This is a genomic window from Aeromonas sp. QDB20, assembly GCF_027707805.1.
Taxonomy (GTDB): Bacteria; Pseudomonadota; Gammaproteobacteria; order Enterobacterales; family Aeromonadaceae; genus Aeromonas; species Aeromonas dhakensis.
Genome location: NZ_JAPCJC010000004.1, coordinates 55979 through 284549 on the forward strand (window position 1 = coordinate 55979; position 228571 = coordinate 284549).

Sequence of the window (228571 nt, forward strand, 5' to 3'; positions counted from 1 at the left end):
GAGGTGGAGCAACCTCACCATATTTTGCAAGAGTTTGTGCGGGCAAATACTCAGTCCATGCAGCAGTTGGTACTTCATACGCCGGACGTTGAACTGAGTCAGGCCATTTCCCTGTTGCAAGAGGCTGACACTATTTATGTGATTGGTTCACGTCGCTCTTTTAGTGCTGCAGTTTACCTTCGTTATGCACTTGGTCATTTGGAGCGTCGCACCGTGTTGCTCGATGGTCTGGGGGGCATGCTGGCTGAGGAGTCTGCTTTGATGAACAGCCGGGATGTGGTGATCTCTATCAGTTTTACGCCATATGCTGATGAAACGTTGATGGTGAGTGAGAAGGCCGCTCAGGTTGGTGCCAGTCAAATTGTAATTACAGATAGTCAAATAAGTCCTCTTGCGTCATTGAGCGATGTCTGCTTCGTGGTAAAAGAGGCCCAAGTAGGGGCATTCCGTTCCCAGGCTGCGACTTTGTGCCTGCTGCAGTCGCTGGCGGTAGGGCTTGCTTTCAAGAAGAGCGAAGAGGTAGCCGGGCAAGGCTCTATTGTTTCGTAAAGCAGATCACAAAAATCGCGCTTGTTTCATTTATGTCTTTAAATGGAAATTTTGTTCTATAGAGTAATGCCATTGCCCGTGTCGATCCTTCGCAGAGAGGATCCTCAGCCCATGGTGGGGGCACGGAGGCCGATAGCAGGGAGTCTCTATGCAGCAGATCAGAATGACGATGGCCCAGGCGCTGGTGAAGTTTCTTGATCAGCAGTTCGTGGAAATTGATGGGGCACAACATAAGTTTGTACATGGCATTTTTACCATCTTTGGCCATGGGAATGTGTTGGGGTTGGGCCAGGCGCTAGAGCAAGATGCAGGTGGATTGAAGGTTTATCAGGGGTGTAACGAGCAGGGGATGGCTCATATAGCCCTCGGGTTTACCAAACAGCACAAACGCAAGCGGATCTGTGCTGTCACCTCTTCCGTTGGGCCGGGGGCTGCCAATATGGTAACTGCGGCTGCTACTGCTACCGCTAATCGCCTTCCTTTGTTGCTATTGCCCGGAGATCTGTTTGCCAGTCGCCAGCCTGATCCTGTGTTGCAACAGGTAGAGCAGTACCATGATGCCAGCATTAGTACTAATGATTGCTTTCGTCCCGTATCTCGTTATTGGGACAGAATCTCTCGACCGGAGCAGTTGATGAGTGCCCTGATCAATGCCATGCGGGTGCTCACGGATCCTGCCGATACCGGTGCCGTCACGCTCTGTTTGCCTCAGGATGTGCAAGGCGAGGCCTATGATTACCCCGTTTCTTTCTTTGCCAGGCGAGTACACCGGATCGAACGCCGCCCCCCCAGTGAGGCCATGTTGGCCGATGCGGTTTCCCTGATTGAAGGCAAGCGTAAACCGCTGTTGGTATGTGGAGGTGGGGTGCGTTATAGCGAAGCTCATGGCGCGCTGCGTGACTTTGTCGAGCGCTTCAATATTCCTTTTGCCGAGACCCAGGCTGGTAAGGGGGCCATAGAGGCGGAGCATCCGCTCAATGTTGGGGGGCTTGGCACTACCGGTTGCCTGGCTGCTAACCGCCTGGCAGCCGAGGCGGATTTGATCATTGGGGTGGGTACCCGTTTCACCGATTTCACAACAGCTTCCAAGTCATTGTTTAGTCATCCTGAGGTACAATTTTTGACCATAAATGTCGCCAGCTTCGATGCTCACAAGCTGGATGCCGTGCCTGTGGTTGCGGATGCTCGGGTGGCTCTGGAGATGCTTGGTGAGCAGCTTGGTGCTCGGGCTTATCGCAGCGATTATGAAGGGGAAATTATTGCCGCCCGTGCCGAGTGGGAAAGTGAATGGCAGCGGTTAGCCAATATTCAGGTTGACAAGAATTTTGTGCCAGAAGTCGCTGGGCAACTTGATGCTTTACTGCCGGAGTATATGGATAGCCTGGCTACCAGACTGACTCAAACTCGGGTGTTGGGATTGCTGGACAAGTGGCTTGAGCCAGATGCAATTGTCGTGGGGGCTGCAGGTTCTTTGCCCGGTGATCTGCAGCGCATGTGGCGGCCACGGCACCCAGATACCTATCATCTCGAGTATGGATATTCCTGCATGGGTTATGAGATTGCAGCCGCTATCGGGGCCCGCATTGCATCACCAGCACAACCGGTCTATGCGTTTGTCGGTGACGGCTCCTACCTGATGCTGCACACAGAACTGCAGACGGCCGTACAAGAGGGTCTGAAGATCGTGGTCTTGTTGTTCGACAATGCAGGATTTGGTTGCATTAATAACCTGCAAATGGGGCAAGGGATGGGAAGTTTTGGTACCGAAAACCGATATCGAAATCCGGATAGCGGTGTTTTGAATGGTCCTCTGGTACGAGTTGATTTTGCCAAGAACGCAGAGAGTTACGGTTGTACCAGCTATCGGGTGCACGACGAGGTGGAATTGGAGGCTGCACTGGGGGCTGCAGCTCGTGACCAAGGACCGGTACTGATCGATATCAAGGTGCTGCCAAAAACCATGACCCATGGTTACGAAGCGTGGTGGCATACAGGTACTGCTCAGATAGCAGACAAACCCGAAATCGAGGCCGCGGCGGCCGCGATTCGTGACACGTTGGCGACCCGAGCCCGCCAATACTGATGTTGTTTTTGAGTAATCCAAAGGAACTATATGGGAGGCGATTGCCTCCCTTTTTTATGTGTTTCATAAAGGCTAGAAATGAAATGTGTAAATATGACCGGATTAAACATGTAATAAATGCACAATCATTTGTTTTTAAAGTGAAAAATTAACTCTCACCACGAGCGTCAACTCGTTGTGGGATTGTAAAGTGTTAACTCGCGCGCAAAAATGAAAAGTCCAATTATCATTAAGTTGAAATGAAAATTTCACGTGGTATGTTCATCTAATCCAGACCGTAGTGCCAAGAAAAAGTGGTTCGACACTAGGTCAGCCTGGACTCGCAGGCGCAGCCGGCAGCTCGGCAGGACGCCTACAACCTACAACACTGTGCAGATAGCAGTATCAAGGAGTTGGTATGTTTAATATCGCGTTATTTGGTGCCGGTCGGATTGGTCAGGTTCATGCAGTCAACATCGCTGAGCACAAGGAAACTCGCCTTTATTCTGTAATCGACCCTCATCAGGAGGGGGCTTTGACTTTGGCCGCCAAGTACGGTGCCAAGGTACAAAGTTGTGAAGAGGCAATGGCTGATCCCCAGATCCATGGGGTGCTGATTGCCTCGGCCACGGATACCCATGCCGATCTTATTGAACAGGCGGCACGTGCAGGCAAGACAATTTTTTGTGAAAAACCGGTCCATCTGGATTTGGCTCGGGTACGTGATTGTCTCGCGACGGTAGCTGCTTGCAACGTTCCTCTATTTGTTGGTTTCAACCGTCGCTATGACCCCCAGTTTCGTCGGGTGAGAGAGCTGCTGGCGGCCGGTATGATTGGCAAGGCAGAGTCCTTGTTGATCACCTCACGAGATCCCTCACCTCCTCCTGCCAATTACGTCAAAGTTTCTGGTGGCATGTTCCGTGATATGACTATCCATGATTTCGATATGGCTCGCTTTATCATTGGGGAGGAGCCGGTATCCATCTATGCCCAGGGGAGTAACCTGGTTGATCCTGCTATTGGTGAAGCTGGAGATATAGATACCGCCTTTGTGGTGATGAAGTTCCCATCCGGGGCTATGGCCACCATTGCCAACAGTCGTCGCTCTGGTTACGGTTACGATCAGCGTCTGGAGTTGCATGGAGCCAAGGGATTATTGACGGCCAAGAACATCCATGAAAACGCGGTCGAGTTCTGGAGTGAGGAAGGGTGTGTGGCTGCCAAGCCGGAACACTTCTTCCTGCAACGCTATGCCGCTGCCTATATTGCTGAGTGGCAGCACTTTGTTGACGTACTGGCCGGACGAGCCACTCCAGAATGCAGTGGTAATGATGGTGCTCAGGCTCTCTATCTGGCCGATAAGGCCCTGGAATCCCTCCACAGCGGTCGTGAAGTCAAGCTGTGATCCCGTGAGAAAATAATAACAAGGCCTTGCGCCAATCCTCACATTTCTTCGCACCAAATATCGCTGTCTCTCATATGAGGCAGCGTCATTGGGTAATGACGACACGGAGAATGCACACATGTTAGCTTTTATCTCTTTTATCGGTTTCACCCTGCTGGTGGCCGCTATTGCCTACTACAAAACACATAATACACATTTGACAGAATCTGCTGAGGGATATTTCCTCGGTGGCCGATCCATGACTGGCATGTATATCGGTGGCTCTATGCTGCTGATGAATCTTTCGACAGAACATTTGGTTGGCCTGAATGGATTGTCATTTCGCACCGGTTTTATCGTGATGGCTTGGGAGGTTATGGCTGCCATGACGATAGTGCTGTTTGCATTATTCTTTTTGCCAAAATATCTGAAGCTTGGTATCTCGACAATTCCCGAGTTTCTGGAACGGCGTTTTGACAAGCAGACCCTCACCATTACCTCCATTCTATTTCTCGGTATGTATGTTATTTCCCTGCTACCGATTGTGCTATATACCGGCGCGATTGCTCTGGAAAGCCTATTTCGTGTATCTGAGGTTTTCCAAATTGATAAGACGACAGCACTCTGGATCATGGTGTGGGGAGTCGGTGGACTCGGAGCTATATACGCCGTGTTCGGAGGGATCAAGGCCATTGCCGTAGCTGATACAGTCAATGGTGTTGGTCTGATTACGGGTGGTTTGATGGTAACATTATTCGCCTTGGCTTATGTAGGAAATGGCAATGTCTGGAGTGGCTTGGTTGAGGTATATGAGTTCAATCCAGGCAAATTCAACTCCATCGGAGCTGAAGACTCTCTCGTCCCGTTCTCAACATTGTTCACCGGTCTTATCATATCTAATATGTTTTTCTGGTGTACCAACCAATCTATTGTGCAAAAGGCGTTGGGGGCAAAAAATCTGGCTGAGGGGCAAAAGGGCGTATTGTTGTGTGCGTTCTTCAAGCTGATGATCCCTTCCATCATCATTCTCCCCGGTATTGTTGCTTTCCATATATTCCAAGGGCAGATTGATAATCCAGACCATGCATATCCTCGTTTGGTACAATTGGTATTGCCAGAGATGTTGGTTGGTTTCTTTGCCGCAGTGGTGGTAGGCGCTGTTTTTTCCACATTTAGTGGTGGACTCAATTCATCGGTGGCGCTATTTACCATCAACATCTATAAAAAGAGCCTTAAACCTGATGCTACCGAAGCACAAACAGTCGCAGTTGGGAAGTATCTTGGTCTGGGATTGGCGTTGGTGGCAATGATAGTTGCCCCCTTGGTTGCTAATGCGCCAGATGGACTCTTCTATCTCATTCAGCAATTGCAGGGAATTTTCAATGCGCCAATCCTGAGTGTCGTATTGGTAGGGTTGCTGACCAAGAGGGTTCCTGCCATTGCAGCCAAGCTGGGGTTATTGTTCGGGATGTCGGCTTATATTCTGTTCAATTTCGTTATCAAGATAGATATCCACTTTTTCCATCTGTTGGGGATTCTATTTGTGCTCAACGTGGTTTTCATGTTGTTGGTCGGCCATTTTTATCCTCAACGAGCTTATGAGGAGGTGTATACCGAACAAGTGGATATTCAGCCCTGGAGTCTGGTCAAGCCGGTTGCGGTGCTCATCGCCCTTGGGGCCATTTCAATGTATGTATTCCTTGCGCAAAATGTACCTACATGGCTGATGAGCCTTTACTATCTAGTGGCGTTTGCCTCCCTGGGCTATATTTTCTGGGCTATAGGTCGTGAGCTTTTTGGCGCTTCTCGTACATTGGTGGTGGAAGCTGAGGATTGAGTTGTTCTTGATATCGACGCCCCCTTCATTAGGGGGCGTCCCTATTTGTAATATCTGGAGATAGTATTCCCATGTCGTTGGACCAATCCCTGTTGCCAAATATTTGCCACTTTCTTTCCTCCACAGACCCGTTCGATCTTTTGCGAGAGTCCGAGTTGAATTTGTTGGCGGGACAGATTGAGATCTCTTATTGGTCTGCGGGGGAGGTATTGCCAGGTGAGCGCATCGTAGGGAAGGGGCTTTTTGTCGTGCGCGCCGGCGCACTTGAACAACGCTATCCAGATCAGAGTTTACGTGCCCGTTTGGGCAGTAGTGATCTGTTCGGATTCAGCCAGCTCGAACGGGAAGGTGATTGCGACTATCAGGTCATAGCGATCGAGCCTGCCCTTATCTACTGTATTCCGAAGCCGGTGCTCTATGAGGTAATGGAGCAGAATGACTCACTCAAAGAGCATTTTGCCGAGGCGGAACACCGGCGCCTGGCTTCTGGACAGCGGCGTGATCGTCCCTCCGATGAGGTGCTTTTTTCTCTTCAGCCGGTTTCAGTTATGGTCAATCGTAAGATGGCGGTGGTATCGCCGGAAACATCCATACATGAGACCGCAATGGTGATGGTTCGTGAGCATAGATCCAGTGCCTTGATCATGGAGGGAGGAGCCTTGCTTGGTATTGTGACCGATAGAGACATGACCAAACGGGTGATCGCTCAGGGGTTGCAATTTGATCAGCCGATCAGGTTGGTAATGAGTTGCAACCCATGCACGATTGACAGTAAGGCCCCCTTGATACAGGCGATGGAGCTGATGATGCATCATAACGTGCGAAGCTTGCCCGTCATTGAGCAGGGGCGGATATGCGGGGTGTTGACGGCAACCAGTCTGGTACAGCGCAACCAGGCTCAGGCGGTATTTCTGATCAGTCGTATCTATCGGCAGGAGTCGGTGGCTGGGTTACAAACACTTGGTGTGCAGCGCCAAGCTTTATTTGAGGCCCTTGTTGAAGGGGGGGTACAGGCTGGGCGCATAGCCCAGATAATGACCCTCATTGCTGATGCCATTACTCGTCGACTTTTGCAATTGGCGGAGCGGGAGCTAGGGACACCACCATGCAGTTATGCCTGGATGGTTGCAGGTTCTCAAGCCCGCGGCGAGATGCATCCTTTCTCTGATCAGGACAATGCGCTGGTCTTGTCCCGTGAGGTTCAAGGAGAGGAACGGGAGTATTTTCGCCGTTTGGGGGAGTGGGTTTGCTACGGCTTGGCGGAATGTGGCTACCAACTCTGTCCCGGTCATATGATGGCATCCAACCCCGCCTGGTGTATGAGCCTTGATGCATGGTTGGCGCGTTATCGGATGTGGATTGCCAAGCCGGAGACCGAAGCATTGCTGCATGCCAGTGTCTTTCTGGATCTGCGTGCTCTCTATGGTGATCCCTCTTTAGTCAGCCGTTTGCAAGCCGGATTGGGGCGGCTCATTGGTAGTCATCCGCGTTTTTTGACTGTATTGGTGGCAAATTCTCTACGGGTTAGCCCGCCTCTTGGCCTGTTTCGCCAGTTTGTGCTGGCGAGAGATGGCGAGAATCGCAGTACCCTCAACATCAAGAAGCAGGCGATCAATCTGGTGGTTGAGCTAGCCAGAATCTATGCCTTGGCAGCAGGCAGCAGTGCAAGTGAAACCGCGACTCGGCTAGCTGATGCGGTGGCGGGTGATATTATCAGTGAGGGAAGCCGCAAGGAGCTGCTGGAAGCTTTTGAGTTTCTCAATCAGGTCCGTTTTCGACACCAGATCGATGCTATGCGGCAGGGAGCCGCACCCAGTAACGGTATTGTACCAACCAGCCTCAGCCAGTTTGAGCGCAATCACCTCAAAGATGCTTTTCGTATCATTGCACGTACACAGGAAGCCGCAGGCCAGCGCTTTCATGCCTCAGGAATATTGCGATGATAAGCTCTTTGCTGCGTTGGCTCGATCCCCTTTCAGCCCTCGAACGTCGGCGCTCAAGGGCATTGGCCAGATTTGGTCATGAGCCTCTGGTACGTCCGCTGTTGGCCCACTCTCTCCCTAAGGCCAGCGCCGATCCTTGGCAGTTACCTATGCTGGTACTGGACATGGAGACCAGCGGATTGAATCCAGCACAGGATCGTATTCTCTCAATGGGGTGGATACCCATTGTCGATGGAACACTGCGTCTTGGTGAGTCTTGCCACTACTATCTGGCTGCTGAAACGGTAAGCGCCGAGAGTTCGGTGATCCATCATATAACCCCTCAGGCTTTGCACGGTGGGCTTGATGAACGGGATGCCCTCTCCAAGCTGCTCGAGGCAATAACAGGGCGACTGTTGGTAGCCCATGGTGCCGCCATTGAACGACGCTTCCTCGGGGCACTGTTGGCTCGTCATTGCGGTATTGAGCATGAATTGCCACTGCCTTGGCTCGATACGTTGGCTCTGGAGAGATCGCTGCTTCGCAACCGGCAGGTGCCAAGGGCTGATTACAGGCTCAGTGAAATCCGCAAGCGCCGCGGTTTACCCCCTTATCTTGCTCATAATGCGCTAGCCGATGCCGTGGCGACCGGCGAGTTGCTTTTGGTCCAGATGAAAGAAATCCTGGCGGGTCAGCCGCGTGTTCTGGGGCCCCTCTATCGGCGAGTTCATGTCAATGGCATGAGGATATGAGCTGATAGAAACAAAAATTTCGCTCAGATCACAAAACGAACTTTTAATTTCATTTATTCTCTCAATTGAAACGTACATTCCGTACCAGAATGGCATGAAATGAGATCCGGCCCTGTGCCGGTCAGAGCAGGAGAGGAGTTTATGACACAGGTTCGCATTGGTCTGATAGGAACAGGTTATATCGGCAGGGCTCACGCAATCGCTTTTTCCCAGGCCCCCACCGTGTTCCCCCTCAAGGGGGAGTTGGTGTGTGAGATGGTGGCAGAGATTACCCCTGAGCTGGCAAAACAGAGGGCACAGGAGTTTGGTTTTCGACGCTCGACCGGTGACTGGCGTGCTCTGGTCGCTGATCCGGCTATCGATGTTGTTGATATCTGCTCACCCAACCATCTGCACAAAGAGATGGCGCTGGCGGCCATTCGTCACGGCAAGCATGTTTACTCGGAAAAACCCCTGGCGCTGTGTGCCGCCGATGCCCGCGAGATGGTTGAAGCCGCCAAATTGGCCGGGGTCAAGACGTTGGTCGGTTTCAACTACATGAAAAATCCCACCGCAACCTTGGCTCGCGAGATCATCGCCAGCGGTGAGATTGGCGAAGTGGTGCATTTCTACGGTACCCATAACGAAGACTACATGGCTGATCCGCAAGCGCCCATCCATTGGCACTGTTTCAAGGAAACCGCTGGCTTGGGGGCGCTTGGCGATCTTGCCGCTCATATCGTCAACATGGCCCATTATCTGGTCGGTGATATAGAGCAGGTATGCGGGGATCTGCAGACGGTTATCACCCACAGGCCAGAGCGTGCAGGCGCCACTACCCTGGTGCCCGTCGAGAATGAGGATCAGGCCCATGCCATGGTGCGGTTTGCGACGGGTGCTCGCGGCCTTATCGAAACCTCTCGCATCGCGTGTGGCCGCAAGATGGGGCTCAGTTACGTGGTTACCGGCACTAAAGGGACCCTCTCTTTCACTCAGGAGCGAATGGCCGAGCTCAAGCTCTATCGCCATGATGACCCTGTCGCTCGCCAAGGCTTCAAAACCATACTGGTGGGTCCTGCTCACACCGATTATGCCCCCTTCTGTGGTGGCGCCGGACATGGCATAGGGTTCAACGATCAAAAAACGGTGGAGGTTCGCGATCTGGTCGATGCCATCGCCACCAATGGTTCCCTTTGGCCGGATTTCGAGGAGGGATGGAAGGTTTCAAGGGTGCTGGACGCCATTGCTTTTTCCCATGCCCATGCTCGCTGGGTTGATGTCAGCGAATGCTAGGTGGCGCAGTGCCCATTTTCCCGTGGCCGCTGTGGCGGATCACTGCTCCCGAGGGAGCCAGCTTGGAGCTATGTATGATCAATAACAAGAAACTCGATCTGATTTGCCTGGGACGGGTTGCCGTGGATCTGTATGGACAGCAGATTGGTGCGCGACTTGAGGATATGGGCTCATTCGCCAAGTATCTGGGGGGATCGTCAGGTAACGTGGCGTTTGGTACGGCACGTCTGGGCCTTAAATCCGCAATGCTTGCCCGGGTGGGAGATGAGCATATGGGCCGTTTCCTGCGCGAAGAGCTTAATAGAGTGGGGTGTGATACCAGCCATCTCATTACGGATCGGGAGCATCTCACCGCGCTGGTGATCCTGGGCATCAAAGATCAAGAAACATTTCCTCTGGTTTTCTATCGTGATAACTGTGCCGATATGGCGCTTACCCGTGCCGATATTGACGAGGGATTCATCGCCTCCGCCCGTTGCCTTGCTATTACGGGTACCCATCTCTCCCATCCCAAGACCCGCGATGCGGTGCTTACCGCGCTCGATTATGCCCGCCAGCACGGGGTCAAGACCGCCATCGATCTCGATTATCGCCCGGTATTGTGGGGGCTGACTTCTTTAGGGGATGGCGAGACCCGTTTCATCGCCAATGAACAGGTCACCGCCCGGTTGCAGGAGGTACTTGGGCAGTTCGATCTTATCGTCGGTACGGAAGAAGAGTTTCATATAGCTGGAGGGTCAACGGATACCATCAAGGCACTGCGCCGGGTACGTGAGCTGACCGGGGCTGAGTTGGTATGCAAGCGCGGTCCACTTGGCTGCTCTGTATTTACAGGCGAGATCCCGGACTCGCTGGATCAAGGGATCACCGTCCAGGGGGTTCGCGTCGAAGTGCTTAACGTGTTGGGCGCTGGCGATGCCTTCATGTCGGGTTTGCTACGTGGTTATCTCAATGGTGAAGGGTGGGAGCGCGCTTGCGCATACGCCAACGCGTGTGGGGCTCTCGTCGTCTCACGTCATGGTTGTGCTCCCGCAATGCCGACAGCCATCGAGCTTGATAATTATCTGGATCGCTCAGCCGAGGTGTTGCGTCCTGATCTGGATCCACACCTCAATCACCTGCACCGTGTGACAACCCGTGCCAGTCAATGGGGCGAGTTGTGTGTCATGGCTTTTGATCATCGCAGCCAGTTTATCGAGATGGCCCGCGAAGCTGGATCCTCGCTCGATCGCATTGCCCCCCTGAAGCAACTTATCTATCGCGCCAGTTGTGAGGCCGTGGATATCGCAGGGCTGACTGGGAAGGCAGGTTTGCTGTGCGACAGCACTTTTGGTCAAGGTGTGCTCAATGCGGTTACCGGTCGTGGCTGGTGGATTGGGCGTCCTATCGAGTTGCCGGGGTCCCGTCCACTGGCTCTCGAGCATGGCAATATCGGTACGCAACTGGCCAGTTGGCCTCTCGAGCATGTGGTCAAGTGCCTTGTTTTTTGCCATCCGGAGGATGAGGCCGCACTGCGCTTGGAGCAAGAGCGTATGGTGCAAGAGGTCTATCGTGCCTGCTGTGAGAGTGGCCATGAGTTGTTGCTTGAGGTGATCCTGCCGGTGGACATGGCTCGTTGCGATCAGCTCTATATCAGAGCTGTACAGCGATTTTACAACCTGGGGGTCAAACCTGATTGGTGGAAGCTCCCCCCGATGGGACGCCAGGGTTGGCAAGCGCTCGAGCAGGTGGTCACCGAACGTGATCCCTATTGTCGCGGGGTTGTCTTGCTCGGTTTGGACGCACCGGAGGCCGAGTTGGCGGCGGGTTTCGCCGAAGCCGCATGCAGTCCCTTGGTAAAAGGATTTGCAGTCGGGCGCACTTTGTTTGGTGCCCCTTCACGGGCCTGGCTTGCCGGTAATATCACTGATGAGCAACTGGTTGGCCAGGTCCGGGACAACTACCTGCGTCTGATCGCCCTGTGGCGTCAGCGCACAATGCAATGATTGGAATGTGACACTTCAAAGGAGCATAAGCATGACTGTACAACTCGGAATCAACCCGCTGACCTGGACCAATGACGATCTTCCCTCGCTCGGCGCTGACACACCTCTTGAGACCTGTCTGCGTGAAGGCAAGCAGGCTGGTTTTGCAGGTTTTGAACTGGGTAACAAATTTCCTCGTCAGGCGAGTGTGCTGGGGCCGATTTTGGCGCGCCATCAACTCAAACTGGTTTCTGGTTGGTACTCTGGTGAGTTGCTGAGCCGCAGCGTTGAAGAGGAAATTGCTGCGGTACAGGATCACCTGACCCTCCTGCGCGAGCTTGGTTCCAACGTCATGGTGTTTGCCGAGGTAACCGGTTGCATCCATGGTAACCAGCAGATGCCGGTACACCTGCGCCCTACCTTTCCTGCAGATCGTTGGGAGGAGTACGGCCGCAAGTTGACTGAATTTGCCCGTTATACCTTGAGCCAGGGGGTAAAAATCGCGTATCACCACCACATGGGAACCGTCATCGAAACCGAACAAGACATTGATAACCTGATGCGCCATACCGGCGATGAGGTCGGGTTGTTGCTCGACACAGGCCATCTGACTTTTGCTGGCGCTGATCCGGTGGCTGTGGCAAAGCGTTGGGCTCATCGCATCAACCATGTGCATTGCAAGGATGTCCGTGCCAAGGTGCTGGCAGATGTGAAAAATCGCAAGTTGAGTTTCCTGAACGCGGTATTGGCTGGTGTGTACACGGTACCGGGAGATGGCTGTGTTGATTATGGTGCCCTGTTCCCGATCTTGAAGGCAAATGGCTATCAGGGTTGGCTGGTCGTTGAAGCAGAACAGGATCCGGCTATTGCCCATCCTATGACCTATGCCTCCATGGGCTATCAGAACTTGCATCGTTTTGCGCAGAATGCAGGGCTTATCTGACCATATGGCGCGGCGGGGGAGGCCTCGCCGCGTCTTCAAAGGAGATTGGCATGTCTAAACTCTTGTCCCGCCATCACTCTCCGGATGGACAGGGCAGAACGCAGTGCATCACTCCAGCGTCTGCTGGCTGGCATCATGTGGGCTTCGAGGTTTATGAGTTGGCGGCGAGCCAGCGTATCGAGTTCGCTGCGAGTGAGGATGAACTCTGTCTGGTGCTGGTGGCAGGCATTGCGACCATCTCGACACCTCATGCCCGTTATCCGCGTATAGGTGAACGGATGAGTCCGTTTGAGCGGAAAAAGCCTTGGGCGGTGTACGTCACTCGTGGTGATAGTTGTTGTGTGGTGGCTGAAACACCATTGGAGCTTGCCGTATGTCGGGCGCCTGGCAAGGGGTCTACACAGTCACGGTTAATTCGGCCGCAGGATATTGGGGCCGAGGCGCGGGGGCGCGGTAACAACCGCCGTTTTGTACACAACATTCTGCCTGACACAGCGCTTGCCGACAGCTTGCTGGTGGTGGAAGTGTTTACCGAAGAGGGCTGCACCAGCTCCTACCCGAGCCATAAACACGATACCGACAATGTGCCTGATGAAACCTATCTGGAGGAGACCTACTACCACAGGATCAATCCTCCCCAAGGCTTCTGTTTCCAGCGAGTTTATACCGATGATCGCTCCCTCGATGAATCGATGGCTGTTTACGACAAGGATGTGGTCATGGCGCCCAGAGGTTATCACCCGGTCGCCACGTTGGCAGGTTACGATAACTACTATCTGAATGTGATGGCAGGGCCGGTGCGAAAATGGCTGTTTAGCTGGGAGGCTGACCATCAGTGGATCAATACAGAGTCCTATGCGCATACCAAGTCATCTCAATAACATCAATTTGTGTGGTTGAGCCTTTTATTATGATACCTGAGTGATTCAATTACTTATTTTTTTGTATTTTTGGTTTGGTGAGAAAGAAATAATTCGGAAAACAGTCCTTGTTTCCTACGTCAGGGTTCGGCTGAAGGCTGCCATCGATATGTTTGAAGTTAAACAGGCTCAGAAGCGGTCCGAGCACTGGTTTGGCAAGATGCCAGCAACGGCTAAGAAAAGCTAAAAAAAGAGCATAGAAAGAAGCGGCCTTGGTGGGCCGCTTCCTTCTTATTCAGTTGGTGAATTACCGGATACAAACTCAGCCCACGCATCCATCATTGGACGTCGCTGATCCAGCAAGTCCGTGCGGTGGTAGGCGGCTTCTACCTTGTTCTGCACTGTGTGAGCTAATGCTCGTTCAGCGAGATCCCGCGCATAGCCCTGCTCGCTGCACCAGTCTCGAAAGCTAGAACGAAAGCCATGAGCAGTGGCCATTCGGCCAGGTGTGCAACTCCCTGCTTTGGCTCTTCTCAGAAACATCGTCAACACTGTGTCTGAGAGCGGTACTTGGTCTCTGGGGGATGGGAATACCAACTCGTCATGTAATCCCCTTAACCCTTTCAGGATTTCGACGGCACGAAGAGATAACGGAACACGATGTTGTTGTTTGGCTTTCATACGCTCGGCAGGCAAAGTCCAGACCCTTGCCTCCAAATCGACTTCTGACCACTTCATGGCTCTGACTTCACCTGAACGGCAAGCAGCCAGGATCAAGAACTCCAGCATGGAGCGGGTTACATCGTACTGTTGCGTTGTTCTCAGATGTTTTTGCACAAATGCAGGGATATCACGCCAAGGCATCGCAGGCTGGTGTTCTACCCGCACAGACTTGCTGGGTTGTGCCGGTAGTAAATGACCCACCACATCTACTGGGTTTGCAGAGGTATAGCCGTGAGCCCATGCCCAAGCCATCACTGCGTGTAGGCGCTGCTTAACACGGCTTGCTGTTTCCGGGATCGTCAGCCATATCGGTTGCAGAACTGAAGCGATATGAGCTGGGGTTATCGCATCAATGGAGATAGCGCCAATGGTAGGAAAGGCATATTGCTCCAATGTGGTGATCCATTGCTTACCGTGTTTGGGGTTCTTCCAACCTGGTAGCAAGCTTTCGTAGACCAATCTGGCAGATGCTTCCAACGTCGGGATCTTCGGCTTGTTCTGCTCCTGCAGTCGGACCTCTAGCGGATCCAGGTTATTCGCCAGCTGTTCCCGCATTGCCTGTGCGTCTCGAGCTGCATCAGCGATGGATATCTCGGGGTAAGTCCCGAGGCCTGCATTCCGCCGTTTCTTTGTCAGTGGGCTGACATAGCGGAATACCCACTTGCCTCTGCCCTTGGCGGTAGAAGGGTGTAGCGTCAAGCCTGTAACGCCACCGTGAGCAAGGGGTTTATCTTCCGGCTTGATGTTACGAGCTTTAGTATCGGTGAGGATTGCCATCAGGGAACCTCCTTGAGAATTGAATATGCCACGCAGTATGCCACCAAGCATGCGCAGTGGTAATATGTGATTGGGATGGATTGGACAATGCTTGGCTCTAACTTACTGATAGTAAATGGCGTGTTGGGTTTGCGTGGAGTTGATTGGACTTGATTGCGGCGGGCACCTCCTCCGCCATTTATTGAGCCAAAAAGGCCATCCGAAAGGATGGCCTTTTTGCTATTCAAATCCCCGCTGTCATTCCGCCTCTGACTGGGCAAGCCATCTTTATTCACGTTTTTCAGGCCGTTGGCCAAGGCTGACGCTTGCGATTTTCCTGCCTGTTTGCTCGCGTTCATTGCGAGACTATCACCGGGCAACCAGCGTCTTGATCGTCTCCGTTGGCCCTGATATTCGCACAGTTCGGTGGGGATCCCGTCTCGCTGGCTCATCCGCCACAACTTGGACTCCTTCTGCAGCTTGATGCAGGAAGCGTAGAGGACTGTTGGTCCGCCGGTGAGAGGTCAGCCATGACGAATGTTGCAATGATTAACATCCGTAGGAGTCATGACTGGTCGCTGGTGGAACAATCTTGTTCTTCTGTAGCATTTCATTACAAAAATTACGGTTCGATAGCATAAAGTGTGGGGCAGTTCTGATTTTCCTGTGTGCCGGGGTGTGTCATCTATTGACGCTTGTTAACATTCAGTATGTTTCCATGTTTGGCCACCTTATCTTGTGCATGATCCTCATACCCCGGAAATGAATACCCTGCACGCGCTGGAGCTTATCGGTCAGTTCGAGACGGCGGCTGACGAGCGCGCCATCGTGACCCTGCTGCGCGAACTGAGCGGCCGCATGGGATTCGACTATTTTCGCCTTGCCCTGATCTTCCCCAGCACCATCCAGCGTCCGGACGTCATCATCTTCAACGGTTGCCCACAGGCCTGGGTGGATACCTACACCGGCAGCGGCTTCTTTGCCATCGACCCCATCGTCAAGTGCGCCATGACCAGAAGCACGCCCATTCTCTGGGCCGATGTGGTGAACGATGATGAGCGTTGTAATGAACAGGGCCGGGAGGTGATGCAGCTGGCCAGCGAGTACGGCATTCGCGACGGTATCACCCTGCCCTGGCACGGTGCCAACGGCCATGTCGGCCTGCTCTCCTTTATTACCAGTACGCCTCGTACCAGCCAGCAATGGCTCTCTGCGGTGCCCTTTATCAGCTGGCTCTCCATGCATATCTTTGAGGCGGTGGCCCGGGTCTGTCTGGCGGGGCAGTCACCGCACGATGCGTTGAGTTTGCGGGAGCTGGAGGTGTGTCGCTGGGCGGCGGAGGGCAAGCAGGTGAGCGATATTGCCCAGATCCTCGGGATCACGCCCCGTACCGTGACGTTTCATCTGAACAATGTGGTCAACAAGCTGGGGGCGAGCAGCAAGAGCCAGGCCATCTCATGGGCATTGAAACAGGGGATGGTCAGGTTGAACGTGGAGATGGCGCTGGTGGCCAATGTGGATGAGGAGCAGTGATTCTGTTTGTGGCAAGCAACTCGTTGCGTAGATGGCAAGATGTTCCACTGCATGTGCAAGAATTTATGGTGCAATAACCTGCTGGTTGCAACTTTTTGCGCCACGCATCAGGCCGGCTTGCTTGATTGTTAGTTAATGCTTTGAAAAATATGGATAAAAAAGAGTGGCATGGTCGCTGCTAACTGGTTCGGTCGAGTGTCATTACCGTTCAACCAATCAGGAGCATACTCATGCCAACTCCATGTTATATCAGCATCGAAGGTAAAACCCAGGGCAATATCACCGCCGGTGCCTTCACTTCCGATTCCGTCGGCAACATCTTCGTGCAGGGCCACGAAGACGAGATGCTGGTACAAGAGTTCCAGCACGTCGTCACCGTACCGACCGATCCGCAATCCGGTCAGCCTGCTGGTCAGCGTGTCCACAAGCCGTTCAAGTTCACCGTGGCCCTGAACAAAGCCGTGCCGCTGATGTACAACTCCCTGGCCTCCGGCGAGATGCTGCCGAAAGTGACCCTGAAGTGGTACCGCACCTCCGTCGAGGGCAAGCAGGAGCACTTCTTCTCTACCGTGCTGACCGATGCCACCATCGTCGACATCGACTGCCAGATGCCGCACTGCCAGGATCCGGCAAAGTCTGACTTCACCCAGCTGATCCAGGTCTCTCTGGCCTATCGCAAGATTGACTGGGAGCACACTGTTGCCGGTACTTCCGGTGCGGATGACTGGCGCGCACCGATCGAGGCCTAATTCTCGATCTCTGATTGCCGTTATTCCTTGTAGTGCACCCCATGGCCTGGTGATGGCAGTGTCAGCTGTCGTCAGGCCAGTGCAAGCTTTCTCCGACCCGTTCAGCTGGATGCGGTCGGAGCTTTTGTGTTTTGCCATATGGCTGCGAGCCGACCTTATTGCAAAGCACAACAGAGGCCAGTCATCATGTGTTCCACCATTGCATCGTCCGGTGACATGCTCACCGATCAGGATGGGATTCCCCCATCGACAGTTGCCAGAATCGATGGCAAGCCGCTGGCCCCTTACGATAAATCCGACAATTCCCTCCGTCCGCACAGCATCTCTGGTCGCCTGCGTACTTTACGGTGTGGCGGCCACCCCATCACTGTGACTGGCACCGTCATTGGCGTGGTGATTGGCTCGGGCAGCGGACAGGCAGGTTAAGGAGCGCTTCATGGCAGACAGCACAGGATTACAATTTACCGTCAAGGTGGGGGCCCTGCCCGAGAGCACCTTCGTGGTGGCGGAGTTTGCACTGGATGAGGCGCTCAACCGCCCGTTCAACCTGCGCCTGGAGCTGGCAAGCGCCCAGCCCGACATCGACTTTGGCGCCGTGCTGGACCAGCCGTGCGAGTTGCTGGTGTGGTACAACGGCGAGCCGCAGCGGCGGGTGTGCGGGGTGGTCAGTGACTTCGCGCAGGGTGACAGCGGTTTTCGCCGGACCCGCTATCAGCTTCTGGTGCAGCCGGCGCTGTGGCGGCTGTCACTTCGCCAGAACTCCCGCATCTTCCAGGCGCAAAAGCCCGATGAAATCCTCAGCATCCTGTTGCAAGAGCACGGCATCACCGACTATGCGTTTGCGCTGAAAAACGAGCACGCCAAGAGGGAATACTGCGTTCAGTATCGGGAGAGCGATCTCGATTTCGTGAACCGCCTCGCTGCCGAAGAGGGGATGTTCTACTTCCACGAGTTTGAAGCGGGCAAGCACCGCATCGTGTTTGCCGACGACGCAGCCGCCCTGACCGCCGGCCCCGAGCTCTTCTTCAACCTCGGTAACCGCTCGCTGGAGCAAGGCCCCTATGTGCGCCAGTTCCACTACCGGGAGGTGGTACGCCCCTCGGATGTGGAGCTCAAGGACTACAGCTTCAAGACCCCCGCCTACGGTCTCTCCCACAAGAAACAGGGCGCAGAGCTCGAGCATCAGCGCGACACCTACCAGCACTTCGATTTTCCAGGTCGCTATAAAGAAGACCCGAGCGGCAAGGCCTTTGCCCAGCACAGGCTCGATGCGCTGCGCAACGATGCGGTGGCGGGCCAGGCTAAGTCCAACTGCGCCGCCTTGCAGCCGGGGCAGACGTTTTCCCTCACCGAACACCCCAACGGCAGCCTCAACACCGATTGGCAAATCGTGCGCATCCAGCACACCGGCTTGCAGCCGCAGGCGCTGGAAGAGGAGGGGGGCAGCGGCCCCACCGTCTACCACAACGAGTTCGGGGTGGTGAAAGCCAGCACCACCTGGCGAGCGCGCATCGGCAGCCCGGAAGCACCCCACAAGCCGATGGTGGATGGCCCGCAAATCGCCATGGTGGTGGGCCCCGAAGGGGAGGAGATTTACTGCGACGAGCACGGCCGGGTCAAGCTGCAGTTCCCGTGGGACCGCTACGGGTCGAGCAACGACCAGAGCTCCTGCTGGGTGCGAGTATCGCAAGGTTGGGCGGGTGGTCAATACGGCATGATGGCCATCCCGCGCATCGGCCACGAGGTTATCGTGAGTTTCCTTGAAGGGGACCCGGATCAGCCCATCGTGACGGGTCGCACCTATCACGCCACCAACCGGCCGCCGTATGAGTTACCGGCCAACAAGACCCGCACCGTGCTGCGTACCGAGACCCACCAGGGTGAGGGTTTCAACGAACTGCGCTTTGAGGACCTGGCGGGGCAGGAAGAGGTTTACATCCACGGCCAGAAAGACCTGAATGTGCTTATCGAGAACGACGCGGCCTGGCATATCAAACACGACGAGCATCGTGACATCGACAATGAGCGGGTGACCCGCATCAAGGCCAACGACCACCTGACGGTGGAGGGTGAGAAGCGCGACCAGATAAAGGCCGACTACTCACTGACGGTCGATGCCAGCCTGCACCAGAAGTTGGGGCAGTCCCTGCTGGTGGAGGCGGGCTCCGAGGTACACCACAAGGCGGGCATGAAGATAGTGATGGAGGCAGGGGCCGAGCTCACCCTCAAGGTGGGCGGCAGCTTTGTGAAGCTCGATGCCAGCGGCGTTACCCTCAGTGGCGGCTCCATCAAGATGAACTCGGGCGGCAGTCCGGGTTCAGGTTCCGGCTGGGATGGCAAGGCTCCCGTTCTACCAGGTAATGTCGAGGTGCCAACACCACCACCAGCAACGTTACCAGCCCCGGCCATCCACAAGAGCATGGAGTCCATGGCGCCGCTGGCCAAGCCTTGTCCAGCAGCCCCGCCACCTGTGCCCCCTCCGCCTGCCGGGGGGCCACCGGCTCCACCGCCCGCTCCACCCCAGCTTTCCGGAGGCCCAATGGTGCCACCGCCGCCGCCACCTGTTGCGGTCAAAGGGGAAGGCAAAAAGCCGGCAAAGAAGTGGGCGACGGTAGAGATATCCAAAGCGGATGAAGCACTCAGATACTATTCGGCGCAGGGGTACACATTGCTCAATAACTATTTGCGTGATCGCCCCTACAAGCAGCGAGAGGCCATCGATACCCTGCTTAGTCGCAGCTATTTGAATGATGAGCCGACATCTACGGGTGAATTTGATAAGGCAATGAAGGCCTATGTTGCCGATGTGGAGGCTGGTCTGGCCAAATTGCCGGCCTCACCTGAGTTGTCTTTCGTCTACCGGGGGCTGGCGCTGGACAAGCCGGAGCTTGCAGCCCTGAAAGAGCAGTTCACCGGGGTGGGCAATATCGTTGTTGAGCCAGGATTCATGAGTACCTCACCGGACAAGGCCTGGGTCAACGATACCTTGTTGAAGATCCGCTTGCCTGCCGGTCATGGTGGCCGTCTGCTGGGAGACGCTGCGCACTTCAAGGGCGAAGCTGAGATGCTGTTTCCGACGCAGACCAGGCTAAGGGTCGATCGAGTAGTTTCCTCCACGAGCGGTGATTTCGATACCTTGCTCAATACGATCCCAACCTCTGACAATGCATCGGATAACCGCAGCAGGATCAAGCGACTGATTGAGGTTTCCGTATTATGACGTTATTTGATTGGCTCGCTGGCGAGCAAGCGGGTGAGAGGTATGCCGTCATCGATGGAGCCCAGGCAGAGTCAGCCGTGGCGGATTTCTATACCTATGATGGAGAGAATGCCAATCCACTTTTTGCCGGTACCGCTTTCGATGAGCACTCTGCGTTGGGGCCTTGGTTGCTGCCTGCCCCTTCCACTGAGTTCATGATGGCCAATCCCGCTCTGAGCGGCTTCTACCTGATCAGCGACCAATCAGTGGAGCTGATCCGCCGCCATTGGCAGAGTCTGATAGAAGCGATACGCGAGGGAGAAGCAGTCTGGTTTCGTTTCTCTGACCCACGCATTTTCCTGCCCATGCTCAGCGCCATGACCCCTGATGAACGCGATAGTGTGCTGGGGCCCTGTTCCGGGCTCTGGATCCATGGCAAGGCCTTCGCTCGCACGCCTCATGCCCGGTTCCAACCCGCATTGCAAACCCCCTGGTTTCATATCCGGCCTCATCATCTGGCTGGACTCTACGACGAGAACCGTCATGCCTACATCTTGCGGCGGCGGTTATGGCAGACCATGACGGCTATGATGGAGCGCCATCCTGACCCGGCCGGGACCATTTTACCCACACTCAAACTGGCCAATCAGGATGGGCTGCAAGAGGATGTGCTCGATGGTGTGGTGGCTGGCGCCTTGGCCTTGCAGGCCAATCTGGCTCTTGAAGAGATACGGGGGCCATTGATGCTGACCGACGATGAACTGGTTCAGGTAGCCAACTGGCTGAACAAACATCACGAATTGACAGGAGCATCCTGATGGCGGCAGATCCCCACTGTATCCCTTGCGAACGTTATGATAACTGGGTAGAGGTAGACATTCGCGATGAGCACAACCGTTCGTTCAAGGGGCTCAAGGCCACTTTGACTGACGAAACCGGCAAGTCAGAGACAGTCACCCTGAAGGATGGACCCACTCTGGTGCGAGGTTTTGCAGTTGGTCCGGTGACAGTAAAAATCGAGACGCCAGCTTGGCTCAAGGCGGCGCAGTCCCGTGAGGCCCTCAAGGAGGGTGAGACTACACAGGTACCCGCCTATACAGACAAGTTATTCGGGCACTGCGACGTCAAACGAGAGCATATCAAGGTGACCACCGGTGACCTTTGTCTCACCGAGCCAGAACAGCCACTGCCGAAAGGGCATCAGTCAGGACAAGCCCAGCCTCCCCGTTTTTTCACCAAGCACTCCTACGTGATTGAGGTGAAGGGGTATCGGCTGAATATCCTGCGTATCGGTGTGTTCTTTGATGGCACGGCCAACAACACCTTCAAGCACAGGGAAGGGAAAAGTGCATTGGAGACAGCCTTGGCGCAATGCAGCCCGGAAGAGCAACAAGTATTGCTGGAACAGTGTTTTGAAGGGGCGTTACCTGATGGCTTGAATAACAGCGAGAAAAACGACGTCACCAATGTTGGCAAAGCCCATGACTTGTATCTTCCCCCAAGCAAACGCTCTCCTATCGTGAAGGTTTATGTTGAGGGGATAGGCACGACCCAAGGTGAGGATGATACCAGCTTGGGTCTTGGTGCGGATAAAGGTAATACCTCCAGCGCCTCACGTGTCGAACAGGCTTGTCGTACTCAGATTGTTGCGGAGATAAAAGAACAACTTGAAAGCATATTGCCCACTATTGAGTGCATTCATAAGGTCGAGTTCGATGTGTTTGGCTTTAGCCGGGGCGCCTCTGCTGCTCGCCAGTTTGTAAACCGTATCGATAAGAAAGGGGACCACCCACTGGTGGAGGCCATGGCTGCTGACCCCGATATTCCCTTGAAGGCGGGCTTTGACTGGGCCAGTCGCGATGATGTGCGTATTCAGTTTGTCGGGTTGTTTGATACCGTGGTCAGTTCCTATCTGTGGGGTAAACGTAATGTGACGCTGGCCCCTGACTGTGCCGAGCGGGTGGTGCATATCGTGGCGGCTGATGAGTGGCGTTATCACTTTGACTTGACCCGTATCACTGACGATGCAGCAGGCACCGCGATTGCGGACGGTTTTACCGAGGTCATTATTCCTGGCGCTCACTCCGATATTGGTGGAGGCTATTACAGCCGCTGGAGCCTGCGTGATCCTAATGCGGTATCCCCGTTAATTACAGAAAAGTGTGTGATCGCAACTTTCAATTCCGATGCGATGCCATACGTCAATCCAACCGATGCCCAATCATATCGAGATGCCCTTGCCTATGCCAAAATGCGGGCTGGACAAGGCTGGGGCAAAGGCGTTGTGTCCCTAGCTAGCCATCGTGATACAACTCAACTTGGCTATTTGAATGTGCGTCCTAGGCCACTGGGGCCGATCACGGGCAGTCAATCAGGGGGCCATAGGAACATCTGCGTCGATGTGGTGCTGCACCGGGTGGTGGAGGGGGAATATTCACGTATACCGCTGCACATGATGGTAGAAGCGGCGCGGGATGCAGGTGTGCCTTTTAAGACGTGGATATCACAAGGTGACAATGCCTACCGTTTGGATAGCGCACTTTCGTATCCCACAGTGAACTTGGCCAAACTCGATGAGCTATGGGTTGATGTGGCCAAACGGCGCGGAGAGGTGATCAACTTGGCTCGTAGTTTACCTGGCGAGCTGTACCAAAAGTTGCGGCTAAGTTATTTGCACTACAGCGCTGACACTGGACTGGTAAACACACCCAACAGGGTTGGTGACAAAGAAATCCGTAAGCTGACTGGCAATGATAAGGGAGGTTATTAATGCGCTGGATACTCTTACTGCTGCTGTTGCCATTAGTCGCAGCCTGTCAAGCAGCTCCCACAGGCCCCAAACAACTGGACTGGCGCCATATGGTAGGATCCAATGCTGATGAAATATGGGTGACGGAGGTGCTTTTTTATCGTCAGGGACAATTGGTAGATGCCTCAACCAACGGATCGTCGAGTCGCGTTGATGCAGAATCACTTCGTGCAAGGGACTATCGCTGGTTGATAACTGCTGGTCGCCGAGATATTCACCCCGCCCCCGATCGGGTAGAAGTGGAGTGGATTTCATTCCACGATAAAAAGCGCTATCGCATTAGCCTGGCCTTGCCAGCAGAGCTGGAACGCATGATTGCGCAACCTTATCGCATCAAAGTGAGGGATGAGTCGCGTGAAGTACGCCGAGATAACATTGGCTTAGGTATGGCCACCGGTGGTTATGTGGAGGCGTTTTTAACCAACGCCAAAGTGAAGCCTGATATCTTGCTGGCCAGGGGGATTGCTAACGAAATTCAAACCTCGCAAGACAAGGAAAATCCTGTCACCAAAGTATACAAAGAGTGGTTTGACGATTTTGATAAAGCATACGGTGATGCCTATCAACAGTATCCTACCCCCAGTGGTATGGACTGGGCACCTATCATGGATGCCTATCGTACCGCCCAACCCAAGACGGATACCGACCCAGTAAGGTAATACCATGGAGGTTGAAAGTGCCGGCTAAGGGTACCAAGCCAACATCACCAGATATCTTCCCGCGACAGCTCACGCCAGAGGAGATTGAAGCGCTTCGCCAAGACATGCGCCGCCGATATATTGACAATATGAAGGTGCTCGAGAGCATGAGTCTCTTCCATCTAGAGCAGGAAGTACCAACAAAAAGATGAAATATATCGTTGTATTGTTGTGGTTCTGCCTGTCATTGATGACCAATGCGGCGCCACAACCTTTGCCTAAATTTGCTTGGCGTTATGGTTCGGGCAGCAATATAGACCTTACTAAGAACACCAAGACGGAGTTCTATCTTGGAGGGAAACTGGTTTATGCCGACAGCTTGGCTGGAGGCGGGGCTGGAGGTTTATTTACCGACAGAATCAAGGGACATCGTTATTATTGGGCGGGCGGTGGAGGCCTGCCTACCGATGGCGTTTCCATCCCCGATAAAGCTGTGATTGAGTTGGTTTCCTTCCATGATCGCAAGCGCTACCGCATCAAGGTGGATTTACCTACCGATCTAGAGCAAAAAATGCGTCAGGTGTATTTAGTCGAAGGACGTTACGATAGACGAAATCGCCTCTATTTTGGTTTGGCTCCTGGTGGTTATTTCGAAGTCATGTTAACCGGGGGGGGATTACAACTCAGCCCTGATCTACTGCTCGCCCGTGGTATTGCCGAAGTTGTGACCGATGATTGGTATGACCAGAAAGTACCGATAGCACGCCAATATGGTATGGATGATTTCGACAAGAAATATGGTGAGCTATTCAAGCAATACCCAGTTCCTAATGGAATGGATTGGGCTCCCATCATGGATGCCCACCGTGCAGCCCAACCCGTCACCGATGTGAATCCTGTGGCTGAATAACGATTCTGTTTCATCTTGGCCAGCGATAAAGGTGAGTTGAATTACTCAGTGGGCCAATATTTTTACACAGTGCAATACAGCCCTAATGCCCCCATCAGCTTATGCCGATGGGGGTTTTTGTTTGTCTTTCAATGGTGGCCGGGGATCAGCCCAATCAGATGCTGCAGGCTTTTTTGACGGGGATGGCGGCGGGTGGCGAGGCTGATGCGGGTGGTGAGCGGTTCGGCGGCGATGGGGTGATAGCTGACGCCGTGGGGGTGCAGCTCGCTGACCGAGCGCGGGATGATGGCGACCCCGAAGCCGGCCTGCACCATGCCGACGGTAGAGATCACCTGCGGGCTCTGGCTGCCGAGGCGGGGGCTGAAGCCGGCCCGCTGGCAGCGCTGGGTGATGGCGTCGTGCAGCCCGGGTCCGAGCTCGCGGGGGAACAGGATGAAGGGATCCTGTGCCAGCGCCTCGATGGGGATGGCGCCACTGCCGGCCAGCGGATGGTGCAGGGGGAGGGCGATCAGCATCTCCTCCTCGTCGATGAGGTGGTGGGCCAGTGCCGAGCTGCTGCTGCAGGGCAGGCGCAGGATGGCGGCATCCAGCTCCTCGCTCACTAGGTCGCGCACCAGGTTGGGCATGCTGTTCTCGATGGGGTGCAGGCTGACCTCCGGCCAGGCCTGGCGAAAGTCGTGGATGAGTTGCAACACGCTCGGGTGCAGCACGGTGGAACCGGCAAAGCCGAGGCGCAGCGAACCCAGCTGGCCGCGAGCAATGCGTCTGGCCTTCTGCATGGCCTGCTCGGTCTGCGCCAGTATCCCCTTGGCATCCTGATAGAGGCTCAGCCCCGCCTCGGTCAGCTCCACACTGCGGGTCAGCCGGTGAAACAGCGGCGTGCCCACCTCCTGTTCGAATTTGCGGATCTGCTGGCTGAGCGGCGGCTGGGCCATGCCCAGCGCCTCGGCGGCGCGGGTGAAGCTCTGTTTGTCTGCCACGGCCACCAGGTAGCGCAGGTAACGGAATTCCATATCTGGTACGTCTCGAAGCTGATGGGTTTGGATATTGGTATCAAATTGTGATCTTGGTCACTATTGAATCCTGATTTGCCAACCTAACAGGATTGGAGGTGAAATCCAAATGGAAACCAATTCATCATGTGACTGCGCCATCGAGATCAGCCAGCAGTTTGCTCGCTGGCAGGCTCGCCAGGGGGGCGGCGAGGTCTACCAGAGTTCCCTGATGAGCGCACTGCTGGCGGGGGTTTATGAGGGGGAGACCACCATGGCCGACCTGTTGCGCCACGGTGACTTCGGCCTCGGGACCTTCAACCGGCTCGACGGCGAGCTGATTGCGTTCGAGCGCCAGATCCACCAGCTCAAGGCTGACGGCTCGGCCCGTCCGGCCAAGGCCGAGCAGAAGACCCCGTTTGCGGTGATGACCCACTTTCGCCCCTGCCTGCAGCGCCGCTTCGATCATCCCCTGAGCCGCGAGGAGATCCACCAGTGGGTGGACAGGTTGGTGGGCACCGACAACGTCTTCGTCGCCTTTCGGCTCGACGGCCTGTTCGAGCAGGCGCAGGTGCGCACCGTGCCCTGCCAGCATCCCCCCTACAAGCCCATGCTGGAGGCCATCGAGGCCCAGCCACTGTTCTCGTTCAGCCAGCGGCGCGGCACCCTGGTCGGTTTTCGTTGCCCGCCCTTCGTGCAGGGGATCAATGTGGCGGGCTATCACGAGCACTTCATTACCGAGGATCGTCGGGGCGGCGGCCATATCCTCGACTACGCCATGGGCCACGGCCAGCTGCAGCTGTCGGTGGTGCAACACCTCAACATCGAGCTGCCTCGCAATCCGGCCTTTCAGCAGGCCGACCTCAATCCCGCCGATCTGGACCGCGCCATCCGCGCCGCCGAAGGCTGAGCCCTTCGCTTAACAAGGAGTGACATCATGGAAAATCAACACTGGGCCTGTGGGGCCGAACTGGTGGTGCGCCATCTGGAGGCGCAGGGGGTCAAGCAGGTATTCGGCATTCCCGGGGCCAAGATAGACAGAGTATTCGATGCGCTGGAGGACTCTTCCATCGAAACCATAGTGGTGCGTCACGAAGCGAATGCCGCTTTCATGGCTGCCGCCGTCGGCCGGCTGACCGGCAAGGCCGGAGTGGCGCTGGTGACCTCGGGCCCGGGTTGCGCCAACCTCATCACGGGCCTTGCCACCGCCACCTCGGAAGGGGATGCCATGGTGGCGCTGGGCGGTGCCGTGCGGCGGGCCGATGGCCTCAAGCTGACCCACCAGAGCCTGGATACCGTCAGCCTGTGCCGGCCGGTCACCAAGTTCAGCGCCCAGGTGGGCACCGGCTCCGCCCTCTCCGAGGTGATGGCCAACGCCTTTCGCAGCGCCGAGCTGGGGCGGCCCGGGGCGGCCTTCGTCAGCCTGCCGATGGACATCATCAACGAGCCGACCGACGGCGCCATCCTGGTGCCGAGCGCCATCCCGGAGCCGGGAGCGGCCGACGAGAGCGGCATCGATCGGGCGCTGAGCCTGCTGGCGCGGGCTCGCAAGCCGGTGGTATTGCTCGGCCTGCTGGCCAGCCGGCCGGAGAACTCTCTCGCGGTGCGCGCCTTCCTCGACAAGAGCCGGTTGCCGGTGACCGGTACCTATCAGGCGGCGGGGGTGGTGGATACCCACCATTTCGATGACTTCGCCGGACGGGTGGGGCTGTTCAACAACCAGCCGGGGGACAAGCTGCTGCAGGATGCGGATCTGGTGATCTGCATCGGCTACAGCCCCATCGAATACGATCCCGTGTTGTGGAACGGCACCGGCGAGCGCCAGTTGCTGCACATCGATGCGCTGCCGGCGGAGATCGACAGCAGCTACTGCCCGGCGGTGGAGCTGGTGGGCTCCATCAGCGCCAACCTGGCGCGGCTGACCCGGATGCTGCATCAGCCGCTGGCGCGGGACCCGGCCATTACTGCCCTACTCGGCGAGATCCGCGCCCAGCGCCATCAACTCGCCGAACATGCCGGCCGGCTGGGGGGCACCCCCATCCATCCGCTGCGCATCGTCAAGGAGCTGCAGGACATCATCGGGCAGGACATGACCCTGTGCGTGGACATGGGCAGCTTCCACATCTGGATTGCCCGCTACCTCTACAGCTTCCGGGCCCGCCAGGTGCTCATCTCCAACGGTCAGCAGACCATGGGGGTGGCGCTGCCCTGGGCCATCGGGGCTGCCATGGTGCGCCCGGGGGAGAAGATCATCTCGGTGTCCGGTGACGGCAGCTTCATGCAGTCGAGCATGGAGCTGGAGACCGCGGTGCGGCTCAAGTCCAACATAGTGCACATCATCTGGGTCGATAACGGCTACAACATGGTGGCGATGCAGGAGGAGAAAAAGTACAACCGCAGCTCAGGGGTGAGTTTCGGCCCCATCAACTTCAAGGCCTATGCCGAGTCGTTCGGGGCGGCCGGGTTTGCCGTCACCTGTGCCGAGGATCTGCGGGCGACCCTGCGCGCCGCCATGGCGGTGAGCGGGCCGGCGGTGGTGGCCATCCCGGTGGATTACAGCGACAACCACCTGCTGATGGAGCAGCTCAGGCCCGAAATGCTCAGTTAAGTTGGAGCTTAACCGGCAGACTGCTTGCAGTTCGCCTCAAAGCAGAGCGCCCCTTGCCAATTGGCAAGGGGCGCTCTGTCATTGCGAGAGGGCTATTTACTCAGGGCATGGGTGAGGAGGGGGGCAGCACCATGGGGCCGGCCACCGCACAGGCAGCCTCGTCACCGCGCAGCACCCGCACCAGCTCGAGGGCGAACTCGATGGCGGTGCCCGGTCCCTGGCTGGTGATGAGGTGATGGGCCTGGTCGGTCACCACCCGCGCGTGACTGAGCTGCGCCGCGGGCAGGCGGGCCTGAAAGCCGGGATGGCAGGTGGCGCGGGCTTCCCCCAGCAGATCGTGGTGCAGCAGCACCACGGCGGGGGCGGCGCAGATGGCTGCCCGCCAGCGCTGCGCTGCCACCTGCGCCTTGAGCAGGGCGATGGCGCGCGGCGTATCGCGGATAACCTCGCTGCCGGGCAGGCCACCCGGCACCACTATGGCCTCGAACTCCTGATCCGCCAGCTCGTCGAGGTGGCAATCCGCCACCAGCTGTACCCCGCGGGAGGCCCTGATCTGGCGCTGCCCGGCGGGGCAGCAGGAGGCCAGCACCACCTCGATGGCCCCGCGTACCAGGGTATCGACGATGGCGACCGTCTCTATCTCTTCCGACCCGGGGGCCACCAGTACCAGTACGCTCATCCGTTGCTCCTTGCATTGGCGAGCCCGATGGGCTCACTGCTTCTCTTTGATGGCCTGATAGAGACCCTGATTGACCGGCACCGCAATGCCGTGGCAAGCGGCCCGGGCCAGCAGGAAGCCGGTGATGGCCTCGATCTCGGTCTCGCGTCCCTGCTCCATGTCCTGATACATGGAAGAGTAATTGTCGGCGGTGAGCTCCACCACCGTCATGACCCGGCGCAGCAGCTCATCGCTGCCGGTGGGCTGGCCTTCGGCCTGCATCACGTCCGCCACTTCCACGCAAATCTGCTGCAGGGCATCGGCAAAGCGCGGGCCGGCCAGCTCGCCATTCTTGAGCTTGTAGAGCGCGGTGAGCGGGTTGATGGCGCAGTTGACCGCCAGCTTCTGCCACTGGCGCGCCTGGATCTGCTCATCCCAGCCAGCCTGGCCGAGGGCGGCCGCCAGCTCGTCCGCCAGAGCGGCATGGGCTCTGGCCGCCTCGTTGACCGGGCCGAGCCAGGTTTCGCCCTTGCCGGTGTGGCGGAACACGAAGTGGCCGCTCTGCATGGCGCCGTGGCTGGTGACCCCGGCGATGACCGGATTGTGTGGGAACAGCGCGACCACCTGCTCGGCGATCCCCATGCCGTTGTGCAGCAGCACGATGGGCACGTCGGTTGCCAGCTGGCCCACCAACGGGGTCAGCGCCTCGATGACCTGACCGGCCTTGGTCATCACCAGCAACCGCTGGATCTGACCCGGCTGGTCGACGAAGCCGCGCTCGATGTTGATGAGCTGGGTGTTGCCCTCCAGCGAGGTGAAGTCGATGCCGGGGTGCAGGGTGGCGCGGTGGCGCTCGCGCAGCAAGACGCGGGTGGACTGGCCGCTTTGAGTCAACAGGGAGGCAAACACACCGCCCAGGGCGCCGCAGCCCAGCAGGGTCCATTGGGGGGAGGGGGTGTGTCGACTGTGTGTCAGGTTGTAATCGCGTGATCCGCTTGGCATGGAGAGACTCAATCAAGGTAGGGGCTGCATTCCAGTCAACCACCTGCCGGGGATAAGTGAAGATGTCGCCTGGCGGACACCTGGAACGGGTTCATGATCTTGCTGCGAGGTCGTGATCAAGGCTTGTACGAGGCTTGCGCATGTGAAGCCGGAAGCCCATCTATTCATATACAAGCGGGCTTCTGCGCTGCGCCTCACCTGGCTTTCGACCTCTCGCGACAGATACTGAACAGGTTCTAACGGGTCTCGCCATTCCTGTGCGCAGGGGATTCTAGCAGAGCAGTCCCATCGAAATCAGCAAATTTGCCGTAATTCTGGTAGATTTGCCCCCTTATAGCGCAACATGAGGAGCCCACTATGCCGTCATTCGATATTGTCTCTGAAGTCAAAATGAACGAGGTGTTGAACGCCGTCGACAACGCCAATCGTGAACTGGCGACCCGTTTCGATTTTCGTGGTGTTGAAGCCAGCTTCGAGTTGAACAAGGAAGAGGTCAAACTGGAGGCCGATGCCGATTTCCAGCTCAAGCAGATGGTCGAGATCCTGCGCGGTGCCCTGCTCAAGCGCAACATCGAGAACAGCTCCATGGACGTGGGTGACAGCGTTCACTCCGGCAAGCGCTTCCACCTGACCGTGAAGTTCAAGCAGGGGATCGACAAGGAAGTTGCCAAGAAGCTGGTGAAGCTGATCAAGGATTCCAAGATCAAGGTGCAGGCCGCCATTCAGGGCGACGAGGTGCGGGTCACCGGCAAGAAACGCGATGACCTGCAGGAGACCATGGCGCTGGTGCGTGGCGCCGAGCTAGGCCAGCCGATGCAGTTCCAGAATTTCCGCGACTGATGGATGGCCGGGGAGGGCGTGGCTTTCCCTTTTAGCCGCCATCGAGCCATAAAAAAACCGGAGCAGCTGCTCCGGTTTTTTGTATCCCTGATACCCGTTCGATTAGAACTTGTAGGTAACGGAGAAGTAGTGGCTGAAGCCAGAGCTCTTCCACGGGGTACCGTCGTAGGCGGTGGAACCGTCTTTGGTGCCGTAGGCATCCATGAAGTACTTCAGGCCGTAACCGACGGCGTAGCGGTCGGAGTGCCAGTAGATACCGTGGAAGGTAGCCAGGTTGTCGCTGGTACGGTCAGCACGGTTGTGGGTGTCCAGGTCGAAGGCGTAGTCCAGGTAACCCTGATAGGAGACGAAGCTGCCGTTGCTGAAGGTGTAGAAAGGCTTGAACCAGTTCATGGCGAACCAGTAACCGTTCCACTCACCCTCTTCTTCGGTGAAGAACTGGTTTTCGGTGGCGTGACGAGCATACAGGTTCATGCCCACTTTGCCGAACCAAGGCACTTGTACATCAGCACCCAGACCGATCATGTTTTCCATCTGGTTGTCGCCGATGTTGTTCAGAGAGGCGATGTAAACCTCTTGCACCGGACCGAAGGAGAGATCTTTACCAGTCAGCGCATCCAGAGACATACGCGGCGCAAACTTCATGAACAGGTTCTGACCCTTGTGCTTGTCGCTGTGACGGGAGTCGAAGATATCGAAGACGTCGACGTAACCGTACAGGTCAAACAGGCCGGAGCGACCACCGAATTCCATTTCGAAGTAGGTGTCGTTGTAATCTTCAGCACCTGCAGTGAAAGGACGTTGGTCGATGGTGTGCATGACGTTGAACTGCATCCACTTGTAGTCGTTCTTGTGGATGTCACCGCTGTAGTCAGCAGCGAAAGCCGGGGTAGCGGCGGCAGCCAGCAGACCGGCACCGATCAGAGTCTTGGTAAATTTGGCCATTTTATTGGTCTCTTGTGCGTTAGTTGAGGTTTTCCGTAGCCTGCCCACAAGGAGCGGAAGGGATTCTAGCCAAATAAATTCACCGGATAAACCAGCACCAGGGAACTTTATTCGGAAGTGTGAATCTAATCACCCCCAATTTTACGCAAACGCTTGCTATTTGTCCGATTGCGGTAACAAGGCACTTCCTCGTTTGGCAACCAACACGATCAGGATCAGCACCGGAATGCCAAGCAGGCTGGTGCTGATGAAGAAGCTGCTGTAGCCGAACTGCTCGACGAAGCGGCCGGAAAAGCCCGCCAGCAGCTTGGGCAGCAGCAGCATCACCGAGCTGAACAGGGCGTACTGGGTGGCTGAGAAGGCCACGTTGGTCAGGCTCGACAGATAGGTGACGAAGGCGGCTGTGGCGATGCCGGCACTGAGGTTGTCCAGCGAGATGATCAGGGTCAGCAGCTCGAGGTTGTGGCCCACCTCATTGAGCAGGGCAAACAGCAGGTTGGTGCTGGCGGTGAGCAGGGCGCCGAGGAACAGGATGCGCAGGGTGCCAAAACGCATCACCAGCACGCCGCCGAGGGCGGCCCCCACCAGTGTCATGATGACCCCGTACACCTTGGTGATGGTGGCCACCTCGGTCTTGCTGAACTGCATGTCCACATAGAAGCTGTTGGACATCACCCCCATCACCACGTCCGAGATGCGATAGCAGGCGATGAGCCCGAGGATCAGCAGGGCGGAGCCGCCGTAACGGCGAAAGAAATCGGCGAACGGACACCAGATGGCCTCGTAGCTCCAGGCACCGAGACCGGCCAGCCCCGCCGGCCAGCCACGGGCGAGCAGCAGGCTCTTGCGGGCCGCCTGTTGCTCATTCTGGGCGGCAAGATCGATGACGGGTTCGTGGCAGAACAGGGTGGTGATGACGCCGAGGGACATCAGCCCCGCCATCAGCAGATAGGTGAGCTGCCAGCCGCGATAGTCGTAGCCGTCGTTGCTGCCGAGCCAGGCGGCCAGCGCCAGTGCGCCGGCCCCGGCCATGATCATCGCCAGCCGGTAACCAGTCATGTAGGAGGCCGCCATGGCCGCCTGCAGCCGCTCGGGGGCCGACTCGATGCGATAGGCATCGATGACGATGTCCTGGGTGGCGGAGGCGAAGGCCACCAGCAGGGCAAACAGGGCCAGCTGGGCGAGCTGGGTCTTGGGATCGCAAAAGGCCATGCCCACCAGCGAGGCGGCGATCAGCAACTGGGAGAAGAGCATCCAGCTGCGGCGCCGGCCCAGCCAGCGGGAGAGCAGTGGCAGCGGCAGCCGATCCACCAGCGGTGACCACAACCATTTGAAGCCATAGGCCAGCGCTACCCAGCTCATGTAGCCGATGTCGGTCAGGCTGACATCCGCTTCGCGCAGCCAGAACGAGAGGGTGCCGAACACCAGCAGCAGCGGCAGGCCGGAAGAGAACCCCATGGCAAACAGGATGAGAACCCGAGTCTCAAGGTAGACGGCGAGCGAGTCTCGCCAGCTCGGTGTACGGACAGTGTTCAAATACCTGACTCCTCTGGGAAAATTGCGCCATTTTGTCAGGTTCGGGTTGGATAGCCAAGGCAAGCCGGGCAGGGGAGGGCACTATATTCAGGGGCGCAGGCCGATGCAGTGGCGCGGCAGCGGCCCGTCCGTGGTCAGGAAATTGGCGCACTCCATCAGCTGCAGGCGCAGCCAGACGTCGGCGATGATCTGCTGTTCATCCCACTGATGCAGGCTGTGCAGCAGGTGCCAGAACACCCCCTCCTGCTCGGAGGCCGGGGTCTTGTCGGCGGGGACATGGGGCAGATCCTGCCAGTGGGACAACAGCTGCCAGCTCAGATCTTCCAGCTGCTGATAGGGGATCTCTCGTGCCAGAAAGTGACGAACCGTCTGGGCCAGCGGGATGGCGTGCTGGGCGATGTAGTCGTTGCAAGTCACCGGAACCTCCTTCTCCTCTCGTGGGCCTGGCCCCGGATATCGGGGCAAGGCCAGAGTATAGAAAGGGGCGCCGGCGACCCGGACCGCGGGGATGACGGATTGTGATCCGCTCCGCGTTATTTGTCCGCCAGCAGGATCACCTTCTTCAGGATGATGGGGCTGGTGGGCACGTCGTTGGCACGCAGGATGGGGCTGTAACCGGTCTGCACCTGGGCCAGCTTGTCCAGTACCTCCATGCCCTGCACCACCTGGCCGAACACGGTGTAACCGGCGCCGGCATTGGCGTTGAGGTTGTTGTTGTCGACCAGGTTGAAGTAGAACTGGCGAGTGGCGCTGTCGACCGCCTGGGTGCGGGCCATGGCGATGCTGCCGCGCTTGTTGGGCAGGCCGCCCTTGGACTCGTTGACCACGGGGTCGAAGGTGGGCAGTTGCTGGAACTGCTGGTTGTAGCCGCCCCCCTGCACCACAAAGTCCTGGATCACCCGGTGGAAGATGCTGCCGTCATAGCTGCCATCGGCTACGTAGCGCAGGAAGTTCTTCACCGTCTGCGGCGCCTGCTTGGAGGCCAGCTCCACCACTATGTTGCCGTGGTTGGTCTCCATCCTGACCTTGGGGCCGGCGAACGCCAGCGGGGCGATCAGCATGGCCAATAACCAGAGTTTTTTCATTTATTCGCTCCTTGCTCAGCTCGGCTGACCCTTGAGATAACCGCGCAGGGCGGTGTCAGCCATGATCTGCTGCAGTACGCTGCCCAGCTGCTGGTTCAGGGTGGACTCCAGTTCGGCCATGCTCGGCTCGCCCGGGCCTTCCTTGCTGGAGGACATGTTGAACTGTTTGGTCAGCTTGCTGCCCTGGAAGTCGGCGATCACCTGCAGGCTGACGCGGGACTTGGTGACATAGGTGAAGGTCTTCTCTTCTACCGTGACCGCGGCAGTGGAGATGGCCAGAGTCAGGTTGGTGGTGCCGCTGTTGCCTACTTCCAGGCCCTGGCTGCGCAGCCCTTCGGCGAGCTTTTCCGCCAGCAGGCTGTTGAGGGGCTGGCTGCTGTTGACCAGTACCGCGGCCTTCTCTTTTTTCTTGATGGAGAAGACGTAGGCGGCTTCACGCTTGTCCACCCCTTCCAGGGTGATGCGGTTGCCCGAGTAGTACTGCTGGTTGGAGGGGATCACCTGTGGATTGAGCAGGGCGCTCTCCGGCCAGTGAGTCGCACAACCACCCAGCATCAGGGCGGCCAGCAGCAAGAGTGACTTTTTCATCATGGGTTTCCTTTCGCGTTTGATGGCGTTTAACGTTTGATGGCTTTCAAAATAACGAATTTGCTGTTCGACGCAACGACTTGTGCGTTGGCGAACAGGCGCTTGAGCTTGTTGTGATAGTCCAGATGACGGTTGCCCACTATCCAGAGTTCCCCCCCTTTGGGCAACAACCGGTGGGCGTCGCTGAACATCTGCCAGGCGATGTGGTCGGTGATGGCCTGCAACTGATGGAACGGCGGGTTGCAGAGGATCCGATCCGCCGAACCGGCAGGCACGCCGTCGAGACAGTTGTTGACCATAAAGTGGGCGCGGGGCAGGGCCGCCGGCAGATTGTGCTCGACGTTGAGCCGGGCCGAGGCGACCGCCATGCGGGACTCGTCGACGAAGGTGACCTCCACCTCGCTGTCGCGCGCCAGCAGGGAGAGCCCCAGCACGCCGTTGCCGCAGCCCAGATCGATCACCTTGCGGGCGCTGTGGATCGGCAGATTGTCCAGCATGAAGCGGGCGCCGATATCCAGACTGGTGCGCGAGAACACGTTGGCATGGTTATGGATGAGCATGTCGGTGCCCTCCAGTGGCCAGACCGTGGGGAAGGGGTTGGCCAGCGCGGGACGCTCGGCGGGCGCAGCGGCTGGAGTGCAGTGAATGAGGCGCGCCTTCTTCCAGGCCAGCGAGGTGCGGGTCGGCCCCAGGTATTTCTCAAACAGCGCCAGGGTGGAGGTGTGGATATCCTTGGCCTTGCCGGCGGCGATGACGCGGGTAGCGGGGGTAACGACCCCGCTCAGGGCCAGCAGTTGCTGCTCCAGCAGCGCCTGATACTTGGAGACCTTGATCACCACCAGTGCAGGGGCATCGGGCAGGGACGCCAGCGCATCCTGCAGGCGGATGGCCGCGGGATCCAGGCCGTTCTCTGCCAGGTTGGCCAGGGTAGCCCGCTCGCTGATGTGGGAGTCGGTGACGCAGACAGGGGCATGAGGGTGCAGATAGGCGGCCAACGCGCCGAAGCCGTCGTTCATGATGATGACGGGGCCATCCTGCTCGAGGGGCTCCTCGGCCAGGGTGTTGATCAGATACTCGTCGGCGGCATCCCAGGCCTGCAAGGGATCCTGCTGCTGACGTGGATAGCGATACAGGGTCAGGCGACAGTGGGCCGTGTCGAGAAGGGTTTGCATAGGCGAATTGTCCAGCTGAGTCATGTAACGGGCCCCGGTGGGGCGCAAAGTGGCGCTATTCTAGCGGGGGCGGAGAATTTCACCAGCCCGGCAGGGCTGCAAGCGGGATTTTCCCGCACCGCCCGATTTCGTCATCCGGCCAACCCTGGCTACAATGGCCGGACATCCATTTTGGGAGTTTTGCTCGTGACCATGCAACAACAGATCGAGGCCAAGCTGGCCGCCGCCTTGTCCCCCAGCCACCTGGAAGTGATCAACGAGAGCTACATGCACAGGGTGGCGCCGGGCTCGGAGAGTCACTTCAAGGTGGTGGTGGTGAGCCAGGCGTTTGAAGGGCAGCGCCTGCTGGGGCGCCATCGTCAGGTCAATGCGGTGCTGGCCGACGAGCTGGCGGGGGCCATTCATGCATTGGCGCTGCATACCTATACCGAGCAGGAGTGGCAACAACGGGAGCAGGCACCGAGCACCCCCAGCTGCGTCAGCAAAAACGGACTCTCTTAAGACTATTGACGAATTGATTACTCAATCTTCGACCAGTTAACAATTTCAAAACCTGTTTCGGCGACGTTTCGTACTCATGAGGGGAGCGTCGCCCTCCCACCGCGCCATCAAGATTTCTAATCCTTTTTCGAACATAAAAATTATTACCTATTTTGGGGTAATGATGGCTAACTCGAGGCAGCGCCTGAGGTTTCACGAGAAAAAGCGACGCGATTAAATTGCGATGATTTTGTGATAGAGCGGGGATTTTCCCCATTTTGCATGGCAGGAAACTTGCCATAGGTGGTAAACTCAGGCGCTTTTGAATGACTCTGTATGTTGCTGATTTGTTTATTTCTTCGACATCTTGCCGCAACATCAACGGGCTCATTCAACAACTCGTCGTGATGTATTTCTCGGCGCTAACCAACCTGTCTTCCCTTAACGGTAGTGCAAGTGAGTATGATTACAATTAAAAGAGGACTGGACATCCCCGTGCTGGGTGCTCCGGAGCAAGTAATCTACGATGGCCCGGCCATCACCCGTGTTGCTACACTCGGCGAAGAGTTCGTGGGGATGCGTCCTACTATGTTTGTCAAAGTAGGTGATCGCGTCATTAAAGGTCAGGAGCTCTTCGAAGATAAGAAGAATCCCGGCGTTAAATTCACGGCCCCCGCCACCGGTGTGGTTTCAGAGATCAACCGTGGTGCCAAGCGCATTCTGCAATCCGTTGTCATCGATATCGATGGGTCCGACGAGCAGGTGACCTTCGAGCACTTTGCCTGTGCCGAGCTGCCTAAGCTCGAACGCAGCAAGGTGCAGGAGATCCTGGTCGCGTCCGGCCAATGGACTGCGTTGCGTACCCGCCCGTTCAGCAAGGTGCCAGCCGTGGGTTCCACCCCGCGTGCCATCTTCGTCACCGCCATGGACACCAACCCGCTGGCCGCCGATGCGGAGCTGATCATCAAGGAACAGTCCCAGGCGTTCCTCGACGGTCTGGCCGTGCTGACCCGCCTGACCGATGGTTCCGTCTATGTCTGCAAGGGCGAAGGCAGCCTGCCGCACGCTTCCCTGGCGCAAGTCAAGGAAGAGGTGTTCGTCGGTCCGCACCCTGCCGGCCTGCCCGGTACCCACATCCACTTCCTGGACCCCGTCGGTGCCAAGAAAGTGCAGTGGCACATCAACTATCAGGACGTGATCGCCTACGGCAAGCTGTTCACCACCGGTCAGATCCATACTGACAAGGTGATCGCCTTGGCCGGCCCGAACGTCATCAAGCCGCGTCTGCTGCGTACTCGCATGGGTGCCTGCATCAGCCAGCTCACCAACAACGAGCTGCGTGCGGACGAGAATCGCGTCATTTCCGGTTCCCTGCTGAGCGGTGCCAAGGCTGAAGGGGTCCATGACTACCTGGGTCGCTACCACAATCAGGTCAGCGTACTGGGTGAAGGTCGCGAGAAAGAGTTCCTGGGTTGGGTCAATCCCAGCGCCAGCAAGTTCTCCATCACCCGTACCACCCTCTCTCACCTGGTGAAGGGCAAGCTCATCAACTTCACTACCACCACCAACGGTAGTGACCGCTCCATGGTGCCTATCGGCAACTATGAGCGCGTGATGCCGCTCGACATCCTGCCGACCCTGCTACTGCGGGATCTGGTCTCCGGCGATACCGACAATGCGCAAGCGCTCGGCTGCCTGGAGCTGGATGAGGAAGATCTGGCGCTCTGTACCTTCGTCTGCCCCGGCAAGACCGAGTACGGCCCGATCTTGCGTGAGTGCCTGACCAAGATTGAACTGGAAGGTTAAGCGATGAGTTTCAAGCAACTTCTTGAAAATATGGAACATCACTTCGAGCCGGGTGGCAAGTACGCCAAGTACTATGCCCTGTTCGAAGCGGCGTACACCCTGTTTTATACCCCGGGTTCCGTGACCCGCAATGCCGCCCACGTCCGTGATGCGATCGATCTGAAGCGGATGATGATCATGGTGTGGCTGGCCGTGTTCCCGGCCATGTTCTGGGGCATGTACAACGTCGGCAACCAGTCCATCGCCGCGATTGCCCATCTGGGTACGGCCGCCGGTGCCGGCAGCTGGCAATATGCCCTGGCTACCCTGTTGGGTGCCTCCCTGGATCCGGCGGTGGCCGGCGTCGGCAGCAAGATGCTGATCGGTGCGGCCCACTTCTTCCCGATCTACATCACCGTCTTCATCGTCGGTGGTTTCTGGGAAGTGCTGTTCGCCATGGTGCGCAAGCACGAGATCAACGAAGGCTTCTTCGTGACCTCCATCCTGTTCGCGCTGATCGTGCCGCCCGAGCTGCCCCTGTGGCAAGCTGCCCTGGGTATCACCTTCGGCGTGGTGCTGGCCAAGGAAGTGTTCGGTGGTACCGGCAAGAACTTCCTGAACCCGGCGCTGGCGGGTCGTGCCTTCCTGTTCTTCGCCTACCCGGGTCAAATCTCCGGTGATGCGGTCTGGGTTGCCGTCGATGGCTACTCGGGCGCAACCGCGCTGAGCCAGTGGGCCCAGGGCGGCCAGATGGCGCTGATCAACGGTGCCACCGGCCAGAGCATCAGCTGGATGGACGCTTTCCTTGGCAACCTGCCCGGTTCCATCGGTGAAGTCTCCACCCTGATGATCCTGTTGGGTGCGGCCATGATCGTCTACATGCGCATCGCCTCCTGGCGCATCATCGCCGGCGTGATGATCGGCATGGTAGCGACCTCCCTGCTGTTCAACGTCATCGGTTCCGACACCAACCCCATGTTCAACATGCCGTGGCACTGGCACCTGGTGCTGGGTGGTTTCGCCTTCGGTATGGCCTTCATGGCGACCGACCCCGTCTCCGCTGCCTTCACCAACAAGGGCAAGTGGTGGTACGGCGCCCTGATCGGCGTGATGGTGGTGCTGATCCGGGTCGTGAACCCCGCCTTCCCGGAAGGCATGATGCTGGCCATTCTGTTTGCCAACCTGTTTGCCCCCTTGTTTGACCATTTCGTGGCACAGGCGAACATCAAGCGGAGGATCGCTCGTGGCGTTTAATAAAGACTCTACTACCGGCACTCTCGCCGTAGTGACCGGTCTGTGTCTGGTCTGCTCCATCGTGGTCTCCGTGGCCGCCGTGGGTCTGCGTCCGGCCCAGCTGGAAAACAAGGCGCTGGACAAGCAAAGCAACATCCTGTCCGTCGCCGGCGTCGACATCAGCGCCGTGGCCAAGCGTGACCTGGCCAAGCTGTATGGCGACAAGATTGAAGCGCGTCTGGTGGATCTGGCCACCGGTGAATTCGTTGACGGCGATGCCGACAACTTCGACACCAAGGTCGCCGCCAAGGATCCTGCCCAGAACATTCGCCTGGCTCCGGCCGACGACAAGGCCGGTCTGCGTCAGATCTCCAAGCTGGTCCCGGTGTTCTTCGCCAAAGATGCCGAAGGCAAGGTCGACAACATCATCCTGCCGATCTACGGCCAAGGTCTGTGGTCTACCATGTATGCGTTCGTAGCGGTCGCGGCCGATGGCCAGACCATCAAGGGCATCACCTACTACGACCACGGTGAAACCCCGGGTCTGGGTGGCGAAGTCGAGAACCCGGCCTGGCGCGAGCTGTTCGTCGGCAAGAAGCTGTTCGACCAGAACGGTCAGCCTGCGCTGCGGGTGATCAAGGGTCATGCTCCGGCTGGTTCCGAGCATGAGATCGACGGTCTGTCCGGCGCGACCCTGACCGGTAACGGCGTACAGCATACCTTCGACTTCTGGATGGGTCCCAAGGGTTTCGGTCCTTTCCTGGCCAAGGTTCGTGCAGGAGAAATCAACAATGGCTGACAAGAGCGAAATGAAAAAGTTGCTGTTGACGCCTGTGCTCGGCAACAACCCCATCGCACTGCAGGTGCTGGGTGTCTGTTCCGCGCTGGCCGTTACCAGCCAGATGAAGACTGCGTTCGTGATGACGCTGGCCGTTACCGCGGTCACCGCCTTCTCCAACCTGTTCATCTCCCTGATCCGCAACCAGATCCCGAACAGCGTGCGGATCATCGCCCAGATGGCGGTGATTGCCTCGCTGGTTATCGTGGTTGACCAGGTGCTCAAGGCGTATGCCTACGACATCTCCAAGCAACTGTCGGTGTTCGTCGGCCTCATCATCACCAACTGTATCGTGATGGGCCGTGCCGAAGCCTACGCCATGAAGAGTGCCCCGCTGCCCTCCTTCCTGGACGGTATCGGCAACGGTCTGGGTTATGGCGCCGTGCTGCTGACCGTGGCCACCGTGCGTGAAATCCTGGGCTCCGGCACCTGGTTCGGCATCGAACTGCTGCCGCTGGTGAACAATGGTGGCTGGTATGTGCCGAACGGCCTGCTGCTGCTGCCGCCGAGTGCGTTCTTCATCATTGGTCTGATCATCTGGGGCGTACGCACCAAGGATCCCAAGCAGGTGGAGGCGAAGGATTAAGGTATGGAACACTATATCAGTCTGTTGATTCGCTCGATCTTCATCGAGAACCTGGCGCTCTCCTTCTTCCTGGGGATGTGTACCTTCCTGGCGGTGTCCAAGAAGGTCAAGACCGCCATGGGCCTAGGTGTCGCCGTTATCGTGGTTCAGACCGTGGCCGTGCCGGCCAACAACCTGATCTACAACTACGTGCTCAAAGACGGTGCCCTGGTGTCCGGTCTGGATCTCAGCTTCCTGAGCTTCATCACCTTCATCGGGGTGATCGCGGCCCTGGTGCAGATCCTGGAGATGGCGCTGGACAAGTACTTCCCGGCCCTCTACAACGCGCTCGGTATCTTCCTGCCACTCATCACAGTGAACTGCGCCATCTTCGGTGGCGTCTCTTTCATGGTGCAGCGTGACTACAACTTCGTTGAGTCCGTGGTGTATGGCGTGGGTTCTGGAGCCGGCTGGATGCTTGCCATCGTGGCGATGGCGGGGATCCGCGAGAAGATGAAGTACTCCGATGTTCCGGAAGGCCTGCGCGGTCTCGGCATCACCTTCATCACCGCGGGTCTGATGGCGCTGGGCTTCATGTCCTTCTCTGGTATTTCCCTGTAATCGGAAAGGAAATATAGATGGAAATTATTCTGGGTGTGGTCATGTTCACCGTGATCCTGCTGGCCTTGGTGGCAGTCATTCTGTTCGCCAAGTCCAAGCTGGTGACCGCCGGTGACGTGACAATCAGCATCAACGGCGACCCGGCCAAGGCTGTGACCAGCCCGGCGGGTGGCAAGCTGCTCGGCGTGCTGGCCGGCAGCGGTATCTTCGTCTCCTCTGCCTGCGGCGGCGGTGGCTCCTGTGGTCAGTGCAAGGTACGGGTGAAATCCGGGGGCGGCGACATCCTGCCGACCGAGCTCGATCACATCAGCAAGGGCGAAGCCCGTCATGGCGAGCGTCTGGCCTGTCAGGTCACCGTCCGTTCCGACATGGACATCGAGCTGCCGGAAGAGATCTTCGGCGTGAAGAAGTGGGAATGTACCGTCATCTCCAATGACAACAAGGCCACCTTCATCAAGGAGCTCAAGCTGCAGATCCCCGATGGCGAGAGCGTGCCGTTCCGCGCCGGTGGTTATATCCAGATCGAAGCGCCTGCCCACCACGTGCAGTACAAGAACTTCGATATTCCTACCGAATATCGCGGTGACTGGGATCGCTTCAAGATCTTCGAGCTGGAGTCCAAGGTCAACGAGCCGATCATTCGTGCCTACTCCATGGCCAACTATCCGGAAGAGTTCGGCATCATCATGCTGAACGTGCGGATCGCGACCCCGCCGCCCAGCAACTGGACTGCCCCTCCCGGCCAGATGTCCTCCTACATCTTCAGCCTGAAGGCGGGCGACAAGGTGACCATCTCCGGTCCGTTCGGCGAGTTCTTCGCCAAGGACACCGACGCGGAAATGGTGTTCATCGGTGGTGGTGCCGGTATGGCGCCGATGCGTTCCCACATCTTCGATCAGCTGCGCCGCCTGAAGACCAAGCGCAAGATGAGCTTCTGGTACGGTGCCCGTTCCAAGCGCGAGATGTTCTATGTCGAAGACTTCGACATGCTGCAGGCCGAGAACGACAACTTCCAGTGGCACGTCGCCCTGTCCGATCCGCAACCGGAAGACAACTGGGACGGCTACACCGGCTTCATCCACAACGTGCTGTTCGAGAACTATCTCAAGAACCACGAGGCGCCGGAAGATTGCGAGTTCTACATGTGCGGTCCTCCCGTGATGAACGCTGCCGTCATCAACATGCTGAAAAACCTCGGCGTTGAAGACGAGAACATCCTGCTGGATGACTTTGGTGGTTAATCAATGCACAGTGTTGTAAAGACCTGGCTAGCCTTCGGGCTAGCCTTTTTCTTGACTGGGTGCGGTCAGGAACAAACGGTCCAATCGAAGCCGGAGATCCACATCACCGGCAGCACCATGGGTACCTACTACTCCATCAAGGTGGCGGACAACGTTATCACCGATCCCGCCAAGTTCCAGGCCGAAGTCGATGTGCTGCTGGAGCGGGTGAACGATCAGATGTCGACCTACCGGCCGGACTCCGAGCTGTCGCGCTTCAACCAGCACCGCAGCTCGACGCCCGTGGTGGTCTCCCGCGATACCGCGCGGGTGGTGACCGAGGCCATTCACATTGGCCGTGAGAGCCGCGGGGCGCTGGACGTCACCGTCGGCCCCTTGGTCAATCTGTGGGGCTTCGGGCCCGACGCGCGCCCGACCAAGACGCCGTCTGACGAGCTGATCACCCAGACCCGCCAGAAGACCGGGCTCGGCAATCTGCACGTGATCACCTCCGTCGATGCCGATACCCTGCAAAAGGACATCCCGGATCTCTACGTGGATCTCTCCGCCATTGCCAAGGGCTTTGGCGTCGACAAGGTGGCCGAGTATCTGGAGTCCCTGGGTTCGCGCAACTATCTGGTTGAGATCGGCGGCGAATTGCGGATCAATGGCGTCAACGGCAAGGGTCACCCCTGGCGCGTCGCCATCGAGAAACCGACTGCCAACGCCGGCTCGGTGCAGGAGGTGATAGTGGCGGGCGACAACGGGGTGGCGACCTCGGGCGAGTACCGCAACTATTACGAGCTGGACGGCAAGCGCTTCTCCCATACCATTGATCCCATGACCGGCAAGCCTATCCAGCACCGGATGGTGTCGGTGACCGTGATCCACCCCTCCTGCATGACTGCAGACGGGCTGGCGACCGTGTTCATGGTGCTCGGACCCGAGAAGAGCCTGGCCTACGCCAAGGAGCGGGGGCTGGCCATTTTCGTGATCACCAAGACGGATGAGGGTTTCGAGGAGTCTTACTCCGATGCCTTCAAACAGTATCTGGTTAGAAAATAAAGGGCGGTAACATGCAGATTTTTTTGATCACCTTCGGGGTGTTTCTGGTGGTAGTGGTGGCCATGGCCATCGGCTACATCTTCCAGAAGAAGACCATCTCCGGCTCCTGTGGCGGACTTGGCAGCATAGGTATCGAAAAAGAGTGTGATTGCCCGGAACCCTGCGACAACCGCAAGAAGAAGATGGCCAAGGAAGAGGCCCGTCGCAAGATGCTGGCCGAGAACCGGATCATCTGAGCGGGCAGGGGCTCTCGCACCCATGTCGAACGCAAAACGGGCTGACCCTGGGGTCAGCCCTTTTTTTTTATGGCGAGCGCTCAGTAGTCGTAGCGCTGGCACTCCTTCTTGTTGAATTCGGCCCGCCAGCGTGCCAGCTCCTCCTGTGTACCTAGCTCGTCCCCCTGTTTGATGGCCTTCTCCAGCGCCTTGATGCGCTCGTGCAACCAGCTGCACTCGGCGGTCGGATTGTCCTTGCCATTGCTCTGCTGCGGCAGCAGCAGGCAGAGCCCCAGAGCCAACCCCGGCCAGACTCCCTTCATCTCATTCTCCTTGTGCGATGGATTATAAATGGTGCCTTAAGAGTCTATGTCGGCCCGTCATTTCATGCCGATGGCAGAAATGACAACACTGGGTTAGCATAGGCAGGTTACCTGTTTATTCGTACAGTGGTATGCGCAAGATCATTCACATCGACATGGACTGCTTCTATGCCGCGGTAGAGATGCGGGACAACCCGGCCCTGCGCGAGGTACCGCTGGCCATCGGTGGCTCGGCGGACAGGCGCGGTGTCATTTCGACCTGCAACTATGTGGCGCGTCGCTTCGGGGTGCGCTCCGCCATGCCGAGCGCCCTGGCACGCAAGCTCTGCCCGCCGCTGGTGCTCATTCCCGGCCGGATGGCGGTCTACAAGGAGGTCTCCCGCCAGCTGCGGGCCATCTTTCTGCGCTACACCGAGCAGGTGGAGCCGCTCTCCCTCGATGAGGCCTATCTCGACGTGACGATGAGCCCCTGCTGTGACGGCAGTGCCACCCTGATGGCCCGCGAGATCCGTGCCGCGATCAACGCCGAGCTGGGGCTGACCGCCTCGGCCGGGGTGGCGCCGAACAAGTTTCTGGCCAAGCTCGCCTCCGAGCAGCGCAAGCCGGACGGCCTGTTCGTGATACGGCCGCAGGAGGTGGATGAGTTCGTGCGCCAGCTCCCCCTCGGCAAGCTGCCCGGCATCGGTCGCAAGACCGCGGATCGGCTGGAGTCGCTCGGCCTTTACTCCTGCGAAGATGCCCGTCAGCTCGGCAATGAGGAGCTGATCGCCCGGTTCGGCAAGCTCGGGGAGATGCTGGCCGGGCGGATCTGGGGCCACGACGAGCAGCCGGTACAGGCTCAGCGGGTGCGCAAGACCATAGGGGTGGAGACAACCCTGGCCAGCGACGTGCTGGATGAGGCCGCCTGCTGGCAGGTGCTGAGCCGGCTCATTCCCGAGCTGGAGCAGCGATTCTCGGCCAGCCACGGCAAGGAGCAGTTGATGGGGCAGGGGATCAAGCTCAAGTTTGCCGATTTTCAGCAGACCACCGTCTATCGGCGCGGGGGTTACCAACCGGAACGGTTTCACGATCTGTTGCACGAAGGTTTGCTGCGGGCACAGGGCAAACCCATTCGGCTACTGGGATTGGTAGTCGGCCTGCCGGCGGCCGGCGAAGTGAACCAACTTGCCCTGGATTTAGCGTGATAAGGTTAAGTTTTTGTTTCTAAAACCGATACACTGATCACATCAGTATGAAGCTAGGAAATGGTGGCATGAGTTCTCTTTCTGTTCAGGGGCGGATCACCCTGATCGCCGGTTGTTGTTTGTTGGCCAGTGCCGGTGCCCTGGTGGCCTCTTCTCTCTTCAGTGCTGCCAACATGCAGGATCAGGTGCTGACTTCTACCACGGCGGAAGCCCAGAGTGCGGCCGAAAACTGGATGAAGGCGATGGGCTCGGAGCAGGCGGCCAAGGTGACCAGTTATCTGGACGAAGCTTACTTCCGGGCGACCCTGCTGGGCCAGGGGATCCTGTTCCAGCGCAAGAACGCGGCCGACAATTTCGGCTCCTCCGAATCACTGCGTACCGCCGTCAACCAGCAACTGCATGACGCGGCAGCCTCCTCCGATCACCTGCTCGGCGTCTATGCGGTGTTCGAGCCGGACCAGCTCGACGGCGAAGACAGCAACTACCACGGCTCCAGCGCGCTGGGCTCCAACGATCAGGGGCGTTTCTCCACCTACTGGGCGCGGGTCGACGGCAAGATTGAACCCGAGGTGCAGGACGAATCCGTGCTGGCGGACGAGAGCCCGACCGCGGCCGGCGGGGTGGAGAACGAGTGGTATCGCTGCAGCATTCGCAGCAAGGCCCTCTGTCTGCTGGAGCCTTATCTGGACGATGTGGGGTCGCAAAAGGTATTGATGACCTCGGTGACCGTGCCTCTGCTGGAGCAAGACAAGCTGCTCGGCATGGTCGGGGTCGATATCTCGCTGACCGCGCTGCAGAGTCTGGTCAAGGAGATGGATCAGGAGCTCTATGAGGGGCAGGGCAAGGTGCTGCTGGTGAGCAGCCAGGGCCGTGTTGCCGGGGTGGATGGCTTCGACGTCACCCTGGGCAGTCCGCTCGGTCAGCAGTATCAGACCCTGACGGCCGCCTTGCAGGGCTGGCTGGGCCAGGGGCAGGTGGCCAGTCGCTGGAGTCCGGACGGCAACCTGCTGCAGACCTTCGTACCGGTCAAGATGCGCGGTACGGAACAGAAATGGGGCATCTACATCGAGCTGCCGCGCAGCGTGGTGCTCGCCTCAGCCCTTCAACTGCAGGAGGATCTCTCCGGCCAGGCCAGCCGCAGCGTGATGACCCAGCTGCTCATCGGTGGCCTCATCTCGGCGGTGGCGCTGATCTGCATCTGGCTGATGGCCCATCAGATAGTGGCCCCCATCCGCGCCGTGGTGGCCCGTCTCAAGGACATTGCCAGCGGCGAGGGGGATCTCACCCAGCGCATCGAGCTGCGCCGTGACGACGAGATTGGCGAGCTGGCCAAGTGGTTCAACAGCTTCTTGAACAAGCTGCAGAGTACCATCAGCCAGGTCATAGATACCGTTGCCGGCACCCGGGCCAGCGCGGAGCAGGCGGCCAGCGTCGCCGAGCGCACTAGTGCCGGCATGCAGGCTCAGTATCAGGAGGTGGACCTGGTGGCGACCGCGTTCGAGGAGTTGAGCGCTACCGCCCTGCAGGTGGCCAGCAACGCCAACTCGGCGGTGGCCGCTGCCAACGAGGCCGACACGGCGGCGCAGGAGGGCAAGTACGTGGTGGCCGACACCCAGGAGGCGATGCGCAAGCTGATGGCGGTGATCAGCGATGCCAAGCCGGTGGTGGAGCACCTGTCAGCCAACAGCGAGAACATCAACGACATCCTGGTGGTGATCCAGGGGATCGCCGAGCAGACCAACCTGCTGGCGCTCAACGCCGCCATCGAGGCGGCGCGGGCCGGCGAGCAGGGCCGTGGTTTTGCGGTGGTGGCGGACGAGGTGCGCAATCTGGCGGGCCGCACCCAGAACGCCATCGTCGAGATCCAGACCCTCATCGGCCAGCTGCAATCCGGCACCGAGGCGGTGGTGAAGGCGATCATGACCGGCCACGGTCAAGCGGATCTGACGTTGACCAAGGTGGACCTGTCGGTCAGCGTGCTGGAGCAGATCATCCACGCGGTCGGCACCATTCATCAGATGAACGAGCAGATCGCCAGGGCGGCGCAGGAGCAGAGCGGGGTGGCGGACGAGATCAATCGCAACGTCAGCAACATTCGCGATGTGAGCCACACCATCCGGGCCGAGGCGGCCAGCTCCGCCGAAAATGGTCGCGAGCTGTCGGCGCTGGCCGACAAGCAGCAGCAACTGGTGGGGCAGTTCAAGGTATAGGGATAAGAAAAAAGGCGCCTTCCAACCGGAGGCGCCAAACACATTCAGATGACAGACTGGGTTAAATCGGTCCGATTTAAGCCCCTCTTCCCGCAGAGGAAGAAACACAACACCACAATCGCACTCCAGAGACTCACAAAAATCACATGTAAACCAACATGGAAGAGAAAAAGTGAGCCATATGGCAACGGATTGCGAAGCGAATTATGTTTATTCACTGGTCGACCCGCAACCGACAAATTATAATGCGGCCCATTAGAAAAACTCATCGTCGGCTGGTCTCATGTCTCGTCGTTTACCCCCGCTCAACGCACTGAAAGCGTTTGAAGCCGCGGCTCGTCATTTAAGCTTCACCCGCGCTGCGGAGGAGCTGTTCGTGACCCAGGCCGCCATCAGTCACCAGATCAAGGCGCTGGAAGAGTACCTCGGTATCAAGCTGTTTCGCCGCAAGAACCGTTCTCTGTTGCTGACCGAGGAGGGGCAGGGCTACTTCCTCGATATCAAGGACATCTTCACCTCCATCTCGGAGGCGACCGACAAGTTGCTGGCCCGCAGCGCCAAGGGCGCGCTCACCGTTTCTCTGCAGCCGAGCTTCGCCATCCAGTGGCTGGTGCCGCGGCTGGTCAAGTTCAGCGAACGTCATCCCGACATCGACGTGCGGATCAAGGCGGTGGACATGGACGAGGGCTCGCTCACCGACGACGTGGACGTGGCCATCTACTACGGACGCGGCAACTGGCCCGGCCTGCGGGCCGACAAGCTGCACACCGAGTATCTGATCCCGGTCTGTTCACCGCTGCTGCTGACCGGCCCCAAGCCGCTGCGCACCCCGGACGATCTGACCCGCCACACCCTGCTGCACGACACCTCGCGTCGCGACTGGAAGGCCTGGTTTCGCCAGCTCGACATCGATGCCCCCAACGTCAACCAGGGGCCCATCTTCAGCCACTCCACCATGGTGATCCAGGCCGCCATTCACGGCCAGGGGGTGGCCCTTGGTCACAGCGTGCTGGCCCAGCCAGAGATAGAGGCCGGTCGCCTCATCTGTCCGTTCGAGCAGGTGCTGGTGAGCAAGAACGCCTTCTATCTGGTGTGCCAGGAGCAGCAGTCCGATCAGGGCAAGATAGTCGCCTTTCGCGACTGGATGCTGGAACTGGTGGAGCAGGAGGAGGCCCGTCGTCGGGCCCGACTGGCCGATGCATGAGGTGATCCGGGAGGGGGCTGTTGATGCCCCCGTTCGCATTCTGTTGGCCCACGGCGCCGGGGCGGGCATGGAGCACGCCTTTCTGGCCGAGCTGTCACGGCTGTTGGCCGGGCCCGACATCGAGGTGGTGCGTTTCAACTTTCCCTACATGAGCAAGCGCGCCCTGGATGGCAAGCGTCGTCCGCCGGACCGGCAGCCTGTCCTGCTCGACCACTGGCGCCAGATGATCGAGGAGTTTGCCCATCCCAGACTGTTTCTGGCGGGCAAATCCATGGGTGGGCGGATGGCGGCCGAACTCTATCAGGAGAGTGAGGACGAGATGAATGCTGCAGGATTGCTCATTCTCGGGTATCCTTTCCACCCCCCGGCCAACCCCGACCGCTGGCGGGGCGAGGTGCTCAAGCAGATCAAGACGCCAACCCTGCTGTTGCAAGGGGAGCGCGATACCTTCGGCACCCGTGCCGAACTGGCTGATTTCCCCTTCTCATCCGCCGTATCGGTCCATTGGCTGACCGATGGTGATCATGGCTTCAAACCGCGCAAGAGCAGCGGTGCGAGCGAGCAGGGCAACCTGCGCCAGGCGGCCGAACGGATCAAGGATTTCATTGCGACCATCCCGGCGCGGGGTTGAGGCTGGCGCGGGACAACAAGGAGGCAAGGGATGCAATTTCATCGACATTGGCTGGTGCTGGCGGGCTTTTTCGGCCTGACGGCGACCATGCTGGGCGCCTATGGTGCCCACGGTCTGGCGGCCACCGGCATCGATCCTTCGCGTCTGGCGGCGTTCAATACCGCCGTGCAGTATCAGTTTTTTCACGCCCTGGCCCTGCTGGTGCTGGGGTGGTGCGGTGTGCGCAGCAAGGTGATCAACCTGGCTGGTTCCGCCTTTGTGCTGGGGATCCTGGGATTCTCCGGCAGTATTTACGCCATGGTGCTGCTTGGCAGCAAGGGCTTGGGGCTCATCACCCCGGCCGGTGGCCTCTGTTTTATGTTGGGATGGGCGGCCCTGATGTGGGCTGGCTGTCGTCTTGGAGGAAAGAATGAATAATCTGCTGCTTTATTGCCGCCCCGGTTTTGAGAAAGAGGCGGCGGCAGAGATCACCGAACGAGCCACTAACATGCAGTGTTATGGCTTTGCCCGGGTCAAGGACGACAGCGGCTACATCATCTTCGAATGCTACGGTGAGGAAGAGGCCGATCTGCTGGCGCGCAAGCTGCCGTTCAAGGAGCTCATTTTCATCCGCCAGATGCTGGTGGTGACCTGCGAGCTCAAGGCGCTGGATCTGGCGGATCGGATCACCCCGATCATCGAGGCGACCCGCGACTACGCCATCTGCGGTGATCTGCGGGTGGAGACGGCCGACACCAACGAGGCGAAGGAGCTCTCCGCCTTCTGCCGCAAATTCACCGTGCCGCTGCGCCAAGCGCTGCGCAGCAACGAGATCCTGACCAAGAAGGAGACTCCGAACCGTCCGGTGTTCCACGCCTTCTTCCTGGCCAACGACCATGTGTTGCTGGGTTACTCCTACTCCTTCAACAACTCCGCCTTCCACATGGGGATCCCGCGTCTGCGCTTCCCGGCCGATGCGCCGAGCCGCTCCAGCCTCAAGCTGGAAGAGGCCTTCTACGTGTTCGTACCGCGGGAAGAGTGGGACGTGCGGCTGCGCTCCGGCATGAAGGCGGTGGATCTCGGTGCTTGCCCGGGCGGCTGGACCTATCAGCTGGTGCGTCGCGACATGATGGTGACCGCGGTGGACAACGGCATGATGGCGCAATCCCTGATGGATACCGGCCAGGTCAAGCACATCCGCGATGACGGCTTTGTCTGGCGTCCCAGCAAGAAGAATATCTACTGGCTGGTGTGTGACATGGTCGACAAGCCGGCACGGGTGACCCACATGATCGCCGACTGGTTTCGCGAGGGTGATTGCCAGGAAGCCATGTTCAACCTCAAGCTGCCGATGAAGAAGCGCTACGCCGAGGCGGTGCACAACATCCAGGTGTTGCGTGAACTGCTGGCGGAGATCGACGGCGGCTTCATCATTCAGGCCAAGCAGCTCTACCACGATCGCGAAGAGATCACGGTGCACGTCTTCAACAAGTACTGGGTCTCCAAGCTCTCCCCCCAGGAGTGAAGGCTGGCTGACATGGGCTGACAAAAAGGCCGACAACCTCGAGGTTGTCGGCCTTTTTATTCGGCTTGCGTTCAGAAGCGATAGTCAAAACGCAGCGAGGATTCGCCATCGGTAAGCTTGAGCTCGATGTCGAGCGGTATGGTGCGATCGGTCGGGCTGAACTCCAGCTTGACGCCGTTGCTGCGCAGCTTGAGAGAGGTGTTCATGCCGGCGGTTTTGAACTTGATCCTGGGCTTGTGCTGCTCAAAGGAGAGGCTGACGCTCTTCTCGGCGGTCAGGTTGAGCTTCTGATAGGGAGTGACCTGATTGTTGCCATTGCTGTCGGTGACGACATCCATCCCGAAGGAGAGGGGCTTGGGGGCCTTGAGCAGGTCATTGGTATCCAGGGTGGATTGCCAGACCTGGCTGGCCGGCTGGGGGGATGGCGGCAGCTGGGGCCAGACATTCTCGACCGGTCTGTCTATTGCCATGACATTGCTGCTGATGAGCAACAGGGTAACGATAGCGCGCATAATGGATCTCCTTATCCCTTATCTATTGAACATAGTAGCCAATCGACAAAGGGGGGAGCGCGCCGTGAGATAAAACAAAGGGAGCCGAAGCTCCCTTTTTAAATCAACAAGTTGGCACCAATTACAAACGATCTATGATGGATTGGGTGAACTCGCTGGTGGAGGCGCTGCCCCCCAGATCCCGGGTCACCCGGTCGCCAGATTCGATGGTGGCGCGCACCGCTTCGCGAATGCGCTCGGCCTTCTCCTGCATACCCAGATACTCCAGCATCTGGATGGAGGCGAGGATCACCGAGGTGGGGTTGGCGATGTTCTTGCCAGCGATGTCCGGGGCAGAGCCGTGCACCGCTTCGAAGATGGCGGCGCCATCACCGATGTTGGCGCCCGGCGCCATACCGAGGCCGCCGACCAGACCGGCACACAGATCCGACAGGATGTCGCCGAACAGGTTGGTGGTGACCATGACGTCGAAGCGCTCCGGGTACATCACCAGGTTCATGCAGGCGGCATCGACGATCATCTCTTCGCTCTGGATGTCCGGGTAGCGGTTGGCCACCTCACGGGCCACTTCCAGGAACAGACCGGAGGTGGACTTGAGGATGTTGGCCTTGTGGATGATGGTGACCTTTCTGCGCCCTTCCTGACGGGCCAGCTCGAAGGCGAACTTGACGATGCGCTCGGCCCCTTCGCGGGTGATGATGCTCATCGCCTCCGCACTCTGGTTGTCATCGCTGCGCTTTTGACCGGCACCCGAGTACATCCCTTCAGTGTTTTCACGCACCGTGATGATGTCGATGTTGTCGTAACGGCTGCGGGTGCCCTTGAAGGAGAGCACGGGACGCACGTTGGCGTAGAGGTTGAACTTCTTGCGCAGGGAGACGTTGATGGAGGTGAAACCGCCACCGACCGGGGTGGTGAGAGGCCCTTTCAGGGTGACCTTGTTCTTCTCAATCAGGTCGAGTGTGGCCTGGGGCAGCAGCTCGCCGTGTTTCTCCAGCGCCACCAGACCGGCGTCCGCGTATTCGTATTCGAAGTCACAACCGGCGTGGGTCAGGATCTGGATGGCGGATTCGATGATGCTGGGGCCGATGCCGTCGCCCGGGATGACGGTAATTTTTCTTTTTGACATGAGACGTATCCACTTCTAGGGAACAGAGGGGGAGGATTCGGCGGTTTTATACCATTTCTCCACCTAACCCTCCATGTTTCTTTACATTCTATCTGTTTTTGTCAACAGCGAGAGTGAGTCCGGTCATGCTTGGCGAGATAGCATCATCAGGCATCCGGGGCGGGCGGATAACGGATCTCCCGCAGGTTGAAGCCAAGGGGGATGTCCCGCTGCAGCCGCACCAGTCGCTGGGCCAGCAGGGCCTCATCCTGGTGCTGGCGCAGCTTGAGCAAAGGCTTGGCGGCGTCTTCCTGCTGGCAGGCGGTCAGCATGGCAGCGAGATCGCCATATTGTTGCAGCAGCTGGGTGGCGGTCTTGGGGCCGATGCCGGGCACCCCCTTGATGTTGGAGCCACCGATGCCGGTCAGGGCCCAGAAGTCCACCAGCTGGGCCGGGGTCACCCCGTATTGCTGCTCGACGAAGGCGGCATCCAGCCAGCGCTTGTTGAAGTAGTCGCGGATCCGGATCTGCGGGCAGATGAGCTGGCAGAAGCCCTTGTCGGTGGAGATGATGGTGGCGCTGGCACCGTGCTGGGCAATGCCGCTGGCCAGGGTGGCGATGAGATCGTCCGCCTCGTCGGTCTGGGAGAGCAGGGCATCGACGCCGCACTCCCAGAAGGCATCCTGCAGCTCGTTCAAGCCTTCGCGCAGCTCGGCCGGCATGGGTGTGCGCCCCTCCTTGTAGGCGGGATAGACCTCCTTGCGCCAGCTGTGCACCTCGCCATCGAACACTGCGATGACGTGGGTGGGCTCGCTGCCGGCCAGCAGCTTGCGGCAGGTATTGATGAGGTTAGCACGGGTGGCGATCAACGCCTGGGCCGGAGTCAGCGCCTGCTGAGCCTGCACCGCGTGCAGCCGGCGGATGAGGTTGAGGGCATCGATGATGAGCAGGTGTGGCCTTGGGTTTGACATGGGGCACTCTTGGCAGTCGGAACGCCCCATTGTAACAAACCAGCGGGCTCAATGGGGGATTGATGGCCTAAGGGCAGGCAGCAACAAAAAAGGGGCGCGTTGCGCCCCTCGTTTCATCTGTGCTGCCCGTCAGCGCACGATTTCATAGCAGGGCACATACTGGCTGCCCGGCAGCTTCATGCGCTGCTGTTTGACGAAGCTCTCCAGCAGCTTGTCCATCAGGTGCATCAGCTCCTTGTCGCCATGGATCTTGAACGGACCCTTCTTCTCGATGGCGCGGATGCCCCCTTCCTTGACGTTGCCGGCGACGATGCCGGAGAAGGCACGGCGCAGGTTGGCCGCCAGCAGCTGGGGCGGCTGGTTGCGGTGCAGATCCAGGCTGGCCATGTTGGCGTGATCCGGTTCGAACGGCAGCTGGAACTCCGGCTCGATCTTGAGGGACCAGTTGAAGGAGTAGGCATCACCTACCGATTTGCGGTATTCGCGGATCTTCGGCATCGCCTCCTTCATCACCCGGGCCACCTCGGGCGCATCGCCGATGATGATCCGGTAGAGGCTGGTGGCCGCCTCCCCCAGGGTCGCCTTGACGAAGTCATCGATGGCGCGGAAGTAGTCGGCACTCTCTTTCGGGCCGGTCAGCACGATGGGCATGGGTTGCCGCTCGTTGGCCGGGTGCATCATGATGCCGAGCAGGTAGAGCAGCTCCTCGGCGGTGCCGACCCCGCCCGGGAAGATGATGATGCCGTGGCCGAGGCGCACGAAGGCCTCCAGCCGCTTCTCGATGTCCGGCAGGATCACCAGCTCGTTGACGATGGGGTTGGGCGGCTCGGCGGCAATGATGGAGGGTTCGGTGAGGCCGATGTAACGGCCATTGCGCACCCGCTGCTTGGCGTGGCCGACGGCGGCCCCCTTCATCGGGCCCTCCATGGCGCCCGGGCCACAGCCGGTACAGATGTTGAGCTCGCGCAGTCCCAGCTCGCTGCCCACCGCACGGGTGTACTGGTACTCGATCTCGTTGATGGAGTGGCCGCCCCAGCAGACCACCAGGTTGGGGTCGGCGCCGGGCAGGATCGCCTTGGCGTTGCGCAGGATGGCGAACACCACGTTGGAGATATGGGTGGAGCTGGTGAGGTTGACCAGCCGGTTCGACTCCAGCTGGGTCGACACATAGAGGATGTCGCGCAGCACGGAGAAGAGGTGTTCCTGAATGCCACGGATGATCTCGCCATCGACGAAGGCGTGTTCAGGGGCGTTGAACAGTTCGAGTTTGACCCCGCGCTCGCGCCGGATCACGTGAATATCAAAGGATTTGAAGCGCTCCAGTATCTCTTTGGAGCTGTCGGTATGGCTGCCGGAGTTGAGTACCGCCAGCGAGCAGTTGCGAAACAGTTGATAGATATCGCTGGAGGCGGTTTGCTTGAGGCGGTCCACCTCGAGCTGGGACAGCAAGTCCATGCTGCCGACTGGATTGATGTGCGTAATCATAGGTTCCCCTTTCACTCGCTTGTTATCGTTGTGCTTTTCCCTGGGGAGAAAACGGGATGCCCTGTGGCATCCCTTGAATTTGATAGTAGTTGCAAGCGGTGGGGCAGGGGAATAGGGGGAAAGTGCGTTTGCTGCTTTTTTAGGCGCTCGTCAGGCCAGATTCACCTGATCCCGACCCGAGTGCTTGGAGCTGTAAAGCGCCTTGTCGGCCCGCTCGAACGCATCCGTGGTGTGGTCCCCCTCCCTGAACAGGGTGGCGCCGATGGAGATGGTGATCTCGACCCTGGCATCCCGAAAGCGAAACGGAATGCTCTTGATGGTCTGGCGCAAGGTTTCCAGTGGTTTCTGGTACTTGTCCGGGTTGATGTTCGGCAGCAACACCACGAACTCCTCGCCGCCGAAGCGGGCGATGAAGTCGGTATCGCGCAGGGCCCCCTGCAGCGCTTTGGCCACTACCTTCAACGCCTTGTCGCCGGCCATGTGGCCGTAGTTGTCGTTGATGTTCTTGAAGTGGTCGATGTCGATGATGGCCAGGCACAGCGGGGTGCCGTAGCGCAGCCAGCGCTTGTATTCGAGCTCGAGCCGCTCATCGAGGGCCGCCCGGTTGTGCACCTGGGTCAGGCTGTCGAGGAACAGCTTGTGTTTCTGGATGGTGAGCCGCTTCTTGTACTCGGCGGTCTCCTCCTTCATCAGTCGCAGCTTGGCCTCCATGGTGGAGAGCCGGGTCAGCAGGTGGCGTTCGCGGGCGGCCATGGCCTCCCTGTCTTGCAGCAGCAGGCTGATGGCGCCCATGTGACCTGAGATGGCCTCCTTGAGGTCGCCCAGGGTGTCATGGCTGGCCAGGGTATGGTCGATGGCTTTGAGCTCCTGGTCGATGGCCTTGCGGGTATCCAGGGTGGCACTTTGCAGGGCCCGCCCCTCGTCGAGGGATTCGGTGAAGCTGAAGTGGACGGCCGAGAGGCTCTCGTTGAGGGTGCTGAGAAACGCCTGGGAGGCTTTGCGCTCCTCGCGGGTGCCCTCGATGATGAGCTCGATCACCTGCAGGCAGATCTCGGCCAGCAGGGGAGGGGTGATGCCATTGAGCAGCTGGCGGCGAATGTCCGCCAGGCTCTCGCCCACCGCACCGGCAAAGTCGAGCTCGGTGATGAGCCGCTGCAGCTCGTCGGCGATGTGGGCGTGGATCTTGACGTCAAAGGGGGCATCCGGCTCGGGGGCGGCCAGATCGGTGACCGCCTCAGGCTGACTGCTCTGGGCCAGCAGAGGCTGGCTGGGCAACAGCTGGATCTTGATGGCCTGCTGGTAGAACTCCAGCAGCCGGATCACCTTCTTCTGGTGATCGCCGATGCCATAGCCATCCGGGCTCGCCAGAAACTCCTTGAGGGATTTGCGGGTATCTTCCGGGAAGCCCTTGATCGCCTTGAGTTGCTTGGAGCCGAGTTCGATGGCGGACCTGGTCAGGGAGATGGACTCTTCCAGCGCGTTGCCGTGCTGCTGCAGCAGCTTCTCGATGATGGCGAGATCGGCGTCGAGGGAGGAGAGCGGCGGGTTGCCGTCGAGTTTCTGCTTGAGCTTGGCGAGCTTGTTGTCCAGCTCCCGGTCGTGACCGCGGCAGGCCTGCATCAGCTTGGCGATGAACTGGATGCTGCGGGCGCGCTCGGTATCGGAGAAGGAGACAATGCCGTCCAGCTCCAGCTGTTTTTGCTGAAGGGATTCCCTGAGTCTGGCCAGTTGTCCGGCTACGGCAGCGATATCATTCATTATTCAGGTCGCCCTGTTGTCATTATCGTTGTTGTGTTGGATAGCAACAGCGGTCGAACCCAGTTCCAGACCCAGTTGATTATCTATTCGTCACTGATCAACCGGCACTCTCTTCCGTGAAAGTTGAAGCCAATTAACCCATTGCTTTTCATGAGAAGAATTTACTTTTACCAGTCCCTTGTCAATTGCCATCAAGCAGCATTGCCACACATCCCCATTAAAAAATGCGGCCTGCTGGCAATCGATGGCAGCCAGCTCCAACCAGACGCTTTGCTGGGATTTTTCACTGAGCTGAATGGCTCCTGCCAGCGCCAGATAGCAGAGGTCGAACAGCCCGTGATGATCGAGGGCGGTAGCCGCCTTGGGCAGGAAGGGGTGGCTGACGATGCCGAGGCTGATGTGGCGATCGAGCGGATGCTGGCAAGGGAACTCGGCCAGTGCGGCGAGCAGCTCGCGGGCCAGCCGGTGCAGATCCTCCACATGACGCTGGGGCACCACATAGAGCAGATGGCCTTCGCGAAGGTCGTAGATGCGGCCATCCTGCGGGGTGAGGCCGTTGACGTAGGCACCGAAGGCCTGCTCTATCTCGCGGCTCACCTGATAGCCGTGCTGCTCCAGGCTGTTGACTAGGAAGGGGACCCGAAACAGCAGGTAGTGCAGCTTGTCGTCAAATTCGCTGCTGGGCAGTTCGCTCAGATACCAGCGCTCGGAGCGCTGCTGGCGCTTGGCCATCTCCCGCGGCCAGCGGCTCATCAGTCGCTGCCAGTTGGCCAGCCCGGTGCGTGGCTCGAGCAGCAGCGCCTCGCCCAGCTGCTTGCCCTGCAGGCGGGCGACTCGCAGCTTGAGCCAGAGGGTGAAGAAGAGGTAGATGAACAGGGTCAGCAGCAGGCCGGTTATCACGCTCGACCAGAGGTAGCGATCCTGTTGATGCTTGCTGGTGCTGAGCTGCTGCTCCAGCTCCTTGATCTGCTGTTCACGCTCCACCTGGGCGTAGTTGTCGCGGATCGCCTCCTGCTCCAGATCGACCTGCTGCTGGCGCACCTGCTCGCTGCGCTGGTGGAAGTTTTTGTAGCTCTCCAGCGCCTGTTGCAGATAGCCCTTCTGCTCGTAGGCCGCCGAGAGCAGACGGAAGATCTCGAACTGGCGCTGGGTGTCGCCGATCTGGTTGGCCAGCGCCAGCGCGTTCTCCAGCTGCAGGATGGCGATGCCCGCCTCCTTCTGCTTGAGGTGCAGCTCGCCCAGCAGCAGCAGGGTGTCGATCAGCGGCTCCTTGTCATCCCCCAGCTCGTGGGACTGGCGGGCCGCGGTGAGGTAGTTGCGGGCCAGGGTCAGGTTGCCGGTTTCCAGATAGGTTTTGCCAATTTCATACTTGAGGTTGGCGATGCGGGTGCGGTTGGTGCCCTCGTCCAGCAGATCCAGGGCGTTGAAGAAGTAGACCAGCGCCATGTTCATCTCGCCCTGCTCCCGATTGAGGCGGGCCAGCACGATGAGGGCGTCGCTCAGCAGGGAGGGGTTGCCGAGGGCGTGGAAGTAGTTGGCTGCCTCATTAGCATATTGCAGCGCCTTCTGCGGCTCCTGCTCCTCTTCATAGAGGTTCACTATCTGGTTCGACAGCAGACCGAGGAAGAGGGGATCCTGCAGGCCCCTGGCCTGCTGCTGGGCATCGATGTAGTCGCCCAGCGAGAGCTGCGGCTGCTTGAGGGCGTGGTAGAGATCGCCGCTCACCGCGCTGACCCAGGCGCTGGCCAGCGGGTTCTTGGTCTGATCCGCCCAGCGGCGGGCTTCGGCCAGCTGGCGTTTGGCCTCGTCGAACTGGTGCGCCTCTATGCTGGCATTGGTGCGCAGCAGCCGGCTGTAAACCTGCAGCTGGCTCTCTTTCAGGCTGGGGGTGCTGAGCAGGGTCTCCAGCTGACCGAGCAGGCCGCTGCTGGCACCGTGGGAGCGTTCCAGCAGGTTCTGGCTGCGGATCTTGAGGTAGAGGCCGTGGGCCTGCAGCTCCAGCTGCTGCTCCTTGGCCGCCATGGCGATGCCCTGATCGAGGGACTTCTGGGCGGCCTGGAACTGGCCCAGTTGCAGCAGGCACTCCCCCTTGAGCAGGTGGGCGCCGGTGGCCTGGGCGGCGGTGCCATAGCTCAACAGTGGCTCGCGGTAGCCGTACTCCTGGCGATTGCTGATGATTTGCTTGGGATTATTGGCCGTGCGCGCAAGGAAGGCGGAGGTGATCTGCACGCATCTGGCAGGATCGGTCAGCACCAGGGTCTGGGCCTGTTGCAGATCGATGGACAACTGCTCCTTGGCCAGATCCAGATCAGGAGCGGACAGGGAGGACATCATCATTGCCAGAAAAAACAGTTGATTCATTGGATTAAGGGCAGCACGGGAGTGAGGGCATGTTATCCAAGCCCGCCCCCGTGCGTCCAGAGTTTACTGACAGATTGCGCGCCAGCCCCGTTATCCGGGCGCTGGCGGCGCAGAGCGGCGGGGGCAGGGCCTGCGGATTATTGCCGGATCAGGCGCAGGTTGGCCGGCACTACTTCCCAGTCGCTGCGAAACGGGTTGATGTCCAGGCCGCCGCGGCGGGTGTAGCGGGCGTAGACGGTCAGCTGGCTCGGTGCGCAGAAGTGCTTGAGATCGGTGAAGATCCGCTCGATGCACTGCTCGTGGAACTCGTTGTGCTGGCGAAACGAGATGAGGTAGCGCAGCAGTTTTTCCCGGTCCAGCTGCGGGCCGCGATAGTGGATCACCACGGAGCCCCAGTCCGGCTGGCTGGTCACCAGGCAGTTGGACTTGAGCAGGTGGCTGTGCAGGGTCTCCTCCACCTCCAGGCTGCCGGCCGCACCTTGCAGCAGGTCGGCATCGAACTCGTAGCAGTCCACCTCGATATCCTGCTCGTCGATGCACTCGCCCGGCAGGGCGGCAATGTGGTGCGGAGCCTGGGCCAGCGGGAACAGGGTGACGCTCACATCGCTGCCGGCACAGGCGCTCAAATCCTTGACCAGCATGGCCTGCACCGCTTCCAGCGAGTCGCAGCGGGTCTGGTTGAAGGAGTTGAGATAGAGCTTGAACGACTTGGATTCGATGAGGTTCGCGCTGGTGGCAGGCACCGAGACCTCGCCGACGGCGACCATGGGCTTGCCTTTGGCATTGAGCCAGGAGAGTTCGTACAGGGTCCAGACGTCGCAGCCCTGGAACGGCAGCTCGCCGCCAAGACCGAGGTCGTCGCGGTTCAGACTGCGGGGCACCGGCTGCAGCAGGGCCGGGGTGTACTGGCTGATGTAGGCCGATTGCTGGCCCAGGCTCAGCCCCTGCAGGGCGCTGGCGCCGGCGTATCTATCTTGTTTGCTCATCTGTGTGACTCGAACGTTGAATGGGCGATGGCAGAGGCATGGGCCCCGCTTGGGGTGGCAAGGCGGGGAGTGCCGGCTGGCGATCCGCGCTTCACCTTGTCTGCTCATGGCTTTGATGGTGCAATAGCGGACTTTGGCAGCAATTGTGGGGAATTTCGATGTCGGATCAAGTCTTGTCTGCCCTGGAACACTTTTTTTTGCGCTGGCAGCGCGACGGCGAGGCGAGGCGAGGGCTGCCCCTGTGCGAGTGGGAGGCGGACTGGCGCTCCCCCTGCGAGCTGGATGAACCCAAGGAAGGCCGGGTCGCCTGGCGCCCGCATCGGCGCGCCGAGCCCGCCGATTTCACGGCGATGAACGAGGCGCTCGAGCTGACCCTGCACCCGGCCGCGCAGGCCCTGTTTGGTGGCTGGTTCAGCCGCCCTGTGCCCTGTCTCTACAAGGGATTGCGGCTCGAGTTTGTGCTGCCCTGGAACGAGGCGGATCTCGACCTGCTCAAGGAGAACCTCATCGGCCACCTGCTGATGCTGCGCAAGTTGAAGCGCTCACCCTCTTTGTTCATCGCCACCACTCGCAACGAGATGACGCTGGTATCGCTCGACAACGAGAGTGGTCAGGTGTGGCTGGAGTGGCTCGACTCGGGCCGCCGGTTGGTGCTGGCGCCTTCTCTGCCCGCATTCCTCGAGCGGCTGGAGACCCTGCCGCAATAAGCGGCGTCAGTCACAATGAAAAACGCCTTGCCGACCGGCAAGGCGTTTTTGTTTGGTTCACCGCCGGGCTCAGTCCTTGAAATCCCAGGAGAGGTTGGCGACCAGCCGGCAGGGATCGCACTTGAAGTCGAAGATCTCGTGCAAGGGCTCGGCCAGCGCCCACTCGCCACCGCAGCCCGGACAGGGGCGGGCTTTCTCCTCGGCCGCACTGCGGCCACCTACCCGGTAGAGGTAGTAGTAGGTGGGGATGCCGGTCAGGGCTTCCAGCCGCTTGCCGAGATCGCTGCCACGGCGCTGGAGGCGGCTGCCCACCTCACCGATTTCGTGCAGCGCCGCATGTTCGGCGATGGAGCCGTTCATCTGCAGCTGATCGCACGCCTCCCAATCCTCCTGCCACTTGATGATCTGCTTGTGGTCGCCGTTGGCAACGGCCGGCAGCCGATAGAGTGGGATGGGGGCGAAGTGATCGCCGCAGCGCAGCGGCGAGCAGGTGTGCAGGAAGCTGGTATAGAGCAGCATCCAGCTGGGACGTTCGCCATCATGGCCGCAAGGGTCGGTGCTGTCAGAGAGCAGGTCCGCCCCCTGCAGGTGGAGTTTGGGGGCGAGCAGCCCGGCCTGGTGCAGGCCCTGTTCCGCCAGCTTGACCTGCTCGCTCTGGTTGTCGGGGTGCAGGCTGTCCTGCTCCGGGCAGACCACCCGGCTGACGAAGTAGCCGTCGTGCATGCTGGTGGGGAACTCCCGGCCGAGGATCTGGCCCTGATAGCGCAGCATGTCGAGGTAGTTGACGATGGCCCGCTCGGCCTCGCCCAGCGAGGTGTCGCGATAGCACTCAAAGCAGAGTTCGAGGATGTACATGGTTCACGACTTCCCCTGCTGGAGCAGCAGCTCGGTCAACCGATCCACTTTGCGTTCGAGACGTTCGAGCCGTTCGGCAAGCTGCAACAGGGTGGGCTCGGCGGCGGGAGCGGGGGCCTCCTGCGCCGGGCTGGCGACTTCCGGGGCGGCTGCGGGTTGCTGCTTCCACTGGCTCAGCACTTTGAGCAGCTCGGCCATGGGAACGGGCTGGCCGAGGCGGGCCTTGACCATGGCGGTAGTGGGGGCGATGCCCTTGGCCGCCAGTTCATTGGCGATGCGGATGATCTCTTGGGCTGACATGAGTGCTCCTGCACGGCATGGGGATATAGGGGCTGGACGGGGCACAGAGCTTAACCAAAGCGCGCGGGGCTGAAAAGCGGGAAGCGGGTCAATCGTGCCGGCGCAGCAGTACGTCCAGCTCGTCGATGGTTTCCGACCAGTCCGAATCGTTCCACAGGGCATCGCGCAGAAAATTGGCCTGGGCGCTGGTCCAGAAGGGGGCTTCCGGCAGCAGGGTCTGGTTGTCGAGGCGGTGCTCGTGAATGAAGCGGTGCAGGCTCAGCTCGTCGTTGGCCAGCCCCAGCTGGGCAAACAGGGCGGCCAGATCGTGGGTCAGGAACTCCATCTCATCTCTCCGAAAAGACATTCCAGAACAGTATAGGCTCGCCCCGAGGCGGGAGATTTACAGGCTGGGTACCCGATGTGGCGGGAGGTCAACGCCGACCACCTGCAGCCCCTGCATGCGCAGTTGCCCCAGGTAGTGGCTCTCGCCATCGCTGGAAAATTCGAACTCGTAATAGGTGAGCAGGCGCAGCGGCTGGTGGGCCAGCGCCCGGTGGCTGCGTGCCAGCGACAGCAGTTGCAGGTCGTGATGCTGGCAGTAGCGGCGCATGTATTGCCAGGCGAGTTCGGCCTGGCGCCGCTGGTGCCAGAAGGCACCTGCACCCAGGGTCAGCAGCAAGATGGCGAGCACTTCACCCATCGCGGGCTCCTTTTGCGGTGTGTCCGTGTCGGGCGGCGCCCCGCCAGGGTGGCGGGGCGCCGCTATCATCAGGCCGAGGCGAACAGGCGGCCGATGGCCTGGCCCAGGGCGTCGCTGCGCTCGGGGTCGCGCAGTTTGGCCAGCATATCATTGCGCAGGGCCGGCAGGGTCACCAGTTCGGCAAATACCTGATTGAAGAACTGGGTCGGCTGCAGGGCCAGCTGCTCCAGGAACAGACTGAGCAGGGTGGCATCCTTCAGATCGGGCCAGAGCCGGCCGGCGATGGCCAGCAGCAGGGCCGGGCTCGGCTGGGTTTGCAGCAGGGTCAGCAGCTTGTTGGTGCGCATGCTGCTGCCGTTGCAGGAGGCCAGCGCCCGACACAGGTAGGCCAGGGTCTCGGCGTTGGGCTCGGCGCACTCCTGCTCCTTGCCGATGCGCTCGAACAGGGCGCCCTGTACGGCCGGCGGCAGCGGGGCGTTCTCCAGGCTCTGGCAGAGAGCATAGAGCGGCTCTTGCGGCAGCTTCGGCAGCGCCTTGCACACCAGCGCCAGGTTGCGTTCATCCTGCAGCCGCTCCGCCAGATCGGCAAAGCCCTGCACGCCGAGGGTCTGCCACCCTTCGGGGGAGGGGGCGGACAGGTAGTGGCAGAGCCCTTCGAAGTAGGCGGACGGGGCCTGCTCCAGCTGGCGTGCCAGCTTGGCGTGCAGGCTGGCCATCTTGGCTTCGGCCGGGCGGAAGGTGTAGGGATTCTCGGCCAGCCGCTGGGCTTTCTCCTCATCGAGCTCGCCGGTCAGCTTGTAGCCCAGGGTCTCCACCACCTGATCCATGAAGTGTTTTGGGCCGCTCGAGATGAGCAGACCGCGCTCGTCGAGGGCAAACTTGAGGAACCAGAGGTAGTGGCGCGATTCGGCCGGCTGGAAGAAGTGGACGCCGAGCCAGGCGTGCTGCTGCAGGGGCCAGGGGTAGGGCTCCTGCTGCTGCTCGATGCGCACGAAGGTGTCGCTCGCCAGCGGCCGCACCTGGCGACCCATGTCGAACAGCTGAAACTGGGTATCGGCCTGGGTCAGAAAGTCAGTCAGAGTATTGATGGTGGACATGAGGTGATCCGGCTAAGGGTGATGCGGGCCGATTATAAGGCGCTGGCACAAGATAGCCAGCGGGGAGGCGTGTTGCGGCCGGCGGCGACCCGTACTGATGGCCGCCGGGGGCATGGCAGAGAGCGGGGGGGAGGGTGTATAGTAGCGCCCTTTTTTGCAAAGCCCGGTTTGCTGTTGACTGAACCGCGAACCGGGGACGTGGTGATGAGGAAGAGAGCGCAATGAATCAATATCTGCTGGTAGCCGGCCTGCTGGGCGAACTGACCGCCGAACTGCAACGTCTGGAACGTTGGCAAGCGACCCATCCGGGGGAAGAGGCCCTGGCCAGCGAGCTGCCGTTTTGCGTCGATACCCTGAGCTTCGATCAGTGGCTGCAGTTCGTGCTGATCCCGCGCATGGAGCAGTTGGTGCTGCTGCAGGCGCCATTGCCCAGCAGCGTCTCTCTCTATCCCATGGCCAGCGAAGTCTACAAGGAAGAGCTGGCCGAGGTCGAAGCCCTGCTGCGCCTGATCGCCCGCTTCGATCTGCTGCTCTCCGGCAAAGTGGTCGAACAATGATGAGCGAGCAGACCCTGGTTCATCAGAAGAAAACGCAGACGGGTGGCAGTTCAGATGCTTGCACCACTCAAGACGACGGCGAGATGAAGCTGACCCTGCTCTACCAGGATGACTGGCTGGTGGCGGTCAACAAGCCCTCCGGTCTGCTGGTGCATCGCAGCTGGCTCGACAAGGCCGAAACCCGTTTTGCCATGCAGATGACCCGGGATCTCATCGGTGGTCGTCACGTCTACCCGGTACATCGGCTGGACAGACCCACCTCGGGGGTGCTGCTGTTTGCCCTCGATCCTGCCGTGGCCCGTACCCTGACCGAGGCCTTTGCCGCCCGTCAGGTCCACAAGGAGTATCTGGCGCTGGTGCGTGGCTGGGCTCCGGAGCAGGGGGTGATCGACTACCCCCTCAAGGAGCAGCTGGACAAGATCGCCGATGCCATGAGCGATCCGGATCGTCCGGCCCAGGAGGCGGTGACCGCGTTTCGTCGCCTGCATCAGGTCGAGCTGCCCCATGCGGTTTCCAAGAAACACCCTACCAGTCGCTACAGCCTGGTTCGGCTGTTCCCCAAGACGGGTCGCAAGCATCAGCTGCGCCGCCATCTCGATCATCTGTTCCACCCCATCGTCGGTGACACCACCCACGGCGATGGCCGCCACAACCGCTTCTTTCGCGAGCACTATGGCTGTGATCGCCTGCTGCTGGTGGCTCGCACCCTCAGCTTTCAGCACCCGGTGCTGAAGGTGCCGATGCGCATCCAGGCGCCGCTGGGGTCGCACGTGCTGCAGCTGTTTGCCGAACTGGGCTGGCCTGCCAGCGAGAGCGACTACTGAGGCGTTCGGGGTGTTGCCTGACTCCGCGCTGTGGCATGCTGGGCATCCATGTTGGTCAAAGGGGGTCGTGATGGCGCAGATAGATATAGTGGTGGGAACCGTGTACGGCGCGGCAATGCTGGTGGCCGAGACGCTGGCTGCGCGGCTGGAACAGGCGGGACACGGCTGCCGGGTGTTCGAGGAGGCAGAGCTGGAAGATCTGGATGCGAGTCGATTCTTGCTGGTCATCACCGCCACCACCGGCCAGGGCGACATTCCGCCCAATCTGCAACCACTGGCTACTGCTCTGACTGATCGGGCGCCCTATATGAAAGGGTGGCGTTATGCCCTCATCGCCATGGGGGACAGCAGCTATGAGCACTTCTGCGGCGCCGGTCGCCACCTCGATGGACTGCTGCAGGAGCTTGGCGCCAGCCCTCTGCTGCCCCGCCTGGAAATAGATGCCACCGTCGACGATGAACCGGAAAAAGTGGCGCTGGCCTGGCTCGATGACTGGCTAAATAAACTCTAGCGACCACTCTTTTTCATCACTTATAGATCCCCGTTCAGTCCGTCTGGCGGGGATATTTATTTTGTGGGGCAGGTCAGTCTCAACTGGCCATATTTGCCCGCTATTTCTCCGGTTATTTTTCAAGCCGTTCCTTGTTTGCTCAGTGATTTATTTCGGCGCCAGCTGACATGCCGCAAATTTAAAAGTTCCCCATTGAAAGCGATTTCAGTCATGTTTTTGTCATCAATTTGAATATTTATCACTTAATCTTCGAAGCGAATTAATTGTTGGTAGCGGTTTCATGGTGGATCTTTTTGCATTTCAACCATGGTAAATAGTGAATTATTGCATAAATCTACAATTATCCATCCCATAAAACCCTCTGCGGCCAATGCTGGGCGATTTGTCGCCATTTTGTGAATCAGCTCATGTTTGTCCCGAAATTGGCTACCTATAATCGGCTTCGGTTATCACCCAAACGTTTTTACGGTGATAAGAACTTGGATATTCAGGATCACACTCCTCACAGCGGGAATAAGGAAAATGAAAATGAAAGCAAAGTGGCTCCCGATCGCTGCAGCAGTAACCGCAGCCCTGGCTTCCCAAGCCGCCTTCGCCGTTGATTTCCACGGCTACATGCGTTCCGGTGTCGGTACTTCCGATAACGGCGGCCTGCAAACCTATTCCAAGGCGAAAGTCGGTCGTCTGGGCAACGAAGCCGAGACTTACGGCGAAGTTCAGCTGGGTCAAGAGGCTTACAACAAGGACGGCAAGTCCTTCTACGTAGACTCCATGTTTGCAATGGTGGCAGGTCAGCAGGGTCGTGACTGGGAAAGCACCAGCGGCAGCGATGCCGACTTTGCTCTGCGCCAATTCAACGTCCAGGCCAAGGGCGTGCTGGGCTTCGCGCCGGAAGCTACCCTGTGGGCCGGTAAGCGTTACTATCAACGTCACGACATCCACATCTCCGACTTCTACTACTGGGATGTGTCTGGTGCCGGTGCTGGTGTAGAAAACATCCAGGCTGGTCCGGGCAAGCTCTCATTTGCATGGCTGCGTAACGACCCGTGGGAAGATTACGACAAGTTTGTAGGTGGTGTTGGTGTCGACAAGCGTGTTGATACCGACGTACTGGACCTGCGTTATGCTGGTATTCCGCTGTGGCAAGACGGCTCCCTGGAGCTGGGCTATGACTACGCCCGCGGCAACCTGACCGATGAGCAGAAAGCGGCTCTGGGCAGCAAGGATTACGAGAAAAACGGCCACATGCTGACCGCCGAGTTGACCCAATCCATGCTGGGTGGCTTCAACAAGACCGTGGTTCAGTATTTCGCCGACGGTTATGCCGCTCAGGCTGTTGACTACGGTAGCGGTTCTGGCAGCGGCCTGAGCCAATCTGCCGCCAAGGGCGATGGCTGGCGCTTCATCAACTGGGGCGTGCTGCCGGTTGGCGACAAGGTCGAGTTTGGTCACCAGCTGGTTTACGGTACTGCCAGTGACCTCGAGAATGACAGCGTTGACAAAGACACCTTCTCCGTTGTCGTTCGCCCGATGTACAAGTGGAATGACACCATGAAGACCATCGCCGAGCTTGGCTATCACCATGACAGCTACAAGCCGAACAATGGCACCGAAACCAGCACCATCGGCAAGAAATACACCCTGGCTCAGGCCTGGTCCGCTGGCTCCAGCTTCTGGGCCCGTCCGGAAATCCGTGTCTACGCTTCCTACCTGGATTCTGACGGCCAGTTCCGCCCGGATGCCAATGGCGTGAAACAGGACGATTCCTGGAACTTCGGTGTTCAAGCTGAAGCTTGGTGGTAATCTGTTGACGTCATGACTGCAAGTGCCCCCGCATGACGGGGGCTCTTTTTTTACAACACGTTTCTTAGGGTCACGCGATGAGATATTCCAGATTAGCCTTGACTGTATTCTGTTCTGTTGTGCTGGGTGGGTGCGCCACGTTGGAAACGACGGTAGCGCCGACTCAGGAGTTCAAGTCCATCATGGGAAATCGCGACGTTGCGATGAGCCAATTGGCTACGGTTAGCAGCTGCTGTCGCGATGTCTCCAGTCTGCCGTTTCAGGACATACAACCGGGCGCAACCAAGCTTATCCCCATTGATGGCAGCTCCCCCGTTTACGCTTTCAGCGAAGGGAAAAGCCACTTTGCCGCCTTCCGGTTGCCGGTCAACTCCGGTGACCTGCGCATCACGGTTGATGGCTTGATCGACAAATCGCTGTTCAACCCGACCGTCTTGATGCTTGATTCCAAATTCAATGTGACCCGCAAGTTGGGCAGCGACGTGTTCAAGTACGAGCCTGCACGCATGCTGCAGGGGGATCGCATGGAAGCCGTGTTTACCGTGGATCGCTCCTATGTCGGTAACCCCAATAACGAAAGTTACATGGTGATCTACACAGACCAGAGTGGTCTGGACAAAACAACCACCATTCTGAGCCCTTCCAAGCTGATGACCAAGTCGCTGGGGGTGGTTGATTATGGCGAAAAAGACCCCGTCATTCCGCACTCCCCCTGGGGCGTGGTCAGCCTCTCTGTGGAGGACTTGAGTGGCGTCAAAACCGAGAGCAACTATTACAAACCTGTCTATCAGGATGTGATTGATGCCAACACCCCGGTAGTCAACACGGCACCAAACAAGCTTGTCGTGCCCCTGGCGACCGCCGGTGCAGTCAAGAGCAGTGCCCCCATGCTGAGCGAAACCGAGGCCTTCTATCAATCCCAGATCGAGAAAGCGGTGAAAGCCGGCGACATCGACAAGGCGATGAGATTGGTCAGCGAAGCTGAACGGGCAGGTTCGACTAAGGCGAAATCGGTCTTTGTGGATGCGGTCAAGCGTTCCCAGAAAGGCTGAATATCGTCCGGTCTTTAAAAGATAATATTTATTTGAGGCCTCCCTTGTTGGAGGCCTTTTTAATCGGTAGACTAAAATAGAAAAAACAGCAAATGGTTACATTAAGTTACATTGCGTTTCATGGTGTATTGTTTTGATTGGCTAAAATACAATGCGAAACAGCACTTTTCATATTTCTGGTTTAGCATGAAGATGCCGAAATATAGCTGTAATTAGCTGAAAATTCCCGCCGAAATTATCTTGTGATCTCCCCTCCAAATTTTTTATTCGCTTACCCCTGATGGAAGATATTTGCGATCTGCTGGGTTATATTCAGCTGGTCAAAATAAACAAACCCGCGTCGAATTCATGCCGATGAGAGATGATGTTCTTGGTCGTCTATAAATTGGACTGAAGCGTCTACGGTAAGACATTCCATTCAGGAGCGCACACATGTTAAAAAATGCTTTCTCTAATCTGCAAAAGGTCGGTAAGGCGCTGATGCTGCCAGTATCGGTCTTGCCCGTTGCAGGTATTCTGCTGGGGGTGGGTGCTGCCCACTTCAGCTGGTTGCCGGAAATTGTCTCCCAGCTGATGGAGCAGGCCGGCGGTTCCGTATTCGGTCAGATGGCCCTGCTGTTCGCCGTGGGCGTAGCGCTTGGCTTTACCAATAACGACGGCGTATCCGGCCTGTCTGCCATCGTTGGCTACGGCATCATGAGCGCCACCCTGAAGGTGATGGCCCCCGTGATGGGCGTCGAGACCATCGAGACCGGCGTACTGGGTGGTATCCTCGCCGGTGGCGTGGCCGCCTGGGCGTTCAACCGCTTCTACAAGATCCAGCTGCCCGAGTACCTGGGCTTCTTCGCCGGCAAGCGCGCCGTGCCCATCATCACCGGTTTCGTCTCCATCGGTCTGGGCGTGATCCTGTCCGTGATTTGGCCGCCGGTAGGTGCCGCCATCGGTGCCTTCTCCGACTGGGCTGCCAACCAGAACCCGGTACTGGCCTTCGGTATCTACGGCGTGGTTGAACGTTCACTGATCCCGTTCGGTCTGCACCACATCTGGAACGTGCCGTTCTTCTATCAGGCTGGTACCTGTGTCAACGCCGCTGGCGAAACCGTACACGGCATCATGACCTGCTTCCTGACTGCTGACGACGCCTCCCGCGCTGCCGGCAACGGCTTCGGTCAGCTGGCCGGTGGCTACCTGTTCAAGATGTTCGGTCTGCCTGCCGCCGCGTTTGCCATCGCGCACTCCGCCAAGCCGGAAAACCGCGCCAAGATCGTAGGTATCATGGCCTCTGCCGCCCTGACCTCTTTCCTGACCGGTATCACTGAGCCTATCGAGTTCTCCTTCCTGTTCATCGCCCCGGTACTGTACGCCATCCACGCCGTGCTGGCCGGTCTGGCCTACGTGCTGACCAACTCCCTGGGCGTGGTACACGGCCACACCTTCTCCAACGGCTTCATCGACTTCGTGGTGCAATCCCCGCGTGCCGATCACATGCTGCTGCTGGTGGGTCTGGGTCTGGTTTATGCCGTCATCTACTACGTGGTCTTCACCGTGGTCATCCGTGCCATGAACCTGAAGACCCCGGGCCGTGAAGACGAAACTGCTGAAGAGAGCGTTGGTCAGAGCAAGGACGAGATGTCTGCCGCACTGGTCACTGCCTTCGGTGGCAAGGAGAACATCGCTTCTCTGGACGCTTGCATCACCCGTCTGCGTGTCGGCGTGAAGGATGTGGCCAAGGTTGACCAGGCCGGTCTGAAGAAACTGGGCGCCGCCGGTGTGGTGGTTGCAGGTTCTGGCGTACAAGCCATCTTCGGTACCAAGTCCGACAACCTGAAAACCGACATGGACATCTGGATGAAGAGCAACTAATCCCTGCTTTCATTCCGAGTTCCGAAAAGGGAGGCGCAAGCCTCCCTTTTTGCTGGGCCGCGTTTGGGCGGCGGGGCATGTGCGGGGCTGGCCTGATGGCGCCTGTCTGTTGTGACCCAATGAAAAAGGCGCCCGTGGGCGCCTTTGCTGCATCAGACCGGTTTAGAGCTTTTCCAGATCCCGCTCGATTTCGCTGATCTTGTTCTGCACCACTTTTTCCAGGTGGCGCAGGTCGCGCAAGATCTTCTGCTTGATGTCCGGGTCGGCCTGCACGTGCACGCCCTGGGTCAGGTTGTCGAGCTCGTCCACCACGTATTTCAGATTGGCGTTGATCTCGGTGACATCCTTGTACTCATGGGTGCCCGAATCGACCAGCATGGTCTTGCGCTGGCGCGGGTATTTGAACTTGACGCTCTTGGCGAAAAACTCACCCTTCTGCTTCTTGAAGTAGATCTTGAGGATGTCGTGGTTGGCCTCCTGGCGCAGGGTATAGCTGTCGACGGAGGCGGGATCCTGGATCCCCAGGCTCTTCAGATTCTCGTACATCAGGCTTCCTCGGTTTGAAACGATCCTGTCACGTCTATCTTAACCGAGCCGGTGTGGCTTGCCTGTGACAGGGGCGCCAAAATCAAAAGGGCGCCATCAGGCGCCCTTTTAAATCACAGCAAAACCGCTTACTCGTCGATGGAACGCAGCAGGGCGTTGATGCCGACCTTGGCGCGGGTCTTGGCATCCACCTTCTTGACGATGACGGCTGCGTAGAGGCTGTACTTGCCGCACTTGGAGGGCAGGGAGCCGGAGACGACCACCGAGCCAGCCGGCACGCGGCCGTAGTGGATCTCGCCGGTTTCACGGTCATAGATGCGAGTGGACTGGCCGATGAAGACGCCCATGGAGATGACGGAGCCTTCCTCCACGATCACCCCTTCCACCACTTCGGAGCGGGCACCGATGAAGCAGTTGTCCTCGATGATGGTCGGGTTGGCCTGCAGCGGCTCCAGCACGCCGCCGATGCCGACGCCGCCGGAGAGGTGCACGTTCTTGCCGATCTGGGCGCAGGAGCCCACGGTGGCCCAGGTGTCGACCATGGTGCCTTCATCGACGAAGGCGCCGATGTTGACGTAGGAGGGCATCAGCACGGTATTGGGCGCGATGAAGGAGCCTTTGCGGGCGGTGGCAGGGGGTACCACGCGCACACCGGCGGCCTTGAACTGCTCGGCGCTGTAGTCGGAGAACTTGAGGGGAACCTTGTCGTAGTACTGGGCATCGTCGCCCTTGATGATGCCGTTGTCATTGATGCGGAAGTAGAGCAACACCGCCTTCTTCAACCACTGGTGCACCACCCACTCGCCGGCAATCTTCTCGGCGACGCGGGCCTTGCCGGAATCCAGCAGGTCGATGGCTTGCAGGATGGCGGCCTTGGTGGCGGCATCGACGGAGCCGGGAGTGATGGAATCACGGCGCTCGAAGGCCGCTTCGATGATCTGTTGCAACTCGGTCATGACAGGTTTCCTTTAAAAAATTCCGTTTGTTGTATCACACTTTTCCAACTGTTTTTAAGGGCCCGGGCCGATTTCTTCACAAGAACGGCGATTTATTGTACTCGAGTGGCCCAACCACTTGTTCTGACTGAAAAATCAGGCTGATAAACGGGGTCTTGTGAGGCCGGCCCGGAGTGCCATGGGTCTACCCTCCAGCGCTCTCCACAGGGTTGAGCTGATTGACCAGCCGCTCTTCCAGTGCTTGCTGCTCGGTCTGGGTCAGGGGTTCGCCAGCCAGGGTGGTGAGGCTGAAGAAGTCCTCCACTCGCTCGCCGATGGTGGTGATCTTGGCGGCGTGCAGCGACAGGCCGCACTGCTGGAACACGGCGCCGATGCGGGCCAGCAGGCCCGGGGTGTCGAGTGCGGTCAGCTCCAGCAGGGTGTGGCGGTTTTCCCCCTTGTGGGGCAGAAACACCACCCGGGTCGGTACGCTGAACTGGCGATGGCGGCGCGACAGGGGCTTGCTGCGCAGCACCAGCTTGCCCGGTTCCTGCAGCGCCTTCTCCAGCGCCTTCTTGATGGTGGCGGTGCGGTTGGGGCTGATGGGCTCGCCGTTGGGCTCGAGCACCACGAAGGTATCGAGCACGTAGTCGCTGCGCGAATTCATGATCTGGGCGTCGTGGATGTTGAGGTTCTTCTGATCCAGCGCCGAGGCCACGGTGGCGAACAGATTCGGGGTGTCGCGACAGTAGATGAACACCTCGCTGCCGCCGCGGGTCGGGTGCTTGCCGATGATCACCAGCGGCGCCGGGTTGTCGCCGTGCTCGATGATCTTGCGGCAGTGCCAGGCGATCTGCTCCGGGGTGTGGCGGAGGAAATAATCGGCCTTGAAATCGCTCCAGAGCTGGTTGATGGCCTCTTCCGGCACGTCGCGCTGGGCCAGGAACTGCTTGGCCTGGCGCTGGTTTTCACGGATCCGCAGCCGCATGTCAGGCGGGTTCTCCAGCCCCTGGCGCAGCGCCTTCTGGGTGGCGAAGTAGAGTTCGCGCAGCAGGGTGCCCTTCCAGTCGTTCCAGAGGGTGTCGTTGGTGGCGCAGATATCGGCCACGGTCAGGCAGTAGAGCAGGTCGAGGTGCTGCTCGTCGCGCACCTTCTGGGCAAAGTCGGTGACCACGTCCGGGTCGTAGATGTCGCGGCGCTGGGCGGTGACCGACATCAGCAGATGGTGGCGCACCAGCCAGGCGACCAGCCGGCTCTCGTAGCGATCCAGGCCGTGCAGCTGGCAGAACTCCAGCGCATCGACGGCGCCGAGCTCGGAGTGATCGCCGCGTCGCCCCTTAGCGATGTCGTGAAAGAGGGCGGCGATGCTGAGCAGCTCCGGCTTGCGCAGCCGGGTGAAGACCTCGTGGCAGAGCGGGTGAGTCTGGCGGCTGGCCGGGTTGGGAAACTGGTGGATGTTCTTGAGCAGCCGGTGGGTGTGTTCGTCCACCGTGTAGGCATGGAACATGTCGAACTGCATCTGGCCGACGATAAGGTTCCACTGCGGCAGGTAGGCGGCCAGGATGCCGTATTTGTGCATCAGGCTGAGTGGTTGGCCGATGCCGTTGGGGTGGCGCAGCAGCGCCATGAACAGGCGGCGGCACTCGGGCAGGTCCTGCAGCCAGCAGTTGAGCTTGCGGCGCGCCTCGCGCAGCTGGCGCAGGGTGGCGGAGTGGATGCCGGCAATCTCCGGGTGCTGGGCAATCTGGTAGAAGAGGCGCAGGATGGCGGCGGGATCGCGGCCGAACAGCTCGCTATCCACCGCATCGATGAGGCGCCCGCGCAGCTGGAACTCGTCGGAGAGGCGGCGTACGTCCATGGCGGTGTTGCCGAGGATCGCCTCGTCAAACAGCTGCAGCAGCATCTCGTTGAGCTCGGAGACCCGTCGCACCGTCTGATAGAAGCGCTTCATCATCTGCTCGACCGGGGCGTTGCCTTCCCCCTCGAAACCCAGCATCTGGGCCACGGTGCGCTGGCGATCGAACAGCAGCCGGTTGTCGCCCTTGTTGATGGCCATGTGCAGGGCGAAGCGCACCTTCCAGAGGAAATTCTGGCAGTCGAGCAGCTCGCGATACTCGGCCCGGTTGAGAAAACCGTGGCTGGTCATCTCGAACAATGTGGTGGCGCCGAAGTGGCGGCGAGCCACCCAGGCCAGGGTCTGGATGTCGCGCAGTCCCCCCGGATTGCACTTGAGATCCGGTTCGAGCTTGTAGGCGGTGCCGAGAAACTGCTGGTGGCGCTGGGCCTGCTCTTCGCGCTTGGCCTTGAAGAACTGCTCGCTCGGCCAGAAGTGCTGGGGGCCGGTGGCCTCCTTTAGCTGCTGGAAGCCCGCCTCGCGGCCGGTGATGTAACGCGCCTCGATGAGGTTGGTGGCGACCGTGATGTCGCCGCGCCCCTGCTCGATGCACTCGCGCACGTTGCGCACCGCCTGGCCCACCTCCAGCTTGAGATCCCACAACAGGGTGATGAACTCGCCAATGCGCAGCCCCAGCACCTCGTCCAGCTCGTCCCCTTCGTAGAGGATCAGCAGATCGATGTCGGAGTGGGGGTGCAGCTCGCCGCGGCCATAGCCTCCTACCGCGATCAGGGTGAGTTCCGTCTTGTCAAAGCCGAATTTCTGCCACAGCCGGGTCAGCAGCTGGTCCATGTATTCGGAGCGGGTGGCCACCAGTTCGATGATGTTGTCACCGGCGTCGAAGCGGGCGTGCAGCCAGCCGAGAAAACGGCTCAGGTACTCCTTGCAGTTCTCGCGGGTGAGCTGATCGTCGGGCAGCAAATGGGGGGAAAGCAGGCTGGCGTCCATGGCGTCTCACACTCTTGTCACAGGCCGTCGTGCGGGGCCTGCGGCTGATAAAAACAAAACCCCGGCGAGGGGCCGGGGTTTGATGTTAACCGTGTTTGATGAGACGGTCGATAGTGTCGTCCGGGCGCAGGGTCAGCACCTCGCAGCCATCCTCGGTCACCAGCAGGGTGTGCTCCCACTGGGCGGAGTCGCCGCCATCCTTGGTGGTCACGGTCCAGCCATCCTTCGGGTTGACCTTGCAGTGGTACTTCTTGCTGTTGACCATGGGCTCGATGGTGAAGCACATGCCCGGTTTGAGCTCCAGCTTGCCGCCGTTGCGGTAGTGCAGGATCTGCGGCTCTTCGTGGAACTCGGCCCCGATGCCGTGACCGCAGTAGTCACGTACCACGGAGAAACCGGCCTTCTCGACGATGGGCTGGATCACGGCGCCGATCTCGGTGATGCACATGCCGGGACGCACCTGCTTGATGGCGGCGTAGAGGCTCTCCTGAGCCACCTTGCAGAGCTGGCGACGCAGCGGGGTGGTCTCGCCCACGATGAACATGGCGGAGGTATCGCCGTGGTAGCCATCCTTGATGACGGTGATGTCGAGGTTGATGATGTCACCCTCGCGCAGCTTCTTGTGGTTCGGGATGCCGTGGCAGATCACATCGTTCACCGAAGTGCAGATGGACTTGGGGAAGCCGTGATAGTTGAGCGGGGCAGGGATGGCCTGCTGCACGTCGACCATGTAGTTGTGGCAGATGGTGTTCAGTTCGTCGGTGGTGACGCCCGCCTTGACGTGGGGGGCGATCATGACCAGCACATCGGCGGCCAGCTGGCCGGCAACGCGCATCTTTTCAATCTCTTCCGGTGTCTTGATTTTAATGGACATGGGATCTCTCTTGGGACCTGACCGCGCACCCTGTGATGTCCGGCAATCAGGTAATGAAAAATAGATGCGTTTGCAATCAGGCCAAAATTTTATCCCCAACCCCCGTTTACTTCCAGTGTGATTGTCATCACAGCGTCAAATCGGTGCCGCAACCTGCTCGGCAGGGATCCATTTTTAGCGGTGCGGCTGGTGGTGTCCTGACCAAAGTTATGGTATAAAGCGCGCCGGAATGGGGAACTTGTCTCCCCGTACCATCACCCTTACTTAAACAACACACACACATCGACACATATGCCGGGGTGCCTTAACGGGTCGGTTATATGGGATGTGTGGAGGCCTAACCCCAATACAGAGGTATAAAATGGCTAAAGTTTCTATGCGCGACATGCTGCAAGCCGGCGTTCACTTCGGTCACCAGACTCGTTACTGGAACCCGAAAATGAAATCCTACATCTTCGGTGCCCGCAGCAAGGTTCACATCATCAACCTGGAAAAAACCGTTCCGATGTTTGACGATGCCATGAACTTCATCAGCTCCGTAGCTGCCAAGAAGGGCAAGGTACTGTTCGTAGGTACCAAGCGTGCCGCGTCTGAAGCCGTAAAAGAAGCCGCTGAGCGTTGCGACCAGTTCTATGTTAACCACCGCTGGCTGGGCGGCATGCTGACCAACTGGAAAACCGTTCGTCAGTCCATCAAGCGCCTGAAAGATCTGGAAACTCAGAGCCAAGACGGTACCTTCGACAAGCTGACCAAGAAAGAGGCGCTGATGCGTACTCGCGAAATGGAAAAGCTGGAGAAGAGCCTGGGTGGTATCAAGAACATGGGCGGCCTGCCTGACGTTCTGTTCGTTGTCGATGCCGACCACGAGCACATCGCTATCAAAGAAGCCAACAACCTGGGTATCCCGGTAGTTTCCATCGTTGATACCAACTCCAACCCGGACGGCGTTGACTATGTCATCCCGGGTAACGACGACGCTATCCGTGCCGTTCAGCTGTACCTGAATGCTGCTGCTGACACCGTACTGGAAGCTCGCGCTCAGGACATCGTTGTTCAAGCCGAACAAGATGGCTTCGTTGAAGCTGAGTAATTGATAAGGACTGCAAAGCCCTTATTAACCAAGCTGATGTAATTGGTTAGCAGGGGCCCTTGTGGCCCCTGTTTCTTGTCAATTCAAGACCGAGGATACTGGACATGGCAAACATTTCTGCCGCCCTGGTAAAAGAACTGCGCGAGCGCACCGCCGCTGGCATGATGGATTGCAAAAAAGCACTGGAAGAAGCCAACGGTGATATCGAACTGGCTATCGAAAACATGCGCAAATCCGGTCAGGCCAAAGCCGCCAAGAAAGCTGGCCGTATCGCCGCTGAAGGTGTGATCTTCGCCCGTACCGAAGGCAACGTTGCCGTCATGATCGAGCTGAACTGCGAGACTGACTTCGTTTCCAAGGATGCCGGCTTCCTGGCCATGGGTCAGAAAATCGTTGAGATCGCCGCTACCCAGAAGATTGCTGACGTTGACGCGCTGAAAGCCGCTGACTTCGGCAACGGCGAGTCCGTAGAGCTGACCATCACCAACCTGATCGCCAAGATCGGTGAGAACATGAACCTGCGTCGCGTGATGCTGGTTGAAGGTGACAACCTGGGCACCTACGTTCACGGTTCCCGTATCGGTGTTATCACCAAGCTGGTCGGCGGTACCGACGAGCTGGCCAAAGATCTGGCCATGCACGTTGCTGCCAACAGCCCGCAATTCGTCAAGCCGGAAGATGTGTCTGCCGACGTCGTTGCCAAAGAGCGCGAAATCCAGATCGACATCGCCATCAACTCCGGCAAGCCGAAAGAGATCGCCGAGAAGATGGTTGAAGGCCGCATGAAGAAGTTCACCGGTGAGGTTTCCCTGACTGGTCAGCCGTTCGTGAAGGATCCTTCCATGACCGTTGCCGAACTGCTGAAGAAAGAAGGCGCTGACGTTGTTTCCTTCACCCGTTTCGAAGTGGGCGAAGGCATCGAGAAGCAAGAGACCGATTTCGCTGCAGAAGTAGCAGCTCAAATCGCGGCCGCTCAAAAGGCCTAATCGAACCGGTTTTTCCGTTTCCCCAGACCGCGACTTATGTCGCGGTCTTTATATGACCAGGAATCAGTGACATGAGTACCAATCCCAAGCCTGCATACAGACGTGTTCTTCTGAAGTTGAGTGGTGAAGCCCTGCAAGGATCCGAGGGTTTTGGCATTGATCCGGCGGTGCTGGATCGGATGGCCCAAGAGATCAAAGAACTGGTTGAGCTGGGTGTTCAGGTCGGTCTGGTCATCGGTGGCGGCAACCTGTTCCGTGGTGCCGGTCTTGCCAAGGCGGGCATGAACCGCGTGGTGGGCGACCACATGGGTATGCTGGCTACCGTGATGAACGGTCTGGCCATGCGTGATGCCCTGCATCGTGCTTATGTGAATGCCCGTCTGATGTCTGCCATCTCCCTGCAAGGCATCTGTGACTCCTATGTCTGGGCTGAAGCCATCAGCCAGCTGCGCGCCGGCAAGGTGGTGATCTTCTCCGCCGGTACCGGCAACCCCTTCTTTACTACCGATTCTGCGGCCTGTCTGCGCGGGATCGAGATCGAAGCTGACGTCGTGCTCAAGGCCACCAAGGTGGATGGCGTGTTCACGGATGATCCGGTCAAGAACCCGGATGCCGTGCTGTACCATGAACTGAGTTATGATGAAGTTCTTGAAAAAGAACTCAAAGTGATGGATCTTGCTGCTTTTACTCTGGCCCGCGACCACGATCTGCCGATCCGCGTGTTCAACATGAACAAGCCGGGTGCGCTGCGTCGGGTGATCATGGGTGAGCCGGAAGGTACCCTGATCCACCATGTCAGCAAGTGAGACAAGCGTGAGCTCCGGCTCGTTTGTCCATGACGCCAGCAAATAAGATAGATACGGGCCGGTAGACGGCTCGTTCGCCAAAAGGAAAACCACTGTGATCAACGAGATTAAAAACGACGCCAAGGACCGCATGGGCAAGAGTGTCGAGTCGCTCAAGACCCAGATGTCCAAGATCCGCACCGGCCGCGCTCACCCGAGTCTGCTTGACGGCATCCAGGTGGAGTATTACGGTGCCGCCACTCCTCTGAAACAGTTGGCCAACGTGGTGGCAGAAGATGCCCGCACCCTCTCCATCTCCATCTTCGATCGCTCCATGATCCAGGCGGTGGAAAAGGCCATCCTGACCTCCGATCTGGGCCTGAATCCGTCCAGCAACGGCCAGACCCTGCGCGTGCCGCTGCCGCCGCTGACCGAAGAGCGCCGTCGTGATCTGACCAAGATCGTGCGTGCCGAAGCGGAAGGTGCCCGGGTTGCCGTTCGCAACATCCGTCGCGATGCCAACGCCGATCTGAAAGCCCTGCTCAAAGACAAAGAGATCTCCGAAGACGACGACCGTCGTGCCCAGGAAGAGATCCAGAAGTTGACCGATTCCTTCATCAAGCTGGTAGACGATGCGCTGGCCGTGAAGGAAAAGGAGCTAATGGAAATCTAAGCCTCTGACAGGTATATTACGAGCGCCGTGTAGTGCCCCTGCACGGCGCTTTTGTCTTTGTGGGAGAAATGAATGTCGCTTTTGGCAGCCGTAGGTGATTGTGCCAATACGTCCTTGCCTCGTCATGTGGCCATCATCATGGATGGCAACGGACGCTGGGCCCAGAACCGTGGCAAGATGCGGGTCTATGGCCACAAGGCCGGTGTGAAGTCTGTTCGCGAGGCGGTGACCTTTGCCGCGCGTGCCAAACTGGATGCGCTCACTCTGTTTGCGTTTTCCAGCGAGAACTGGCGCCGCCCGGAAGGGGAGGTCAGTGCCCTGATGGAACTGTTTATAACGGTGCTGGGCCGCGAGGTTAAAAAACTGCACAGCAACGGCATTCGGCTCAAGGTGATCGGCGATACCGCCCGCTTCAGCGAACGGCTGCAGGCCAAAATCGCCAAGGCGGAGGCGCTGACTGCCAACAACAGGGGGCTGACCCTCAACATCGCCGCCAATTACGGTGGCCAGTGGGACATCACCCAGGCGGCTCGCAAGCTTGCCACGGCTGTGGCGGCAGGTGAATTGTCGGCCGACCAGATTGATGAAACCCTGCTTGGTCGCGAGGTGTGCATGGCCGACCTGCCGCCGGTGGATCTGCTGATCCGTACCGGTGGCGATCATCGCATCAGCAACTTCGTGCTGTGGCAGCTCGCCTATGCCGAGCTCTATTTTACCCCGGTGCTGTGGCCCGACTTCGGCGAAGCCGAGTTCAGCGAGGCCGTGGCCTCCTTCGTTTCTCGTGAGCGCCGTTTTGGCTGCACCGGTGAACAGATCCGGGAATTGATCGCCGAGCAACAGACCGGCTAACCCCCCTCCCAAGAGAGAGGCTTCTTTTGCTAAAACAACGAATTATTACCGCATTGCTACTGGTTCCCCTGGTGTTGGGAGCCCTCTTTTTTCTGCCGTTGAAATTCTTTGCCCTGTTGGCATCCCTGGTATTTCTGTTGGCCAGCCGCGAGTGGAGCGGCTTTGTCTCCGCCAAACCGCAGCAGTGGCTGCCGCTGGTCTATTGCCTGCTGCTCGGTGCGAGCCTGTTTTGGCTGCCGGTGGAGCAGTTGTGGACTCCCCACCTGCATCCGCTGGTGATGGGCGTGCTCTGGACCGCCGTCAGCTGGTGGCTGCTGGGGCTGCTGCTGGTGCTGCGCTATCCCCAGAGCGCCAAGCTGTGGAAGGAGTCCATCTGGCTCAAGTCCCTGTTCGGTCTGGTGACCCTGGTGCCCTTCTTCTGGTCCCTGGTGGCCATCCGTGGTTACAACTTCTATCACGACCCCATGATGGGGGCCTGGATCCTGCTGTTCGTGATGGGACTGGTCTGGGCGGCAGATTCTGGCGCGTATTTTTTCGGCAAGGCGTTCGGCAAACACAAGCTGGCGCCGGCCGTGAGCCCGGGTAAAACCATCGAAGGCATGTGTGGCGGCCTGTTTACCGCCAGCCTGCTGGCGGTGGGGGTGACCTGGTTCATGGGCTTCGTGCCCGCCAAGATGGCCATAGTGCTGTTCTGCTCCCTGCTGGCGGTGCTCGCCTCTGTGCTCGGTGACCTGACCGAGAGCATGTTCAAGCGCGAGGCCGGCATCAAGGATTCAGGGACCCTGCTGCCCGGTCACGGCGGTATTCTCGACCGTATCGACAGCCTGACCGCCGCCCTGCCGGTGTTCCTGCTCAGCTACCTGCTGCTCAGCCAGGAGTTCTGATGGACTGCCCGATGATCCGGCAGGCCGCAGGTGCCATCCATTCGTCATACAGCGGGAGTTTTGATGCATAACCTGGTGATTCTGGGAGCCTCCGGCTCCATCGGTCAGAGTACGCTCAAGGTACTGCGGCACAATCCTGGGCGCTGGCAGGTGCTGGCGCTGACGGCGGCCCGCAGCGTGGATGCCATGCTGCGCGACTGCCTCGAGTTTTCCCCCCGTTTCGCCGTCATGGTGGACGAGGCGGCTGCCGCCGAGTTGGCCGGTCAACTCAAGACCCACGGCAGCGCCACCCGGGTGCTGTCCGGTCCGGCCGCCCTGTGTGACGTGGCCGCTCACCCCGATGCCCACAGCGTGATGGCGGCCATCGTCGGTGCCGCCGGCCTCGCCCCCACCATGGCCGCCGTGCGGGCCGGCAAGCGCATCCTGCTGGCCAACAAGGAGGCGCTGGTGATGTCCGGTGCCTTCTTCATGGAGGCGGTACGCGAGCACGGCGCCGAGCTGCTGCCCATCGACAGCGAACACAACGCCATTTTCCAGTGCCTGCCCGAGGCCATCCAGCGCCAGCCGGGCTTTTGCGACCTGGCGGGGGCCGGGATCAGCAAGATCCTGCTGACCGGCTCCGGCGGCCCGTTCCGCTACACCGACATCGGCGAGCTGGCCCATGTCACCCCGGCCCAGGCCATCGCCCATCCCAACTGGTCCATGGGGGCCAAGATCTCGGTCGACTCCGCCACCATGATCAACAAGGGGCTGGAGTATATCGAGGCGCGCTGGCTGTTCAACGCGGCGCCCGAGCAGATCCAGGTGGTGATCCATCCCCAGTCGGTCATCCACTCCATGGTGCAGTACAAGGACGGCTCCGTGCTGGCTCAGCTCGGCAACCCGGACATGTGCACCCCCATCGCCCACGCCCTGGCCTATCCGGCTCGGGTCGAGTCCGGTGTGGAACCTTTGGACTTCTTCAGTGTCGGAGAGTTCAGCTTTATCCGTCCCGACTATGAGCGCTATCCCTGCCTGGCGCTGGCCATGAGTGCCTGCCGGCAGGGGCAGGCCGCAACCACGGCCCTCAATGCCGCCAACGAGGAGGCCGTAGCGGCTTTCCTTGCAGAGCGGATCGGTTTTATGGATATTGCCAGAGTCAATGAGGTCACCATGCTCGCCCTGGGCGGCACGGATGTCGGCTCGCTGGACGATTTGATTGCGCTGGATGGGGCGGCCCGTGCCCGTGCTCACAATTTGATTGAGGAGCTTAGCTGATGAGAAGTATTTCGTGGCATTGTGCTGCCTTCACCCTGATTGTCGGAGACAGGACCATGCATGAATGCGAGGTGATGGGCTGATGGGCGGTGTGTTGTGGAACATTGGTGCCTTTATCGTCGCCCTCGGGCTGCTGGTTGCGGTACATGAATTCGGCCACTTCTGGGTGGCCCGCCGCTGCGGCGTCAAGGTCGAGCGCTTCTCCATCGGCTTTGGCAAGGCGATCTGGCGCCGGCTCGGCAAGGATGGCACCGAGTACGTGCTGGCCCTGATCCCCCTTGGCGGTTACGTCAAGATGCTGGATGGCCGGGTCGACGAGCTCAAGCCCGGTGACGAGCAATACGCCTTCAACCACAAGAGCGTCTGGGCGCGGATGGCCATCGTCGCAGCCGGCCCCATGGCCAACTTCGTGTTTGCCCTGTTCGCCCTCTGGCTGATGTTCATGATCGGCGTCCCCGCCGTCAAACCCGTGGTGGGCGAGGTGCGTCCCGCCTCCATCGTGGCGGCGGCCGGGGTGGAGCCCGGCATGGAGATCGTCGGCGTCGGCGGCGAGGAGACAGGTGACTGGGAGAGCGTGACCTATGCCCTCATCAGCCACCTTGGCGATGACTCGGTCCAGCTCAAGCTCAAGGCGGCCAACACCAGTTATGCGGTGGACAAGACCCTGCAACTGGCCGGCTGGAAGTTTGATCCCGACAAGGAGTCTCCCATCGGCAGCCTCGGGATAGTGCCCCTCGGTGGCAAGGTGCTGCCGGTGGTCGAGGCTGTGGTGGCCGCGAGCGCCAGCGAGAAGGCCGGCCTCCAGGCTGGCGACCGCATCAAGCGGGTAGGGGATGAGGCGATCACCGAGTGGGTTCAGTTTGTCCACCAGGTGCAGCAGTCGCCCAGGCAGCCGCTTGAGGTGACCGTCGAGCGGGCGGGCAGCGAGCTGACCCTGACTCTGACCCCGGATGCCAAGAAGGTGCGGGGCCAGCTGGTCGGTTTCGTCGGCCTGTCGCCGCAACTGGTTCCATTACCGGATGAGTATCGGATTCTGTTACAGTATGGGCCTTTGCAAGCCCTGTGGCAGGGCGCCCAGAAGACCTGGAGCCTGACCACCCTGACCTTCGACATGATCGGCAAGCTGATCGGTGGCATCGTCTCGCTGGACAACCTGAGCGGCCCCATCTCCATTGCCAAGGGGGCGGGCAGCAGTGCCGACTATGGACTGGTCTATTTCCTCGGTTTTCTGGCGCTCATCAGCGTCAACCTGGGGATCATCAACCTGTTCCCCCTGCCGGTGCTGGATGGTGGCCATCTGGTCTACTTCCTCATCGAGGCGGTCACCGGCAAGCCGGTATCGGAAAAAATTCAGGAAGTGGGTTTCCGGATTGGCGCCGCCATTCTGATGTTACTGATGGGTATTGCGCTGTTTAATGATTTCGCTCGCCTCTGAGGCCAGAGCATCAACAAGGACACATAAGAACAAAATGGCTGTTAAAAAAGCATTGGTGTTGAGTTGCCTGCTGGGTGCCAGTTTCCTGGCCCAGGCGGCCCCTGCCTCTTTTGTGGTGCAAGATATTCAGGTTGAAGGTCTGCAGCGGGTGACCCTGGGTGCCGCCCTGTTGAACCTGCCGATCCGGGTTGGCGATTCCGTCGACTCAGTCGCGCTGGCCAACGCCATCAAGAAGCTCTATGCCTCCGGCAACTTCGAGGACGTCAAGGTCTACCGCGACGGCCAGGTACTGCAGGTGATGGTCAAGGAGCGGCCGACCATCTCCAGCATCGAATTCTCCGGCAACAAGGACATCAAGGAGGAGCAGCTGACCCAGAGCCTGGAGTCCTCCGGCATCCGGGTGGGTGATCCCCTCGATCGCACCGTGCTGAGCTCCCTCGAGAAGGGGCTGGAAGATTTCTACTACGGCGTGGGCAAGTACTCCGCCAAGGTCAAGGCCATCGTCACCCCGCTGCCGCGCAACCGGGTAGACCTCAAGTTCACCTTCGTGGAAGGGGAAGCGGCCAAGATCCAGCAGATCAACATCGTCGGCAACAACGTCTTCCCGGAAGAGAAGCTGCTGGCCCAGCTCTCCCTCAAGGATGACGTGCCCTGGTGGAACTTCACCGGCGACCAGCGCTACCAGAAGCAGAAACTGGCCGGCGACATCGAAACCCTGCGCTCCTACTACATGGACCGCGGCTACATCCGCTTCCAGCAGGAGTCCACCCAGGTCTCCATGACCCCGGACAAGAAGGGGGTTTACGTCACCCTCAACGTCAAGGAAGGGGATCAGTACAAGGTTTCCGGCATCCAGCTCAAGGGCGATCTGATCGACCGCGGCGGCGAGATGAAGGGGCTCATCCCCATCGAGACCGGCAGCATCTACTCCGCCAGCCAGGTGACCCACACCGAAGAGGTGCTCTCCAAGTTCCTCGGTCGCTACGGCTACGCCTACCCGAAAGTAGTCACCTTCCCGCAGGTCAACGACCAGACCAAGGAAGTGGAGCTCATCGTCAACATCGAGCCGGGCCCGCGCGTCTACGTGCGCAACATCAACTTCAGCGGCAACGTCACCACCAAGGACGAAGTGCTGCGCCGCGAGATGCGTCAGATGGAGGGCACCTGGCTCTCCTCCGACAGCGTCGAGCAGTCCAAGACCCGTCTCAACCGCCTCGGCTTCTTCGAGAGCGCCGAAGTGGACACCAAGCGGGTGCCGGGCAGCGATGACCAGGTTGATCTGGACTTCAAGGTCAAGGAGCAGCCTGCCGGTTCCATCAACGCCGGCGTGGGCTACGGTACCGAGTCGGGCCTGAGCCTGCAGGCGGGCCTGCAGCAGGACAACTTCATGGGGACCGGCAAGAAGATCGGCATCTCCGCCAGTACCAACAAGTACTCCAAGAGCGTCGACCTCAGCTACAACGATCCCTACTTCACCGTGGACGGGGTCAGCCTGGGCGGTCGTCTCTACTACAACCAGTTCAGTGCGGCCGACGCCAACATCGTGGACTACGAGAACACCACCATCGGCTTCCGCCTCTCCAGTGGTTTCCCGGTCAACGAGAACAACCGTCTCGACTTCAGCCTCGGGGTCGAAAACAACAAACTGTCCCAGCCCAACCCCTATCTGCAGGTGGATGAGTTCTGGAAGGTGTACAGCAAGAACAAGGATGGCGACAATCGCATGGTGTTCAACACCGTCGACGTCACCGCCGGCTGGACCCGTTCCACCCTCAACAAGGGCCAGTTCCCGACCGCCGGTGATCGTCAGCGGGTCAACGCCAAGGTCACAGTGCCGGGCATGGATCTGCAGTACTTCAAGCTCAACGCCGAAGACGCGCACTACTTCCCGTTCGATGCGGATCACAAGTGGGTGCTGATGGCCAAGGCGCGTGCCTCCTACGGCAACGGCTACGGCAGCAACGGCAACTATGATCACGTACTGCCGTTCTTCGAGAACTACTTCGCCGGTGGTTTCGACACCCTGCGCGGCTTCAAGAGCAACACCGTCGGTCCGAAGGCGCTCTACTACTACAACCTGAGCGGCAACGACGTCATCCAGGGTACCGACAGCTCGGTGGGCGGCAACGCCCTGGCGGTCGCCTCCCTCGAGATGATAGTGCCGACGCCGTTTGCGTCCGAGACCTATCAGCCGCAACTGCGGACCAGCTTCTTCATCGATGCCGGCTCCGTGTGGGATACCACCTTCGACTATGACCAGTATCGCAACCGTTGCTTCAGCGGCTGCAACTATCTGGCCGACTATTCGGATCCGACCAACTACCGCGCCTCGGCCGGTCTGTCGCTGCAGTGGCTCTCCCCGATGGGCCCGCTGGTGTTCGCGATTGCCCGTCCGCTCAAGCAGTACGAGGGCGACCGGACCGAGTTCTTCTCATTCAACATCGGCCGTACCTTCTAAGGACGGACCTTGCCCCCACCCAATGGTGGGGGTATTCAATGATGGGACGCGCAGCCTGCGTGCCTCACCAGGTAACAAGTCGGTCCGGGTACCACTTGCATAATCAGGTAAATCAGGTAGCCCTCACATGAGGGAACAAGGAGTAAGTGTGAATAAAGCGTTGAAAGTAGCTGGTTTGAGTTTTGCACTGATGGCTGCCGGCATGGGCTCCGCCTTGGCCGAGACCAAGATCGCCGTGGTCGACATGGGCGAAGTCTTCCAGAAGCTGCCCCAGCGTGAAGCCGTTTCCAAGAAGCTGAAAGGCGAATTCGAGCCGCGCATGCGCGAGCTGCAGAAGCTGGAAGCCGATGGTCAGAAACTGGTCGAGAAGTTCAAGAAGGATGAAGCCTTCATGAGCGCCGACCAGAAAAAACAAAGCCAGGAGAAGCTGGCCAAGCTGCAGATGGAGTTCAACCAGAAGCGTCAGGCGTTTGAACAGGACAACGGTCGCCGTCAGTCCGAAGAGCGCAACAAGATCCTGACCAAGGTGCAGGCTGCCATCGACTCCATCGCCAAGAGCAATGGTTACGATCTGGTGCTGGAGCGCAATGCCGCCCCGTACGCCGCCAGCAAGCTGGACATCTCTGCCCAGGTTATTTCTCAGGTAAGCAAGAGCAACTAATTGATGGCATTCACTCTCGCACAGCTGGCCCAGCAACTGGGGGCCCAGGTCCATGGCGACGGAACCCTGGAAATCCGCAAGGTAGCGACACTGGAAAAGGCCGGGGAGGGGGACATCACCTTCCTGTCCAATAAAAAGTACCGGCATTATCTGGAGCAGAGCAAGGCGACCGCCGTGCTCATCACAGAAGCGGATCTGCCATTTTGTCCCACCAATGCCCTGGTGCTCAAAGACCCCTATGTGGGCTTTGCAAGGGTTGCCCAACTGCTGGACACCACGCCGCAGCCGGCCACGGATATCCATCCGAGCGCGGTGATCGCGGCGGACGTGCAACTGGGCGAGAGAGTGGCCATCGGGGCCAATGCGGTGATCGAATCCGGCGTGGTGCTGGGGGATGATGTGCGCATCGGTCCGGGCTGTTTCGTTGGCAAGAATACCCGACTGGGAGCCCGCTCCCGGTTGTGGGCCAACGTCACCCTCTATCACGACGTCACCATGGGCACCGACTGTCTGGTTCAATCCGGCACAGTGATCGGCGCCGATGGTTTCGGTTATGCCAACGAGCGCGGCGAGTGGATCAAGATCCCCCAGCTCGGCGGCGTGACCATCGGCAACCGGGTCGAGATCGGTGCCTGCACCACCATCGACCGCGGCGCGCTGGAAGATACCCGCATCGCTGACAACGTCATCATCGACAACCAGTGCCAGATCGCCCATAACGTCGAGATCGGCTACGGCACCGCCGTGGCGGGCTCCACCGTGATGGCAGGTAGTCTCAAGGTCGGCAAATACTGTATCATTGGCGGCGCCTCCGTCTTTAACGGGCATATGGAGATCTGCGACCAGGCCACCGTTACCGGCATGGCCATGGTGATGCGACCCATTACCGAGCCCGGTGTCTACTCTTCCGGCATCCCCCTGCAAACCAATAAAGAGTGGCGCAAGACCGCCGCCCGGGTGATGCGTATCGAAGAGATGCACAAGCGGTTGAGCAAGCTTGAGAAGAAGCTGGACCAAGAATAATCACGATTGGTATAGGGTACTGTTTTGACTACTGAAAAGAAGAGCCTGGGTATCCAGGAAATAATGGATCTGCTGCCCCACCGTTATCCGTTCCTGATGGTGGACAAGGTGGAAAACTACGAGATCAGCGATGAGCGCAAGACCCTGCGCGCCATCAAGAACGTCTCCTTCAACGAGCCGATCTTCCAGGGGCACTTCCCGGCCAAGCCGGTGTTCCCCGGTGTGCTGATCCTGGAAGCCATGGCACAGGCCACCGGTATCCTGGCGTTTACCATGGTGGGCAAGCCGTCCCCCAACGAACTCTATTACTTTGCCTCAATCGACAACGCTCGTTTCAAGCGTCCGGTTGGCCCCGGCGATCAGCTGGTGCTCGACGTGGAGTTCCTGAAAGAGCGTCGCGGTATCGCCAAGTTCACCGGTGTGGCCACGGTCAACGGTGAAGTGGTCTGTACCGCCGAGCTGATGTGCGCCAAACGCGAGGTTTAACACACGTGATCGACCAGACTGCCATCATTCACGATACTGCCGTCGTCCATGAGTCTGCCGTCATCGGTAAAGGGGTTGAAATCGGCCCCTTTTCTGTCATCGGTGCCGAGGTGGAAATCGGCGACAACACCTGGGTCAGCTCCCATGTGGTGATCAAGGGCCCGACCAGGATTGGTCGTGGCAACAAGATCTTCCAGCACACCTCCATCGGTGAGGATTGCCAGGACAAGAAGTACGCCGGCGAGCGCACCTTCCTCGAGATCGGCGACAACAACGTCTTTCGCGAGAACTGTACCGTGCACCGCGGCACCATCCAGGATCAGTCCCTGACCCGGATCGGCAGCGGCAACCTGTTCATGGTCAACGTTCACGTTGCCCACGACTGCATCATCGGTGACAACTGCATCTTCGCCAACAACGCGACCCTGGCGGGTCACGTGGTGATCGGCGATTTCGTGATCTTCGGCGGTCTCTCCGCGATCCACCAGTTCGGCCGCGTCGGCTCCCACGCCTTCGTCGGTGGCTGCGCCGCCCTCAACAAGGACGTGCCGCCCTACGTGATGGCCGCCGGCAACTACGCCAAACCGTTCGGGGTCAACTCCGAAGGGCTGCGTCGCCGCGGTTACACGCCTGAGGCGATCTCCGCCGTCAAGCGCGCCTACAAGGAGATCTTCCGCTCCGGCAAGACCGTCGAAGAGGTGCTGCCTGTGCTGATCGAGATGGCGCAAGCTGAGCCGGCCGTCCAGCTCTATGTGGACTTCCTCAAAGACAACGAGCGCGGGATCATCCGTGCCTGATCCGGTTCGCATCGGTGTCGTCGCCGGAGAGGTCTCCGGCGACATTCTGGCTGCCGGTCTGGTACGCGAGCTGCAGGCCCGCTACCCGGACGCGCAGTTCGAAGGGATCGCCGGGCCGCGCATGCAGGCCCTCGGCGTGAAGGCCCTGTTCGAGATGGAAGAGCTCTCCGTCATGGGGATCACCGAGGTGCTGGGCCGTCTGCCGCGCATCCTCAAGGTCCGCCGCGAACTGCTGCGCCACTTCATCGCCAATCCGCCCGATATCTTCATCGGGGTGGATGCACCGGATTTCAATATCGGGGTGGAGCTGAAACTGCGCCGCGCCGGTATCAAGACGGTTCACTATGTCAGCCCCTCGGTGTGGGCCTGGCGCCAGAACCGCATTCACAAGATCAAGGCCGCCACCGACATGGTGCTCGCCTTCCTGCCGTTCGAGAAAGCCTTCTACGACCGCTTTGACGCCCCTTGCCGTTTCGTCGGCCACACCATGGCGGACGACATTCCGCTGGTGCCGGATCAGGCCGCGGTGCGCAGAACCCTCGGCATCGACGCCAATCGCCGCTGGCTGGCGGTGCTGCCGGGCAGCCGCACGGCGGAAGTGGGCTTCATGTCGCCGCTGTTTCTCGAGGCGTGCAAGCACCTGACGGTGCGCTACCCGGATCTCGGCTTCATCGTGCCGCTGGTCAACCAGAAGCGGCGCGAGCAGTTCATGGCCATCAAGGCCGACGTGGCGCCGGATCTCGACATGGTGCTGCTGGAAGGGCAGGGCCGCGAGGCGATGATCGCCGCCGACGTGGTGATGCTGGCCTCTGGCACCGCGGCGCTTGAAGCCATGCTGGTGAAAAAACCCATGGTGGTGGGCTACAAGCTCAAGCCCTTCAGCTACTGGCTGGCCCAGCGGCTGGTGAAGACCGAATTTGTCTCCCTGCCCAACCTGTTGGCCGGCCGCATGCTGGTGCCCGAACTCATCCAGCACGAGTGCACCCCGGAGAACCTGGTGGTCGAGGTGAGCAAGTATTTCGAGCACGACAACAGCGCGCTGGTGAACACCTTCACCGAGCTCCATCAGCTCATTCGCTGCAATGCCGACCACCAGGCCGCCGAGGCGGTGGCCGAGCTGCTGGGCCGGTAGAGAGCGGGCGGCCAGTTTGGCTGCTCCAACGCGACGCCAGGCCCTGCGGGGCCTGTTTTGATTCAAGGCTACAAGATGATGATCGATATTCCTGACGACAAGCTGGTTGCCGGTGTGGACGAGGTGGGCCGTGGCCCCCTGGTGGGAGACGTGGTGACTGCCGCCGTCATCCTCGACCCGGCCAACCCGATCGAGGGGCTCAACGACTCCAAGAAGCTCTCCGAGAAGAAGCGCCTCGCCCTGTTTGACGAGATCAAAGAGAAGGCGCTGGCCTTCGCCATCGGCCGTGCCAGCCCGGCGGAGATCGACGAGCTCAACATCCTGCACGCCACCATGCTGGCGATGCAGCGCGCCGTGGCGGGGCTCAAGGTCACGCCCGAGCTGGTCTTCATCGATGGCAACCGCTGCCCGGCTCTGCCGATGGAAGCCCGCGCCGTGGTCAAGGGCGACAGCCTGGTGGCCGCCATCAGCGCCGCCTCGATCCTCGCCAAGGTGACCCGGGATGCGGAGATGACCGAGCTGGACAGCCGCCATCCCGAGTACGGCTTTGCCCGCCACAAGGGCTATCCGACTGCGGAGCACCTCGCCATCCTGGCCGAGCGCGGCCCGTTGCCGGAATATCGTCAAAGTTTCAAACCGGTGCGCCGTGCACTGGGAGTGGAATAACCCATGCTGATTTGTCTAAGCGATGGCTGCTTGCGTAATGAGAGGGCATGACGATGGCTGACCCCCGTTTCATTCACCTGCGGGTGCATACCGACTTTTCCATGGTGGATGGTCTGCAGAAGATCAACCCCATCGTCGGGGCCGCGGCGGCCGACAACATGCCGGCGCTGGCCCTGACCGACCAGATGAACATGTGCGGCCTGGTGCGCTTCTATGGCGCCGCCCACGGCAAGGGGATCAAGCCTCTGGTCGGTGCCGACTTCTGGGTGCAGAGCAGTGAACTTGGCGACGAGCAGTTTCGCCTCACCCTGCTCGCCATGGACAACGACGGCTACCAGAACATCACCCTGCTCATCTCCCGCGGCTATCAGCGCGGCCATGTGCAGGGGCGGCCGGTCATCGACAAGGAGTGGCTGGTCGAGCACGCCAAGGGGGTGATCGTGCTCTCCGGCGGGCGCGAGGGGGACGTAGGCAAGTTCCTGCTCAAGGGCAACCGCCAGATGACCGAGCAGTGCGTCGCCTTCTATCAGACCCACTTCCCCGACGCCTACTACCTGGAGCTGCTGCGTACCGGTCGCCCCGACGAGGAGGTCTACCTGCACATGGCGGTGAACCTCGCGAGCGAGTTCGCGCTGCCGGTGGTGGCCACCAACGAGGTGGTATTCCTCACCGCCGATGACTTCGACGCCCACGAGATCCGGGTCGCCATCCACGACGGCTACACCCTGATGGACAAGCGTCGCCCGCGCCGCTACAGCCCGCAGCAGTATCTGCGCAGTCAGGACGAGATGTGCGAGCTGTTCGCCGACATCCCGGAGGCGCTGGAGAACACGGTGGAGATCGCCAAGCGCTGCAACGTGACGGTGCGTCTGGGTGAATACTTCCTGCCCAACTTCCCCACCGGCGACATGACCACCGAAGATTTCCTGGTGGCCAAGTCGAAAGAGGGGCTGGAGGAGCGGCTCGAGTTTCTGTTCCCGGATCCGGCGGTGCGGGCCGAGCGTCGTCCCGAGTACGACGAGCGCCTCGACATCGAGCTGAAGGTGATCAACCAGATGGGCTTCCCGGGTTACTTCCTCATCGTGATGGAGTTTATCCAGTGGTCCAAGGACAACGGCATCCCGGTCGGCCCGGGCCGGGGTTCGGGTGCGGGGTCGCTTGTGGCCTACGCCCTCAAGATCACCGACCTCGACCCGCTCGAATTTGACCTGCTGTTCGAACGTTTCCTGAACCCCGAGCGGGTCTCCATGCCCGACTTCGACGTCGACTTCTGCATGGATCGACGGGACGAGGTGATCGAGCACGTCTCCGAGATGTACGGCCGGGATGCGGTGTCCCAGATCATCACCTTCGGCAGCATGGCGGCCAAGGCGGTGGTACGGGACGTGGGCCGGGTGCTGGGCCACGCCTACGGCTTCGTCGATCGCATCTCGAAACTCATTCCGCCGGATCCCGGCATGACCCTGGCCAAGGCGTTCGAGGCCGAGCCCAAGCTGCCCGAGCTCTACGAGCAGGACGAGGAGGTCAAGGATCTCATCGACATGGCGCGCCGGCTCGAAGGGGTGGTGCGCAACGCCGGCAAACATGCCGGTGGCGTGGTGATCGCACCCACCAAGATCACCGACTTTGCACCGCTCTACTGCGATGACGAGGGCCACCACCCGGTCACCCAGTTCGACAAGAACGACGTGGAGTACGCCGGTCTGGTGAAGTTCGACTTCCTGGGTCTGCGCACGCTCACCATCATCGACTGGGCCCTCGGCATGATAAACCCGCGTCTTGCCAAAGAGGGCAAGCCGCCGGTCGACATCGCCGCCATCCCCATCGACGACAAGCGCTCGTTCGACCTGCTGCAGCGCTACGAGACCACCGCGGTATTCCAGCTCGAATCCCGCGGCATGAAGGATCTCATCAAGCGGCTGCAGCCGGACTGCTTCGAAGACATGATCGCTCTGGTGGCGCTGTTCCGGCCGGGCCCGCTCCAGTCGGGCATGGTGGACAACTTCATCGACCGCAAACACGGCAATGAAGCCATCTCCTATCCGGACGAGAAGTGGCAGCACGAGAGCCTGCAGCCGATCCTGGAGCCCACCTACGGCATCATCCTCTACCAGGAACAGGTGATGCAGATCGCCCAGACCCTGGCCGGGTACACGCTCGGTGGCGCGGATATGCTGCGCCGGGCCATGGGCAAGAAAAAACCCGAGGAGATGGCCAAGCAGCGGGCCGGTTTTGAAGAGGGCGCCATCAAGAACGGCGTCGACGGCGAGCTGGCGATGAAGATCTTCGACCTGGTGGAGAAGTTCGCGGGCTACGGCTTCAACAAGTCGCACTCCGCCGCCTATGCCCTGGTCTCCTACCAGACCCTCTGGCTCAAGACCCACTTCCCGGCCGAGTTCATGGCGGCGGTGATGACCGCCGACATGGACAACACCGACAAGATAGTGACCCTGGTGGACGAGTGTCAGCGGATGGGGCTGACGGTGATCCCGCCGGACGTCAACACCGGCCGCTACCGCTTCAGCGTCAACGAGGACGGTCATATCGTCTACGGCATCGGCGCGGTGAAGGGAGTGGGGGAAGGTCCCATCGATGCGATCCTGGAAGCACGGGATCGGGATGGCCTGTTCCGCGACCTGTTCGACTTCTGCAACCGGGTCGACATCAAGAAGCTGAACAAGCGGGTGATGGAGAAGCTCATCCTCTCCGGCGCCATGGACCGGCTCGGCCCTCACCGCGCCGCCCTGATGGCGACCCTGGAGGAGGCGATGCGCGCCGCCGAGCAGCACGCCAAGGCCCAGGCGGTGGGGCAGGTCGACATGTTCGGTGTGCTCACCGAGGAGATAGACGACGTCAAGAAGGCGTTCGCCAACGTGCCGCACTGGCCCGACAAGGTCTGGCTGGAAGGGGAGCGCGAGACCCTCGGGCTCTACCTGACCGGTCACCCCATCAACCAGTACAGCGGCGAATTGCGTCGTTACACTTCGGGCCGCCTGTGCGATCTGCATCCCACCTCCCGCGATACCGTGACCACGGCGGCGGGGCTGGTGATCGCGGCGCGTAGCATGGTGACCAAGCGCGGCAACAAGATGGGGATCTTCACCCTGGACGACCGTTCCGGTCGCCTGGATGTGACCCTGTTCAGTGAAGCGCTGGAAAAATATGAAGAGTTGATGCAAAAAGACCGTATTTTGGTGGTTTCTGGACAGGTCAGCTTTGATGACTTCTCCGGTGGCCTTAAAATGTCGGCCCGTGAATTACTGGATATCAACGATGCGAGAGAGCGTTTTGCCAGGGCAATCCGCATCTCTCTCGATGAACAGCGAATCGATGATCGCTTTTTCCCGCGTTTGTGCGAGATTTTGGAGCCCGCCCGTGCCGGAGTCTGTCCGGTTCAGGTAAACTATCGTCGCCCCGGCTCCCGGGTGCGATTGACGCTCGGCACCGAGTGGCGGGTGACGCCCACCGATCAACTGATAGATGACTTGCGCGTCCTGCTGGGACGAGAGCGGGTTGAATTGGTTTTTGATTAGAGGATCTATAGTCCCTATGAGTCTTTTTCTGGATTTTGAACAGCCGATCGCCGAGTTGCAGGCACAGATCGATGAACTGCGCCATGTGAGCGAGCACAACAGTGCCGTGGATCTGAGCGAAGATATTCGTCGGCTGGAGAAGAAAAACGAAGAGCTGACCAAGAAGATCTTCGGCGATCTGGGCGCCTGGCAGGTGTCCCAGATGGCGCGTCATCCACAGCGCCCCTATACCCTCGACTACATCGAGCACATCTTCACCGATTTCGACGAGCTGGCCGGCGATCGCGCCTATGCCGATGACAAGGCCATCGTCGGCGGCATCGCCCGTCTGGACGGCGAGCCTGTGATGGTCATCGGCCACCAGAAGGGCCGCGAGACCAAGGAGAAGATCAAGCGCAACTTCGGCATGCCGCGCCCGGAAGGGTACCGCAAGGCCCTGCGCCTGATGGAGATGGCCGAGCGCTTCAAGATGCCGATCATCACCTTCATCGACACCCCGGGCGCCTACCCTGGCGTGGGTGCCGAGGAACGTGGCCAGTCCGAAGCGATTGCCCGCAACCTGAAAGTGATGGCCGGTCTGACCGTGCCGGTGGTCTGCACCGTGATCGGTGAAGGCGGCTCCGGCGGCGCCCTGGCCATCGGTGTCGGCGATCGCGTCAACATGCTGCAGTACTCCACCTACTCCGTCATCTCGCCGGAAGGCTGTGCCTCCATCCTGTGGAAGAGCGCCGACAAGGCACCGGTGGCTGCCGATGCCATGGGCATCACGGCCCAGCGTCTGAAAGAGCTCAAGCTCATCGACAACATCGTTGAGGAGCCGCTCGGCGGCGCCCACCGCAACGTGGAGAAGATGGCCAAGCACCTGAAAGACCGCATCCAGCAGGATCTCAACGCCCTGCGTCCCCTCGACAACGAGCAGCTGCTGGAGCAGCGCTACCAGCGTCTGCTGGGCTACGGCTACTGCTGAGCCCGGTCGGGAACAAATGGATGATGAAAGGCCCTCGCACTGCGGGGGCCTTCTTTTTTACGGCGGCAGGCGCCCTGTCGGCAGGGAAAAATCCTGTCCATATGGATACCTGTTGGCACGATGTTTGCCAAAACCCCCATGTTGGATCAATTCAGCGGCGATTTGTGGCCAAAAAAAGTGGGATCCCACTCCCGTTTTGCTTAAAGTGACCCTTTCCGATCGACCCGATCGGCATGCCCGCAAGGACGCTCTGCGGACGTAAACAGGCCAGCCCGGCCTGACTCACAGGAATGTTCACCCCGCCGGCGGCACTGCCTTTTGCAGCGCCCTGCTGCCCGTTCAGCCGCCCGGTGTTACGTCACTCTCATCTTGCATCGTCTCCATCTGCAGCGAGTGAATCATGAGCGAATCGGTTTTTGAGATCCACGACTGGACCCTGAGCGTCGACGACAACATGCTCTGTCGCCCCGACCGCGAGGTCTACCTCGAGCCCCGGCTGGTCAATCTGTTGCGCTTCCTGGCGAGCAACGCCGGTACCGTGTTCGGGCGCGACTGCCTGATCAACGAGGTCTGGGACGGCGCCGAGGTGACCGATCAGGTGGTCACCCAATCCATTTTCGAGCTGCGCAAGATCCTCAAGGATGGCCGCAACGACGCCGCCGACTACATAGTCACAGTGCCCAAGCGCGGCTACAAGCTGGTGGCGCCGGTGCGACCGCAGCAGGTGGTCTCGGTGGTGATGGCAGGCGAGCAGGAGAGCGTGAGTGCCCCCCGGCCGCCGTTCGCGATGCCAGACCTCGATGAAGAGGAGGAGCAGGCCAACGTCACCCCCTTCCCGGCCGGCCCGCTGACCCGCGCCGTCACCACCCATGCCAGGGAGGGGGGCAGTCGCTGGAAGCTGGTGGGCTTCGATATCTTCGTGGTGGCGATCCTGGTCGCCCTGGTCAGCCTGCTCAGCTATCAGCACACCAGCCCCCAGGTGCACTCCATGCTGGATCCCGAGCTGCTGGTGTTTCGCTTTCACTCCGGCATGGATGGCAGCAACGAGAACGTGCGCCTCGCCGACGGTATCACCCGCGCCCTGATGGGGGAGGTGGCCGCCGCTACGCCGCTGCGGGTGCAGTACGGCGCCAACACCCTGATGGGGGGCATCCTGCCCGGCAAGGAGTTGAGCGTACGGGTCTCCCGCCAGCCGGGGGGCACCTATCTCGATCTGGAGTATCGCAACATCAACACCAACCGGGTGCTGTTCAGCCACCAGTACCAGCTCAGCCGCCACAACGTGCACGGGGTGCTGCAGGCGAGCAGCCGGGATCTGCTGAGCGCCCTCAATCAGCCTGACGCGCAGCCTGGCATGGGCTGGCCCACCGATGACGGCGCATTGATGGCCATGATGGAGGCGCACTACTACATCAACAGCCAGGATCCGGTGGCCCTCAAGCGCGGCGTCGAGCTGCTCGACAAGTCGCTGACCAGCCAGCCGGATCAGCCGCTGCTGCTGGCGGAGCGCTATCTGGCCGGGGAGGCGCTGGCAACCCTGACGGGCACCCCCCAGAGCGACCGGTTGCAGCAGATTGGTGCTCACCTGGCCCGGGTGGTTCAGAACCAGCCGCTGCAGCCGGCTCGGGTGTGGGAAGCGCTGACCCTGCAGGCCATTCTGGGCGGCCAGCAGCAGGAGGCCAACCGTCTGCTGGGCGAGGCCGGCAGCCGGGGCCGCTCTGTGCTCTATCACATACTGCGCGGCAAGCTGGCGGAGCTGGATGGTCACCCGGAAGCGGCGGGGGATGCCTACAGCCAGGCCTTCCTGATGGAGGCGACCGAGCAGACCTACCTGCTCTGCCAGCAGCTCGGCTTCTACAGCAACATGGAGACCCTCACCCCGGCGCTGTTCAACGCCCTGGGCCAGAGCAAGGTCAAGCTGTTCTGAGCGGCGCCGGCCGCGCTCTGCCCCGCCGATCGCAGGCCGCCCACGGGCGGCCTGCGTGTTTCTTGCCTTGCCATAGGCACTCGGGCTTGCTCTTCTATCCCTATCCCTATCCCTATCCCTATCCCTATCCCTATCCCTATCCCTATCCCTATCCCTATCCCTATCCCTATCCCTATCCCTATCCCTATCCCTATCCCTATCCCTATCCCTATCCCTATCCCTATCCCTATCCCTATCCCTATCCCTATCCCTATCCCTTGCCCGCAGCAACGACTGGCCATGGCAGGCCTGTGGTGGCGCCATCCCCCTGTTCCATCCTCTGCTGATGAAGCCCCGGCCGCCATTTGCAGCTGCAGCCTGTCGATGCCGACAGCCGTGACCGCCGCCCGGCGACCTGGCCGCCTTTGTCGATATCGCTCCGGGTCATCACCTCGTCCGTTTGGTGTGTGGGAGGCTGTTATGCCGGCCTGGGTGATCTCGGGTCGTGCAAAGCGAGCGGTGCAATGAAGGGCGGTGAGGGGAAAAGGGGGTCGCTTTGGCATATGCAGTTCGGGGGAGAGGGGGTTGTTGGCCCAGCTGTACCGCAGCGGGTCATCAGAAAAATATCAAGGTGGTTCGGGTGGCACCGGGTGGTCTCATCAAGGGGGGCGACGGATATCAAGGTTTTATCAAGATGCGTGCGATGCCTTCAGTCAACCTGCTGTTTTAACTATGTTTTTATCAGATTTGACGGGCGGGCTGAAAAAGTTTGCTCATGTTTTTATCCCTTAGCGGGACTTTATGTTTTCCGGGGCGCAGAGGCCTAGTCTGTGGCCATTGATTGGCGGAAGGCTCCGCCAAGCGTGTGTTTGATGCCTTAATATCGACCCGGAGATTTTATGTCCCTAGATACGAGCAAGAAGATCGGCCTTGTCGCCTGTACAGGTGTAGTGGCCGGCAACATGATGGGGAGCGGTATCGCGCTGCTGCCCTCGGCCCTGGCCACCATAGGTTCCATCTCTGTGTTCAGCTGGGCAATCTGCCTAGTCGGCGCCATGGGGCTGGCCTTCGTGTTCGCGCGCCTCGCCACCAAGAACCCGCAGGAGGGCGGCCCCATCGCCTACGCCGGCGAGATCTCTCCGGTGTTCGGCTTCCAGACCGGTGTGCTCTACTACCATGCCAACTGGATCGGCAACCTGGCCATCGCCATCACCGGCGTCTCCTACCTCTCCGTCTTCTTCCCGATCCTCAACAGCCCGATCCCGGCCGCCGCGGCCACCATCGCCGCCGTCTGGATCTTCACCCTGGTCAACCTGCTTGGCGGCAGCTGGGTGAGCCGGCTCTGTACCCTGGGTCTGGTGCTGATCCTGCTGCCGGTGGTGGGTACCGCCCTGGTGGGTTGGGGTCATTTTGATGCCGCCGTCTACAGCCAGAACTGGAACACCACCAGCGGCAGCGACCTGCATGCGGTCATCAGCGCCGTGCTGATCTGCCTCTGGTCCTTCGTGGGGGTAGAGTCTGCCGCCGTCTCCTCCGGCATGGTGAAAAATCCCAAGCGCACCGTACCGCTCGCCACCATGTTGGGCACAGGTATCGCGGGGGTCATCTACATCCTCTCCACTCAGGTGATCAGCGGCATGTTCCCGGCCGGTGAGGTGGCGGCTTCCGGTGCGCCGTTTGCCATGGCCTCCTCCGTCATCTTCGGCAACTGGTCCGCGCCGTTCGTCTCCGCCTTCACCGCCCTGGCCTGCTTCACCTCGCTGGGCTCCTGGATGATGCTGGTGGGCGAGGCGGGCAAGCGCGCCGCCCACGACGGCAACTTCCCGAAAATCTACGGCGAAGTGGACAAGAACGGCGTGGCCAAGAAGGGTCTGATCCTGGGCTCCCTCAAGATGACTGCGCTGATGATCGGCCTGACCGCCTTCACCTCCCAGTCCGCCCACGCGGCCGACCTCTTCAACGTGCTGACCACAGATGCGGTGCTGCTGACCATGCTGCCCTACTTCTACTCCAGCATTAACCTCATTCGCTTCGAGGGCATGACCTCCCGCAGCATCGGCGCCATGATCTTCTCCGGTGTGGCCTGCGTCTTCTGCCTGATTGCCCTGATGGGGGCCAAGGGTTCCAACCTCACAGCAACCTTCGTGGTGTCGCTCATCATCCTGATGTTCTACGCCAAAAAACTGGGCCTGCGTCAGCACGATGCCTTGCTGAGCGAACAGCCCAGCAACTGATTTCCCCTTTTATCTTCCGAGCGCTCTTCACTCACCATCCCTGATGGAGAGCGCCCTCTTACGTGTGGAGCATCAAGATGAACATCATTGCCATCCTCAACCACCTCGGCGTTTTCTTTAAAGAAGAACCCATTCGCCAGCTGCAAGCCTCCCTCGAGCGCAAGGGTTTCGAGGTCGTCTATCCGGTCGATGTGGCCGACTTGCTCAAACTCATCGAGAAGAACCCCCGCGTCTGCGGCGCCATCTTCGACTGGGACAAATACTCCCTGGGTCTGTGCAAGGAGATCCACGATCGCAACGAGAAGCTGCCGATCTTCGCCTTCGCCAACGACCAGTCCACCCTGGACATTCACCTGACCGACCTGCGCCTGAACGTGCACTTCTTCGAGTACCGTCTCGGCATGGCTGACGACATCGCCCTCAAGATGGGTCAGGCCACTCAGGAGTATCAGGACGCCATCCTGCCGCCGTTCACCAAGGCGCTGTTCAAGTACGTGGAAGAGGGCAAGTACACCTTCTGTACTCCGGGTCACATGGGCGGTACCGCTTTCCAGATGAGCCCGGCCGGCAGCATCTTCTATGACTTCTACGGCCCGAACGCGTTCAAGGCCGACGTCTCCATCTCCATGCCGGAGCTGGGCTCCCTGCTGGATCACTCAGGTCCGCACAAGGAAGCCGAAGAGTACATCGCCCGTACCTTCAACGCCGATCGCTCCTACATCGTCACCAACGGCACCTCCACCGCCAACAAGATCGTCGGCATGTACTCGGCGCCGGCCGGCAGCACAGTGCTGGTGGACCGCAACTGCCACAAGTCGCTCACTCACCTGATGATGATGAACGACGTGACCCCGCTCTACTTCCGCCCGACCCGCAACGCCTACGGCATTCTGGGCGGCATCCCGCAGAGCGAATTCAGCCGTGAGACCATCGCCGCCAAGGTCGCCGCCACCCCGGGTGCCCAGGCGCCGCGCTACGCCGTGATCACCAACTCCACCTATGACGGCCTGCTCTACAACACCGGCTTCATCAAGGAGGCGCTGGACACCCCTTACATCCACTTCGACAGTGCCTGGGTGCCCTACACCAACTTCAGCCCGATCTACGAAGGCAAGTGCGGCATGAGCGGCGAAGCCATGCCGGGCAAGGTGTTCTACGAAACCCAGTCCACCCACAAGCTGCTGGCGGCCTTCTCCCAGGCCTCGATGATCCACATCAAGGGCGACGTGGAGGAAGAGACCTTCAACGAAGCCTTCATGATGCACACCTCCACCTCGCCGCAGTACGGCATCGTGGCTTCGACCGAGATCTCCGCCGCCATGATGCGTGGCAACACCGGCAAGCGGCTGATCAAGGACTCCATCGATCGCGCCATTTCCTTCCGCAAAGAGATCAAGCGTCTGCGCGAGCAGAGCGAAGGCTGGTTCTTCGACGTATGGCAGCCGGATGACATCGACACCGTCGAGTGCTGGAAGCTGGATCCGAAAGATGACTGGCACGGCTTCAAGGACATCGACGACAACCACATGTACCTGGATCCCATCAAGGTGACCCTGCTGACCCCGGGCATGGGCCGCAATGGTCAGCTGCTGGAGAAGGGCATCCCGGCCTCGCTGGTTTCCAAGTTCCTGGACGAGCGCGGCATCGTGGTGGAGAAGACCGGCCCCTACAACCTGCTGTTCCTGTTCTCCATCGGGATCGATCAGTCCAAGGCGATGCAGCTGCTGCGCGCCCTGACCGAGTTCAAGCGCGGTTACGACCTGAACCTGACCATCAAGAGCATACTGCCGAGCCTCTATCGCGAAGACCCGAGCTTCTACGAAGGCATGCGCATCCAGGAGCTGGCCCAGCGCATTCACGAGCTGACCAGCAAGTACCGCCTGCCGGAGCTGATGTTCAAGGCGTTCGACGTGCTGCCGGAGATGAAGATGACCCCGCACGCAGCCTGGCAGCAGGAGCTGGCCGGCAACGTGGTGGAAGTGCCGCTGCGCGACATGGTGGACCGCATCAGCGCCAACATGATCCTGCCGTACCCGCCGGGAGTACCGCTGGTACTGCCGGGCGAGATGGTGACCCAGGATTCCCTGCCGGTGCTCGAGTTCCTCGAGATGCTGTGTGAGATCGGGGCCCACTACCCGGGCTTCGAGACCGACATCCACGGCCTCTATCGTCAGGCCGATGGCAGCTACACCGTCAAGGTGCTGCGCTAAGCGAGAGTGACAACAACGGGCCGCAAGGCCCGTTTTTCCCATCTGGGTTCATCCATTTTTTTGCGAGTCAGCATGAAACGAGTTCTCTCCATCCAGTCCCACGTGGTGTTCGGCTGCGCCGGCAACAGCGCCGCCGTGTTTCCCATGCGTCGCATGGGGCTGGAGGTGTGGCCCGTCAACACGGTGCAATTTTCCAACCATACCCAGTACAGCGCAGGCTGGCAGGGGATGGTGATGCCAAACGGCCATATTCGCCAGCTGATGGCGGGGCTGGCTGACATCGGCGTACTGGGGCAGTGCGATGCGATCTTGAGCGGTTATCTCGGCTCGGCCGAGCAGGGGGAGGAGATCCTGGCGGCGGTGGCCCACCTCAAGGCGCTCAATCCGCATGCCCGCTATTTTTGCGACCCCGTGATGGGGCATCCCGACAAGGGGTGTATCGTCGCGCCCGGCGTCGCCGATTTTCTGAAAAACCGGGCGCTGGCCTGCGCCGACCTGCTGGCCCCCAATCTGCTGGAGCTGGAGCAGCTCACCGGCCGCGAGATCCACAACCTGAGCGAGGCGCTGGCGGCTTGCCAGCAACTGCGTGAGGGGGGCGTCGAGCTGGTGATGGTCAAGCATCTGGGCCGCGCCGGCTTGAGCCTGGACCGGTTCGAAATGCTGCTGGTGTGCGAAGAGGGGGCGTTTCATATCTCGCGCCCCCTCTATGAGTTTCAACGTCAGCCCATCGGGGTGGGGGATCTGCTGAGCGCCACCATGCTGGCCAACCTGCTGGCGGGCTTCACGCCGGTGGCGGCGTTCGAGCGCACCAATGCCAGCGTGGACATGGTGCTGGCCCAGACCTGGCTGGCGGGCGCCTACGAGCTGCAGCTGGTGGCCGCCCAGCAGGCACTGGTCGAGCCCGAGATCCGCACCTGCGCCAGCCGGCTGGGTTAGCCGCGCATCAACCTGCGCGCCGTGCCAGCGTGACCTGCTGACGGGCAAGCGCCTTGGGCGAGCGCCTGGTGTGCGGGGCGCAGGCCAGCTTGAGCTGGTGCCACTCGCGCCACAGCAACCAGCACAGCGGCAGGGTCAGCAGCAGCACAGTGGTGGGCTGGGCCAGCAGCACGCCGTCGCGGCCCCACCAGAGCGGCAGCATGAAGATCAGCGGCAGCAGCAGCAGGGTCTTGGCGATGGAGATGAACAGCGCCTGACGGGTGCGCGCCATGGATTGCAGCAGCACGATGCCGAACATGATGATCCCCTCCAGCGGAATGGCGCCGAGATTGAGGGTCAGGCTGCTGATGGCGGCCGCGAGCAGCTCGCCATCCTGATCGCCGGTGTAGAGCATGGCTACCTGGCGCGGCAGCAACTGGATCAGCAGCCAGACCGCCAGACCGTAGACGAGCGTGATCTTGAGCCCCATCTCCATCAGGAACTTGAGATCGCGATGGCGCCTGGCGCCGGCCGCCTGACTGACCAGCGGCTGGATGCCAAAGGCCAGCCCCTGCAAGATGACGATGAACACCGCCTCTGTGTAGCCGGCCACGGTGAAGCCCGCCAGATCCTTGACCGAGCCGTGCACCATCAGCTGGCTGTTGTGCAGCATCAGCAGCAGGCCAAGGTTGAATTGGGCGATCAGGCTCGGCAGACCGGTGAACAGCAGGTTGGGCATGGCCGGCAAGCTGGGCATCAGCTGGCGCCATTCCAGTCGCAATCTGGCGTGACGGGTAAAGAAGTAACCCAGGCCCAGCAGGCTGACCACCCCTTCCGAGATGAGGGTGGCCTGAGCCGTACCGATGAGCCCCAGCCCCAGCCGGCCCACCATGATGTAGTTGAGGATGATGTTGAGGATGGCGCCGCCGCTGACCAGCAGCATGGCGAGCCGCGGCCGGCCGTCGTTGCGCAGCAGATAGGGCACCGCCAGGTTGCAGGCCAGCAGCAGGGTACCGCCGCCGATCCAGTAGAGGTAGTCGCTGGCCTGTTGCCAGGTGTCGGTGCCCTGCTCGATGCCCAGTGCCAGCAGGATGTCGATGTGCCAGTAGTGCAGCAGCAGCGGCGCCACCGTGCCCAGCCCCGCCAGCAACCAGAGCGCATTGACCAGCGCCTGGCGGGCCAGCCCGGTGTTCCTGGCGCCCTGCTGGAAGGAGATGGCGGTGGCCGCCCCCATGCTGATCATGGCGGCAAGGCCGATCAGCACCATGATGACCGGGTAGACCAGGTTGATGCCGGCGAGGCCGGCGGCCCCCACGTAGTGGCCGACGAAGATGCCATCGACCAGGTAGTAGGCGCCGGATACCAGCATGGCCATGACGGAGGGGAGGGCATAGCCCCAGAAACGGCGGGTCATCGCCCGCTGGCGCAGAGTGAAATAGGCAGACATATCTGTTCTCTTGGGGAGTTCGATTATCGAGCAGACAGTCTAGATTAATATTGTTTTTGCGATAATCCGGGTTCTACTTGAAGGATTGATGAGCAATATTCAGTAATTGGTCGGTTGATAGTGGGCTTTCAGCATGTCGATGAGAGCCCGCAAGCCGCTGCCCAGCTGATGCCGGCTGGGATAGAAGAGATAAAAACCGGCAAAGGTGGGGCACCAAGGCTCCAGCACGGTGAGCAGTTTCCCCTGGGCTACTTTTTGGCTCACCTCCTCTTCCAGACAGTAGGCCAGCCCCAGCCCCGCCTCGGCAGCCCCCAGATAGAGGGCCGGCGTGCTGGTGGTGAGCGGACCCGTCACCTCTATCTCCAGCAGGGATCCCTCCTCCCCGGCGAAGGCCCAGCGGTAGTGATGAGAGGGGGTGAGCCGGTAGCCGATGCAGGCGTGGCGCGACAGCTCGCGAGGGTGTTGCGGGGTGCCGTGTTCGGCCAGATAGGCGGGGGAGGCCACCACCAGATAGCGCTGGGGCGGCCCGAGCGGTACTCCGATCATCTCCTTGGGCAGCAGATCGCCGTAGAAGATAGCGGCGTCATAGCCATCTTCGATGAGGCGCGGCATCAGCTCCTGTTCCACCACTTCTACCTGCATGCGCGGGTAGAGCACCAGGTAATCGATCAACACCGGGGCCAGCAGGTCGTCGATGGCCCCGCGCGGTGCGCAGATCTTCAGCCGTCCCACCGGCTCGTCGCTGTGACGGGTCAACTCGCCCAGTGCGCTCTCCAGATGGTTCAGGGTTGGCAGCAGCCGGGTCAGCAGCCGCTGGCCCGCCTCGGTGGGCACCACGGCGCGGGTGCTGCGGTTGAGCAGCCGTACCCCCAGCCGGGTCTCCAGCCCTTTCAGGCTGTGGCTCAAGGCGGATGCCGAGACCCCGAGTTCGAGGGCGGCCTTGCTGAAGCTCTGGTGACGGGCGACGGCGGCAAACACCGCCAGTTCGGCGAGGTCGGTACGGGTGATGGCCATATTAATTCAGCGGAAAAATGTTGAACAACAGGGTACGCCAGGGCGGGGCAAGGCACAACGTGGCCAACAAACAGACACATGTAGCGAAATTGTTGTACCCATAAGGATATAGATACGGGTGAAACTACCGCTATTTGTTAACGGCTGTTCACAAAATTGGGCTCGAAACGTGATCTCTGACGCCAGAAAGGCGATTCCAATCAAACTTTGGTTGATTAATTCAAAAAAACACTGTGATCGCTAAGGGGATTTAATTAGAGTCAGCTCATCGAAACAAAGGCGTGTTAGTGAGTTGTAAAAACTGACGCGTTTGCGGCCCTCGGGCCCACTCCCCACCGGTCTGTTTGTTGCAATTTGGTTGTTACATGGAGTGATGACCAGTTTGCCGGAGCGATGGGAATGAGAATAAAACAGGGATGGACTGCAAGCGTTCCAGGGAAATGGGACAGGGCATCGCGCCCGGTTGACTAGATATTTTCTATTTTCCTTGATGACAGGAACACCCCTATGTCTGACATGAACATTGCAGTAGAAGGCAACTTAGCCAGTAATGCGTCTTCCCGTGGCATCAACAAGGCCGATGTGGTCTGGATGCTGGGTCTGTACGGTACCGCCATCGGTGCCGGTGTGCTCTTCCTGCCGATCAACGCCGGTGTAGGTGGCCTGTGGCCGCTGGTTGCCATGCTGATCCTGGCCCTGCCGCTGACCTTCTTCGCCCACCGTGGCCTGACCCGCTTCGTGCTGTCCGGCTCCACCCGTGACGGCGACATCACCGAAGTGGTGGAAGAGCACTTCGGCAAGACCGCAGGCAAGTTCATCACCCTGCTCTACTTCTTTGCCATCTACCCGATCGTGCTGATGTACTCGGTCGCCATCACCAACACAGTCGAGAGCCTGATTGTTCACCAGCTGGGCATGACTGCACCTCCCCGTGCCGTGCTGTCACTGGCGCTGATCCTGGGTCTGATGGCGGTTGTTCGTCTGGGCGGCCAGGTCATCGTCAAAGCGATGAGCGTGCTGGTATTCCCGTTCGTGATCACCCTGATGGGCCTGGCGCTCTACCTGATCCCGCACTGGAATGGTGCCATCATCACCGAAGCCCCGGCGCTGGGTGATGCCTTCAACGGCGATTTCATCAAGACCCTGTGGCTGGCCATCCCGGTCATGGTGTTCTCCTTCAACCACTCCCCGATCATCTCCTCCTTCGCGGTGGACAACAAGGGTCGTTACGGTGAAGGTGCCGAGAAGAAGTGCAGCAACATCCTGCTGGGCGCCCACGTCATGATGGTGATGACCGTTATGTTCTTCGTATTCAGCTGCGTACTGAGCCTCTCTCCGGCTGACCTGGCTGCTGCCAAGGAACAGAACATCTCCATCCTGTCCTACCTGGCCAACCACTTCGACAACCCGGTCATCGCCACCGTGGCTCCGCTGATCGCCATGGTTGCCATCAGCAAATCCTTCCTGGGTCACTACCTGGGTGCGCAAGAGGGCATGAACGGCCTGATGGCCAAGGCGCTGCGCGAGAAGGGCAAGAACGTTGACACCAAGCAACTGAACAAAGTCACTGCCGTGTTCATGATCCTGACCACCTGGGCCATCGCCACCATCAACCCGAGCATCCTCGGCATGATTGAAGACCTGGGCGGCCCCATCATTGCCATGCTGCTGTTCCTGATGCCGATGTACGCCATCACCAAGGTGCCGGCCATGCGCAAATACGCTGGCAACATCAGCAACGGCTTCGTGACCATCATCGGCCTGATCGCCATGTCCGGTATCATCTACAAGCTGATTGCCTGATAACTCCGGTTACCCGCTTGAATGAAGACGCCGCCTCGCAAGAGGCGGCTTTTTTTATGGCCGCTGTCCAGGGATACGGCCTTGCATAAAACCGGGCATATTCTCGCCGCCACGCTTAACAAAGGGGCGGGGCAGGCCTAACATGGCGGGATGTTCTTCTAGACAGGACAAAAGGATATGTCTGGGTTGAAAAAGGATCTCGGGCTCTGGCAGGGGATGGGGCTGCTCGCCACCTCCCTGCTCGGCACCGGGATCTTCGTGGTGCCGGCTACCGCCGCCTCGCTGGCAGGTGGGGCCTCGCTGTGGGCCTGGTTGCTGCTGATTGCGCTGGTTCTGCCGATTGCTTTTACCTTTGCCCGCCTCGGCCGTCGTTATCCCCACGCCGGCGGCGCTCCGCACCTGATTGGCCTCGCCTTTGGCAACGGCGCCGAACGCTTCTCCGCTTTCCTCTTTCTGGCGGTGTTGCCGGTGGGCCTGCCCGCCGCCCTGATGATCGCCGCCGGCTTCTGGCACGCCCTGTTCGATCTGGGGGAGTGGACTCTGTGGGCCATCCAGCTGCTCACCCTGCTCGGGGTCTTTCTGCTGGGGCTGCGCGGAGCGCGCTCCTCCGGCAACCTGCAACTGCTGATCGCGCTCGCCATTTTGGGGCTGACCCTGCTTATCTGGTTCAAGGGGGATATCAGCTGGCGCGACGCCGCCCGGCCGCTGCCGACGACGGAGGAGTGGCCTGCTATGGCCACCGCGCTGGCGGTGATGTTCTGGTGTTTCGTGGGGCTCGAGGCCTTCGCCCACATGGGGGAGGAGTTCAAGCGACCGGAGCGGGACTATCCGCTGGCCCTGCTCGGTGGGGTGTTGCTGGCGGGGCTCATCTACTGGGTACACTCGCTGGTGGTGCTCAAATATGGCCTCTACGGCGATGAGGCGACCAACGCCACCGCCATTCCGGCCCTGCTCTCCCTGCTGTTCGGCCCAACCGCCAAGTGGCTGGTGGCGGTGCTCGGCTACCTCTCCTGCTTTGCCAGCATCAACATCTACATTCAGGGCTTTGCCCGGCTTATCTGGAGCATGGCACGCGAAGGCAAGCTGCCCCCCTCGCTGGCGGTGCTTACCGCTCGCGGCGCGCCGCTGCGGGCGCTCGGTCTGGTACTGCTTATCTGCCTGCTCTGCATCACCCTCATCATCTGGTTGCGGTTGCCGCTCGATGAGCTGATCCGCTACGCCAACGGCAACTTCGTGCTGGTCTACCTGCTCTGCATGGCGGCGGGCTGGCGTCTGCTCGGCGGGGTGGGCAAGGGGCTGGCGGGGATAAGCGTACTGCTCTGCGCCCTGGTGCTGGTGGCGCTCGCTTCCCAGGTGCTCTATGCCGTCGTGCTCAGTCTGGGGTATGGCTGTTTCTCGTTATGGCGACGCAGAGGTCGCTGCTCGGCGCCAGATGATCGTGTCTGCGCCATCAAGTAACCCGAAAAAAGCCCCGCAGTGCGGGGCTTTTTGCTGCCTGTCAGCGGCTGGCGGACAGGTCGCTGCGCAAGATGGCGTAGTGGCGCAGGGAGATGAAACCATCCCCCTTGCGTTCGCACTCCCGCGCGGTGCCCTCGTAGTGAAAACCAGCCCGCTCCAGCAGGCGAGCGGAGGGGCGGTTGGGCTCCTCCACCACCGCCAGCAGCCGGTGCAGCGCTGTGGTGCGGTAAGTGAGCGGCAGCCACAGTTGCAGCGCCGCACTCATCACCCCCTTGCCCCAATGCTCGGGATAGAGCCAGTAGCCCAGCTCGGCCCGCCGGTGCTCAGGGTCGGCATCGTTGTAGCCGATGGCGCCGAGCGGTTCGCCCGTGTGGTGGTCACGAATGAGGTGCCAGGCGCCGCGGCCGGTGCGGGTCAGCTCGGCATACCAATCCATCTGGGCCTGGCACGCCGTCAGGCTGTCGTAGCTGACGCCGTAGTAGGCGACGACCCGCGGATCGGAGAGGCCGCGGTAGATGTGGGGCAGATCGGCGTCGCTGACCGGATCCAGCCTGATGTGGGGTTGTTGTGTTGCTGTCATGGTGGCTCCTTGCAGCCAACCTGAGTTGGCCGCGTGAGTTGAGTGATAAAGGATGGATGATGCTGGCTGGCGTCAGGCAAAGCCGAGCAGGTCGGCAAGGCGCGCCAGCTCGTCACGCCACTGCTGCTGCAGGCGCGGGGTCTGGTGCCTGGGCTTGCGGGCCAGATCGGCGGCGAGCAGGGCATCAAGCTCATACCAGCGTGCCAGCAGTGCCTCTTCGTCATGTGTCGGGCCGGCTGGGGCCAGCCCCATGGCGGGGTCTGCCAGGCTTGTCTTGTCTGCTGCCGGCGAGGGGGGGTTGCCAAACAGCTCGGCATAGGCGCGCTCGGCACTGTGAGCCTCCTGGATGCGCCCATCCTTTATCAGCCAGAAGCGGTTGCAGCTGCGCTCGATCAGCTCCCGGTCGTGGGAGACCAGCAGCACGCCCCCCGGGAAGGTGGCAATGGCCTCGGCCAGCTCCTCCTTGCCCGCCAGATCCAGGTGGTTGGTGGGCTCGTCGAGCCAGAGCATGTGGTGGCTGCCGAGGGACAGGGCGAGAAACAGCAGTCGTGCCCGCTCCCCCCCGCTCAAGGTGTGCACCTGCTGACCGTGGCGGGCATAGGGGAAACCCGCCCGAATCAGCGCCTGACGCCGGGTCGTCTCCGGCAGAGGGGACAGCGGGTAGAGGGCGTCGCTCAGGGTAGCGTCGTCCGCCAGCTGCTGCAGGGACTGATCGTAATAGGCGATGCTGGCGCCGGGGTGACAGTACCAGCCCGCCTGCGGGCTCTGCGCGGCCAGCTCGCGCCAGCACTGGCGCAGCAGGGAGGACTTGCCGGTGCCGTTGGCTCCGAGCAGGGCGACCCTGTCCCCCGCCCGCAGCCAGAGTTCCTCGGCCCGCAGCAGCGGCGGCAATGATGGCGCCGGCGCCACGTCGAGGGCCTCCAGCCGCAGCAGGGTGTCGGCGGGCAGGCTCAGTCCGCGCAGCTCGAGTCGCCAGGGGGCCAGTGCCGCGACCTGGCTCTGCTCCTCCTGCAGGCGGGCGATGCGTTTTTCCATGGACTTGGCCTGGCGTACCAGCTTCTCGTTGTCATGCTCCCGCCCCCAGATGGCGAGGCGTTTGCTGCTGGCGCTCAGGCGGTCTATCTCTTTTTGCTCGTCGGCCCGGCGCAGGCGGGCCTGCTCATCCTCGGCGGCCAGCGTCGCCCGGGCCTGGCTGCAGGGCAGGGCGAAGCGGTGCAGCTGGCCGTCTCGCAGGATCAGGGTCTGCTCGGTGACGCTGTCCAGCAGGCGAGCGTCGTGGGAAACCAGCACGAAGGCACCGCGCCAGCCCAGCAGAAACTGCTCGAGCCAGAGCAGGGCGGGCAAGTCCAGGTGGTTGCTGGGCTCATCGAGCAGCAGCAGGTTGGGTTGGCGCAGCAGGGCGCGCCCTATCTGCAGCCGGCTGTGCTGGCCGCCGCTCAGCGCACTGACCGGCAGCGTGGCCTGGGCCTCCAGCTGCAGCTCGGCCAGCAACTTGTCCACCTGCCACTCGGCGCTCGGGTCGTTGCCCAGCGCATCCAGCAGCACGGCGCGGGTGCTGAGGGTTGAAAGTCTGGCTGGCAGTTGTTGGGCCACGAACTCGCAGCGGCAGGCGGCAGCCTGCACGACCCGGCCGGCCTGGGGCGTGCGCTCGCCCGCCAGCAGCGCCAACAATGTGCTCTTGCCGCAGCCGTTGGCGCCAATCAGGCCGAGTCGGTCGCCTGCGCGAATGCCGAGTTCGAGGTGGTCAAATAACGGAAGGTGCCCTGCACTCATCTGCAGGGAATGGGTACTCATCAGGGTTGTCATGCTCTTGCTCTCTTAAATCGCGGGATCAAAGATCCCTGTCATCAGGAGCGCTGGCGACAACGGCAGAGTCGAGAAAGGTCTCGGTATGGAAGGGAGTCGGCTTTGCTCGAACCCGCTATCGCAGCGCGATGGTATGCAGGCAAGAGCACGCGAATGTGCCGAACAGGCGAGCCGAGAACATCGGACACGCTTGGATAACCATTTTTTACCTCCTTGTGTTTCGTTATGGCACGGTGCGGCGATTATAGGCACAGAAAAAAACAGTCGTCCATCCGCCCTGTGGGGGGCCGTGGGCACCGCATCGGGAGGCGCAGGGTAAAAAAACGCCCCGCTGGGCGGGGCTGGTGATGGGGATGTCAGTCGCGGGGGGTCTTGAGCGCCTCAATCACATCGTCATTGGGGGCCAGCCCCTCCACGTGGTTGAAGTTCTCCACCCCCTCCTGCGGGTTGAGGGTGAAGGCGTCGGCACTCAGGTAGCTGCCGCTGCCGGCACTCTCCACCACGACGATGAGCTCGGGCTGCTTGTCGCCGTTGAGATCCAGCAGCTTGAGCTCCTTGATGTTGCCATCGCGCGGCAGCACCTTGCCGTCGATGAACTGATCCAGCGGGAACTGGGGGTTGGCGCCGGAGTAGAGGCGCACGTCGTAGCTGCCGGTGGAGGCCGGTTCGCCGCGCCCTTCGCTGACGGTCACTACCTGGCCTGAGGGGAGCGTCAGCTGTTTGAAGAACCCGTCCGCCGCCTGGCTGGCGAGGGGTAGGGTGAGCAGGCCGAGTGTCATGAGCAAGGCTTTCATCGGTTTGACCCTTGTTACTGCGGCGGCGGTTGCCCGCCACCTGTGTCACTGTGCGAACCGGTCGGGCAGTCCCCGCCGGTCCGCGTCATCCACCCCTCAGCGGGGTCGTCATTACCAGATCTTGACCCGTTTGGCAGGGTCCAGATAGAGCTTGTCACCCGGCTGGATGTTGAACGCCTCGTAGAAGGCGGGGATGTTCGGCACCACGCCGTTGACCCGGTACTCCGGCGGCGAGTGGGGATCCGAGGCGAGCAGCATCTGCATCAGCTCGGGGCGATACACGCCCTTCCACACCTGAGCCCAGCCGAGGAAGAAGCGCTGCTCGCCAGTGAAGCCGTCCAGCACCGGGGCCTCCTTGCCATCCAGCGACAGCAGATAGGCCTTGTGGGCTATGGTGAGGCCGCCCAGATCGCCGATGTTCTCCCCCAGGGTGAACTGGCCGTTGACGAACTGCCCCGCGATGGGCTCGAAGCGGTTGTACTGGGCCACCAGCCGGCTGGTGCGGAAGCGAAACTCCTTGAGATCGGTTGGCGTCCACCAGTCGCGCATCACGCCGTCACCGTCGGATTTGGCCCCCTGATCATCAAAACCGTGGCCCATCTCGTGGCCGATCACCCCACCGATGGCGCCGTAGTTGACCGCATCATCCGCCTGCATGTCGAAGAAGGGGGGTTGCAGGATGGCGGCCGGGAAGACGATCTCGTTGTTGCTCGGGTTGTAGTAGGCGTTCACCGTCTGCGGCGACATGTGCCACTCGTCTCTGTCCACCGGCTTGCCGAGGCGCGCCAGGTTGTCGGCGTATTCGAAGGCGCGGGCGCGCTGCAGGTTGCCCACCAGATCGTCGGCGCGGATCGCGATGGCGCTGTAATCCTTCCACTTGTCCGGGTAGCCGATCTTGGGGCGGAATTTGGCGAGTTTCTCTTTGGCCTGGGCCTTGGTGGCTGGCGACATCCAGTCCAGCTCTTCGATGCTCTGGCCGTAGGCGGTGCGCAGGTTCTCCACCAGCTGTTCCATGCGGGCCTTGGCCTGGGGCGGGAAGTAGCGCTCTACGTAGAGCTTGCCCACCGCCTCGCCCAGATGATCGTCCAGCACGCCGAGGGCCCGCTCCCAGGGGGCCCGCTGCTTGGGCGTGCCGCTCAGGGTGGTGCCGAAGAAGGCGAAGTTCTGGGCATCGGTCTGGCTGTCGAGGTAGGGGGCGTAATCGGTGATGAGCTGCCACTTGAGGTAGGCCTGCCAGTCGCCGATCGGGGTCTGCTTCATCACCTCGTTCAGGGCCGCGAGATAGGTCGGTTGGCCGATGACCAGGCTCTGCTGGCCGGCGAGGCCGGCCTGGCTCAGGTAGGCGTCCCAGTCGATGGCGGGGGCGAGGCGTTTGAGCTCGCTCTGGGGCCCCTTGTTGTAGTTCTTCTCTCGATCCCGCAGGTTGACGTTGTCCCACTGGATCTTGGCGAGTTTGCTCTCGAGGGCCAGCACCCGCTTGGCCTTGGCGGCGGCATCCGGCTCGCCGAAGCGGCCCAGCATGGTGGCGATGTGTTGCTCGTATTTCTTGAGCAGCGCCTGGCTGGCGGCATCCGTCTTGAGGTAGTAGTCCCGATCCGGCAGGCTGAGGCCGGCCTGGTAGAGGTAGACCGCATAGCTGTCCGGGGCCTTGGCGTCGGCGTCTATCCAGAAGCCGAAGGGGGCGCCGCCGCCGTTGCGACCGCTCTGGGCGAAGGCGCGGGCCAGATCCTGGCTGCTTTTGATCTGCTCGATCTCGCTCAGCATGGGCAGCAGGGGAGCAGTACCCTTGGCATCCCGGGTCGCCTGATCCAGATAGCTGTGGTAGAGATCGCGGATCTGCTGGGCCTGGGTGCCGGCGGCAGCCTTGCCATCCAGCCCTTCCACCAGCACCCGCACGTCCGCCAGGGACTTGTCCCGCAGCAGGTAGAAGGCGCCGTCGGCGGGCCTGTCGTCCGGGATCTTGGCGGTGGTCAGCCAGTGGCCGTTCACGTAGCGGAAGAAGTCATCGCCGGGTTTGACGCTGGTGTCCATGTTGGCCAGCGCGAGGCCTGAGTGCTTGTTGCTGGTATCCGGCGCCTGACTGCAGCCTGCCAGCAGGGCCAGCCCGATGAGGCCGGCCAGTATGCTTTTCTTATTGTTCATTTTTTGATTCCAATTCGGGTTATACGGCTTCCTTGCCCACGCAGGGAGCGATTCACTCTAGCAGTCGGGTTAGCGCTTGATAAGCCCGACTCTGCTAAGATCCGCCAGGTCGTATTGGGGAAGCCTATGATTTCTCGTATTTATTCTCGCTTTTGTCAGACTCTGCCTGCGCCGGAAGGTTCCCGCGGCTTGCTGGTGGCCTTCAGCGGCGGGCTCGACTCCACCGTGCTGCTGGTGCTGGCGGCCCGCTTCGCTCACGCCCACGGCCTTGCCCTGCGCGCCCTGCACGTCCATCACGGCCTGAGCCCACATGCCGACGAGTGGGTGGCCCACTGCGAAGGGGTGTGTCAGCAACTGGCGGTGCCTCTCATCACCGTGCGGGTGCAACTGCAGCGGGGCAGCGGCGACAGTCTGGAGGCGCAGGCGCGGGAGGCCCGTTATCAGGTCCTCGCCGCCCAGCTGGGGGAGGGGGAGTGGCTGCTCACTGCCCACCATCAGGACGATCAGCTGGAGACCCTGCTGCTGGCGCTCAAGCGTGGCGCCGGTCTGCGCGGGTTGGCGGGCATGGTGCCGAGCCAGCCCTTTGCTGGCGGCCTGCTGCTGCGCCCGCTGCTCGAGGTGAGCCGGACCGAGCTGGCCGAGGCGGCGGCCGGCCTCCCCTATGGCTGGGTGGAGGACGAGAGCAATCAGGATGTGAGTTATGACCGCAACTTCCTGCGCCAGCAGCTCATTCCCCAGCTCAAGGCCCGCTGGCCCGCCATGGCCCATACGGCGGCGCGCAGCATGGCGCTCTGCGCCGAACAGGAGGCGCTGCTGGAGGAGCTGGCCGAGGCCGACTGGCGACTGGCGGCGGCAGGAGAGGCGCTGCAGATCACGCCGCTGCAGGCCCTGTCAGGCACCCGGCGCAACAACCTGCTGCGCTACTGGATCCGCCGCCAGGGGGGCGAGATGCCCTCTCGCGAGCAGCTCGGTCTGCTCTGGCGGGAGGTGGCGCTGGCGCGGGAAGACGCCAATCCCCAGCTCAACTGGGGGGAGCAGAGCTGCCGCCGCTTTCAGGGTCGGCTTCATCTGGTGCGACCCGGGTTGCAGCCTCGTCACGAGCAGCTGGCGTTGAGGGTGGGGGAGACGCTGATCCTGCCGGACGGGCTCGGCGAGGTGCGACTGATCTCGCGGACGGAGGGCGAAGGGCTGCGGCTGCCAGGGGCGGACGAGCCGCTGTCGGTGCGCTTCGGGGTGGCCGCCGGCAGCATGCTCAAGCCGGTGGGGCGCGGCGGCAGCCGGCGCCTCAAGAAGCTGCTGCAGGAGTATGGGGTGCCCTCCTGGCAGCGCGGCCGCATTCCCATCCTCTATTACGGCGAGCAGGTGGCGGCGGTGGGCGAGCTGTTCCTCTGTGACGGATTCATGACGCAGGAGCCAGGCCTGGCCTGGCACTGGCTGCCGGCGGCGGCCTGTCAGCCCCCGCTGTAATCCTCTCTGCAGCAAACGGACAAGGCCGGCATATGCCGGCCTTGTCGTATTCAGCGGCTGACCGGTTCAGTCCAGCAGGCCGGCCTTGCCCGCCTTCTTGCGGGCATAGAGGTGAGCATCGGCCGCCTCGTACAGGCTGTGCACGTCCACCCCGGACTGCCAGCTGGCGGCCCCCAGGCTGCAGCCGACCGAGAAGGTGCTGAGCTCCTTGTGAGTCAGCAACATGTGCTGCAGACGCAGCCAGACCGGGCGCCAGGCCTCGGGCTCGGCGGGTTGCAGCAGCAGGGCGAACTCGTCGCCGCCGAGGCGAAACGCCTGATCCGTGCTGCGGATGCAGTGGGTCAGCAGCTGGGCGAAGCGGCTCAGCACCAGATCGCCCACCGGGTGACCCCAGGTGTCGTTGATCTGCTTGAAGCTGTCGAGATCCAGCAGTACCAGCACCAACCCGTGAGACTCCCGGCTGTGTTGCTCCACCGCGCGGCCGATGGCCTCGTCGAAGTAGGAGCGGTTGCCGAGCCCGGTCAGGTGATCGAGCCGCACCTGCAGCTCCAGCTGTGACAGGCGCAGATAGAGGGGCAGCGGCAGGCTGAGCAGCTGATGATACTGCTGCAGCACCCGTTGCTGACTGCCGCTCAGGGCGTGTTCGAGGGTGTAGTGCAGCTGGCCGATCAGCTGGCCATGCTGACCGCGCAGCTCGAACGGGTAGCTGTGCAGGGTCAGGCTGGCCTGAGGTGGATGCTGGATCAGGGTGTGCGGCTGGCCGCAGTCGAAGTGCAGGCTGTGGATCCGGACAATTCTTGCCGCACGATCGGCAAAAGTTGCCAGCAGGCTGCCCAGATCCGTCTGCACCAGCAACTGCTCGAGCAGCTGGTTGCGATCCTGGCTTGCCAGCGGCGTGAGCCGCTCCATCTGGCGAACCCACTGCTCGATGCCATGTCCCAAACCGCTCAATGATGATGTGTTTTCCACGGTACAGCCCTCAAACAACCTACTTCCTGCTGCTTACCTGCAATACCTGTGCCCAAAATATGTTCGATGCGAACAAGGGCGGCTGGCTAGGCTTAAGTAGATAAAAAAGGAGGAAATATTGTACGCAGACGTATTGATCCTGCTGCTTGCCGCCGTCCTGCTGGTGGCGATTTTCCGGCGCCTGGGCCAGCCGGTGATCCTCGCCTACCTGCTCGCCGGGGTCGTGCTCGGCCCCCATGGCGCGGCCGTGATCACCGGCCAGTCGATCATGCAGACCATCGCCGAGCTCGGCATCGTCTTTCTGATGTTTTCGCTCGGGCTCGAGTTCTCGCTGCCCCGGCTCATCGCCATGCGCCGGCTGGTGATCGGGGTGGGCGGCCTGCAGGTGTTGCTCACCTCCCTGCTGTTTTTTGCCATCGCCTGGTGGTGGGGCCTGAGCCTGCCTCAGGCGCTGGTGGTGTCGGGCACCTTGGCGCTCTCCTCCACCGCCGTGGTGATCAAGCAGTTGGGGGATCAGAAGCAGCTGCATACCCGCCGTGCCCAGCTCGGGGTGAGCGTGCTGCTGTTTCAGGATCTGGCGGTGGTGCCGCTGTTGGTGATGATCCCCATTCTGGCCCGGCCGGAGATCCAGGGCAGCGCCCTGCTGGCGGAGATCGCCTGGGCCACCCTCAAGGGACTGTTTGCCCTGCTGAGCCTGCTGGCGGTGGGCAAGTGGCTGCTGCCGCTGCTGTTTCACGAGGTGGCGCGGGCCCGCTCCGACGAACTGTTCGTGCTGAGCACCCTGCTGGTGGCGCTGCTGGCCGCCTCGCTGACCCAGTGGATGGGTCTCTCCATGGCGTTGGGGGCCTTTCTGGCAGGCATGATGCTGGGGGAATCCCACTACCGTCACCAGCTGGAGGTGGACATCCGGCCGTTTCGAGACGTGCTGATGGGGCTCTTCTTCATCACCATCGGCATGACCATGGACTGGCAGCGGGTGGCGCTGGACTGGTGGCTGGTGGCGCTGAGCGTACCGGCCCTTATTCTGTTCAAGTCCCTGCTGGTGCTGCTGGCCGGTCGGCTGATGGGGGAGCGCAAGCGCGACGCCATGGCAGCGGGGATCATGTTGAGCCAGGTGGGGGAGTTCGGCTTCGTGCTGCTGGCACTGGCCAACCACCACGGTCTGCTCGATCATCGGCTGGTCTCTTTGCTCATCGGTATCGGGGTCACCTCCATCGCCATGACCCCCTGGCTGGTGCAGCAGGCTCATCAGCTGGCCCGCTCCCTCACCGATCCGGCCCTGCTCACCCGCTCCGAAGTGGCCCAGTCGGGCCTGAGCAAGAGCCAGCACGTGATCATCGCGGGCTTTGGCCGGGCCGGCCAGACCTGCGCCCGCTTTCTCAAGCAGGAGGAGATCCCCTTCCTGGCGCTGGATCTCGACCCAGAGCGGGTGAGCGAGGCCAAGTCGGCGGGGGAACAGGTGGCATTTGGCGATGCCAGCCGGCGCGACATCCTGCTGGCCGCAGGCCTGCTGCGGGCCCGGCTGGTGATCATCACCTTTGACGATCCCAAGCGGGTGGAGGCCATGCTGGCGCTCATCAGGGAGCTGGCGGGGGAGGTGAAGGTGCTGGTGCGCACCCGCGATGACAGCTTCCTGGAGGCGTTCAAGCGGGCGGGGGCCTTCGAGGTGATCCCCGAATCCCAGGAGGGGGCCCTGATGCTGGTTTCCCACCTGCTGCTCAACTGCGACATCCCCATTGGCCGGGTGATCCGGCGCATGGAGCACGAACGCAGCAACCAGTATCGCTTCCTGCACGGCTTCTATTGGGGAGATCAAAGCGCCGGCAACCTGGAGACGGATCAGCTGCTCGAGCGGCTGCACCCCGTGCTGCTGCACGAGCAGGCCTGGGCGGTGGGGCGCAGCGTGCAGGCGCTGGGGGTCGATGCGGTGCGGATCAGGGAGGTGCAGCGGGGCACACAGCGGCTGGAGCCCAGACCCGAACTGGTGCTGGCGACGGGGGATAAGCTGGTGCTGTTTGGCAATGCGGTGGCGGTGGAGCAGGCGGAGCAGCGCCTGCTGGAGGGGCGCTGATCCCTGAGCCCATGTTGCACCAGCCCTGCTGCCAATGCCGTCCCCGCTTCCCTTGAATGCTCCGGCTCAGGCCTCGACCCGTACCGCCTCCTCTAGCCCCAGAAACTGTTCGACCCGCTGGCGCTCGTTCAGGGTATCCAGGTAGCCCAGCTTGATCAGCTGCTGGCAGTAGCCGGGATAGAACATCAGGAAACTGGCCAGGCTGCTGGTCTCGTCCCCCGTCACCCCCAGCACCCGCAGCAGGCGGCGCAGATGCACCGGCAGCTTGCGCAGATAGGCCAGCGCCAGCAGGTCGAGATCCTGGCTTGGCTTGAGCACGCAGGTCTCCACCCGTTTGAGTTTCAACCGGTTGCGCTCCCGCTCCGGGATGAGATCCAGGGTCTGGTTGATGCGCCACAGCCGCTCCAGATCCGAGTTGAGGGTATCGGTGAAGACGGTGTCCAGCAGGTGGCTGGCGATGTTGGAGCTGGTCAGGTGGCCATGGTGAAAGGTGGGGGCCGTGTGCGCCGGTGGATCCAGGGTGATCAGCAGGATCCGCTCTGCCCCCAGGTGGATGGCGGGACTGAGCGGGCTCAGCTGATGGATGGAGCCGTCGCCGTAGAACTTCTCGCCGATGTGGGTGGCCGGGAAGACGAACGGCAGCGCCGAGGAGGCGAGCAGGTGATCCGAGGTGAGCAGGGTGCGCAGCCCGCGCCGTCTGGCCCGCTCCCACGGCAGGTGTTCCGCTCGCCCCTGAAAGAAGGTAGTGGAGAGGCCGTCGTCGTAGTCGGAGGCGGTGATGGCCAGCGCCTCCAGGCTGCCGTAGAGGATGTTGTCGTCGATGCGGTGATAGTCGATGAGCTGATCCAGCAGGCGGCGCAGCGGCGCGTTGTCGAACAGGTGAAAGGCGTGGTTGGTATGGGGATTGACGAGCCCCGCCGAGCCCTCGTACATCAGTCGCCACAACAGGCGCCCCGGGTGAAAGTCGAAGATGTGGTGGGTCTCGAAACGGCGCCAGACCCACTCCAGCTTGCGCACTCCCAGATGAAAGCAGGAGGCGTAGCAGGCCAGCGCGGTGACATTGATGGCGCCGGCCGAGGTGCCGCACAGGATGGGAAACGGAATGCCGAGATTGCGGGGATAGAACTCGGCGATCGCCTTGAGGGCGCCGACCTGGTAGGCGGCGCGGGCACCACCACCGGTCAACAGAAGAGCTGTGTTGGGTCTGGCCATGATACTGCGCCTTATGCATGCCACTGAGGGTGTTGCCACCGAGCAATTTAACTATAAGACGCTGTATCAAATATAAAAACAGGCCTGCCCACCATTTTTTTGCAGGCCCTTTTTGAGGCTGTTTAGTTGGCGCGACGGGCGGCGCTCAGCTGATCGAACGCGGCGAAGGCCGGGGCACTGGCGAGGATGCGGCCGTGGCCGAGGCCGCGGGTGCTCACCAGCCGGGTGCGACCATCCTGGGTGGCTCGCAGGGAATCACCGTGCGGGGCGAAGCGATCCTCCTCGTCGTGCACTATGATGGCGGCCCCGCTGCGGCCGGCGAGCCGCCCCAGCGGGTCGACCGTGCTCAAGGGGTGCTGGTACTCCTGCTCAATCTCCTTGACCACCGCATCGAACAGCCGGATGGAGTAGCCGGAGCGCGCCACCATGCCGTAGAGCTGGGGCACGTAGTCGAGCACCGGCGAGATGAGCAGCAGCGGCAGGGCATCCAGCTCGCGTCGACGGCTGGAGAGGGTGACGGCGCCCCCCATGCTGTGGGCGATGACACCCTGCAGCGGGCCGCACTCCGCCGTCATCTTCTCCACCAGTTCGTCGAAGGCACGCACGAAGCGGGGCAGGTGGCCGGTATGGCCGGCGCTGTGGCCGTGGGCCGGGTGATCGTAGGCAATGGCCGTGAAGCCCTGGGCCGCAATGTGGCTCATCAGCGGGTAGAACTGACTGGCGCTGCCTGACCAGCCGTGCATCAGCAGCCAGACCGGCCCCTGGCCGAGCCGGTAGCTCATCAGGATGCCTTCGCTGGTGTGTACGGCCTGCTTGGCCAGTCCGGCCGGTGCCGAGTCATCCCGCTGGTTGCGCTGGGGGGTGAGCAGCAGCTTTCTGGCGGTACGTTTGGCATGAGCGGGGGTCAAGGTGTGATGCAAGCGGGTGCCAAGGCCGAGCAGCCATTTGCTCGGGCTGAAGCGGCGGGTGTTGAAGTAGATCTTGCTGCTCATGGTCATCCTGTGGTTTTTATGTGCGAACGGTCGTGCTTTTTTGTCGGTTTTAAAAAAGAGAGGTCAATCCATCAGCGCCAGCCATCCAGCAGCGTCTCCACTTCGGGCCAGAAGTGGCGGGCCGGATCCTGACACAGATCGAGGGCATTGAACACCTGATCCGCCAGATAGAGACCATAGAGGCGATAGACGGCGCGCCAGGGATCCATGTCGCTGCGCCACTCGCCCTCGCTCTGTCCCTGCACCACCTGGCGGGCCAGGTAGTCGAGCCAGAAGCGCACCAGCTGGCGGGCGGCCTGCTGCACCTCCCCCTCCTGGGCCGAGGTCCAGGCGTCGAGGAACATGCAGCGGCCGGCGAAGCACTGGTTCCAGGCCAGCCAGGCCTGCAGCAGGGCCGTCAGCTTCGCTCGCTGGCTGCCGTGCTGCTGCTGGCGCACCGGCTGGATCACCCGCTCCCGGAACACCTCGGCGGCGTACTCCAGCACGGCGATCTGCAGGTTGTCGCGGGACTGGAAGTGGGCGAACAGGCCGCTTTTCGACATCTCGCAGGCGCTGGCAAGGGAGCCGATGGTGAGGCTCTCCAGTCCCTGCTGGCTCGCCTGCTCGAACGCAGTCTGCAAAATGTTGTCGCGGGTCAGCCGGCCCTTGCTCATCACACTCTCCTTTATAGACCGGGGCAGCATAAAGTACGACCGTGCTATTTGTCGAGCAGCGAATGGGCCTGCAAGAGAGGATGAGGCGGGCTCAGTCGTCCTTGATATCCATCTGCTGCAGGGCGATAACCGCCTAGGTGCGGTTCTTGACACCGGTTTTTCTGAAAGATGGGAATGAGGTGGATCCTGATGGTGGCAAGAGGCTCAGTCGTCCTTGATATCCATCTGCTGCAGGGCGATGACCGCCTGGGTGCGGTTCTTGACGCCGAGCTTTCTGAAAATGGCGGTGATGTGGGCCTTGATGGTGGCCTCGGAGACGTTGAGCTCCCAGGCGATCTGCTTGTTGAGGCTGCCGTCGCGCAGCATCACCAGCACCTTGTACTGCTGGGGGGTGAGGCTGGCCAGCTTGCTGGCAAAATCGGCGCCCTCACAGGGTTCGGGGTGGAGCGAGATGCCGGCCGGCACCCAGTTGTCACCCCCGATCACCGTATTGAGGGCGTTGACCAGCTCCTTCATCGGCGCCGATTTTGGGATGAAGCCGAGCGCGCCCAGGCGCAGCACCTGCTGGATGATGGCGGGCTCTTCCGAAGCGGATACCACCACGATGGGCAGGTCGGGATACTGGCCGCGCAGGTGGGCGAGGCCGGAGAAGCCGTTGGCCCCCGGCATCTTGAGATCGAGCAGCAGCAGGTCGACTTCCGGGTGCTCACCCAGCAGGTGGGCCAGGCTGTCGATGGAGTCCGCTTCCAGCAGCTGGGCATCGTCGATGGCCATGTGCACCGCTTGATAGAGGGCGCCCCGAAACAGGGGGTGGTCATCTGCGATGACGATGGTAAATTGGCTGTCCATTGCTCACATTGTTGCTAACTGATTGTTTTGGAAAATCAAACTAGCACCGCTCCCGGAGAGGGTCAAACCTGCCGGCGCGCAAATGTGAAGCGACCGTCGGATGTCGTGCCATTGGGGCAGATGGGATGGTCATGAACAACCCATGCAGGAGGCAATAGATGGGATCTCTGGTATTGACGGTGGGCACTGGCTCCACCTGGGCGATGCGGGCGGCGCTGGTGCTGGCCATGAGCGGGCTGGAGTGGCAGGAGCAGGTGTTCGATCTGGAGGATGCCAAGGAGCTGCAGCGGCTCAAGCGGCTGGCCCCCGCCGGCCTGGTGCCCTGGCTCGATCACGACGGTGTGCGGGTGCACGACTCGCTGGCCATCGCCGAATATATCCACGAGCTCTGCCCCGATCGCCAGCTCTATCCCGCATCACAGGCCGAGCGGGCGCTGGCCCGCAGCCTCTGCGCCGAGCTGCACGCCGGTTTTCGCCAAATTCGCACCCTGCTGCCCTTCTTCCTCGGCGCTCCGACCCGCAGCGAACCGCCGGTGGAGGCCATCGGCGAGCTGGCCCGGCTGCAGACCATCTGGTCCCAGGCGCGAGGCCCTTTCTATTTTGGCGAGGCGGGGATCCTCGATGCCTTCTATGCGGTGATGGCTTACCGGCTGGCGAGCTATGGCATCCAGCTGCCCGGCCAGGCGGGCGCCTATCAGCAGGCGCTGCTGGCCTGGCCGCTGTGGCAGCAGACCCTGGTCAAGGCGCGTCTGCAGTGGCCGGCGGCCGCCCGTCAGCCGCAGTGAACCCGCGGGCATAACCGCTGTGAACAGCTTGTCTGAACGGCTGGTGTAAACAGAGAGGGGAGCCACTGGCTCCCCTCTCTGTTTGGGGTTGATTCCTTCAGCTGGATTACGGCTGGCGGCCGGCGAACACCACCACCACCTTGTCATCTCCCTTCTCCCGCACGAAGGCATAGGGGCTGTCGGCCAGTTTCTGGTGGCTGCCCGCCGCCACCGCCGGGTGGGCGGCGCGGAACTGGCCGAGCCGCTGCCAGTGCTTGACCAGCTCGGCTTTCTCGCCATTGGCCAGCTCCTGCCAGTTCATGTCGGAACGCAAGCCTTGATCGAACACGCCGCCATCCTTGGCGAGCCCGCGGCCGGACTCATCGCCGTAGTAGATCTGGATGCCGCCCGGCAGCAGCATGAAGCTGCTGGCGACCCGGCGCTGCAGCGGCACGTCCTGATAGTCGCCGAAGAACAGCTTGGTGTCGTGGGAACTGATGTAGCTCAGCACGTTGAACTCGGGATCCTGATTGATGCGGCTGGCATAACTGGCGTAGGTGGGCTCGGCGCTGGCCAGGCACTGGGCCTGGGGCAGGGCGAACTCGCGCTGATAGTCGAAGTTGATCAGCGAATCGAAGCCGTTTTGATACCAGAAATCCTTGGCCACCCCGTGATCCCACACCTCGCCCACCATGTAGAAGGGCAGGTCGTCGAGCTTTTTGGTCGGGTTGTCGGCTTTCCACTCCTTGAGGGCATCGGTGCCAGCCTGCTTGAGGCGGGCCCACACCTCTGGCTCCAGGTGTTTGACGGTGTCGGCTCTGAAGCCGTCGATGCCGAAGCGGCGCACCCAGTCGGTGTGCCAGGCAATGAGATAGTCGCTCACGGTGGTGTTGGGCAGTGGCTTGGCCCTGGTGTCCTGTTTGGCCGCCAGCAGCGGCGGCAGCCCCACCGGCTTGGTGGATTCGGTCAGAAAGTCCGGCAGCCCCGCCACCGAGCCGGTGACATCATCTGTGCCGGGCTGCGGGTAGCCGGGCAGGCCGGCCCGCACCCAGTCACCGCTCCACCACTGGTCCCACTTCGGCGACTGGTAGTCGATGAACTGGTTGTAGCCATGCCAGTTGAGACCGCCGCTCGGGCGCCACTGGTTCCAGGTGGTCGGTAGTTTGGCTGTGTTTTGGGCCAGATCGGTGAGCCCCAGATCTTGCAGGTCGGCGAGGGTGGCGTAGCCTGCGTGGTTCATCACCACGTCGAGGATGATGCGCATGCCGCGCTTGTGGGCCTCGTCCACCAGGGTTTTCAGGCTCTCCTCGTCGCCGTAGTTGGGATCTATCTTGGTGAAGTCCAGCGCCCAGTAGCCGTGGTAGGCGTAGAAGGGGAAGTTGCCCTGCTCGCCACCGCCGATGAAGCCGTGCACCTGCTCCACCATGGGGGTGATCCAGATGGCGTTGATGCCGAGCTGCTTGATGTAGTCGAGCTTGGCGGTCAACCCCTTGAAGTCGCCACCGTGCCAAGTGGCCACTTCATCCTGACCGTCTTTCTGGCGCCCGAAGCTGTGGTCGTTGGCGGGATCGCCGTTGTTGAAGCGGTCGGTCAGCAGGAAATAGACGCTCGCCTGATCCCAGTTGAACGGCGCTGACTTGGCTGCCTTGACCGGCTCGAGCAGCAGTAGGCCACCGCTCTCTTTACTCGGCGTCAGGGTCAGCTTGCCGCCCTTGACCACCCCTTGCTGGCCGGAGTAGGCATCCCGCAGTTGGGTGCCGTCGGGCCAGACTCCTTTCAGGGATACGGTCACCGGGCCGCTATCCCAGCTGATGCAGGGCTCCGCTGGCGGCTGGCGCTTGAACTCGCTCTTCCTGGTGGCACGCAGCACCTTGAGGCTGGGGGTATCCGGGTTGAAGGTGAACTCATACTCCCCCGTCAGCATCACCCGCAGGTTGAAGTGCTGCCCCTTGCTGCACTTGTCCATGGGCTGGGCGGTGCCGAAGGGGAGCGGTTTGGCCTCGCTCGGGCCGAAGCTGGTGCCGCAACTGTTGCCCGCGTCGCTGATGCGGATCTGGTGGCTCCCCTTGGTGAGCGGATGGGTCAGCTGCACCGCCCCCTTGTCCAGCGTCAGCGGCGCGCCGACCGGCTGGTCATCCACGTAGAGGCGCACCTCGGCGGCCATGGCCTGAGGGAGGAAGAGGGGGCAGGCCAGCAGGGCGAGCCAGAGGGAAGAAACCGAGGGGGTGCGACGCATAAGCCATTCCTTGCTGGGGTTAAGCGGACCAGATTGCCGTCAATGGGGCTCATTCTAGGAGGCATGAGGGCGCGCTTGGACAGGCAAACCGTCGATTTGTGACATCAGTTCAAATGGTTACGTTTTCAAGAGTGGAAAAGTGTGAGCGGGGTGTCGTGCCCATAAAAAAAGCCGGTCGATAGACCGGCTTGTTGCATTGCCACCTTCGTCACACGGTGAAGAACTTGAAGTTGACGAAGGCCACCGCGATGAAGGAGGCCACCATGCCGCTCAGGCAGAGCACGGCCGGGCGAATGGCCGGCCAGCGATGAGTCAACAGCACGATCGCCAGCATGGTCGGATAGAGGCCGAACATGTAGCGCGGCATGGCATTGAGCCCTGTCATCAGCGGAATGGTGCAGCAGATGAACATCAGGGTCGCCTCGGCCCAGCGCTTCTGGCTGAACAGATAGAGGTTCAGCGCCCAGCCGAACATCACCATGATGGAGAGGTAGGATTTGCGTCCGCCCAGCTCGAAGCCGCTCAGCCACCAGTCCAGCGGGCTGTCCATGTAACGGCCCCAGGCCACCTGGATGTGCTTGAAGGCCAGCGCGTCACCGGTGAGGTGATAGAGATAGAACATGTAGGCGAACAGGCCGAGCGGGATCATCCAGAGGGTGAACACCACCTTGAAGGCGCGCTCGGTGAAGCGGAAGAACTCGCGCCAGCCGTAGGCCTGCAGCGCCAGGATCAGCACCGGGAACACCATCATCACCCCCAGGTTGCGGGTGGCGGAGATGAAGACGCCGAGCAGGGCCACCATCAGCCACTGCTGGCGATAGGCGAACAGGAACATCCCCAGCATCAGCGCCATGAACATTGACTCGGTATAGCCGGAGACGAAGTAGGCGGAGAAGGGGGAGAAGGCGAGCAGCCAGACACCGAAGCGGGCGGTATCGTCACCCAGCTTGAGTTGGCGCAGCACCAGCAGCATCAGCGGCAGGCTGGCGAAGAACGCCAGGTTAGCCACCAGCATCAGGCCGATCAGGCTCTCGACGTTGAGCAGGTTGGAGAGGGTGCCGGAGATCATCGGGTAGAGCGGCATGAAGGCCCAGTTGGCCGCGTTGCCCTTGCTCAGCCAGCGCGGGTAGAGGTCGTAGCCGTTCTCGATGATGCGCTGGAACCAGACGCAGTCAAACTGGCAATAGGCCTGCAGCGGGCCTATGTCGGTGGCGCCGTAGAGCTGGACGCCGAAGTAACCCATGCCGTACAGGGCGACCCGGCTCAGCACGAAGGCGGCGATGATCATCAGCCAGTCGCGACCGCTGATGCGAAGTGACGGGCGATAGGGCGCCACCTGGTCGGGGGCAGTGGTGGTAGTCATGTCATTCATCAGGCAAATACCCAGATCCTGGAGAGGAGGTAGGTGAGCACGGTGACCGTCAGGGTGGCGATCACCACCGGCAACAGACCGGAAAGACCCGCAAACAGCAGACCGCTCAATATCAGGTTACGCACCGCCAGCGAGAAGAGGGCGACCAGCAGGAACTTGCTGGCGGCACCCTGCTTCTGGAAGGTGATGTAACGGTGACCGAAGAAGGAGAACCAGAACGCGATGGCAAAGGCCAACGTCGTCACCAGGTGCTCCGAGATGGTGGGCCAGGTGTGAAACAGGGCGATGGAGGTGCCCAGATCGACGAGGGTGGCCCCCCCGCCGACAAACCCGAAACGTACCAGCCGCCAGAATTCCTCGCGGGAGATCATTGAGAAGCCTGCTCCTGCTGGTCATCAGCGGCCTTAGCGGCAGCAGCCTTCTTGCCGGCGCTCTTCTTGCTGCCGCTGGCGGCGTCCTGCTTGGGCTCTTCATCCTGCTTGGCATACTGGCCGTAGACCCCTTCGATGAGGTAGACGGGGCGCTGCTTCACTTCCACGAACATGCGGCCGATGTACTCGCCGATGATGCCGAGCGACAGCAGCTGGATGCCGCCGAGGAACAGCACCACCGACATCAGGGAGGCGTAACCCGGCACGTCGATGCCGAAGAAGACCACCTGAGTGACGATCTTGAGGATGTAGAGGAAGGCGACGAAGGATACGCCGACGCCGACGTAGCTCCATACCCGCAACGGCCAGCTGGAGAAGCTCATCAGACCGTCGAGGGCGAAGTTCCACAGCTTCCAGTAGTTGAACTTGGTCTCGCCGGCGTGGCGGGCGGGGCGCTCGTAGGGCACACCGACGGCACGGAAACCGGCCCAGGCGAACAGCCCCTTCATGAAGCGGTTGCGCTCCGGCAGCTGCTTGATCGCCTCGACCACCTTGCGGTCGATCAGACGGAAGTCGCCGGCGTTCTCCGGCAGCTTGGTGCTGGTGGAGAGGGCGTTGAAGAAGCGGTAGAAGCCACCGGCGGTGAGGCGCTTCATCGGGGTGTCGGCGCTGCGATCCACCCGGATGCCGTAGACGGTGTCGTAGTCGCCGGTCTGCCACAGCTTGACGAATTCGAGAATGAGCGAGGGCGGATCCTGCAGGTCCACGTCCATCGGCACCACGGCATCACCCTTGGCGTGATGCAGGCCGGCGGTCATGGCCGCTTCCTTGCCGAAGTTGCGGGCCAAGTTGACCAGGGTGACGCGCGGGTCGCGGGCGATGGCCTGCTCGACCACCTCACGGGTGCGGTCGCGGCTGCCGTCGTTGACGAATACAATTTCCAGCTGATCCTTGAGCGGCGCCAGTTCGTTATCTATCGCGTTGATGAAGGCATCTATGCTCTCTTCCTCGTTGTAAACGGGAACGATCAGAGAGAGTCGAAAATCGGCATGCGACATGAAAACTTCCTTATTTGGAAAATTATTTTATAAAACAGCGTATTGGAGAATACGTCTTACTGGGCGACGGTCAAGCGCACCGACTGGACATTGAGCGGTGTCGGGGCGGAGAGCGCCAGAAAGTTGGGACGCTTGGGATCCGAGGTCAGCGACTCGCCCGGCAGGCTGAGACGGATCTCGTTGATGCCGGCCTTGGCCAGCTTGACGGTGGTAGTGAAATCGTGACCCAGTGCCACCTTGAGCAGGGCGCCGGCCTGCGGGCTGTTGACCCGGGCTTGGATGGTCAGCTCTTCCGGCTGTGCCTGCTGCTTGGGCAGCACGAAATAGAGGCCACCCTGGCCGCTCAGTTCGGTGCCGTCCGCGCTCGGTTTCTTGGCCCAGCCTTCGCTGGAGAGGAAGCGGCTCGGCTTGGTCAGATTGAGCTCGTTGCCGGGCTGGTAGGTCATGCTGGAGTTGTGCTCCCAGAAGCGGGTCTTGCCTTCCAGGTAATAGAGCTTGTAGGCCAGGCTCACGTTGGGGTGGGCGGCCAGATAGAGGGTGTAGAGATAGAAACCACTCAGCGCCATGATGGCGGTCAGAAAACCAAACTTTTTGTACGTCATATCACTCTCTGCGCCTCACGGTTTGTAGGCTGATTTCGCGCATATGCTAATCCAATTGCAAAAAAAGCATAGTGGATCACAAAAATATATTTGGTCACATATTAACCCCTTTCTGATTGGTGTTCCAAATGTCGCTTCTCCCTCTTTTTAGCTAGCCCCCAGGCCCTGTTGTGGCGGGCTGGCCGGGCCCCTTTTCTGCTCGGGCGATGCCGCTTTTTCGGTGCCCCGATCATGGTCTGCATCCCTGTGGCAGGATCTGTCGCCATTTTGCCGAGGCCGATTTATGATGAGCTGATACGCCGTCAAGGATGACCCATGAAGCTGAAACTCTGCTGCTGGATGCTCTGGTTGCTGACACCGCTGGTATCGGCAAATGCGCTGTGCCCTGCTCCCTTGCGGATCGGTTATGACAACTGGCCGCCCTATCACTATTACCTCGAGTCCGCGGCCGGCAAGAAAGAGCTGCAGGGCTTTGCCATCGAGGCGCTCAACGCCATGCTCAAACGACTGGATTGCAAGGCCAGCTATGTGGAGATGCCCTGGAAACGGGTGTTGCACGGTCTGGCGCTGGGGTCGGTCGACATTGCCATGGAGGCCTACTTCAACGAGGATCGTGCCCGTTATGCCTGGTTTTCCGATGCCTACAATCCGGGCCGCAGCGTGCTCTGGATCCGCAAGTCAGACGCCTATTCCGACACCGATCTGGCGAGTTGGCTGGCCGACGGGCATACCCTGGGGGTCACCAAGGACTACTACTACGGCGCCGAGATCAGCGAGCTGCTGCGCCGTTATGCCGCCCAGGTGAGCGTGGTCAACGACGAGCAAAACTACGGCAAGCTGGTGTTGGGACGCATCGACGGTTTCCTCGGCGATGTGCTGGCCACCCCCTGGGGCTTGAAGAAGGAGGGGCTGAGCGATCTGATCGTCCCCCATGCCATGGCCGTATATGAAGCACCGACCTTTTTCATGTTCAGCAAGAAACGGTTGTCTCCCGAATTCGTGCGGGAGTTCAATCGCGAGCTGGCCAAGTTTAAAGCAACAAATGAGTATGACATTATCTGGCGGCGCTATGCGCCCGCCGGCTAGCAAAGTCGCGGGCATTCACGCATGATGAGCGCCTTGACCGCCGGGTCTGACGGATTGAAGTGAACCTATCTTGAGGTAAGCATGGGGAAGAAGTATTGGCTGGCATTGGCAAACCTGATCTGGCTGGGCTGCTGGCCAGCGGCCATGGCACAGGCCAGCGAAGGCCAGGTGGTGGTGAGCAATGCGGCGGAGCAGCACGACTGGTATCAGAACCGGACGGCGGAGCAGGCCAGGCAAGAGCTGGAGCAGCAACTGCAGGAGGCCGTGCTGGCCCAGCTGCACCCGGATTTCTATACGCTCTGGAAGAAGCTGCAGGCCAAGCCGTCAGATCAGCGCGGCGCCCTCTATGACGAGGCGTTTGGCAAGCTGGCCCGGTTCCAGCAGGCATGGCGCGCCATGGATCTGGTCTCCCGCGAGCAGATGCAGACCCTCAAACTCAATCTGAACAAGCCGCTGGCTCACGAGCCGGCCGGCGACAACCTGCTGGAACAGGTCAAGCAGCTCAGACCCCAGGTCGCGGAATACGAGGCGGTGCGCGAGGAAGTGCGCAAGCTGCTGGCGCTGCCCATGGCCAAGAAGTGGCCGACCCTGACCATGCCGACCCTGCGAGCCGGCGAGGTTTCCCCGGAGCTGGGCCAGATCCGCTCCATCCTCAACGAGCTGGGCGACACGGCCCCGCGCCATGACGACGCCACCTACGACGACGACACCCTGCAGGCGGTCAAGCAGTTCCAGCGCCGCCACGGCCTGACCGCCGACGGCATCATAGGCCGGCAGACCCGCAGCTGGCTCAACACCGGGCCCGAGGTGCGCGCCAGCCTGCTGCTGCGCAACCTGTGGCGACGCGATCTGGTGGATCAGCTCTCCGGTGCCCGCTACGTGCTGGTCAACATCCCCGACTATCGGCTGAGCGTGGTGGAGTCCGGCAACGAGGTATTCACCAGCCGGGTGATCGTGGGCAAGGAGCAGCGGGCTACCCCGATCCTCGCCAGCGAGATCCGCTCCATCGTGCTCAACCCGGCCTGGCACGTGCCGCGCTCCATCCTGAGCAAGGACATTCTGCCCAAGCTGGGGCGCGACCCCGCCTACCTCAATCGCGAGCAGTTCGAGGTGATCGACGGCGAAGGCAATCCGGTGCAGTTCACCGAAGAGGGCTGGCAGCAGGCACTGGCGTCCGGTTTCCCCTATCGTCTGCGGCAAAAGCCGGGTGATCACAATGCACTGGGTCGCTACAAGTTCTATCTGCCCAACAACGAGGCGATCTACCTGCACTCCACTCCGCGCAAGGCGCTGTTCGAGCAGGGTGCGCGCGCATTCAGTTCGGGTTGCATCCGGGTGGAGCACGCCGACGATCTGGCCGAGCTGCTGCTGGCGGACTCCCGCTACCAGCCCGACAAGGTGGCCAGCATCCTGAAAGAGAGCCAGACCAAGTGGCTGCCGCTGACCACTCCGATCCCGGTGTTCACCGTCTACTGGAGCAGCTGGATCGACGAGGAGGGACGTCAGCAACTGCGCAACGACATCTATGGATTTGATCGAGTCAGCTACCAGAGTCGCCTGCTGTGATCCTCGCCACAGAGTGAAAAGCCCGGCCTGCGCCGGGCTTTTTCATGGCACCTTGCGGTTTGACAGCGGCCGGCTCGGCGGGTAGTTTCAAGCGCCTGTATCAAATTCATTCAACGGTTTCACCTCAACATTGCGATGGACGGACAAGGGATGCTTGATCAAGAGATAAGCCGACGTCGCCTGCTGCTGGGTGCCGGTTGCCTGCTGGGGGGCTCGCTGTTGTCCTTCCCCGCCATGGCGAGCCGCAGTACGGCGGGACGTGAACTCAGCTTCTTCAATCTCAATACCGGTGAGCGGGTGCGCACCAGTTACTGGGAAGATGGCCGCTATCTGAAAGACGGGCTGGCCGAGCTCAACCACATCTTTCGCGACTACCGTCGCAACGAAGTGTTCAACATCGACAGGAAGCTGTTCGACCAGCTCTACCTGCTGCAGCACAAGCTGGGTCGCCACGGCGAAATCCAGCTCATCTCGGGCTATCGCTCCCCCGTGACCAATCGCCAGAAGCGCAGTCGCAGCCGCGGGGTAGCCAAGCACAGCTACCACACCCTGGGGCAGGCGGTGGACGTGCGGATCCCCGGGGTACAGCTGGCGCACCTGCGCAAGGCGGCGCTCCATCTCAAGGTGGGCGGCGTCGGTTACTACCCGAGCGACAACTTCGTGCACCTCGACACCGGGCCCGTGCGCAGCTGGTAACGGCGGTTTGCTGGCCGTACCTGCCCGGCGGGTGACTGGTCAGCGGGGTGGCCGAGCTGGTAGGCTCTGGACACCATGCAGAGGAGAACCAGATGAAACATATTTTGCTTGGCGGGCTGATTGCCCTGCTGCTGACCGGTTGTGGCAAGCTCAACCGCGAAAACTACGACAAGCTCAAGATGGGGATCAGCTACGCCGAGGCGAGCAGCATCCTCGGCAAGGCCGAGCGTTGTGACGATGCGCTGGGCACCACCAGCTGCATCTGGGGCGACGAGGGCAAGAACATCAAGATCCGTTTCATCGCCGACAAGGCGACCTTCTTCAGCTCGGAAGGGATCAACTGAGGCAGTTGCTGCCCCCTTGCTCAACAAAAAAGCGCCTGACCGGCGCTTTTTTGTTGGCTGTTATCCGTACCGGCTCGCCAGAAGCTGGCGCGCTCAGTGTGCGGCGTACTGATAGTGAAAGGTGGGCAGCCCCCACTTGAAGCGCACCGCCAGCAGGCGCAGCACGAAGCCGATGCCGATGGCACCGAAGGCGGCCCAGTCGTTGGGCAGGCCCTGATCCAGCGCCAGGCAGTAGAGGGCGGCGGTCACCAGCGAGATGGCGGCATAGAGCTCGCGGCGAAACACCAGCGGAATGCGCTGGCAGAGCAGATCCCTGAGCACGCCGCCGAAGGCCCCCGTCACCACCGCCATGATGCAGGCGATGCCGGCGCCGTGACCCATCTCCAGCGCCCTGGCCGCACCGAAGATGGAGAAGACCACCAGCCCCAGGGCATCGAGTGCCATGAACAGCTTGCCGAGATAGCGCATCAGCGGTGCCGAGATGACGCCGGCCATGGCCGCGCCGGCGACCAGCAGCACATACTCCGGGTGTTCGACCCAGAGCAGGGGGTAATGGCCCAACAGTACGTCGCGGATGGTGCCGCCACCGATGGCCGTCGCCGAGGCGATGATCACCACGCCGAACAAGTCCATCCGTCGCCGGCCCGCGGCCAGCGCGCCTGTCATCCCTTCGGCCACCAGGCCCAGCAAGAAGAGTGCATGTAACATGAGATATCCCAGGGTGCGAGAAAGGCTCGCATCCTAACAATCTAGCGCTGGCGGGACAAGCAAACTCATATATGCATTAGATTAAGTAATGAAAAGGGGGCTTTCGCCCCCATTTTTCATCATGCTTGTCCGGGTCAGCGCTTGAGCTGTTCGCTGCGGTAGTGATCGACCCACATGGCGGTGGCGCCGCAGATGGCGACCGGCATCACGAACAGGTTCACCACCGGGATGGCGGAGAAGAGGGTGACCAGGGCGCCGAAGCTCAGGCACTTGCCGCGGCGCTGCTTGAGGGCGTCGCGCATGGTGATGAAGTCGATCTTGTGATTGTCGAACGGATAGTCGACATACTGGATTGCCATCATCCAGGCGCTGAACAGGAACCAGAGCACAGGCGCCAGGGTCTGGCCCACCACCGGAATGAGGAACAGGATCAGGCAGCCGATGGCCTTGGGCAGGTAGTATTTGAGCTTGATCCACTCGCGGCCGAAGGTGCGTGGCACATCCTTGACGATGTCCAGCATGCCGGTGTCGTTGGCGGCCTCGCCAGTGAGCGCCTGCTCCACCTTCTCCGCCAGCAGGCCGTTGAAGGGGGCGGCTATCCAGTTGGCCACCGAGCTGAACAGGAAGGAGAAGACCACCAGGATGGTGATGAGGGCGATGGGCCAGAGCAGGTAGTCCAGCCAGTCGAGCCAGCTCGGGATCTGCTGGTGCAGCCAGCCGAACAGGCCATCCAGCTGCAGCAGCAGGGCGTAGAAGGCTCCGGCAAACAGCACGAAGTTGACCAGCAGGGGGATCAGCACGAAGGTGCGGATGCCGGGCTGGCGAATGAGGGAGAAGCCGCGCAGAAAGTAGTCTGCACCGCTGATCGAGTCTTTTACCATACGGGGGGAGTGGCTCATCGGAGCTCCATCTGTTCATGGGAAACTGCCAGCATATTACAAACAAGCTTTTGATTTGGTAAAGTCGCCTGCCCGCCTCCTCTTTATTTCGTTACCGACATAGGCCGCCATGCGTCTGAAATTGATCAAACTCGCCGGCTTCAAGTCGTTTGTCGAGCCGACCCGCATCGAACTCAACGCCGACATGACTGCCGTGGTGGGGCCCAATGGCTGCGGCAAATCCAACGTCATCGACGCCGTGCGCTGGGTGCTGGGGGAGAGCTCCGCCCGCCATCTGCGTGGCGAGAACATGACCGACGTCATCTTCAACGGCTCCATCAACCGCAGCGCCCACGGCCGCGCCTCGGTGGAGCTGGTGTTCGACAACCCCCACAACCGGGTGCCCGGTGAGTTCGGCCGCTTTACCGAGATCTCGGTGCGCCGCGAAGTGCTGCGCGATGGCTCCAACCACTACCAGATCAACGGCCAGAAGTGCCGCCGCAAGGACGTGACTGACCTCTTCCTCGGCACCGGCCTTGGGCCGCGCAGCTACGCCATCATAGAGCAGGGTACCGTCAGCCGGCTGGTGGAGTCCCGTCCCGCCGATCTCAAGCTGTTCATGGAAGAGGCCGCAGGGGTCTCCCGCTACAAGGAGCGGCGCCGGGAGACCGAACAGCGCATCCGCCATACCCAGGAGAACCTGGAGCGCCTCGGCGACATCCGCGGCGAACTGGGGTCGCGCCTCGACCACCTTAAGGCCCAGGCCGAGACCGCCGAGCGCTACAAGCAGCTCAAGAGTCGTTCGCGTGCCGCCCGCGCCGAGCTGATCGGCTCGGAATTGTGGGCGTTGGAGACGCGTCTGGGCGAGGCCAAGACCGAACTTGCCCAGACCGAGCAGGCGCTGGCGGCCCTCGATGCCAAGCGCACCGCCGACGAGGGGCGTCACGTCACCCTGTCGGTCGCCCGCCAGGAGGCGCAGGCCGAACAGGCCAGCCGTCAGCAACAGATTTTTCTCGGCGGTCAGGCCATCGCCCGCCTCGAGCAGCAGCAACTGCACCAAACCGAACTCGGCCGCGACTGGCAGGCGAGGCGGCAGGCCCTCGGCGAGCGCATCGAGGGGCTCAAGACCCAGCTGGCCGGCCAGCTGGAACAACTGGGCGAAAGCACTCTGCAGGGGGAGGTAGCGTCGGCGCGCCTCGAGCAGTGTGAGCAGTTGCTTACCGACCAGCAGAGCGTGCGCACGGCGGCGGGCGAGCGGCTCGAGCAGGCGCGCCAGCGCCAGCAGCAGTGGCAGCAGCAGCTTGGCCAGTTGCAGGGGCGGCTCAACCAGACCCGCGCCGAGGTGAACGGTCTGCAGGAACTGCAGGCCAAGACCCGGCTGGCCCGTCTCAAGCTGGAAGATGAACAGGCCGGGCCCCTCGGCGGGGAGGAGGAGAACCTGCAACCGGCGCTCGATGCGTTGGCGGCGACGCTCTCGCTCTCCCGCGCTCGTCATGAAGAAGCCGAAGCGGCGTGGCAGGCCGGCCTGGCCCGCCATGAAGAGCTCAAGGCAGCGCAGGGGCGCCAGCAGGGCTTGCTGCGCGAACTGGAGGCTCGCCTCGCCACCCTGGATCAGATCCTGGGGGAGCAGATGGCGGGCGTCACCCTGGCGGATCGGCTGCAGGTCCCCCCCGAGTGGGCCCGGGGGCTGGACAAAGTGCTGGGGCGCTGGCTCACCGCCACCCCGGCGGACGAGTGCAATCTGGCGCAATCCGGGCTCTGGATTGGTCCGGCCCGGCCGGCGCTGGCCGGTACCCTGGCGGCGCAACTGGGCGGTGAGCACATTCCCGCCTTCCTCAACGCCATCTGGCTGGCAGAGAGCCGGGAGGAGGCGCTGGCCCGCCTGCACAGCCTCTCTGCCGGTGAGTCGCTGCTCACTCCAGCCGGCGACTGGTTCGGCCCCAACTGGGCGGATCTGGGGGAGGGCATGGCCCTCGGCACCCTGGCGCTGCTTGGCGAACGTGAGCGGTTGCACAGCGAGCTGGTCGCGGGCCGGGAGGCGCTGCGCCGGCTCGATGAACAGCTTGCCGCCGCCGACGCGACGCGGGCCCAGTTGCACGGCGCCCATGAACTGGCCCAGCGCACCCTGCGCGAGCAGGAGCAGCAGTGGCAGCAACTGCGCGAGGACTGGAGCCTGCGCGAAGGGCAGCGCCAGGCGCGGTTGCAGCGCCTCGGCCAGCTGGGAGAGGAGCTGATCCGGCTGGATAAGGAGCAGGCTGAGGAGGCGCAGCGGCTGGTGTCGGCCGGGGAGCGGCTTGAGCAGGATGAAGCGGCCCTTGGCGAGCTGCAGGAGCAGGGGGAGCTGCTTGCCAAGGCGCTGCTGCTCGCCCAGGAGCAGGCGAGCACGGCGGATCGCGCTGTGGAAGAGGCCCGCCTGCGTCGTGAGCAGCAGCAAGCCGCCTGCCAGCGGCTGCAACTGGAGCAGCAGAACCAGCGCCAGCTCATCACCCTGCGCGAGCAGGAGCTGGCCCGCCTTGGGCTGGAGCTGGCCGAGCTCAAGGAGCCGGGGGCCACTTCGAGTCAGGATCTGTCGCCCCTGCTGGCCGAGCAGCGCAGCCTCGAGGCGCAGCAACTTGCCTGTCATCAGCGGCTTGCAGAATTGGATCGCCAGCTGACCGAGCTGGAGCAGGCCAGAAGCGCCGATCACAAGCAACTGGTGCAGATACAGGAGAAGCTGGCGACCCTGCGGCTCGAGCGCGAACGCAACCTCACCCGCCGGCAGGGGCTGCACGAGCAGTTCGAAGAGCTGGGGGTACGGCTGGTGGATCTCGATCAGGCGGTGCTGATAGCCGCTGATCGCGGCAAGCTGCGCCAGGAGATCCAGACCCTGGAGGCGCAGGTGGAGGCGCTTGGCGCCATCAACCTGGCGGCGCTGGAGGAGTATGAAGAGGCGAAAACCCGCGCAAGCTACCTGGAAAACCAGTGCCAGGATCTGGAGCAGGCGCTGGAAACCTTGAGCCAAGCCATTAAAAGAATTGATAAAGAGACACAAATACGCTTCCGTGACACTTTCGATAAGGTCAACGAAGATTTAAAATCCCTGTTTCCAAAAGTGTTCGGTGGGGGCAGTGCCTGGCTTGAGCTCACCTCCGATGATCTTTTGGAGGCTGGAGTGAGCATCATGGCGAGACCTCCGGGTAAGAAGAATGCTACCATTGCCCTGCTTTCCGGGGGGGAGAAGGCGTTAACCGCTCTTGCGCTGGTTTTTGCCATCTTCAGACTCAATCCGGCACCTTTCTGTCTGCTGGATGAGGTGGATGCACCGCTCGATGAAGTGAACGTCGGTCGCTTCTGTTCTCTTGTCAAAGAGATGTCGAGCACAGTACAGTTCGTTTACATCAGTCATAATAAGGTCTCCATGGAGATGGCTGAGCAGCTGGTTGGCGTCACGATGCAAGAGCCCGGGGTTTCGCGCATAGTGTCGGTCGATATCGGTGAAGCCGTCGCTTTGGCTGAGCAAAACTAGAAAGAGAAGCAGCTAATGCAGGAATTGCGTTACATCTTGGTTGCCCTGGGCGGTATTGCCATCGCGGCATTGCTCATTCACGGGTTGTGGAGCAACAGAAAGAATCGTCAGGCACCGATCAAAGAGAAACCTCTGGGCCGGATGGAATCCAAATCACGGGATCGTGACAACGACGCCTTCGACAGCGATGGCATCGGTCAGGTGCGAGTGGTCAGCGGTGGCCGTCGTGCCGAGCCCAAACTCCACCATGATGAACCTCGCCAGCCGGAAGTGAGCCGTCGCGCCCCCGCGCCCGCCTTCGATGATGAAGAGGATGACGCCGATCTGCCGCCGCCCGTGGTACGCAAGCCTGCCGCTCGCCCCGTGCCCCCGCCTCCCGTTTATGAAGAGGAGGAGTATGAGGAGCCGGTCGCCGAGTCTGTCGAGGAGGTGCCTGCCGCGCCGGTGCGCAAGCCTGCCCAGGTGATCCGTCGTACCCCGGTGCATCGTTCCCGTCCCCAGCGTGAGCCGCTGCTGCAGCCGCTGGACGAAGAACCGCTGGTGGAGCCAGCCTACGCCACCGCACCCACCTTTGGTGCCCGTGAACAGGCCCAGGCCGCCGCGCCCGAATACAAGGCGCAGCCCCGTTACGCAGCCCCCGAGCCTGCCTACGAGGAGCCCGCCTATGAAGAGCCGGTGCCGGAGCCGCAGATCGAACGTCAGCCGGTCGAGAAGATCTGGCAGGATGTTTATGTCATCAACCTGATGGCGCGCCCCGGTCACGATCTGCAGGGGGCGACCCTGATCTCTTCCCTGCTGGCGCTGGGCTTCAAGTTTGGCGAGATGGACATCTTCCATCGCCACGAGGATCTCAACGGCAAGGGCGAAGTGCTCTTCTCCATGATCAACATGGTCAAGCCGGGTACCTTCAACCCGTACCGGATGGAGCAGTTCACCACTCCGGGCGTGTCGCTCTTCATGCAGCTGCCGCTGCGCAGCAACGCCGCCTTTGCCTTCGAGCACATGCTGCAGTCTGCCGACCAGCTGGCCAGCGATCTCGATGCCATGCTGACTGACGTGGATCGCAGCCCGCTGAGCGACGAGACCATCGCCCGTTACCGGCACGAGCTGGCCGCCTACGAGGCCAGTCGCGACTAATACGCCAGGCGGGTCGAATGAATCAAAAGTGCGGTACCCAGGTGCCGCATTTTTATTGCTCCGCTGGCCGGTTTTTCCATCACACTTCGAGACTTTTTCATGAGCGATATCCTCTCCCGCCACCGTCAACTGTGTGAGCTGCTTACCGAATATGGGCATCAGTACTATGTGCTGGACAACCCCACAGTGCCGGACGCCGAATATGACCGCCTGATGCGCGAGCTGATCGCGCTGGAGGCCGACCATCCCGAGCTGAAAACCCCTGCCTCGCCGAGCGTGCGGGTGGGCGGTCAGCCGCTCACCGCCTTCAAGCAGGTGCGCCACGAGATCCCCATGCTGAGCCTGGACAATGTGTTCAGCAGCGAAGAGCTGCAGGCGTTTGAACAGCGCATGAGCGATCGCCTCAAGCGGGAGGTCAATTTCACCTTCTGCTGCGAGCCCAAGCTGGATGGCCTGGCGGTGAGCCTGCTCTATGTAGACGGCCAGCTGGTGCAGGCCGCCACCCGGGGCGATGGCACCACGGGTGAGGAGATCACCGAGAACGTGCGCACCATCAAGGCCATTCCCCTGACCCTGCGTGGCGAGGGGTGGCCGGCTCGGCTGGAAGTGCGCGGCGAGGTGTTCATGCCCAAGGCGGGGTTCGAGGCGATGAACGCCAGGGCGCTGGCCGCCGGCGAGAAGGTGTTTGTCAATCCGCGCAACGCCGCCGCCGGCAGCCTGCGCCAGCTCGACTCGCGCATCACCGCCAGCCGTCCGCTCAGCTTCTACGCCTATGGGGTGGGGGTCGGTGGCGAGCTGCTGGGAGATTCCCACTACGGCCGCCTCACCCGGCTCAATGCCTGGGGGCTGCCGCTCAGCCCGGAGGTGAAACTCAAGGAGGGGGCTGCCGGTTGTCAGGCGTTCCATGACGACATCCTGACCCGTCGCGGTGCACTCCCCTACGAGATCGACGGCGTGGTCTACAAGGTGGATGCCATTCCCCTGCAAGAGGAGCTCGGCTTCGTGGCCCGTGCGCCGCGCTGGGCCACCGCCCACAAGTTCCCGGCCCAGGAGGAGATGACCCTGCTCGAAAACGTCGAGTTCCAGGTCGGTCGCACCGGCGCCGTGACCCCGGTGGCCAAGCTCAAACCTGTGTTCGTCGGCGGCGTCACCGTCTCCAACGCCACCCTGCACAATGCCGACGAGATTGAGCGCCTCGGCGTCATGATCGGCGACACCGTGATCGTGCGCCGGGCCGGGGACGTGATCCCGCAGATCGTGGCCGTGGTGGAGGCCCAGCGTCCAAGCGATGCCCGTGAAATTCTGTTCCCGACCGAGTGCCCGGTGTGCGGCTCGGCGGTAGAGCGGCTGGAAGGGGAGGCGGTGACCCGCTGCTCCGGAGGCCTGTTCTGCGAGGCGCAGCGCAAGGAGGCGATCAAGCACTTCGCCGCACGCCGCGCCATGGACGTGGACGGCCTCGGCGACAAGATAGTCGAGCAGTTGGTGGACAAGGGGCTGGTGAAGACCCCGGCCGATCTGTTTGGCCTCAATGCCATCCAGCTGGCCGGGCTCGAGCGGATGGGGCAAAAGTCCGCCCTCAATCTGGTGGCGGCCATCAATGCGGCGCGCAGCACCACGCTGCCGCGCTTCCTGTTTGCGCTGGGGATCCGCGAAGTGGGGGAGGCGACCGCGCTGAACCTCGCCAATCACTTCCTCACCCTGGATGCCTTGCGTGCCGCCTCGGTGGAGCAGTTGCTGGACGTGGCCGACGTGGGGGACGTGGTGGCCAAGCATGTCTACTACTTCCTGCGCCAGCCCCACAACATCGAGGTGCTGGAGGCCCTGCTGGCCGCCGGTATCCACTGGCCCTCCATCGAGAAGAAGGAGGCAAGCGATCAGCCCTTTGCCGGCAAGACCTTCGTGCTGACCGGCACCCTCACCACCTTGTCGCGCAACGACGCCAAGGCGGCGCTGCAGGCGCTTGGCGCCAAGGTGGCGGGCTCGGTATCGGCCAAGACTGACGTGCTGGTGGCCGGTGAGGCGGCGGGCTCCAAACTGGCCAAGGCCCAGGAGCTCGGCATCACCGTCTGGACCGAAGAGGAGTTGCAGCAGGCGCTGCAGGGCTGAGTCGCTGGCTCAACCAGATAAACGAAGAACCCGGCCATGCCGGGTTCTTCGTTATGGGGACAATGATCCGCGCTCAATCACGCCAGAGGATCTTGTAGCGCCACTTGTCGGGCAGGGTGAGCTGCCAGCGGGCCAGCTCGCTCTTGCTGAACACATACTCGCCGCGCAGGGCAGCCCGCGGCGCCAGAGTCTTGGGCTGGGCTCCCTCCAGAATGGCATTGACCAGCTCGGCCGCCTTGGCCCCCTGATCGTGCCCATCCAGCACCAGGCCGCCGATGGCCTTGCCCTTGCCCACCGTAAACTCCCAGAAGCAGAACAGCGGCACCGGGCTGTGGGCACTGGTCCACTCCAGCACCTGGCGTTCATCCACGTGGCGGCCCTGCTCATCGATGAGGGTGTGGTAGAGGCCGATGAATATCGCCTGATAGCCGTTCTGCCTGGCGTTGAGCACGGCCTCCTGCCACAGGTCGTAGTCGCCGAGCAGCTGGCTGTTGACCCGGGTCTGGCCGACCCGCAACTCGGTCTGGGTCTTGAACTCATCCTCGATGGCGGTCAGGGCCACGTTGCTCGAATCGAACAGCACCAGTGCCTTCTTGATCCCCCCCATCAGCTGGCTCATCTCGCTGATGTTGCGCTTGAGCAGGGGACGCTCCAGCACGCCGGTGATCTTGGGGTGGCCGACCAGCCCCTTGTGGCGCGGGTTCTCGTTCATGCCGAGAAACACGACCGGGGTGCCGAGGGAGGCGATGCTGGTGGCAAGGTAGTTGATGGCGTTGTCATCGCCAAGCACCACCAGATCCGGTTTCACCTGGTGGTAGTAGGCGAGCGCCCGTTCGGCGATCTGGTCGAACTCTTCGGCGGGGCGGCGCTTGGTATCCATGTAGAAGTGGCTGATGTGGTGCTCGCCCTTGAGGTTGGCCACCAGGCTGGCGTTGTAGCTCTGATCCCACAGGTACTCGGGATGGTAGCTGCTGATCACCAGGATCTCGGCAGCCCACAGCCGCAGCGACAGGGGGCACAGCAACAGTAGCAGCAACAAAGGCTTGGTCATATGGCTTCCCATCGGCACAGGGGTGTTGTCATTCATTATGTTCACTCCTGGGCCAGCCGGTGCCGGTCAATTACTGTCGGAGGGGAAATCTTTTTCTCGCTGGCCGGCATCGGGCGCTAGCCCGCACCAGGCTTGAGAGTGGTCTCGTATGGTGCCTTTTGTGGCTGGTCGGGAACTGCGCCACTCGCCTCAAAACCTGTTCTGGATCAAGAAATACGACCCCGCTTTGGTGCCTAATAGACACCACATATAGGGCTGCATTCGTTTTTAATCCCTATATGTTGTGTTATTAAGCTGTGTAAAAGCTGTTCCCTTCTCATCGTCAGCCCAGGCTTGTCAAGCCTCGGCTGAATTTATTTGCGCCGAGGACGAGGCGTGGAGAAGGGGGCCAAACAAGGGTAAGCCGAGGGCGAGAGCCTGGCCTTTTTAACGGGGAAACTCCATGAAACCGGTTGTGATCAAACGTGATGGATGTCGCGCACCATTCAATGCCCAGCTGATTGCCGAGGCGGTGGGCCGAGCGGCGGAGGCGGTCAATCAGGCCAGTCCGGCGCTGGCAGAGCGCATTGCCGCCGCCGTCAGCCAGGAGCTGGAAGGGCGGGGAGAAGTGGACATCCACGAGATCCAGAACCGGGTCGAGAACCACCTGATGGCCTCCGACGACAAGGCCATCGCCCGTGCCTACATCGAATACCGTCACGACCGGGATCAGGCTCGCGAGGCCCGCGGCCGGCTGGCCCAGGAGATCCGCGGCCTGGTTGAGCAGACCAACGCGGCCCTGCTCAACGAGAATGCCAACAAGGATTCCAAGGTGATCCCGACCCAGCGCGACCTGCTGGCGGGCATCGTCGCCAAGCACTACGCCACCAGCCACATGCTGCCCCGCGACGTGGTGCAGGCCCATGAGAGCGGCGATCTGCACTTCCACGATCTCGACTACTCCCCCTTCTTCCCCATGTTCAACTGCATGTTGATCGACCTGAAGGGGATGCTGACCCACGGCTTCAAGATGGGTAACGCGGAGATCGACACCCCCAAATCCATCAGCACCGCCACCGCGGTCACCGCCCAGATCATCGCCCAGGTGGCGAGCCACATCTATGGCGGCACCACCATCAACCGCATCGACGAAGTGTTGGCTCCCTACGTGACCATCAGCTGGGAGAAGCATCGGGAAGTGGCGGTGGAGTGGGGCATCGGCGATGTGGATGCCTACGCCATGGCCCGCACCGAGAAGGAGTGCTACGACGCCTTCCAGTCGCTGGAGTACGAGGTGAACACCCTGCACACCGCCAACGGTCAGACCCCGTTCGTCACCTTCGGCTTTGGCCTCGGCGACAGCTGGCAGTCACGCCTGATCCAGCGGGCTATCCTGAGCAACCGCATCGCCGGCCTTGGCAAGAACAAGAAGACCGCCGTGTTCCCGAAACTGGTGTTCGCCATCAAGGATGGCCTTAACCACAAACAGGGCGATCCCAACTACGACATCAAGCAGCTGGCGCTGGAGTGCGCCTCCAAGCGGATGTACCCGGACATCCTCAACTACGACCAGGTGGTCAAGGTGACCGGCTCCTTCAAGACTCCCATGGGCTGCCGCTCCTTCCTCGGTGCCTACGAGGAGCAGGGCGAGCTGGTCCACGAGGGGCGCAACAACTTAGGGGTGGTGAGCCTCAACCTGCCACGCATCGCTCTCAAATCCCGCGATGAAGCGGACTTCTGGGACAAGCTGGACGCCGCCCTGCGGGTAGCCAAGACCGCGCTGATGTACCGCATCAAGCGCCTCGACGGAGTCAAGGCCCGGGTCGCCCCCATCCTCTACATGGAAGGAGCCTGCGGGGTGCGCCTCAAGGCGGACGACAACGTCAGCGAGATCTTCAAGCACGGTCGCGCCTCCATCTCCCTTGGCTATATCGGGGTGCACGAGACCATCAACGCCCTGTTTGGCGATCAGGTGCACCTGTTTGACAGCGCCGAGCTGCAGCAGAAGGCCATCGCCATCGTCGAGCGCCTCAAGGCCGCCACCGACGAGTGGAAGGAGGAGACCGGCTATGGCTTCAGCCTCTACTCCACCCCGAGCGAGAACCTCTGCTCGCGCTTCTGCCGCATCGACGCCAAGGAGTTTGGTGTGGTGGCGGGGGTGACCGACAAGGGCTACTACACCAACAGCTTCCACCTCGACGTGGAAAAGCAGGTGAACCCGTACGACAAGCTGGACTTCGAGGCGCCCTATCCGCCCATCGCCAGCGGCGGCTTCATCTGTTACGGCGAGTACCCCAATATCCAGCACAACCTGGAAGCGCTGGAGAACGTCTGGGACTACAGCTATGACAAGGTGCCCTACTACGGCACCAACACCCCCATCGACGAGTGCTACGACTGCGGCTTTACCGGCGAGTTCGAGTGCACCTCCAAGGGCTTCACCTGCCCGCGCTGCGGCAACCACGACCCGGCCAAGGTGTCGGTGACCCGCCGCGTCTGCGGCTACCTCGGCAGCCCGGATGCGCGCCCCTTCAACGCGGGCAAGCAGGAAGAGGTCAAGCGCCGCGTCAAGCATATGTAAGTCCAGAGTGGGCCCCTGCCTCCTCTTAACAAGGGGAAAGCTAGCCCCTTACCCCAGCCCTCTCCCAGAGGGAGAGGGAACCGGCCGAAGTGCTGTTTGTTCGGTCTTGCTCCCTTCTCCCGCTCAGATTGAAAAGAGTGGGAGAAGGGCTGGGGATGAGGGGGCATCCATCATCACCTGCCTGCCAAACCGTGAATCGAGAGACGAGATGCACTACCACCAGTACTACCCGGTCGATGTGATCAACGGCCCAGGCACCCGTGCCACCCTGTTCGTCTCGGGCTGCGAACATCAGTGCCCAGGCTGCTACAACCAGAGCACCTGGCGGCTCGATGGTGGCAAGCCGTTCGATGAGGCGATGAGCGATCGCATCATCGCGGATCTCAACGACAGGCGCATCAAACGGCGCGGACTGTCGCTCTCCGGCGGCGATCCGCTCCACCCCGCCAATGTGCCCCAGGTGCTGGCGCTGGTGCAGCGGGTGCGCGCCGAGTGCCCCGGCAAGGACATCTGGTGCTGGACCGGCTATCTGCTTGGCGAGCTCAGCCCGGCCCAGCGTGAGCTGGTGGCCTTGCTGGACGTGCTGGTGGACGGCAAGTTCGAGCAGGGGCTGGCAGACCCCGGTCTGCTCTGGCGTGGCAGCAGCAATCAGCAGATCCACGACCTCAACGCCTGGCGGGAGGGAGGGGAACGGATCCCCTGTCTGGTTTGCAGTTGAGGCCAGGGGTGTTTATGGTTAGCCCATTCCAATCCCTGTGACATCGTTGACGAGGAAATCCGAGATGAACAATCTGCTCAAGATCCTGCTGGCCATCTTCCTGCCGCCGGTCTGTGCCTTTATCCAGGTGGGCTTCAGCCTGCATTTCTTAATCAACATAGTGTTGACCCTGCTCGGCGGTCTGCCCGGCATGGTGCATGCGCTCTGGCTGGTGGTCAGCGACAAGCGCGGCTGACGTTGAGCCTCTTTGCTAAAAGCCAACCCGATGGGTTGGCTTTTTTTATGCTGCTCAAATGGGTTCCGATTGTTACAGTAATGGGCCGGCAACCCTGCCGGGGAGGGGTGACTCCTCTGATCTGACTCAACAAGGAGTGTTGAATGGGTTTGAAGTTCTTGCTGCTGGGCACTGTGCTCGGCCTGCTGGGGGGCTGTGCCAGCCCCAGTCCCACCGTGAAACTGAACCAGCCACCGTTGGAGGTGACCATGGCGGAGCTTGGCAAATACTGGGTGCAGGATGGCGAGGTGCCCCCGTTTGAACCGGTGGGCGGCGCGCCAGCCAAGCGGCCCGTCAAGGGCTATGTGGAGATCCGTTATCTCATCGACTCCAACGGCAATCTGTTCAGCCCAGAGATCCTGGCCTCGGAGCCGCCCGGCGTGCTGGACCTGATCGCCCTGTCGGGGTTGGCCAAGACCCGTTATCGAGTGTCGGAGCAGAATCCGCAGGCCATTCCGGTGCGAGTGGTGGGTCGCTACGAGATTGAAGTGGAGTAAACAACAACCCCGGCCTGGCCGGGGTTGTTGTTTACTGCTGCTTGCAGTCGTTGTAGACGCTCTGCCACTCGCCATCCTTGTCGCGCATCTCGACAAAGCCCTCGTCGCCCTTGTTCCACCAGACGGCCTCGTGATCGTCGGTGTAGCGGGCGCCGGAGGCAGAAACGCTCTGCGGTAGGGTGTAGTCCTTGCCATCCGGCAGCGCCAGCTTGACGAAGTTCAGGCTCTGATCGGAGAGGGCGAAATAGCGCACCTGTACCCGTTGGCCCTGTTCGCACAGATAGGTGACGGGGTCGCCGCCGGTCACGCTCAGGGGGTCGGCGCCGCGTTCGCAGCCGCTCAGCAGGGTCAGGGTCGTGATGCCCAGCAGCAGAAGGTTGGCGTGCTTCATGTTGATTCTCCATCGGTGTCATCCGGGCGTGATCCTAACAGCTTGCCCAAGGGGGGCAATGCCGCTCGACCCGACTTGCGTCGATATGCGTCCATAGGCGTCAAAAGAAGCATTAATGAGTATGAGATCAGTGCAGGCCGAGCCTGGCCTCGAAGGCCCGCACCAGCACTTCGTAGGTGCCGTTGTTCTTGATCTTCTGCAGCCCCTCTTCGAAGCGACTGGCCATCTCCTCACCCCGGGGGTGGACGCGGGAGAAGGCGAGCCAGAAACCGTCGGTGGAGATCTTGCCCACCTTGACCACCTTCCCGCTCAGCTGTTTCTGCTGGATCTTGAGGTAGCCCGGCATCTCGTTCATCAGTATGTAGTCGACCCGGCCACGCACCAGCATCTCGATGATCTGGGTGTCTGACTTGGCCTGAAAGCGGGTGATCCTGGGGTTTTCCATGAAATCGGTGGGGTAGGTGTAGCCGAGAGTGATGCCCACCGTCTTCTGTTCCAGCGAGGTGAGCTTGAGATCCCGGCGCGGTTCGCTGGCCAGGGCGAAGATGGCGAGATCCTCCTCGAACATGGGGGTCTCGTGCCAGAAGTACTGGTAACGGTTCTCCTCGGTAATGGTGGCATCGAAACAGCCGAGCACCTTGTCGCTGCGCGCCTCGTACATGCAGCGGGCGAAGGGGATGGTACGAAACTCCACCTCGACCCCCTCGGCGGCAAAGGCTGCCTTCACCAGCTCGGGCGCGAGCCCCTGCGGCTGGCCGCTCTCTTTGTCGAGGACGCAATAGGGCGCCCAGTCATCTTCCGCGGCGATCAGCACAGACTCGGCCCGGGCGCTTCCCACCATCAGCAGAAGACAGATAACCAGCCAGTGAATGTGGGTTACGTGTGTCATGGTCTCTCTCCCGTTGCCAACTGCCCTAGCAAGCATAGTTGCTGGGGCTGGCCACAGGCGCTGCCAGATACAGGGCAAAAAAACGCCCCGGTAGGCATAGTTGCGGGGGCTGGCTGCTGGCGGCGCCGAATGCGGGGCAAAAAAACGCCCCGGTAGGCATAGCGGGGCGAAAGGCAGCACATCCTTGAGCTAACAACAGGGGGTCAATAACCGAACCGGGTGGCCTCGAAACGGTTAAGCAGTCGGTGGATGAGGTAACAGGCCAGCAGGGTGGCGACGATGGCAAATAGGATGCTGCTGACCCGGTAGAGGGCACTGAACACCAGATCGTTGCCGGGCGTCAGGTACTGGCCGAACAGGATGCCGAGGGTGGTGAGGGCGCCGAAGCCGACCCCGGAACCGCTCGCCTCCTTCACGTGGGCATGACTGAACAGCATGGCGCCGAGCCAGAGCAGGGGGGCGACCAGGATCAGCAGTCCGGACCAGTCGTAGAGCACCAGCTGGCTGACCAGGCCGAAGCTCACCCCGAGCAGCGTACCCATGGCCCGCTTGCGGGCATAGCTCAGGGCGCCGTCCCAGTGCATGGGGAAGAGCACCAGCAGGGTGGTGGCCTGGGCCGACATGGAGTCCCGCAGATCGAAGAGCTGGAACACCATGAAGGAGAGGGTGGCGATGCTGGCGCCAAGCAGCGCCTCGTGCCGCATCCGGTGTGGTGCCTTGGGTGAGGGGGCCGGCCTGGGGCGCTCCTCCACGTCAGGGATGAGCGCCGTCATCAGGTAGGCGATGAGCACCGACAGCACGCTGGCCCACAGGTTGCTGAAGATGAGGTCGTTGAGATCGGTCTGCGGGTAGCTGGCAAAGTGCAGCATGATGCTGAGGCTCAACACCCCGTTGGCACCGAACAGAAACAGGCTGCCCCGCGACATGGCGGCGAAACGGTAGAGAAACAGCAGGAAGGCGATGGGGATCATCAGGCCGGGATGGCCGCCAAACAGCCCCCCCAGCAGTCCCACTTCCAGCCCGCAGACCACGGCGGCGGCGATCAGCTGGCGGGCGGCATGACCGTTCATCACCGGCACCATGCCCAGCAGCAGTACAGGCGTCACCGTATAGAAGACGCCGTAGTTCCAGCCAAACAGCTTGCAGAGCAGAAAGCCGCTGGTGCTGCCAAAGGCGATGCGCAGGCATTGGCGCAGTTCATTGGCGGTGAGGGGTCTGTGCCACAGGTTCATTGCCGTCACCTCAGTAGATGTAGTGCAGCAGGCTGAGCAGGCGGATCTGGGCGCGGGCCAGCAGCCCGGTCAGGGCGTTGTCGGGCAGCAGCTGCACGGTGGCGCGGGCACCGGCCGGCAGATGGGCGGGCAGCTGTTCCAGCGCCAGATGCAGGCGCAGACGCTGGGCGTCGCGCACCCAGCGATCCGACTCGGTGGGGCTGGCCAGCTGGCCGTTGGCATCGAACTGACCGGCGCTGACCCCGGCATCCAGGCTGGTGACCCGGGCGGGATAGAGGCGGCCCGGCTCGCCGTCGAAGGCGACCAGGGCCAGGCTGTCCTGATCTACGTGGCGCAGGCTCTTCTCGCGAAAATCGGCGATCACGTCCACTTGCTCGGAGACCAGCGCCAGCAGCGGGGCGCCCGCCGCGGCGAAGCTGCCCGGCTTGAGCTGCAGGTTGGTGATGATGCCGTCCTGGCTGGCGTGGACCCGACTGTAGGCGAGGTTGAGCTCGGCCTGGGCGAGGCGGTTGCGGGCCTGGCGCAGTAGCAGGTTGTCGTCGCCGGACAGGCCGCGGTTGACCCTGGCCTGGGTCATGCGGGCCTTGCTGGCCAGCAGGTTGGCCTGGGCGGTGCGAAATGCGCTGTCGGCGTCATCTTTCTGCTGCTCGGAGACCATGTGGCGGCGATAGAGGGCGTCGATACGCTCCGCTTCCCGCAACTTGAGGGCGGCCTGGGTCTGCAGCGAGCTGAAATCGGCGCTGGCGGCGTTGAGGGTGGCATCGAGCTGGCGATTCTGCTGCTCGGCCTGGGCCAGGGCGAGGCGAGCCTGCTCTACCGCCAGCTCGAAGGGGGCCGGGTCGAGGGCAAACAGCAGGTCGCCCTGTTTGACGTGCTGGTTGTTGGCGACAGCCACCTCCATCACCTTGCCGCTGACCTGGGGCGCCATCTTGGTGACGACGCGGGTTGCCATGGCCTGCGGGGTGAGCGGCATCTTGAGGTCGGCCAGCAGGAAATAGGCAAAGACCAGCACGAAGGCGCCCATGGCCCATTTGATCCAGCGTTGGAATTGTTGATCCGGGGTCATCTCATTCTCTCTCTTCACTCTGCGCACCTATCTTGCCGAGGGCATTGGCACAGATGCGGTGCACGATATCTTCAAACTGTTCCAGCTCCCGCTGGCTGATGCCGGCGAGCAGCTCCCGGCGTATCTCCATGATGCGATCTTCAATCTGGTCGAGCAGCGCCTTGCCGGCCGGGGTCAGGGTGACGATGCGGGCCCGCTTGTCCTGGCTGCAGCAGTGGCGTTCCACCAGCCCCTGTTCTTCCAGCTGGCCCAGGGTGCGCATCAGGGAGGGAAGTTCGATCTCCAGCGCCTCGGCCAGGGTCTTCTGGCTGAGGTGGCCGCCGAGCCGGCTCAGCTTCCACAGCGCCGTCCAGCGGGGATGAGTCAGGCCGAGGGGGGCCAGCTCGAGATCGGCCACGGTGCGCCACAGCCGATGCAGCCGGCCGACCCGCTCGGCGAGGGAGAGCTCGCGCAGCATTTCCAGATCCTTCATCATGAGATTCTCCTTTTACTTAGCTTGCTAAGCATTGTAGTTGTTTAGCAGGCTAAGTAAATAGTGTGATCACGATCTTGTTTATGAAAATTGGAGGTAGGTCTCTGGTGGAGCTCAAGCAGCATGGGTGAAGGGGTGAGTTGGGATCAGCGGCACTTTTGAGTGAAGCAGGAGGCTGGATATGGTCGGCAGGGCCCGGTGAAATAAAGAGAGTCGTTTATTGGGATGGCATGAAAATAGTCACAGCTTTTTATGTGCACCCTAATTAGATGATGCAAAAAAGTATTATATAAATGCGGCACTCTGTTTTTTATTAACTAATATTGATGAGTCAGCTAAACAGGGAGATGATAGCTGTGGAACGATATGAATCGGGTGACGCCCATCTCGCCATCGAGAGTCTGCTGGTGGACGTGGAATATGTGGTCGACGGCCATTATGGACTCAGCCTGGAAAATGCCGAAACCTGTCATGAATTTGACCCTGCCAATATTCCATTGTTATTAGCCGAATAGTCTTTCGGTTGGTGACATCCGCACGTCATATTGAGAGGGCAGCCTGTCACAGGGCCTGCCCGCACCATTTATCCTCTTGCTGCAAGCCGCCATTGCCAGCGGGAGCGCCATGCTTGTAACAACCTCGGCGCTCGCTGTTGAGCCGTCATCGTCTTTCTTTTTTATCACCCGGCAGATCCTGGCCGGAGCGTTTTTGTTGATCAGGGGATCACCCTTGCCTTGTACCGGGTGATCATTCACCACTGCCAAACCTGACAGGCCATTATTGTTGGTTGCGACGCTGGTTATTTGATCGTTATTTGACAATGACCGCTTCAAGCGCCGCTTTAAAGTGCAAAAGAGTGCGCTTCGAAGTGATTTAATGACGACGACGGGGACCAAAATACCCCCATGTAAAATGGGTGCCAACCTTGCCCGCAGGCCATAGCGTTTAAGAATTTAATGTTTTTATATGCCTTTGTTGGCGGGCTAACCGACAGAGGGAGCGGAGATCTCTAGAGTGGCGCCACACCACACGCTGGAGCATAACAATGAAAAACCTCTCTACCCCACACACCAGAACCGCCCTGTTTGGCGGTCGACAGATTGCCGGCATGCCCATGATGATCTTTCTGGGCCTCGCCACCTGCGTCCTCTTCTCGGGCTGGAACGGCTCGCTGCCGCTCGGCATGGTCGGTGCGCTGGCCTTGATGTTCGTGCTCGGCACCCTGCTGACCGAGGTCGGCGAGCGCATCACCCCCATCCGCGAATACCTGGGGGGTGGCACCATACTCGCCATCTTCGGCGGCGCCGCCCTGTTTGAATACCGGATCCTGCCCGTCGAGGCGGGTCAGGTGATCATCGGCTTCATGAAGGAAGGGGGCTTTCTCAACTTCTTCATCGCCAGCCTGGTGACCGGCTCGGTGTTCGGCATGAGCGGCGCCTTGCTGAAGAATGCCGCCATGCGCTACCTGCCGGTGATCCTGGGGGGGGTCGCACTGGCGCTGCTCAGCGTCGGTATGGTGGGCGCCCTGATGGGCTACGGCTTCAAGAATGCGGTGCTGCTCATCGGTCTGCCCATCATGGGCGGCGGCATGGGGGCCGGCGCCGTGCCGCTGGTGGAGATCCTCTCCGGGCCGCTGCAGATGTCGAGCGCCGATCTGCTGTCGCGCATGGTGCCGGCGGTGGTGATCGCCAACACCCTCGCCATCCTGGTGGGTACCCTGCTGGCCCGCCTCGGCCGCCGCTACCCCGCCCTGACCGGCAACGGCAAGCTGATGATAAAAGAGAGTACAGATAGCGTGGCCGAGGAGAAGGCGCAGGCGCCGACCCTGGAGAGTCTGGGTCTGGGGCTCTTCATCAGCTCCAGCATGTTCGTGCTGGGCTCATTGCTTGGCAACTTCATCCCCATGCACCCCTTTGCCCTGATGATCCTGGCGGTGGCCGTCATCAAGGTGAGCGGCCTGCTGCCCCGTCGCTACGAGCAGGCGGCGGCCGACTGGTACCAGTTCGTGGTCACCAACCTGACCCCCTCCCTGCTGGTGGGGATCGGAGTCGCCTACACCAGCATCCCCGAGCTCATCAGCGCCTTCTCCGTCAGCTATTTCGTGCTGGTGCTGGTGACCGTGCTCGGTGGAGCCCTGGGGGCGGCGCTGGTAGGGCGGATTATCGGTTTCTACCCCATCGAGGCGGCCATCACCGGTGGCCTGTGCATGGCCAATATGGGGGGCACGGGTGACGTGGCCGTGCTCTCGGCGGCCCAGCGCATGACGTTGATGCCGTTCGCCCAGATCTCCTCTCGTCTCGGGGGCGCCGTCATGCTGATCCTGGCGACCCTGCTCATCTCGCTGCTGGCATAAGGAACAAGATAATGAACGACATCATGATGGGCACCAGCCTGCCCTATGCCGAACGCAAGCGTCAGGGATTGATGGGGCGCATGCCCCACAAGGAGGAGTCGCTGGCCCAGCAGCGGCGCCGCATCTACCGGCTGGTCTCGGCCATGCAGAGTCCGTTTGATCAGCACCTGCTGCTGCGCCAGCTGCAGGAAGACAACCCGGTACTGTTCTACGAGCTGGTGCGCCACCACCTGCCGGAGCTGTTGCCCATCATCTACACCCCTGTGGTGGGGGAGGCGTGCCAGCGCCACAGCGACCTCTATCTGCGCAGCCACGGCCTTTACCTCTCCTGGCACGACCGGGACGAGCTGGACCACATCTTCGCGGCGGTGGAGCAGGAGGTGGACGTCATCGTCATCTCCGACGGCGAGCGGGTGCTGGGGCTCGGCGATCTCGGCATCGGCGGCATGGGGATCTGCATCGGCAAGCTGGCGCTCTACTCCGCCGCCGGTGGCATCAACCCGGCCCGCACCCTGCCGCTGTGCGTGGACGTGGGCACCAACAACCCCGAATTGCTGGAAGATGACTCCTACCTCGGCTGGCAGGCCCGGCGGGTAGATGGTGAGCCCTATTACCAGTTCATGGACAAGGTGGTGGCCGCCATTCGCAAACGCTGGCCCCAGGTAGTGCTGCAGTTCGAGGACTTCGCCGGCAAGCATGCCGCGAACCTCCTGGCCCGCTACCGCGACGAGCTTTGCATGTTCAACGACGACATCCAGGGCACGGCGGCGGTGGCGTCGGCCTGCGTGCTGGCGGGCTTGCAGCAGGCGGGCAGCGCGCTGGCGGATACCCCGGTGCTGATCGTCGGCGCCGGCTCGGCCGGCTGCGGTATCGCCGCCATGCTGGCCCAGCTGGCGGGCAGCCCGGAGCGGGTGCAGCTGTTCGATCAGGACGGTCTGGTCTGTCTGGACCGGGCCGGGCTCACCCCGGCCCAGCAGCCGTTTGCCCGCCCGGCGGCGGAGGCGTGCAACTCCTTGGCCGCACTCATCGAGCGGCTGCGCCCCGGGGTGCTTATCGGGGTGAGCGGTCAGGGTGGTCTGTTCGACGAGGCGGTGCTGACGGCCATGGGGGAGGTGTGCGAGCGGCCGGTGATCCTGCCACTCTCCAACCCCACCCGCAGCGCCGAGGCGACCCCGGCCCAGGTGTGGCAGGCCACCGGCGGGCGGGCCCTGCTCGCCACCGGCAGCCCCTTCCCGCCGGTGGAGGTGGACGGCGCGGCGCGGGTGGTCTCCCAGTGCAACAACGTCTACGTGTTCCCGGGCATTGGTCTGGGGGCCTGCGCGGTCAAGGCGCGGCGCATCAGCGACGGCATGCTGCGGGCGGCGGTGCAGGCGGTGGGCGCCTATCCGCTGGCCGAGGGGCGGCTGCTGCCCCCCATCGAGCAGGTGGGGGAGGTGGCCCGCGCCGTGGCGAGGGCGGTGGCGCTCTGTGCCCGTGCCGAGGGGCTGGCCGATTTTGCCGGTGATCCCGCACCTTTGATTGACCAGACCTGGTGGCGCCCGCACTATTGGTCCGCGTCCTGATGTTGCAAGGCTAATCGATGAAACTGCGTCACCAACTGGTCACCCTCTCCCTGGGCCTGTCACTGCTCCTGATCGTCATCCTGGGCAGCCTGCTGGCGCTCTTTATCCGCCATTTGCTGGAGAGCAATCTGGAGGAGAAGGGGGGGGATCTGGCGCGGGTGCTGGCGGGGGACAACCGGGTGGTGCAGGCGCTGCAGTGGGGGAGCGATCCGGGCCTGCGCGACTATGTGCAGGGGATCTGTAGCCGCACCGATGCCGCCTACATGGTGGTGACCGACGAGCATGCCCGCCGGCTGAGCCACCCCTCTCCGGAGCTGGTGGGTGGCCTGTTTCGCGGCGAGGATATCTGGCCCTCCCTCAACGAGCGCAGCAGCTACTGCTCCAAGGACGTGGGTACCCTGGGGCCGGCCATCCGCTGCTTCGCTCCGGTGATCGGGCCTGACGGGCGCGCCATCGGTGCCGTGGTGGTGGGTTATCTGATGCAGACGGTGGAGAGCATCTACCTGGATCGGATCGCCCTGCTCATCAGCGCCATCGGCGCCGTGCTGGGCTGCGGTCTGCTGCTGGCGCTCTGGGTCCAGCATCGGCTGCGGCGTACCCTGCTGGATCTGGAGCCGGAGACCATAGTCAATCGCTTCGTACTGCAGGAGCTGGTGCTGGAGCACATCTCGGAGGGGGTGATCGCCCTCGACTCCCGCGGCCACATCCGCATGCTCAACAGCGCCGCGTTTTACCAGCTGCGCCTGCCCGGCACCGGCCGCCACGCCCTGCTCGGCCAGCCGCTCTCGGAACTGTCGCCGCCGCTCGCCCCCGCCCTGACCCAGGTCGAGACCGAGCTCGGTTTCACCGTGCACGGCGAGTCGTTCGTCGGGCGCTGGCAGGCGGTGGAGGGCAAGATCCCCGGTCGGCTGCTGATCTTCAGCCGCCCCGAGGTGACCGGCAGCCTCGGCATGCAGGTGACCCACCTGCGCCAGTATGCCGAGATGCTGCGGATGCAGACCCACGAGTTCGCCAACAAGCTCAGCAGCCTCTCCGGCTTGCTGCAGCTGGGCCACGTGGATCAGGCGGTGGAGCTCATCCAGCAGGAGAGCGAGGCGTGCCAGACCATGCTGCACGATCTGCTGCGGGCCATCGAGGACAAGCCGGTGGCCGGGCTCATCCTCGGCAAGTTCAGCCGGGCCCGCGAGCTTGGGGTGGAGCTGGTGCTGGATCCCGATTCGGCGCTGGGGGAGTACCCGGCGGCGGTGTCGGCGGATCTCATCACTCTCATCGGCAACCTGCTGGACAACGGCATTCGCGCCGCCTGGGCCCGGCGCAAGCAGTGCCCGCCGCGGGTGCTCATCTCCCTCAACGACTTCGGGCGCCGGCTGGTGATCGAGGTGGAGGACAGCGGCGAGGGGGTGGACGAGGCGCTGGCGGACCATCTGTTTGATTACGGCATCAGTCGCCAGACTGGCGATCACGGTGTCGGTCTGTTCCTGGTCAAGGAGACGGTGGCCAGGCGAGGGGGTGTGATAGAATGGCGCCGCACCGCCGAACAGACGACTCTGTTCGGTATCTACTTGAATAAAAACCAATTGGTGTGATCTATGGAGCCCATTTTCACGCTGGTGATCGAGGATGACGAACGGATAGGATCCATTCTGGCCGAGCTGGTCTCCTCCACCCCCGGATTTTCCCTGCTGGGTCGGGCCGAAAGCCTGACCCAGGCCGATCTCATGATGCGCGCGGCCCAGCCGCAGCTGCTGCTGGTGGACATCTCGCTGCCCGACGGCTCCGGCCTGGAGTGGGTGAACCGGCTGCGCAGCCACAACCGCGAAGCCTACGTCATCATGGTGACCGCCTCCTGCGACGTGGAGACCATCCAGCAGGCCCTCAATCAGGGGGTGCAGGATTACATCATCAAGCCGCTGCGGCTGTTTCGCATCCAGCAGAGCCTGGACGAGATCCTCACCCTGCATCGGCGCATCTGCGAGCGCGGCTCCCTCGAGCAGAGCGATCTGGACCGGCTGATGGGCAAGGTGAGGCCCCAGGGGCGCGACGTGCGCGACACCCCCAAGGGGATCGACGCCATCACCCTGCGCCAGGTGCTGGAGTTGCTGGCGGGTGAGCCTGACAGCGCCTTCTCCACCGATACGGTGGCGCTGCGCTTGTCCTTGAGCCGCACCACGGCGCGCCGCTATCTGGAGTATCTGGAGTCGGAGGACAGGGTGGACGTGGATCTCAACTACGGCCAGCGCGGCCGGCCCGAGCGCCGCTACCACTGGCGGCGGGGTAGCTGAGCCGCTTGCCGCACGCAGACCCATACCAGCAAAAAGGGAGCCGAAGCTCCCTTTTTCAGGTCTATACGTCGGCACGAAAATCGGTACGGTGGGCCGCTCAGGCCTCTTCCAGCAGGACGCGGCGGGCTCTTGGCTTGAACTGGGAGAGCATGACCCCGCTCAGGATGAGGCCGCCCCCCAGCAGGTGATAGCCGTGGATGGGCTCCCCCAGGGTGATGACGGCGATGAGGGCCGTGCACAGCGGCATCAGGTTCATGAAGACCGAGGTGCGCTCCGCCCCCAGACTGGCGAGGCCGCGCATCCAGCAGTAGGCGGCGAAGATGGAGGAGGCGAGCCCGGCGAACAGCACCATGCTCCAGCCCTGGGCGGGAATAGCCAGGGAGTCGGCGGAGAGGGCCAGCGGAATGAGCAGCAGCACCGCCAGCAGGATCTGCAGGTAGAGATTGAGCCAGGGGCCGAACGGCAGTTGCCAGCGGCGTATCAAGAGGCCATAGAGGGCATAGCTGGCCGCCCCCAGCAGCATCATGCCGTCGCCTGGGTTGATGCCGCTGTGCAGCAGCGTCTGAGGGTTGCCCTGACCGAGCAGCCAGAGCACCCCGAACAGCGAGAGGCTCATGCCGAGCAGCGCCTGCTTGCCCGGCTTCTGGCCAAAGCAGCAGGCCCCGATCAGCAGGGTGAGCAGCGGCAGCAGGGAGCCGATGACCCCCATGTTGGTGGCCGAGGTGCTGTGGGCGGCGTAGTAGGCGAGGCACTGGTAGAGCACCATGCCAAGCAGGGAGAGCACCAGCAGCTTGCCGAGCCAGGGGCGGAGATCGCGCCGGCGGCGCCACAGCTGCGGCAGGCAGAATGGGGTCAGCGCCAGGGCGGCGATCACCCAGCGGTAAAACGAGATGGCGGCAGGATCCAGCACGCCGGCGGCGGCCTTGGAGACCACGGTATTGGCGGCCCAGATCAGGATGGCGAGCAGGGGAAAGAGAAAAGGCATAGGCACTCCTTGGTATGATGGAGAGAGTCTAGCCTTGTCTTGAACGATGCAAGTAGCGTAAATAAGACATGTCATAACCGCTTTGGGACAATCTGCATGGGCACCCTCACCCTGGCCGAGCAGGATCGCCTGCTGGCCGCCCCCAATCCCCTCTATTTTCGCTACAGCCAGATCCAGGGGGGCAACGCCTGCGCCGAGCACGCCCACCCCTGGGGCCAGCTCAGCCTCATCAGTCTCGGGGTCATGGTGGTGGAGGTCGGGGGGCAGCGGCTGGTGGCGCCGCCGGACTACCTCATCTGGGTGCCGGCGGATCAGCCCCACACCGCCTTCAACGAGCAGACCCTGGACTACACCTCCATCTACGTGAGCCACGCGCTGGCGCCGCGCCTGCCACGGGAACCTCAGCTGCTGGCGCTTACCCCCTTGCTGCGGGCCCTGCTGGAGGATTTCACCCAGCGCCGGGTCGGCCACATGGAGGACGAGTGGGATGCCCGCCAGGGTGAACTCTTCATCGAGAAGCTGGCTCGCACCCGTTGCCAGCCAAGCTACCTGCCCCAGAGCCGGGATCGCCTGCTGGCCCCCCTGCTGGCGGCATTGCAGGCGGCGCCGGAGGACAACCGCACCCTGGCCCAGTGGGCCAAGGTGCTGCACACCACGGAGCGCACCCTGGCGCGGCGCTGCCAGAAGGAGCTCGGCATGAGCCTCGGCCAGTGGCGCACCCGGCTGCGGCTGGTGAAGGCACTGGACTGGCTGCGCGGCGAGATGCCGGTGCAGGAGATCGCCTGGCGGCTCGGTTACACCTCCACCTCGGCCTTTATCGCCATGTTCCAGCGCGAACAGGGCTGTGCCCCCCAGCGCTATCGCCAACAGCTGGGGATCGGCGCCGGGCAGGCACAACTCTGACCGCGACCGCACCAGCAATGAAAAGGGCGCCCGCAGGCGCCCTTGTCGATCACGGGATGGGCTTAGAAGAAGCCGAGCGGGTTGATGTCGTGGCTCACCAGCAGGTTCTTGGTGTTCTGGTAGTGGTCCAGCATCATCTTGTGAGTCTCGCGGCCGATCCCTGACTTCTTGTAGCCGCCGAAGGCCGCGTGGGCCGGGTAGGCGTGGTAGCAGTTGACCCAGACCCGGCCGGCCTGGATGCCGCGCCCCATGCGCCAGGCCAGGTTGCTGTCGCGGGTCCACAGGCCCGCCCCCAGGCCGTATTGGGTGTCGTTGGCAATCGCCAGCGCATCCGCCTCGTCCTTGAAGGTGGTGACCCCGAGCGCCGGCCCGAAGATCTCCTCCTGGAACACCCGCATCTTGTTCTGACCAAAGAAGATGGTGGGCTGGATGTAGAAGCCCCCCTCCAGCCCGCTCACCCTGGCCGGGCCGCCGCCGATCAGCATTTTTGCCCCTTCGCCGCGGCCGATCTCCATGTAGCTCAGGATCTTGTCGAACTGCTCGCGGGACGCCTGGGCGCCCACCTGGGTGGTGGTGTCGAGGGGGTTGCCCTGCACTATGGTGCGGGCGCGGGCCAGCACTCTGTCCATGAAGTCGTCATAGATGCTCTCCTGCACCAGGGCGCGGGAGGGGCAGGTGCACACCTCGCCCTGGTTGAAGAAGGTCATCAGCATCCCTTCCACCGCCTTGTCGATGTAGCTGCTCTCGTGCTGCATCACGTCGGCGAAGTAGATGTTGGGGGACTTGCCACCCAGCTCCACGGTGGAGGGAATGAGCTTGTCGGCGGCGCAGCGCAGGATGTGGGCGCCCACCTCGGTGGAGCCGGTAAACGCGAGCTTCTGGATCCGGTCGCTGGTGGCGAGCGCCTGGCCTGCCTCGGCGCCGAAGCCGTTGACCACGTTGACCACGCCGGGGGGCAGGATGTCCTTGATGAGATCCATCATCAGCATGATGGTGACCGGGGTCTGCTCGGCGGGCTTGAGCACGCTGCAGCAGCCGGCCGCCAGCACCGGGGCCAGCTTCCAGGCCGCCATCAGCAGCGGGAAGTTCCACGGGATGATCTGGCCGACCACCCCGATGGGCTCCTTGAAGTGGTAGCTGACGGTGTTCTGATCCAGCTCGGCGGCCGAGCCCTCCTGGGCGCGGATGCAGCCGGCGAAGTAGCGGAAGTGATCCACCACCAGTGGCAGGTCGGCGGCCAGGGTCTCGCGCACCGCCTTGCCGTTCTCCCAGGTCTCGGCGATGGCGAGCACCTCGATGTTCTGCTCGATGCGATCGGCGATGCGCAGCAGCAGGTTGCTGCGCTCGGTGACGCTGGTCTTGCTCCAGCTGGCGAACGCCTTGTGAGCGGCGTCCAGCGCCAGCTCGATGTCGGCGGCGTCGGAGCGGGCCACTTCGCAGAACACGCGGCCATCCACCGGCGAGATGTTTTCAAAGTAGCGGCCGGCGCGCGGCGCCACCCAGTCGCCACCGATGAAGTTGTCGTAACGGGACTTGAAGCTGACCAGGGCACCTGCCTGACCGGGAGCGGTATAAATCATCTCATCATCCTTATGTGTGTGGTCCTGACCGGGCTGGCGAGCAGCCCGGTTGCTGCTGTGTATCGCAAGGGGCGTGCCAGAGGGTCTGACCAGCGCCTCAAAAGTTACAAAAACGTTATCAAACGGGGTGCGGCAGCGTATCTTGGTTAACCAATGACCGCGGCGGTGGCGATACAGCTGTGCCGATTCTGGACAGTGGCCGCGACAGTCGTGCCGTTTGTGAACAGGAGGTGTGATGAGCGAGTTCCCTCAATCTGGTGCCAGCCCGATCCAGCGCTCCTGGCAGCGCTGCCTGCACCAGGGGCTGAGTCGTCAGCAGAGCGCCGAACTGGACTTGATGCCCCAGGGGGAGCTGTCGGCCCGCCAGGAGCAGCACAGGGTGCTGATCGCCAGCTTCCGGCGCTTCGTGCTGCCGTTGTTTGACCAACTGCTGGCGGGGCGCCCCTGTCGGTTGTTGCTGTGCGATGGCGAGGGTGCCATCCTGGCCGCCAGCGGTGATGACGGCTTCGCCCGCCACGCCGAGCGGGTCTTTTTGCGCAGCGGCGCCCGCTGGGGGGAGGCGAGCAAGGGCACCAATGCCATCGGCACGGCGCTGGCCGAGCAGAGCGAGGTACAGGTGCTCGGCAATCAGCACTTCTTCGCCCAGCACAGCTTTCTCAGCTGCAGCGCCTGCCCGCTGCTCGGGCCGGACGGGCAAGTGATCGGCGTGCTCGACATCTCCACCGATGCGGCCCACCACGGCGGCGACATGCTGGGCACGGTGCGGCTGCTGGCCATGACGCTGGAAAATGCGCTGCTGGCGTGCCAGCCGGGCTGGCTGGTGGATCTCGAGCCCCAGAGTCTCTGGTCTGCCCGCCTGCTGCTGGGGGAGGAGGGCGAACTGCTCGGGGCCAACCGGGCCGGCCGGCTCTGGCTCGGCCAGCACCCCTTCGACGGCAAGCAGCTGCTGCGGGATCGGCGCGGCTTGCGGCTGGTACCGGAGGCTCATCCCGTAGCGGCCCTGCCGGCCGCTGCCGGTGGCTCGCACGGTCGGCAGGTGCCGCTCAAGATGCTGGAGCGCGGCATCTCCCTGCTCATCGAGGGGGAGACCGGCAGCGGCAAGGAGCATCTGGTGCGCGAACTGCACGGGCAGTCGAGCCGGCGGGCGCAACCCCTGGTGTGCGTCAACTGCGGCGCCCTGCCGGCGGAGCTGGTGGAAGCCGAGCTGTTCGGCTATGTCGGCGGGGCCTTCAGCGGCGCCCGCAGTCAGGGCAGCCAGGGGTATCTGCGCGCCGCCCACGGCGGCATCCTGATGCTGGACGAGATCGGCGAGCTGCCGCTCTCGGCCCAGACCCGCTTGCTGCGGGTGCTGCAGGAGCGCGCCGTCACCCCGGTCGGCAGCCACAGACCTGAGGCGGTGGATTTCTGGCTGGTGTCGGCGAGCCATCGGGATCTGGCGGCCATGGTGGCGGCCGGCACCTTTCGCGAGGATCTCTACTACCGCATCTGCGGCTGGCGCCAGCAACTGGCGCCGTTGCGCGACTGGCCGATCTCCGAGCGGCAGGCACTGGTCCAACGGTTGCTGGCCGAGATGGATCCTGCCCTGCACCTGACCGATGAGGCCGAGCGCCAACTGCTGGCCCACCCGCTGCCCGGCAACGTGCGCCAGCTCAAGCAGGCGCTGGAAGTGGCCAGCGTATTGGCGGAGGGGCAGGGCTGGATTGAACCCGCCCACCTGCATCTGCCGACCGTGGCGGTGGCGCCGGTCGCCACCACGGCGCTGGCGGGCAGCACATTGCGCGAGCAGAACCGGCAACGGGTGCAGCAGACCCTGACAGAGTGCGGCGGCAACGTGAGCGAGGCGGCGCGCCGGCTCGGCATCAGCCGCACCACCCTCTATCGGGCGCTGCGGGAGGCAAGCTGAGGCGTTTGTGACCTAAGTTTTTCGTGGTTAAAATGGGTCCACAAGAGACCCTTTGATGATTCTTTTGCATGGCATGGAGTGCCTTATGACGCGTACCCGATTTGATTGGCAAGACCCCTTCTTTCTCGATAGCCAGCTCGGCGAAGAGGAGCGGCTCATCCGCGACGCCGCCCGCGACTACTGCCAGGCGCGGTTGATGCCGCGGGTGCTGGAGGCGAACCGCCGCGAGCAGTTTGACCGCACCATCATGAACGAGCTGGGGGAGCTGGGGCTGCTCGGCGCCACCCTGCCGGAGCAGTACGGCTGCGCCGGGGTCAATCACGTGGCCTACGGTCTCATCGCCCGGGAGGTGGAGCGGGTCGACAGCGGCTACCGCTCGGCCATGAGCGTGCAGTCGTCCCTGGTGATGCACCCGATCCACGCCTATGGCGACGAGGCCCAGCGCCAGCGCTGGCTGCCGGGGCTGGCCCGGGGTGAATTGGTGGGCTGCTTCGGCCTCACCGAGCCGGATGCGGGTTCCGACCCTGGCTCCATGAAGAGCCGCGCCGAGCGGGTCGAGGGCGGCTATCTGCTCACCGGCAACAAGATGTGGATCACCAACTCCCCCATCGCCGATCTGTTCGTGGTGTGGGCCAAGCTCGATGGCGAGATCACCGGCTTCGTGCTGGAGAAGGGGATGGCCGGGCTCTCTGCCCCCAAGATCGAGGGCAAGTTCTCCCTGCGCGCCTCCATCACAGGCGAGATCGTGATGGAGCGAGTCTTCGTGCCGGAGGCCAACCGGCTGGCCGGGGTGAGCGGCCTCAAGGGGCCGTTCGGCTGCCTCAACAAGGCGCGCTACGGCATTGCCTGGGGGGCGCTCGGCGCCGCCGAGTTCTGCTGGCACGCCGCCCGCCAGTACGGACTGGATCGTCAGCAGTTCGGCCGCCCGCTCGCCGCCACCCAGCTGTTTCAGCTCAAGCTGGCCAACATGCAGACCGAGATTGCCTTAGGCCTGCAGGGCTGTCTGCAGGCCGGGCGCCTGATGGACGAGGGGCGCTGCCCGGTGGAGCTGGTGTCGCTCATCAAGCGCAACAGTTGTGGCAAGGCGCTGGAGATCGCCCGCGTCGCCCGCGACATGCACGGCGGCAACGGCATCAGCGACGAGTTTCACGTCATTCGCCACGTGATGAACCTGGAGGCGGTCAACACCTACGAGGGAACCCACGACATCCATGCCCTGATCCTGGGGCGGGCCCAGACCGACCTGCAGGCGTTTGAGTAATGGGGCCCCTTGCCGGTGTGCGCGTGCTGGATCTCAGCCGTGTGCTGGCCGGCCCCTGGGCCAGCCAGCTGCTTGCCGATCTCGGCGCCGACGTGGTCAAGGTGGAGGCCCCCGGGCGCGGTGACGACACCCGCCACTGGGGCCCGCCCGAGCTGGTGGCGGGGGAGGCGGCCTACTTTCACGCGGCCAACCGGGGCAAACGCTCCATCGCCCTGGATCTAGCGCGCGACAGAGACACCCTGCTGGCCTTGGTGGACTGTGCCGACGTGGTGATCGAGAACTTCAAGGTGGGGGGACTGGCGCGCTTTGGCCTCGATTACCCGAGCCTCAAGGCCCGCCGTCCAGAGCTTATCTACTGCTCCATCACCGGCTTTGGCCAGGACGGGCCATGGGCCCAGCGACCCGGTTACGATCTGCTGATCCAGGGGCTGGGTGGATTGATGAGCATTACGGGTCAACCCGATGGGGTGCCCGGCGGCGGGCCTATCAAGGTGGGGGTGGCGCTTGTCGACATCCTCACCGGCCTCTACGCTACCATCGGCATCCAGGCGGCCTTGCGCCATCGGGAGCGAACCGGGGAGGGGCAGCAGATCGATCTCGCCCTGCTCGACGTGTCGGTGGCGGTGCTGGCCAACCAGGCGATGAACTATCTCGCCACCGGGCAGGCGCCCGGGCGCCTTGGCAACGGCCACCCCAATATCGTCCCCTACGACGTCTATCCCACCCGGGATGGCCATCTGATCCTCGCGGTGGGCAACGATGGCCAGTTTGCCGCCCTGGCGGCCCTGCTGGGGGAACCCGGGTGGGCGCAGGACCCCGACTTTGCCACCAACGCCGCCCGGGTGCGCCAGTGTCACCGGCTCAACGCCCTGATTGCCGAGCGGCTGCTGGCGCGCAGCAGCGCCGAGTGGAATGCCATGCTGGAGGCGGCCGGGGTGCCGGGCGGCCCCATCCTCACCCTGGATGCGCTGTTTGCCCTCGAGCAGGGGGCGGTGCGCGGCTGGGTGCAGCAGGTGCAGCGTGGGGAACAATCCTTGCCCACCCTGGCCAACCCGCTGCATCTGTCGGCCACTCCGGTGTGCTATGGGCGCGCCTCGCCGGCGCTGGATGGCGACCGGGATAGCGTGCTGCGCGACTGGCTCGGGCAGGAGTGAACCGGTTGCTTTAAGCGGGGAGATCGCGCCTGCCCGGCGCCATGCTCCCCTCTTCCATCCTCTGCCATCTCATCTGCCCCGGTGCTGGAGCCCGGGGCCGTCCCCCGTTATGATGCGCCCCGTCCATTCATCTGTTGAGGTACTTCCCATGGCACAACACATTGGCGCCCTGGCCCTGCTGGTGGCCGATTACGAGCAGGCCATCACCTTCTTTACCCAGGGACTGGGGTTCGAGCTGCTGGAAGACACCCCCCTCGACGAGCCGGGCAAACCGGGCAAGCGCTGGGTGCGGGTTGCCCCCAAGGGTGCCCCCGGTTCCGCCCTGTTGCTGGCGCGGGCGGCCACCCCGGAGCAGCGGGCCGCTATCGGCCAGCAGGGGGGCGGCCGGGTCTTCCTGTTCCTCGAGACTGACGACTTCTGGGGCGACTACCAGCGCATGCAGGCGTACGGTGTCCATTTTTGTGAACAGCCGCGCACCGAGCCTTACGGCACCGTGGTGGTATTCGAGGACATCAGTGGCAATCGCTGGGATCTGCTGCAACTCACTGCTGCCAACTGAATCTGAAAACGTTTATCATCCCGCCTGTCATAAAGTCATAAAAGTGTCACAGAAAGTTCTAATAATTGGCGCACCCATCTTCACAGAGGAGAGAGAAGGGATATGGCTAAGCGAATTCTGGTGGTCGAGGACGAAGCACCGATCCGCGAAATGCTCTGCTTCGTGCTCGAGCAGAAGGGATATGAAACAGTAGAAGCTGAAGATTTTGCCGACGGATTGGCGAAGGTGCGCGAACCCTACCCCGAACTCATCGTGCTGGACTGGATGATGCCAGGCGGCAGCGGCATCCAGTTCATCAAGCAGCTCAAGCAGGATGAGGTGACCCGCCAGATCCCGGTGGTGATGCTGACCGCTCGCGGCGAGGAAGAGGACAAGGTGCGCGGGCTGGAGGCGGGGGCCGATGACTACATCACCAAGCCGTTCTCCCCCAAGGAGCTGACCGCCCGCCTGCATGCGGTGATGCGTCGCGTCTCTCCCACCTCGGTGGACGAGGTGATCGAGGTGCAGGGGCTCAAGCTGGACCCTGTCTCCCACCGGGTCAGCGCCGAGGAGAAGGCCCTCGACATGGGGCCGACCGAATTCAAGCTGCTGCACTTCTTCATGACCCACCCGGAGCGGGTCTACAGCCGCGAGCAGCTGCTCAACAACGTCTGGGGTACCAATGTGTACGTCGAGGACAGAACCGTGGATGTGCATATCCGTCGCCTGCGCAAGGCCATTGAGGAGACGGGGCATGATCGCTTGATCCAGACGGTGCGCGGCGCGGGCTATCGCTTCTCAACCCGTCTCTAAGAGGCACTTATGTTGCAACCATACGCCTGGCGGCGCCAGTTGTGGCGAATGGCATTCTTCTATGCGCCCTTCGTCTTGGTCGGCTGGCTGACGGAGAGCCTGGCCCTGTGTCTGTTGCTGGCTACCGTCATGCACCTGGGCTGGCACTACCGTTTCCAGAAGCGGCTGTCAGACTGGCTGTGGCACGATCGCAGCCTGGTGCCTCCCAACGGCAGCGGCAGCTGGGAGTACATCTTCAACGGCATCTACAAGCTGCAGCAGCGCCACCGGGCCCGCCGCCGCGAGCTGGCGGGTCTGATCCGCCGCTTTCGGGAAGGGGCCGAGGCACTGCCCGATGCGGCCGTGGTGTTTCGCACCGACGGCAGCATCCTCTGGTGCAACCGGCTGGCGGAGCAGCTGCTCGGCTTTCGCTGGCCGGAAGATGCCGGTCAGCACATCGGCAACCTGATTCGCAACCCCGCCTTCGGCGCCTACCTCGGCAAGGGGGAGTACGACGAACCGTTCGAGATGACCTCGCCCATCAACGAGGAGAAGTTTCTCGAGTTTCGCATCATGCCCTACGCCGAGGATCAGGCCATGCTGGTGGTGCGGGACGTGACTCGGCTGCGCAGTCTGGAGAAGACCCGCAAGCACTTCGTCTCCAACGTCTCCCACGAGCTGCGCACCCCGCTCACCGTGCTCAAGGGCTATCTGGAGATGACCGAGGAGCCGCCGCCGCCCGCCATGTGGGCCAAGGCGCACAGGGTGATGATGGAGCAGACCATCCGCATGGACAACCTGGTCAATCAGCTGCTCACCCTGTCGCGCATCGAGGCGGCGCCCACCGTGGATCTCTCCCATCTGGTGGACATGCCCGCCATGCTGGGGCTGCTGGAGCAGGAGGCGCGGGCGCTCTCCGGCGAGCGGGCCCACCAGATCGAGTTCATGGTGCAGCCCAATCTGCTGGTGCGCGGCGATCAGGATCAGCTGCGCAGCGCCGTCTCCAACCTGGTTTACAACGCTATCCACTACACCCCGGCGGGGCGCAAGATCACGGTGGAGTGGCGCAAGCAGGGGACGATGGCGCTGTTTGCGGTGCAGGACGAGGGGGAGGGGATCCCGCCCGAGCACCTGGCGCGGCTCACCGAGCGGTTCTACCGGGTCGACAAGGCGCGCTCGCGCCACACCGGCGGCTCCGGGCTCGGCCTTGCCATCGTCAAGCATGCCCTGAGTCACCACGACTGCCAGCTCGACATCGAGAGTCGGGTCGGCCTTGGCAGCCGTTTCAGCTTCCTCATCCCCGCTCGCATGGTGGTGTTGAAATAAGCATTTCAAGCAATGGGTTAGCGATGAAAAGAGGGCGGCGATGGCGGCCCTTTTTTCATTTGGTCAAAAGCCTCGCCATGTCATTAAAGTGTCACATTAAATCCATAAATTTGTCACTGCCAGGTCAGATACTGGCGCCGTCTTGAGAACGGACCTGTGCCAGTGCGGCGCAGGGAGAGAATGAAACGCGACCGGCCGATCGCCCCACTCGGGATGCCACCACGTTTCGGCCTCAGATTGATGACTGCCTTCCACCGCCCCGGAGTCGGGCCAAAGAGGGCAGGGAATGACACTCAGCGCCCCGGTCGGATGACTGGCACTGAGCCAAGTTAACCCGTGTTTTGATGGACTGCGTTCTGCAACCTTGGAGAGATTGGATGAAACTCAACAAACTGGCTGGTGTAATCGGATTCACCGCAGCAACCCTGTTTTCCGTCAGCGCCCTGGCTGCCGGTGTGGATAAAAATCTGCCGGATTACACTCCGACCAGCGGCATCTCGGGCAACCTGTCCTCTGTCGGCTCGGACACCCTGGCCAACATGATGACCCTGTGGGCCGAAGAATTTAAGCGCATGTACCCCAACGTCAACGTGCAGATCCAGGCCGCCGGCTCCTCTACCGCGCCGACCGCGCTGACCGAAGGCGTCGCCCAGTTTGGCCCCATGAGCCGCGCCATGAAGTCCGGCGAGGAAGAGGCGTTCGAGAAGCGCTACGGTTACAAGCCGACCGCCATCCGCGTCGCGGTCGATGCCCTGGCGGTGTTCGTCAACAAGGACAACCCCATCAAGGGCCTGTCCATGCAGCAACTGGATGCCATCTTCTCCAGCACCCTCAAGTGCGGTGAAGCCAAGGCGGCCACCAAGTGGGCCGACCTGGGTCTGGACGGCTCCTGGTCTGGCAAGGATCTGCAACTGTTCGGTCGCAACTCCGTCTCCGGCACCTACGGCTACTTCAAAGAACACGCCCTGTGCAACGGCGACTTCAAGAGCGGCGTGAACGAGCAGCCGGGCTCTGCCTCCGTGGTGCAGTCGGTCTCCTCCTCCCTGAACGGTATCGGCTACTCCGGCATCGGTTACGTCACCTCCGGCGTGCGCGCAGTACCGCTCTCCAAGGATGGCAAGACCTTCATCGAAGCGACCTCCGACAACGCCATCACCGGCAAGTATCCTCTGTCGCGCTTCCTGTACGTCTACGTGAACAAGCACCCGAACAAGCCGCTCTCCCCGATGGAGCAAGAGTTCCTGAAGATGGTGCTCTCCAAGGCGGGCCAGAACATCGTCGCCAAAGATGGCTACGTACCGGTACCGGCCAAGGTGGTCGAAGCCGACTTGAAGAAACTGGGCATCATGTAAGCCGGTTTCCTCTGCCAGACGGGCCCCGCGGGGCCCGTTTTCTTTTTGGGCCGGCTGTGACCGCTTTCGCCGGACCGGGTGATTTGTCGACTTGCACCGGACGCCCGCATTTCCGAAAATAGGGCATCTTTATGGTGAAGGACACCTCCATGACATCTCCCTTGTTCAAGCTTGGCCTGGCGGCACTCTGTACGACCCTGCTCGCCAGCTGTGCCCAGTCTCCCACCGGTCGCAGCCAGATGCTGCTGTTCTCACCCCAGCAGATGAGCAAGCTGGGGGCTGACTCCTTCGAGCAGATGAAGAAGCAGGAGAAGGTGAGCAAGGATGCCAGAGTGAACGCCTATGTCTCCTGCGTCGCCAAGGCGGTGACCGCCCAGGTGCCCGCCAGCTACGGCATCACCAACTGGGAAGTGGTGGTGTTTGACTCCAAGCAGGTGAACGCCTTCGCCCTGCCCGGCGGCAAGATCGGGGTCTACACCGGCCTGCTCAAGGTGGCCAAGAATCAGGATCAGCTCGCCACCGTCATCGGCCACGAGCTGACCCACGTGCTGGCCCAGCACTCCAACGAGCGGCTCTCCCGCAGCCAGCTGACCGGCCTTGGGCTGGCGGCGGCCGACATCGCCATGGGCAGCAGCGAATACCGCGGCGCCACCATGGCGGCACTGGGGCTCGGGGTCGAGGTCGGCGTCATGCTGCCCTATGGCCGCGAGCAGGAGAGCGAGGCGGACAGGCTGGGGCTGGATCTGATGGCCCGCGCCGGTTTCAATCCGGCCGAAGCCATTCCGCTCTGGCAGAACATGAGCGCGGCCGCGGGCGGCAATGCGCCGCCCCAGCTGCTCTCCACCCACCCCAGCAACGAGAGCCGGATCGCCGAGCTGCAGGCCCAGCAGGCTGAGGCCGTGCCGCTCTATCAGCAGGCCCGCGCCTCCGGACTGGTGCCCCAATGCAAGGCATAAGCCTGCGCATGGCGCGGTCCGATGACGCCGCCGCCATGACGGTGATGCAGCGGGCCAGCTGGCTCGCCGCATATGGCGGCGTGCTCGGTACCGACATGCTGGCCCAGCTGGCGGTCACCGAGCACCTGCAGATCTGGCAGCGCCGGCTGGCGGAGACGGGCCCAAGGCCCATGCTGCTGTGCCAGGACGAGGTGGTCATCGGCCTGCTCTACTGGCAGCCGGAGCTGGCGGGGGAGTACCCCACCGCCTGGATCCGTGCCTTTTACCTGCATCCCGACCACTGGCGCCAGGGCCACGGCAAGCGGCTGTGGCAGGCGGTGGCGATGCAGATGCGGCGCGCAGGCTGTGAGGGCGTCAGATTGTGGCTGCTCGATGGCAACCACATAGGTGAGGGGTTTTATCTGCGCCGCGGCTTCGTCTTCGATGGTCAGGAGCGCACCCTGATGAGCCTCGGCCAGCCCTGCCTGCAGCGACAAATGTTTCGTTTGCTTTGATCTCTCTCCCGTTTTTCGCCCTCGGTCACTTTATTTTTTTTGCGAATTAATACAATGTCCCCCTTTGGACAGGCTGAGGTGAGGCGGCTCACCGACAAGGGAGTGTGGCATGTATTACGGCTTTGATATTGGTGGCACCAAGATAGCGTTTGCCGTCTATGACGGCGCCTTGAATCTCTGCCACGAGGAGCGCATGAGCACTCCCGGCAATGACTATCAGGGGCTGCATCAGCTCATTCGCGAGCGGGTCGAGCAGGCGGATGCCCGTTTTGGCGCGCGCGGTGCGGTGGGCATCGGCTTTCCCGGCATTCTCAACCGGCACGACCACAGCATAGTGGCGGCCAATCTGCCTTCCATCAATGGTCGCCACCTGGGCGCCGATCTGGCCGAACTGCTGGGCAGACCGGTCAAGGTGGACAACGATGCCAACTGCTTCCTCTGGTCCGAGGTACATCAGGGGGCGGCGGCGGGGGCCGACAGCGCCCTCGGCGTCACCATAGGTACCGGCATCGGCGGCGCCGTCTATCTGGCGGACAAGCTGATCCAGGGCCGCAACTGGCTGGCGGGGGAGATAGGCCACTACCCGCTGCCGGCCACCATGCTGATGAAGTACCCCGACCTGCCTCGTCCCCGTTGCGGCTGCGGCCGTCTGGTCTGTTTTGAAACTTATGCGTCCGGCACCGGGCTGGAGCGGCTCTACCATCACTTTCACGGCCAGCGTGCCAGCGGCCACCAGATAGTGGGGCGCTTCGAGGCGCACGAGCCCCATGCGGTGGCCACGGTCGACTGCTGGCTCGAAATCATGGCCGCCGGGCTTGCCACCGCCATCTCGGTGGTCGACCCCGACGTGGTGGTGCTGGGGGGCGGCCTGAGCGGCCTGCCCGCGCTCTATGAGCAGTTGCCGCTGCGCCTGCCTGGCCATCTGCTGCCCGGGGTCGCCCTGCCCGAGATCCGCGAGGCCCGCTTCGGCGGCGCCGGCGGGGTGCGCGGGGCCGCCTTGCTCAATTTATGAGATCAGATTCGGGGTCTGATCTCCCCAATAAAGGAGTCCATCATGACCTCTCTTGAAATCTGTATCGACAACCTGGAATCCCTGTTTACCGCCCAGGCGGCTGGCGCCGATCGCATCGAGCTCTGCTCTGCGCTGGGGCTGGGCGGTCTGACCCCCTCCTATGGCTTCATGCAACTGGCGGCGCGCCACGCCACCATTCCCGTCTACGCCATGATCCGGCCCCGGGCCGGCGACTTCTGCTTTGGCGAGGGGGAGTTCGAGATGATGCTGCAGGATATCGCAGCGGCCCGTGCCGCCGGCCTGCAAGGGGTGGTGGTCGGTCTGCTGGACGAGGAGGGACGGGTGCCTGCCGCCAGACTCGGCCAGCTGGTGGAGGCGGCGGGGCCCCTTGGCGTCACCTTCCACCGCGCCATCGACCTCTCCTCCGACTGGCGCCTCGACTTGGAGACCATAGTTGCCGCCGGCTGCGAGCGCATTCTGAGCTCGGGCCATGCACCGACTGCGCTGGCGGGGCTTGAGACCCTGCAGGCGATGCAGCAGGCGCTGGCGGGGCGCGCCAGCCTGATGCCCGGCGCCGGGGTCAATGCCGACAACGTGCGCACCATCATCGAGTTTACCGGGGTGAACGAAGTGCACATGTCCGGCATGGGCTGGCGCGGCGGCATGGTGCCCCATGGCGTCAACATGGGCACCTCGGACGATGGCCGGGTCAATATCACCGACGGCGCCAAGGTGGCGGCGGTGCGGGCTCTGCTGGACAGGGCCTGATACGGTTTGAATGTGAGCAGGGGTGATGGTGCTCTGTTTTGCTCCCTTCTCCCCTGGCGGGAGAAGGGCCGGGGATGAGGGGGCTGATGTGAGGCACCTCCCACCTGGGGGCAAAACCGGGGACAGGCCGGCAGCACCCGGCGCAAAAGTCTGATATTATCCCGTCTCTTTTACCCTCAGGACCCGGAGCAACTTCTCAATGTCCCAATACGACTCTATCGAACAGAAGGCCAGCTATGGCATCGGCCGCAACATGGGTGATCAACTGGCGCAGCAAGCCTTCGCCGGTCTGGATATCCCGGCCCTGCAGCAAGGTCTGGCAGATGCCCTGAATGGTCTGGAGTTCGCGGTCAGCCGTGACGATATCAACGATGCCTTCCAGGTCATCACCGCCCGCATGCAGGAAGAGCAGGAAGCCGTTGCCAAGGCTGCCGCCGCCGAAGGCGAAGCCTTCCTGGCCGACAACGCCAAGCGCGCCGAAGTGAAGACCACCGAGTCCGGTCTGCAGTACGAAGTGCTGGTGGAAGGCAACGGTGCCGTACCGGTAGCCGGTCAGTCCGTGCGCGTGCACTACCATGGTACCTTCACCCACGGTGGTGTGTTCGACAGCTCCGTCGCCCGCGGCCAGCCTGCTGAATTCCCGGTAACTGGCGTGATCGCCGGCTGGGTAGAAGCGCTGCAACTGATGCCGGTTGGCTCCAAGTGGAAGCTCTACATTCCGCAGGATCTGGCCTACGGCGCACGCGGTGCCGGTTCCATCCCGCCGTACTCCGCCCTGGTATTCGAAGTGGAGCTGCTGGACATCCTGTGATCCGGCTGGCTTGATTGATACAGACGGCGACCCTCGGGTCGCCGTCTGTTTTTTTGCGCCGCGCACGGCGGGGCATGGGCAGCGCCTGCGCTTTTGGATATAGTCATGGCTCCTGCTGGGAGAGCGCCCATGGCTGCCATCATTGAAGTCGTCGATCTCGTCAAGCACTTCCCCGGCGTCAAGGCGGTGGACGGGCTCAGCTTTGCCATTCCTGCCGGCAGCTGTTTCGGCCTGCTCGGCCCGAACGGGGCGGGCAAGACCACCACCATCGAACTGCTGGAGGGGATCCTCACCCCGGACAGCGGTCAGATCCTGTTCCACGGCGCCCCACGCGGCCCCGACTACCGCTCCCGCATCGGCATCCAGTTCCAGCACACGGCGCTGCAGGATTTCCTGACGGTGCGCGACACCCTGCGACTGTTTGCCAGTCTCTACCCGGCCCCCTTGCCCCAGGCCCAGCTCATCGAACTGTGCGCCTTGGGGGAATTCATCGATCGGGACAGTCGCAAGCTCTCCGGCGGTCAGCGGCAACGGCTGCTGCTGGCCTTGGCGCTGCTCGGCGACCCCGAGCTGCTGTTTCTGGACGAGCCCACCACGGGGCTCGATCCCCAGGCCCGCCACCACTTCTGGCAGCGCATCGAGGCGATCAAGGCGCAGGGCAAGACGGTGGTGCTCACCACCCACTACATGGACGAGGCCCAGCAGCTGTGCGATCAGATTGCCATCGTCGATCACGGCCATCTGCTCAGCCTGGATACTCCGGTCGCCCTGCTGGCCCAACACTTTGAGGGTGTGCTGGTGCGCCTGGCGGCTCACCCGGCCCTCGCCAGCCTCGGTTATCCCCTGCGCCCGCTGGGCGAGCAGGTGGAGCTGAGCTGCCCCGACGTGGCGAACTTGCTACCACGGCTGCTGAGCCTGGGCGTGCCGCTGACCGGCATGCAGGTGCGCTCCCCCAATCTGGAGGATCTCTTCCTCCATCTGACCGGCCACAGCCTGCGGAGTGGCGCATGAACGCGGCCCCGTGGCATCCCGCAGCGGCGCCTGCCGGCATATCGCTTCAGCTTGCCAGCCCAAGGAGCACCAGATGACGGGATCTCTCAAGCGCATCGGGGCGCTCTTCTATGCCCGCAACCTGGAGTTCGTGCGGGATCGGGCCGCGCTGATCTGGAATCTGGCCTTTCCGCTGCTGCTGGTACTGGGGTTCACCCTCATCTTCTCCGGCCCGCCCAAGCCGCTGGTGCAGATGGGCGTGGTGGGGGAACTGCCCGCAGCCTATGCCCCGCTGCGCGCCGTGCCGCTGCTCAAGATCATTCCCTATGACGAGGAGGAGAAGGGCCGGCTCAAGGTGCGCCACCACCAGCTGGATCTGCTGCTCTCGCCCGGCACGAGCCGTTACTGGATCAACCCGGATGCTCCCCAGGGCGCCATGGCCGAGTACCTGCTGCGCCAGGCCGTGCCGGTGCAACTGGTGCGGGAAACCCTGAGCGGGCGCGCCATTCGCTACGGTGACTGGCTGCTGCCCGGGGTGATCGGCATGAACCTGATGTTCTCCGGCCTGTTCGGGGTGGGCTTCGTCATCGTCCGTTACCGCAAGAACGGGGTGCTCAAGCGGCTTGGGGCCACCCCGCTCTCGGCCGCGGAGTTTCTCTGCGCCCAGCTGCTGTCGCGCATCCTGATCACCCTGGTGGTGAGCCTGCTGGTGTTTCTGGTGGCCTACTTTCTGCTCGGGGTGCCGCTGCTCGGCTCGGGCTGGCTGCTGCTGTTGATCGCCCTGCTGGGTGGGGCGTCCATGGCCTCCCTCGGCCTGCTGGTGGCGGCCCGCATCCAGAACGAGGAGCTGGCGAGCGGGCTGCTCAACGTCATCAGCATGCCGATGATGTTCCTCTCCGGCGTCTGGTTCTCGCTGGAAGGGGCTCCAGCCTGGCTGCAGCAGCTGGCGGCCTGGCTGCCGCTCAGCCAGATCATCGCGGCGGCCCGCGCCGTCATGCTGGAAGGGGCAGGCTGGGCCGAGGTGGCGGCGCCACTGGGCTGGGTCCTGCTGTTTACGCTCTGCTGCATCACCCTGGGCAGCACCCTGTTCAAATGGAGTCACAGATGAAGCTATCGATGAAGTCACTGCCGCTGGTTGGCGGAACCCTGCTGGCCCTGCTGCTGAGTCTGCCGGCCAGTGCCGGCGCCATGCGCTGCAAGAATGCACTGATCACCGAAGGGGACAGCACCGCCGAGATGCTGATCAAGTGCGGCGAGCCCATGCTGCGCGAGGAGCTGACCCGCAACGAGGAGAACCAGTTCGGCAACCTGGTGCAGGTGAAGTATGGGGAGCGCTGGACCTACAACTTCGGCAAGAACGAGTTCATGCGTTTCGTCACCGTGCGCAACGGGGTGGTCACCGACATCGAAAACGGCCCGCGCGGCAATTGATCCTGCCGACCGGATGCTGCGCGCCGAGTGCGGTGGTGTGGCTCCGGTCTCTTTCCGGTGTTTACGCCCCCGTTCCCACCTTTCATCCCTCTCTTCCGGTTGCCCGGTATTGGTTCATTCCCCCCAATAACGGGCCCTGTTGGTAGCAAAACGCGCCCGATAAATGCGTTGTCAGCGCGTTTTTCTGCCCCAATCCGGTGCGCCCGATTTTTTGCGAAAAATAATCCTCACGTTATCGGGGGCTTGGAACCGTAGGCCATTTTGCGAATAAGGGTCTATTTTTAATTCTAAGAGTGCATATCGGCCCGTTGACCTATTTTGTGCTGCTGCACCAAGGTTGGGCCGGCTTGCACCGATTGACAGGTTTTTGAGCCGCTCGATAAGCTGTGAAAAAGCAGGGAAACGAAGGCATCTTGCCAGGTTCTGGTGCCTATTTGAATCAAACCACAGGGAAGCGTGAGATGAAGCAGATACACAAGGCAGGTATGGTGATGGTGCTGTCGCTGGTGGCAGCCAATGCATGGGCAGACGGCACCCTGGATGCCGTCAAGAAGAAGGGATTCGTGCAGTGCGGGGTGGGTGATGGCCTGCCTGGCTTTTCCAATCCGGACGCCAAGGGCACCTGGACCGGTCTGGACGTGGACGTGTGCCGCGCCGTGGCCGCGGCCGTGCTGGGGGATGCCGGCAAGGTGAAGTATGTCTCCCTCACAGCCAAGGAGCGTTTCACCGCCCTGCAGTCCGGCGAGGTGGATCTGCTGTCGCGCAATACCACCTGGACCCTGACCCGGGACGGGTCGCTGGGCCTGACCTTTGCCGGGGTGAACTACTACGATGGTCAGGGCTTTCTGATCAAGCAGTCCCTCGGGGTGAAGAGCGCCAAGGAGCTCGACGGTGCCGCCGTCTGCATCCAGTCTGGCACCACCACAGAGCTCAACCTGGCGGACTATTTCCGCGCCAATGGCGGCATGAAATATACCCCTGTGGTGTTCGATACCTCGGATCAGACCGTCAAGGGCTTTGAGGCGGGCCGCTGCGACGTGCTGACCTCGGATCAGTCCCAGCTCTATGCCCTCAAGATCAAGCTCAGCAAGCCGGCGGAGGCCATGGTGCTGCCTGAGGTGATCTCCAAGGAGCCGCTGGGGCCTGCCGTGCGCCAGGGTGACGATCAGTGGTTCAAGGTGGTGCGTTGGAGCCTGAACGCCATGCTCAACGCCGAGGAGGCCGGGGTCACCAGTGCCAACGTGGACGAGATGCTCAAGTCCACCAACCCGGATATCCGTCGTCTGCTGGGGCTGGAAGAGCCCAAGGGGTCGGTGCTGGGGCTGGATGACAAGTGGGCCTACAACATCGTCAAGCAGGTCGGCAACTATGGCGAATCCTTCGATCGCAACGTCGGTGCCGGCTCCCCCCTCAAGATCGAGCGCGGCATCAATGCGCTCTGGAACAAGGGTGGCCTGATGTACGCGCCGCCCATCCGCTGAGTCGACAACCATCGGGGGGCCGAGGCCCCCCATTTCCCCTGGCTTTGTCGGAGTCATCCTCATGGCGTTACACGCATCAAACCATAGGAAGGAACAGGGCCGCTGGTGGTATGACGCCAAGGTGCGGGCATTGATCTTCCAGTGCCTGGCCATCGCGGTCGTGGTCGGCTTCCTGTTCTACATCATCCACAATGCCCTGACCAATCTGGCCACCCGTGGCATCACCACAGGCTTCGATTTTCTGGGCAACACGGCGGGCTTTGGCATTCTGCAGAGCCTGATCCCCTATGACGAGACCTATACTTTCGGCCGTACCTTTCTGGTGGGGCTGCTCAATACCCTGCTGGTCTCCGTGCTCGGCATCCTGTTTGCCACCCTGCTCGGTTTCATGCTCGGGGTGGCGCGCCTGTCGCGCAACTGGCTGGTGGCCAAGATAGCGACCGTCTATATAGAGACGTTTCGCAACATCCCGCTGCTGCTGCAGATCTTCTTCTGGTACTTCTCGGTGCTGCGCACCCTGCCATCTCCGCGCCAGAGCGTGGATCTGGGGGGGCTCGCCTTCCTCAACGTGCGGGGCTTCTATCTGCCCAAGCCCCTGTTCGAAGAGGGATTCGGCTACGTGCTCTGGGCATTGCTGATCGCCGTGGTGCTGAGTTGGGGGCTGAGCCGCTGGGCACGGCGTCGCCAGGCCCTGACCGGCAGGATATTCCCGTTCTGGCGCAGCGTGGCTGCCCTGGTCATTCTGCTGCCGGGCGCTGCCTTCTTGCTGGCGGGCAGCCCGCTCAGCTGGAGCGTGCCAGCCCTGCAGGGGTTCAACTTCCGGGGCGGTCTGACGGTCTTGCCCGAGCTCGCGGCCCTGCTGCTGGCGCTGACCATCTACACGGCGGCGTTTATCGCGGAGATAGTGCGCTCCGGCATTCTGGCCATCAGCAAGGGGCAGACGGAGGCGGCCTCCGCCCTCGGGCTCTCACCCGCCAAGACGCTGCGGCTAGTGATCATTCCCCAGGCGATGCGGGTCATCATCCCCCCCTTGACCAGCCAGTATCTGAACCTCACCAAGAACTCCTCGCTGGCCACGGCCATCGGCTATCCGGATCTGGTGTCTGTGTTCATGGGCACCACCCTCAACCAGACCGGGCAGGCCATCGAGGTCATTGCCATGACCATGGGGGTCTATCTCGTCATCAGTATCACCACCTCGCTGCTGATGAACATCTACAACCGCAGAATGACGCTGGTTGAGCGCTAGGGAGCAGTCATGTTCGTGAACGAATTGCAGGAGGCCCTGCCACCTCCCAACCATCGCCGGGGCCTGGTCGCCTGGCTCAGGCAGAATCTGTTTCCCAACTGGTGGAACGGCTTGCTGACCCTGGCGCTGGCTTATCTGCTGCTGCCGCTGATCTGGTCTGCCCTGGACTGGGCGTTGTTCTCCGCCACCTGGCAGGGGAGCAGCCGCGAGGCCTGCGGCCAGGGCGGCGCCTGCTGGATCTTCATCGAGAGCCGGCTGGGGCAGTACCTCTATGGCTTCTACCCGGCCGATCAGTACTGGCGCATCAACCTGACCTTCGCCGGCCTGGCAGTGTTGCTGGCCCTACTCATCTGGCCCAAGACCCCGCGCAAGGGGTGGCTGGCGCTGTTCACCCTGCTGGTGTTTCCTGTCATCGCCTTCTTCCTCATCCATGGCGGGGCTGGGCTCGAGGTGGTGGAGACGAACCGCTGGGGCGGGTTGATGCTGACCCTGGTGCTGGCGGTGGTGGGCATAGTGGTTGCGCTGCCGTTCGGCATCCTGCTGGCGCTGGGGCGTCGCTCCCACATGCCGGTCATCGCCAGCCTCTGCACCGTCTACATCGAGTTCTGGCGGGCGGTGCCGCTCATCACCGTGCTCTTCATGGCGTCAGTCATGCTGCCGCTGTTCATGAGTACCGAGGTGGAGCTCGACAAGCTGCTGCGGGCGCTCATCGGCATCATACTGTTCCAGGCGGCCTATGTGGCCGAGGTGGTGAGAGGCGGGCTGCAGGCGATCCCCAAGGGGCAATACGAGGCGGGGGAGGCCCTGGGGCTCTCCTACTGGAAGGTGATGGGGCTCATCATCATGCCGCAGGCCCTCAAGATCACCATCCCCTCGCTGGTGAACACCTTTATCTCCCTGTTCAAGGACACCAGCCTGGTGCTGATCATCGGGCTGTTCGATCTGCTGGCCATTTCCAAGGTGGCGCTGGCGGATCCGGCCTGGCTGGGGTATTCCACCGAGGCGTATGTCTTTATCGCCATGATCTTCTGGATGTTCTGTTTTGGCATGTCCCGCTACTCCATCTATCTGGAGCGCAAACTCAACACGGGCCACAAGCATTAGGAGTAGTTTCGAGATGAAAACGGACGCTGTCGTCGAACTGAAAGCAGTCAACAAGTGGTACGGTGAATTTCACGTGCTGCGCAACATCAACCTGCAGGTGGGCAGAGGGGAGAAGATCGTCATCTGCGGACCATCGGGCTCTGGCAAGTCCACCATGATCCGCTGCATCAACCGGCTGGAGGAGCACCAGAGCGGGGACATCCTGGTCAAGGGCACGGCCCTGACCTCGGATCTCAAGAACATCGAGGCGGTACGCCGGGAGGTGGGCATGGTGTTCCAGCACTTCAACCTCTTCCCCCACCTGACCGTACTGGAGAACTGCTGCCTGGCGCCCATCTGGGTCAAGCAGTTGCCGCGCAGGGAGGCCGAAGAGATCGCCATGAACTTCCTGCGTCGGGTGCGGATCCCGGAGCAGGCCCTGAAGTATCCGGGTCAGCTCTCCGGCGGCCAGCAGCAGCGAGTCGCCATCGCCCGCAGTCTCTGCATGAACCCCCAGGTGATGCTGTTTGACGAACCCACCTCGGCGCTGGATCCCGAGATGGTGCGTGAGGTGCTGGACGTCATGGTGGAGCTGGCACACGAGGGGATGACCATGCTCTGCGTCACCCATGAGATGGGGTTTGCCAAGCAGGTGGCGGATCGGGTGATCTTCATGGACCGGGGACAGATCATCGAGGAGAACGTGCCGGATCAGTTCTTCGACAACCCCCAGTCGGATCGGACCAAGCTGTTCCTCTCCCAGATCCTGCAGCATTGAGCCGCATGGGGGGATGTCGTCCATAAAAAAGCCCGCACTCTGGTGAGCGGCGGGCAAGTAGTAAAAGCATGGACGCAGACTACAAAACAGAAAGGACTATGGAAGTTACCCCAACAGCAGGGTGGTGTGGCGCAGGCCGCGAACCTCCAGATTGATCTGCCGGGCCAGACTCAGGGTCTGACGGCAGGTCAGGCTCTCCAGATTGATCTCGCCGCCGCTGAACTCGAACCGCCCGTGGGTCTCCACCATGAAGCTGCCGTGATGGAAGCTCTTGATGTAGCGGGCAATCTGGCGGGGAGACAAGTTCTTGAACACCTTCATCACAAAACACCTGTTGTGTGGACAGGGCACACTATGGCCTCGTCAGGTGACACGGATGTGACAATTTATGGAGATTTGTATGAATCCGGATTGCCGTCGGTGGCCGGCCGAGAGGGAATTGAAAAAAGGCTGCCATGACAAGCCGTTACCCCGATATACTGCGGTCACTTGGATGAATCAGAAGGGTCTGCGTGTGGAGTGGGTGGATGTGGTGGATGGAGAGAACCGGGTGATCGGCGTGGCCGAGCGGGCCAAGGTGCGGCGAGAGAACCTCTGCCACCGCGCCAGCTATATCCTGGTGCTCGACGAGGCTGACCGGATCCTGGTGCAGCGGCGTACCCTCAGCAAGGATTTCTGCCCCGGCATGCTGGACGCCTGCGCCGGCGGCGTGGTCACCACGGGCGAGCAGATGGAACCCTCCGCCCGCCGCGAACTGGCCGAGGAGCTGGGCATCGAAGGGGTGCCGCTGCAGGGCTTTGGCACCTTCTATGCCGAAGGGGAGGGCTACCGGGTCTGGGGCGGCCTCTATAGCTGCCACTATCAGGGGCCGCTGCGGCTGCAGGCCGAAGAGGTGAGCGAGGTGTGCTGGATGAGCCAGGCGGAGATAGCCGCGCGGGCTGCCGAATTCACCCCCGACTCTTTGCTCGCCATCGCCACCTGGCAGGCGCGGCGCTGAGCAGCGTTGCATGCAGAACGGGCAGCCAGTGGCTGCCCGTTCTGTTTCTGGACGGATGGAACCTCATACCAGCCTGAGCCGCCGGTTGGTGCGCCCGCAGGGGCTGGCACCGGCGAGCCAGTGGCCCTGCCACTCGGTCACCAGGCGCAGCAGCGGGTATTCCAGATCGAGCCGGGTCACCACCAGCTGGCCGACGGTGTCGCCGATGACCGGCTCGCCGCTGGCCAGATCGATGATTTCGACCAGACAGTTCTCGTTGACGATGAACCCCTGGCCGGGCTGGCTCTCGTAGGCTATCACCCCGGCATCCTGCAGCAGCAGGCAGTTGAGCGCGCGGATGCCGTGCACCGCCTGCAGCGGCCGGGTGTCGGGGTGGGACGATTCGCATAGCAGGGCGCAGCGCAGGCTGTCGCTCGGCACCTCGGCCCGCTCTGCCGCCTCCAGCAGGTCCAGCAGCACCGCCAGCGGTCCGACGAAGCCGGTCGGCTCAAAGCGCTGCAACGCCTCCAGCTGGCGGCGGGTATCGTGGGGGCCGCAGGGTACCACCGGGCTCCCCAGCTGACGGGCGCCGTTGTCGAAGATGAAGGCGGTGGGGCTGATGTGGTAGTCGTGGCCGTTGAGCAGCACCTCCCCGGCCTTGAAACCGGCGGCGAACAGGGCCCGCGCAGCCCCCCACCAGTCGGCCCCGGCATATTCGGGAATGGCCAGCTGGCTGGGGCAGGCAAACACCCGCAGCGCCTGGCTGGCGGGGCGGCCGGTGAGGCCGGCAAAGGGCGGGTGGGCCTGCTGGGCGGCGAACAGCTCGCCGGCATTGAGCAGGGGCAGGCTGGCCAACTCCCCCAGATCCTGCAGGCGGCGCTGGCGATAGACGCTGGAGTAACCGGTACAATACTGGCCGACATGGGCAAGCAGGTGGTTGAGCTGATCCAGCTGCTGCTGCTCGCGCAGGGGGGAGGGGCGAATTTCCAGTCCATCGTAATAGTGCTGCATGAGGCCTCCTTGGTCGGCTGATCCTGCTCAAGGTTAGTTCAAATGATCCCGGTAAAGGGGGGCCTGTGTCACAGCGCGGCCGTGGGGTAGACTGGGGCTCCTTCCCTCCACTTAAGGATGAGCACAATGATTGCGACGGGTCAGACCCTGCCTGCGGGCGAATTCACCTTCATCACCCCAGAGGGGAAACAGCAGCGGGATAGCCACAGCCTGTTTGCCGGCAAGCGGGTGGTGCTGTTTGCGGTGCCCGGCGCCTTTACCCCCACCTGTTCCAACGCCCATCTGCCGGGATACGTGGTGCTGGCGGACCAGTTCAAGGCCAAAGGGGTGGATGCCATCTGCTGCCTGTCGGTCAACGACGCCTTCGTGATGAAGGCGTGGCAGGATGCCCAGAACGCTGCTGCCATCACCATGCTGGCGGACGGTGACGGCAGCTGGACCCGGGCCCTGGGGCTGGCCAAGGAGACCGGCGCCTTTGGCGGCGTGCGCGCCCAGCGCTTTGCCCTCATCGCCAATGACGGCGTGGTGGAGCGGCTCTTCGTGGAGGCGCCGGGCAAGTTCGAGGTGTCGGATGCAGAGAGTCTGCTGGCGGCGCTGTGAAAGATTAATCGCCGTTTGATTTCATCTTGAAATAGCAAGGCGGCCCGTTACACTGTTGCCGCGTTTGGATGGAGCCAGGCAAGTTGCCTGGCTCTCGTGTTTGCCGTGGATGAGATAGAAAAATATGACCCTGGCTTTTGTTGCCCTGATTGCCGGACTGGCGTTGCTGGTCTGGAGTGCCGACAAGTTCGTGGACGGTGCCGCCGCCACCGCCCGTTATGCCGGTATGCCGCCGCTGCTCATCGGCATGGTGATCATCGGTTTTGGTACTTCGGCCCCTGAAATGGTGGTCTCCGCGCTGGCGGCCTCCCAGGGCAATCCCGGGCTGGCGCTCGGCAATGCCTATGGCTCCAACATCACCAATATCGCCCTTATTCTCGGCTTGACGGCCCTGATCAGCCCCATCGCCGTGGCTTCCCAGGTGGTGCGCAAGGAGATCCCCATCCTGCTCGGCATCACCCTGCTCTCCGGCGCCCTCTTGCTGGATGGTCGCCTGGATCGCACGGACGCCGCGATCCTCGGCGTGGTGTTCCTGGCGCTGATGGGCTGGTCTATCTGGGCCGGCATGCGCGGCAAGGGGGATGCGCTGGATGCGGAGACCGAGGAGAGCATCGACAGCGAGGGCATGTCCCTCAAGCTGGCCCTGTTCTGGCTGGTGGTCGGGCTGGTGCTGCTGATCGGTGCCTCCCGTCTGCTGGTGTGGGGGGCGGTGACCATAGCCCAGGGCTTTGGCATCAGCGATCTGGTGATTGGTCTCACCATAGTCGCCATCGGCACCTCGCTGCCGGAGCTGGCCTCCTCCCTCATTGCCATTCGCAAGAACGAGCATGATCTGGCTCTTGGCAACGTGCTCGGCTCCAACCTGTTCAACACCCTGGCGGTGGTGGGCATCGCGGCCGGCATTCACCCGCTGGACGTGGCACCTGAGGTGCTCTCCCGCGACTGGAGCCTGATGATGGGGTTGACCCTGTTGCTGCTGGTGATGTGCCTGGGCCGCAAGGGGCAGGGGCGCATCAACCGGCTGGAGGGGGGCGTGCTGCTCGCCTGTTTCGTCGCCTACACCGGCTGGCTGCTGACCAGCCAGTTTATCTGACGATTCGCCAGACCATAACAAGAAGGGGGAAGCATCGGCTTCCCCCTTCTTTTTTGGCGCAGGCCTGTCAGGCCACGGCAACCATCTTCTGCCCTTTCTGGCCGCTGTCCAGAATGAGGATGTTTGCCTTGGGGAAGAAGTTGAAGGTGGAGGCCGATGCCCAGGTATAGGCCCCCATCACCCGGCCCACCACCAGCTCGCCGATGGCCAGATCCGGCAGCATGATGCCGTCGCGGATCACGTCCACGCTGTCGCAGGTCGGGCCTGAGAGCACAGAGTTGTGCAGCTCGCCGCGAGCCAGCGGGGTGCTCACCGGGTAGGTGACGTGGTCATAGAGCTGGCCGTTGTAGCTGCCGTAGAGACCGTCATCCAGGTAGTACCAGATCTTGTCGCCGCGATGGGCCTTGCCCATCACGCTGGATACCGAGGTCATGGCCGGCGCGCTGATGAAGCGGCCCGGCTCGGCAATCTTCTGCACGGTAGCCGGCAGCTTGGCCAGCGCCTCGCGGATCGGCGCGCAGAAGCCGTCGATGTCGAACTCGCCGCCCTCATAATCCACCGGGAAGCCGCCGCCGATGTCCAGCACCCAGGGCTTGAGGCCGAGCTCCCAGGCCTGCTCCATGATCTCGCGGCAGGCGTCGATGGCCTGTACGTGGCGACGGGCATGGGGCACCTGGGAGCCGACGTGGAACGACAGCCCCATTACCTTGATCCCCTTGGCATGGGCCAGCTGCAGCAGGGGCAGCGCCTGCTCCGGAGTGCAGCCGAACTTCTTGGAGAGATCGACCTTGGTCTCGGGATTGGGGAAGCTCACCCGCAGTAGCAGTTTCACCTCGTCCTTGTAGGGGAGGAACTTCTCCAGCTCCAGCGGGTTGTCGTAGACAAACACGGTGCAGCCGTACTCCAGCGCATAGCGGATATCGCTGTCGCGCTTGATGGGATGGGTATGAATGCAGCGCCCCGGGCGGACACCCTGACTGCGCACCAGATCCACTTCGCCATTGGTGGCCAGATCGAAACAGGCCCCCTCTTCCTTCAAGACAGAGACCACTGCCTCGTGGGGCAGGGGCTTGAGTGCATAGTGCAATCGTACATCGGGCAGGGCGGCGGCCAGGGCCCGATACTGTTTGCGGACGGCTGCCTTGTCGAGCAGCAGCAGGGGGGAGCCGAATTGTTCAACCAGCTGACGGTAATCTTGTGCTACCAGGGTCTCGTTCATTCTCTTTTGGTCATCCTTAGGGGGCGTGATATGCCCAAGCCATATGCGATTGAACCGGCGACGGCCGGCTCAGGCGAGCGGTCCGGGGGGACCAACCAGGCACACTGCATAACCTCCTTGCAAAGTGCTTAGTTATGCGCGGGATTATCGGCTTATTGCGTTTGTGTGCAACCCTTTTGATTGGATATGTCGGCAAGTTTTTCTGGTCGAGACGAAAGATCATCTTGATATGGCCCATGTTTCGACTAGCGAGCGGCAGGCTGTACAGGCTACGTGGTCTAAGATATTGATAGTTAACGAACAAATAACATTTAGCCTCCGCCTGGCCGGGATCGAAAAAAATCGGCGGCGAGGGGGCGCGAGTGGGAGACAGCTCACACTTTTTGGATTACCATGCCCGCTTCCTAATCCAAACTAGTTCGGATGAAGGTAGCAGGAGAGCGATGGGCAACCATCCACCGAAGAAGTGAATCTTTCAGGTACCGGGCAACCGGTGTGGACTGCTACTGGACGATACTCTGGAGAGACCCGTTGAATCGGGCGCCGAAGGAGCAAGGCACCGTGATTGCATCGCAATCTGGCGCCGGAAACTCTCAGGCAAAAGGACAGAGGGGATGGGATGGTTGTACCTGAGCTTGAAACTGTTCACGGTCTGTAACGAGAGGTCGTCAGCAAGGTAAAGAGCAGCGCAGGAACCGGAGTGTATGTGAATACATGAGGCTTTCGAGCAGCGCATGAGCCTTGATCACGACCTCGCAGCAAGAGTGTGAACACGTTTTTTGCCTGCATCCGATCGCCTCTGGCCGATCGCGACACCTATGGGAAGATCATCCTTCTCCTCCTTAATTTCTGTTTCTTAAGGAGGATGCATGTCATCAATTCAATCGGCGCTCGCCGCCATCGATAGCTTTATCTGGGGGCCACCCCTGCTGATCCTGCTGGTCGGGACCGGCGTCTATCTCACCCTGCGTCTGGGTCTGCTTCAGGTCGTGCGTTTGCCGCTCGCCCTGCGACTGGTTTTTGGCCGCGATCAGGGTCAGGGCAAGCAGGGAGATGTCTCCAGCTTCGGCGCGCTCTGCACCGCCCTCTCCGCCACCATAGGCACCGGCAACATCGTCGGGGTCGCCACCGCCATCAAGCTGGGCGGCCCGGGCGCCCTGTTCTGGATGTGGATGGCCGCCCTGTTTGGCATGGCCACCAAGTACGCCGAGTGCCTGCTGGCGGTGAAATATCGCCAGCAGGACGCCAACGGCCAGATGGCGGGTGGCCCCATGTACTACCTGGAGAAGGGGCTCGGTTCCAAGGTGCTGGCCAAGCTGTTCGCCCTGTTCGGCATCGGCGTCGCCTTCTTCGGCATCGGCACCTTCCCCCAGGTCAACGCCATCAGTGACGCCATGAGCCTCTCCTTCTCGGTGCCCCGTGAAGTGACCGCCGTGCTGCTGACCCTGATCGTGGCACTGGTGACCCTGGGGGGGATCAAGTCCATCTCCAGCGTGTCGAGCAAGGTGGTGCCCTTCATGGCCATCTTCTACATCGTTGCCTGCCTCGGCGTGCTGGTGAGCAACGCCGCCGCCCTGCCGGATGCAGTGGCGCTGGTGCTGCAGAGCGCCTTCACCGGCCATGCGGCCACCGGCGGCTTCGTCGGCGCCGGCATCATGCTGGCAATCCAGTCCGGGGTGGCGCGCGGCGTCTTCTCCAACGAGTCGGGACTGGGTTCTGCCCCCATCGCTGCGGCGGCGGCCAAGACCGATTCGTGCGTGGAGCAGGGGCTGGTCTCCATGACCGGCACCTTCATCGACACCATCATCATCTGCACCATGACCGGTTTGACCCTGGTGGTGACCGGGGTGTGGAGCGGCGATGCGAGCGGCGCGGCCATGACCAGTCTGGCCTTTGCCCAGGGGCTCGATGCCCATGTCGGCCAGTATCTGGTGAGCATTGGCCTCCTGTTCTTCGCTTTTACCACCATCCTTGGCTGGAACTACTACGGCGAGCGCTGCACCGAGTATCTGTTCGGGGTGAAGGCGATCAAGCCCTACCGCCTGGTCTACCTGGTGCTGGTGGCGTGCGGCGCCTTCCTGCATCTGGACATGATTTGGCTCTTGGCCGACATCGTCAACGGCCTGATGGCGGTGCCCAACCTCATCGGCCTTATCGGCCTGCGCCACGTGGTGATTGCCGAGACCCGCGCCTACTTCAGTCGGGACAGCGATACGGAGTCCGAGCCCGAGCCACAGACGGCCTGATGCCACGACACTGCATTCAAACGAAAAGCCACGACCCGGGTCGTGGCTTTTTTTATGGGCGCTTTTATGAGGGGAGCAGGCTGCTGTGCCCGGCAGCAGGGCCTGTGCTCACTCCTGGGTCAGCAGCGCGGTGAGCCGGGCTTTCACCCTCTCCACCAGCTCGCCCTCGCGCCCTTGCCAGTTTATGGCTTGCGCGATGGTGGTGGAGGTGCCCGGGATAAAGCGCAGCTCGCCACCCGCCAGCTCGTAGAAGCGGCTCGCCATCCGGGTGCCTTCGTCCACGTCGCCGGCCACCAGCAGCATGGCCTGGGCCAGCACAGCGCCGTGGTGATCCTGACCCGGCGCCAGCCAGCGCTGGGCGGTGCCGGTCACCTTGCGACCCCCGATCACCAGATTGTACTGGCCGTCGCAAAACGAGCCGGGCACGAAGTCATAGCTGCCTGCGAGACCGTATTCCCCCAGCAGGGCGAGCAGCGGTGCCCCTAGCAGCCGGTAGTAGTGAGCGAGATCCGTGGTGGTGCGAGGCAGCATGAGCGACAGATTGAGGATGCCGGCGCCGTGGGGCACGGCGGTGCCGCCGCTGTCGCGCACGTGCACGGGCCAGCCCTCGGCGGCAAGCTGCTCGCAGGCGGCCTGGTAGCGGGGCAAGCGGGTGTCCTTGCGGGTGACGATGAGGCATTGGGGCGCCTGCCAGAGGTGGGCGCGGGGCTGGCGGTCATGGGCACACTCTCGCAGCCAGCGCTGCTCCTCGGTCAGGATCTGATCCGGGGTGTGGTTGCTGGGCAGGGAGGGAAGCAGGGTATAGGGCATGAAAGGCATCCTGAGCAGAGGCTGCCCAGCACACTACCCGTGGCGGCTGGCAAGGTAAAGCCCCGCATGGCGGGGCTTTGGTGCAAGGATGGCGGAGTGTCAGGCCTGTGCGGTGGCGCGCTTGGGCAGCAGCAGGTTCATGATGATGGCGGTGAGGCCGCCGGTGGCGACGCCGTAGGAGAGCACGCTCTTGGCCAGATCCGGCAGGTGCTGCAGCACTTCCGGCACCTGGGCGACCCCGAGGCCCATGGCCAGCGACACCGCCAGGATCATCAGGGCGCGGCGGTCGAGCTCCTCGCGGGAGATGATGCGCACGCCGGCGGCGGCGATGGTGCCGAACATGACGATGGTGGCGCCGCCCAGCACGGGTTCGGGGATCTGCTGTACCAGGCTCGCCACCGCCGGGAACAGGCCGAGCAGGGCCAGCATGGCGGCGATGAAGAGGCCAACGTGGCGGCTGGCCACCCCGGTCAGCTGGATGACGCCGTTGTTCTGGGCGAAGGTGGACATGGGGAAGGTGGAGAACACCGCCGCCAGCATGGAGTTGGCGCCATCGGCCAGCACGCCGCCCTTGATCCGCTCCATGTAGACGGGCCCTTCCAGCGGCTCGCCGGAGATGTCGGAGGTGGCGGTCATGTCGCCGATGGCCTCGAGCGCCGTCACCACGAAGATGATGGCGAGCGGCACGAACAGCTGCCAGTCAAAGCCGAGCCCGTAGTGGAGCGGAACAGGCACCATCAGCAGCGGGCCGTCGAAGGTGGGGGCGTTGACCTTGCCCAGCAGCAGCGCCACCGTATAGCCCACCAGCATGGCGATCATGATGGCGGAGAGGCGCAACCAGGGATTGCGGCTGCGCTGCAGCAGCACGATGAGGCCGAGCACCAGCAGGGAGAGGAAGAGGTTGGTGTGGCTGGCGAAGCTGCCGTCCGACAGGGCGCCGTAGCCGCCCCCCATGCTGATGAGGCCCACCTTGATCAGGGTCAGGCCGATCAGCAGCACGACGATGCCGGTCACCAGCGGGGTGATGATCCGTTTGACCAGGTGCAGGAAGCGGCTCATCACCACGATGGTGAGGGCCGCCGCCAGCATGGTGCCGAACAGGGTGCCCAGCAGCGCCTCGGTGGGCATGGCCGCCTGCTTGAGGGCGAGGCCGGAGGCGATGATGGGGCCGAGGAAGTTGAAGCTGGTGCCCTGCACCGAGAGCAGGCCGGAACCGAGGGGGCCGAAGCGGCGGGTCTGGATGAAGGAGGCGATGCCGGACATGACCAGCGACATGGAGACGATATAGCGGGTGTCGGCGGCAGGGAGGCCGAGGGCATTGGCGATGATGAGGGGCGGGGTGATGATGGCGACAAACATGGCGAGCATATGCTGCAGGGCGGCGAACAGGGTCTGGGGCAGGGGCGGGACATCCTCTATGCCGTAGACCAGTTCGCTGTGGGCTCTTCTGGGTGGATGGGCCTCTCGGGTTGCGCGTACGGCGGCAGCCTGTTCCATAAATACCTCGAATGTGTGGGGGAGGGGGGAGAAAATTGGGCGCTATTTTAGTGATTGAGAACGGGCTGACCAGCGCTAATTCGGCTGGAAACGGCTTTATTTTCCCATGGGTTGAAACGTTTGCGCGCGGCGATTATGATCCGCCGGTTTGTGTGACGGCGCTCGCCCGTAAATGGCCCGGGTTGCATAGGATTTTGCCGCCGCACGGCGTAGAATGAGGCCTCTGTTGCGATTTGGAGGCTCTGGATGCTGAAGCTGTCGGAGTTCTGGAGTGCCCGTGCCCACTCCGAAGATTTTACCCTGACCCGCATGGGCTTTATGACGGTGCGTCTTCGGCTGCTCACCTGTCTGCTGATGGTGGGCCTGCCCGCCTGGGCGGTGGTGGACTGGCTGACCTTGCCTGCCGCCCAGTTCGATGAACTGTTTCAGGCCCGGATCTTCTGCCTGCTCGCCCTCTCCCCGCTCATCCCCTTCTCCTACCTCATCCATTTCAAACGCGAACGCATGAAGCTGGCGCTTGGCTACCTGATGGCGGTGATGATGCTCTTTTCCCTCATCTGCCTGCACAGCTTCGGCGCGGATCAGGAGCTTCAGGCGGGCTACATGGCCTTCCCCTACCTGCTCATCAGTCTGTTCGCCATCTTCCCCATTCCGCTCTCCCTCGGCCTGCAGCTGGCGGGGGGCATTCTGGTCACCATGCTGGCCGGCAACTGGCTGCTGGTGGGGCAGCCGCTCTGGAGTGTGCAGACCCTCAACCAGATCTGGCTGCTGGGGCTGTTTGCCCTGGCCAGCAGCTGGGTGCAGTGCGGCCAGCTCAACATGCTGCTGCAGCTCTATCGGGAGTCCACCACCGACGAGTTGACCGGCATGATGAACCGCCGCCTGCTGATGAAGCAGCTGGAGAAGGCGAGGATGAACATGGTACGCAAGCAGGTGCCGTTTGCGGTGCTGCTGCTGGATCTGGATCGCTTCAAGCGCATCAACGACACCTTCGGCCATCTGGCGGGGGATGCGGTGCTCAAGGAGGTGGCGGCGACCCTGGCGGAGCAGCTGGAGCCCGGCATGGTGCTGGGCCGCTACGGCGGCGAGGAGTTTGCCATCCTGCTGCCCGACTGCGCCGAGCTGGCCCAGGCCAAGCGGGTGGCCGAACGGCTGCGGGTGGCGGTGGAGGCGCGGCTGGTGAAGAGCCCCACCTCCGATGAGCTGCTGGAGGTGACGGTGAGTATCGGCCTGACCCTGGCCCTGCTCGGCGAAGGGGTGGAGGATCTGCTCAATCGGGCCGACGAGTGCCTCTACATGGCCAAGATGGCCGGGCGCAACTGCGTGGTGGGGGAGCCGGGTGGCAAGCCGGCACAGCCTGCCGCCATACAGACAGATGCCGCCTGAGGGCGGCATCTTGCTTGAGCGGGGTTGGGGGGGCTCAGCCCAGCTGGTACTTGCCGGAGAGCTGCTGGGCCAGCAGCTTGAACATGTTGAACACCGCCATGGTCTTGCCGGTCGGGGTACCATCTTCGGCCAGGAAGAACTCCCCCTTGAACACCAGGATCTCCCCCTTCTGCTCCACCGAATCGGCACGCATGCCGTGGATGAAGTCTTCGTGTTCCTTGATGATCTTGTTGGCCATCTCCAGCAGGGCAGTCTCGGTGATCAGCTCTTTTTGTGGTTGCATGCTCGTCTCCTTAAACGACTACTGGGCAGGGGGCATAAGGGTCGGCCCTGCCTCTGATTGAAGAGGGGGCCAGCATACTGCAAACGGGGATTTTCTGTCATTGATATGACCCCGCATTTTCCCGCTTTGCTCTCTTCCCTTATCCCAGCACCAGATTGCGCAGCCAGCGGCGCTGGCGGATGCGGCGCTGCACCAGCAGCATCTTGCTGAGCTCCTCCAGCAGGATCACCGCCACCACCCAGGAGAGGGACCAGCCGAGCAGGTTGACCGCCCCCCAGGCGAGCGGCAGGCCGATGCACCACATGCCGACGATGTCGATGAAGATGCTGTAGTTGACGTCCCCGCCTGAGCGCAGCACCCCGACGATGCCCACCATGTTGAACACCTTGAGCAGCATCCCCAGACACAGGATGGCGAGCACCTGGCCGGCCTCTGTCATCAGCTCGCCCGGCAGGTTGCCGACCCACTGCAGCAGGTGGGTCTGCAGCTGCCAGACCGCGATCCCTACCAGCAGGGCACCGATGGGGGCAAGCAGCAGGAAGAGCTGGGAGTGCTGCCAGGCGACCTCGTACTCCTCCGCCCCGAGCCGGTGGCCGAGCAAGGTGGAGCAGGCCACCGCCAACCCGAAGAAGAGGGAGATGAGGATGCTCTCCAGCGTGCCGAGGGTAGTCATGATGGCCAGCGAGTCGGTGCCAAGGTGGGCGTAAAGAAAGCCGTAGAGCAGCATGCCGAAGGCCCAGAGCCCGTCATGGAACAGGAGCGGCAGGGCGATCAGGGTGAAGCGCACCACCTCCTTGCGCTTGAAGGCGGCCAGCCAGTCTTGCTTACGCGGGATAAGACGGGATTCGATGCGCCACACATAGCACAGCAGCAGTGCAGTCTGCAGCAGCCGCGAAATCGTGGTACCCCATGCCGAGCCGGCCACCCCCATCGCCTCGAAGCCGAAATGACCGAAGATGAGGGCGTAGTTGAGGATGACGTTGGCGATGATGGCGATGATGCCGATGCGGGTGGGGGCGGCGGCATTGCCGACCGAGCGCAGCGCCGACTCCAGCGGCACCACCACGGCGGTGCAGAGGATGGTGGCGCCGGTGATCATCAAAAACTCGTCCGCCAGCTCGCGCAGCGCGGGCTCCTGGCTGGCAAAGCCGAGCACGCTGCCAGGTGAGAGCAGGTAGACGAGGGCAAACGGCAGGCTCACCGCCAGGGCGCCCACCAGCGCCAGCGCCAGCGAGCGGCGCACCCCGGCCATCTCGCCGCGACCGTAATATTGTGCCGCCAATACCGAGACCCCGCCCGAGAGCCCCGCTATCACCAGCAGATTGAAGAAGAAGACCCGGTTACCCAAGCCGACCGCCGCCACAGCCGTGGTGCCAAGCTGGCTCACCATCATGATGTCGATGAGACCGAGCAGGGAGAACATCATGGATTGCAGCGAGACCGGCAGGGCCAGCCGCCACAATCGGGTCATGAACTCACGATCGGTGATTTGTTTTAAAATCGCTTGCCAATAATTCATTTATGTTAACCGGGTAGCTAAAAAGCAAGGTTTGTCATGGGTATGATAGGGGGAGTGGCGGGTGGCTTCACTGTGAGCCTCTCTCGGCTTTCTTGTGCAAAACTATCCTGTTGAGGTGCTATGCCGTTTGTCAGCGAGTGTCTGGAAATCGCCCCGGCTTGCGAGGAGCGGATGCTGGGGCGAGAAGGGCTGCCACTGCTCGGCGAGGCGGGCATCTTCCTGACCGGGCTCTCGCACATCCGCGATCACTACCTGATCCGCCGTAACCGGCCTGAGTTCCACATCCTGATGGTGAGCCACGACGAGGGGGGCGCCCTGCTCACCGATGACGGCGAGCGGCCCATCCCGGCCGGTTCGCTCATCTTCTTGCCGGCGGCAGTGCCGGGCGGCCTCAAGCTGGTGGGGGCGCAGTGGCGCACCAGCTGGATCCTGCTGGATGACGTGCCGCGCTGGCAGCACCTGCACCGGCTCGGTCACCGCATCTGGCAGGGGGAGGAGGGGGAGCCGCTCTATCATCTGCTTAGCCTGATGCAGGGGGAGGGGGTGCGTTCACCGCTGCAGCCCCAGCTGCTGAGCCTGCTGCTGGCGCTCCTGGAGCGTACCCTGCAGGGGGAGGTGCGCGGCACCCCCGAGCTCCGGTTACAGGCGTTGTTTCGACGGGTGGAGGCACGCCTCGACGAGCCCTGGAGCGTGGCCTTGCTGGCCGACCAGATGGCCTGCTCGGTGCCCCACCTGCACCGGCTCTGCCGGCAGGTGTTCGGCATGAGCCCCATGGCCTGGCTAACCGAGCTTCGTATGAACAAGGCGCGCCAGCTGCTGCTCTATACCAACTGGCCGCTGGGCGAGCTGGCCGGCCGGGTCGGTTACAGCGACGGCGCCAACTTTGCCAACCGCTTTCGCCGGCTCACTGGTCTGACCCCTGGCGCCTTTCGTCGCCTGGGTCGCAAACCTTTTGCAACGGATGTGCAAACTCTTTGAAATTAACGGCGCAAGCCCATAGGATCGGCGGACTCCTTCGTCCAGGTCATCGTTTAGGTACCCGATCCATGTTTGAAGATAATAACCAGAAACGTCCCCTCTACATTCCCTATGCCGGTCCGGCCCTGCTGGAGACCCCGCTGCTCAACAAGGGCAGCGCCTTCACCAGCGAAGAGCGCAGCAACTTCAACCTCGAAGGCCTGCTGCCCCAGAATATCGAGACCATCGAAGAGCAGGCCGAGCGGGCCTACCGTCAGTTCATGGCGTTTGGCAACGACATGGATAAGCACATCTACCTGCGCAACATCCAGGACACCAACGAGACGCTCTTCTACCGGCTGCTGACCAACCACCTGACCGAGATGCTGCCGGTCATCTACACCCCGACGGTCGGCAAGGCGTGCGAGGAGTTCTCCAACATCTATCGCCGCGCCCGCGGCCTGTTCATCTCCTATCCGGACAAGGACAGGATCGATGACATGCTGCAAAACGCCACCAAGCAGAACGTCAAGGTGATCGTGGTCACCGACGGCGAGCGGATCCTGGGTCTGGGTGACCAAGGCATCGGCGGCATGGGCATTCCCATCGGCAAGCTGTCGCTCTACACCGCCTGCGGTGGCATCTCGCCAGCTTATTGCCTGCCGGTGGTGCTGGACGTGGGCACCAACAACCAGCAGCTGCTGAACGACCCCTTCTACATGGGCTGGCGCAATCCGCGCATCTCGGGCGAAGAGTATGCCGAGTTCGTCGACGCCTTCATTCAGGCGGTCAAGCGCCGCTGGCCCGACATCCTGCTGCAGTTCGAGGATTTCGCCCAGAACAACGCCATGCCGCTGCTCAATCGCTACAAGAACGAGCTCTGCTGCTTCAACGATGACATTCAGGGCACCGCCGCTGTGACCCTCGGCAGCCTCATCGCCGCCTGCAAGGCCTCCGGCGCCAAGCTCTCCGAGAAGCGGGTCGCCTTCCTCGGCGCGGGCAGCGCCGGTTGCGGCATCGCCGAACAGATAGTGGCGCAGATGAAAGCCGAGGGGCTGACCGATGCCCAGGCGCGCAGCCGGGTCTTCATGGTGGACAGATTCGGTCTCATCACCGACAAGATCCCCAACCAGCTCGACTTCCAGCGCCGCCTCTCCCAGCCGGTGGAGCGCATCGCCGACTGGCCGGTGGGGGACAACATCTCCCTGCTGGAGGTGATGGAGCACGGCCGCCCTGACATCCTGATCGGGGTCTCCGGCCAGCCGGGGCTGTTCACCGAAGAGGTGGTCAAGACCATGCACAAGCACTGTGCCCGTCCCATCATCTTCCCGCTCTCCAACCCCACCTCCCGGGTGGAAGCCACCCCGGCCGACCTCATCCGTTGGACTGACGGTCAGGCGCTGGTGGCCACCGGCAGCCCGTTTGCACCGGTGGAGTACAAGGGCAAGCGCTACGCCATAGCCCAGTGCAACAACTCCTTCATCTTCCCGGGGATAGGCCTTGGCGTGATCGCCGCCGGTGCCACCCGGGTGACCGATGCCATGCTGATGTCGGCCAGCCGCGCGCTCGCCGAGTGCTCACCGCTGGTGAAGGGGGAGGAGGGCTCCTTGCTGCCGGATCTGGCGGACATTCATGAGGTTTCCCGCTACATCGCCAAGATGGTGGCCAAGACCGCCATGCTGCAGGGCAAGGCGGTGCAGACTCCGGACGAGGTGATCGATCAGGCCATCGAGGCGAACTTCTGGCGCCCAGAGTACCGCCGTTATCGCCGCACCTCCTTCTGATCCTGCGCAAAGGCGCAAAGCAAAAGGGATGCCTCGGCATCCCTTTTTTGTGCATGGCGTGGCGGGCGCGCTGGCCGGCGCGCTGTCATCTGCACCTGGTCACACGTCCGGTCCTCTGTTCGGCCGGGTTCACTGCTCTGCTGGCATCTCCGGCGCGGCGGGCTCGGCGCTCCCCTGGGTACCGGTGACCCGCACTTCCACCCGGCGATCCGGGGCCAGGCAGTCGATGAGGGCGGCTTTGGCCTTGATGGCATCACACTGGCTGCCGGTGACCGGATTGCTCTCGCCATTGCCCTGGATGCTCACCTTGTCGGCGGGCAGCCCCTTGCCGATCAGGAAGTTGGCGACCGTGCTGGCGCGGGCCTCCGACAGCCTCTGGTTGTTGGCATCCGACCCGATGCGGTCGGTGTAACCCATCACCACGGCACTGCCATCCTTGGGCTGGACGTCGACGATCTGCTGGTAGAGCGAGTCGAGTGCCTGCATCCCCTCCGGCTTGAGATCCGCCTTGCCGAACGCAAACAGCACGTCCGAGCTCAGGTTGAAGGTCTGGTCTACCGGCTCGGGGGCGGGCGGTGGCGGGGGAACGACCATGGGCGCTGGGGCCGGCTCTACCGGTTTGCTGCGGTTGGGGTGGATCACCAGCTCCAGGGTGGCGGTGCTGATGTCGCTGACCCAGCGCTGGGTACCGCTGCCCACCTTGTCGTTGTCAGGATCGTCGCCGACCCGGACCAGATAGCGGTAGCGGGCCTGGATGTCGACCCAGTCGTGCAGCTTGGCGGTGAGGCCGAGACCGGCCAGCGGAGCCAGGTTGTTGTCACCGCCGTTGACGGACTTGACGTGGTAGAGGTAACCGCCCCCCTCGGCGAACACCGAGAAGATATCCCCCAGCGGCAGCCGCCCAATCACCGACAGGGTGGCGCCCTGGCTGCTGAAGTCATTGCCCTGCACATCCCAGTTGCCGGTCGACAGGTAACCCAGCTCACCCCCCAGGTTCTCGGTGAAGTTGTAGCCGCCGAACAGGGAGAGCGCGGTGGCGTCCTTGCTCGCATCCTTGCCAAAGTCACCCAGATCGTGAGCGATGGCCCAGCCGCCACCCACCCCGGCGTACCAGTCGTTGTCCGGCGCCGCCTGGGCACCCGTGGCCGCCAATGCCAATGCAATCCAAACCGGTTTTACTTTTATGTTCATCGCGTATCCTCGTCGATGCTGGTGTAGTAGGGCGCAAGCCCTGTTGAGTACAACCACCACTATTTATAGGTGATGCAGAGCGTTTAACCAGCTGACGGGGCAGGTTGGCAGGAAATGTGCACAGAAATGCGCACAAAAGCGGACTAGGATGGCGGGCCTGGCGAGGGGAATAAAAAGGAGGCCTGATGGCCTCCTTCATGGTCAGCGGGCTGACGACTTACTGTTGAACTTGCTGTACACCGGTGACGCGCACTTCAACGCGACGATCCGGCGCCAGGCAGGAGATCAGCTGAGCCTTGGCCTTGATGCCGTTGCACTGGGTACCGGTGACCGGGTTGGCCTTGCCTTGACCCTCGATGGAGACCTTGCCAGCCGGCAGACCCTTGCCGACCAGGAAGTCGGCCACGGTGCGGGCACGGGCTTCGGACAGCTTCAGGTTGTAGGCTTCGGAGCCGATGCGGTCGGTGTAACCGACGACCACGGCGCTGCCATCTTTGGGTTGTACGTCGACGATCTGCTGATACAGGGTGTTCAGGGCGGCCACACCTTCCGGCTTCAGAGTGGATTTGCCGAAGGCAAACAGCACGTCCGAGCTCAGAGAGAAGTTCTTGTCGACCATCACCGGCTCAGGAACGGGCTCGGGTGCCGGGGCGGGCACAGGGGCCACATAGGTGGTGCGGTTCGGGTGCATCACCAGCTCCAGGGTGGCCACGCTCATGTCGGTTTCCCAGGTCTTCTGCTCGTCACCCAGGTTCCACATGTAGCGGTAGCGGGCTTGCAGATCGAGCAGGTCGGAGAGCTTGGCGGTCACGCCCAGACCGGCCAGCGGGGCTGTGCCGTTGTCGCTGCTGCCGTTGCCGTTGACGTGGTTGAAGTAGGCACCGCCTTCTGCAAACACGGAGAAGATGTCGCCGAGCGGCAGACGGGCCAGACCGGACAGGGTCGCGCCCTGGGTCTTGAAGTCAACGCCGTCAACGCCGCCTTTGCCGGCATAGAGGTAACCCAGCTCGGCGCCGAAGTTCTCGTTGAAGTTGTAGCCGCCGAACAGGGAGAGCGCGGTGGCGTCCTTGTCTGCGTCTTTGCCGAAGTCGTCCAGATCGTGACCATAAGCCCAACCTGCGCCCATACCTGTGTACCAGTCGTTGGAGGCTTGAGCTGTGGTGGTGCCCATGGCTGCGATGGCCAGAGCAATCAGGGTGGGTGCCATTTTCATTTTCATCGTTTTATCCTCGTTGAGTTTGCCGTGCTAGGGCGTACTGCGCACTCTTTCAGTTATACCGGCCGCAGATGACAGTCTCACTGCGACCTCCATGGTGAACCACGGTTGGTCTGAATGAAAAAAGAGATGGTTCCTGGATACTCACGAAGCCTTGGCTTCATGGACAACTAACCGGGCCGAATGCACTTTTAATAGTTCATCCAATACCTTACAAGCGGGTTTACTGTATTCTTTTGACTCGCACGGATCAAGTTTCTGTACAGATATCCAGCACTGGCGCGGCGCTGCGGTGATTATGGAGAAGGAAGCCGGGGGAAACGATTTGACAGGAAGTGACGCTGGTTGCTGTGTTTTTGCTCAAAAACAGGCGGCGGGCAAACAAAAGGGGATGCCGTGGCATCCCCTTTTCGCATTATCTGAACTAAGTCAGATTACTTCTGAACTTCTTGTACGCCAGATACGCGAACTTCTACGCGACGGTCCGGAGCCAGGCAGGAGATCAGCTGAGCTTTGGCTTTCACGCCGTTGCACTTGGTGCCGGTAACCGGGTTGGCTTCGCCGCGGCCTTCGATGGCAACCTTGCTGGCAGCCATACCCTTGCTGACCAGGAAGTTGGCAACGGTGCGGGCACGGGCTTCAGACAGCTTCTGGTTGTAGGCGTCGGAACCGATACGGTCGGTGTAACCAACGACAACAGCGTTGCCATCTTTCGGCTGGAACTCAACGATCTGCTGGTACAGAGCGTTCAGGGCAGCAACGCCTTCCGGCTTCAGGCTGTCTTTGCCGAAGGCGAACAGCACGTCGGAGTTCAGGGCGAAGTTCTTCTCAACTACCTGCGGAGCCGGGGCCGGGGCTTCTTCAACAACCGGAGCCGGAGCCGGAGCTACGTAGGAAGTACGGAACGGGTGGTATACGGCTTCCAGGGTCGCAACGCTCTGGTTGGACTTGTAGCGTACGTCGTCCGGGGCGTCGCCTGCGTGCAGGTCGGCCACGTCCCACATGTAGCGGTAGCGAGCTTGCAGATCCAGCGCGTCGTTGACCTTGTAGGTCACGCCCAGGCCAGCCAGCGGGGATACTTTGGTGTCGCTGGTGCCCAGACCGTCGGTGTGAGCCCAGTAGGCGCCGCCTTCAGCGAAAGCAGAGAAGTCGCCGCCCAGCGGCAGACGAGCGATACCGGACAGGGTGGCACCCTGGTTCTCGTAACGCAGACCGTCGGTGTTGCCGCGGCCAGCGTACTGGTAGCCGAATTCGGTACCGAAGTTTTCGGTGAAGTTGTAACCGACGAAGGCGTTGGCAGCAGCAGCGTCTTCAGTACCAGCGTAACCGCCACCACCGATCTTGTTCAGACCGTTGAAGTGGGCAGCACCGGCACCGGCACCGAAGTAGATGTCGTCAGCGGCGTGAGCGGCAGTTGCACCCATGGCAGCCATGGCGATGGCGATCAGGGAAGGAGCCATTTTCATCATAAAAAAATCCTCGTTGAGATGGCACGTTGTTCACGTGCTTCGCACTTTTTAATTTATGTAAGCTGCAGGCTCTGCCGAACAACAGCGTTGAGTCTGGCAGGGATCCCGGTTCCTTCCGGGAGGCTCGCATTCCTGGTGCACTAGCGAGCGGGGGACATTGCAAAAACAATGGTTCACCCCTTCACGAACAGCCGGTGTCATTCCGATGACGTGGCGCACTCTATGCCTAATTCAAAACATGATCAAGCTCACACATAATCCATATGGCAGATTGTGTCGTGTGGGTAACTGGCTGTTTATCCAGATTAATTAGTGATCCAAATAGGATCTGTGCAGTCTCTTTTCGAGTTTCATATAGGCCTGAACCCAGTCAGATTGCGCCATGGCGGGAGATTCCCTCGCCTGGAACACCGCCAGATAATCGGCCTCGGTTGCTTCGCACAGTAAGGGTGTAAAACTGACCAAAAAATGCCGGGCCAGGTAGGGATCCAGGGGCCAGATATTGAGGATGGCCCGGGCCACAGGCTGTACTGCAGCTGAACAGCAAAAGTGGCGGTGGCCCGCCTCGAGCCAGTCGGCCATCTCGGCAAGCGCGCTGGTGGGGACCAGACCGCCATCCCCTCTTGTGCTGGCCAGTGTCAGCTGCTGGCCATTGCCAAGCAGCAGGGTTCCCGCTTCCTGCATGACACCATCGTGGCTGCGCAGGGAAAGTCCGGCAACGGGCTGGTCGAGAAACAGGCTGCTCTTGTCATCCAGCGCAGCCAAAACTGCTGCCGCCTGATCGTGCAGGGCGGCGGGCAACCAGAAGGCTTCGGCGCGTGTCTGCTGGCCCTGCTGCAATTGGCGACTGAGTTCTGCGGGGGAGGATACCGGGTGTAAACAGGAGATTATGCCGGGAAGTGCCATGGGTTCTTACTCTTAAGGGATAGCCCGCGGATTATACGAGTAATTCCTGTGGCAACAATAAAGGTTTCTTTTCGAGACTGTTTACCTGAGGCGGTTGAGCGATTACCATCCCCGATGTTTGCAAGGGTTGTCGTCGAAAGACGCTGATTAAAGATAGAGACTCGACCATAACGAGTCCGTTCAAAACTGATACACTTGACTACGAGTCGTCGCGAAAAATAAAGGTGGAGTCAATCCGCCGTACGGAGTATGGAACAATATGAATTCAAATATCGTAACTGTTGGTAAGAAGATCCGTCAGATCCGTGAAGCAGTCGGCCTGAGCCGTCCCAAGTTTGCTGATCTGCTGGGCGTTCCCCCGACCACCCTGAAGAACTATGAGCTGGGTTATCGTGAAGTTGGTGGCGCCTTCCTGGTGGCCCTGGCTCACCACCCGGAACTGCACAAGTTCACCCTCTGGCTGCTGGCTGACAAGAAAGTCGCCGAGATTGGCCAGATCGGCCCGGACGATATTGCCAAGGCTTGAGATGATTGAGCCCTGACAAAAATGCCGCCCTCGAGGCGGCATTTTTTATCCATCATATATCCAATTAATTTAATTAAATTTGGCTAATTGTGCTCTCACCAAGGCTTTTCACGAAAATACCTTGGCAAGCCGAATCAATCCTCAGAAAATTCCGACCGCTAAAATTAGCAGTACCCCTCGCATGATGCGCACAGTGAGACAAGCATGAGTCAAATCACTCCCAAGGCCAGAGATGGCTTTACCAGCAAATTCGGCGTCCTTGCCGCCACCCTGGGCTCAGCCGTCGGGCTGGGAAATATCTGGAAGTTTCCCTACCTGACGGGCGAAAACGGCGGTGCCGGTTTCCTGCTGGTCTATGTCATCGCCACCCTGCTGGTCGGCCTGCCGGTGATGATCTCGGAGATCATGCTGGGCCGCAGAGGCAAGTCCGACGCCGTCACCACCCTCAGCAAGCTGGCCCCCAAGGGGCAGCCCTGGTGGTTGATCGCCCTGATGGGGGTGCTGGCAGCCTTCCTTATCATGTCCTTCTACTCCGAAGTGGCGGCCTGGGTCTTTGCCTACATCTTCAAGGCCGTTGACGGCTCCATCCTGTCGACTGATCCCAAGGTGACCGGAGCGGCCTTCGGGGCGCTGATAAGCGACCCGCTGCAGAGCCTGCTCTGGCAGTGGCTGGTGCTGATCCTGATGGGCGGCATCCTGCTGATGGGGGTCTCCAAGGGGATCGAGGCGGTCACCAAGAAGCTGATGCCGGTGCTCTTCATCCTGCTGCTGGTCATCGGCATCCGCAGCCTGACCCTGCCCGGTGCCAGCCAGGGGCTGCACTTTCTGTTCTCGCCGGATCTCTCCAAGATCACCGCCGGGGTGGTGCTGACCGCTATGGGGCTCGCCTTCTTCAAACTCTCCATCGGCATGGGCTGCATGATGACCTATGGCAGCTACTTTCGGGATGATCAGAATATCCCGCTGACCACCTTCCGGGTGATGTGCGCCGATCTGTTCGTCTCCATGCTGGCCGGCATCGCCATCTTCCCGGCGGTATTCGCCTTCGGCTTTGAGCCCACCGCCGGCCCCTCCCTGCTGTTCATCACCATTCCGGCGGTGTTTGCCAGCATTCCGTTTGGTCATCTGTTCATGGTGCTGTTCTTCGTGCTCTCCGCCATCGCCGCCACCGGTGCCATGCTCTCCATCCTGGAAGTGCCGGTCTCGGTGGTCTCCGAACGATTCCACATGAGCCGCCCCAAGGCAACCCTGCTCAACCTGCTGGTGCTGGGGGCGGTGGGCTCCACCTGCGCGCTCTCCAACAGTTCGCTGGCGGAGGTACAGATCGCCGGCAAGACCTTCTTCGACCTGTTCGATTTCGTCTCCTCCAACGTATTGATGCCCCTTGGCGGCATCTTCCTCTGCCTGTTCGTGGGCTGGGTGTGGGGTTTCGAGCGGATGAAGGAGGCGCTGACCAACGGTGGCGAGCTGGAGTTGGCCATCCTCAAGCCGCTGTTCTTCATCATCCGTTACGTGTCGCCGCTGTTGATCCTGATCGTGATGCTCAAGGGATTGGGGCTGTTCTAGACCAGCCGTTTCCACAGTAAAAGAGCGCCGCAAGGCGCTCTTTTTATTGGTGATGCGGATCCGGTGAACCGTGCTAGATGAGGCCTAAGCGGGATAACTCTTCCTTGAGCTGATCGGCGTTGCGCTCGACGCAGGCTTCGCCTTCGTTGATGGCATCGCTGGCGCGGTGGAAATCCATGATGGAGAAGCTGCCAAGGCGCGGGCAGAGCTGGATCTCGGGCGGGTCGCCAGCCATCCGTGCCCGGGTGATGCGCTCCTGCATGATGTTGATGGAGCCGGTCATCACGCTCCACATGCCGGGTGTGTTGGGGCTGTCGCCCCGGTTGAACCACTGGCTGAAGCGGTTGCCGCCACTGGGTTCGTCCGGTTCATCGGTCCAGGGTTGGTGCATGTCGGCGTTGAGGTTGACGGCGATCACCACCTCGGCCCCCATGGCGCGGGCCAGCGAGATGGGCACCGGGTTGACCACGGCGCCGTCCACCAGCCAGCGATCGTCGACCCGGGTCGGGGTCAGGATGCCGGGCATGCCGCAGGAGGCGCGCACGCACTGGCGCAGCGGCCCCTGCTGCAGCCAGATCTCGCGACCGGTGTCGAGCTCGGTGGCGACACAGGCGAAGGGGAGCGGCAGGCTCTCGATGGCGGGATCCCCTAAGTGGTTGGCGGCGATGCCGAACACCTTTTCACCGCGAAACAGGCCGCCGGAGAGGGCCGGATCGAGCAGGCTGACCACCTGCAAGCGGCTGAAGCCGCGTACCCAGCTCTCCAGCTTGTCCAGTTCACCGGCGGCATAGGCGGCGCCGACAAAGCTGCCGATGGAGCATCCCGCCACCAGATCCGGTTTGACACCGAGCCGCTCCAGCGCCCGTATGATGCCGATATGTGCCCATCCACGGGCCGCGCCGCTGCCAAGAGCCAGTCCCACACGGGGTTTTCGTGCCACTTTGTCTCTCCGAACATGAGTGAGGGGATCAGCTTACCCGCAGTTGCCGGCGCCGTCATCCTGCCAGGGTTCACTGCGATTGCGCCCGTTGGCCTTGGCCTGGTAGAGCGCCACGTCGGCCCGCCTGATGACCTCCTGCAGCGGCGTCTCGGCGCTGCCGTGGTGATAGCCGAGGCTGATGGTGACAGCCAGCGCTGGCGCCAGCTCCTGCCAGGGGTGACTGGCGATGTGCTGGCGCAACCGCTCGGCCAGCTGGTCGAGTGGTTCGCCCCCTTTGGCCGCCAGCAGCAGAAACTCCTCGCCGCCCCAGCGGATCAGGGCATCTTCCCGCCGCAGCTGTTGCTGGCACAGGCGCACCAGCTGGATCAGTACCTGATCGCCCACCTCGTGGCCAAAGCGGTCGTTGACCTGCTTGAAGTGATCGCAGTCGAACATGATCACCCCGACGCTGCCCCTGCGCTGTTGATGGCGGCGCTCGAACTCGTCGAAGTAATGGCGGTTGAAGGCGCCGGTCAGGGCGTCGTGGTTGGAGAGGTAGTCCAGCTGCCGGTTCAGGCGGCGGGACTTGAGGTTGGCGAGCACGGCCCAGGCCATAAAGAAGAGGGCGATCAGGGTTGGTGCGGACTGACTGAGCAGGGCCCACAGCAGGGAAGGCAGGGGAACGCGATGGAGCAGGATTAGCTCGGTGTCAGGAATGGCGTGCTGGAACTGAAACGCTCCCTGGTGCCAGCGATAGCCAGCCTGCGTCGCCATCGGCTTTGGGCGCAGACCTGCCTCCTTCACGCTGCTGGCCAGGATCTGTTGATGCTGGTTGACCAGAAACAGGGTGCCCATCTCGGGGGTGGACTCTCGCAGCAGCTGTTCCAGCCGGGAGAGCAGCACGTCGATGCTGATGACCCCCACCAGCACCTGATCCTTCACGATGGGCTGTGACAGGGTGATCATCTGCCCCGCCCCGGCAAAGTCCTCGTAGGGGCGCGAGACAGTGGCGCGCAGGCTCTTCTCTTTCTGTTTCAAGGCGTCCTGCCAGTAGGACTTGAGATAGATGCTGCGCTGAAAATGGAACTGGCTGGAGGGAACCCAGGGGTAGAGGTAGAGGAAGTTATCGACCCCGGTGAAGTAGATCCAGCCGACCTTGTCCCCCAGCAGCTTGCTGGCGGTGGAGAGCAGGGGGGAGAGGCTCAGTGCCAGGTGCAGTCTGGCGGCCCGCTCGCTGCCGGGGGCTGGCAGTGATCCCAGCCCGGTCAGGTTGCCGCTCAGCCCCTTGGGCAGGTCGGCGGGCACCCGATCCAGCGCAAAACCCTGGTCGCCATTCTCCCGCAGGGCGCCGTAGAGCTGGAGAGTGAGGGCGGATTGCGGGTTGCTGCGCAGCCGCTCTTCTGCCTGACCGCGCATGGCCTCGAGAAAGGTTTCCATCTGTTGAAACTGGGATTTCAGGCGGGAGGCGGTGCTGAGGGTGTCGCTCTGATAATGGTCGGTGACCTGGGTCAGGGTCAGCTTGAGAGTGATGGCAAGCAGCAGGGCGACGAAGGCGCAGAGCAGCCATTGCAGGCGATAGGTAACAAAATGGGGTCTGGGTTCTGGCATAGGCGTTAGGCGGGATCCGGACAGGTTCGGAGCATCAGTTTAGGGCACAATCGTGAAGCCCGTCTTCTGCTACTGCTATTTCAATCAAATATCGCCGTTTCTGTTACGTTTTGTCACATTTATACATAGTCACGGCATAGTCAGGGGGTAACATGGTGACCATCATTGATGAAGTGCCCTCTTTTCTCTTAATTTCATGGATTGCTTGATGAAAATGCGTACTTGGCTGGTGCTTGCCTGCCTCTCTCTGCTGATTTCCGCCGGCTGGTATTACCGCCACTCTGCCCCTGCCGGCAAACCCCAGCCACGTCAGGTCAACATCCGGGCGCAGACGGTCAGCCAGAGCCTGGCCGAGCCCTCCATCAAGCTGGTGAGCAAGCTGGCCGCCAATCGCTCCGTGGTGATCAGCCCCGAAGTGACCGGCCGCATCGTTAAAATTGCGGTGCGCTCCGGCCAGCAGGTCAAGCAGGGGGACGTGCTGATCGCCCTCGACGCCGGCAAGCAGCAGGCGGAGCTGGCCGAGCAGAGCGCCAGCGTGCGCGACGAGACCCGCAAGCTGCGGGACATGCGCCGGCTGGTGGCGCGCGGTGCCATCACCACCTCCGAGCTGGAAGGGCAGGAGGCCACGGTTGCCCAGGCTCAGGCCCGCGCCGATGCCGCCAAGTACGAGCTCTCCCTGCGCACCCTACTGGCGCCGTTCGACGGTTCGGTCAGCCTCATCGATCTGAGCGAAGGGGCCCTGGTCAACAGCGGCGATACCCTGCTCCACCTGGACGAGCTGGCCAAGCTGCGGCTCGATCTGGCGGTGCCCGAGCGCTACCTCTCCCTGCTGCGCCCCGGCATGGCGGTGACGGCGACCAGTTCGGCCTGGCCTGACCAATCTTTTCGCGGCGTGCTGGAGACGCTGGACAGCCGCGTCTCCAACGATACCCAGAACATCAAGGCGCGGGTGATCATCCCCAATCCTGACGGTCAGCTGCGCCCCGGCATGCTGCTCAACGTCGAGCTCTCCCTGCCGCCGCAGAAGATGACCCTGATCCCGGCCCAGTCGGTGGAGTATGCCGGCGAGCAGCGCTTCGTCTATCGTCTCGAACCCAATGGCAAGGTCAAACGGGTACCGGTGGTGCTGGGGGATACCCATGGCGAAGAGGTGTGGGTGACCGAAGGGCTCAAGGTGGGCGATCGCATCGTGGTCGAGGGGCTGGTCAACCTGCGTGACGGCGTCAGCGTGCACGATCTGGCGGAGGTCAAAGGCTGATGTGGCTCTCCGATATTTCCGTGCGCCGCCCGCTGGTGGCGGTGGTGCTGAGCGCGCTGCTCACCGTGTTCGGTCTGGTGGCGTTTTCCAAGCTGACAGTGCGGGAGATGCCGGACGTGCAGACGCCGTCCGTCTCCATCACCACCATGTACGAGGGGGCCGCCCCCGCCGTCATGGAGAGCCAGGTCACCAAGCCCATCGAGGATCAGCTCTCCGGCATCAGCGGCATCAAGAACATCAACTCGGTGACCCGCAAGGGGCGCTCTGTCATCACGGTGGAGTTCAAGCTCGGCTGGAACATGGTGGAGGGGATCTCCGATGTGCGCGACGCCATCTCCCGCGCCCGTCCCAAGCTGCCGGACGAGGTGGATGAGCCCCTGGTCACCAAGGACAACGGCAACGGCGACGTGGCGGTCTGGCTCAACTTCAGCAGCACCCAGATGGACCGCACCGCCATGACCGACTACGCCAACCGGGTACTGGTGGATCCCTTGAGCCTGGTGGACGGGGTGAGCGAGGTGTCGCTCTCCGGCGATCTGACCCAGGTGATGTACGTGCGGCTGCGCCCATCCGACATGGCGGCGCGCGGCGTCACGGTGGCGGATGTGCAGGACGCCCTCAAGCGCGAGAACATCGAGCTGCCGGGCGGCGAGATCCGTAACAACAGTATGACCATGGCGGTGCAGATCGCCCGGCTCTATCACACCGCCGCCGATTTCCAGGCGCTGCAGGTGCGTACCGCCGCCAACGGCCAGAGCATCTACCTGGCTGACATCGCCGATGTGGAGGTGGGGGCCAAGAACGAAGACAGCGCCTACCAGCGCAACGGCCGTGAGAGCTTGGGGATCGGTATCGTCGCCCAGTCCACCGCCAACCCGCTGGCGGTGGCGCAGGGGGTCGAGAAGAAGATGGCCGAGATGCAGCGCTTCCTGCCGGAGGGGGCGACCCTGGAGGTCGACTACGACTCCACCATCTTCATCAAGCAGGCCATCGACGAGGTGTACGAGACCTTGGCCATCTGCGCCGTGCTGGTGGTGGCCGTGCTCTACCTGTTCCTGGGGCAGGGGCGCACCACCCTCATTCCGGCCATCACGGTGCCGGTGTCGCTTATCTCGGCCTTTATCGGCGCCTGGTATCTGGGCTTTTCCATCAACCTCATCACCTTGCTGGCGCTTATTCTCGCCATCGGTCTGGTGGTGGATGACGCCATCGTGGTGGTGGAGAACATTCACCACCATCTGCAGCGCGGCGAGCCGCCCCTGCTGGCCGCCTGGCACGGCACCCGCGAGGTGGGCTTTGCGGTGATCGCCACCACCGCCGTGCTGGTGATGGTGTTCGTGCCCATCGCCTTCATGGATGGCATGGTGGGGCGGCTCTTTACCGAGTTCGCCATCCTGCTGTCCCTGGCGGTGCTCTTCTCGTCGCTGATCGCGCTCACCCTGACCCCGGCCATGGGCTCCTGGCTGATGCGCTCGGTGGATAGACCCAACCGGCTGACGGCGGCACTCGATCGTGGCCTCGGCTGGGTGGAGAAGCACTATCGCACTCTGCTTGGCGCCGTGCTGCATCACTCGCGCTGGACCCCGCTGGTGCTGGTGCTCTGCCTTGGCGGCATCGGCGCCCTGTTTGCCCAGCTGCCCACCAGCCTGACCCCGACCGAGGATCGGGGCGTGCTCTACGTGTTCGTCAAGGGGGCCGAGGGCACCAGCATCGAGCGGATGAAGCGCAACATGCAGCAGGTGGAGGCGGCCATCATGCCGCTGCTCGGCAAGGGGGTGGTGCAGGCCATGAGCTTCAGTACCCCGGCCTTCGGCCGCGGCGGCGATCAGACCGGCATGGCCATCATCCAGCTCACCGACTGGGCCGAGCGGGATGAGACCGCCACCGAGTTTGCCAAGTCCCTGAGCGGGCGGCTGGCCGGCATTCCGGACGTGATGATCCGCACCTTCCAGCCGGGCTTTCGCGGTGGCTCCACCGCGGCGGTGCAGTTCGTGCTGCAGGGCTCCGACTATGCTGAGCTCTATCAGCAGGGGCTGGCCCTGAAAGAGGCGGCAGCCCAGAGCGGTCTGATGGAGACGCCGGATCTCGACTATGCCGAGAAGACCCCGGAGCTGCAGGTGACCATAGAGCGGGATCGGGCGAACCAGCTCGGCATCCCGGTTTCCACCGTCGCGAGCTCCCTGCAGGCCCTGCTCGGCGGCATCAGCCAGACCACCTATGTAGACAGAGGGGAGGAGTACGACGTCTATCTGCGCGCTAACCAGCGCGACTTCAATGGCGTCTCCGACTTGAGCCGCATCTACCTCAAGGCGGCCAACGGCGAGATGGTGACCCTCTCGACCCTGGCCACCGTCAAGCAGGTGGCGAGCCCGCAGCGCCTCAATCACTACCAGCGTCAGAAGGCGGTGACCCTGACGGCGGATCTGGCGCCGGGCCACACCCTGGGTGAGGCGCTGGACTACCTGGACGGCTGGGCCAATGCCAACCTGCCAAACGGAATGACGGTGGATTATGCCGGCGAATCCAAGGACTATCGCGATAACCAGGGCGAGATGGTGATGGTGTTCGCTCTGGCCCTGCTGGTGGTCTATCTGGTGCTGGTGGCCCAGTTCGAGAGCATGCTGACCCCGGCGGTGGTGATGGTGACAGTGCCGCTCGGCATCTTCGGTGGTCTGCTCGGCCTCTGGCTGACGGGGCAGGAGATGAGCATCTACAGCCAGATCGGCATGATCATGCTGATCGGCATGGTGACCAAGAACGGCATCCTGATCGTCGAGTTTATCAACCAGCTGCGCCAGCGCGGCGAAGGGTTTGACGAGGCGATCATCGCAGGTTCGGTGCGCCGCTTGCGCCCGATCCTGATGACCTCGCTCACCGCCATCATAGGGGCCGTACCGCTGATGCTCTCCATGGGGGCGGGCTACGAGAGCCGGATGTCGGTGGGCACAGTGGTCTTCTTCGGATTATCGCTGGCGACCCTGGTGACCCTGCTGCTGGTGCCCGCCATCTACCATCTGCTGGCCAGACGGGCCGGCATGACCGGAGCGCGGGATCAACAGGTGGACGAGGCACTGGCCACCAGCGCGGGCACCTCGCAGCAGGACAAACCGGCCGCCTGATGCGGCCCCCCATATAGGGGCAGAGGCTGGCAAGCAAATGGCTGCGGGTTAATATGTAGCCAGTTTGATACTCGAGGTGAGTCATGTTGCCATCAGCCATTTATGAGCCGCTGCCCTTTGCCTACATGGGCAGCGGTTTGCTTTTGTTGGGGATTGCCGATCAGCCGGGGCTGTTGCTGGCCGGGTTGGCACTCTATCTGGCCGGTTCGCTGGCCTGGTTTCGGCGCGGCGCTTATCGCCGCCCAGACAAGCACCGGCTGGTGCGAAAGCAGGGCTGGCCGCTGTGGCTCTACGAGAGCCGACCGTTCGCGCTGATCCTGCTGGGCCTGCTGATGCTGCGCCTGGCCACCCACCCGGTGTTCCTGGCGCCCGCCCTGGTCTGGTGCCTGCTGGGGGGTTATCAGCTGCTGCAGCGCCACTACAACCGTATCGTGCTGGCCCGCGCCCTGGCCTGAGCCGACCATTGACCCGCACTTTTGAGGCGAGCCCGCTGGCTCGCCTTTTCCGCATCTATCGTAGGGGCAAAAAGCCGTCGCCCCCGCCTTGCTCTGCCGGTATAATGCGCGACCCGAATTGTTCCAGGTGGTCAAAATGCAGCCGGTTACCAACCTCTTCTCCTATCCCCGTTACTGGGCCGAGTGCTACGGCACGGCGCCCTTCCTGCCCATGTCCCGCGCGGAGATGGACAAGCTCGGCTGGGACAGCTGTGACATCGTGCTGGTGACAGGTGACGCCTACGTGGATCACCCGAGCTTCGGCATGGCGGTGATTGGCCGCATGCTTGAATCCCAGGGCTTTCGGGTCGGCATCATCGCCCAGCCGGACTGGTCATCGAAGGATGACTTCATGCGCCTGGGCAAGCCGAACCTCTTCTACGGGGTGACCGCGGGCAACATGGACTCCATGATCAACCGCTACACCGCCGACAAAAAATTGCGCCACGACGATGCCTACACCCCGGGGGATGTGGGCGGCAAGCGGCCGGATCGCGCCACCCTGGTCTATACCCAGCGCTGCAAAGAGGCCTATAAAGAGGTCCCGGTGGTCATCGGCGGCATCGAGGCGTCCCTGCGCCGCATCGCCCACTACGACTACTGGTCTGAGACCATCCGCCGCTCGATCCTCATCGACGCCAAGGCCGACATCCTCATCTACGGCAACGCCGAGCGGCCGCTGATCGAGGTGGCTCACCGCATCGCAGGCGGCGAGACCATCGACACCATGCAGGACATTCGCGGCACCGCCGTCATCCGCAAGGAGCCGCTGCCGGGCTGGCGCGGGGTGGATTCGAGCAAGCTCGACCAGATTGGCCGCATCGATCCCATTCCCAATCCCTATATGGAAGGGGCCCCCTGCAGCGACGACGAGGGCACTGCGCCGGTGGAGCAAGAGGCCAAGCCCATCCTGGTGCAGCCGCCCAAGCAAAAACCGTGGGAGCAAACCTACGTCAAGCTGCCGGCGTTCGAGCGGGTGAAGGAAGACAAGGTGCTCTACGCCCATGCGTCGCGCATCCTGCACCACGAGACCAATCCGGGCTGCGCCCGCGCGCTCTCCCAGGCCCACGGCGATCGCATCATCTGGGTCAACCCGCCCGCCTTCCCGCTCGAAACCGACGAGATGGACGGGGTGTTCGGCCTGCCGTACCAGCGGGTGCCGCACCCGGCCTATGGCAACGAGAAAATCCCGGCCTACGACATGATCAAGACCTCGGTCAACATCATGCGTGGCTGCTTCGGCGGCTGCTCCTTCTGCTCCATCACCGAGCACGAAGGGCGCATCATCCAGAGCCGCTCGGAAGAGTCGATTCTCAAAGAAATCGAAGAGATCCGTGACAAGGTGCCGGGCTTTACCGGTGTCATCTCGGATCTGGGCGGCCCCACCGCCAACATGTACAAGCTCCGCTGCAAGAGCCCCAAGGCAGAGCAGACCTGTCGGCGCGCCTCCTGCGTCTGGCCGACCATCTGCCCGCACATGGACACGGACCACAGCCCGACCATCAACCTCTATCGCAAGGCGCGCGACCTCAAGGGCATCAAGAAGATCCTGATTGCCTCTGGCGTGCGCTACGACATCGCGGTGGAAGATCCGCGCTACATCAAGGAGCTGGCCAAGTACCACGTCGGCGGCTACCTCAAGATCGCGCCGGAACACACCGAAGAGGGCCCGCTCTCCAAGATGATGAAGCCGGGCATGGGCAGCTACTACAGCTTCAAGGAGCTGTTCGACAAGTATTCCAAAGAGGCGGGCAAGCAGCAGTACCTGATCCCCTACTTTATCTCCGCCCACCCGGGCACCACGGATGAAGACATGGTGAACATGGCGCTCTGGATCAAGTCCAACCGCTTCAAGCTCGATCAGGTGCAGAACTTCTACCCATCGCCGCTCGCCAACGCCACCACCATGTATTACACCGAGAAAAACCCGCTCAACAAGGTGAGTCGCCAGGGCGGGGACGTGTTCGTGGTGAAAGGGGAGCGTCGCCGTCGTCTGCACAAGGCGCTGCTGCGCTATCACGATCCGGCCGGCTGGCCGATGATCCGCGAAGCCCTGCTGGAGATGGGCAAGGGCCACCTCATCGGCAACGGCCCCGACTGCCTGGTGCCGCCGGAAGGGCGTGGCGAAGCCAAGGCCGAGCGCAGCCGCAGCAAGGGCCTGAGGCCCGCGTTGACCCGCCACAGTGCCATCACCCATCAGCGCAGCAATGGGGCTGGCAACAAGGCCGTCCGCAGCGAGGCTGGTGCAGGGAATGCCCCGGCGGCTAGCAGAAATGGCGGCAAGGTAGGCAATGGCAAACCGGTGGGGTCTCAGCTCCAGAAAAGCTCGGGCAACGGCAAGTCTGCTACACAGGGGGCTGGGCAGGGCGCCGCTCAGGGTAAACCGGCCGGCAAACCCGCCCACAAGGGCAAGACCCCGACCCGTGCAGGCTCTGCCAAGCCGGGCGCCAAACCTGCCACTCAAGGCGGCAAGCCTGCGGCCAAAGGCAATGGTGCCAAGCGACCAGCTCGGTGAGTTTTTCTGATTGGAAAGATATATAAATAAAAAGGCGACCAAATGGTCGCCTTTTTCGATTTGATATAATGTATGGAGATAGAATTATTTTATCTTAACCTTTTTTTGAGGTTGAAAATAACTTTATTTCCTCTTTCTTATACGCATCAGCATCAACTTCATAATCAGTAAAACAGAACATTGATTCTTTGCTGATCCACCGAGGATAAATAGACTTTTTTCTTGAATTTAAATACGGGGTTAGTTGGATAGGTTTTTCTAACTGTCTTACTATATCATCTGAATTTGGCTTTTTACCACTCCACAAAGATAATTTTTTTTGTGGTTCATGTCTTTGACCTTTATTAGTGGTTGTTACTAGATTTATTCTTTTACTTTTAAGGAATCTGCTGAATGCTGAATTATCAGTGATGTATACGCCATTGATTTTTCCCTTCCAAGAAAATGGCATGCAATTATAAATGACAGGTATTATTTCATATTGTGATACATCAACATTGAAATGCTCTTTTATAACATCTGGATGTTGAATTAATGCATTTTTTAAACGTTCTATTTGTTTCAAGGTATCAAGCATATAGTTTTTATTTCGATATGTTTTTACTGGATTGTACCAAGATAAAGATCTGTTTTTGCACTCCAGGAGGAATATTTTTTTATCAACAATAAAAACACCATCATATTCATATTCATCACTCCCCCTTCTGAATTTAAACTCTTTGCAGGGAGATAGTTTTTTTGTAATTAAATTTCTAGTCTCACGTTCAAATCTATAACCTTTTTCACTGATCTGTGTATCTAGTGATGACAATCTTGATAATATTATTCTGGATATTATCGGTGTTGTAAATGCATAGTATGCAAGGTGATATTTATCATCCTGCATCTTAATAAGTGGGCAATCAAATAGGTCTTGCGAATTTTTAGAAAACGAAATCAAATTAATAAAATATAAAGCTTTATCGTTTTCGATGCCAGCGTCTTGAAAATAACTTATTATTTCATCCTTTCTAAATTCAGCTGAGATTTTTCCCTCCCAAATCAATTCAGATAAATAATTTATTATATAGTATCCCCTTATCCAATTGAATAACTCAAGATTATTTAGTTCAACGTTACCAGTAAGGATGTCGGTGCATAAAACTTCACTTAAATACTGACATGTATGGACCTCATCTATAGATATAAAGCTAAACTCATTAATTTTACCTAGCTTTGAAAAACTTGGTGCTATTGTTGATTTAATTCCTGCTGATGAATTCAGTTCAAGAAGATTTTGAAGATGTTTTTTCCTTACCCGTTCACATGCGATTGCATCGTAAGTTTCAAAGGTTGACTCCTCTCGTTCATATACAAAAACATGTTTTAAACCATGATCTTTATATTCTGATGGAACCTCTTCCTCAGCTAAACGATATGCTTTCCCATCAAATGAAATACATTGCTGGCTAATTTTTTCGAGCGATTTCCATGACATGGCCAGTCTTAAAATTTCTTCAGCTTTATCTATGTTTGTTTCATCAACATTTACTTTACTTGGTATGATAACTATGTTTTCAGAGAACCATCTGTGCTTATGTGATAGTAAAAGAAGCGTGATAGTGAGGTACTGGATATATACTTCTAATATGCTATCTGGGTTGTACTCATTGCCATCTGAGTTTTTTAATGACTTGTATGGAGATAGAAGAGTATATTTGGGGATGGTTTTCTGTTGATGCTTTGAATCAATTTTTAATGTTTTAAACTCAGCGATAACTTTTCCGATATGAGACCATACTTGTATGCTTTCATGTTGGTTGCTAAGGTCACAGGCACTGAGTTCTTTCTTTATTTCATCAAATAGATTTTCTGATATTTTTATTGTCTCATGTTTTTCTAAAATAAAATTGTTGATTTGAGAATATTTATCTTTCAGTGTGCATTTCAATTCATCTATAAATGAATCCCTATTATGCCTTTTTTTAATATCGTGTATTAATATTAAATCTGGTCTTGATAGTGTCGTTTTAATTAGGTGTTTGATATGATCTTCGGTTCCGCTTTCAGATTTTAAAAAAGCCTTAAATTTATCTAGTTTGAAATTATTTAACTCATTCTGCATAAAAACCTTCTAATATGAACATCGCAATACTGTTTGGCAGATAGGAAATATATAACTCCCATCTTGATCGGAAATCTGGGGCACCATCTTTAAGTTTAAGAGCAAAGAAAATCTGGGACACCCACCTTTCTGTATGAGGCGCAATGCCACCAAGTTCCACGCTACCGCCCGTGGATGACAGCTTCCAATATGCTCCCCTGACCCGCGCTGGCAGCAACCCATCGCAGCTCAACAGGTTCTGGATGGCCATGGTAATCCAAACGAAACTGCTTAGGCGAGCCTTAAAGTGATGTAACCATCAGAATTGCATCGTTTTTTGAACTGGATCAGCAAACGGATTTGAAAGGGCATATGTGGCTATTTTCACCCCCTAAAAAGATGACTGTCCCTATTGTGGGAGGCTTTGTTATCTTGCCGGGTAGATCGGCTGGGGCGATAGGTACCCCTTGTCTCATCTCAACAGGAGCAATCAGATGGCGTTAAAGGTGCGATCCCGCAGGGAGAAGGTGGGCAGCGGCCTTGGGCTGCTGCTCGGGATCATCGGCTTCAACCTGCTGGTGCCTTTTTTCTTTGAAAAGCAGGCGGGTTTTGATGGCAGCCAGATGCTCTGGGCCGCCGTGACGGCGCTGGTCTGCTCCGAGCTGGGGGCCAGGATGGGCAAGTGGCTGGATTGCCGGGAGCAAACGATAGCCGGCGACTGATTCAGGAGGTGGCCGACAGGTCGCGGGTTGCTCTGAACTGGCTGGGAGTCTGGCCGGTGATGCGCTGAAACTCGCGATTGAAGTTGGATTTGGTCTGAAAACCGGCGTTCATCAAGATCTGGGTGATGCTCTCATCTGTGTTCAGCAGAGCCTGCCTGGCATGGGCAATTCGATATTCGTTGATGACCCTGGGGATGCTCTGCTGGCGCACCAGATTGACGGCACTGGAGATCTGCTTGGCGGGAATGCCCAGTTTGCGTGAGAGACGGGCCAGGGTCAGCTCAGGATCCAGATAGCAAGCTTTCTCCTTCATCAGGTTATCCAGCAGTGCCACGATTTCCCGGGCACGATCTTCGTTCAGCAGCGGCGCTTTCTCAGCGGGCTCGGGAACGGAGGCGGGCATCTCCTCCTCTTCTGCGTCAGCAGTATTGACCCCCACCATCACCACGGCTGCCGCCAGCATAGGCACCAGCATCAGGTGACCCAGCGACAGGATATAGGGCGCCAGCTGGCCTTGGTTGAAGGCGAAGTCGAGGGAGACTGCGGCATCGATGGCCGCCGAAAACAGCAGCATCCAGCCCGCGATATGTTCCGCCCGTCTGACCCCCTCCCACTCATTGAACGAGACATACAGCAGCAGCTGGGTCTTATCGGAAAAGCGCATCAGCGCGATGCCGTAGCAGAGATAGATGGCGGTCAGCAGGCCATCCAGCGGCAGTGGCAACCAGTTGTGGGTCAGCATGCCGAGGGCAACCAGCGCGGGACCGATGCCGTGCAGCCAGGAGAAGCGGGCCCCTGGCGCCTTGGCCCGGCTGAAGATATGCCAGGCGGCCACCGGAATAAGCGAGGCGAGGATCGGCTGCGCGAGACTGAGCAGCGCCAGATCGAAGGTCCAGCGCAGCCCCACCACGCCGGTGGTGATGGCGCACAGCAGCAGAAAGAGGGCGGTCGTTCTGGCCGCCCGGCCAAGGCGCGCCAGCAGCACGGCGGCCAGTAGAGCCAGCAGCAAGGAGACGATAAAAGGTATGGGTATGGCCAGCATCATGTATCCCGTGTGCAAAGAGAAGCCGTTGACCGGCGGCGGCATGCCAGCATAACGGCTTGGGTCAGGCGAATGAAGCCCATGATGGCGCAGGCGCGGTTCGAGGACGACCTGAAACCGGTTTGAGGACGCCCGGGGGTGCTTTGCTCCCCATGATAAGGGCTCCCAATTACCATAAAAGGCAGGTATCCATGTTCTCTTTCTACTGGCTGGGGTGGCAACGCGCCCTGGATTTTTCGGGTCGCGCCACCCGGGCTGAGTGTGGGTGGTTCATGTTGGGCCATCTGCTGATCACCCTGATCTGCATCTGGCTGGACGTGCTGCTTGCCAACCTGGGTTGGCTGGATCTGAGCTACGGCCTGGTAAGCAGCGTGCCCCTGATTGCGCTTATCGTGCGTCGTTTGCACGACACCGGCCGCTCCGGTTGGTGGGGCTGGGTCTTTCTGGTGCCGGCCGTGGGGCCCTTGCTGCTTATCTATTTGTTGGCGCAGCAAAGCGGGGCAACCCATGTTGGCAAGGAGGCATCGGCATGAGACACGCACTCTGGCTGTTTATGTTGTGCTGCTCGCTGGCGGTGGCCGCCGTCGACAATCCCCACGATTTTCCCAAGGGGGCACTGGGCCTGCTGCAGGTCGACAGCCTGACCCGTGGCGAGCTGCTGTGGCTGCAAGGGCGGGTGGGGGAGGGAACCTATACCACCACGGATGCCGAGGGACGTCACTGCGCCATCCGGGTGCCGGTGGCGGTCGGCAAGGTGGCGAGCAGCGGCCTTGGCATCGACTCCGCCGCGGGGCTGGCCATCGTCGTCATGACGCCGCGGCTTGATGCGGCGCTCAGCAAGGGGGAGCGGGTGAACAGCAGCGACTTCACCTTCTCCCGCGAGGCCGCTGACCCGGCGGCCGACGGCTATATCGTCAGCGGGATCGCGGCCGACGAAGGGTTTGTGCTGAACTCGCGGCGGCGCTGGATAGCCTGGCTGCTGGAAGACAAACCGGCGCTGCGCTGTCAATGAGGCCTCCCTCGTCGGGAGGATGCGCCGGCCAGGGAAGTTCCACTGGCCGGTGCACTTACTGCCACACCTCCTGCCCCTTGGCATTGAGCAGGGTGTGAAACAGATAGTGATCGTCCCGATCGTAATAGACGGTAATGGTGTGACGCTCGGTGTAGTCCGCCGCCACGCCGGCCACCGTCATGGGCACCAGGATCAGCTCCCCCAGCCCCATTGTCACGGCGCTCGCCGTGGCCTGGCCATTGCCGTCACCGCGCTTGTGGATCTTGCCGAGCACGGTAAACCGATCGCAGCCCTGCACCTTATCCTCGGTCAGAAAGGTGGCCTGCTGGCAGAGCTGGGGCTTGCCCAGTTCGGCGCGAATGGTCGTGCGGGTCTCCCCCGTTGCCAGGGTGTTGCGAAAGCGCCCCGAGTAGTGATCGAGGGCGGCGGCGCAGCCGCCCAGCAGCAATGGCAGCAGCGGCGTGAGCCGCAGACAGGCGCGTTTCATGGGCGGGCCTTCTCATCTGCCAGGGCTGCATCACCCCGCCGTTCAGGTTCGCTGCGATGCAAGAAGGTGGTCAGGGTATCGCGCGGCGGCGTGATGCCGCACTGCACCAGGATCCGGCCGATCGCCCCCCTGTGATAGCCGCCGTGGGTCACCAGGTGCAGCAGCATCTCGGCGCGGCTCATCTGCCCCTGGTCGCCATCCGTGAACTGAAACCGGACCTGGGTATTGCACGCCTGCGGGCTCAGGGTCGTCACATACTCCACCAGCCAGTTATCCAGTGCCGTGACCGCGCCGTGCAGCGCCGCCAGGGTCGGCGTCTCTGTCGTATTGGTGGCGGTAAAACCGTGCCGTTCCCCCAGCAGGTTGGCCTTGAAGATGGCATCGACCACATGGATATGGTTGAAGATGCGCAGGGCCGTGTGGTGAGCCTCGCCATATTGCGCGGCATCCAGGGTGGCGAGGGCCGCCAGCAGTTCGTCATCGGCCCAGCGCTTGTAATGGAAAAGGGATTGCAGCGTCTCGTTGTTCATCGGTTCCTTGCCCTCATCTGCTCCTTGAAAGGTGGGCATGGTAGCCAAGAAGAGACTGATATGAAACCTGTTCTGCGGCGGTATCGACAGCAGGTCGGTTGCTGCCAGTACGCGGTCAGCCGGGCTCCATGGGCCTGCCAGCCTATGATCCGCTCTCGCTCCGGCTGGTGAAACATAAGGTGATCAATCAGTTACATAGGGCTGACCATAAGGCCGTCATCCCGGGCGTCGCTGAAGGCTGGGGGAGCCAGAGGCACTCGTCCGAAGCCAGCACTGCCCCCAGTTTCGCGGGGCAGGAGAGGCGGCAAAGGGGCGGCCAGATGCCCTGAAATATCTGGTTACACTCTTCCCGTCCTGTTGATTGAATAGTGATTGAATAACGAGGTGCCGGGTGTGAAGATGCGCGCCACTCGCGACACGAGCCTGCTCGGCGAGAGATATCAAAAAAGCGACAGCGGTGATGGCGGCGGTGAGCGTCGCGGTCAACACCGCGGCAAAACCGGGCCGGGATGGCCCGCCATCTGTGAGTTCAGACCCCATGAAAAAACTGTTTCTGTTGTTGCCCGCGCTGGCGCTGACGGCCTGTGCCGGCAGCATGACCTCTGTTGACAAGACCAGCCCGCAAGGGCGCAAAGTGGTGGTGGGCCAATTCCCGCCCAAACCGGAGAACTTGTGCACCCTCAAGCACAACGAAGAGCTCCCGATGAACCTGCTGGAGCGCTATAGCAGCGCAGGACTGCTCAACTCCTATCTGAACAACAACCAGGAGAGCGTCAAGGTGGCCGACGAGAAGCAGGCCAACTATGTCCACGTCTATATCCCCGCCCGTAAAATGCTGTTCGGGGTGATCGACCTTAACTACAACGACAAGCCGCGGGTCACCTACTACGACTGCCAGTCCCTCAAAGGGCTGTCACGGGGCTGATCCTCGCAGGCCGATCCGGCGTGTAATGCAAGCAACAGATGCAGAAACAGGGGCGACCGGCGGGTCGCCCCTGTTGCTTTTGGCGCCGCCGATGGAGGGGAGAGGAGGGGAGTGCTACTCTGTCCGCCAGTTTGCATTGACCGGTTGGCGCAGGCGTTCACCATCGCTGACTCTGCCCACGCGTGCCTGATAAAACAAGGAGTTGTCATGCGCATTGCCCTCGTAGGTCTGGGTGATATCGCCCAGAAAGCCTATCTGCCGCTGCTGGCCAGTGACGAGCGAGTCACCCCGCTGCTCTGTACCCGCAATCCAGCGGTATTGGATAAGCTGGCCCGCCAGTACCGTATCGCCGAGCGCTTCACCGAAGTCGCTGACCTGCTGGCAAGCCACCCCGATGCGGTGATGATCCACGCCACCACCGCGGTGCACCTTGAGCTGGCCGTCCTGTGCCTGCGCGCCGGCATCCCCACCTTTGTCGACAAGCCGCTCTGCGACACTCTTGCCGGGGTAGAGAGCCTCGCCAATATCGCCATCGCCAAGAACTGCCCGCTGTTTGTGGGCTTCAACCGCCGCTATCTGCCCGCCATGAGTGCGGCCCGGGCGCTGCCGCTTGCAGATAATCAGCCGCTCACCGAGCTCAACTGGCAAAAGCACCGCCACGCCCTGGCGGGGGCCCCGCGCTCGTTTCTGTTCGACGACTTTATCCATGTGCTCGACAGCCTCTGCTACTACGGGGGGGCGCCTGATGGGGATCTGCATGCGGTGCTGCGGCGCTGTACCCGTCAGCCGGCGCTGCTGGCCGGGGTGAGCGTGGCCTGGCAGAGCGGGCAGGTGGCGGTGAGCGGCATCATGAACCGCAGTGCTGGCATTACCGAGGAGCGTATCGACGCCTATGGCGACAACCTCTCCCTGCATATCGAGAACTGCACCCGGGGCACCCTGGCCCGCGATAAAACCGTGCAGACCCTGGCCCCCGACGACTGGCAGTCGGTGCTGGCGAGCCGGGGCTTTGTCTCCATGCTGGCCCACTGGTATCAGCAGATTGAGGCGGGGCGGGCCGACGGAGCGCTGATAGAGAGCTATCTGCACAGCCACCGGCTGGCGGAGCAACTGGTGGCCCTGGCGGGGGAGTGAGGGTGAGCGCCGCGCCGGTTTGCTCGGGCCATGGGTTGGGCGGCAGGCGAAAAAATCGTCGGACCACTGTATGAGATGGCGCATCCCTGCGCAGTCGGCAGGGGAGGGCGCCTGCCGGGCGAGCCAAGCGCTGGCTTGTTTGCTATCTTGGCGAGCAGAAACGGCCTTCAGAGCAGCAGCGAGTCTATGAGCATTATTTTGGGGATAGATCCGGGCTCCCGGATCACCGGTTACGGGGTCATTCGCATCGTGGCGGGCAAGGCGGAGTACCTGGGCTCGGGTTGCATCCGCACCGACCTGGGGGAGCTGCCGTCGCGCCTCAAGCAGGTCTATGACGGGGTGAGCGAGATCATCACCCAGTTCAAGCCGGACGAGTTTGCCATCGAACGGGTCTTTATGGCGCGCAATGCCGATTCGGCCTTGAAGCTGGGTCAGGCTCGCGGCAGCGCCATCGTGGCGGCGGTCAATGCCCTGCTGCCAGTGAGCGAATACTCGGCCACCCAGATCAAGCAGGCGGTGGTGGGCACCGGCGGCGCCGCCAAGGAGCAGGTGCAGCACATGGTGACCCACCTGCTCAAGCTCTCGGCCACCCCCCAGGCGGATGCGGCGGATGCCCTCGGGGTGGCGCTCTGCCACTTCCATACCCGCCAGATCCTGATCAAGATGGCCGGACGCAGCACGGGATCGGTGCGCGGTCGCTACCGCTGAGCCGCGCATGCCACTGTGATAGCGGCACTATCGGGCAACCGGCCATATATCGGCGGGTTGCTTCCTCTGGCAGCGGTGGCTGTCGGCAGAAGCCTCAAAAGGGTCACTTTCTGTCGCACCTCCTCTCCACCGAGAAGGGCTGCCTGATCGGTCGCTAACGACAATCCTCTCAGTTAATCAACGGCTTGTGATGCATATCACGTCTTATGGCCGTGCCCCCCTCCCTTCGCATGCCCGATCCTGACTCCCATAATATGCGCCGGCCGCGTGGTGCGGCCCGGTGAGCCCTGGGCTCCCGCTTCATCCATCATTGGGAGAGTCGAGAAGTGAAACCTTTTGCAGCTGAATTCATGGGCACCTTCTGGCTGGTGCTGGGGGGCTGCGGCAGCGCCGTGCTGGCCGCCGCCTTTCCGAACGTCGGCATCGGCCTGCTCGGCGTGGCGCTGGCCTTCGGTCTGACCGTGCTGACCATGGCTTACGCCATCGGCCATATCTCGGGCTGTCACCTGAACCCAGCCGTGACCATTGGCCTGTGGGCCGGCGGTCGTTTTCCGGCCTCCGGCGTGCTGCCCTACATGGTCGCTCAGGTGCTGGGCGGGATTGCTGCAGCGGCGGTGCTCTATGTGATTGCCAGCGGTCAGGCCGGTTTTGACCTGGCGGCGGGCTTTGCCTCCAACGGCTATGGCGAGCACTCTCCGGGCGGCTACAGCATGCTGGCGGCGCTGGTGTGCGAAGTGGTGATGACAGCTTTCTTCCTGTTCGTCATCATGGGCGCCACCGACAGCCGGGCCCCGGCCGGGTTTGCCCCCATCGCCATCGGCCTGTGCCTGACCCTCATTCACCTCATCAGCATTCCGGTGACCAATACCTCGGTCAACCCGGCGCGCAGCACGGGTGTGGCCTTCTTCGTGGGGGGCTGGGCACTGAGCCAGCTGTGGCTGTTTTGGGTTGCGCCCATCGTCGGTGCCATTCTGGGTGCATTGGCCTATCGCGCGATCGCGACCAAAGCCTGATCCGTCAGGGCAGCAAAGTGTGGTATCGACACGCCCCCGGGCGTGTTTTTTCGTTTCTGGCGGGTACGAAAACGGGCCGCAAGGGCCCGCAAAGTTGCTTGGTCGTCGGCAAGAGGGGAGGGGCTACAACCCCTTGGCGCTCAGCATGTCTTTGTAGCGCTGGCGCAGCAGCTGCACCCGCTCCACACATAGGCATAGGTGCGGGTTTCGGCCATATGGGAGGGTGTGCCACCTTGTTTGTGGCTTACCAAGGGCTTACAACCCCTTGGCGCTCAACATGTCCTTGTAGCGCTGGCGCAGCAGCTGCACCCGCTCCACATAGGCGCGGGTTTCTGCGTAAGGGGGTATGCCCCCATGCTTTTGCACCGCGCCGGCACCGGCGTTGTAGGCCGCGGTGGCCAGCGCCACGTTGCCGCCATACTGCTTGAGCAGCCCCGCCAGGTACTTCACCCCGCCGAAGATGTTCTGCTCCGCCAGCATGGCGTTGCCCACCCCCAGCTCCCGCGCCGTGGCGGGCATCAGCTGGGTCAGCCCCATGGCCCCCTTGCGGGACACGGCGAGGGGGTTGAAGGCGGATTCGGCGTGGATCAGCGCCCGGATGAGGGCCGGCTCCACCTGATAGGCCTTGGCTGCCGCCTGGATGGTGCTGGCGTAGTCATAGAGAAACAGGCCGGTGGTGTGCCAGTTGACCTTGGAGTCGGGGTCGCAGGCGTAGCAGTCGTTGAACAGCAGCAGCTCGTAGTGACCCTGTTCCGGCATCATGTCGGAGTAGCGCACCACGCCATTTTTCTGCACCGATTTGTAGACCTGGATCTGGCGGGTGCCGGGCGGCAGCGGAGGGCTGGCCGGCTCGGGTGGCGGCAGCACCCCCGGGGTGTGCAGGGTGACGGGGGCCGTCGCGGGGGGCGGGGCCGGCGGCTCGGCAGTGAGGATCACCACCTCGGCCGGGGCGGGTGTCTGGCTCCAGCCGGGCGGGGAGAACAGCGGGATCAATCCCATCAACATCCATGCTTTCAACGGCTTGCTCCTTCAGCCTCGTTAGCCTTGTTGAGTAAAGCATCACGGCGCGGGCAGAACAAGCCCGCGCAGGCCGAGGTGTGGCCGCGGTTCACCATTTTGTGTGCGCAATAAAAAAGCGAGGCCGCCTGGTGGCAGCCTCGCACGGCAGTTGCCGGTTTACTCCTGCAGCCAGAGGCGGGCACTGCGGGCGGGAATGGCGACCCGGACCCACTGGCTCTGCACGTTGACCACAGCGCTCTGGTCGAGCACGTCCCGATAGTTGCGATACCAGGTCATCTCGAACTTGGCGGTATCGAGCCAGTACTCCTGCTCGTAGTCGCACTTGTTGATGCCGACCAGCCCCTGCTTGCCGCGCTTGAACAGCACGAAACAGTCGCCGCTGCCGACCAGCTGCATGGGCTGGCCCTGCACCGCGTTGTGGAAGCGGATCATCCCCTTGATGTCGCTGCGCAGGTAGTAGTCCTGCCAGCGCAGCCCGTCCTTGGCCTGGGTCTCGCCGTGATCCGAATAGACCAGCGGCGAGCCGCCATCGCGACCAAGCAGGTAGGCGTAGGCCAGCTTCTCGTCGGTCGGGTTCAGGATCTGGTAGCGAAAGCCGTCGTTGGTGGGAATGTCGTGGGTGATGGCGAAGGTGACCGCCCGGCTGCCCGGCAGGGCCTGGCCATAGGCACCGGGATCCGCCAGCAGGTTCATGCTGCCACCATAGCCGAGCGCCCCGCGCAGGGAGGCGAACAGCGGGAAGTCATAGGCACCCTGACCGCTGCTGTCGAGATAGGGCTTGAGGAAGCGCTCGTAGTCGTTGCTGCCGGCACCGCCGGTGGTGATCACCTCGCCGAACACGTGCATCCCCTGCTTTATCTCCGGGGTGAACACGGCATTGATCTGGTAATCGCTCATGTGCTTGACTGCATCGACCCGAAAGCCCTTGATGCCCATCCCCTTGAGCGCCTTGAGGTAGGCCTGCTGCTGGCTCACCACCCAGTTGTTAGGGTCGAGATCCGGCAGACCCTTGTCGCCGGCACCGCCGCACAGCCGCCAGAACTGCACGTTGCCCGGATCGTTCCAGTCGCTGATGCACCCTTCCGGATGGAAGTCCTGGCCGGCCAGGAAGTTCTGGCCCAGATCGCCAAACAGCTTCTGCCGCTCGAAGTAGCCGGGGTTGGCGGCATAGCTTTGCAGCAGTTCGCTGCCGGGGTAGTTGAGATCGCTGCGCTTCCAGCTCTCGTTGGCCATGTGGTTGAGCACCACGTCCGCGTAGACGGCGATGCCCCGAGCCTGCATGGCGGCGATCAGCTGCTCGAGATCCTGCTTGTTGCCAAGGGGGGTATCGATGAGGCGCAGATCCTGGGGTTGGTAGCGTGCCCACCACTCGTTGCCCGATGACTTGAGGGGCGGCGAGATGAGCACCTGTTTGTAGCCGGCAGCCTTGATGAGATCGGCCTTGGCGGTGACTTCACTGTATTTCCAGTTGAAGGCGTGCAGTATGACGTCGGCGTGTGCCAAAGGAGCGATCAGCATGCCTGCGATCGCCCAGATTCCCGCTGTGTGTTTCATTATTGTCAGTCCTTTTATTGGGTGCCCTGATGGGCACCCAGAGCCTCACACCAGCCTGGCTGGCCGGCAATCGCCTGACGGTGATTTTGTGAGCACTTTCAAAGCGGACTGTGCGGATCTGTGACGGCTTGCAAAAAACCGCACAGATCCCATCATTACTGATTTTTCAATCACTTAGCGGGTTGTATTGCAACTCAGTCGACCCCGTTGTTGTAGAGCGGCTGCCAGGCACAGTAGCGCTGGCCATTGCGCTGGTTGTAGAGCCAGAAGCGGTTGCAGTTGTCGTCGTAGTTGCTGGCGCCGACGTTGACGGCATAGCTGCTCAGCTTCTGTCCCTGCAGGGACTGGAACACTCCGTTGTAGAGCAGGGAGAAGTGCAGGTGTGGGCCGGTGGAGGAGCCGCCCTCGCACAGGGCCTCGTTGCGGTTGCTGGCATAGGTGCCGATGGGGGTGTCGGCGGCCACGTAGTCGCCGCTGCGCACCGAGATCCCGCTCATGTGGTAGTAGTTGGTGGCCCAGCCGTTGGGGGCGGTGACTCGCACCTGGCAGCGGGAGAAGACGGTGACGGTGCCGCTGTTGGCGGCGGTGACCGTGTAGGTGGCACCGCCCCAGCCCGGCCAGTCGTAGGAGACGTCGATGGAGGAGTAGGGGTAGCCGGAGCCGGTATGGGAGTGGGCGCCGTTGGCCTTCCAGCTGTAGCCCTGGCGCCAGGGCAGCTGGAACTGGCCGCCAGCCAGCGGTGCCGCGGGCGCGGCCGCGCCGCCCCCGGGGGAAGTCATGGCGTCCTGGCCGAACAGGGTCTGCCACTGCTCACCAAGCTGCTGCTGCACTGGCGCGCTCAGCAGGCTGGCGAGGGCGGCCTGGTGCGCGGCTTGCGGCGCCAGGGCAGGGGTGCGGCGCGGGGTGAGCTGCTGTTGGGCGCGGGCCTGATAGAAGCGCTCGGAGAGCTGGCGCGCCATCAGCTCCAGCTGATTGTCAAAGCCCCTGGCCTTCACCAGCTTGGCGAATGGCGCCGCCATGGCCTGTTCGGAGGGGGCCGAGATGAGCTGGCTGCTCGTCTCCATCAGGGCCAGCAGCAGCTGGGGGTTGAGGCTGGTGATGCCGCTCCAGTGCAGGATCACCTCCTCCTTGGGCAGCAGGTGAGGCGCCTGTTGCAGCAGGAAATCGTGCAGATCGAACGCCATGGCCGCCTCGCCGAACACGAAGTGGGCCTCATCCAGGGGGAGTGCCGGGGCTTGGCCGGTGGCAAGCTGCTGCGCCGTGAAGTGATAGGGGGCAAGCGGGACATGGATGTCGCCGGCCCAGCCGGCGGCGGGCAGCAAGGCTAGCAGCAACAGGGAGGGGATCGGTCTGGACATGATAGCTCCTTGGCAAAGTGGTGAGGTGTCGGTGTGGGGGTGACCCCACGCAGGCAACAACAGCGCGATGCTATGCCAAGGTTTCACCATAGGGCGAAACGGTAAAGTTGCTATTCGAATGGGGCTTTTTGTGCGGGGAGATGACGAGAATGATTTGTTAATAAATGTTTACGCGATCTGTTTGTAGAGCCAAATCAGTAGGTTGCGGGTCATCAAATGGCGGGCTGCCGTAAAGGGCCAAGAGAAGGGACAAACAGTGTCTGCCTCGGGTTTGCCGTGCTAGGATTGCGGTTTGCCGCCGCGCCGGCAGCATGTTAAAAAGTATGCAACTTGGTGTGGTTATTGGCTTTTTTGTTACTAAAAGCCGTGATATCTTCATGCTGGTCGGATCTCTTCGACCAACAACTTCTGTGCGAGGATCTGGCCGGATGGCCAAGGATGAAACGAGTGTGATAGGCAAACGGGCGATGGAACTCACGTTCGAAGAGTACTGCGATGCGGATCTCTCCCTGATCAGGGACTACTACGAAACCACTTTCTCCCACTATGTGCCGGATCTGGCCGAGCGGATCTTCGTGGTACGCGACGCCCACTGGCTGGTGGGGGCCGTGCGCCTGCGCGACGAACAGGATTACTATCACCTCTGCGGCTTTCGCCTGCTGCCCCACTACCAGTCGCTGGGGCTGGGTTCTCGCCTGTTGCAACACGCTTGCAGCGATCTGCTGGACAAGCCGGTGATCTGCCAGGCCTTGCCGTTCGAAAAGCCCTTCTACCTCAAGGCCGGCTTCGCCGACCTGTCCCTGCACGAGCTGGAGGGGCCGCTCTTCTCCCTTTATGACCAGCAGCGCGAACAGGGTTACCAGATCGAGCTGCTGGTGCGCCAGGCCAAGGCCCCCGTCTACAACTGATCCCTTACTGGGGCTTGGTCAGCAGGTGGATCTTGCCCGGTGACAGCTCCAGCCCCAGCAGATTCTCCTTCAGCCAGGCCTGATTCGGATCCTTGGCATCGAGCCGGTAGACCGGTTGGGTCTCCAGCCGCTTCTCCATGCTCTGCAGCAGCATGCCGAGCATGAAGCCGAACTTCTGCTGCGCCGCCTCAGGCTCCAGCTTGTATTCAATCAACTTCATGTTGTCGAGGAACAGGGCGCTCTGCGCCTTGTCGTAACGCGGCCTCGCCTCGTAGGCCATGTTCAGCCGGGCGTCGTATTCGGTGTTGTCCGGCAGGGCGATCTTGAGCTTGCCCTTGCCGTAGACCCGGGCGGTGTCCGGGCTCTGACGCCCGATCTGCACGTCGCTCTGCTCGAGCTGCACATGGGCCTTGATGATGCCGGGCAGCTCCAGCTGTTTGTTCACTTGCACCTGGGATTGCAGGTACTGGTTTATCTGTTGCTCATTGATGTCATATGAGCCTTGACCTAGCATGGCCAGACTGAGCAGCATAGATGACAGGATCATGCTAACGACCTGATTGAATGGGTGTGTCTTACAGCATACCATCCTGCTTTCGTGGGATCTGCCCACCGCTTTCACCCCTGTGTAAAAGGAGTTCTCGTGATCAACGGTCTGGAGCACGACATCCAACTGCTGTTTTCCCAGTTCCTGGGCTGGTTGCTGCTGCTGTTTCACACCGTGATCGTGGCGGGGGTCTCATTGCGGGTGGTGATGAAGCGTCGTCCCATCGGGGTCTCGCTCGCCTGGCTCGCCCTCATCTATGCCATCCCGTTTGCCGGGGTCGGCTTCTACGTGCTGTTTGGCGAAATTCGCCTCGGCCGGCGGCGCGCCGAGCGGGCCCAGGCCATGTACCGCCCTTATGCCATCTGGATCCGCCAGCTGGCCCGGCTCTTCCCCCAGCACTGCTGCGAGGTGGGGGAGAAGGCCCAGCCGCTGCACGATCTGATCCAGGGGCGGTTGGCCATGCCCATGCTCTCCGGCAACCGGATGACGTTGCTCAGCAAGCCGGAAGCCATCCTGCGCGAGATAGTGCGCGACATCCGCCAATCCTCCCAGTCCTGCTACCTGGAGTTCTACATCTGGCACCCGGGCGGCGACACCGACGAGGTGTGTGAAGCCTTGATGGAAGTGGCGGCGCGCGGCGTGGATTGTCGCTTGCTGCTCGATTCCATGGGCAGCAAGACCTTCTTCCGCTCGCCCTGGCCGAAGAAGCTGCGCAAGGCGGGGGTCAAGCTGGTGGAGGTGCTGCCGGTCGGGGCCTGGCGCATCCCGTTCCAGCGTCAGGATTTGCGCATGCACCGCAAGCTGGTGGTGATCGACGACCGGGTCGGTTACACCGGCTCCATGAACATGGTGGATCCCCGCTTCTTCAAGCAGAACGCCGGGGTCGGCCAGTGGGTCGACATCATGATCCGGGTACAGGGCCCCATGGTGCCGCTGATGTGGTCGATCTTCGTCTGGGACTGGGAGATGGAGACCGGCGAGCGGCTGCTCGACAGCCTGCAGCACGAGCCGGAGGCCTGGCCCCAGAGCAACTACCGGGCCCAGCTCATCCCGTCCGGCCCCTTCGTCGGCGGCGACTGCATCCAGCAGAGCCTGCTGCTGGCCATCTACCAGGCCCGCCACCATCTGGTGCTGACCACCCCCTACTTCGTGCCGGACGATCCGCTGGCGGCGGCGCTCTCCTCGGCGGCGGCCCGCGGCGTGCAGGTGCAGCTGGTGCTGCCGGCGCGCAACGACTCCATCATGGCCAATTACGCCTGCAATGCCTTCATGGAGGAGTTGCTGGAGGCGGGGGTGGAGATCTACCGCTACGACGCCGGCCTGCTGCACACCAAGAGCGTGCTGGTGGATGACGATTTCGCCCTGGTGGGGACGGTCAACCTGGATCGGCGCAGTCTCTGGCTCAACTTCGAGGTGACCCTGCTCATCGACAATCCGGTGTTCGTCGCCGAGATGACCCAGCTGGTGCAGGGCTACATGGTGGAGGCGACGCCCATGTCGCTGGCCAGGTGGCGGGCACGCCCCTGGTACAAGAAGGCCATGGAGAACATGTTCTATCTGTTCAGCCCCTTGTTGTGACATCACTTAATTGTGGTCGGCGCCGAATTGCGCTTGCCTCCCCCCGAACTTGCCCCGTAGAGTGCGGCAATCACTCCCTGGAGAACGGAATAAAGATGAAGAAGCGAGTAGCGCTGGCCGTCACGGCGGCCTTGGTGGTGGGTGGGCTGGGTGCCTGCTGGTACACGGGCAACGCGTTCGACCGCATCATGGCCGAGCAGATCGCCAAGGTGAAGCAGGAGAGCGGCATCGAGCTGAGCTGGCAGCCGGGTTCGAGCAACCTGTTCACCCGCGACGGCGTGCTGAAGATGGTGATCACCCCGCAGACCCTGGCCAGCCTGGATGGTCAGCTGGAGGGGAGCGAGCCGGTCGAGGTGCAGTTCATCGTCGACAGCCGCATCCTGCCGCTCTACATCAAGAGCAACATGCTGCTCGACACCAGGCAAGGTTCGCTGGCGCCCGTGTTCAGCGCCTTCAAGATGGAGCAGTGGCAGTTTGGTATCGAGTCGGTCAGCAGCCTGTGGACTTCCAGCAACAGCAGCCGCTTCTGGGCCAACGAGTTCAAGGTCAAGCAGGGGCTCGACGAGTTCAGCTTCCTGCCGATGAAGGGTGACTATCACGGCGATCTGGAAGGCAATGGCCACCTCACCTTCCACTGGCAGGGCATGACCCTGCACGAAGAGCAGAACAAGATGGACATGGTGCTGGCCGAGCTCAAGGGCAGTGCCGACATGGCCGAGATCCGCGGCATCTGGCTCTCTCCCCGCAGCGACATGACTCTCTCCGCGCTGTCGGTGCAGCTGCCGGACAACGTCAAGTTCTCCCTGCAGGGGCTGACCTCCGAGACCCAGCTGGCTGGGGATGATGCCCAGACCCTCTCCAGCAGCTACCAGATGAAGGTGGATACCCTCAATCTGGAGAACGAGGCGGACAACCTGGCGCTGACCCAGAGCAAGCTGGCCCTCAATCTGAAGGGGCTGG

Annotated in this window: 205 protein-coding genes, 1 pseudogene and 1 riboswitch (2 of these 207 cut by a window edge); of the genes and pseudogenes, 130 read left to right on the forward strand and 76 right to left on the reverse strand. The window is 61.4% G+C overall.

Going from position 1 to position 228571, the window contains the following annotated elements; all coding sequences use genetic code 11:
- The 10 genes from PG897_RS06010 to iolB form a co-directional block, all read left to right on the forward strand.
- Positions 1-549: the 3' portion of a MurR/RpiR family transcriptional regulator gene (locus tag PG897_RS06010; RefSeq protein ID WP_043170910.1), read on the forward strand. 306 nt of this gene lie to the left of the window's left edge; 549 of the gene's 855 nt are visible here — the last part of the coding sequence; its start codon lies off the left edge, out of view; its stop codon occupies positions 547-549.
- A gap of 148 nt (positions 550-697) precedes the next feature.
- Positions 698-2632, forward strand: a complete 1935-nt coding sequence (gene iolD / locus PG897_RS06015) for a 3D-(3,5/4)-trihydroxycyclohexane-1,2-dione acylhydrolase (decyclizing) (protein WP_043170880.1) — start codon at positions 698-700, stop codon at positions 2630-2632.
- A gap of 397 nt (positions 2633-3029) precedes the next feature.
- The gene (gene iolG / locus PG897_RS06020; protein ID WP_043170881.1) at positions 3030-4016 is read left to right on the forward strand and encodes an inositol 2-dehydrogenase; all 987 of its coding nucleotides are present in this window, start codon (positions 3030-3032) and stop codon (positions 4014-4016) included.
- 118 nt (positions 4017-4134) lie between these two features.
- Positions 4135-5832, forward strand: coding sequence for a solute:sodium symporter family transporter (locus PG897_RS06025; protein WP_195879270.1), 1698 nt, complete (start codon positions 4135-4137; stop codon positions 5830-5832).
- 71 nt (positions 5833-5903) lie between these two features.
- Positions 5904-7775 carry a DUF294 nucleotidyltransferase-like domain-containing protein gene (locus PG897_RS06030; RefSeq protein WP_270828789.1) on the forward strand — a complete coding sequence of 624 codons (1872 nt, stop codon included), beginning with the start codon at positions 5904-5906 and terminating at the stop codon, positions 7773-7775.
- A gap of 149 nt (positions 7776-7924) precedes the next feature.
- Positions 7925-8506, forward strand: coding sequence for a 3'-5' exonuclease (locus tag PG897_RS06035; protein ID WP_185378083.1), 582 nt, complete (start codon positions 7925-7927; stop codon positions 8504-8506).
- Between the two features lie 141 nt (positions 8507-8647).
- The gene (locus PG897_RS06040; protein ID WP_043170884.1) at positions 8648-9778 is read left to right on the forward strand and encodes a Gfo/Idh/MocA family protein; all 1131 of its coding nucleotides are present in this window, start codon (positions 8648-8650) and stop codon (positions 9776-9778) included.
- Positions 9779-9852: 74 nt separating this feature from the next.
- Complete coding sequence (locus PG897_RS06045) at positions 9853-11763, forward strand: bifunctional 5-dehydro-2-deoxygluconokinase/5-dehydro-2-deoxyphosphogluconate aldolase (RefSeq protein WP_195879269.1); 1911 nt, start codon at positions 9853-9855, stop codon at positions 11761-11763.
- A 31-nt stretch (positions 11764-11794) separates the two neighbouring features.
- Positions 11795-12685, forward strand: a complete 891-nt coding sequence (gene iolE / locus PG897_RS06050; RefSeq protein WP_043170885.1) for a myo-inosose-2 dehydratase — start codon at positions 11795-11797, stop codon at positions 12683-12685.
- A gap of 50 nt (positions 12686-12735) precedes the next feature.
- Complete coding sequence (gene iolB / locus PG897_RS06055) at positions 12736-13566, forward strand: 5-deoxy-glucuronate isomerase (protein ID WP_043170886.1); 831 nt, start codon at positions 12736-12738, stop codon at positions 13564-13566.
- Positions 13567-13836: 270 nt separating this feature from the next.
- On the opposite strand, the gene PG897_RS06060 is transcribed toward iolB, so the two are convergent.
- The gene (locus tag PG897_RS06060; RefSeq protein ID WP_270828790.1) at positions 13837-15045 is read right to left on the reverse strand and encodes a tyrosine-type recombinase/integrase; all 1209 of its coding nucleotides are present in this window, start codon (positions 15043-15045) and stop codon (positions 13837-13839) included.
- 741 nt (positions 15046-15786) lie between these two features.
- Between PG897_RS06060 and PG897_RS06065 the strand changes: the two genes are divergently transcribed.
- The 9 genes and pseudogenes from PG897_RS06065 (at position 15787) to PG897_RS06105 (ending at position 24862) form a co-directional block, all read left to right on the forward strand.
- A complete protein-coding gene (locus PG897_RS06065) occupies positions 15787-16557 on the forward strand; it encodes a LuxR family transcriptional regulator (RefSeq protein WP_042009218.1) in 771 nt (256 codons plus the stop codon).
- Positions 16558-16787: 230 nt separating this feature from the next.
- Complete coding sequence (hcp1, locus tag PG897_RS06070; protein ID WP_010634822.1) at positions 16788-17306, forward strand: type VI secretion system effector Hcp1; 519 nt, start codon at positions 16788-16790, stop codon at positions 17304-17306.
- Between the two features lie 186 nt (positions 17307-17492).
- Complete coding sequence (locus PG897_RS06075; protein ID WP_226009464.1) at positions 17493-17732, forward strand: hypothetical protein; 240 nt, start codon at positions 17493-17495, stop codon at positions 17730-17732.
- A gap of 10 nt (positions 17733-17742) precedes the next feature.
- A pseudogene (locus PG897_RS06080) lies at positions 17743-19653 on the forward strand (type VI secretion system Vgr family protein); the annotation flags it as partial.
- A gap of 192 nt (positions 19654-19845) precedes the next feature.
- Positions 19846-20526: an ADP-ribosyltransferase gene (locus PG897_RS06085; RefSeq protein ID WP_226014520.1), complete on the forward strand. Its 681-nt coding sequence runs from the start codon at positions 19846-19848 to the stop codon at positions 20524-20526.
- Entirely contained in the window at positions 20523-21323 is an 801-nt protein-coding gene (locus PG897_RS06090) for a DUF4123 domain-containing protein (RefSeq protein WP_043171088.1), read from the forward strand. Before PG897_RS06085 ends, PG897_RS06090 begins: the two co-directional genes overlap by 4 nt.
- Entirely contained in the window at positions 21323-23275 is a 1953-nt protein-coding gene (locus PG897_RS06095; protein ID WP_043171089.1) for a T6SS phospholipase effector Tle1-like catalytic domain-containing protein, read from the forward strand. Before PG897_RS06090 ends, PG897_RS06095 begins: the two co-directional genes overlap by 1 nt.
- Positions 23275-23973: a DUF2931 family protein gene (locus PG897_RS06100; RefSeq protein WP_043171090.1), complete on the forward strand. Its 699-nt coding sequence runs from the start codon at positions 23275-23277 to the stop codon at positions 23971-23973. Before PG897_RS06095 ends, PG897_RS06100 begins: the two co-directional genes overlap by 1 nt.
- A gap of 187 nt (positions 23974-24160) precedes the next feature.
- The gene (locus PG897_RS06105; RefSeq protein WP_043171091.1) at positions 24161-24862 is read left to right on the forward strand and encodes a DUF2931 family protein; all 702 of its coding nucleotides are present in this window, start codon (positions 24161-24163) and stop codon (positions 24860-24862) included.
- A 128-nt stretch (positions 24863-24990) separates the two neighbouring features.
- Here PG897_RS06105 and PG897_RS06110 read toward each other — a convergent pair whose 3' ends face one another.
- Positions 24991-25875, reverse strand: a complete 885-nt coding sequence (locus PG897_RS06110) for a LysR family transcriptional regulator (protein ID WP_065018142.1) — start codon at positions 25873-25875, stop codon at positions 24991-24993.
- A gap of 109 nt (positions 25876-25984) precedes the next feature.
- Between PG897_RS06110 and budA the strand changes: the two genes are divergently transcribed.
- Entirely contained in the window at positions 25985-26764 is a 780-nt protein-coding gene (gene budA / locus PG897_RS06115) for an acetolactate decarboxylase (RefSeq protein WP_043171093.1), read from the forward strand.
- Between the two features lie 27 nt (positions 26765-26791).
- The gene (alsS, locus tag PG897_RS06120; protein ID WP_043171094.1) at positions 26792-28462 is read left to right on the forward strand and encodes an acetolactate synthase AlsS; all 1671 of its coding nucleotides are present in this window, start codon (positions 26792-26794) and stop codon (positions 28460-28462) included.
- Positions 28463-28562: 100 nt separating this feature from the next.
- Here alsS and PG897_RS06125 read toward each other — a convergent pair whose 3' ends face one another.
- Complete coding sequence (locus PG897_RS06125; protein WP_043171096.1) at positions 28563-29141, reverse strand: DJ-1 family glyoxalase III; 579 nt, start codon at positions 29139-29141, stop codon at positions 28563-28565.
- 33 nt (positions 29142-29174) lie between these two features.
- Complete coding sequence (locus tag PG897_RS06130; protein WP_042009230.1) at positions 29175-30122, reverse strand: ketopantoate reductase family protein; 948 nt, start codon at positions 30120-30122, stop codon at positions 29175-29177.
- 357 nt (positions 30123-30479) lie between these two features.
- On the opposite strand from PG897_RS06130, the gene PG897_RS06135 reads away from it, so the two are divergent.
- Positions 30480-30962, forward strand: coding sequence for a YajQ family cyclic di-GMP-binding protein (locus tag PG897_RS06135; RefSeq protein ID WP_005303589.1), 483 nt, complete (start codon positions 30480-30482; stop codon positions 30960-30962).
- 102 nt (positions 30963-31064) lie between these two features.
- Here PG897_RS06135 and PG897_RS06140 read toward each other — a convergent pair whose 3' ends face one another.
- The 6 genes from PG897_RS06140 to PG897_RS06165 all read right to left on the reverse strand — a co-directional run bounded on the left by PG897_RS06140 (position 31065) and on the right by PG897_RS06165 (position 36288).
- Positions 31065-31907 (reverse strand): nucleoside-specific channel-forming Tsx family protein, encoded by an 843-nt coding sequence (locus PG897_RS06140; protein ID WP_005303585.1) that lies wholly within the window; start codon positions 31905-31907, stop codon positions 31065-31067.
- Between the two features lie 156 nt (positions 31908-32063).
- Positions 32064-33443 (reverse strand): AmpG family muropeptide MFS transporter, encoded by a 1380-nt coding sequence (locus PG897_RS06145; protein ID WP_017781862.1) that lies wholly within the window; start codon positions 33441-33443, stop codon positions 32064-32066.
- 87 nt (positions 33444-33530) lie between these two features.
- On the reverse strand, positions 33531-33860 hold the full coding sequence (locus tag PG897_RS06150; protein WP_017764090.1) for a hypothetical protein: 330 nt from the start codon (positions 33858-33860) through the stop codon (positions 33531-33533).
- A 116-nt stretch (positions 33861-33976) separates the two neighbouring features.
- On the reverse strand, positions 33977-34528 hold the full coding sequence (locus PG897_RS06155; protein ID WP_043171097.1) for a peptidylprolyl isomerase: 552 nt from the start codon (positions 34526-34528) through the stop codon (positions 33977-33979).
- Between the two features lie 15 nt (positions 34529-34543).
- The gene (locus PG897_RS06160) at positions 34544-35116 is read right to left on the reverse strand and encodes a YajG family lipoprotein (RefSeq protein WP_010634807.1); all 573 of its coding nucleotides are present in this window, start codon (positions 35114-35116) and stop codon (positions 34544-34546) included.
- Positions 35117-35145: 29 nt separating this feature from the next.
- Positions 35146-36288, reverse strand: a complete 1143-nt coding sequence (locus PG897_RS06165; protein WP_201885087.1) for a methyltransferase — start codon at positions 36286-36288, stop codon at positions 35146-35148.
- 192 nt (positions 36289-36480) lie between these two features.
- On the opposite strand from PG897_RS06165, the gene PG897_RS06170 reads away from it, so the two are divergent.
- From PG897_RS06170 to nqrM, 9 genes are all read left to right on the forward strand, one after another.
- Positions 36481-36789, forward strand: coding sequence for a BolA family protein (locus PG897_RS06170; protein ID WP_005303561.1), 309 nt, complete (start codon positions 36481-36483; stop codon positions 36787-36789).
- A gap of 441 nt (positions 36790-37230) precedes the next feature.
- Complete coding sequence (locus PG897_RS06175) at positions 37231-38574, forward strand: Na(+)-translocating NADH-quinone reductase subunit A (RefSeq protein ID WP_005303554.1); 1344 nt, start codon at positions 37231-37233, stop codon at positions 38572-38574.
- A gap of 3 nt (positions 38575-38577) precedes the next feature.
- The gene (locus tag PG897_RS06180) at positions 38578-39807 is read left to right on the forward strand and encodes an NADH:ubiquinone reductase (Na(+)-transporting) subunit B (protein WP_005303550.1); all 1230 of its coding nucleotides are present in this window, start codon (positions 38578-38580) and stop codon (positions 39805-39807) included.
- The gene (locus PG897_RS06185; RefSeq protein WP_005303548.1) at positions 39797-40585 is read left to right on the forward strand and encodes a Na(+)-translocating NADH-quinone reductase subunit C; all 789 of its coding nucleotides are present in this window, start codon (positions 39797-39799) and stop codon (positions 40583-40585) included. Before PG897_RS06180 ends, PG897_RS06185 begins: the two co-directional genes overlap by 11 nt.
- Positions 40578-41210, forward strand: coding sequence for an NADH:ubiquinone reductase (Na(+)-transporting) subunit D (locus PG897_RS06190; RefSeq protein WP_005303545.1), 633 nt, complete (start codon positions 40578-40580; stop codon positions 41208-41210). The genes PG897_RS06185 and PG897_RS06190 overlap by 8 nt, the downstream gene beginning before the upstream one ends.
- 3 nt (positions 41211-41213) lie before the next feature.
- Positions 41214-41810: an NADH:ubiquinone reductase (Na(+)-transporting) subunit E gene (gene nqrE, locus PG897_RS06195; RefSeq protein WP_017764094.1), complete on the forward strand. Its 597-nt coding sequence runs from the start codon at positions 41214-41216 to the stop codon at positions 41808-41810.
- A gap of 17 nt (positions 41811-41827) precedes the next feature.
- On the forward strand, positions 41828-43051 hold the full coding sequence (gene nqrF / locus PG897_RS06200) for an NADH:ubiquinone reductase (Na(+)-transporting) subunit F (protein ID WP_005303535.1): 1224 nt from the start codon (positions 41828-41830) through the stop codon (positions 43049-43051).
- Between the two features lie 3 nt (positions 43052-43054).
- Positions 43055-44095, forward strand: a complete 1041-nt coding sequence (locus PG897_RS06205) for an FAD:protein FMN transferase ApbE (protein WP_005303533.1) — start codon at positions 43055-43057, stop codon at positions 44093-44095.
- Between the two features lie 11 nt (positions 44096-44106).
- The gene (gene nqrM / locus PG897_RS06210) at positions 44107-44331 is read left to right on the forward strand and encodes a (Na+)-NQR maturation NqrM (protein ID WP_005303529.1); all 225 of its coding nucleotides are present in this window, start codon (positions 44107-44109) and stop codon (positions 44329-44331) included.
- Positions 44332-44411: 80 nt separating this feature from the next.
- Here the strand turns inward: nqrM and PG897_RS06215 are convergent, their stop codons facing one another.
- Positions 44412-44633 carry a hypothetical protein gene (locus PG897_RS06215; protein WP_201885086.1) on the reverse strand — a complete coding sequence of 74 codons (222 nt, stop codon included), beginning with the start codon at positions 44631-44633 and terminating at the stop codon, positions 44412-44414.
- Positions 44634-44764: 131 nt separating this feature from the next.
- On the opposite strand from PG897_RS06215, the gene dinB reads away from it, so the two are divergent.
- From dinB to rlmM, 6 genes are all read left to right on the forward strand, one after another.
- Positions 44765-45817: a DNA polymerase IV gene (gene dinB, locus PG897_RS06220; protein WP_201889585.1), complete on the forward strand. Its 1053-nt coding sequence runs from the start codon at positions 44765-44767 to the stop codon at positions 45815-45817.
- 68 nt (positions 45818-45885) lie between these two features.
- Entirely contained in the window at positions 45886-48027 is a 2142-nt protein-coding gene (locus PG897_RS06225; RefSeq protein ID WP_126882376.1) for a methyl-accepting chemotaxis protein, read from the forward strand.
- Between the two features lie 283 nt (positions 48028-48310).
- The gene (locus tag PG897_RS06230; RefSeq protein WP_005303519.1) at positions 48311-49231 is read left to right on the forward strand and encodes a transcriptional regulator GcvA; all 921 of its coding nucleotides are present in this window, start codon (positions 48311-48313) and stop codon (positions 49229-49231) included.
- Positions 49224-49862, forward strand: coding sequence for an alpha/beta fold hydrolase (locus PG897_RS06235; protein ID WP_201889584.1), 639 nt, complete (start codon positions 49224-49226; stop codon positions 49860-49862). Before PG897_RS06230 ends, PG897_RS06235 begins: the two co-directional genes overlap by 8 nt.
- 30 nt (positions 49863-49892) lie before the next feature.
- Entirely contained in the window at positions 49893-50279 is a 387-nt protein-coding gene (locus PG897_RS06240) for a DUF423 domain-containing protein (protein ID WP_043171107.1), read from the forward strand.
- The gene (gene rlmM, locus PG897_RS06245) at positions 50272-51366 is read left to right on the forward strand and encodes a 23S rRNA (cytidine(2498)-2'-O)-methyltransferase RlmM (protein WP_043171109.1); all 1095 of its coding nucleotides are present in this window, start codon (positions 50272-50274) and stop codon (positions 51364-51366) included. Before PG897_RS06240 ends, rlmM begins: the two co-directional genes overlap by 8 nt.
- Positions 51367-51437: 71 nt before the next feature.
- On the opposite strand, the gene PG897_RS06250 is transcribed toward rlmM, so the two are convergent.
- The 7 genes from PG897_RS06250 to queF form a co-directional block, all read right to left on the reverse strand.
- Entirely contained in the window at positions 51438-51878 is a 441-nt protein-coding gene (locus PG897_RS06250; RefSeq protein ID WP_043171960.1) for a hypothetical protein, read from the reverse strand.
- Positions 51879-51999: 121 nt separating this feature from the next.
- Complete coding sequence (locus PG897_RS06255) at positions 52000-53007, reverse strand: isocitrate dehydrogenase (RefSeq protein WP_043171959.1); 1008 nt, start codon at positions 53005-53007, stop codon at positions 52000-52002.
- Between the two features lie 146 nt (positions 53008-53153).
- Positions 53154-53957, reverse strand: a complete 804-nt coding sequence (xni, locus tag PG897_RS06260) for a flap endonuclease Xni (protein WP_005303507.1) — start codon at positions 53955-53957, stop codon at positions 53154-53156.
- 129 nt (positions 53958-54086) lie between these two features.
- Positions 54087-55442, reverse strand: a complete 1356-nt coding sequence (gene ppnN, locus PG897_RS06265) for a nucleotide 5'-monophosphate nucleosidase PpnN (protein ID WP_005303505.1) — start codon at positions 55440-55442, stop codon at positions 54087-54089.
- A gap of 150 nt (positions 55443-55592) precedes the next feature.
- Positions 55593-57200 (reverse strand): GGDEF domain-containing protein, encoded by a 1608-nt coding sequence (locus PG897_RS06270; protein WP_201885083.1) that lies wholly within the window; start codon positions 57198-57200, stop codon positions 55593-55595.
- A 90-nt stretch (positions 57201-57290) separates the two neighbouring features.
- Positions 57291-59561 (reverse strand): hypothetical protein, encoded by a 2271-nt coding sequence (locus PG897_RS06275; RefSeq protein ID WP_043171957.1) that lies wholly within the window; start codon positions 59559-59561, stop codon positions 57291-57293.
- A gap of 137 nt (positions 59562-59698) precedes the next feature.
- Complete coding sequence (queF, locus tag PG897_RS06280) at positions 59699-60547, reverse strand: NADPH-dependent 7-cyano-7-deazaguanine reductase QueF (protein ID WP_005303498.1); 849 nt, start codon at positions 60545-60547, stop codon at positions 59699-59701.
- Positions 60548-60705: 158 nt separating this feature from the next.
- On the opposite strand from queF, the gene syd reads away from it, so the two are divergent.
- Positions 60706-61254, forward strand: coding sequence for a SecY-interacting protein (gene syd / locus PG897_RS06285; RefSeq protein ID WP_011705080.1), 549 nt, complete (start codon positions 60706-60708; stop codon positions 61252-61254).
- 69 nt (positions 61255-61323) lie between these two features.
- On the opposite strand, the gene PG897_RS06290 is transcribed toward syd, so the two are convergent.
- The 5 genes from PG897_RS06290 to PG897_RS06310 form a co-directional block, all read right to left on the reverse strand.
- Entirely contained in the window at positions 61324-62109 is a 786-nt protein-coding gene (locus tag PG897_RS06290) for a Zn-ribbon-containing protein (protein WP_201885081.1), read from the reverse strand.
- Positions 62110-62112: 3 nt separating this feature from the next.
- A complete protein-coding gene (locus tag PG897_RS06295) occupies positions 62113-62409 on the reverse strand; it encodes a DNA-binding protein (protein WP_005303492.1) in 297 nt (98 codons plus the stop codon).
- A gap of 88 nt (positions 62410-62497) precedes the next feature.
- A complete protein-coding gene (locus PG897_RS06300) occupies positions 62498-62734 on the reverse strand; it encodes a DUF2789 domain-containing protein (protein ID WP_005303490.1) in 237 nt (78 codons plus the stop codon).
- 57 nt (positions 62735-62791) lie between these two features.
- Positions 62792-63091, reverse strand: coding sequence for a DUF3301 domain-containing protein (locus PG897_RS06305; RefSeq protein WP_005303488.1), 300 nt, complete (start codon positions 63089-63091; stop codon positions 62792-62794).
- Positions 63092-63159: 68 nt separating this feature from the next.
- Complete coding sequence (locus PG897_RS06310) at positions 63160-64188, reverse strand: DUF3549 family protein (protein WP_043171954.1); 1029 nt, start codon at positions 64186-64188, stop codon at positions 63160-63162.
- A gap of 221 nt (positions 64189-64409) precedes the next feature.
- On the opposite strand from PG897_RS06310, the gene PG897_RS06315 reads away from it, so the two are divergent.
- From PG897_RS06315 to ptsG, 6 genes are all read left to right on the forward strand, one after another.
- Positions 64410-64745 carry a YqcC family protein gene (locus PG897_RS06315; RefSeq protein ID WP_005303485.1) on the forward strand — a complete coding sequence of 112 codons (336 nt, stop codon included), beginning with the start codon at positions 64410-64412 and terminating at the stop codon, positions 64743-64745.
- The gene (truC, locus tag PG897_RS06320) at positions 64742-65569 is read left to right on the forward strand and encodes a tRNA pseudouridine(65) synthase TruC (RefSeq protein WP_174704186.1); all 828 of its coding nucleotides are present in this window, start codon (positions 64742-64744) and stop codon (positions 65567-65569) included. The genes PG897_RS06315 and truC overlap by 4 nt, the downstream gene beginning before the upstream one ends.
- Positions 65570-65639: 70 nt before the next feature.
- Entirely contained in the window at positions 65640-66080 is a 441-nt protein-coding gene (locus tag PG897_RS06325) for a flavodoxin (RefSeq protein WP_042009254.1), read from the forward strand.
- Between the two features lie 528 nt (positions 66081-66608).
- Positions 66609-67883, forward strand: coding sequence for a maltoporin (locus PG897_RS06330; RefSeq protein ID WP_026141369.1), 1275 nt, complete (start codon positions 66609-66611; stop codon positions 67881-67883).
- Positions 67884-68065: 182 nt separating this feature from the next.
- A complete protein-coding gene (locus PG897_RS06335; RefSeq protein ID WP_226009481.1) occupies positions 68066-68935 on the forward strand; it encodes a MalM family protein in 870 nt (289 codons plus the stop codon).
- Positions 68936-69367: 432 nt separating this feature from the next.
- Positions 69368-70798 carry a PTS glucose transporter subunit IIBC gene (gene ptsG / locus PG897_RS06340; protein ID WP_005303477.1) on the forward strand — a complete coding sequence of 477 codons (1431 nt, stop codon included), beginning with the start codon at positions 69368-69370 and terminating at the stop codon, positions 70796-70798.
- A gap of 162 nt (positions 70799-70960) precedes the next feature.
- On the opposite strand, the gene PG897_RS06345 is transcribed toward ptsG, so the two are convergent.
- From PG897_RS06345 to map, 4 genes are all read right to left on the reverse strand, one after another.
- Positions 70961-71344, reverse strand: coding sequence for a DUF3461 family protein (locus PG897_RS06345; RefSeq protein WP_005303475.1), 384 nt, complete (start codon positions 71342-71344; stop codon positions 70961-70963).
- 128 nt (positions 71345-71472) lie between these two features.
- Positions 71473-72300 (reverse strand): 2,3,4,5-tetrahydropyridine-2,6-dicarboxylate N-succinyltransferase, encoded by an 828-nt coding sequence (gene dapD / locus PG897_RS06350; protein ID WP_005303473.1) that lies wholly within the window; start codon positions 72298-72300, stop codon positions 71473-71475.
- 184 nt (positions 72301-72484) lie between these two features.
- Positions 72485-75121 (reverse strand): bifunctional uridylyltransferase/uridylyl-removing protein GlnD, encoded by a 2637-nt coding sequence (glnD, locus tag PG897_RS06355; RefSeq protein WP_017781881.1) that lies wholly within the window; start codon positions 75119-75121, stop codon positions 72485-72487.
- Positions 75122-75206: 85 nt separating this feature from the next.
- A complete protein-coding gene (map, locus tag PG897_RS06360; protein WP_005303471.1) occupies positions 75207-75995 on the reverse strand; it encodes a type I methionyl aminopeptidase in 789 nt (262 codons plus the stop codon).
- 361 nt (positions 75996-76356) lie between these two features.
- Here map and rpsB point away from each other — a divergent pair, with 361 nt between their 5' ends.
- The 22 genes from rpsB (at position 76357) to pdxY (ending at position 102963) form a co-directional block, all read left to right on the forward strand.
- Positions 76357-77085, forward strand: coding sequence for a 30S ribosomal protein S2 (gene rpsB, locus PG897_RS06365; RefSeq protein ID WP_005303470.1), 729 nt, complete (start codon positions 76357-76359; stop codon positions 77083-77085).
- 104 nt (positions 77086-77189) lie between these two features.
- A complete protein-coding gene (gene tsf, locus PG897_RS06370) occupies positions 77190-78071 on the forward strand; it encodes a translation elongation factor Ts (RefSeq protein WP_005303460.1) in 882 nt (293 codons plus the stop codon).
- Positions 78072-78142: 71 nt separating this feature from the next.
- A complete protein-coding gene (gene pyrH / locus PG897_RS06375) occupies positions 78143-78877 on the forward strand; it encodes a UMP kinase (protein ID WP_005303458.1) in 735 nt (244 codons plus the stop codon).
- A gap of 94 nt (positions 78878-78971) precedes the next feature.
- A complete protein-coding gene (frr, locus tag PG897_RS06380) occupies positions 78972-79529 on the forward strand; it encodes a ribosome recycling factor (protein ID WP_005303456.1) in 558 nt (185 codons plus the stop codon).
- Between the two features lie 72 nt (positions 79530-79601).
- Positions 79602-80378 (forward strand): polyprenyl diphosphate synthase, encoded by a 777-nt coding sequence (gene uppS, locus PG897_RS06385; RefSeq protein WP_043171952.1) that lies wholly within the window; start codon positions 79602-79604, stop codon positions 80376-80378.
- Positions 80379-80404: 26 nt separating this feature from the next.
- The gene (locus PG897_RS06390) at positions 80405-81262 is read left to right on the forward strand and encodes a phosphatidate cytidylyltransferase (protein WP_005303453.1); all 858 of its coding nucleotides are present in this window, start codon (positions 80405-80407) and stop codon (positions 81260-81262) included.
- Between the two features lie 63 nt (positions 81263-81325).
- On the forward strand, positions 81326-82519 hold the full coding sequence (ispC, locus tag PG897_RS06395; protein ID WP_043171951.1) for a 1-deoxy-D-xylulose-5-phosphate reductoisomerase: 1194 nt from the start codon (positions 81326-81328) through the stop codon (positions 82517-82519).
- Between the two features lie 82 nt (positions 82520-82601).
- Positions 82602-83954 (forward strand): sigma E protease regulator RseP, encoded by a 1353-nt coding sequence (gene rseP, locus PG897_RS06400; RefSeq protein WP_043171962.1) that lies wholly within the window; start codon positions 82602-82604, stop codon positions 83952-83954.
- Positions 83955-83988: 34 nt separating this feature from the next.
- The gene (gene bamA / locus PG897_RS06405) at positions 83989-86412 is read left to right on the forward strand and encodes an outer membrane protein assembly factor BamA (protein ID WP_005303446.1); all 2424 of its coding nucleotides are present in this window, start codon (positions 83989-83991) and stop codon (positions 86410-86412) included.
- A gap of 148 nt (positions 86413-86560) precedes the next feature.
- Positions 86561-87073 (forward strand): OmpH family outer membrane protein, encoded by a 513-nt coding sequence (locus PG897_RS06410; RefSeq protein WP_017764121.1) that lies wholly within the window; start codon positions 86561-86563, stop codon positions 87071-87073.
- 3 nt (positions 87074-87076) lie between these two features.
- Positions 87077-88096 carry a UDP-3-O-(3-hydroxymyristoyl)glucosamine N-acyltransferase gene (gene lpxD, locus PG897_RS06415; RefSeq protein ID WP_005303442.1) on the forward strand — a complete coding sequence of 340 codons (1020 nt, stop codon included), beginning with the start codon at positions 87077-87079 and terminating at the stop codon, positions 88094-88096.
- A 24-nt stretch (positions 88097-88120) separates the two neighbouring features.
- Entirely contained in the window at positions 88121-88582 is a 462-nt protein-coding gene (gene fabZ, locus PG897_RS06420) for a 3-hydroxyacyl-ACP dehydratase FabZ (protein ID WP_010634777.1), read from the forward strand.
- A 5-nt stretch (positions 88583-88587) separates the two neighbouring features.
- Complete coding sequence (gene lpxA, locus PG897_RS06425) at positions 88588-89379, forward strand: acyl-ACP--UDP-N-acetylglucosamine O-acyltransferase (protein ID WP_017764123.1); 792 nt, start codon at positions 88588-88590, stop codon at positions 89377-89379.
- Entirely contained in the window at positions 89372-90511 is a 1140-nt protein-coding gene (gene lpxB / locus PG897_RS06430; protein ID WP_043171950.1) for a lipid-A-disaccharide synthase, read from the forward strand. The genes lpxA and lpxB overlap by 8 nt, the downstream gene beginning before the upstream one ends.
- A gap of 75 nt (positions 90512-90586) precedes the next feature.
- Positions 90587-91177, forward strand: coding sequence for a ribonuclease HII (gene rnhB, locus PG897_RS06435; protein WP_019839053.1), 591 nt, complete (start codon positions 90587-90589; stop codon positions 91175-91177).
- Positions 91178-91230: 53 nt separating this feature from the next.
- Positions 91231-94710: a DNA polymerase III subunit alpha gene (gene dnaE, locus PG897_RS06440; RefSeq protein WP_043171961.1), complete on the forward strand. Its 3480-nt coding sequence runs from the start codon at positions 91231-91233 to the stop codon at positions 94708-94710.
- A 16-nt stretch (positions 94711-94726) separates the two neighbouring features.
- Complete coding sequence (accA, locus tag PG897_RS06445; protein WP_005303428.1) at positions 94727-95677, forward strand: acetyl-CoA carboxylase carboxyl transferase subunit alpha; 951 nt, start codon at positions 94727-94729, stop codon at positions 95675-95677.
- A gap of 400 nt (positions 95678-96077) precedes the next feature.
- Positions 96078-97604, forward strand: coding sequence for a lysine decarboxylation/transport transcriptional activator CadC (gene cadC / locus PG897_RS06450; protein ID WP_043171947.1), 1527 nt, complete (start codon positions 96078-96080; stop codon positions 97602-97604).
- An 86-nt stretch (positions 97605-97690) separates the two neighbouring features.
- Positions 97691-97930, forward strand: coding sequence for a hypothetical protein (locus tag PG897_RS06455; protein WP_270828791.1), 240 nt, complete (start codon positions 97691-97693; stop codon positions 97928-97930).
- A 552-nt stretch (positions 97931-98482) separates the two neighbouring features.
- Positions 98483-99817 (forward strand): cadaverine/lysine antiporter, encoded by a 1335-nt coding sequence (gene cadB / locus PG897_RS06460; protein ID WP_005303424.1) that lies wholly within the window; start codon positions 98483-98485, stop codon positions 99815-99817.
- Positions 99818-99894: 77 nt separating this feature from the next.
- On the forward strand, positions 99895-102027 hold the full coding sequence (locus tag PG897_RS06465) for a lysine decarboxylase CadA (protein ID WP_201885080.1): 2133 nt from the start codon (positions 99895-99897) through the stop codon (positions 102025-102027).
- Between the two features lie 72 nt (positions 102028-102099).
- On the forward strand, positions 102100-102963 hold the full coding sequence (gene pdxY, locus PG897_RS06470; RefSeq protein WP_117404558.1) for a pyridoxal kinase PdxY: 864 nt from the start codon (positions 102100-102102) through the stop codon (positions 102961-102963).
- A gap of 7 nt (positions 102964-102970) precedes the next feature.
- Here the strand turns inward: pdxY and PG897_RS06475 are convergent, their stop codons facing one another.
- Both PG897_RS06475 and PG897_RS06480 read right to left on the reverse strand, forming a co-directional pair.
- The gene (locus PG897_RS06475; protein WP_017784017.1) at positions 102971-104389 is read right to left on the reverse strand and encodes an MATE family efflux transporter; all 1419 of its coding nucleotides are present in this window, start codon (positions 104387-104389) and stop codon (positions 102971-102973) included.
- Positions 104390-104488: 99 nt separating this feature from the next.
- Positions 104489-105403, reverse strand: a complete 915-nt coding sequence (locus PG897_RS06480) for a LysR family transcriptional regulator (RefSeq protein WP_226014334.1) — start codon at positions 105401-105403, stop codon at positions 104489-104491.
- 507 nt (positions 105404-105910) lie between these two features.
- Between PG897_RS06480 and PG897_RS06485 the strand changes: the two genes are divergently transcribed.
- Positions 105911-107206 carry an HAAAP family serine/threonine permease gene (locus PG897_RS06485; RefSeq protein WP_005303413.1) on the forward strand — a complete coding sequence of 432 codons (1296 nt, stop codon included), beginning with the start codon at positions 105911-105913 and terminating at the stop codon, positions 107204-107206.
- A 177-nt stretch (positions 107207-107383) separates the two neighbouring features.
- A complete protein-coding gene (gene yjeH / locus PG897_RS06490) occupies positions 107384-108664 on the forward strand; it encodes an L-methionine/branched-chain amino acid transporter (RefSeq protein ID WP_117404546.1) in 1281 nt (426 codons plus the stop codon).
- 40 nt (positions 108665-108704) lie between these two features.
- Here the strand turns inward: yjeH and PG897_RS06495 are convergent, their stop codons facing one another.
- The 4 genes from PG897_RS06495 to PG897_RS06510 form a co-directional block, all read right to left on the reverse strand.
- On the reverse strand, positions 108705-109244 hold the full coding sequence (locus PG897_RS06495; RefSeq protein WP_043170798.1) for a GNAT family N-acetyltransferase: 540 nt from the start codon (positions 109242-109244) through the stop codon (positions 108705-108707).
- A 72-nt stretch (positions 109245-109316) separates the two neighbouring features.
- On the reverse strand, positions 109317-111050 hold the full coding sequence (locus PG897_RS06500; RefSeq protein WP_043170797.1) for an ABC-F family ATP-binding cassette domain-containing protein: 1734 nt from the start codon (positions 111048-111050) through the stop codon (positions 109317-109319).
- 356 nt (positions 111051-111406) lie between these two features.
- Positions 111407-111844: a PliI family lysozyme inhibitor of I-type lysozyme gene (locus PG897_RS06505; protein ID WP_019839061.1), complete on the reverse strand. Its 438-nt coding sequence runs from the start codon at positions 111842-111844 to the stop codon at positions 111407-111409.
- A 111-nt stretch (positions 111845-111955) separates the two neighbouring features.
- Complete coding sequence (locus PG897_RS06510; RefSeq protein ID WP_201880368.1) at positions 111956-113986, reverse strand: M13 family metallopeptidase; 2031 nt, start codon at positions 113984-113986, stop codon at positions 111956-111958.
- Between the two features lie 126 nt (positions 113987-114112).
- Here PG897_RS06510 and tilS point away from each other — a divergent pair, with 126 nt between their 5' ends.
- Positions 114113-115453, forward strand: coding sequence for a tRNA lysidine(34) synthetase TilS (tilS, locus tag PG897_RS06515; protein ID WP_201880375.1), 1341 nt, complete (start codon positions 114113-114115; stop codon positions 115451-115453).
- A 66-nt stretch (positions 115454-115519) separates the two neighbouring features.
- Here the strand turns inward: tilS and PG897_RS06520 are convergent, their stop codons facing one another.
- Positions 115520-116440, reverse strand: coding sequence for a GGDEF domain-containing protein (locus PG897_RS06520; RefSeq protein WP_226014335.1), 921 nt, complete (start codon positions 116438-116440; stop codon positions 115520-115522).
- Positions 116441-116540: 100 nt separating this feature from the next.
- On the opposite strand from PG897_RS06520, the gene PG897_RS06525 reads away from it, so the two are divergent.
- Positions 116541-118493: a cation:proton antiporter domain-containing protein gene (locus PG897_RS06525; protein WP_201880393.1), complete on the forward strand. Its 1953-nt coding sequence runs from the start codon at positions 116541-116543 to the stop codon at positions 118491-118493.
- A gap of 66 nt (positions 118494-118559) precedes the next feature.
- Here PG897_RS06525 and PG897_RS06530 read toward each other — a convergent pair whose 3' ends face one another.
- From PG897_RS06530 to PG897_RS06545, 4 genes are all read right to left on the reverse strand, one after another.
- Positions 118560-119705: a patatin-like phospholipase family protein gene (locus tag PG897_RS06530; RefSeq protein WP_024941010.1), complete on the reverse strand. Its 1146-nt coding sequence runs from the start codon at positions 119703-119705 to the stop codon at positions 118560-118562.
- Positions 119706-119827: 122 nt separating this feature from the next.
- The gene (locus PG897_RS06535; protein ID WP_201880396.1) at positions 119828-120697 is read right to left on the reverse strand and encodes an alpha/beta hydrolase; all 870 of its coding nucleotides are present in this window, start codon (positions 120695-120697) and stop codon (positions 119828-119830) included.
- A gap of 71 nt (positions 120698-120768) precedes the next feature.
- Positions 120769-121350 (reverse strand): TetR/AcrR family transcriptional regulator, encoded by a 582-nt coding sequence (locus PG897_RS06540; RefSeq protein WP_017408581.1) that lies wholly within the window; start codon positions 121348-121350, stop codon positions 120769-120771.
- Positions 121351-121554: 204 nt separating this feature from the next.
- Positions 121555-122199, reverse strand: a complete 645-nt coding sequence (locus tag PG897_RS06545; protein WP_005303387.1) for a response regulator transcription factor — start codon at positions 122197-122199, stop codon at positions 121555-121557.
- Between the two features lie 158 nt (positions 122200-122357).
- Here PG897_RS06545 and PG897_RS06550 point away from each other — a divergent pair, with 158 nt between their 5' ends.
- Complete coding sequence (locus tag PG897_RS06550; RefSeq protein ID WP_010634756.1) at positions 122358-122984, forward strand: glutathione S-transferase; 627 nt, start codon at positions 122358-122360, stop codon at positions 122982-122984.
- Positions 122985-123090: 106 nt separating this feature from the next.
- Here the strand turns inward: PG897_RS06550 and PG897_RS06555 are convergent, their stop codons facing one another.
- The 5 genes from PG897_RS06555 to PG897_RS06575 form a co-directional block, all read right to left on the reverse strand.
- Entirely contained in the window at positions 123091-125199 is a 2109-nt protein-coding gene (locus PG897_RS06555; protein WP_201880401.1) for an alpha-amylase, read from the reverse strand.
- Between the two features lie 208 nt (positions 125200-125407).
- A complete protein-coding gene (locus tag PG897_RS06560; RefSeq protein WP_043170790.1) occupies positions 125408-126571 on the reverse strand; it encodes a membrane protein in 1164 nt (387 codons plus the stop codon).
- Positions 126571-126942: a GtrA family protein gene (locus PG897_RS06565; RefSeq protein ID WP_005303379.1), complete on the reverse strand. Its 372-nt coding sequence runs from the start codon at positions 126940-126942 to the stop codon at positions 126571-126573. Before PG897_RS06565 ends, PG897_RS06560 begins: the two co-directional genes overlap by 1 nt.
- Positions 126939-128000 carry a glycosyltransferase family 2 protein gene (locus PG897_RS06570; RefSeq protein ID WP_043170789.1) on the reverse strand — a complete coding sequence of 354 codons (1062 nt, stop codon included), beginning with the start codon at positions 127998-128000 and terminating at the stop codon, positions 126939-126941. The genes PG897_RS06565 and PG897_RS06570 overlap by 4 nt, the downstream gene beginning before the upstream one ends.
- A 56-nt stretch (positions 128001-128056) precedes the next feature.
- Positions 128057-128602: a hypothetical protein gene (locus PG897_RS06575; RefSeq protein WP_005303374.1), complete on the reverse strand. Its 546-nt coding sequence runs from the start codon at positions 128600-128602 to the stop codon at positions 128057-128059.
- A gap of 315 nt (positions 128603-128917) precedes the next feature.
- On the opposite strand from PG897_RS06575, the gene PG897_RS06580 reads away from it, so the two are divergent.
- The 4 genes from PG897_RS06580 to PG897_RS06595 all read left to right on the forward strand — a co-directional run bounded on the left by PG897_RS06580 (position 128918) and on the right by PG897_RS06595 (position 132294).
- Positions 128918-129688 carry a substrate-binding periplasmic protein gene (locus PG897_RS06580; RefSeq protein WP_043170788.1) on the forward strand — a complete coding sequence of 257 codons (771 nt, stop codon included), beginning with the start codon at positions 128918-128920 and terminating at the stop codon, positions 129686-129688.
- 81 nt (positions 129689-129769) lie between these two features.
- Positions 129770-131254, forward strand: coding sequence for a L,D-transpeptidase family protein (locus tag PG897_RS06585; protein WP_042049738.1), 1485 nt, complete (start codon positions 129770-129772; stop codon positions 131252-131254).
- Between the two features lie 150 nt (positions 131255-131404).
- Complete coding sequence (locus PG897_RS06590) at positions 131405-131950, forward strand: DUF882 domain-containing protein (RefSeq protein WP_005303369.1); 546 nt, start codon at positions 131405-131407, stop codon at positions 131948-131950.
- Between the two features lie 92 nt (positions 131951-132042).
- Positions 132043-132294: a hypothetical protein gene (locus PG897_RS06595; RefSeq protein WP_005303367.1), complete on the forward strand. Its 252-nt coding sequence runs from the start codon at positions 132043-132045 to the stop codon at positions 132292-132294.
- A 93-nt stretch (positions 132295-132387) separates the two neighbouring features.
- Here the strand turns inward: PG897_RS06595 and PG897_RS06600 are convergent, their stop codons facing one another.
- Entirely contained in the window at positions 132388-133002 is a 615-nt protein-coding gene (locus PG897_RS06600) for a trimeric intracellular cation channel family protein (protein WP_005303366.1), read from the reverse strand.
- Positions 133003-133136: 134 nt separating this feature from the next.
- Positions 133137-133901 carry a sulfate transporter CysZ gene (gene cysZ, locus PG897_RS06605; RefSeq protein ID WP_043170786.1) on the reverse strand — a complete coding sequence of 255 codons (765 nt, stop codon included), beginning with the start codon at positions 133899-133901 and terminating at the stop codon, positions 133137-133139.
- Positions 133902-134010: 109 nt separating this feature from the next.
- Between cysZ and PG897_RS06610 the strand changes: the two genes are divergently transcribed.
- The 3 genes from PG897_RS06610 to ligA all read left to right on the forward strand — a co-directional run bounded on the left by PG897_RS06610 (position 134011) and on the right by ligA (position 140628).
- Positions 134011-137385: an AAA family ATPase gene (locus tag PG897_RS06610; RefSeq protein WP_201880403.1), complete on the forward strand. Its 3375-nt coding sequence runs from the start codon at positions 134011-134013 to the stop codon at positions 137383-137385.
- Between the two features lie 15 nt (positions 137386-137400).
- A complete protein-coding gene (gene zipA, locus PG897_RS06615; protein ID WP_043170784.1) occupies positions 137401-138522 on the forward strand; it encodes a cell division protein ZipA in 1122 nt (373 codons plus the stop codon).
- A 99-nt stretch (positions 138523-138621) separates the two neighbouring features.
- Complete coding sequence (ligA, locus tag PG897_RS06620) at positions 138622-140628, forward strand: NAD-dependent DNA ligase LigA (protein WP_043170783.1); 2007 nt, start codon at positions 138622-138624, stop codon at positions 140626-140628.
- A 73-nt stretch (positions 140629-140701) separates the two neighbouring features.
- On the opposite strand, the gene PG897_RS06625 is transcribed toward ligA, so the two are convergent.
- Entirely contained in the window at positions 140702-141715 is a 1014-nt protein-coding gene (locus PG897_RS06625; RefSeq protein WP_043170782.1) for an ABC transporter substrate-binding protein, read from the reverse strand.
- 406 nt (positions 141716-142121) lie between these two features.
- On the opposite strand from PG897_RS06625, the gene nrdD reads away from it, so the two are divergent.
- From nrdD to PG897_RS06645, 4 genes are all read left to right on the forward strand, one after another.
- Positions 142122-144239, forward strand: a complete 2118-nt coding sequence (gene nrdD, locus PG897_RS06630) for an anaerobic ribonucleoside-triphosphate reductase (RefSeq protein ID WP_043170781.1) — start codon at positions 142122-142124, stop codon at positions 144237-144239.
- A gap of 208 nt (positions 144240-144447) precedes the next feature.
- Positions 144448-144957, forward strand: coding sequence for an anaerobic ribonucleoside-triphosphate reductase-activating protein (gene nrdG / locus PG897_RS06635; protein ID WP_043170780.1), 510 nt, complete (start codon positions 144448-144450; stop codon positions 144955-144957).
- Between the two features lie 64 nt (positions 144958-145021).
- Positions 145022-145192, forward strand: a complete 171-nt coding sequence (locus PG897_RS06640; protein ID WP_005343870.1) for a YqaE/Pmp3 family membrane protein — start codon at positions 145022-145024, stop codon at positions 145190-145192.
- Between the two features lie 143 nt (positions 145193-145335).
- Positions 145336-145728 (forward strand): energy transducer TonB, encoded by a 393-nt coding sequence (locus PG897_RS06645; RefSeq protein WP_017787823.1) that lies wholly within the window; start codon positions 145336-145338, stop codon positions 145726-145728.
- A 31-nt stretch (positions 145729-145759) separates the two neighbouring features.
- Here the strand turns inward: PG897_RS06645 and PG897_RS06650 are convergent, their stop codons facing one another.
- From PG897_RS06650 to slyA, 5 genes are all read right to left on the reverse strand, one after another.
- The gene (locus tag PG897_RS06650; protein WP_005303350.1) at positions 145760-146119 is read right to left on the reverse strand and encodes an MliC family protein; all 360 of its coding nucleotides are present in this window, start codon (positions 146117-146119) and stop codon (positions 145760-145762) included.
- 127 nt (positions 146120-146246) lie between these two features.
- The gene (locus PG897_RS06655) at positions 146247-147008 is read right to left on the reverse strand and encodes a substrate-binding periplasmic protein (RefSeq protein ID WP_201880406.1); all 762 of its coding nucleotides are present in this window, start codon (positions 147006-147008) and stop codon (positions 146247-146249) included.
- A gap of 203 nt (positions 147009-147211) precedes the next feature.
- The gene (locus PG897_RS06660) at positions 147212-148240 is read right to left on the reverse strand and encodes a DUF2955 domain-containing protein (RefSeq protein ID WP_201880409.1); all 1029 of its coding nucleotides are present in this window, start codon (positions 148238-148240) and stop codon (positions 147212-147214) included.
- A gap of 10 nt (positions 148241-148250) precedes the next feature.
- Complete coding sequence (locus PG897_RS06665) at positions 148251-149306, reverse strand: HlyD family secretion protein (protein ID WP_201880529.1); 1056 nt, start codon at positions 149304-149306, stop codon at positions 148251-148253.
- 1 nt (position 149307) lies between these two features.
- Positions 149308-149781: a transcriptional regulator SlyA gene (gene slyA / locus PG897_RS06670; protein WP_010634735.1), complete on the reverse strand. Its 474-nt coding sequence runs from the start codon at positions 149779-149781 to the stop codon at positions 149308-149310.
- A gap of 320 nt (positions 149782-150101) precedes the next feature.
- On the opposite strand from slyA, the gene PG897_RS06675 reads away from it, so the two are divergent.
- Positions 150102-150293 (forward strand): hypothetical protein, encoded by a 192-nt coding sequence (locus PG897_RS06675; protein ID WP_017764158.1) that lies wholly within the window; start codon positions 150102-150104, stop codon positions 150291-150293.
- Here the strand turns inward: PG897_RS06675 and PG897_RS06680 are convergent.
- On the reverse strand, positions 150282-150599 hold the full coding sequence (locus PG897_RS06680) for a hypothetical protein (protein ID WP_201880412.1): 318 nt from the start codon (positions 150597-150599) through the stop codon (positions 150282-150284). The two genes, PG897_RS06675 and PG897_RS06680, sit on opposite strands and share 12 nt — an antisense overlap.
- 224 nt (positions 150600-150823) lie before the next feature.
- On the opposite strand from PG897_RS06680, the gene PG897_RS06685 reads away from it, so the two are divergent.
- The 4 genes from PG897_RS06685 to PG897_RS06700 are packed head-to-tail and all read left to right on the forward strand — an operon-like array spanning position 150824 to position 155975.
- The gene (locus tag PG897_RS06685; protein WP_201880415.1) at positions 150824-152131 is read left to right on the forward strand and encodes a 2-hydroxycarboxylate transporter family protein; all 1308 of its coding nucleotides are present in this window, start codon (positions 150824-150826) and stop codon (positions 152129-152131) included.
- Positions 152132-152142: 11 nt separating this feature from the next.
- Positions 152143-153693 carry an NAD-dependent malic enzyme gene (locus PG897_RS06690; RefSeq protein ID WP_201880418.1) on the forward strand — a complete coding sequence of 517 codons (1551 nt, stop codon included), beginning with the start codon at positions 152143-152145 and terminating at the stop codon, positions 153691-153693.
- 17 nt (positions 153694-153710) lie between these two features.
- Positions 153711-155279, forward strand: coding sequence for an ATP-binding protein (locus PG897_RS06695; RefSeq protein ID WP_017786436.1), 1569 nt, complete (start codon positions 153711-153713; stop codon positions 155277-155279).
- Between the two features lie 3 nt (positions 155280-155282).
- The gene (locus tag PG897_RS06700; RefSeq protein ID WP_005303332.1) at positions 155283-155975 is read left to right on the forward strand and encodes a response regulator; all 693 of its coding nucleotides are present in this window, start codon (positions 155283-155285) and stop codon (positions 155973-155975) included.
- A 97-nt stretch (positions 155976-156072) separates the two neighbouring features.
- Here the strand turns inward: PG897_RS06700 and PG897_RS06705 are convergent, their stop codons facing one another.
- On the reverse strand, positions 156073-156960 hold the full coding sequence (locus PG897_RS06705; protein WP_201880421.1) for a DMT family transporter: 888 nt from the start codon (positions 156958-156960) through the stop codon (positions 156073-156075).
- 96 nt (positions 156961-157056) lie between these two features.
- On the opposite strand from PG897_RS06705, the gene PG897_RS06710 reads away from it, so the two are divergent.
- Positions 157057-157863, forward strand: a complete 807-nt coding sequence (locus tag PG897_RS06710) for an AraC family transcriptional regulator (RefSeq protein WP_005298514.1) — start codon at positions 157057-157059, stop codon at positions 157861-157863.
- A 62-nt stretch (positions 157864-157925) separates the two neighbouring features.
- On the opposite strand, the gene exaC is transcribed toward PG897_RS06710, so the two are convergent.
- Entirely contained in the window at positions 157926-159443 is a 1518-nt protein-coding gene (gene exaC, locus PG897_RS06715; RefSeq protein ID WP_201880423.1) for an acetaldehyde dehydrogenase ExaC, read from the reverse strand.
- Positions 159444-159678: 235 nt separating this feature from the next.
- On the opposite strand from exaC, the gene PG897_RS06720 reads away from it, so the two are divergent.
- The 19 genes from PG897_RS06720 to PG897_RS06810 all read left to right on the forward strand — a co-directional run bounded on the left by PG897_RS06720 (position 159679) and on the right by PG897_RS06810 (position 178822).
- Positions 159679-161346 (forward strand): sigma-54-dependent Fis family transcriptional regulator, encoded by a 1668-nt coding sequence (locus PG897_RS06720; protein ID WP_270828794.1) that lies wholly within the window; start codon positions 159679-159681, stop codon positions 161344-161346.
- An 85-nt stretch (positions 161347-161431) separates the two neighbouring features.
- Positions 161432-162607, forward strand: coding sequence for an acyl-CoA dehydrogenase (locus PG897_RS06725; protein ID WP_017783478.1), 1176 nt, complete (start codon positions 161432-161434; stop codon positions 162605-162607).
- Positions 162607-163761, forward strand: a complete 1155-nt coding sequence (locus PG897_RS06730) for a CaiB/BaiF CoA transferase family protein (protein WP_270828796.1) — start codon at positions 162607-162609, stop codon at positions 163759-163761. The genes PG897_RS06725 and PG897_RS06730 overlap by 1 nt, the downstream gene beginning before the upstream one ends.
- Positions 163762-163909: 148 nt before the next feature.
- Positions 163910-164320, forward strand: a complete 411-nt coding sequence (locus PG897_RS06735; protein WP_201880432.1) for a VOC family protein — start codon at positions 163910-163912, stop codon at positions 164318-164320.
- 102 nt (positions 164321-164422) lie between these two features.
- On the forward strand, positions 164423-165112 hold the full coding sequence (gene phoB / locus PG897_RS06740) for a phosphate regulon transcriptional regulator PhoB (RefSeq protein WP_005298527.1): 690 nt from the start codon (positions 164423-164425) through the stop codon (positions 165110-165112).
- A 9-nt stretch (positions 165113-165121) separates the two neighbouring features.
- Positions 165122-166417 (forward strand): phosphate regulon sensor histidine kinase PhoR, encoded by a 1296-nt coding sequence (phoR, locus tag PG897_RS06745; protein WP_005298529.1) that lies wholly within the window; start codon positions 165122-165124, stop codon positions 166415-166417.
- 377 nt (positions 166418-166794) lie between these two features.
- On the forward strand, positions 166795-167769 hold the full coding sequence (locus PG897_RS06750; protein ID WP_005298532.1) for a PstS family phosphate ABC transporter substrate-binding protein: 975 nt from the start codon (positions 166795-166797) through the stop codon (positions 167767-167769).
- 149 nt (positions 167770-167918) lie between these two features.
- Positions 167919-168725 carry a M48 family metallopeptidase gene (locus PG897_RS06755; RefSeq protein WP_017780627.1) on the forward strand — a complete coding sequence of 269 codons (807 nt, stop codon included), beginning with the start codon at positions 167919-167921 and terminating at the stop codon, positions 168723-168725.
- Positions 168713-169219, forward strand: coding sequence for a GNAT family N-acetyltransferase (locus PG897_RS06760; protein WP_201880435.1), 507 nt, complete (start codon positions 168713-168715; stop codon positions 169217-169219). Before PG897_RS06755 ends, PG897_RS06760 begins: the two co-directional genes overlap by 13 nt.
- 109 nt (positions 169220-169328) lie before the next feature.
- Positions 169329-170231, forward strand: coding sequence for an ROK family protein (locus tag PG897_RS06765; RefSeq protein WP_201880438.1), 903 nt, complete (start codon positions 169329-169331; stop codon positions 170229-170231).
- 42 nt (positions 170232-170273) lie between these two features.
- Positions 170274-170999 carry a copper homeostasis protein CutC gene (locus PG897_RS06770; protein ID WP_017765750.1) on the forward strand — a complete coding sequence of 242 codons (726 nt, stop codon included), beginning with the start codon at positions 170274-170276 and terminating at the stop codon, positions 170997-170999.
- A 199-nt stretch (positions 171000-171198) separates the two neighbouring features.
- Positions 171199-171810 carry an FKBP-type peptidyl-prolyl cis-trans isomerase gene (locus PG897_RS06775; RefSeq protein WP_005298548.1) on the forward strand — a complete coding sequence of 204 codons (612 nt, stop codon included), beginning with the start codon at positions 171199-171201 and terminating at the stop codon, positions 171808-171810.
- Positions 171811-171939: 129 nt separating this feature from the next.
- Complete coding sequence (locus PG897_RS06780) at positions 171940-172821, forward strand: ABC transporter ATP-binding protein (RefSeq protein WP_095593188.1); 882 nt, start codon at positions 171940-171942, stop codon at positions 172819-172821.
- A gap of 73 nt (positions 172822-172894) precedes the next feature.
- Positions 172895-173908, forward strand: coding sequence for an ABC transporter permease (locus PG897_RS06785; protein WP_270828798.1), 1014 nt, complete (start codon positions 172895-172897; stop codon positions 173906-173908).
- A complete protein-coding gene (locus tag PG897_RS06790; RefSeq protein WP_005298553.1) occupies positions 173905-174231 on the forward strand; it encodes a DUF2845 domain-containing protein in 327 nt (108 codons plus the stop codon). The genes PG897_RS06785 and PG897_RS06790 overlap by 4 nt, the downstream gene beginning before the upstream one ends.
- Positions 174232-174692: 461 nt before the next feature.
- Positions 174693-175712 (forward strand): amino acid ABC transporter substrate-binding protein, encoded by a 1020-nt coding sequence (locus PG897_RS06795; protein WP_005298555.1) that lies wholly within the window; start codon positions 174693-174695, stop codon positions 175710-175712.
- A 61-nt stretch (positions 175713-175773) separates the two neighbouring features.
- Positions 175774-176961, forward strand: coding sequence for an amino acid ABC transporter permease (locus PG897_RS06800; RefSeq protein ID WP_236660892.1), 1188 nt, complete (start codon positions 175774-175776; stop codon positions 176959-176961).
- A gap of 9 nt (positions 176962-176970) precedes the next feature.
- Positions 176971-178065, forward strand: a complete 1095-nt coding sequence (locus PG897_RS06805; RefSeq protein ID WP_126882321.1) for an amino acid ABC transporter permease — start codon at positions 176971-176973, stop codon at positions 178063-178065.
- Positions 178066-178078: 13 nt separating this feature from the next.
- Positions 178079-178822, forward strand: a complete 744-nt coding sequence (locus PG897_RS06810; protein WP_005298561.1) for an amino acid ABC transporter ATP-binding protein — start codon at positions 178079-178081, stop codon at positions 178820-178822.
- Positions 178823-178927: 105 nt separating this feature from the next.
- Here PG897_RS06810 and PG897_RS06815 read toward each other — a convergent pair whose 3' ends face one another.
- Positions 178928-179143, reverse strand: a complete 216-nt coding sequence (locus tag PG897_RS06815; RefSeq protein WP_005298562.1) for a DUF1107 domain-containing protein — start codon at positions 179141-179143, stop codon at positions 178928-178930.
- A gap of 172 nt (positions 179144-179315) precedes the next feature.
- Here PG897_RS06815 and yfcD point away from each other — a divergent pair, with 172 nt between their 5' ends.
- Positions 179316-179819, forward strand: coding sequence for an NUDIX hydrolase YfcD (gene yfcD / locus PG897_RS06820; RefSeq protein ID WP_017783488.1), 504 nt, complete (start codon positions 179316-179318; stop codon positions 179817-179819).
- A 63-nt stretch (positions 179820-179882) separates the two neighbouring features.
- Here yfcD and PG897_RS06825 read toward each other — a convergent pair whose 3' ends face one another.
- Positions 179883-180809 carry a phenylacetate--CoA ligase family protein gene (locus PG897_RS06825; RefSeq protein ID WP_201880452.1) on the reverse strand — a complete coding sequence of 309 codons (927 nt, stop codon included), beginning with the start codon at positions 180807-180809 and terminating at the stop codon, positions 179883-179885.
- Between the two features lie 126 nt (positions 180810-180935).
- Here PG897_RS06825 and PG897_RS06830 point away from each other — a divergent pair, with 126 nt between their 5' ends.
- Positions 180936-181409: a peroxiredoxin gene (locus PG897_RS06830; protein WP_017780615.1), complete on the forward strand. Its 474-nt coding sequence runs from the start codon at positions 180936-180938 to the stop codon at positions 181407-181409.
- A 124-nt stretch (positions 181410-181533) separates the two neighbouring features.
- Positions 181534-182502, forward strand: coding sequence for a calcium/sodium antiporter (locus tag PG897_RS06835; protein ID WP_005298570.1), 969 nt, complete (start codon positions 181534-181536; stop codon positions 182500-182502).
- A 67-nt stretch (positions 182503-182569) separates the two neighbouring features.
- Here the strand turns inward: PG897_RS06835 and PG897_RS06840 are convergent, their stop codons facing one another.
- On the reverse strand, positions 182570-183721 hold the full coding sequence (locus PG897_RS06840) for a type III PLP-dependent enzyme (RefSeq protein ID WP_017788538.1): 1152 nt from the start codon (positions 183719-183721) through the stop codon (positions 182570-182572).
- 508 nt (positions 183722-184229) lie between these two features.
- Positions 184230-184340, forward strand: a riboswitch (glycine riboswitch).
- A 250-nt stretch (positions 184341-184590) separates the two neighbouring features.
- Here PG897_RS06840 and PG897_RS06845 point away from each other — a divergent pair.
- Positions 184591-185967 (forward strand): alanine/glycine:cation symporter family protein, encoded by a 1377-nt coding sequence (locus PG897_RS06845; protein ID WP_005298574.1) that lies wholly within the window; start codon positions 184591-184593, stop codon positions 185965-185967.
- Positions 185968-186075: 108 nt separating this feature from the next.
- Here the strand turns inward: PG897_RS06845 and PG897_RS06850 are convergent, their stop codons facing one another.
- Positions 186076-186777, reverse strand: coding sequence for a lipoyl protein ligase domain-containing protein (locus PG897_RS06850; RefSeq protein WP_201880456.1), 702 nt, complete (start codon positions 186775-186777; stop codon positions 186076-186078).
- A gap of 99 nt (positions 186778-186876) precedes the next feature.
- Positions 186877-188274, reverse strand: a complete 1398-nt coding sequence (locus PG897_RS06855) for a nucleobase:cation symporter-2 family protein (RefSeq protein WP_117404490.1) — start codon at positions 188272-188274, stop codon at positions 186877-186879.
- Positions 188275-188520: 246 nt separating this feature from the next.
- Between PG897_RS06855 and PG897_RS06860 the strand changes: the two genes are divergently transcribed.
- Complete coding sequence (locus tag PG897_RS06860) at positions 188521-189660, forward strand: GGDEF domain-containing protein (protein ID WP_201880457.1); 1140 nt, start codon at positions 188521-188523, stop codon at positions 189658-189660.
- A gap of 34 nt (positions 189661-189694) precedes the next feature.
- Here the strand turns inward: PG897_RS06860 and PG897_RS06865 are convergent, their stop codons facing one another.
- Together PG897_RS06865 and PG897_RS06870 are read right to left on the reverse strand one after the other, a co-directional pair.
- Positions 189695-189943: a YciN family protein gene (locus PG897_RS06865; protein ID WP_005298586.1), complete on the reverse strand. Its 249-nt coding sequence runs from the start codon at positions 189941-189943 to the stop codon at positions 189695-189697.
- Between the two features lie 139 nt (positions 189944-190082).
- Positions 190083-191462 carry an MATE family efflux transporter gene (locus PG897_RS06870; RefSeq protein WP_201880459.1) on the reverse strand — a complete coding sequence of 460 codons (1380 nt, stop codon included), beginning with the start codon at positions 191460-191462 and terminating at the stop codon, positions 190083-190085.
- 120 nt (positions 191463-191582) lie between these two features.
- Here PG897_RS06870 and PG897_RS06875 point away from each other — a divergent pair, with 120 nt between their 5' ends.
- Together PG897_RS06875 and PG897_RS06880 are read left to right on the forward strand one after the other, a co-directional pair.
- A complete protein-coding gene (locus tag PG897_RS06875; protein WP_162518775.1) occupies positions 191583-192440 on the forward strand; it encodes a helix-turn-helix transcriptional regulator in 858 nt (285 codons plus the stop codon).
- A gap of 68 nt (positions 192441-192508) precedes the next feature.
- On the forward strand, positions 192509-194203 hold the full coding sequence (locus PG897_RS06880) for an NAD-dependent malic enzyme (RefSeq protein ID WP_025202055.1): 1695 nt from the start codon (positions 192509-192511) through the stop codon (positions 194201-194203).
- A gap of 129 nt (positions 194204-194332) precedes the next feature.
- Here PG897_RS06880 and PG897_RS06885 read toward each other — a convergent pair whose 3' ends face one another.
- The 4 genes from PG897_RS06885 to PG897_RS06900 all read right to left on the reverse strand — a co-directional run bounded on the left by PG897_RS06885 (position 194333) and on the right by PG897_RS06900 (position 198985).
- A complete protein-coding gene (locus tag PG897_RS06885; protein ID WP_201880461.1) occupies positions 194333-195394 on the reverse strand; it encodes an OmpA family protein in 1062 nt (353 codons plus the stop codon).
- A 217-nt stretch (positions 195395-195611) separates the two neighbouring features.
- The gene (gene ompA, locus PG897_RS06890) at positions 195612-196613 is read right to left on the reverse strand and encodes a porin OmpA (protein WP_005298595.1); all 1002 of its coding nucleotides are present in this window, start codon (positions 196611-196613) and stop codon (positions 195612-195614) included.
- A 431-nt stretch (positions 196614-197044) separates the two neighbouring features.
- Positions 197045-198079, reverse strand: a complete 1035-nt coding sequence (locus PG897_RS06895) for an OmpA family protein (RefSeq protein ID WP_017766527.1) — start codon at positions 198077-198079, stop codon at positions 197045-197047.
- 309 nt (positions 198080-198388) lie between these two features.
- The gene (locus tag PG897_RS06900) at positions 198389-198985 is read right to left on the reverse strand and encodes a hypothetical protein (protein WP_201880463.1); all 597 of its coding nucleotides are present in this window, start codon (positions 198983-198985) and stop codon (positions 198389-198391) included.
- A gap of 259 nt (positions 198986-199244) precedes the next feature.
- On the opposite strand from PG897_RS06900, the gene PG897_RS06905 reads away from it, so the two are divergent.
- Both PG897_RS06905 and PG897_RS06910 read left to right on the forward strand, forming a co-directional pair.
- The gene (locus tag PG897_RS06905; RefSeq protein ID WP_005298604.1) at positions 199245-199511 is read left to right on the forward strand and encodes a helix-turn-helix domain-containing protein; all 267 of its coding nucleotides are present in this window, start codon (positions 199245-199247) and stop codon (positions 199509-199511) included.
- Positions 199512-199715: 204 nt separating this feature from the next.
- Positions 199716-201077: a sodium-dependent transporter gene (locus PG897_RS06910; RefSeq protein ID WP_201880465.1), complete on the forward strand. Its 1362-nt coding sequence runs from the start codon at positions 199716-199718 to the stop codon at positions 201075-201077.
- 73 nt (positions 201078-201150) lie between these two features.
- Here the strand turns inward: PG897_RS06910 and PG897_RS06915 are convergent, their stop codons facing one another.
- Together PG897_RS06915 and PG897_RS06920 are read right to left on the reverse strand one after the other, a co-directional pair.
- Entirely contained in the window at positions 201151-202017 is an 867-nt protein-coding gene (locus PG897_RS06915) for a patatin-like phospholipase family protein (protein ID WP_005298608.1), read from the reverse strand.
- Between the two features lie 33 nt (positions 202018-202050).
- A complete protein-coding gene (locus PG897_RS06920; protein WP_201885078.1) occupies positions 202051-203604 on the reverse strand; it encodes a sensor domain-containing diguanylate cyclase in 1554 nt (517 codons plus the stop codon).
- Positions 203605-203812: 208 nt separating this feature from the next.
- On the opposite strand from PG897_RS06920, the gene PG897_RS06925 reads away from it, so the two are divergent.
- The 4 genes from PG897_RS06925 (at position 203813) to PG897_RS06940 (ending at position 210990) form a co-directional block, all read left to right on the forward strand.
- The gene (locus PG897_RS06925; RefSeq protein ID WP_005298612.1) at positions 203813-204862 is read left to right on the forward strand and encodes an efflux RND transporter periplasmic adaptor subunit; all 1050 of its coding nucleotides are present in this window, start codon (positions 203813-203815) and stop codon (positions 204860-204862) included.
- Complete coding sequence (locus PG897_RS06930) at positions 204862-207981, forward strand: efflux RND transporter permease subunit (protein WP_201880475.1); 3120 nt, start codon at positions 204862-204864, stop codon at positions 207979-207981. Before PG897_RS06925 ends, PG897_RS06930 begins: the two co-directional genes overlap by 1 nt.
- Before the next feature lie 83 nt (positions 207982-208064).
- Positions 208065-208436 (forward strand): hypothetical protein, encoded by a 372-nt coding sequence (locus PG897_RS06935; protein WP_005298618.1) that lies wholly within the window; start codon positions 208065-208067, stop codon positions 208434-208436.
- Between the two features lie 136 nt (positions 208437-208572).
- A complete protein-coding gene (locus PG897_RS06940) occupies positions 208573-210990 on the forward strand; it encodes a YgiQ family radical SAM protein (protein ID WP_201880477.1) in 2418 nt (805 codons plus the stop codon).
- Positions 210991-211084: 94 nt separating this feature from the next.
- Here the strand turns inward: PG897_RS06940 and PG897_RS06945 are convergent, their stop codons facing one another.
- A complete protein-coding gene (locus PG897_RS06945; RefSeq protein ID WP_201885077.1) occupies positions 211085-213094 on the reverse strand; it encodes a hypothetical protein in 2010 nt (669 codons plus the stop codon).
- Positions 213084-213344 carry a hypothetical protein gene (locus PG897_RS06950; protein WP_201880481.1) on the reverse strand — a complete coding sequence of 87 codons (261 nt, stop codon included), beginning with the start codon at positions 213342-213344 and terminating at the stop codon, positions 213084-213086. Before PG897_RS06950 ends, PG897_RS06945 begins: the two co-directional genes overlap by 11 nt.
- Positions 213345-213567: 223 nt before the next feature.
- Here PG897_RS06950 and PG897_RS06955 point away from each other — a divergent pair, with 223 nt between their 5' ends.
- The gene (locus PG897_RS06955; protein ID WP_201880483.1) at positions 213568-213795 is read left to right on the forward strand and encodes a hypothetical protein; all 228 of its coding nucleotides are present in this window, start codon (positions 213568-213570) and stop codon (positions 213793-213795) included.
- Position 213796: 1 nt separating this feature from the next.
- On the opposite strand, the gene PG897_RS06960 is transcribed toward PG897_RS06955, so the two are convergent.
- Entirely contained in the window at positions 213797-214837 is a 1041-nt protein-coding gene (locus tag PG897_RS06960; protein WP_201880485.1) for a helix-turn-helix transcriptional regulator, read from the reverse strand.
- Positions 214838-215028: 191 nt separating this feature from the next.
- Here PG897_RS06960 and PG897_RS06965 point away from each other — a divergent pair, with 191 nt between their 5' ends.
- A complete protein-coding gene (locus PG897_RS06965; RefSeq protein ID WP_201880488.1) occupies positions 215029-215370 on the forward strand; it encodes a DUF805 domain-containing protein in 342 nt (113 codons plus the stop codon).
- On the forward strand, positions 215367-215849 hold the full coding sequence (locus PG897_RS06970; protein ID WP_095593171.1) for a hypothetical protein: 483 nt from the start codon (positions 215367-215369) through the stop codon (positions 215847-215849). The genes PG897_RS06965 and PG897_RS06970 overlap by 4 nt, the downstream gene beginning before the upstream one ends.
- A gap of 55 nt (positions 215850-215904) precedes the next feature.
- Here the strand turns inward: PG897_RS06970 and PG897_RS06975 are convergent, their stop codons facing one another.
- Both PG897_RS06975 and PG897_RS06980 read right to left on the reverse strand, forming a co-directional pair.
- A complete protein-coding gene (locus PG897_RS06975; protein WP_201880491.1) occupies positions 215905-216336 on the reverse strand; it encodes a hypothetical protein in 432 nt (143 codons plus the stop codon).
- Positions 216333-216866, reverse strand: a complete 534-nt coding sequence (locus tag PG897_RS06980; protein ID WP_201880494.1) for a DinB family protein — start codon at positions 216864-216866, stop codon at positions 216333-216335. Before PG897_RS06980 ends, PG897_RS06975 begins: the two co-directional genes overlap by 4 nt.
- A 538-nt stretch (positions 216867-217404) precedes the next feature.
- Between PG897_RS06980 and PG897_RS06985 the strand changes: the two genes are divergently transcribed.
- From PG897_RS06985 to aqpZ, 4 genes are all read left to right on the forward strand, one after another.
- The gene (locus PG897_RS06985; protein WP_005298645.1) at positions 217405-217791 is read left to right on the forward strand and encodes a hypothetical protein; all 387 of its coding nucleotides are present in this window, start codon (positions 217405-217407) and stop codon (positions 217789-217791) included.
- Between the two features lie 207 nt (positions 217792-217998).
- Positions 217999-218925 (forward strand): Gfo/Idh/MocA family protein, encoded by a 927-nt coding sequence (locus tag PG897_RS06990; protein WP_201880496.1) that lies wholly within the window; start codon positions 217999-218001, stop codon positions 218923-218925.
- 186 nt (positions 218926-219111) lie between these two features.
- Positions 219112-219633: a crossover junction endodeoxyribonuclease RuvC gene (gene ruvC / locus PG897_RS06995; protein ID WP_005298649.1), complete on the forward strand. Its 522-nt coding sequence runs from the start codon at positions 219112-219114 to the stop codon at positions 219631-219633.
- 326 nt (positions 219634-219959) lie between these two features.
- Entirely contained in the window at positions 219960-220646 is a 687-nt protein-coding gene (gene aqpZ / locus PG897_RS07000) for an aquaporin Z (RefSeq protein ID WP_201880499.1), read from the forward strand.
- A gap of 255 nt (positions 220647-220901) precedes the next feature.
- Here aqpZ and PG897_RS07005 read toward each other — a convergent pair whose 3' ends face one another.
- The 3 genes from PG897_RS07005 to PG897_RS07015 all read right to left on the reverse strand — a co-directional run bounded on the left by PG897_RS07005 (position 220902) and on the right by PG897_RS07015 (position 224578).
- Positions 220902-221651, reverse strand: a complete 750-nt coding sequence (locus PG897_RS07005; protein ID WP_043170849.1) for a lytic transglycosylase domain-containing protein — start codon at positions 221649-221651, stop codon at positions 220902-220904.
- 171 nt (positions 221652-221822) lie between these two features.
- Positions 221823-223220: an alpha-amylase family protein gene (locus PG897_RS07010; protein WP_043170850.1), complete on the reverse strand. Its 1398-nt coding sequence runs from the start codon at positions 223218-223220 to the stop codon at positions 221823-221825.
- Positions 223221-223414: 194 nt separating this feature from the next.
- Complete coding sequence (locus PG897_RS07015; protein WP_043170852.1) at positions 223415-224578, reverse strand: M23 family metallopeptidase; 1164 nt, start codon at positions 224576-224578, stop codon at positions 223415-223417.
- A 428-nt stretch (positions 224579-225006) separates the two neighbouring features.
- Between PG897_RS07015 and PG897_RS07020 the strand changes: the two genes are divergently transcribed.
- Positions 225007-225486: a GNAT family N-acetyltransferase gene (locus PG897_RS07020; RefSeq protein ID WP_201880502.1), complete on the forward strand. Its 480-nt coding sequence runs from the start codon at positions 225007-225009 to the stop codon at positions 225484-225486.
- A gap of 4 nt (positions 225487-225490) precedes the next feature.
- Here PG897_RS07020 and PG897_RS07025 read toward each other — a convergent pair whose 3' ends face one another.
- Positions 225491-226033 (reverse strand): DUF1439 domain-containing protein, encoded by a 543-nt coding sequence (locus PG897_RS07025; RefSeq protein ID WP_005298658.1) that lies wholly within the window; start codon positions 226031-226033, stop codon positions 225491-225493.
- A gap of 96 nt (positions 226034-226129) precedes the next feature.
- Between PG897_RS07025 and cls the strand changes: the two genes are divergently transcribed.
- On the forward strand, positions 226130-227611 hold the full coding sequence (gene cls, locus PG897_RS07030; protein WP_201880505.1) for a cardiolipin synthase: 1482 nt from the start codon (positions 226130-226132) through the stop codon (positions 227609-227611).
- A 95-nt stretch (positions 227612-227706) separates the two neighbouring features.
- Positions 227707-228571 carry the 5' portion of a DUF945 family protein gene (locus PG897_RS07035; RefSeq protein WP_201880508.1) on the forward strand. It continues 398 nt past the right edge of the window, so 865 of the gene's 1263 nt are visible here — the first part of the coding sequence; it begins with the start codon at positions 227707-227709; the stop codon falls past the right edge of the window.

What these genes read in the sequence shown, in the direction of transcription:
- iolD (WP_043170880.1), top strand. Translation starts at nt 698, where the DNA reads ATGCAGCAGATCAGAATGACGATGGCCCAGGCGCTGGTGAAGTTTCTT.
- iolG (WP_043170881.1), top strand. Translation starts at nt 3,030, where the DNA reads ATGTTTAATATCGCGTTATTTGGTGCCGGTCGGATTGGTCAGGTTCAT.
- PG897_RS06025 (WP_195879270.1), top strand. Translation starts at nt 4,135, where the DNA reads ATGTTAGCTTTTATCTCTTTTATCGGTTTCACCCTGCTGGTGGCCGCT.
- PG897_RS06030 (WP_270828789.1), top strand. Translation starts at nt 5,904, where the DNA reads ATGTCGTTGGACCAATCCCTGTTGCCAAATATTTGCCACTTTCTTTCC.
- PG897_RS06035 (WP_185378083.1), top strand. Translation starts at nt 7,925, where the DNA reads ATGCTGGTACTGGACATGGAGACCAGCGGATTGAATCCAGCACAGGAT.
- PG897_RS06040 (WP_043170884.1), top strand. Translation starts at nt 8,648, where the DNA reads ATGACACAGGTTCGCATTGGTCTGATAGGAACAGGTTATATCGGCAGG.
- PG897_RS06045 (WP_195879269.1), top strand. Translation starts at nt 9,853, where the DNA reads ATGATCAATAACAAGAAACTCGATCTGATTTGCCTGGGACGGGTTGCC.
- iolE (WP_043170885.1), top strand. Translation starts at nt 11,795, where the DNA reads ATGACTGTACAACTCGGAATCAACCCGCTGACCTGGACCAATGACGAT.
- iolB (WP_043170886.1), top strand. Translation starts at nt 12,736, where the DNA reads ATGTCTAAACTCTTGTCCCGCCATCACTCTCCGGATGGACAGGGCAGA.
- PG897_RS06060 (WP_270828790.1), bottom strand. Translation starts at nt 15,045, where the DNA reads ATGGCAATCCTCACCGATACTAAAGCTCGTAACATCAAGCCGGAAGAT.
- PG897_RS06065 (WP_042009218.1), top strand. Translation starts at nt 15,787, where the DNA reads ATGAATACCCTGCACGCGCTGGAGCTTATCGGTCAGTTCGAGACGGCG.
- hcp1 (WP_010634822.1), top strand. Translation starts at nt 16,788, where the DNA reads ATGCCAACTCCATGTTATATCAGCATCGAAGGTAAAACCCAGGGCAAT.
- PG897_RS06075 (WP_226009464.1), top strand. Translation starts at nt 17,493, where the DNA reads ATGTGTTCCACCATTGCATCGTCCGGTGACATGCTCACCGATCAGGAT.
- PG897_RS06085 (WP_226014520.1), top strand. Translation starts at nt 19,846, where the DNA reads ATGGTGCCACCGCCGCCGCCACCTGTTGCGGTCAAAGGGGAAGGCAAA.
- PG897_RS06090 (WP_043171088.1), top strand. Translation starts at nt 20,523, where the DNA reads ATGACGTTATTTGATTGGCTCGCTGGCGAGCAAGCGGGTGAGAGGTAT.
- PG897_RS06095 (WP_043171089.1), top strand. Translation starts at nt 21,323, where the DNA reads ATGGCGGCAGATCCCCACTGTATCCCTTGCGAACGTTATGATAACTGG.
- PG897_RS06100 (WP_043171090.1), top strand. Translation starts at nt 23,275, where the DNA reads ATGCGCTGGATACTCTTACTGCTGCTGTTGCCATTAGTCGCAGCCTGT.
- PG897_RS06105 (WP_043171091.1), top strand. Translation starts at nt 24,161, where the DNA reads ATGAAATATATCGTTGTATTGTTGTGGTTCTGCCTGTCATTGATGACC.
- PG897_RS06110 (WP_065018142.1), bottom strand. Translation starts at nt 25,875, where the DNA reads ATGGAATTCCGTTACCTGCGCTACCTGGTGGCCGTGGCAGACAAACAG.
- budA (WP_043171093.1), top strand. Translation starts at nt 25,985, where the DNA reads ATGGAAACCAATTCATCATGTGACTGCGCCATCGAGATCAGCCAGCAG.
- alsS (WP_043171094.1), top strand. Translation starts at nt 26,792, where the DNA reads ATGGAAAATCAACACTGGGCCTGTGGGGCCGAACTGGTGGTGCGCCAT.
- PG897_RS06125 (WP_043171096.1), bottom strand. Translation starts at nt 29,141, where the DNA reads ATGAGCGTACTGGTACTGGTGGCCCCCGGGTCGGAAGAGATAGAGACG.
- PG897_RS06130 (WP_042009230.1), bottom strand. Translation starts at nt 30,122, where the DNA reads ATGCCAAGCGGATCACGCGATTACAACCTGACACACAGTCGACACACC.
- PG897_RS06135 (WP_005303589.1), top strand. Translation starts at nt 30,480, where the DNA reads ATGCCGTCATTCGATATTGTCTCTGAAGTCAAAATGAACGAGGTGTTG.
- PG897_RS06140 (WP_005303585.1), bottom strand. Translation starts at nt 31,907, where the DNA reads ATGGCCAAATTTACCAAGACTCTGATCGGTGCCGGTCTGCTGGCTGCC.
- PG897_RS06155 (WP_043171097.1), bottom strand. Translation starts at nt 34,528, where the DNA reads ATGAAAAAACTCTGGTTATTGGCCATGCTGATCGCCCCGCTGGCGTTC.
- PG897_RS06160 (WP_010634807.1), bottom strand. Translation starts at nt 35,116, where the DNA reads ATGAAAAAGTCACTCTTGCTGCTGGCCGCCCTGATGCTGGGTGGTTGT.
- PG897_RS06165 (WP_201885087.1), bottom strand. Translation starts at nt 36,288, where the DNA reads ATGCAAACCCTTCTCGACACGGCCCACTGTCGCCTGACCCTGTATCGC.
- PG897_RS06170 (WP_005303561.1), top strand. Translation starts at nt 36,481, where the DNA reads ATGCAACAACAGATCGAGGCCAAGCTGGCCGCCGCCTTGTCCCCCAGC.
- PG897_RS06175 (WP_005303554.1), top strand. Translation starts at nt 37,231, where the DNA reads ATGATTACAATTAAAAGAGGACTGGACATCCCCGTGCTGGGTGCTCCG.
- PG897_RS06180 (WP_005303550.1), top strand. Translation starts at nt 38,578, where the DNA reads ATGAGTTTCAAGCAACTTCTTGAAAATATGGAACATCACTTCGAGCCG.
- PG897_RS06190 (WP_005303545.1), top strand. Translation starts at nt 40,578, where the DNA reads ATGGCTGACAAGAGCGAAATGAAAAAGTTGCTGTTGACGCCTGTGCTC.
- nqrE (WP_017764094.1), top strand. Translation starts at nt 41,214, where the DNA reads ATGGAACACTATATCAGTCTGTTGATTCGCTCGATCTTCATCGAGAAC.
- nqrF (WP_005303535.1), top strand. Translation starts at nt 41,828, where the DNA reads ATGGAAATTATTCTGGGTGTGGTCATGTTCACCGTGATCCTGCTGGCC.
- PG897_RS06205 (WP_005303533.1), top strand. Translation starts at nt 43,055, where the DNA reads ATGCACAGTGTTGTAAAGACCTGGCTAGCCTTCGGGCTAGCCTTTTTC.
- nqrM (WP_005303529.1), top strand. Translation starts at nt 44,107, where the DNA reads ATGCAGATTTTTTTGATCACCTTCGGGGTGTTTCTGGTGGTAGTGGTG.
- PG897_RS06215 (WP_201885086.1), bottom strand. Translation starts at nt 44,633, where the DNA reads ATGAAGGGAGTCTGGCCGGGGTTGGCTCTGGGGCTCTGCCTGCTGCTG.
- dinB (WP_201889585.1), top strand. Translation starts at nt 44,765, where the DNA reads ATGCGCAAGATCATTCACATCGACATGGACTGCTTCTATGCCGCGGTA.
- PG897_RS06225 (WP_126882376.1), top strand. Translation starts at nt 45,886, where the DNA reads ATGAGTTCTCTTTCTGTTCAGGGGCGGATCACCCTGATCGCCGGTTGT.
- PG897_RS06230 (WP_005303519.1), top strand. Translation starts at nt 48,311, where the DNA reads ATGTCTCGTCGTTTACCCCCGCTCAACGCACTGAAAGCGTTTGAAGCC.
- PG897_RS06235 (WP_201889584.1), top strand. Translation starts at nt 49,224, where the DNA reads ATGCATGAGGTGATCCGGGAGGGGGCTGTTGATGCCCCCGTTCGCATT.
- PG897_RS06240 (WP_043171107.1), top strand. Translation starts at nt 49,893, where the DNA reads ATGCAATTTCATCGACATTGGCTGGTGCTGGCGGGCTTTTTCGGCCTG.
- rlmM (WP_043171109.1), top strand. Translation starts at nt 50,272, where the DNA reads ATGAATAATCTGCTGCTTTATTGCCGCCCCGGTTTTGAGAAAGAGGCG.
- PG897_RS06250 (WP_043171960.1), bottom strand. Translation starts at nt 51,878, where the DNA reads ATGCGCGCTATCGTTACCCTGTTGCTCATCAGCAGCAATGTCATGGCA.
- PG897_RS06255 (WP_043171959.1), bottom strand. Translation starts at nt 53,007, where the DNA reads ATGTCAAAAAGAAAAATTACCGTCATCCCGGGCGACGGCATCGGCCCC.
- xni (WP_005303507.1), bottom strand. Translation starts at nt 53,957, where the DNA reads ATGTCAAACCCAAGGCCACACCTGCTCATCATCGATGCCCTCAACCTC.
- ppnN (WP_005303505.1), bottom strand. Translation starts at nt 55,442, where the DNA reads ATGATTACGCACATCAATCCAGTCGGCAGCATGGACTTGCTGTCCCAG.
- PG897_RS06270 (WP_201885083.1), bottom strand. Translation starts at nt 57,200, where the DNA reads ATGAATGATATCGCTGCCGTAGCCGGACAACTGGCCAGACTCAGGGAA.
- PG897_RS06275 (WP_043171957.1), bottom strand. Translation starts at nt 59,561, where the DNA reads ATGAATCAACTGTTTTTTCTGGCAATGATGATGTCCTCCCTGTCCGCT.
- queF (WP_005303498.1), bottom strand. Translation starts at nt 60,547, where the DNA reads ATGAGCAAACAAGATAGATACGCCGGCGCCAGCGCCCTGCAGGGGCTG.
- syd (WP_011705080.1), top strand. Translation starts at nt 60,706, where the DNA reads ATGTCGGATCAAGTCTTGTCTGCCCTGGAACACTTTTTTTTGCGCTGG.
- PG897_RS06290 (WP_201885081.1), bottom strand. Translation starts at nt 62,109, where the DNA reads ATGTACATCCTCGAACTCTGCTTTGAGTGCTATCGCGACACCTCGCTG.
- PG897_RS06295 (WP_005303492.1), bottom strand. Translation starts at nt 62,409, where the DNA reads ATGTCAGCCCAAGAGATCATCCGCATCGCCAATGAACTGGCGGCCAAG.
- PG897_RS06300 (WP_005303490.1), bottom strand. Translation starts at nt 62,734, where the DNA reads ATGGAGTTCCTGACCCACGATCTGGCCGCCCTGTTTGCCCAGCTGGGG.
- PG897_RS06305 (WP_005303488.1), bottom strand. Translation starts at nt 63,091, where the DNA reads ATGGGTGAAGTGCTCGCCATCTTGCTGCTGACCCTGGGTGCAGGTGCC.
- PG897_RS06310 (WP_043171954.1), bottom strand. Translation starts at nt 64,188, where the DNA reads ATGTCCACCATCAATACTCTGACTGACTTTCTGACCCAGGCCGATACC.
- PG897_RS06315 (WP_005303485.1), top strand. Translation starts at nt 64,410, where the DNA reads ATGAATCAATATCTGCTGGTAGCCGGCCTGCTGGGCGAACTGACCGCC.
- truC (WP_174704186.1), top strand. Translation starts at nt 64,742, where the DNA reads ATGATGAGCGAGCAGACCCTGGTTCATCAGAAGAAAACGCAGACGGGT.
- PG897_RS06325 (WP_042009254.1), top strand. Translation starts at nt 65,640, where the DNA reads ATGGCGCAGATAGATATAGTGGTGGGAACCGTGTACGGCGCGGCAATG.
- PG897_RS06330 (WP_026141369.1), top strand. Translation starts at nt 66,609, where the DNA reads ATGAAAGCAAAGTGGCTCCCGATCGCTGCAGCAGTAACCGCAGCCCTG.
- PG897_RS06335 (WP_226009481.1), top strand. Translation starts at nt 68,066, where the DNA reads ATGGGAAATCGCGACGTTGCGATGAGCCAATTGGCTACGGTTAGCAGC.
- ptsG (WP_005303477.1), top strand. Translation starts at nt 69,368, where the DNA reads ATGTTAAAAAATGCTTTCTCTAATCTGCAAAAGGTCGGTAAGGCGCTG.
- PG897_RS06345 (WP_005303475.1), bottom strand. Translation starts at nt 71,344, where the DNA reads ATGTACGAGAATCTGAAGAGCCTGGGGATCCAGGATCCCGCCTCCGTC.
- dapD (WP_005303473.1), bottom strand. Translation starts at nt 72,300, where the DNA reads ATGACCGAGTTGCAACAGATCATCGAAGCGGCCTTCGAGCGCCGTGAT.
- glnD (WP_017781881.1), bottom strand. Translation starts at nt 75,121, where the DNA reads ATGGACGCCAGCCTGCTTTCCCCCCATTTGCTGCCCGACGATCAGCTC.
- map (WP_005303471.1), bottom strand. Translation starts at nt 75,995, where the DNA reads ATGTCCATTAAAATCAAGACACCGGAAGAGATTGAAAAGATGCGCGTT.
- rpsB (WP_005303470.1), top strand. Translation starts at nt 76,357, where the DNA reads ATGGCTAAAGTTTCTATGCGCGACATGCTGCAAGCCGGCGTTCACTTC.
- tsf (WP_005303460.1), top strand. Translation starts at nt 77,190, where the DNA reads ATGGCAAACATTTCTGCCGCCCTGGTAAAAGAACTGCGCGAGCGCACC.
- pyrH (WP_005303458.1), top strand. Translation starts at nt 78,143, where the DNA reads ATGAGTACCAATCCCAAGCCTGCATACAGACGTGTTCTTCTGAAGTTG.
- uppS (WP_043171952.1), top strand. Translation starts at nt 79,602, where the DNA reads ATGTCGCTTTTGGCAGCCGTAGGTGATTGTGCCAATACGTCCTTGCCT.
- ispC (WP_043171951.1), top strand. Translation starts at nt 81,326, where the DNA reads ATGCATAACCTGGTGATTCTGGGAGCCTCCGGCTCCATCGGTCAGAGT.
- rseP (WP_043171962.1), top strand. Translation starts at nt 82,602, where the DNA reads ATGGGCGGTGTGTTGTGGAACATTGGTGCCTTTATCGTCGCCCTCGGG.
- bamA (WP_005303446.1), top strand. Translation starts at nt 83,989, where the DNA reads ATGGCTGTTAAAAAAGCATTGGTGTTGAGTTGCCTGCTGGGTGCCAGT.
- lpxD (WP_005303442.1), top strand. Translation starts at nt 87,077, where the DNA reads ATGGCATTCACTCTCGCACAGCTGGCCCAGCAACTGGGGGCCCAGGTC.
- rnhB (WP_019839053.1), top strand. Translation starts at nt 90,587, where the DNA reads ATGATGATCGATATTCCTGACGACAAGCTGGTTGCCGGTGTGGACGAG.
- dnaE (WP_043171961.1), top strand. Translation starts at nt 91,231, where the DNA reads ATGGCTGACCCCCGTTTCATTCACCTGCGGGTGCATACCGACTTTTCC.
- accA (WP_005303428.1), top strand. Translation starts at nt 94,727, where the DNA reads ATGAGTCTTTTTCTGGATTTTGAACAGCCGATCGCCGAGTTGCAGGCA.
- cadC (WP_043171947.1), top strand. Translation starts at nt 96,078, where the DNA reads ATGAGCGAATCGGTTTTTGAGATCCACGACTGGACCCTGAGCGTCGAC.
- cadB (WP_005303424.1), top strand. Translation starts at nt 98,483, where the DNA reads ATGTCCCTAGATACGAGCAAGAAGATCGGCCTTGTCGCCTGTACAGGT.
- PG897_RS06465 (WP_201885080.1), top strand. Translation starts at nt 99,895, where the DNA reads ATGAACATCATTGCCATCCTCAACCACCTCGGCGTTTTCTTTAAAGAA.
- pdxY (WP_117404558.1), top strand. Translation starts at nt 102,100, where the DNA reads ATGAAACGAGTTCTCTCCATCCAGTCCCACGTGGTGTTCGGCTGCGCC.
- PG897_RS06475 (WP_017784017.1), bottom strand. Translation starts at nt 104,389, where the DNA reads ATGTCTGCCTATTTCACTCTGCGCCAGCGGGCGATGACCCGCCGTTTC.
- PG897_RS06480 (WP_226014334.1), bottom strand. Translation starts at nt 105,403, where the DNA reads ATGGCCATCACCCGTACCGACCTCGCCGAACTGGCGGTGTTTGCCGCC.
- PG897_RS06485 (WP_005303413.1), top strand. Translation starts at nt 105,911, where the DNA reads ATGTCTGACATGAACATTGCAGTAGAAGGCAACTTAGCCAGTAATGCG.
- yjeH (WP_117404546.1), top strand. Translation starts at nt 107,384, where the DNA reads ATGTCTGGGTTGAAAAAGGATCTCGGGCTCTGGCAGGGGATGGGGCTG.
- PG897_RS06495 (WP_043170798.1), bottom strand. Translation starts at nt 109,244, where the DNA reads ATGACAGCAACACAACAACCCCACATCAGGCTGGATCCGGTCAGCGAC.
- PG897_RS06500 (WP_043170797.1), bottom strand. Translation starts at nt 111,050, where the DNA reads ATGACAACCCTGATGAGTACCCATTCCCTGCAGATGAGTGCAGGGCAC.
- PG897_RS06505 (WP_019839061.1), bottom strand. Translation starts at nt 111,844, where the DNA reads ATGAAAGCCTTGCTCATGACACTCGGCCTGCTCACCCTACCCCTCGCC.
- PG897_RS06510 (WP_201880368.1), bottom strand. Translation starts at nt 113,986, where the DNA reads ATGAACAATAAGAAAAGCATACTGGCCGGCCTCATCGGGCTGGCCCTG.
- tilS (WP_201880375.1), top strand. Translation starts at nt 114,113, where the DNA reads ATGATTTCTCGTATTTATTCTCGCTTTTGTCAGACTCTGCCTGCGCCG.
- PG897_RS06530 (WP_024941010.1), bottom strand. Translation starts at nt 119,705, where the DNA reads ATGGCCAGACCCAACACAGCTCTTCTGTTGACCGGTGGTGGTGCCCGC.
- PG897_RS06535 (WP_201880396.1), bottom strand. Translation starts at nt 120,697, where the DNA reads ATGAGCAGCAAGATCTACTTCAACACCCGCCGCTTCAGCCCGAGCAAA.
- PG897_RS06540 (WP_017408581.1), bottom strand. Translation starts at nt 121,350, where the DNA reads ATGAGCAAGGGCCGGCTGACCCGCGACAACATTTTGCAGACTGCGTTC.
- PG897_RS06545 (WP_005303387.1), bottom strand. Translation starts at nt 122,199, where the DNA reads ATGGACAGCCAATTTACCATCGTCATCGCAGATGACCACCCCCTGTTT.
- PG897_RS06550 (WP_010634756.1), top strand. Translation starts at nt 122,358, where the DNA reads ATGGGATCTCTGGTATTGACGGTGGGCACTGGCTCCACCTGGGCGATG.
- PG897_RS06555 (WP_201880401.1), bottom strand. Translation starts at nt 125,199, where the DNA reads ATGCGTCGCACCCCCTCGGTTTCTTCCCTCTGGCTCGCCCTGCTGGCC.
- PG897_RS06560 (WP_043170790.1), bottom strand. Translation starts at nt 126,571, where the DNA reads ATGAATGACATGACTACCACCACTGCCCCCGACCAGGTGGCGCCCTAT.
- PG897_RS06565 (WP_005303379.1), bottom strand. Translation starts at nt 126,942, where the DNA reads ATGATCTCCCGCGAGGAATTCTGGCGGCTGGTACGTTTCGGGTTTGTC.
- PG897_RS06570 (WP_043170789.1), bottom strand. Translation starts at nt 128,000, where the DNA reads ATGTCGCATGCCGATTTTCGACTCTCTCTGATCGTTCCCGTTTACAAC.
- PG897_RS06575 (WP_005303374.1), bottom strand. Translation starts at nt 128,602, where the DNA reads ATGACGTACAAAAAGTTTGGTTTTCTGACCGCCATCATGGCGCTGAGT.
- PG897_RS06580 (WP_043170788.1), top strand. Translation starts at nt 128,918, where the DNA reads ATGAAGCTGAAACTCTGCTGCTGGATGCTCTGGTTGCTGACACCGCTG.
- PG897_RS06585 (WP_042049738.1), top strand. Translation starts at nt 129,770, where the DNA reads ATGGGGAAGAAGTATTGGCTGGCATTGGCAAACCTGATCTGGCTGGGC.
- PG897_RS06590 (WP_005303369.1), top strand. Translation starts at nt 131,405, where the DNA reads ATGCTTGATCAAGAGATAAGCCGACGTCGCCTGCTGCTGGGTGCCGGT.
- PG897_RS06595 (WP_005303367.1), top strand. Translation starts at nt 132,043, where the DNA reads ATGAAACATATTTTGCTTGGCGGGCTGATTGCCCTGCTGCTGACCGGT.
- PG897_RS06600 (WP_005303366.1), bottom strand. Translation starts at nt 133,002, where the DNA reads ATGTTACATGCACTCTTCTTGCTGGGCCTGGTGGCCGAAGGGATGACA.
- cysZ (WP_043170786.1), bottom strand. Translation starts at nt 133,901, where the DNA reads ATGAGCCACTCCCCCCGTATGGTAAAAGACTCGATCAGCGGTGCAGAC.
- PG897_RS06610 (WP_201880403.1), top strand. Translation starts at nt 134,011, where the DNA reads ATGCGTCTGAAATTGATCAAACTCGCCGGCTTCAAGTCGTTTGTCGAG.
- zipA (WP_043170784.1), top strand. Translation starts at nt 137,401, where the DNA reads ATGCAGGAATTGCGTTACATCTTGGTTGCCCTGGGCGGTATTGCCATC.
- ligA (WP_043170783.1), top strand. Translation starts at nt 138,622, where the DNA reads ATGAGCGATATCCTCTCCCGCCACCGTCAACTGTGTGAGCTGCTTACC.
- PG897_RS06625 (WP_043170782.1), bottom strand. Translation starts at nt 141,715, where the DNA reads ATGAATGACAACACCCCTGTGCCGATGGGAAGCCATATGACCAAGCCT.
- nrdD (WP_043170781.1), top strand. Translation starts at nt 142,122, where the DNA reads ATGAAACCGGTTGTGATCAAACGTGATGGATGTCGCGCACCATTCAAT.
- nrdG (WP_043170780.1), top strand. Translation starts at nt 144,448, where the DNA reads ATGCACTACCACCAGTACTACCCGGTCGATGTGATCAACGGCCCAGGC.
- PG897_RS06640 (WP_005343870.1), top strand. Translation starts at nt 145,022, where the DNA reads ATGAACAATCTGCTCAAGATCCTGCTGGCCATCTTCCTGCCGCCGGTC.
- PG897_RS06645 (WP_017787823.1), top strand. Translation starts at nt 145,336, where the DNA reads ATGGGTTTGAAGTTCTTGCTGCTGGGCACTGTGCTCGGCCTGCTGGGG.
- PG897_RS06650 (WP_005303350.1), bottom strand. Translation starts at nt 146,119, where the DNA reads ATGAAGCACGCCAACCTTCTGCTGCTGGGCATCACGACCCTGACCCTG.
- PG897_RS06655 (WP_201880406.1), bottom strand. Translation starts at nt 147,008, where the DNA reads ATGACACACGTAACCCACATTCACTGGCTGGTTATCTGTCTTCTGCTG.
- PG897_RS06660 (WP_201880409.1), bottom strand. Translation starts at nt 148,240, where the DNA reads ATGAACCTGTGGCACAGACCCCTCACCGCCAATGAACTGCGCCAATGC.
- PG897_RS06665 (WP_201880529.1), bottom strand. Translation starts at nt 149,306, where the DNA reads ATGACCCCGGATCAACAATTCCAACGCTGGATCAAATGGGCCATGGGC.
- slyA (WP_010634735.1), bottom strand. Translation starts at nt 149,781, where the DNA reads ATGATGAAGGATCTGGAAATGCTGCGCGAGCTCTCCCTCGCCGAGCGG.
- PG897_RS06685 (WP_201880415.1), top strand. Translation starts at nt 150,824, where the DNA reads ATGAAAAACCTCTCTACCCCACACACCAGAACCGCCCTGTTTGGCGGT.
- PG897_RS06690 (WP_201880418.1), top strand. Translation starts at nt 152,143, where the DNA reads ATGAACGACATCATGATGGGCACCAGCCTGCCCTATGCCGAACGCAAG.
- PG897_RS06695 (WP_017786436.1), top strand. Translation starts at nt 153,711, where the DNA reads ATGAAACTGCGTCACCAACTGGTCACCCTCTCCCTGGGCCTGTCACTG.
- PG897_RS06700 (WP_005303332.1), top strand. Translation starts at nt 155,283, where the DNA reads ATGGAGCCCATTTTCACGCTGGTGATCGAGGATGACGAACGGATAGGA.
- PG897_RS06705 (WP_201880421.1), bottom strand. Translation starts at nt 156,960, where the DNA reads ATGCCTTTTCTCTTTCCCCTGCTCGCCATCCTGATCTGGGCCGCCAAT.
- PG897_RS06710 (WP_005298514.1), top strand. Translation starts at nt 157,057, where the DNA reads ATGGGCACCCTCACCCTGGCCGAGCAGGATCGCCTGCTGGCCGCCCCC.
- exaC (WP_201880423.1), bottom strand. Translation starts at nt 159,443, where the DNA reads ATGATTTATACCGCTCCCGGTCAGGCAGGTGCCCTGGTCAGCTTCAAG.
- PG897_RS06720 (WP_270828794.1), top strand. Translation starts at nt 159,679, where the DNA reads ATGAGCGAGTTCCCTCAATCTGGTGCCAGCCCGATCCAGCGCTCCTGG.
- PG897_RS06725 (WP_017783478.1), top strand. Translation starts at nt 161,432, where the DNA reads ATGACGCGTACCCGATTTGATTGGCAAGACCCCTTCTTTCTCGATAGC.
- PG897_RS06730 (WP_270828796.1), top strand. Translation starts at nt 162,607, where the DNA reads ATGGGGCCCCTTGCCGGTGTGCGCGTGCTGGATCTCAGCCGTGTGCTG.
- PG897_RS06735 (WP_201880432.1), top strand. Translation starts at nt 163,910, where the DNA reads ATGGCACAACACATTGGCGCCCTGGCCCTGCTGGTGGCCGATTACGAG.
- phoB (WP_005298527.1), top strand. Translation starts at nt 164,423, where the DNA reads ATGGCTAAGCGAATTCTGGTGGTCGAGGACGAAGCACCGATCCGCGAA.
- phoR (WP_005298529.1), top strand. Translation starts at nt 165,122, where the DNA reads ATGTTGCAACCATACGCCTGGCGGCGCCAGTTGTGGCGAATGGCATTC.
- PG897_RS06750 (WP_005298532.1), top strand. Translation starts at nt 166,795, where the DNA reads ATGAAACTCAACAAACTGGCTGGTGTAATCGGATTCACCGCAGCAACC.
- PG897_RS06755 (WP_017780627.1), top strand. Translation starts at nt 167,919, where the DNA reads ATGACATCTCCCTTGTTCAAGCTTGGCCTGGCGGCACTCTGTACGACC.
- PG897_RS06760 (WP_201880435.1), top strand. Translation starts at nt 168,713, where the DNA reads ATGCAAGGCATAAGCCTGCGCATGGCGCGGTCCGATGACGCCGCCGCC.
- PG897_RS06765 (WP_201880438.1), top strand. Translation starts at nt 169,329, where the DNA reads ATGTATTACGGCTTTGATATTGGTGGCACCAAGATAGCGTTTGCCGTC.
- PG897_RS06770 (WP_017765750.1), top strand. Translation starts at nt 170,274, where the DNA reads ATGACCTCTCTTGAAATCTGTATCGACAACCTGGAATCCCTGTTTACC.
- PG897_RS06775 (WP_005298548.1), top strand. Translation starts at nt 171,199, where the DNA reads ATGTCCCAATACGACTCTATCGAACAGAAGGCCAGCTATGGCATCGGC.
- PG897_RS06780 (WP_095593188.1), top strand. Translation starts at nt 171,940, where the DNA reads ATGGCTGCCATCATTGAAGTCGTCGATCTCGTCAAGCACTTCCCCGGC.
- PG897_RS06785 (WP_270828798.1), top strand. Translation starts at nt 172,895, where the DNA reads ATGACGGGATCTCTCAAGCGCATCGGGGCGCTCTTCTATGCCCGCAAC.
- PG897_RS06790 (WP_005298553.1), top strand. Translation starts at nt 173,905, where the DNA reads ATGAAGCTATCGATGAAGTCACTGCCGCTGGTTGGCGGAACCCTGCTG.
- PG897_RS06795 (WP_005298555.1), top strand. Translation starts at nt 174,693, where the DNA reads ATGAAGCAGATACACAAGGCAGGTATGGTGATGGTGCTGTCGCTGGTG.
- PG897_RS06800 (WP_236660892.1), top strand. Translation starts at nt 175,774, where the DNA reads ATGGCGTTACACGCATCAAACCATAGGAAGGAACAGGGCCGCTGGTGG.
- PG897_RS06805 (WP_126882321.1), top strand. Translation starts at nt 176,971, where the DNA reads ATGTTCGTGAACGAATTGCAGGAGGCCCTGCCACCTCCCAACCATCGC.
- PG897_RS06810 (WP_005298561.1), top strand. Translation starts at nt 178,079, where the DNA reads ATGAAAACGGACGCTGTCGTCGAACTGAAAGCAGTCAACAAGTGGTAC.
- PG897_RS06815 (WP_005298562.1), bottom strand. Translation starts at nt 179,143, where the DNA reads ATGAAGGTGTTCAAGAACTTGTCTCCCCGCCAGATTGCCCGCTACATC.
- yfcD (WP_017783488.1), top strand. Translation starts at nt 179,316, where the DNA reads ATGAATCAGAAGGGTCTGCGTGTGGAGTGGGTGGATGTGGTGGATGGA.
- PG897_RS06825 (WP_201880452.1), bottom strand. Translation starts at nt 180,809, where the DNA reads ATGCAGCACTATTACGATGGACTGGAAATTCGCCCCTCCCCCCTGCGC.
- PG897_RS06830 (WP_017780615.1), top strand. Translation starts at nt 180,936, where the DNA reads ATGATTGCGACGGGTCAGACCCTGCCTGCGGGCGAATTCACCTTCATC.
- PG897_RS06835 (WP_005298570.1), top strand. Translation starts at nt 181,534, where the DNA reads ATGACCCTGGCTTTTGTTGCCCTGATTGCCGGACTGGCGTTGCTGGTC.
- PG897_RS06840 (WP_017788538.1), bottom strand. Translation starts at nt 183,721, where the DNA reads ATGAACGAGACCCTGGTAGCACAAGATTACCGTCAGCTGGTTGAACAA.
- PG897_RS06845 (WP_005298574.1), top strand. Translation starts at nt 184,591, where the DNA reads ATGTCATCAATTCAATCGGCGCTCGCCGCCATCGATAGCTTTATCTGG.
- PG897_RS06850 (WP_201880456.1), bottom strand. Translation starts at nt 186,777, where the DNA reads ATGCCCTATACCCTGCTTCCCTCCCTGCCCAGCAACCACACCCCGGAT.
- PG897_RS06855 (WP_117404490.1), bottom strand. Translation starts at nt 188,274, where the DNA reads ATGGAACAGGCTGCCGCCGTACGCGCAACCCGAGAGGCCCATCCACCC.
- PG897_RS06860 (WP_201880457.1), top strand. Translation starts at nt 188,521, where the DNA reads ATGCTGAAGCTGTCGGAGTTCTGGAGTGCCCGTGCCCACTCCGAAGAT.
- PG897_RS06865 (WP_005298586.1), bottom strand. Translation starts at nt 189,943, where the DNA reads ATGCAACCACAAAAAGAGCTGATCACCGAGACTGCCCTGCTGGAGATG.
- PG897_RS06870 (WP_201880459.1), bottom strand. Translation starts at nt 191,462, where the DNA reads ATGAATTATTGGCAAGCGATTTTAAAACAAATCACCGATCGTGAGTTC.
- PG897_RS06875 (WP_162518775.1), top strand. Translation starts at nt 191,583, where the DNA reads ATGCCGTTTGTCAGCGAGTGTCTGGAAATCGCCCCGGCTTGCGAGGAG.
- PG897_RS06880 (WP_025202055.1), top strand. Translation starts at nt 192,509, where the DNA reads ATGTTTGAAGATAATAACCAGAAACGTCCCCTCTACATTCCCTATGCC.
- PG897_RS06885 (WP_201880461.1), bottom strand. Translation starts at nt 195,394, where the DNA reads ATGAACATAAAAGTAAAACCGGTTTGGATTGCATTGGCATTGGCGGCC.
- ompA (WP_005298595.1), bottom strand. Translation starts at nt 196,613, where the DNA reads ATGAAAATGAAAATGGCACCCACCCTGATTGCTCTGGCCATCGCAGCC.
- PG897_RS06895 (WP_017766527.1), bottom strand. Translation starts at nt 198,079, where the DNA reads ATGATGAAAATGGCTCCTTCCCTGATCGCCATCGCCATGGCTGCCATG.
- PG897_RS06900 (WP_201880463.1), bottom strand. Translation starts at nt 198,985, where the DNA reads ATGGCACTTCCCGGCATAATCTCCTGTTTACACCCGGTATCCTCCCCC.
- PG897_RS06905 (WP_005298604.1), top strand. Translation starts at nt 199,245, where the DNA reads ATGAATTCAAATATCGTAACTGTTGGTAAGAAGATCCGTCAGATCCGT.
- PG897_RS06910 (WP_201880465.1), top strand. Translation starts at nt 199,716, where the DNA reads ATGAGTCAAATCACTCCCAAGGCCAGAGATGGCTTTACCAGCAAATTC.
- PG897_RS06920 (WP_201885078.1), bottom strand. Translation starts at nt 203,604, where the DNA reads ATGCCAGAACCCAGACCCCATTTTGTTACCTATCGCCTGCAATGGCTG.
- PG897_RS06925 (WP_005298612.1), top strand. Translation starts at nt 203,813, where the DNA reads ATGAAAATGCGTACTTGGCTGGTGCTTGCCTGCCTCTCTCTGCTGATT.
- PG897_RS06930 (WP_201880475.1), top strand. Translation starts at nt 204,862, where the DNA reads ATGTGGCTCTCCGATATTTCCGTGCGCCGCCCGCTGGTGGCGGTGGTG.
- PG897_RS06935 (WP_005298618.1), top strand. Translation starts at nt 208,065, where the DNA reads ATGTTGCCATCAGCCATTTATGAGCCGCTGCCCTTTGCCTACATGGGC.
- PG897_RS06940 (WP_201880477.1), top strand. Translation starts at nt 208,573, where the DNA reads ATGCAGCCGGTTACCAACCTCTTCTCCTATCCCCGTTACTGGGCCGAG.
- PG897_RS06945 (WP_201885077.1), bottom strand. Translation starts at nt 213,094, where the DNA reads ATGCAGAATGAGTTAAATAATTTCAAACTAGATAAATTTAAGGCTTTT.
- PG897_RS06950 (WP_201880481.1), bottom strand. Translation starts at nt 213,344, where the DNA reads ATGGCCATCCAGAACCTGTTGAGCTGCGATGGGTTGCTGCCAGCGCGG.
- PG897_RS06955 (WP_201880483.1), top strand. Translation starts at nt 213,568, where the DNA reads ATGGCGTTAAAGGTGCGATCCCGCAGGGAGAAGGTGGGCAGCGGCCTT.
- PG897_RS06960 (WP_201880485.1), bottom strand. Translation starts at nt 214,837, where the DNA reads ATGCTGGCCATACCCATACCTTTTATCGTCTCCTTGCTGCTGGCTCTA.
- PG897_RS06965 (WP_201880488.1), top strand. Translation starts at nt 215,029, where the DNA reads ATGTTCTCTTTCTACTGGCTGGGGTGGCAACGCGCCCTGGATTTTTCG.
- PG897_RS06970 (WP_095593171.1), top strand. Translation starts at nt 215,367, where the DNA reads ATGAGACACGCACTCTGGCTGTTTATGTTGTGCTGCTCGCTGGCGGTG.
- PG897_RS06975 (WP_201880491.1), bottom strand. Translation starts at nt 216,336, where the DNA reads ATGAAACGCGCCTGTCTGCGGCTCACGCCGCTGCTGCCATTGCTGCTG.
- PG897_RS06980 (WP_201880494.1), bottom strand. Translation starts at nt 216,866, where the DNA reads ATGAACAACGAGACGCTGCAATCCCTTTTCCATTACAAGCGCTGGGCC.
- PG897_RS06985 (WP_005298645.1), top strand. Translation starts at nt 217,405, where the DNA reads ATGAAAAAACTGTTTCTGTTGTTGCCCGCGCTGGCGCTGACGGCCTGT.
- PG897_RS06990 (WP_201880496.1), top strand. Translation starts at nt 217,999, where the DNA reads ATGCGCATTGCCCTCGTAGGTCTGGGTGATATCGCCCAGAAAGCCTAT.
- ruvC (WP_005298649.1), top strand. Translation starts at nt 219,112, where the DNA reads ATGAGCATTATTTTGGGGATAGATCCGGGCTCCCGGATCACCGGTTAC.
- PG897_RS07005 (WP_043170849.1), bottom strand. Translation starts at nt 221,651, where the DNA reads ATGTTGATGGGATTGATCCCGCTGTTCTCCCCGCCCGGCTGGAGCCAG.
- PG897_RS07010 (WP_043170850.1), bottom strand. Translation starts at nt 223,220, where the DNA reads ATGAAACACACAGCGGGAATCTGGGCGATCGCAGGCATGCTGATCGCT.
- PG897_RS07015 (WP_043170852.1), bottom strand. Translation starts at nt 224,578, where the DNA reads ATGTCCAGACCGATCCCCTCCCTGTTGCTGCTAGCCTTGCTGCCCGCC.
- PG897_RS07020 (WP_201880502.1), top strand. Translation starts at nt 225,007, where the DNA reads ATGGCCAAGGATGAAACGAGTGTGATAGGCAAACGGGCGATGGAACTC.
- PG897_RS07025 (WP_005298658.1), bottom strand. Translation starts at nt 226,033, where the DNA reads ATGATCCTGTCATCTATGCTGCTCAGTCTGGCCATGCTAGGTCAAGGC.